General features: G+C 59.5%; 209 protein-coding genes and 2 pseudogenes (2 of these 211 running past the window's edge). 95 read left to right on the top strand and 116 right to left on the bottom strand.

The window, feature by feature from the left end; all coding sequences use genetic code 11:
- From AC22G1_RS18210 to metB, 5 genes are all read right to left on the bottom strand, one after another.
- Positions 1-1849: the 5' portion of a M61 family metallopeptidase gene (locus AC22G1_RS18210; RefSeq protein WP_487314605.1), read on the bottom strand. Its footprint begins 44 nt before the window's first position; the window shows 1849 of its 1893 coding nt (coding positions 1-1849); the start codon lies at positions 1847-1849; its stop codon lies off the left edge, out of view.
- A gap of 260 nt (positions 1850-2109) precedes the next feature.
- Positions 2110-3012 (bottom strand): methylenetetrahydrofolate reductase, encoded by a 903-nt coding sequence (gene metF / locus AC22G1_RS18215; RefSeq protein ID WP_487314606.1) that lies wholly within the window; start codon positions 3010-3012, stop codon positions 2110-2112.
- A gap of 183 nt (positions 3013-3195) precedes the next feature.
- Entirely contained in the window at positions 3196-5466 is a 2271-nt protein-coding gene (gene metE / locus AC22G1_RS18220) for a 5-methyltetrahydropteroyltriglutamate--homocysteine S-methyltransferase (protein WP_487314607.1), read from the bottom strand.
- A gap of 154 nt (positions 5467-5620) precedes the next feature.
- Positions 5621-7822 (bottom strand): amino acid kinase family protein, encoded by a 2202-nt coding sequence (locus AC22G1_RS18225; protein WP_487314608.1) that lies wholly within the window; start codon positions 7820-7822, stop codon positions 5621-5623.
- Positions 7823-7829: 7 nt separating this feature from the next.
- Positions 7830-8987, bottom strand: a complete 1158-nt coding sequence (gene metB / locus AC22G1_RS18230) for a cystathionine gamma-synthase (protein WP_487314609.1) — start codon at positions 8985-8987, stop codon at positions 7830-7832.
- A gap of 185 nt (positions 8988-9172) precedes the next feature.
- On the opposite strand from metB, the gene metJ reads away from it, so the two are divergent.
- Positions 9173-9493 carry a met regulon transcriptional regulator MetJ gene (gene metJ, locus AC22G1_RS18235; RefSeq protein WP_050660174.1) on the top strand — a complete coding sequence of 107 codons (321 nt, stop codon included), beginning with the start codon at positions 9173-9175 and terminating at the stop codon, positions 9491-9493.
- Positions 9494-9531: 38 nt separating this feature from the next.
- Here the strand turns inward: metJ and AC22G1_RS18240 are convergent, their stop codons facing one another.
- The 3 genes from AC22G1_RS18240 to rpmE form a co-directional block, all read right to left on the bottom strand.
- Positions 9532-11082: a S8 family serine peptidase gene (locus AC22G1_RS18240; RefSeq protein WP_487314610.1), complete on the bottom strand. Its 1551-nt coding sequence runs from the start codon at positions 11080-11082 to the stop codon at positions 9532-9534.
- Positions 11083-11373: 291 nt separating this feature from the next.
- Positions 11374-12615: a malic enzyme-like NAD(P)-binding protein gene (locus tag AC22G1_RS18245; protein WP_487314611.1), complete on the bottom strand. Its 1242-nt coding sequence runs from the start codon at positions 12613-12615 to the stop codon at positions 11374-11376.
- A 136-nt stretch (positions 12616-12751) separates the two neighbouring features.
- On the bottom strand, positions 12752-12967 hold the full coding sequence (rpmE, locus tag AC22G1_RS18250; RefSeq protein WP_050660171.1) for a 50S ribosomal protein L31: 216 nt from the start codon (positions 12965-12967) through the stop codon (positions 12752-12754).
- A 103-nt stretch (positions 12968-13070) separates the two neighbouring features.
- Here rpmE and priA point away from each other — a divergent pair, with 103 nt between their 5' ends.
- The 4 genes from priA to hslU all read left to right on the top strand — a co-directional run bounded on the left by priA (position 13071) and on the right by hslU (position 17891).
- Positions 13071-15272, top strand: coding sequence for a primosomal protein N' (gene priA / locus AC22G1_RS18255; protein ID WP_487314612.1), 2202 nt, complete (start codon positions 13071-13073; stop codon positions 15270-15272).
- Between the two features lie 54 nt (positions 15273-15326).
- The gene (locus AC22G1_RS18260) at positions 15327-15896 is read left to right on the top strand and encodes an SPOR domain-containing protein (RefSeq protein ID WP_487314613.1); all 570 of its coding nucleotides are present in this window, start codon (positions 15327-15329) and stop codon (positions 15894-15896) included.
- Between the two features lie 135 nt (positions 15897-16031).
- On the top strand, positions 16032-16553 hold the full coding sequence (hslV, locus tag AC22G1_RS18265) for an ATP-dependent protease subunit HslV (RefSeq protein WP_487314614.1): 522 nt from the start codon (positions 16032-16034) through the stop codon (positions 16551-16553).
- Positions 16554-16556: 3 nt separating this feature from the next.
- Positions 16557-17891, top strand: coding sequence for an ATP-dependent protease ATPase subunit HslU (gene hslU, locus AC22G1_RS18270; RefSeq protein WP_487314615.1), 1335 nt, complete (start codon positions 16557-16559; stop codon positions 17889-17891).
- A 53-nt stretch (positions 17892-17944) separates the two neighbouring features.
- Here hslU and AC22G1_RS18275 read toward each other — a convergent pair whose 3' ends face one another.
- The 3 genes from AC22G1_RS18275 to maoP (AC22G1_RS18285) all read right to left on the bottom strand — a co-directional run bounded on the left by AC22G1_RS18275 (position 17945) and on the right by maoP (AC22G1_RS18285) (position 20710).
- On the bottom strand, positions 17945-19783 hold the full coding sequence (locus AC22G1_RS18275; RefSeq protein WP_487314616.1) for a methyl-accepting chemotaxis protein: 1839 nt from the start codon (positions 19781-19783) through the stop codon (positions 17945-17947).
- A 269-nt stretch (positions 19784-20052) separates the two neighbouring features.
- A complete protein-coding gene (locus AC22G1_RS18280) occupies positions 20053-20331 on the bottom strand; it encodes a hypothetical protein (RefSeq protein WP_417362315.1) in 279 nt (92 codons plus the stop codon).
- 49 nt (positions 20332-20380) lie between these two features.
- Positions 20381-20710 (bottom strand): MaoP family protein, encoded by a 330-nt coding sequence (gene maoP / locus AC22G1_RS18285; RefSeq protein WP_232338744.1) that lies wholly within the window; start codon positions 20708-20710, stop codon positions 20381-20383.
- Between the two features lie 145 nt (positions 20711-20855).
- Between maoP (AC22G1_RS18285) and hdfR the strand changes: the two genes are divergently transcribed.
- The gene (gene hdfR, locus AC22G1_RS18290) at positions 20856-21713 is read left to right on the top strand and encodes an HTH-type transcriptional regulator HdfR (RefSeq protein WP_487314617.1); all 858 of its coding nucleotides are present in this window, start codon (positions 20856-20858) and stop codon (positions 21711-21713) included.
- Here hdfR and AC22G1_RS18295 read toward each other — a convergent pair.
- From AC22G1_RS18295 to AC22G1_RS18305, 3 genes are all read right to left on the bottom strand, one after another.
- Positions 21677-22741, bottom strand: coding sequence for an MJ1255/VC2487 family glycosyltransferase (locus AC22G1_RS18295; protein WP_487314618.1), 1065 nt, complete (start codon positions 22739-22741; stop codon positions 21677-21679). The two genes, hdfR and AC22G1_RS18295, sit on opposite strands and share 37 nt — an antisense overlap.
- 20 nt (positions 22742-22761) lie before the next feature.
- Positions 22762-23274 (bottom strand): phosphatase PAP2 family protein, encoded by a 513-nt coding sequence (locus AC22G1_RS18300; protein WP_487314619.1) that lies wholly within the window; start codon positions 23272-23274, stop codon positions 22762-22764.
- A gap of 74 nt (positions 23275-23348) precedes the next feature.
- Positions 23349-23876: a lipid-binding SYLF domain-containing protein gene (locus tag AC22G1_RS18305; RefSeq protein ID WP_487314620.1), complete on the bottom strand. Its 528-nt coding sequence runs from the start codon at positions 23874-23876 to the stop codon at positions 23349-23351.
- A gap of 195 nt (positions 23877-24071) precedes the next feature.
- On the opposite strand from AC22G1_RS18305, the gene rraA reads away from it, so the two are divergent.
- Complete coding sequence (rraA, locus tag AC22G1_RS18310; protein WP_050660197.1) at positions 24072-24557, top strand: ribonuclease E activity regulator RraA; 486 nt, start codon at positions 24072-24074, stop codon at positions 24555-24557.
- Positions 24558-24596: 39 nt separating this feature from the next.
- Here the strand turns inward: rraA and AC22G1_RS18315 are convergent, their stop codons facing one another.
- From AC22G1_RS18315 to AC22G1_RS18335, 5 genes are read right to left on the bottom strand one after another with little or no spacing between them, the layout of a single operon-like run.
- The gene (locus AC22G1_RS18315; RefSeq protein WP_487314621.1) at positions 24597-27395 is read right to left on the bottom strand and encodes an FAD-binding and (Fe-S)-binding domain-containing protein; all 2799 of its coding nucleotides are present in this window, start codon (positions 27393-27395) and stop codon (positions 24597-24599) included.
- Positions 27395-28042, bottom strand: coding sequence for a LutC/YkgG family protein (locus AC22G1_RS18320; RefSeq protein WP_487314622.1), 648 nt, complete (start codon positions 28040-28042; stop codon positions 27395-27397). The genes AC22G1_RS18315 and AC22G1_RS18320 overlap by 1 nt, the downstream gene beginning before the upstream one ends.
- A complete protein-coding gene (locus AC22G1_RS18325) occupies positions 28035-29459 on the bottom strand; it encodes a LutB/LldF family L-lactate oxidation iron-sulfur protein (protein ID WP_487314623.1) in 1425 nt (474 codons plus the stop codon). Before AC22G1_RS18325 ends, AC22G1_RS18320 begins: the two co-directional genes overlap by 8 nt.
- Entirely contained in the window at positions 29452-30210 is a 759-nt protein-coding gene (locus tag AC22G1_RS18330) for a (Fe-S)-binding protein (protein ID WP_487314624.1), read from the bottom strand. The genes AC22G1_RS18325 and AC22G1_RS18330 overlap by 8 nt, the downstream gene beginning before the upstream one ends.
- An 11-nt stretch (positions 30211-30221) precedes the next feature.
- Positions 30222-31913: an L-lactate permease gene (locus tag AC22G1_RS18335; RefSeq protein WP_487314625.1), complete on the bottom strand. Its 1692-nt coding sequence runs from the start codon at positions 31911-31913 to the stop codon at positions 30222-30224.
- Positions 31914-32064: 151 nt separating this feature from the next.
- Between AC22G1_RS18335 and AC22G1_RS18340 the strand changes: the two genes are divergently transcribed.
- Entirely contained in the window at positions 32065-32973 is a 909-nt protein-coding gene (locus tag AC22G1_RS18340; RefSeq protein ID WP_487314626.1) for a LysR family transcriptional regulator, read from the top strand.
- Here the strand turns inward: AC22G1_RS18340 and AC22G1_RS18345 are convergent.
- Positions 32970-33587 carry a LysE family translocator gene (locus tag AC22G1_RS18345; protein WP_487314627.1) on the bottom strand — a complete coding sequence of 206 codons (618 nt, stop codon included), beginning with the start codon at positions 33585-33587 and terminating at the stop codon, positions 32970-32972. The two genes, AC22G1_RS18340 and AC22G1_RS18345, sit on opposite strands and share 4 nt — an antisense overlap.
- A gap of 62 nt (positions 33588-33649) precedes the next feature.
- Positions 33650-34483 (bottom strand): helix-turn-helix domain-containing protein, encoded by an 834-nt coding sequence (locus tag AC22G1_RS18350; protein WP_487314628.1) that lies wholly within the window; start codon positions 34481-34483, stop codon positions 33650-33652.
- Positions 34484-34647: 164 nt separating this feature from the next.
- On the opposite strand from AC22G1_RS18350, the gene AC22G1_RS18355 reads away from it, so the two are divergent.
- Positions 34648-35298 (top strand): DsbA family oxidoreductase, encoded by a 651-nt coding sequence (locus AC22G1_RS18355; protein WP_050660152.1) that lies wholly within the window; start codon positions 34648-34650, stop codon positions 35296-35298.
- A 40-nt stretch (positions 35299-35338) separates the two neighbouring features.
- On the opposite strand, the gene AC22G1_RS18360 is transcribed toward AC22G1_RS18355, so the two are convergent.
- Positions 35339-37645, bottom strand: a complete 2307-nt coding sequence (locus AC22G1_RS18360; protein ID WP_487314629.1) for a GH92 family glycosyl hydrolase — start codon at positions 37643-37645, stop codon at positions 35339-35341.
- Between the two features lie 259 nt (positions 37646-37904).
- Between AC22G1_RS18360 and AC22G1_RS18365 the strand changes: the two genes are divergently transcribed.
- Positions 37905-39851 carry a M1 family metallopeptidase gene (locus AC22G1_RS18365; RefSeq protein WP_487314630.1) on the top strand — a complete coding sequence of 649 codons (1947 nt, stop codon included), beginning with the start codon at positions 37905-37907 and terminating at the stop codon, positions 39849-39851.
- A gap of 209 nt (positions 39852-40060) precedes the next feature.
- Positions 40061-42862, top strand: a complete 2802-nt coding sequence (locus AC22G1_RS18370) for a beta strand repeat-containing protein (protein ID WP_487314631.1) — start codon at positions 40061-40063, stop codon at positions 42860-42862.
- Between the two features lie 110 nt (positions 42863-42972).
- Here AC22G1_RS18370 and AC22G1_RS18375 read toward each other — a convergent pair whose 3' ends face one another.
- The 4 genes from AC22G1_RS18375 to AC22G1_RS18390 form a co-directional block, all read right to left on the bottom strand.
- Positions 42973-43674: a tetratricopeptide repeat protein gene (locus AC22G1_RS18375; RefSeq protein ID WP_487314632.1), complete on the bottom strand. Its 702-nt coding sequence runs from the start codon at positions 43672-43674 to the stop codon at positions 42973-42975.
- A 298-nt stretch (positions 43675-43972) separates the two neighbouring features.
- On the bottom strand, positions 43973-44320 hold the full coding sequence (locus AC22G1_RS18380) for a heavy-metal-associated domain-containing protein (RefSeq protein WP_487314633.1): 348 nt from the start codon (positions 44318-44320) through the stop codon (positions 43973-43975).
- A gap of 10 nt (positions 44321-44330) precedes the next feature.
- The gene (locus tag AC22G1_RS18385) at positions 44331-45140 is read right to left on the bottom strand and encodes a copper resistance protein B (RefSeq protein ID WP_487314634.1); all 810 of its coding nucleotides are present in this window, start codon (positions 45138-45140) and stop codon (positions 44331-44333) included.
- On the bottom strand, positions 45140-47026 hold the full coding sequence (locus tag AC22G1_RS18390) for a copper resistance system multicopper oxidase (protein ID WP_487314635.1): 1887 nt from the start codon (positions 47024-47026) through the stop codon (positions 45140-45142). The genes AC22G1_RS18385 and AC22G1_RS18390 overlap by 1 nt, the downstream gene beginning before the upstream one ends.
- A 154-nt stretch (positions 47027-47180) precedes the next feature.
- Between AC22G1_RS18390 and AC22G1_RS18395 the strand changes: the two genes are divergently transcribed.
- From AC22G1_RS18395 to AC22G1_RS18405, 3 genes are all read left to right on the top strand, one after another.
- Entirely contained in the window at positions 47181-47861 is a 681-nt protein-coding gene (locus AC22G1_RS18395; RefSeq protein ID WP_487314636.1) for a heavy metal response regulator transcription factor, read from the top strand.
- Positions 47854-49218, top strand: a complete 1365-nt coding sequence (locus AC22G1_RS18400) for a heavy metal sensor histidine kinase (RefSeq protein WP_487314637.1) — start codon at positions 47854-47856, stop codon at positions 49216-49218. The genes AC22G1_RS18395 and AC22G1_RS18400 overlap by 8 nt, the downstream gene beginning before the upstream one ends.
- A 95-nt stretch (positions 49219-49313) precedes the next feature.
- Positions 49314-50735, top strand: coding sequence for a S10 family serine carboxypeptidase-like protein (locus AC22G1_RS18405; protein ID WP_487314638.1), 1422 nt, complete (start codon positions 49314-49316; stop codon positions 50733-50735).
- Between the two features lie 5 nt (positions 50736-50740).
- Here AC22G1_RS18405 and AC22G1_RS18410 read toward each other — a convergent pair whose 3' ends face one another.
- The 10 genes from AC22G1_RS18410 to AC22G1_RS18455 form a co-directional block, all read right to left on the bottom strand.
- Positions 50741-51670: a diguanylate cyclase gene (locus AC22G1_RS18410; protein WP_487314639.1), complete on the bottom strand. Its 930-nt coding sequence runs from the start codon at positions 51668-51670 to the stop codon at positions 50741-50743.
- A gap of 17 nt (positions 51671-51687) precedes the next feature.
- Positions 51688-56547: a PAS domain S-box protein gene (locus AC22G1_RS18415; protein WP_487314640.1), complete on the bottom strand. Its 4860-nt coding sequence runs from the start codon at positions 56545-56547 to the stop codon at positions 51688-51690.
- 159 nt (positions 56548-56706) lie between these two features.
- Positions 56707-56994, bottom strand: a complete 288-nt coding sequence (locus AC22G1_RS18420; RefSeq protein ID WP_487314641.1) for a DUF1330 domain-containing protein — start codon at positions 56992-56994, stop codon at positions 56707-56709.
- A gap of 5 nt (positions 56995-56999) precedes the next feature.
- Positions 57000-57677: a type 1 glutamine amidotransferase domain-containing protein gene (locus AC22G1_RS18425; RefSeq protein WP_487314642.1), complete on the bottom strand. Its 678-nt coding sequence runs from the start codon at positions 57675-57677 to the stop codon at positions 57000-57002.
- Positions 57678-57689: 12 nt separating this feature from the next.
- The gene (gene curA / locus AC22G1_RS18430; RefSeq protein WP_487314643.1) at positions 57690-58727 is read right to left on the bottom strand and encodes an NADPH-dependent curcumin/dihydrocurcumin reductase; all 1038 of its coding nucleotides are present in this window, start codon (positions 58725-58727) and stop codon (positions 57690-57692) included.
- Positions 58728-58816: 89 nt separating this feature from the next.
- Positions 58817-59413 (bottom strand): TetR/AcrR family transcriptional regulator, encoded by a 597-nt coding sequence (locus tag AC22G1_RS18435; protein WP_487314644.1) that lies wholly within the window; start codon positions 59411-59413, stop codon positions 58817-58819.
- 99 nt (positions 59414-59512) lie between these two features.
- Positions 59513-60427 carry a nuclease-related domain-containing protein gene (locus tag AC22G1_RS18440; protein ID WP_487314645.1) on the bottom strand — a complete coding sequence of 305 codons (915 nt, stop codon included), beginning with the start codon at positions 60425-60427 and terminating at the stop codon, positions 59513-59515.
- Positions 60428-60543: 116 nt separating this feature from the next.
- The gene (locus tag AC22G1_RS18445) at positions 60544-63744 is read right to left on the bottom strand and encodes an efflux RND transporter permease subunit (RefSeq protein ID WP_487314646.1); all 3201 of its coding nucleotides are present in this window, start codon (positions 63742-63744) and stop codon (positions 60544-60546) included.
- Positions 63741-64922 (bottom strand): efflux RND transporter periplasmic adaptor subunit, encoded by a 1182-nt coding sequence (locus AC22G1_RS18450; RefSeq protein ID WP_487314647.1) that lies wholly within the window; start codon positions 64920-64922, stop codon positions 63741-63743. Before AC22G1_RS18450 ends, AC22G1_RS18445 begins: the two co-directional genes overlap by 4 nt.
- A 440-nt stretch (positions 64923-65362) precedes the next feature.
- The gene (locus tag AC22G1_RS18455; RefSeq protein WP_487314648.1) at positions 65363-66334 is read right to left on the bottom strand and encodes an aldo/keto reductase; all 972 of its coding nucleotides are present in this window, start codon (positions 66332-66334) and stop codon (positions 65363-65365) included.
- A gap of 584 nt (positions 66335-66918) precedes the next feature.
- Between AC22G1_RS18455 and AC22G1_RS18460 the strand changes: the two genes are divergently transcribed.
- The 4 genes from AC22G1_RS18460 to AC22G1_RS18475 all read left to right on the top strand — a co-directional run bounded on the left by AC22G1_RS18460 (position 66919) and on the right by AC22G1_RS18475 (position 73796).
- Positions 66919-67809 carry a LysR family transcriptional regulator gene (locus tag AC22G1_RS18460; protein ID WP_487314649.1) on the top strand — a complete coding sequence of 297 codons (891 nt, stop codon included), beginning with the start codon at positions 66919-66921 and terminating at the stop codon, positions 67807-67809.
- A gap of 153 nt (positions 67810-67962) precedes the next feature.
- On the top strand, positions 67963-71118 hold the full coding sequence (locus AC22G1_RS18465; protein WP_487314650.1) for an efflux RND transporter permease subunit: 3156 nt from the start codon (positions 67963-67965) through the stop codon (positions 71116-71118).
- Complete coding sequence (locus AC22G1_RS18470) at positions 71111-72250, top strand: efflux RND transporter periplasmic adaptor subunit (protein ID WP_487314651.1); 1140 nt, start codon at positions 71111-71113, stop codon at positions 72248-72250. Before AC22G1_RS18465 ends, AC22G1_RS18470 begins: the two co-directional genes overlap by 8 nt.
- Before the next feature lie 307 nt (positions 72251-72557).
- Positions 72558-73796 carry a tyrosine-type recombinase/integrase gene (locus AC22G1_RS18475; RefSeq protein ID WP_487314652.1) on the top strand — a complete coding sequence of 413 codons (1239 nt, stop codon included), beginning with the start codon at positions 72558-72560 and terminating at the stop codon, positions 73794-73796.
- A gap of 60 nt (positions 73797-73856) precedes the next feature.
- On the opposite strand, the gene AC22G1_RS18480 is transcribed toward AC22G1_RS18475, so the two are convergent.
- From AC22G1_RS18480 to prmA, 15 genes are all read right to left on the bottom strand, one after another.
- Positions 73857-75170, bottom strand: a complete 1314-nt coding sequence (locus tag AC22G1_RS18480; RefSeq protein ID WP_487314653.1) for a type II toxin-antitoxin system HipA family toxin — start codon at positions 75168-75170, stop codon at positions 73857-73859.
- Entirely contained in the window at positions 75170-75430 is a 261-nt protein-coding gene (relB, locus tag AC22G1_RS18485; RefSeq protein ID WP_487314654.1) for a type II toxin-antitoxin system RelB family anti-toxin, read from the bottom strand. The genes AC22G1_RS18480 and relB overlap by 1 nt, the downstream gene beginning before the upstream one ends.
- A gap of 546 nt (positions 75431-75976) precedes the next feature.
- Positions 75977-76729, bottom strand: a complete 753-nt coding sequence (locus AC22G1_RS18490) for a M48 family metallopeptidase (protein WP_487314655.1) — start codon at positions 76727-76729, stop codon at positions 75977-75979.
- Between the two features lie 4 nt (positions 76730-76733).
- Positions 76734-80033: a type I restriction endonuclease subunit R gene (locus AC22G1_RS18495; protein WP_487314656.1), complete on the bottom strand. Its 3300-nt coding sequence runs from the start codon at positions 80031-80033 to the stop codon at positions 76734-76736.
- Between the two features lie 50 nt (positions 80034-80083).
- Entirely contained in the window at positions 80084-81997 is a 1914-nt protein-coding gene (locus tag AC22G1_RS18500) for an RNA/DNA-binding domain-containing protein (RefSeq protein WP_487314657.1), read from the bottom strand.
- 34 nt (positions 81998-82031) lie between these two features.
- Positions 82032-82919: a GIY-YIG nuclease family protein gene (locus tag AC22G1_RS18505; RefSeq protein WP_487314658.1), complete on the bottom strand. Its 888-nt coding sequence runs from the start codon at positions 82917-82919 to the stop codon at positions 82032-82034.
- Positions 82916-84148: a restriction endonuclease subunit S gene (locus tag AC22G1_RS18510; RefSeq protein WP_487314659.1), complete on the bottom strand. Its 1233-nt coding sequence runs from the start codon at positions 84146-84148 to the stop codon at positions 82916-82918. Before AC22G1_RS18510 ends, AC22G1_RS18505 begins: the two co-directional genes overlap by 4 nt.
- Positions 84138-85667, bottom strand: coding sequence for a type I restriction-modification system subunit M (locus AC22G1_RS18515; RefSeq protein WP_487314660.1), 1530 nt, complete (start codon positions 85665-85667; stop codon positions 84138-84140). Before AC22G1_RS18515 ends, AC22G1_RS18510 begins: the two co-directional genes overlap by 11 nt.
- Positions 85668-86234: 567 nt before the next feature.
- A complete protein-coding gene (locus AC22G1_RS18520; RefSeq protein WP_487314661.1) occupies positions 86235-86825 on the bottom strand; it encodes a YagK/YfjJ domain-containing protein in 591 nt (196 codons plus the stop codon).
- 193 nt (positions 86826-87018) lie between these two features.
- On the bottom strand, positions 87019-87219 hold the full coding sequence (locus tag AC22G1_RS18525) for a helix-turn-helix transcriptional regulator (protein ID WP_487314662.1): 201 nt from the start codon (positions 87217-87219) through the stop codon (positions 87019-87021).
- 2 nt (positions 87220-87221) lie between these two features.
- Complete coding sequence (locus tag AC22G1_RS18530) at positions 87222-87473, bottom strand: helix-turn-helix transcriptional regulator (RefSeq protein WP_487314663.1); 252 nt, start codon at positions 87471-87473, stop codon at positions 87222-87224.
- Between the two features lie 109 nt (positions 87474-87582).
- Complete coding sequence (locus AC22G1_RS18535; protein WP_487314664.1) at positions 87583-88380, bottom strand: hypothetical protein; 798 nt, start codon at positions 88378-88380, stop codon at positions 87583-87585.
- Between the two features lie 93 nt (positions 88381-88473).
- Positions 88474-88755, bottom strand: a complete 282-nt coding sequence (gene fis, locus AC22G1_RS18540) for a DNA-binding transcriptional regulator Fis (protein WP_226911350.1) — start codon at positions 88753-88755, stop codon at positions 88474-88476.
- 47 nt (positions 88756-88802) lie between these two features.
- On the bottom strand, positions 88803-89765 hold the full coding sequence (gene dusB, locus AC22G1_RS18545) for a tRNA dihydrouridine synthase DusB (protein WP_050660132.1): 963 nt from the start codon (positions 89763-89765) through the stop codon (positions 88803-88805).
- 139 nt (positions 89766-89904) lie between these two features.
- The gene (gene prmA, locus AC22G1_RS18550; protein WP_487314665.1) at positions 89905-90780 is read right to left on the bottom strand and encodes a 50S ribosomal protein L11 methyltransferase; all 876 of its coding nucleotides are present in this window, start codon (positions 90778-90780) and stop codon (positions 89905-89907) included.
- A 133-nt stretch (positions 90781-90913) separates the two neighbouring features.
- On the opposite strand from prmA, the gene AC22G1_RS18555 reads away from it, so the two are divergent.
- The gene (locus tag AC22G1_RS18555; RefSeq protein WP_050660130.1) at positions 90914-91147 is read left to right on the top strand and encodes an HP1242/YdcH family protein; all 234 of its coding nucleotides are present in this window, start codon (positions 90914-90916) and stop codon (positions 91145-91147) included.
- A 173-nt stretch (positions 91148-91320) separates the two neighbouring features.
- Entirely contained in the window at positions 91321-91983 is a 663-nt protein-coding gene (locus AC22G1_RS18560) for a helix-turn-helix transcriptional regulator (protein ID WP_050660129.1), read from the top strand.
- Between the two features lie 24 nt (positions 91984-92007).
- Here the strand turns inward: AC22G1_RS18560 and AC22G1_RS18565 are convergent, their stop codons facing one another.
- The 5 genes from AC22G1_RS18565 to AC22G1_RS18585 are packed head-to-tail and all read right to left on the bottom strand — an operon-like array spanning position 92008 to position 95500.
- Entirely contained in the window at positions 92008-92775 is a 768-nt protein-coding gene (locus tag AC22G1_RS18565) for a CsgG/HfaB family protein (RefSeq protein ID WP_487314666.1), read from the bottom strand.
- Positions 92776-92779: 4 nt separating this feature from the next.
- A complete protein-coding gene (locus tag AC22G1_RS18570; RefSeq protein ID WP_487314667.1) occupies positions 92780-93163 on the bottom strand; it encodes a curli assembly protein CsgF in 384 nt (127 codons plus the stop codon).
- A gap of 2 nt (positions 93164-93165) precedes the next feature.
- Positions 93166-93546 carry a curli production assembly/transport protein CsgE gene (locus AC22G1_RS18575; protein WP_487314668.1) on the bottom strand — a complete coding sequence of 127 codons (381 nt, stop codon included), beginning with the start codon at positions 93544-93546 and terminating at the stop codon, positions 93166-93168.
- A 34-nt stretch (positions 93547-93580) separates the two neighbouring features.
- Positions 93581-95062, bottom strand: a complete 1482-nt coding sequence (locus AC22G1_RS18580; RefSeq protein WP_487314669.1) for a hypothetical protein — start codon at positions 95060-95062, stop codon at positions 93581-93583.
- Between the two features lie 18 nt (positions 95063-95080).
- Entirely contained in the window at positions 95081-95500 is a 420-nt protein-coding gene (locus AC22G1_RS18585; protein WP_487314670.1) for a hypothetical protein, read from the bottom strand.
- Positions 95501-95793: 293 nt separating this feature from the next.
- On the opposite strand from AC22G1_RS18585, the gene AC22G1_RS18590 reads away from it, so the two are divergent.
- From AC22G1_RS18590 to AC22G1_RS18600, 3 genes are all read left to right on the top strand, one after another.
- Complete coding sequence (locus AC22G1_RS18590) at positions 95794-98304, top strand: S8 family serine peptidase (protein WP_487314671.1); 2511 nt, start codon at positions 95794-95796, stop codon at positions 98302-98304.
- A gap of 129 nt (positions 98305-98433) precedes the next feature.
- Positions 98434-98829, top strand: a complete 396-nt coding sequence (locus AC22G1_RS18595) for a hypothetical protein (protein WP_487314672.1) — start codon at positions 98434-98436, stop codon at positions 98827-98829.
- Positions 98793-99263: a hypothetical protein gene (locus AC22G1_RS18600; protein WP_487314673.1), complete on the top strand. Its 471-nt coding sequence runs from the start codon at positions 98793-98795 to the stop codon at positions 99261-99263. The genes AC22G1_RS18595 and AC22G1_RS18600 overlap by 37 nt, the downstream gene beginning before the upstream one ends.
- A 27-nt stretch (positions 99264-99290) precedes the next feature.
- On the opposite strand, the gene AC22G1_RS18605 is transcribed toward AC22G1_RS18600, so the two are convergent.
- From AC22G1_RS18605 to zapB, 6 genes are all read right to left on the bottom strand, one after another.
- The gene (locus AC22G1_RS18605) at positions 99291-101288 is read right to left on the bottom strand and encodes an OPT family oligopeptide transporter (protein WP_487314674.1); all 1998 of its coding nucleotides are present in this window, start codon (positions 101286-101288) and stop codon (positions 99291-99293) included.
- 84 nt (positions 101289-101372) lie between these two features.
- Positions 101373-102728: an acetyl-CoA carboxylase biotin carboxylase subunit gene (accC, locus tag AC22G1_RS18610; RefSeq protein ID WP_487314675.1), complete on the bottom strand. Its 1356-nt coding sequence runs from the start codon at positions 102726-102728 to the stop codon at positions 101373-101375.
- A 10-nt stretch (positions 102729-102738) separates the two neighbouring features.
- A complete protein-coding gene (gene accB, locus AC22G1_RS18615) occupies positions 102739-103197 on the bottom strand; it encodes an acetyl-CoA carboxylase biotin carboxyl carrier protein (protein ID WP_487314676.1) in 459 nt (152 codons plus the stop codon).
- A gap of 24 nt (positions 103198-103221) precedes the next feature.
- Positions 103222-103674 carry a type II 3-dehydroquinate dehydratase gene (gene aroQ / locus AC22G1_RS18620; RefSeq protein ID WP_487314677.1) on the bottom strand — a complete coding sequence of 151 codons (453 nt, stop codon included), beginning with the start codon at positions 103672-103674 and terminating at the stop codon, positions 103222-103224.
- A 175-nt stretch (positions 103675-103849) separates the two neighbouring features.
- Positions 103850-104668 carry a sugar phosphate isomerase/epimerase family protein gene (locus AC22G1_RS18625; protein ID WP_487314678.1) on the bottom strand — a complete coding sequence of 273 codons (819 nt, stop codon included), beginning with the start codon at positions 104666-104668 and terminating at the stop codon, positions 103850-103852.
- A 47-nt stretch (positions 104669-104715) separates the two neighbouring features.
- The gene (zapB, locus tag AC22G1_RS18630; protein ID WP_050659660.1) at positions 104716-104946 is read right to left on the bottom strand and encodes a cell division protein ZapB; all 231 of its coding nucleotides are present in this window, start codon (positions 104944-104946) and stop codon (positions 104716-104718) included.
- A 121-nt stretch (positions 104947-105067) separates the two neighbouring features.
- On the opposite strand from zapB, the gene AC22G1_RS18635 reads away from it, so the two are divergent.
- From AC22G1_RS18635 to AC22G1_RS18675, 9 genes and pseudogenes are all read left to right on the top strand, one after another.
- Positions 105068-106135 (top strand): formimidoylglutamase, encoded by a 1068-nt coding sequence (locus AC22G1_RS18635; protein WP_487314679.1) that lies wholly within the window; start codon positions 105068-105070, stop codon positions 106133-106135.
- A 65-nt stretch (positions 106136-106200) separates the two neighbouring features.
- Positions 106201-107073 carry a DMT family transporter gene (locus tag AC22G1_RS18640; RefSeq protein ID WP_487314680.1) on the top strand — a complete coding sequence of 291 codons (873 nt, stop codon included), beginning with the start codon at positions 106201-106203 and terminating at the stop codon, positions 107071-107073.
- 259 nt (positions 107074-107332) lie between these two features.
- Positions 107333-107614, top strand: coding sequence for a cellulose biosynthesis protein BcsO (gene bcsO, locus AC22G1_RS18645; protein ID WP_487314681.1), 282 nt, complete (start codon positions 107333-107335; stop codon positions 107612-107614).
- Positions 107611-108396 (top strand): cellulose biosynthesis protein BcsQ, encoded by a 786-nt coding sequence (gene bcsQ, locus AC22G1_RS18650; RefSeq protein ID WP_487314682.1) that lies wholly within the window; start codon positions 107611-107613, stop codon positions 108394-108396. The genes bcsO and bcsQ overlap by 4 nt, the downstream gene beginning before the upstream one ends.
- A gap of 9 nt (positions 108397-108405) precedes the next feature.
- Positions 108406-110505: pseudogene (gene bcsA / locus AC22G1_RS18655) on the top strand (UDP-forming cellulose synthase catalytic subunit); the annotation flags it as partial.
- Positions 110506-110655: 150 nt separating this feature from the next.
- Positions 110656-112731 carry a cellulose biosynthesis cyclic di-GMP-binding regulatory protein BcsB gene (locus AC22G1_RS18660; RefSeq protein ID WP_487316751.1) on the top strand — a complete coding sequence of 692 codons (2076 nt, stop codon included), beginning with the start codon at positions 110656-110658 and terminating at the stop codon, positions 112729-112731.
- Positions 112724-116929, top strand: a complete 4206-nt coding sequence (locus AC22G1_RS18665; RefSeq protein WP_487314683.1) for a cellulose biosynthesis protein BcsC — start codon at positions 112724-112726, stop codon at positions 116927-116929. Before AC22G1_RS18660 ends, AC22G1_RS18665 begins: the two co-directional genes overlap by 8 nt.
- Positions 116922-117389, top strand: coding sequence for a cellulose biosynthesis protein BcsD (gene bcsD / locus AC22G1_RS18670; protein ID WP_487314684.1), 468 nt, complete (start codon positions 116922-116924; stop codon positions 117387-117389). Before AC22G1_RS18665 ends, bcsD begins: the two co-directional genes overlap by 8 nt.
- Positions 117382-118365, top strand: a complete 984-nt coding sequence (locus tag AC22G1_RS18675) for a family 8 glycosyl hydrolase (protein WP_487314685.1) — start codon at positions 117382-117384, stop codon at positions 118363-118365. The genes bcsD and AC22G1_RS18675 overlap by 8 nt, the downstream gene beginning before the upstream one ends.
- Here AC22G1_RS18675 and AC22G1_RS18680 read toward each other — a convergent pair.
- Positions 118355-119260 carry a LysR family transcriptional regulator gene (locus AC22G1_RS18680; RefSeq protein WP_487314686.1) on the bottom strand — a complete coding sequence of 302 codons (906 nt, stop codon included), beginning with the start codon at positions 119258-119260 and terminating at the stop codon, positions 118355-118357. The two genes, AC22G1_RS18675 and AC22G1_RS18680, sit on opposite strands and share 11 nt — an antisense overlap.
- A 76-nt stretch (positions 119261-119336) precedes the next feature.
- Here AC22G1_RS18680 and AC22G1_RS18685 point away from each other — a divergent pair, with 76 nt between their 5' ends.
- Positions 119337-120206, top strand: coding sequence for a DMT family transporter (locus AC22G1_RS18685; protein WP_487314687.1), 870 nt, complete (start codon positions 119337-119339; stop codon positions 120204-120206).
- An 11-nt stretch (positions 120207-120217) separates the two neighbouring features.
- Here AC22G1_RS18685 and AC22G1_RS18690 read toward each other — a convergent pair whose 3' ends face one another.
- Positions 120218-120556 (bottom strand): hypothetical protein, encoded by a 339-nt coding sequence (locus AC22G1_RS18690; protein ID WP_487314688.1) that lies wholly within the window; start codon positions 120554-120556, stop codon positions 120218-120220.
- A 193-nt stretch (positions 120557-120749) separates the two neighbouring features.
- On the opposite strand from AC22G1_RS18690, the gene AC22G1_RS18695 reads away from it, so the two are divergent.
- Complete coding sequence (locus AC22G1_RS18695; RefSeq protein WP_487314689.1) at positions 120750-121367, top strand: LysE family translocator; 618 nt, start codon at positions 120750-120752, stop codon at positions 121365-121367.
- Between the two features lie 51 nt (positions 121368-121418).
- Here the strand turns inward: AC22G1_RS18695 and AC22G1_RS18700 are convergent, their stop codons facing one another.
- Both AC22G1_RS18700 and hutI read right to left on the bottom strand, forming a co-directional pair.
- The gene (locus AC22G1_RS18700) at positions 121419-121637 is read right to left on the bottom strand and encodes a hypothetical protein (protein WP_487314690.1); all 219 of its coding nucleotides are present in this window, start codon (positions 121635-121637) and stop codon (positions 121419-121421) included.
- A 36-nt stretch (positions 121638-121673) separates the two neighbouring features.
- Entirely contained in the window at positions 121674-122849 is a 1176-nt protein-coding gene (gene hutI / locus AC22G1_RS18705) for an imidazolonepropionase (RefSeq protein WP_487316752.1), read from the bottom strand.
- Positions 122850-122969: 120 nt separating this feature from the next.
- Between hutI and hutC the strand changes: the two genes are divergently transcribed.
- The 11 genes from hutC (at position 122970) to AC22G1_RS18760 (ending at position 132893) form a co-directional block, all read left to right on the top strand.
- Positions 122970-123677, top strand: a complete 708-nt coding sequence (gene hutC / locus AC22G1_RS18710; protein WP_487314691.1) for a histidine utilization transcriptional repressor HutC — start codon at positions 122970-122972, stop codon at positions 123675-123677.
- Positions 123677-125359 carry a urocanate hydratase gene (gene hutU, locus AC22G1_RS18715; RefSeq protein ID WP_487314692.1) on the top strand — a complete coding sequence of 561 codons (1683 nt, stop codon included), beginning with the start codon at positions 123677-123679 and terminating at the stop codon, positions 125357-125359. The genes hutC and hutU overlap by 1 nt, the downstream gene beginning before the upstream one ends.
- Positions 125359-126891 (top strand): histidine ammonia-lyase, encoded by a 1533-nt coding sequence (gene hutH, locus AC22G1_RS18720; RefSeq protein WP_487316753.1) that lies wholly within the window; start codon positions 125359-125361, stop codon positions 126889-126891. The genes hutU and hutH overlap by 1 nt, the downstream gene beginning before the upstream one ends.
- Before the next feature lie 99 nt (positions 126892-126990).
- Positions 126991-127161 (top strand): hypothetical protein, encoded by a 171-nt coding sequence (locus tag AC22G1_RS18725; RefSeq protein ID WP_487314693.1) that lies wholly within the window; start codon positions 126991-126993, stop codon positions 127159-127161.
- A gap of 79 nt (positions 127162-127240) precedes the next feature.
- The gene (locus tag AC22G1_RS18730; RefSeq protein ID WP_487314694.1) at positions 127241-128434 is read left to right on the top strand and encodes a serine hydrolase domain-containing protein; all 1194 of its coding nucleotides are present in this window, start codon (positions 127241-127243) and stop codon (positions 128432-128434) included.
- Between the two features lie 679 nt (positions 128435-129113).
- Positions 129114-129656 carry a hypothetical protein gene (locus AC22G1_RS18735; RefSeq protein WP_487314695.1) on the top strand — a complete coding sequence of 181 codons (543 nt, stop codon included), beginning with the start codon at positions 129114-129116 and terminating at the stop codon, positions 129654-129656.
- Between the two features lie 97 nt (positions 129657-129753).
- Complete coding sequence (locus tag AC22G1_RS18740; RefSeq protein ID WP_487314696.1) at positions 129754-130038, top strand: YuaX family protein; 285 nt, start codon at positions 129754-129756, stop codon at positions 130036-130038.
- A gap of 2 nt (positions 130039-130040) precedes the next feature.
- On the top strand, positions 130041-130937 hold the full coding sequence (locus AC22G1_RS18745) for a TIR domain-containing protein (RefSeq protein WP_487314697.1): 897 nt from the start codon (positions 130041-130043) through the stop codon (positions 130935-130937).
- Positions 130938-131097: 160 nt separating this feature from the next.
- Positions 131098-131340 carry a hypothetical protein gene (locus tag AC22G1_RS18750; RefSeq protein WP_487314698.1) on the top strand — a complete coding sequence of 81 codons (243 nt, stop codon included), beginning with the start codon at positions 131098-131100 and terminating at the stop codon, positions 131338-131340.
- A 407-nt stretch (positions 131341-131747) separates the two neighbouring features.
- Positions 131748-132059 (top strand): hypothetical protein, encoded by a 312-nt coding sequence (locus AC22G1_RS18755; RefSeq protein ID WP_487314699.1) that lies wholly within the window; start codon positions 131748-131750, stop codon positions 132057-132059.
- A 75-nt stretch (positions 132060-132134) separates the two neighbouring features.
- Positions 132135-132893, top strand: a complete 759-nt coding sequence (locus AC22G1_RS18760; RefSeq protein WP_487314700.1) for a DUF4261 domain-containing protein — start codon at positions 132135-132137, stop codon at positions 132891-132893.
- A gap of 100 nt (positions 132894-132993) precedes the next feature.
- Here AC22G1_RS18760 and AC22G1_RS18765 read toward each other — a convergent pair whose 3' ends face one another.
- Complete coding sequence (locus AC22G1_RS18765) at positions 132994-133560, bottom strand: imm11 family protein (RefSeq protein WP_487314701.1); 567 nt, start codon at positions 133558-133560, stop codon at positions 132994-132996.
- 7 nt (positions 133561-133567) lie between these two features.
- On the bottom strand, positions 133568-134179 hold the full coding sequence (locus AC22G1_RS18770) for an AHH domain-containing protein (RefSeq protein WP_487314702.1): 612 nt from the start codon (positions 134177-134179) through the stop codon (positions 133568-133570).
- 291 nt (positions 134180-134470) lie between these two features.
- Here AC22G1_RS18770 and AC22G1_RS18775 point away from each other — a divergent pair, with 291 nt between their 5' ends.
- Positions 134471-135139: a 2'-5' RNA ligase family protein gene (locus AC22G1_RS18775; protein ID WP_487314703.1), complete on the top strand. Its 669-nt coding sequence runs from the start codon at positions 134471-134473 to the stop codon at positions 135137-135139.
- Positions 135140-135149: 10 nt separating this feature from the next.
- Here AC22G1_RS18775 and rluF read toward each other — a convergent pair whose 3' ends face one another.
- Together rluF and AC22G1_RS18785 are read right to left on the bottom strand one after the other, a co-directional pair.
- Entirely contained in the window at positions 135150-136142 is a 993-nt protein-coding gene (gene rluF / locus AC22G1_RS18780; protein WP_487314704.1) for a 23S rRNA pseudouridine(2604) synthase RluF, read from the bottom strand.
- Between the two features lie 191 nt (positions 136143-136333).
- Positions 136334-136510, bottom strand: a complete 177-nt coding sequence (locus AC22G1_RS18785) for an RSP_7527 family protein (protein ID WP_170164127.1) — start codon at positions 136508-136510, stop codon at positions 136334-136336.
- Positions 136511-136636: 126 nt separating this feature from the next.
- On the opposite strand from AC22G1_RS18785, the gene gcvA reads away from it, so the two are divergent.
- From gcvA to AC22G1_RS18800, 3 genes are all read left to right on the top strand, one after another.
- The gene (gene gcvA, locus AC22G1_RS18790; RefSeq protein ID WP_487314705.1) at positions 136637-137542 is read left to right on the top strand and encodes a transcriptional regulator GcvA; all 906 of its coding nucleotides are present in this window, start codon (positions 136637-136639) and stop codon (positions 137540-137542) included.
- A 144-nt stretch (positions 137543-137686) separates the two neighbouring features.
- Positions 137687-139885: a bifunctional diguanylate cyclase/phosphodiesterase gene (locus AC22G1_RS18795; protein WP_487314706.1), complete on the top strand. Its 2199-nt coding sequence runs from the start codon at positions 137687-137689 to the stop codon at positions 139883-139885.
- Between the two features lie 84 nt (positions 139886-139969).
- A complete protein-coding gene (locus AC22G1_RS18800; protein ID WP_487314707.1) occupies positions 139970-140317 on the top strand; it encodes a hypothetical protein in 348 nt (115 codons plus the stop codon).
- A 24-nt stretch (positions 140318-140341) separates the two neighbouring features.
- Here the strand turns inward: AC22G1_RS18800 and AC22G1_RS18805 are convergent, their stop codons facing one another.
- On the bottom strand, positions 140342-142192 hold the full coding sequence (locus AC22G1_RS18805; RefSeq protein WP_487314708.1) for a hypothetical protein: 1851 nt from the start codon (positions 142190-142192) through the stop codon (positions 140342-140344).
- A gap of 200 nt (positions 142193-142392) precedes the next feature.
- Here AC22G1_RS18805 and AC22G1_RS18810 point away from each other — a divergent pair, with 200 nt between their 5' ends.
- Entirely contained in the window at positions 142393-143016 is a 624-nt protein-coding gene (locus AC22G1_RS18810; protein ID WP_123421963.1) for a hypothetical protein, read from the top strand.
- On the opposite strand, the gene AC22G1_RS18815 is transcribed toward AC22G1_RS18810, so the two are convergent.
- Positions 143013-143459 (bottom strand): hypothetical protein, encoded by a 447-nt coding sequence (locus AC22G1_RS18815; protein WP_487314709.1) that lies wholly within the window; start codon positions 143457-143459, stop codon positions 143013-143015. The genes AC22G1_RS18810 and AC22G1_RS18815 overlap by 4 nt on opposite strands.
- A gap of 93 nt (positions 143460-143552) precedes the next feature.
- Complete coding sequence (locus tag AC22G1_RS18820; RefSeq protein ID WP_487314710.1) at positions 143553-143894, bottom strand: FKBP-type peptidyl-prolyl cis-trans isomerase; 342 nt, start codon at positions 143892-143894, stop codon at positions 143553-143555.
- Positions 143895-143969: 75 nt separating this feature from the next.
- On the opposite strand from AC22G1_RS18820, the gene AC22G1_RS18825 reads away from it, so the two are divergent.
- From AC22G1_RS18825 to AC22G1_RS18835, 3 genes are all read left to right on the top strand, one after another.
- Entirely contained in the window at positions 143970-144404 is a 435-nt protein-coding gene (locus AC22G1_RS18825) for a DUF2214 family protein (protein WP_487314711.1), read from the top strand.
- A gap of 2 nt (positions 144405-144406) precedes the next feature.
- Positions 144407-145111 (top strand): aspartate/glutamate racemase family protein, encoded by a 705-nt coding sequence (locus AC22G1_RS18830; RefSeq protein ID WP_487314712.1) that lies wholly within the window; start codon positions 144407-144409, stop codon positions 145109-145111.
- A gap of 109 nt (positions 145112-145220) precedes the next feature.
- A complete protein-coding gene (locus AC22G1_RS18835) occupies positions 145221-146381 on the top strand; it encodes a GGDEF domain-containing protein (protein ID WP_487314713.1) in 1161 nt (386 codons plus the stop codon).
- Here the strand turns inward: AC22G1_RS18835 and AC22G1_RS18840 are convergent, their stop codons facing one another.
- Positions 146382-147536 (bottom strand): hypothetical protein, encoded by a 1155-nt coding sequence (locus AC22G1_RS18840; protein ID WP_487314714.1) that lies wholly within the window; start codon positions 147534-147536, stop codon positions 146382-146384.
- Between the two features lie 107 nt (positions 147537-147643).
- Between AC22G1_RS18840 and AC22G1_RS18845 the strand changes: the two genes are divergently transcribed.
- Entirely contained in the window at positions 147644-148885 is a 1242-nt protein-coding gene (locus tag AC22G1_RS18845) for an MFS transporter (RefSeq protein ID WP_487314715.1), read from the top strand.
- A gap of 6 nt (positions 148886-148891) precedes the next feature.
- Here AC22G1_RS18845 and AC22G1_RS18850 read toward each other — a convergent pair whose 3' ends face one another.
- Positions 148892-149827 carry a LysR family transcriptional regulator gene (locus AC22G1_RS18850; RefSeq protein WP_487314716.1) on the bottom strand — a complete coding sequence of 312 codons (936 nt, stop codon included), beginning with the start codon at positions 149825-149827 and terminating at the stop codon, positions 148892-148894.
- 85 nt (positions 149828-149912) lie between these two features.
- Between AC22G1_RS18850 and bdcA the strand changes: the two genes are divergently transcribed.
- Positions 149913-150653, top strand: a complete 741-nt coding sequence (gene bdcA / locus AC22G1_RS18855; RefSeq protein WP_487314717.1) for an SDR family oxidoreductase — start codon at positions 149913-149915, stop codon at positions 150651-150653.
- Between the two features lie 45 nt (positions 150654-150698).
- Here bdcA and AC22G1_RS18860 read toward each other — a convergent pair whose 3' ends face one another.
- Both AC22G1_RS18860 and AC22G1_RS18865 read right to left on the bottom strand, forming a co-directional pair.
- Positions 150699-151247, bottom strand: coding sequence for a glutathione peroxidase (locus tag AC22G1_RS18860; protein ID WP_487314718.1), 549 nt, complete (start codon positions 151245-151247; stop codon positions 150699-150701).
- Positions 151248-151337: 90 nt separating this feature from the next.
- Complete coding sequence (locus AC22G1_RS18865; protein WP_487314719.1) at positions 151338-151757, bottom strand: winged helix-turn-helix transcriptional regulator; 420 nt, start codon at positions 151755-151757, stop codon at positions 151338-151340.
- Positions 151758-151844: 87 nt separating this feature from the next.
- On the opposite strand from AC22G1_RS18865, the gene gstA reads away from it, so the two are divergent.
- Positions 151845-152447, top strand: coding sequence for a glutathione transferase GstA (gene gstA, locus AC22G1_RS18870; protein WP_487314720.1), 603 nt, complete (start codon positions 151845-151847; stop codon positions 152445-152447).
- Here the strand turns inward: gstA and AC22G1_RS18875 are convergent.
- The 7 genes from AC22G1_RS18875 to AC22G1_RS18905 form a co-directional block, all read right to left on the bottom strand.
- Complete coding sequence (locus AC22G1_RS18875) at positions 152444-153520, bottom strand: glycerol-3-phosphate dehydrogenase/oxidase (protein ID WP_487314721.1); 1077 nt, start codon at positions 153518-153520, stop codon at positions 152444-152446. The genes gstA and AC22G1_RS18875 overlap by 4 nt on opposite strands.
- 55 nt (positions 153521-153575) lie before the next feature.
- Entirely contained in the window at positions 153576-154679 is a 1104-nt protein-coding gene (locus AC22G1_RS18880) for a PepSY-associated TM helix domain-containing protein (protein ID WP_487314722.1), read from the bottom strand.
- 119 nt (positions 154680-154798) lie between these two features.
- Positions 154799-156085, bottom strand: a complete 1287-nt coding sequence (locus tag AC22G1_RS18885) for a cation:proton antiporter (protein WP_487314723.1) — start codon at positions 156083-156085, stop codon at positions 154799-154801.
- Positions 156086-156382: 297 nt separating this feature from the next.
- Entirely contained in the window at positions 156383-157420 is a 1038-nt protein-coding gene (locus tag AC22G1_RS18890; protein WP_487314724.1) for a M48 family metallopeptidase, read from the bottom strand.
- Positions 157420-158604 carry a YjgN family protein gene (locus AC22G1_RS18895; protein ID WP_487314725.1) on the bottom strand — a complete coding sequence of 395 codons (1185 nt, stop codon included), beginning with the start codon at positions 158602-158604 and terminating at the stop codon, positions 157420-157422. Before AC22G1_RS18895 ends, AC22G1_RS18890 begins: the two co-directional genes overlap by 1 nt.
- Before the next feature lie 72 nt (positions 158605-158676).
- A complete protein-coding gene (locus AC22G1_RS18900; protein WP_487314726.1) occupies positions 158677-160692 on the bottom strand; it encodes a tetratricopeptide repeat protein in 2016 nt (671 codons plus the stop codon).
- The gene (locus tag AC22G1_RS18905) at positions 160689-161132 is read right to left on the bottom strand and encodes a hypothetical protein (RefSeq protein WP_487314727.1); all 444 of its coding nucleotides are present in this window, start codon (positions 161130-161132) and stop codon (positions 160689-160691) included. The genes AC22G1_RS18900 and AC22G1_RS18905 overlap by 4 nt, the downstream gene beginning before the upstream one ends.
- A gap of 65 nt (positions 161133-161197) precedes the next feature.
- On the opposite strand from AC22G1_RS18905, the gene AC22G1_RS18910 reads away from it, so the two are divergent.
- Positions 161198-161626, top strand: coding sequence for a YybH family protein (locus AC22G1_RS18910; RefSeq protein WP_487314728.1), 429 nt, complete (start codon positions 161198-161200; stop codon positions 161624-161626).
- 6 nt (positions 161627-161632) lie between these two features.
- Here the strand turns inward: AC22G1_RS18910 and AC22G1_RS18915 are convergent, their stop codons facing one another.
- From AC22G1_RS18915 to AC22G1_RS18940, 6 genes are all read right to left on the bottom strand, one after another.
- Entirely contained in the window at positions 161633-162379 is a 747-nt protein-coding gene (locus AC22G1_RS18915; RefSeq protein ID WP_487314729.1) for a head GIN domain-containing protein, read from the bottom strand.
- A 74-nt stretch (positions 162380-162453) separates the two neighbouring features.
- Positions 162454-163617, bottom strand: coding sequence for an MFS transporter (locus AC22G1_RS18920; RefSeq protein WP_487314730.1), 1164 nt, complete (start codon positions 163615-163617; stop codon positions 162454-162456).
- A 211-nt stretch (positions 163618-163828) separates the two neighbouring features.
- Entirely contained in the window at positions 163829-164986 is a 1158-nt protein-coding gene (locus AC22G1_RS18925; RefSeq protein ID WP_487314731.1) for an RsmB/NOP family class I SAM-dependent RNA methyltransferase, read from the bottom strand.
- A gap of 58 nt (positions 164987-165044) precedes the next feature.
- Positions 165045-166019 (bottom strand): DUF4382 domain-containing protein, encoded by a 975-nt coding sequence (locus AC22G1_RS18930; RefSeq protein ID WP_487314732.1) that lies wholly within the window; start codon positions 166017-166019, stop codon positions 165045-165047.
- A gap of 75 nt (positions 166020-166094) precedes the next feature.
- Positions 166095-166655, bottom strand: a complete 561-nt coding sequence (locus AC22G1_RS18935) for a lysophospholipid acyltransferase family protein (RefSeq protein ID WP_487314733.1) — start codon at positions 166653-166655, stop codon at positions 166095-166097.
- A gap of 12 nt (positions 166656-166667) precedes the next feature.
- Complete coding sequence (locus AC22G1_RS18940) at positions 166668-168608, bottom strand: ATP-binding protein (RefSeq protein WP_487314734.1); 1941 nt, start codon at positions 168606-168608, stop codon at positions 166668-166670.
- 152 nt (positions 168609-168760) lie between these two features.
- On the opposite strand from AC22G1_RS18940, the gene AC22G1_RS18945 reads away from it, so the two are divergent.
- The 5 genes from AC22G1_RS18945 (at position 168761) to AC22G1_RS18965 (ending at position 172159) form a co-directional block, all read left to right on the top strand.
- Positions 168761-169147, top strand: a complete 387-nt coding sequence (locus tag AC22G1_RS18945; RefSeq protein ID WP_487314735.1) for a SirB2 family protein — start codon at positions 168761-168763, stop codon at positions 169145-169147.
- A 9-nt stretch (positions 169148-169156) separates the two neighbouring features.
- Positions 169157-169894: a ferredoxin--NADP reductase gene (locus AC22G1_RS18950; RefSeq protein ID WP_487314736.1), complete on the top strand. Its 738-nt coding sequence runs from the start codon at positions 169157-169159 to the stop codon at positions 169892-169894.
- A 9-nt stretch (positions 169895-169903) separates the two neighbouring features.
- Positions 169904-170773 (top strand): DUF3014 domain-containing protein, encoded by an 870-nt coding sequence (locus tag AC22G1_RS18955; RefSeq protein WP_487314737.1) that lies wholly within the window; start codon positions 169904-169906, stop codon positions 170771-170773.
- Between the two features lie 91 nt (positions 170774-170864).
- Positions 170865-171221 (top strand): MaoP family protein, encoded by a 357-nt coding sequence (gene maoP / locus AC22G1_RS18960; protein ID WP_487314738.1) that lies wholly within the window; start codon positions 170865-170867, stop codon positions 171219-171221.
- A 62-nt stretch (positions 171222-171283) separates the two neighbouring features.
- The gene (locus AC22G1_RS18965) at positions 171284-172159 is read left to right on the top strand and encodes a RimK family alpha-L-glutamate ligase (RefSeq protein WP_487314739.1); all 876 of its coding nucleotides are present in this window, start codon (positions 171284-171286) and stop codon (positions 172157-172159) included.
- 47 nt (positions 172160-172206) lie between these two features.
- Here the strand turns inward: AC22G1_RS18965 and AC22G1_RS18970 are convergent, their stop codons facing one another.
- On the bottom strand, positions 172207-172449 hold the full coding sequence (locus tag AC22G1_RS18970) for a DUF4431 domain-containing protein (RefSeq protein WP_487314740.1): 243 nt from the start codon (positions 172447-172449) through the stop codon (positions 172207-172209).
- A gap of 472 nt (positions 172450-172921) precedes the next feature.
- Between AC22G1_RS18970 and AC22G1_RS18975 the strand changes: the two genes are divergently transcribed.
- The 6 genes from AC22G1_RS18975 to AC22G1_RS19000 are packed head-to-tail and all read left to right on the top strand — an operon-like array spanning position 172922 to position 180086.
- Complete coding sequence (locus AC22G1_RS18975; RefSeq protein WP_487314741.1) at positions 172922-174190, top strand: efflux RND transporter periplasmic adaptor subunit; 1269 nt, start codon at positions 172922-172924, stop codon at positions 174188-174190.
- Between the two features lie 11 nt (positions 174191-174201).
- A complete protein-coding gene (locus AC22G1_RS18980; protein ID WP_050659597.1) occupies positions 174202-174891 on the top strand; it encodes an ABC transporter ATP-binding protein in 690 nt (229 codons plus the stop codon).
- A gap of 9 nt (positions 174892-174900) precedes the next feature.
- Complete coding sequence (locus AC22G1_RS18985) at positions 174901-176232, top strand: ABC transporter permease (protein ID WP_487314742.1); 1332 nt, start codon at positions 174901-174903, stop codon at positions 176230-176232.
- Between the two features lie 10 nt (positions 176233-176242).
- A complete protein-coding gene (locus tag AC22G1_RS18990) occupies positions 176243-177445 on the top strand; it encodes an ABC transporter permease (protein WP_487314743.1) in 1203 nt (400 codons plus the stop codon).
- Positions 177446-177454: 9 nt separating this feature from the next.
- Positions 177455-178792: a sigma-54-dependent transcriptional regulator gene (locus AC22G1_RS18995; protein ID WP_487314744.1), complete on the top strand. Its 1338-nt coding sequence runs from the start codon at positions 177455-177457 to the stop codon at positions 178790-178792.
- Positions 178782-180086: a sensor histidine kinase gene (locus tag AC22G1_RS19000; RefSeq protein WP_487314745.1), complete on the top strand. Its 1305-nt coding sequence runs from the start codon at positions 178782-178784 to the stop codon at positions 180084-180086. The genes AC22G1_RS18995 and AC22G1_RS19000 overlap by 11 nt, the downstream gene beginning before the upstream one ends.
- 126 nt (positions 180087-180212) lie before the next feature.
- Here AC22G1_RS19000 and AC22G1_RS19005 read toward each other — a convergent pair whose 3' ends face one another.
- Positions 180213-180665, bottom strand: coding sequence for a hypothetical protein (locus tag AC22G1_RS19005; protein ID WP_487314746.1), 453 nt, complete (start codon positions 180663-180665; stop codon positions 180213-180215).
- A gap of 129 nt (positions 180666-180794) precedes the next feature.
- The gene (locus AC22G1_RS19010; RefSeq protein ID WP_487314747.1) at positions 180795-181346 is read right to left on the bottom strand and encodes a cytochrome b; all 552 of its coding nucleotides are present in this window, start codon (positions 181344-181346) and stop codon (positions 180795-180797) included.
- Between the two features lie 254 nt (positions 181347-181600).
- On the opposite strand from AC22G1_RS19010, the gene ftn reads away from it, so the two are divergent.
- Positions 181601-182065, top strand: coding sequence for a heteropolymeric bacterioferritin subunit Ftn (gene ftn / locus AC22G1_RS19015; protein WP_050659591.1), 465 nt, complete (start codon positions 181601-181603; stop codon positions 182063-182065).
- A 24-nt stretch (positions 182066-182089) separates the two neighbouring features.
- Here the strand turns inward: ftn and AC22G1_RS19020 are convergent, their stop codons facing one another.
- Positions 182090-182866 carry an MmyB family transcriptional regulator gene (locus tag AC22G1_RS19020; RefSeq protein WP_487314748.1) on the bottom strand — a complete coding sequence of 259 codons (777 nt, stop codon included), beginning with the start codon at positions 182864-182866 and terminating at the stop codon, positions 182090-182092.
- 92 nt (positions 182867-182958) lie between these two features.
- Here AC22G1_RS19020 and AC22G1_RS19025 point away from each other — a divergent pair, with 92 nt between their 5' ends.
- The 3 genes and pseudogenes from AC22G1_RS19025 to AC22G1_RS19035 form a co-directional block, all read left to right on the top strand.
- Positions 182959-183726: a class I SAM-dependent methyltransferase gene (locus AC22G1_RS19025; protein ID WP_487314749.1), complete on the top strand. Its 768-nt coding sequence runs from the start codon at positions 182959-182961 to the stop codon at positions 183724-183726.
- A gap of 87 nt (positions 183727-183813) precedes the next feature.
- Positions 183814-184191, top strand: a complete 378-nt coding sequence (locus tag AC22G1_RS19030; protein WP_050659588.1) for a diacylglycerol kinase — start codon at positions 183814-183816, stop codon at positions 184189-184191.
- A 146-nt stretch (positions 184192-184337) separates the two neighbouring features.
- Positions 184338-184706, top strand: a pseudogene (locus tag AC22G1_RS19035) (phosphatase PAP2 family protein); the annotation flags it as partial.
- 37 nt (positions 184707-184743) lie between these two features.
- On the opposite strand, the gene AC22G1_RS19040 reads toward AC22G1_RS19035, so the two are convergent.
- Positions 184744-185481: a sulfite exporter TauE/SafE family protein gene (locus tag AC22G1_RS19040; protein WP_487314750.1), complete on the bottom strand. Its 738-nt coding sequence runs from the start codon at positions 185479-185481 to the stop codon at positions 184744-184746.
- Positions 185482-185735: 254 nt separating this feature from the next.
- On the opposite strand from AC22G1_RS19040, the gene AC22G1_RS19045 reads away from it, so the two are divergent.
- Positions 185736-185996 carry a RebB family R body protein gene (locus AC22G1_RS19045; RefSeq protein WP_487314751.1) on the top strand — a complete coding sequence of 87 codons (261 nt, stop codon included), beginning with the start codon at positions 185736-185738 and terminating at the stop codon, positions 185994-185996.
- Positions 185997-186045: 49 nt separating this feature from the next.
- Here the strand turns inward: AC22G1_RS19045 and AC22G1_RS19050 are convergent, their stop codons facing one another.
- Positions 186046-186525 carry a thioesterase family protein gene (locus AC22G1_RS19050; protein ID WP_050659584.1) on the bottom strand — a complete coding sequence of 160 codons (480 nt, stop codon included), beginning with the start codon at positions 186523-186525 and terminating at the stop codon, positions 186046-186048.
- Between the two features lie 116 nt (positions 186526-186641).
- Between AC22G1_RS19050 and recQ the strand changes: the two genes are divergently transcribed.
- Together recQ and AC22G1_RS19060 are read left to right on the top strand one after the other, a co-directional pair.
- Positions 186642-188465: a DNA helicase RecQ gene (gene recQ, locus AC22G1_RS19055; RefSeq protein WP_487314752.1), complete on the top strand. Its 1824-nt coding sequence runs from the start codon at positions 186642-186644 to the stop codon at positions 188463-188465.
- 209 nt (positions 188466-188674) lie between these two features.
- Entirely contained in the window at positions 188675-189745 is a 1071-nt protein-coding gene (locus AC22G1_RS19060; RefSeq protein ID WP_487314753.1) for an FAD-dependent oxidoreductase, read from the top strand.
- 44 nt (positions 189746-189789) lie between these two features.
- Here the strand turns inward: AC22G1_RS19060 and AC22G1_RS19065 are convergent, their stop codons facing one another.
- Entirely contained in the window at positions 189790-190470 is a 681-nt protein-coding gene (locus AC22G1_RS19065) for a pirin family protein (protein WP_487314754.1), read from the bottom strand.
- Between the two features lie 147 nt (positions 190471-190617).
- Here AC22G1_RS19065 and AC22G1_RS19070 point away from each other — a divergent pair, with 147 nt between their 5' ends.
- Positions 190618-192051 (top strand): protein adenylyltransferase SelO, encoded by a 1434-nt coding sequence (locus AC22G1_RS19070; RefSeq protein WP_487314755.1) that lies wholly within the window; start codon positions 190618-190620, stop codon positions 192049-192051.
- A 19-nt stretch (positions 192052-192070) separates the two neighbouring features.
- Positions 192071-192346 carry a DUF3630 family protein gene (locus AC22G1_RS19075; RefSeq protein ID WP_487314756.1) on the top strand — a complete coding sequence of 92 codons (276 nt, stop codon included), beginning with the start codon at positions 192071-192073 and terminating at the stop codon, positions 192344-192346.
- 10 nt (positions 192347-192356) lie between these two features.
- Here AC22G1_RS19075 and AC22G1_RS19080 read toward each other — a convergent pair whose 3' ends face one another.
- From AC22G1_RS19080 to AC22G1_RS19090, 3 genes are all read right to left on the bottom strand, one after another.
- Entirely contained in the window at positions 192357-193310 is a 954-nt protein-coding gene (locus tag AC22G1_RS19080) for a GGDEF domain-containing protein (protein WP_487314757.1), read from the bottom strand.
- A gap of 1 nt (position 193311) precedes the next feature.
- Positions 193312-194298: a response regulator gene (locus AC22G1_RS19085; protein WP_487314758.1), complete on the bottom strand. Its 987-nt coding sequence runs from the start codon at positions 194296-194298 to the stop codon at positions 193312-193314.
- A 103-nt stretch (positions 194299-194401) separates the two neighbouring features.
- Complete coding sequence (locus AC22G1_RS19090; RefSeq protein ID WP_487314759.1) at positions 194402-195085, bottom strand: phosphatase PAP2 family protein; 684 nt, start codon at positions 195083-195085, stop codon at positions 194402-194404.
- A gap of 101 nt (positions 195086-195186) precedes the next feature.
- Between AC22G1_RS19090 and AC22G1_RS19095 the strand changes: the two genes are divergently transcribed.
- Positions 195187-195828 carry a 7-cyano-7-deazaguanine/7-aminomethyl-7-deazaguanine transporter gene (locus AC22G1_RS19095; protein WP_487314760.1) on the top strand — a complete coding sequence of 214 codons (642 nt, stop codon included), beginning with the start codon at positions 195187-195189 and terminating at the stop codon, positions 195826-195828.
- Here the strand turns inward: AC22G1_RS19095 and AC22G1_RS19100 are convergent.
- From AC22G1_RS19100 to elbB, 4 genes are all read right to left on the bottom strand, one after another.
- Positions 195743-197332 (bottom strand): EAL domain-containing protein, encoded by a 1590-nt coding sequence (locus tag AC22G1_RS19100; RefSeq protein WP_487314761.1) that lies wholly within the window; start codon positions 197330-197332, stop codon positions 195743-195745. The genes AC22G1_RS19095 and AC22G1_RS19100 overlap by 86 nt on opposite strands.
- A gap of 18 nt (positions 197333-197350) precedes the next feature.
- Positions 197351-197974, bottom strand: a complete 624-nt coding sequence (locus tag AC22G1_RS19105; RefSeq protein WP_487314762.1) for a helix-turn-helix transcriptional regulator — start codon at positions 197972-197974, stop codon at positions 197351-197353.
- A 216-nt stretch (positions 197975-198190) separates the two neighbouring features.
- A complete protein-coding gene (locus AC22G1_RS19110) occupies positions 198191-200692 on the bottom strand; it encodes a diguanylate cyclase domain-containing protein (protein ID WP_487314763.1) in 2502 nt (833 codons plus the stop codon).
- Positions 200693-200739: 47 nt separating this feature from the next.
- A complete protein-coding gene (elbB, locus tag AC22G1_RS19115) occupies positions 200740-201390 on the bottom strand; it encodes an isoprenoid biosynthesis glyoxalase ElbB (RefSeq protein ID WP_487314764.1) in 651 nt (216 codons plus the stop codon).
- 420 nt (positions 201391-201810) lie between these two features.
- Here elbB and polA point away from each other — a divergent pair, with 420 nt between their 5' ends.
- Entirely contained in the window at positions 201811-204576 is a 2766-nt protein-coding gene (gene polA, locus AC22G1_RS19120; RefSeq protein ID WP_487314765.1) for a DNA polymerase I, read from the top strand.
- Between the two features lie 538 nt (positions 204577-205114).
- Here the strand turns inward: polA and yihA are convergent.
- Positions 205115-205762 carry a ribosome biogenesis GTP-binding protein YihA/YsxC gene (yihA, locus tag AC22G1_RS19125; RefSeq protein WP_487316754.1) on the bottom strand — a complete coding sequence of 216 codons (648 nt, stop codon included), beginning with the start codon at positions 205760-205762 and terminating at the stop codon, positions 205115-205117.
- Between the two features lie 209 nt (positions 205763-205971).
- Here yihA and AC22G1_RS19130 point away from each other — a divergent pair, with 209 nt between their 5' ends.
- The 5 genes from AC22G1_RS19130 to hemN all read left to right on the top strand — a co-directional run bounded on the left by AC22G1_RS19130 (position 205972) and on the right by hemN (position 210108).
- A complete protein-coding gene (locus tag AC22G1_RS19130; RefSeq protein ID WP_487314766.1) occupies positions 205972-206595 on the top strand; it encodes a c-type cytochrome in 624 nt (207 codons plus the stop codon).
- A 498-nt stretch (positions 206596-207093) separates the two neighbouring features.
- A complete protein-coding gene (locus tag AC22G1_RS19135; RefSeq protein ID WP_487314767.1) occupies positions 207094-207726 on the top strand; it encodes a class I SAM-dependent methyltransferase in 633 nt (210 codons plus the stop codon).
- 15 nt (positions 207727-207741) lie between these two features.
- Positions 207742-208245 (top strand): Der GTPase-activating protein YihI, encoded by a 504-nt coding sequence (gene yihI, locus AC22G1_RS19140; RefSeq protein WP_487314768.1) that lies wholly within the window; start codon positions 207742-207744, stop codon positions 208243-208245.
- Positions 208242-208682, top strand: coding sequence for a DUF2489 domain-containing protein (locus AC22G1_RS19145; protein WP_487314769.1), 441 nt, complete (start codon positions 208242-208244; stop codon positions 208680-208682). The genes yihI and AC22G1_RS19145 overlap by 4 nt, the downstream gene beginning before the upstream one ends.
- Before the next feature lie 67 nt (positions 208683-208749).
- Entirely contained in the window at positions 208750-210108 is a 1359-nt protein-coding gene (hemN, locus tag AC22G1_RS19150) for an oxygen-independent coproporphyrinogen III oxidase (RefSeq protein ID WP_487314770.1), read from the top strand.
- A gap of 24 nt (positions 210109-210132) precedes the next feature.
- Here the strand turns inward: hemN and add are convergent, their stop codons facing one another.
- A complete protein-coding gene (gene add / locus AC22G1_RS19155) occupies positions 210133-211125 on the bottom strand; it encodes an adenosine deaminase (protein ID WP_487314771.1) in 993 nt (330 codons plus the stop codon).
- A 52-nt stretch (positions 211126-211177) separates the two neighbouring features.
- Here add and AC22G1_RS19160 point away from each other — a divergent pair, with 52 nt between their 5' ends.
- On the top strand, positions 211178-211972 hold the full coding sequence (locus AC22G1_RS19160; RefSeq protein ID WP_050659563.1) for an RMD1 family protein: 795 nt from the start codon (positions 211178-211180) through the stop codon (positions 211970-211972).
- Positions 211973-212009: 37 nt separating this feature from the next.
- Complete coding sequence (epmA, locus tag AC22G1_RS19165; protein WP_487314772.1) at positions 212010-212990, top strand: EF-P lysine aminoacylase EpmA; 981 nt, start codon at positions 212010-212012, stop codon at positions 212988-212990.
- Between the two features lie 11 nt (positions 212991-213001).
- Here the strand turns inward: epmA and ytfK are convergent, their stop codons facing one another.
- From ytfK to AC22G1_RS19180, 3 genes are all read right to left on the bottom strand, one after another.
- Entirely contained in the window at positions 213002-213205 is a 204-nt protein-coding gene (gene ytfK / locus AC22G1_RS19170; RefSeq protein ID WP_050659561.1) for a stringent response modulator YtfK, read from the bottom strand.
- 118 nt (positions 213206-213323) lie between these two features.
- A complete protein-coding gene (locus AC22G1_RS19175) occupies positions 213324-214661 on the bottom strand; it encodes a DNA recombination protein RmuC (RefSeq protein WP_487314773.1) in 1338 nt (445 codons plus the stop codon).
- 3 nt (positions 214662-214664) lie between these two features.
- The gene (locus tag AC22G1_RS19180) at positions 214665-215195 is read right to left on the bottom strand and encodes a dihydrofolate reductase family protein (RefSeq protein ID WP_487314774.1); all 531 of its coding nucleotides are present in this window, start codon (positions 215193-215195) and stop codon (positions 214665-214667) included.
- Positions 215196-215460: 265 nt separating this feature from the next.
- Here AC22G1_RS19180 and AC22G1_RS19185 point away from each other — a divergent pair, with 265 nt between their 5' ends.
- The 4 genes from AC22G1_RS19185 (at position 215461) to AC22G1_RS19200 (ending at position 217396) form a co-directional block, all read left to right on the top strand.
- Positions 215461-215709, top strand: a complete 249-nt coding sequence (locus AC22G1_RS19185) for a GlsB/YeaQ/YmgE family stress response membrane protein (RefSeq protein WP_487314775.1) — start codon at positions 215461-215463, stop codon at positions 215707-215709.
- 109 nt (positions 215710-215818) lie between these two features.
- Positions 215819-216013, top strand: coding sequence for a hypothetical protein (locus AC22G1_RS19190; RefSeq protein WP_148049857.1), 195 nt, complete (start codon positions 215819-215821; stop codon positions 216011-216013).
- Positions 216014-216068: 55 nt separating this feature from the next.
- Positions 216069-216638, top strand: coding sequence for a YjaG family protein (locus AC22G1_RS19195; protein WP_487314776.1), 570 nt, complete (start codon positions 216069-216071; stop codon positions 216636-216638).
- 158 nt (positions 216639-216796) lie between these two features.
- A complete protein-coding gene (locus AC22G1_RS19200) occupies positions 216797-217396 on the top strand; it encodes a YhgN family NAAT transporter (RefSeq protein ID WP_417357625.1) in 600 nt (199 codons plus the stop codon).
- Positions 217397-217400: 4 nt separating this feature from the next.
- On the opposite strand, the gene AC22G1_RS19205 is transcribed toward AC22G1_RS19200, so the two are convergent.
- Both AC22G1_RS19205 and rsmD read right to left on the bottom strand, forming a co-directional pair.
- Positions 217401-217649: a DUF1145 domain-containing protein gene (locus tag AC22G1_RS19205; RefSeq protein WP_487314777.1), complete on the bottom strand. Its 249-nt coding sequence runs from the start codon at positions 217647-217649 to the stop codon at positions 217401-217403.
- Positions 217649-218224, bottom strand: a complete 576-nt coding sequence (rsmD, locus tag AC22G1_RS19210; protein ID WP_487314778.1) for a 16S rRNA (guanine(966)-N(2))-methyltransferase RsmD — start codon at positions 218222-218224, stop codon at positions 217649-217651. The genes AC22G1_RS19205 and rsmD overlap by 1 nt, the downstream gene beginning before the upstream one ends.
- Positions 218225-218294: 70 nt before the next feature.
- Between rsmD and ftsY the strand changes: the two genes are divergently transcribed.
- The 4 genes from ftsY (at position 218295) to rpoH (ending at position 222270) form a co-directional block, all read left to right on the top strand.
- Positions 218295-219689, top strand: a complete 1395-nt coding sequence (ftsY, locus tag AC22G1_RS19215) for a signal recognition particle-docking protein FtsY (RefSeq protein ID WP_487316755.1) — start codon at positions 218295-218297, stop codon at positions 219687-219689.
- Entirely contained in the window at positions 219686-220360 is a 675-nt protein-coding gene (gene ftsE / locus AC22G1_RS19220) for a cell division ATP-binding protein FtsE (protein WP_050659552.1), read from the top strand. Before ftsY ends, ftsE begins: the two co-directional genes overlap by 4 nt.
- The gene (gene ftsX / locus AC22G1_RS19225) at positions 220357-221337 is read left to right on the top strand and encodes a permease-like cell division protein FtsX (protein ID WP_050659551.1); all 981 of its coding nucleotides are present in this window, start codon (positions 220357-220359) and stop codon (positions 221335-221337) included. The genes ftsE and ftsX overlap by 4 nt, the downstream gene beginning before the upstream one ends.
- A gap of 81 nt (positions 221338-221418) precedes the next feature.
- Positions 221419-222270: an RNA polymerase sigma factor RpoH gene (gene rpoH, locus AC22G1_RS19230; RefSeq protein ID WP_487314779.1), complete on the top strand. Its 852-nt coding sequence runs from the start codon at positions 221419-221421 to the stop codon at positions 222268-222270.
- A 35-nt stretch (positions 222271-222305) separates the two neighbouring features.
- Here rpoH and AC22G1_RS19235 read toward each other — a convergent pair whose 3' ends face one another.
- From AC22G1_RS19235 to gpmM, 5 genes are read right to left on the bottom strand one after another with little or no spacing between them, the layout of a single operon-like run.
- Positions 222306-222683, bottom strand: a complete 378-nt coding sequence (locus AC22G1_RS19235; protein WP_487314780.1) for an acetyl-CoA sensor PanZ family protein — start codon at positions 222681-222683, stop codon at positions 222306-222308.
- A gap of 11 nt (positions 222684-222694) precedes the next feature.
- Entirely contained in the window at positions 222695-223426 is a 732-nt protein-coding gene (locus AC22G1_RS19240) for a divergent polysaccharide deacetylase family protein (RefSeq protein WP_487314781.1), read from the bottom strand.
- A 14-nt stretch (positions 223427-223440) separates the two neighbouring features.
- Positions 223441-224649: a S41 family peptidase gene (locus AC22G1_RS19245; RefSeq protein ID WP_487314782.1), complete on the bottom strand. Its 1209-nt coding sequence runs from the start codon at positions 224647-224649 to the stop codon at positions 223441-223443.
- A gap of 15 nt (positions 224650-224664) precedes the next feature.
- Positions 224665-225786, bottom strand: coding sequence for a murein hydrolase activator EnvC family protein (locus tag AC22G1_RS19250; protein ID WP_487314783.1), 1122 nt, complete (start codon positions 225784-225786; stop codon positions 224665-224667).
- A complete protein-coding gene (gene gpmM / locus AC22G1_RS19255) occupies positions 225783-227309 on the bottom strand; it encodes a 2,3-bisphosphoglycerate-independent phosphoglycerate mutase (protein WP_487314784.1) in 1527 nt (508 codons plus the stop codon). The genes AC22G1_RS19250 and gpmM overlap by 4 nt, the downstream gene beginning before the upstream one ends.
- Positions 227310-227448: 139 nt before the next feature.
- On the opposite strand from gpmM, the gene AC22G1_RS19260 reads away from it, so the two are divergent.
- A protein-coding gene (locus tag AC22G1_RS19260; RefSeq protein ID WP_050659545.1) for a rhodanese-like domain-containing protein crosses the window boundary here: on the top strand, positions 227449-227459 show its beginning. 421 nt of this gene lie beyond the right edge of the window; only the first 11 of its 432 coding nucleotides appear in the window; its start codon is at positions 227449-227451; its stop codon lies beyond the right edge, outside the window.

The raw sequence follows: 227459 nt of genomic DNA on the forward strand, positions 1-227459 counted from the left end.
TGATGCGCTCAAGGTGCGGGTACTTGAGGCCGCCGTGGTAATCAATCTTGATGGTCTGGTACTTGTCGAAGTCTTTGACCAACAGCTCGATGGGGGCTTTGTCCTTGGTGGCGGCGGTTACCGCGTCTTTGAGCACGTCACCGCTGAACTGGGTGCCGTTTACCGCCACTATGGTCATGCTCGGCGCCAGGCCGGCATTAAAGGCCGGGCTGTCCCACAGCACGTCGCGCATGGTGCCTTCGTTGCTGACCATAAAGCCCAGGGAGTAGGTAAAGTCGGTGGCCTTGTAGCGGCCTTCGATACCTTTAACGGCGTCTGACGGCTTGTCGTTATATACCAGCTGCCAGCCTTGGTCGTTCAGGGACTTGGACAGGTTCACGTGGCCTTTGAGGCGGTCGTTGAGGAAGCTGGTCCAGTCAAACTTCTCGATACCGTTCAAGGTATTAACCACGTCTTCGAAGCTGTAGGTGTTGATGTCCCAGGCGCCGGGGTGCACGCCAAAGAAAGCCTTGGCGAAGTCGTTCAGGGATTTCTTGTTGCCGCTGAGGTTACGCAGTTTGGCGTCTACCGCGTACCAAATCAGCTGGCCACCCTGGTAGTAGTCTTCGCTCATCTGGTAGCTGCGATACGCCAGAGGCGCGCGCTGGGCGATGGTGGGATCGTTGGTGGTATCCCAGATATTGCGCCACTGCATGCCGGGGCGGCCTTTGTCATAAGTGGCGCCCAGCAGGGCCAGCATGTCCATGGCGTTGTCGTGGCTCCAAAGACCGGAGCGCTCGGCCACGATATAGCCCCAGAACTGGGTCTGGCCTTCATAGACCCACAGGCCATGGTCACGTTTCACCTGGTTGTAGGTGGGGGTCCACAGCTGCTCGGGGCGGCGATACTTACCGTCCCAGGAGTGGTTGAATTCGTGGGCCAAGAGGTCGCGGCCCAGCCAGGATTTGTCCCACTCGGTGAAGTAGTTTTCCTTGGCGCTGTTTTCGCTGGAGCGGTGGTGCTCCAGGCCGATGCCGCCGAGTTTGTCGGTCAGGGCCAGCAGGAAGTCATAGTGGTTGTAGTGGTGAGCGCCGTACAGCTTGTACATCTGTTGTACCAGCTCGCGGTGGGCCTTGAGGGCTTCGGGGCTCACTTCCAAGTCTTTGGCGTTGTCGGCAAAGACGTTCAGGTGCACCGGCGTCTTGGCACCGGGGTTCAGATCGATGCGCTTATAGTGCTCACCGGCGAACATCGGCGAGTCCACCAGGTTTTCAAAGTCGATGGCTTTAAAGGCGTAGGTGTCGCCCTTGTGGCTCTCGTTCTCAAGGGCGGTGGCGTAATGCCAGCCCTTGGGCAGGGTCACCGACGGCTCAACCTGGATCTGACGGGTGTAATGGCCGGCCGGGTACAGGGACATGGCGTTCCATTGCAGGTTCAGCATTTCCGGGGTCATCACCACCCGGCCCTGGGCAGGGTTTTGGGGCGACAGGAACTTGAAGCTGGCTTTCACTTCGGTCACGCCCTGGGGTACCGCCACGTGGAAGGCATACACGTTACCTGCGTCGCGCTCCCAGGTCAGGGTTTTGCCGTTGGCGCTGAACTCGATACCCGCCACCTTGTCGATGGGGCCGGTGGGAGAGTGGTTGCCGGGGATCCAGGCCGGGTACAGCAGGGTCAGATCGCCACTGGCGCTGACCGGGATGGTTTCGTTGATTTGGAAAATGCGGTGGCCGATATCGGTGGCATCAACGTGGATCTTCAGGGTGCCGGGGTAGGCTTTATCAACAGGGGCAGGTACATCGGCGTGGGCCGGCAGCGCCAAACCCATCAGGGCGCTGATCACAGCAGCCGCTACAGCAGTATTTTTCAAAGGAAACTCCCATCTTTGTGTTTTTGGGCGTTACAACGCCACTTTGATTGGGCCGCATCTGCCCTTAAGAGAAGGCGCCAAGCGCTGGGCAAAAACCACATCAGATACGGCTAATGCGACCATACACGTTCAGACCACGGGGCGCTTTAACACTTTTCCCGTTTATCGTGCCAAAGTGGCGCTTGGCCGCGACGCCTGAGTATCTATTCGGTAAGAGCTGATCACAGTCACAAAAAAGCCGGCGGGCGCCGGCTTGTGGTTTAGCTTGCTTTGGCCAGTTGCGGCCGCACCCCAAGGGTGTGGCAGATGGCATAGCTCTGCTCGGCGCGGTTAAGGGTGTAGAAGTGAAACTCTTTCACCCCTTCCTTGCGCAATACCCGTACCTGATCGATAGCGATAGACGCCCCTACCAAAGAGCGGGTGGTAGGGTCGTTTTCCAGGCCGTCAAAGCGCTGGGCCAGCCAGTTGGGTACCGCCACGTTGGTCAGCCCGGCAAAGCGTTTCAGGGTTTCGAAGTTACTGACCGGCAGAATGCCGGGCACGATTTCCACGTCGATACCGGCGCTGACGCAGCGGTCACGAAAACGCAGGTAGCTTTCCACGTCGAAGAAGAACTGGGTGATGGCGCGGTTGGCACCGGCTTCCACTTTTTTCTTCAGCGCCAGCAGATCGGCCTGGGCGCTTTTGGCCTCGGGGTGCACTTCCGGGTAGGCGGCAACGGAGATATCAAAATCCCCTTCTTCACGCAGAATGCGCACCAGATCGGAGGCGTAGTAGTTGGTGTACTGGCGGCCCGGCTGTTTGTCACCGCGCAGCGCCACGATATGGCGGATACCGCTTTGCCAGTAATCACGGGCAATTTGGCGAAGCTCGGCTTCCGGGGTGTCGATGCAGGTCAGGTGCGGCGCCGCGGTCAGGCCGGTGCGCTCACGAATGTGTTTGATGACGTTATGGGTGCGAACCCGGCCTTCTTCGGTGTGGCCGTAAGTCACTGACACAAAGCGCGGCGCCAGCGGCGCCAGGCGATCCAGGGCTTCCCACAGGCTGGCCTCGGCCTTTTCAGTGCCGGGGGGGAAGAACTCGAAGGACACCTGAATGTCGTTTTTGAGTTCGCCGACGCTCTGGTTCAGCAGTTCCAGGTGTTGTGCGTGGGACAGTGACATGGTGGCTCCTTCGGGTTCGCTTATCAGCCATTTATATGTTTAGACGTCTAAATGGCCATGTTAGACGTTTAGACGGCTAAAGCAAGCGCAAATTACAAAAAGCGCTAAAAAAGTCGCCAATCACCCCTGCCGCGTCACGAAAAAGCCCGCCAAAAGGCGGGCTTTACCAGGGGAGCCTTAGCCTCAGGCGGTTTGCTCACGCAGCTGCTTGGCAGCGTCCACCATGTTTTTAAGGGCCGGGCGCACCTCTTCCCAGCGGCGGGTCTTGAGGCCGCAATCGGGGTTCACCCAGATCCGCTCGGCCGGAATGTAGGCCTCGGCGCGCTGGATAAGCTTGGCCATCTCGTCCACCGACGGAATACGGGGGCTGTGGATGTCGTACACGCCAGGGCCAATCTCGTTGGGGTAGGCGTATTCGCGGAACACATCCAGCAGCTCGTTGGCACTGCGGGAAGTCTCGATGGTGATCACGTCAGCATCCAGGGCGGCAATGGCATCGATGATGGCGTTGAACTCCGAATAGCACATGTGGGTGTGAATTTGGGTGTCGTCCGCCACCCCGGCCGCCGACAGGCGAAACGCCTCCACCGCCCAGTCGAAATAGGCGCTTTGCTCGGCCAATTTCAGCGGCAGCAGCTCGCGAAAGGCCGGCTCGTCGATTTGAATCACCTTGATACCGGCTTGCTCCAGGTCCACTACTTCATCGCGCAGCGCCAGGGCAATTTGCTGGGCGATGGTCTTGAGCTCGATATCGTCGCGGGGGAAGGACCAACCGAGGATGGTCACCGGGCCGGTGAGCATGCCTTTGACCGGCTTGTCGGTCAGGGTCTGGGCAAAGGCGGCCCACTCGACCGTCATGGCTTGGGCGCGGCTGACATCCCCGAAGATGATGGGCGGCTTGACGCAGCGCGAGCCATAGCTTTGCACCCAGCCAAAGCGGGTGAAGGCAAAGCCGCCCAGCAGCTCACCGAAGTACTCCACCATGTCGTTACGCTCGGCTTCGCCGTGTACCAGCACGTCCAAGCCCAGGGCTTCTTGCTCGCGAATAACCGCTTCAATCTCCTTGGAGATGGCCTCGCGGTATTGCGGCTCACTCAGGCGCCCGGCCCGCCAGTCGCGGCGCAGGCCACGGATGGTGGGGGTCTGGGGGAAAGAACCGATGGTGGTGGTGGGGTAGGCAGGCAATTTGAGGTATTCGCGCTGCTTGGCGATACGGTCACTAAAGGCGCTGTGGCGCTGGCTGTCATTACCGGTAATGGCGGCAACCCGCTTGGCAACGGCGTCGCTGTGGATGCGCTTGGAAGACTTACGGGCGGCAGCGGCAGCGTCAGAGGCGGCCAGGGCGTCGCTGATGGCGCCCTCCCCTTCGTTAAGGGCCTTGGCAATCAGCTGCACTTCTTCGACTTTTTGCACCCCGAAGGCCAGCCAGGATTTCAGCTCGTCATCCAGCTGATCTTCCTGGGCCAAGTCTACGGGGCTGTGCAGCAAGGAGCAGCTTGGCGCCACCCACAGTTGGTTGCCACGGCGCTCGCCAATGGCCTTGAGGCTGCCAACGGCGGCGCGAAGGTCGGTGCGCCAGACGTTACGGCCATTGACGATCCCCACCGACAGCACTTTGTCCTCAGGCCAGGCATTGTCTACCACAGCCAGTTGGGCGCGGCCGGCCACGGCGTCGATATGCAGCCCCGCCACCGGCAGGCTGGTGGCCAGGGCCAGGTTATTGCCAAGGGTGCCGAAGTAGCTGGCCAGCAGGATTTTCACTGGCGCTTCGCTCAGGGCCTGGTAGGCGGTTTGCAGCGCTTGTTGCCAGTCGCTTGAGAGGTCGGTGACCAGCAGCGGCTCGTCAATCTGCACCCATTCGATGCCTTCGGCGGCCAGCTTGTCCAGCCACTGGCTGTAGGCGTTGATGAGCTTGGGCAGGTGGCTCAGGCGCTGGTCTGCCCCTTCGCGCTGCTTGGACAGGTACAAAAAGGTGACAGGCCCCACCAGCACCGGCTTGACCTTGTGGCCAGCAGCGCGGGCTTCGCGGATTTGTGCCAGCTGCTCGTCGACATTGAGGCTGAACTGCTGGTCGTCGGCCAGCTCCGGCACCAGGTAGTGGTAGTTGGTGTTGAACCACTTGGTCATCTCCAGGGCCGGTACGTCCTGGCCACCGGGGGCGCGGCCACGGGCCTGGCGGAAGTAGGTGGTGATGGCCGGCTCATCGGCCTTGAAGCGCTCGGGCACGGCGCCCAGGCGCACGGCGGTGTCCAGCACATGGTCATAGAGGGTGAAGTCACCGGCGGGAACGAAGTCCAGGCCTTGCTGCACGCCCCAGTTGTAATGGCGTACCTGGGCGGCGAGATCGCGCAGCTCACCTTCGCTGCTGTCACCAGACCAGTAGGCCTCGAGGGCAAATTTGAGTTCGCGGCGGCGGCCGACGCGTGGAAAACCGAGAGAGTGGGTAAGAGCCATGATTGTCTTCCTTGGATTTCTGGATGTTTAGATCTATGGATGTTTAGCCGTCTAAACGGCCATCATAGAGATCTTTTTCTGAAGATCAAGGCGATCGCTGAAAAAACCCCATAAAAAAACCCGCCAAAAGGCGGGTTTTATCAATCACTTATATTCAGGCAAGCCAGGAGAGCAGCTGGATCACGTCCGATTGCACCCCAGCGGCGGTGACATGGGGGCCAGCGCCGGGGCCGCGGATAATGAGCGGGTTCTCCCGGTAATAGCGGCTCTGGATGGCAAAAATGTTGTCGCCAGCGGTGAGGTTGGCAAAGGGATGGGTGGCATCCAGGGTCTCAAGGCCGACTGTGGCACGAAAGCCGTCTTCTTCCTGGCGCAGGTTACCCACGTAGCGCAGCAGCTTACCTTTGGCCTTGGCCTGGTTAAGGGCGGCCAAGAGCGGCTGGTCCAGCTCATCGAGGCGAGCGAAGAACTCGTCGCGGCTGATGTCGCGCAGGTGCTCTGGCACCAAGTTGTCGATGTGGATGTTATCCAGCTCCAGGCGCCAGCCGGCTTCGCGGGCCAAAATCAGCAGCTTGCGGGCGGCGTCCAGGCCGTTGAGGTCGTCACGGGGGTCAGGCTCGGTAAAGCCCTTGGCATGGGCTTCTTTTACCAACTGTGAGAACGGCTTGGTGCCGTCGAAGTTTTGGAACAGCCAGCACAGGGTGCCGGAGAACACGCCGCCAACCCCTTCGAGATCGTCGCCGCAGCCCAAGAGGTCGCGAATGGCAGCCTGTACCGGCAAACCGGCACCGACCGTGGTGTTGTAGAACCAGCGCCGCCCGCTTTGGCGAAGGGTCACGTGCAAGCGGTCGTATTCACCCAGAGGCGCGGAGCCGGCCTGCTTGTTGGCGCTGACCAGATGCACACCGGCGTTGAGGAATTTAGGGTACTGGTCGGCCACCGCCTTGGAGGCAGTGAGATCCAGCAGCAACAAGTGAGCAAAGGGCGCCTTTTTAAAGGCCTCCAGCAGGTCGCCTTCAAAACGCGGCTCGCCGCCTTTGGCAAACTCGTCCCGCCAGTTGGCCGGCTTGATGCCGTTAAGAGAGAACAGCTGCTTTTTGGAGTTGGCCAGGCCATAGAGGCGCAGCCGGTCTTTGAGGCGCGGCGCAAAGCCGTCCAGCCAGCAGCCGCCGATATTCCCTACCCCCAGCACCACCACGCCCACGGCAAAGAGTTGGTCGTGCAGGCGAGCCAGCAGCGATTTGGCCGGCAATTCCCGTACAAAGGCGATAAGTGACAGCCCTTCAGGGCCCTTGGCCTGATGCACCAGGCCCCCTTGCTGGGCCACGTTGGCTAGCGCCTGGCCAGCAGGGCTTTGCCAATCAAGGCCCTGACCCACCAGGGCCAGCAGGGTCAGCTTCTCGGCCTGCTCGCCAAAGGCGAAGGGCAGGTAGAGGATGGCGCCGCCCTCTTCCTCGGCATAGGCCTGGGCGCGAATGTCGCAGCTGGCCTCTGCGGCGTGACAGCGGTACACATCGCCCCGCCAGGTGAGACTGGCCAGGTTCTTGTTAGCGCGCTCGGTACTGATGCGGGTGCCGCCTTCGTCTGGGGCGAAGGTGCAGCGGATGATGAGCTGTTGGCGGGTAAGATCAAGCGGCCCCAAGGTGCGAGGATGCAGCACCGGCGAGCCGAGGCGGGCAAGCTCAGTGGCTACCTTACCGGCCAGGTGATTTTGGGTGTAGGCGCCTTCCAATTTGCGGGGGTCGGCGGTGTAGATGCCGGAGACGTCGGTCCAGATGGTCACCGACGCCGCTTCTAAAAAGCTTGCCACCAAGGTGGCGCTGTAGTCAGAGCCGTTACGGCCCAGGGTGCGAGTTTCGCCTTGAGCATCGGCGCCAATAAAGCCGGTAACGATGGTCAGCTCGTCGCTGGCAATGGCCTGCAGGCGCTCGCGGCTTTGGGGCTGAACCTGGCCGTTCTCAATCACCAGGAAATCACGGGCGTCCAGGAAACGGGCATCCAGCAGCGCCGCCAGCAGGCGGGCCGACCAAATCTCCCCAAAGGACACCAACCAGTCGCTGTTGGTGATGCCATCGGTCAGGGCCTGCTCGATGGCGGCAAGATCGGCGCCGAGGGCCGCCGAGAGCTGGGCCACTTTATCGACCCCTTCAATGCCCTTGAACAAGGCCTGTTGCTGGGCCTTGAGGGCCGGCAGGGAGTCGAGGGTCAGGGCCAGCAGGTGATCGGTGGTATCGCCAGACGCAGACACCACCACCACATCGCCCTTTTGACAATGACGGCGCACCAGCGCCGCCACTTTGAGGTAACAATCGGCATCAGCCAGGCTGGAGCCACCGAACTTATGAATGTGTCGCATACCGCTGTTAACCTTCTTTGAGGGCAGGCCAGGCCTGAGCCAGGTCGTCAATCAGATCGTCGGCATCTTCAATGCCCACGGAAAAGCGCAGCAAACCGTCGTTAAGGCCGGCTTCCTTGCGGGCTTCGGCGGTCATGGCCGCATGGGTCATGGTGGCAGGCACCGCCACCAGGCTCTCTACCCCGCCAAGAGACTCGGCCAGGCTGAACAGTTTGAGCCGTGAAACAAAGTTGCCCAGGGTGTCGAGGCTGACATTGAGCTCGATGCTGAACATGGCACCAAAGCTCTTTTGCTGGCGTTTGGCCAGCTCATGGCCGGGGTGGCTGGCAAGGCCCGGGTAGTGCACCACCGACACCTCCGGTTTTTGCGCCAGCCAGGCAGTTAGCTTTTGGGCATTTTCTTCGTGAATGCGAAACCGCGCCGCCAGGGTGCGGATGCCGCGCAGGGTCAGGTAAGAATCAAAAGCCGAGCCGGTTACGCCGATGCAGTTGGCCCACCAGGCCAGCTCGTCGCCCAGGGCCTTGTCTTTGGCCACCAAAGCGCCACCCACCACATCGGAGTGGCCGTTGATGTACTTGGTGGTGGAGTGCAGCACCAAGTCGGCACCCAACGCCAAGGGGCTTTGGCCGATGGGCGACAAGAAGGTGTTGTCCACCAGCACCCGCGCGCCCACGGCGTGGGACGCCTCGCAAATGGCGGCTACGTCCACCACCCGCAGCAGCGGGTTGGAGGGAGTTTCCACCCACACCAGCTTGGGCTTTTTGGCCAGGGCATCGGCCAGGGCTTTAGGGTCGGCCTGGTCGATGGTAATGAGGTTAAAGGCACCCTTCTTGGCCCAGGCGTTGAACAGGCGCCAGGAGCCGCCGTAACAGTCGTGGGGCACCACCAGGGTGTCGCCCGCCGACAACAGTTGCAGCGCCACTGTCACAGCCCCCATGCCGGTGGCGGTCACCACCGCCCGGGCGCCGCCTTCGAGCTTACAGATGGCGTCGGCCAGCAGGTCGCGGCTGGGGTTGTTGGAGCGGCTGTAATCGTAGCTACCGGGGGTGCGAAAATCCTCGAAGGTGTAGTTGGTGGAGAGATACAGCGGCGGCACCACCGAGTTGTGCTGCTGGTCAGACTCCAGGCCTGAACGAACGGCAGTGGTGCTTTGGCGAATACTCATCCGGGTTACCTCGAGGTGTTCTGAATTGGGGTGCTGAGCGGTGAATGGGTGCTCACCGTGACCATAGGGTAGCCGTTTGCATCTCTGGGCGTCAAGATGTTTAGACGTCCAAAATGGCCGAGATTGACTGTCCCCACCAAGGGGGTACAATTTGCGCAATAAAATAAAAGGTCTAAGGCACTCACATGGCTCAATGGAACGGCGACTACATCAGCCCCTACGCCGAGCACGGCAAGAAAAACGAACAGGTTAAAAAGATCACCGTCTCCATCCCGCTGAAGGTTCTGAAAATCCTCACCGACGAGCGTACCCGCCGCCAGGTTAACAACCTGCGCCACGCCACCAACTCGGAGTTGCTGTGTGAAGCCTTCCTGCACGCCTTTACCGGCCAGCCCCTGCCCGGTGACGAAGACCTGCGCAAAGACCGCCCAGACGATATTCCCGAGAGTGCCAAGCAGATAATGAAAGAGCTGGGCCTGGAAATACCGGACCTTTACGAAGAATAAAAAAACGCGGCCAACAGGCCGCGTTTTTCATTCCCGCCTCAGTAACTCCAAGACAGAGTCACCCCGGAATAACTGCTATAGGCCCGCACCCCCAGGTACCAGGTACCGGCGCTGGGGTTGCTGATGGTGCAGGTCTCGTTGTTGCCGTTGAGATAGGGGCGGCAACTCCAGCTGCTGGTGGTGGGCTGGGCACCAAAGCGGGTGTAGAGATCCGCATCACCACTGCCACCGCTGATGGTCACGGTGAGGGTGCTGGTCCCTGAGGGGATGCTCACGCTTTGGTAGTTCCAGTTGCCGGTGGAGGCCGACAGGTTGGAGACGCTGCCACTATTGCCGCCGCCCGGAGGGGTGGTGCCGCCGCTACAACCGTTGGCGGTGAGGTAATCGTGGGCGGCCTTGGCCTTGACGATACCGTAGCCGTAGTAGTTGTCACGGCCGCTGGCGCCTTGGTCCAGTGCGGTAGCGTCCAGGGCCGAGCGGATCTGGGCGGCGGTACATTGGGTGTGCAGGCTCCACACCAGCGCCGCGACCCCTGACACATGGGGCGTGGCCATGGAGGTGCCGGAGTAGTAGGCATAGCCGTCACCGGGGACGGTAGACAACACATTAACCCCGGGGGCGGCTATCTCCACCTGGCTGTTGTACTGGGAGAAGGACGCCCAGCTGCCGCTGCTGTTTACCGCCGCTACCGACATCACGCTGTTGTAAGAGGCCGGGTAAGAGAAGCTGGAGTTGCCGTCGTTACCGGCGGCCGCCACGATAAGCACCCCGTCGCTGTAGGCGCTGTCCATGGCGTTGCGTTCAGAGGTGGAGGAGTCGGGCCCGCCCAGGCTCATGCTAATCACGTCTGCCCCGGCGTTTTCACACTGGGAGATGGCGCCCACCAGATCCGAGCCATACGCCCAGTTACCGCTGTTGTTGAACACCTTGACGATATGCAGGCCGATATTGCCCGAGCCGCTTACCCCCACCACGCCAATACCGTTGTTGCCGATGGCGGTAATGGTGCCCGCCACGTGGGTGCCGTGGCCGTAACCGTCTTCGTACCAATTGCCGGTGTCGTAGCCGCCGTAGTTGTCGTTACCTGTGATGCCGGAGCTTGGCAAGTCTTCATGGCCCAAGTCGTACCCGGTGTCGATGATGCACACCTTGCGGTTGGCAATGGCGCTGTCAGACACCTGGTTGGCTTGCACCATGGAGATGCCGTAAGGCTGGGATTCGGCCATCAGGTAGCGCTTAGGGTCCACCTCCACGTATTCCACTGAAGGGTCTTTTTTCAGCAGCGCCAGCTGTTTGGGGTTGAGCTCAGCCACGCTCAGGCCGGCCTTTTTCAGGTGCATGATGGCCTTGGCGTCGGCCTTGGCCAGCACCTTGTCGGCCGCCTGAATGTCAAAGGCACCCTGGGCCATGGGGCCACTTACCGCCGCCAGGGCCGGATCTTTGCTCAGGGCATTGGGCGCCTTGTATTTGATGATGTAGCGGGTGTCGGTATCCACCGGTTTGAGGCTGAGATCGCCCCCGGACAGGGAAGCGGCCACCGCACTGCCGAGGGTGGAAAGTACCAACAAGGTTGTGGCGGAGGTCGCCATCAGCGTCCTTTTCTTCATGGTTGTCCTCTCTGAACTGTTTTAGTGATGGCCCGAGCGGGCAAACCAAAACTAGCCAAGGCAGGGCGGCAAAGACGTCAAAACCATGACACTGAAGGGTGTTTTTCAACCAGTTGACAACTTACAAAAATCCTGCCGCCAAGTGCCACAGAGCATCGACAACACCTAATTGATCAATAACTTATTGAGAAGGCGGTAACAGGAGGGCCCGGGTCTTCGATGGCCACAGGCAAACAGCGGATAAAGAAAAAGGGCCTAGGCCCTTTTTCCGAGTTACAGCATGTAGTCGTCCGGCAGGGGGATTTGGGCAACGCCGCTGTCCACCGCCGCCTGGGCCACGGCCCGGGCAACCCGAGGCAGCAGCCGCGGATCCATAGGCTTGGGAATGATGTACTGGCGGCCAAAGCTCAGGCTCTCAACGCCGGCGGCGGCCAGCACCTGGGCCGGTACTGCTTCCTTGGTGAGGCTGCGGATGGCTTCCACGGCCGCCACTTTCATTTCGTCGTTGATGGCGGTGGCCCGCACGTCCAGAGCGCCCCTGAAGATAAAGGGGAAGCACAGCACGTTGTTGACCTGGTTGGGGTAGTCGGAGCGGCCGGTGGCCATGATGAGGTCATCACGGGTGCGGTGGGCCAGCTCGGGTTTGATCTCCGGGTCCGGGTTGGAGCAGGCAAATACCACCGGGTTTTCGGCCATCAGGCGCAGGGCATCGGCAGGCAATACGTCAGGGCCGGAAACTCCCACAAAGACGTCGGCGCCTTCGATAACGTCTTCGAGGGTGCGCTTGTCGGTGTTGTTGGCGAACTGGCGCTTGTACTCGTTGAGATCGTCACGGCGGGTGTGGATAACCCCTTTGCGGTCCAGCATGTAGATGTTTTCGCGCTGGGCGCCACAGGTGATCAGCAGCTCCATGCAGGCCACGGCGGCCGCGCCGGCGCCCATGCACACCACCTTGGCGGTGGTGATGTCCTTGCCTTGGATCTCAAGGGCGTTGAGCATGCCGGCGGCGGTGACAATGGCGGTGCCGTGCTGGTCGTCGTGGAACACCGGGACCGAGCAACGTTCTTTGAGAGCCTGCTCAATCTCGAAACACTCGGGGGCCTTGATGTCTTCAAGGTTGATACCGCCGAAGGTGTCGGCAATGGCCGCCACGGTGTTGATGAATTCTTCGGTGGTGCGGTGTTTAACTTCGATGTCGATGGCATCGAGGTTGGCGAAGCGTTTAAACAGCAGCGCCTTGCCTTCCATCACCGGCTTGGAGGCCAGCGGCCCCAGGTTGCCCAGGCCAAGAATGGCCGTGCCGTTGGAGATAACCGCCACCAGGTTGCCCTTGGCGGTGTACTTGTAGGCGTTGTCCGGGTCGGCGGCGATTTCCCGCACCGGCTCGGCCACACCAGGAGAATAGGCCAGGGCCAGGTCTTGGGCGGTGTCGGCGGCGGTGGTCAGGGCAATGGCGATTTTACCGGGCGTGGGCTCGGCATGGTACTTGAGGGCTCTTTCGCGAAAGTCAGACATAGTGCGGCAACTTTTGTAGGGTAGGGGTATAGGTCTTTGGTATTAGGCTTTGTGAAGTGTCGCACGTTTTCAAGGGTTCAAATATCCGACCACAAAAAAAGGCGCCCGAAGGCGCCTTTTTTCAGTAAGGGGCTGCTTATTTTTTGCCGCCCAGTACTGCGAAACGCTTGTTGAACTTGTCAACACGGCCACCGGTGTTCACTTCTTTCTGCTTACCGGTGTAGAAAGGGTGGCAAGCACCGCAAACGTCCAGGTTGATGTCTTTACCAAGGGTGGACTTGGTTTTGATCACGTTACCGCAGGTGCAGGTAGCGGTAATTTCAACGTACTTAGGATGGATACCGTCTTTCATGGGGATTCCCTCAGTGGGCCGTGTCGCCATCTGGTCCAGTGCCAGACACCACACGATTGTGTTAACGTTCAAAAATTCGAAGGCGCGCATCATAGCGGATCAGTTGTTCAATAATCAATCCCCCCCTCCGGTTATCCGTGTTTTCCTGGCCACCCCCTTGCGGCGCGGCTTCGATTACCTGTGCCCGCCAGAACTCAAACCGGTGCCGGGGATGCGGGTCTGGGTGCCCTTTGGCAAGGGCCGGCGTATCGGTATTGTCGGCGAATGCAATGTCAGCCCCCAGGTAGCGCTGGACAAATTAAAGCCCATTGAAGCGGTGCTGGACAGCGCGCCCATCCTGCCGCCGGCCCTTAATAAGCTGGTGCGCTGGGCCGCCGATTACTACCTGCACAGCCCAGGAGACGCCTGGCAGCAAGCCCTGCCGGTGCTGCTGCGCCAAGGCGCCCCTGCCAGCGGCGACGAGCTGTTCTGGCAACTGGCCCCAGGCGCCGATACCAGCGCCCTTGCCAAAAACGCCAGTAAACAGCTGGCGGCGGTGGCTCAGCTGCAAAGCGGTGAGCTGTCCGACAACGAGCTTGGCGAGCTGCCCTTTGACCGCGCCACCCTTCGCACCCTGCAAGACAAAGGCTTGGTGCAAAGCGAGCAGCGGCGCCAGCAGGGCACGCCCTTTTGGGACAACCCGCTGCTGGTAAACCCCGGCCCCCGCCCCAACAGCGAGCAGGCGGTGGCCATTACCGCTATCAACGCCGCCAAGGGCTTTGCGCCCTTTTTATTGGAAGGGGTAACCGGCTCGGGCAAGACCGAGGTTTACCTCAGCGCCATGAGCGAAACCCTCAAGGCCGGTAAACAGGTGCTGGTGCTGGTGCCGGAGATCAGCCTTACCCCCCAGACCCTGCGCCGCTTTCAAAAGCGCTTTGAAGTGCCCATGGCGCTGCTGCACTCGGGGCTTACCGACAACGAGCGGCTCAAGGTGTGGCGCCAGGCCAGGGATGGGGAGCTGGGCATTGTCATCGGTACCCGCAGCGCCGTGTTCACCCCCTTGGCAAGGCCGGGCCTTATCATCGTTGATGAAGAACACGACGCCTCCTTTAAACAGCAGGAAGGCTTTCGCTACCACGGCCGCGATCTGGCGGTGGTACGGGCGCAACTTGAGAAAGTGCCGCTGGTGCTGGGCTCGGCCACCCCGGCCCTGGAAAGCCTCGCCAATTGCGAAGCCGGCAAATACCAGAAGCTGGTGTTAAACGAACGGGCCGGTAACGCCAGCCAGGTGCGCTTTGACCTTATCGACATCAAGCACCAGCCGCTGACCGCCGGGCTGTCACCGCCGGTGCTGGCCGCCATCAAGGCCCACCTTGGCCGGGGCGAGCAGGTGCTGGTGTTTTTAAACCGCCGCGGCTTTGCTCCCACCCTTTTGTGCCACGAATGTGGCTGGATAGCCGACTGCCACCGCTGCAGCGCCTACCCCACTGTGCATAAAGGCAGGCAACGGCTTATCTGCCACCACTGCGGCTCTGACCGGCCCCTGCCCCACCAGTGCCACAGCTGCGGCTCCACTCAACTGGTGGGGGTGGGCCTCGGTACCGAGCAGCTGGAAAACGAACTCTCGGCGCTGTTCCCAGGTTACAAGGCGGTGCGTATCGACCGCGACGCCACCCGCCGCAAAGGTAGCCTGGAATCGGCCCTCACCGGCATCCGCCAGGGCCAGTATCAACTCTTGATAGGCACCCAGATGCTGGCCAAGGGCCACCACTTTCCCGATGTCACCCTAGTGGTGCTGCTGGATGTAGACGGCGCGCTGTATTCCTCAGATTTTCGCGCCGCCGAGCGCCTCGCCCAGTTGGTGGTGCAGGTGGCGGGCCGGGCCGGACGCGCCGACAAACCCGGGCGCCTGCTGCTGCAAAGCCACCACCCCGAGCACCCGCTACTGAGCCAACTGCTCACCAACGGCTATGGCGCCTTTGCCGCCAATGCCCTGGTTGAGCGCCGCCAAACCCTGCTGCCGCCGTTCAGCGCCCAGGCACTGTTTCGCAGCGACGCCCTCAAGGCCGAAGACGCCCAAAGCCTCCTTGAAGCCATAGGCCAGCGCCTGCAACAGTGCGCTCCCGAGGGTGGCTGGGTGCTGGGGCCGCTGCCAGCCCCCTTGGAGCGGCGCGCCGGCAAGTTTCGTTTTCAGCTCTGGGTTCAGTACCAGGACAAGAAAGGTTTGCGTCAATGGCTGGCGCCGCTGTTGGCAAACCTCGAAGAAGACCCGCCTCACCGCCGGGCAAACTGGACTCTGGACCTAGACCCTATCGACAGTGCTTGATTTCCAAGGCCCCCTTGTCCAGCATAAGCCGACCATTTAAGAGCCCCCTTAGCGATGGCCCGTAAAGATTACGTACGCAATGCGGCCCCCAAGCGCCGCAGCAGCAACCCAAAGAGCGCCCCGCCGCGCCGCACCCCCTGGATAGCCATAGCGGTTTTTGCCGTCTGTGCCCTGGGCTTTATCTATTTTCTGGTGAACCTGGCCAAGCGCCCGGCAACCCCAGCGGCGGCCAACCCGCCGGCCAAGGTTGAGGTGAAGGCCACCTCGGTGCCGGTTGACACCAAACCGGCCACCAAGCCCAAAGAAACCCTGCCCGCTCCGCCCAAGGAAGAGTGGCGCTACGTCGAAACCTTGAAAAACAAGGAAGTGGAAGTCGACGTACCGGACAGGCCCAAGGACGACAAGCCCTATCAGATGCAGTGCGGCTCCTTTAAGGTGTACGACCAGGCCGAAACCCAAAAGGCCAAGCTCGCCTTTGTGGGCCTGGAAGCTCAGGTGCGCAAGACCGGCGACTGGTACCGGGTGATCCTCGGTCCCTACCCCGGCAAACGGGCCGCCCAGAACCAGCAGCACAAGGCCGAGAAGGCCGGTTTCCCGCACTGCGCCATCTGGCCCTGGCGCTAAGCGCCCGGGCCCGTTCCGGCACAACCTGAACGGGGCTATCTAATCTTTGAGCGGCCCTTGAAAAGGCCGCACCCTGCCCCCAGTTTGCATCTCATGTCCAATGGCGCCTGCTGCGCCCTTGTCTCAGGAGATCCCATGACCACAATCGTATCCGTTCGCCGCAACGGCCAGGTCGCCCTTGGCGGCGATGGCCAGGTTTCCCTTGGCAATACGGTCATGAAGGGTAATGCCCGTAAAGTGCATCGTCTTCATAACGGCCAGGTGCTAGCCGGCTTTGCCGGTGGTACCGCCGATGCCTTCACCCTTTTAGAGCGTTTCGAATCCAAGCTCCAGGCCCACCAGGGCAACCTGGAGCGCGCCGCCGTGGCCCTGGCCAAGGACTGGCGTACCGACCGCGCCCTGCGCCGCCTTGAGGCGATGCTGGCAGTGGCGGACAAGGAAAAGTCTTTCATCATTACCGGTAACGGTGACGTAGTGCAGCCCGAGCAGGACATCATCGCCATTGGCTCCGGCGGCAACTTTGCCCAGGCCGCCGCCAAGGCGCTGTTGAACAACACCGAACTTGGCGCCCGCGACGTCGTCGAGAAAAGCCTGACCATCGCCGGCGAGATCTGCGTGTTCACCAACACCAACCAAACTATCGAAGTCCTGGAGTAAAGCATGTCATCCATGACCCCCCGCGAGATTGTTCACGAGCTTGACCGCCACATCATCGGCCAGGCCGGTGCCAAACGCTCTGTGGCCATTGCCCTGCGTAACCGCTGGCGCCGTATGCAGCTCGACGAAGCGCTGCGCCATGAAGTGACCCCCAAGAACATCCTGATGATCGGCCCCACCGGGGTTGGTAAAACCGAAATTGCCCGCCGCCTGGCACGCCTGGCCAACGCCCCCTTTATCAAGGTGGAAGCCACCAAGTTCACCGAGGTGGGCTATGTGGGCAAGGAAGTGGAGCAGATCATCCGAGATCTTGCCGACGTGGCCATGAAGATGACCCGCGAGCAGGAAATGAAGAAGGTACGGGTGCGCGCCGAAGAAGCGGCCGAAGAGCGCATCCTCGACGCCCTGCTTCCCCGCGCCAAGAACCAGTGGGGCGAGGCCGAGAAAAGCGATTCTGACAGCCACACCCGCCAGGTGTTTCGCAAGAAGCTCCGCGAGGGCAGCCTGGACGATAAAGAGATCGACATCGACTTGGCCGCGCCGCAAATGGAGATGCAGATCATGGCGCCTCCCGGCATGGAAGACATGACCAACCAGCTCCAGTCGATGTTCCAAAACCTCGGTGGCGGCCAGACCAAGCAGAGCAAGAAGCTCAAGGTCAAAGACGCCCTGAAGCTGGCCATCGACGAAGAAGCGGCCAAGCTCCTAAACCCCGAAGAGGTTAAGGAAAAGGCCCTGGCGGCGGTGGAGAACAACGGCATCGTTTTCTTGGACGAAATCGACAAGATCTGTAAGCGCGGCGACACTTCTGGCCCCGACGTATCCCGCGAGGGTGTGCAGCGCGATCTGTTGCCGCTGGTGGAAGGCAGCACCGTCAACACCAAACACGGCATGGTCAAGACCGATCACATCCTGTTTATCGCCTCCGGCGCGTTCCAGATGGCCAAGCCGTCCGACCTCATCCCCGAGCTGCAGGGCCGCCTGCCGATCCGGGTCGAGCTGGACGCCCTGACCGCCGAAGACTTCGTGCGTATCCTCACCGAGCCCAAAGCCAGCCTCACCGAGCAATACAAGGCGCTGATGGCCACCGAGGGCGTGAACCTCGAGTTCACCGAAGACGGCATCCACAAGCTGGCCGAAGCGGCCTGGCAGGTCAACGAGCGCACCGAGAACATCGGCGCGAGGCGCCTGCACACCGTGATGGAGCGGCTGATGGAAGAAATCAGCTTCGACGCCGCCGACCACGACGGCCAGACCGTCACCATCGATGAAGTCTACGTGCAATCGCACCTGGGCAAGCTGGTGGAAGACGAAGACCTGTCCCGCTTTATCCTCTAAGCGCGGCGCACAAAAAAGGCCACCGATGGGTGGCCTTTTTTTATAGGCGTAGTTCAGACCTTGAAGCGGCTGATAACGGCGGCCAGCTCTTCGGCCTGCTCGGCCACGTGGGCCGAGGTTTCGGCGTTACCGTGGGAGGCGGCGGCGGTTTGCTCGGCCACATCGCGGATCACCACCACGTTGCGGTTCACTTCGCTCGACACCTGGCTTTGCTCCTCGATGGCGGCGGCGATTTGGGTGTTCATGTCGAGGATGCCGTTCACGTCCTGAGTGATGCGGGTCAGCAACCCACCGGCCTTTTGGGTTTCGGCGGCGCTTTCCAGGCCCTCGCTGCGGCACTCTTCCATCAGGGTAACGATGGACTGGGTCTTTTGCTGCAAGCCCTTGATGATGCCGTCTATCTCCTCGGTGGAGGTTTGGGTGCGCATGGCCAGGGTACGCACTTCATCGGCCACCACCGCAAAGCCGCGGCCATGGTCGCCAGCCCGGGCCGCCTCGATGGCGGCGTTCAGGGCCAGCAGGTTGGTCTGCTCGGCAATGCCACGAATCACATCCAGCACCGAGCCGATGGTGTTGGAGCTTTGCACCAGCTCATCCACCGCCACGGTAGAGCTTTCCAGCTGGTTGGCCAGTTGCTCAATACGGCCAATGGCATTTTGCAGCTGGCGCTGGCCTTGCTGGGCGTTGTCGTTGGTTTCCTGGGCTTTGGCGGCGGCCATCTCGGTGTTGCGGGCAATTTCCTCGATGGTGGAGCCCATTTCGGTGATGGCGGTGGCCACCAAGTCGGTCTGGGTCAGCTGCTGCTGCGAGCCTGCCGAGGTTTCTTCGGCATTGGCCGAAAGCTCCGAGGTGGCGCGGCTTAAGTAGTCCACCGCCTGCTTGCTCTGGCGCACCAGTTCGCGCACACCGTCCATCATGGCGTTGAAATGGCCGCCCATCATGGTCAGCTCGTCTTTGCCGTCCTGGTTGAGGCTCAGGGTCAAATCGCAGTCGGCGGCAATGCGCTGCATGGTGCTGATGCTGTCGCTGAGCTGGCGATTGAGTTGGCGCACGATCAGCACCGCCAGCACGATAAGGGCCAGGGCGATAAAGAGGCAGAACGCCAGCAACTTCCAGAGGGTGCTGGCCTGGGCCTGGTCGATAACGCTGTCCAGTTGCTTGCTGATCTGGTCAAACTGCTCTTCGGTGGCTTGCACCTGGCTACGTAGCTCGCCGGTCAGACCGTCGTTTGGTGTCAGGCCTATTACCTTCTGGCCATCCACCAGGGCTAAAAAATCATGCTGGTACTTGGCCATGGCCTGGCGGGTCTGGTCGTTGTCCAGCAGGGCATTGAGCTTGGCAAAGTCGGTGTTGAACTGGTCAACGTATTTGGTGTTGAGGCGCAGCATGAAGTCTTTTTCATGGCGGCGCAGCTGCAGGATACCGGCCAGCTGGTCGTCTCGGCCACTGGCTCTCACTTGGGCCTCGGCGTCGTGTACGGCGTCACGCAGGCTGCCATAAAGGCCGGACTCCGGGTTCAGGCCCACGGTGCGGTACTGGTCCACCAGGCGGCTGAACAGGGCCTGGTAGTTGTTGATGTCCTTTTCCAGCTCGGTCAGGGAGGTGCCGTTGACGCCGTCGCTGTCCAGCAGCTTGGCCAGGCGCTGGGTGGTGCCGGTGAAGGCACTGGCTTCGCTGGCAAAGGCTTTGGCGTACTTCTCGTCGAGCCGCATCAGAAAGTCTTTCTCATGGCGGCGCAGCAGCAGCATCTTGTTGTTGAGGGTCTGGTTGAGCAGCTTGGCCCGGTTAAGGCTGTCGATACCCTGCCAAGACCACCACACGCCCAGCACCAGCAGTGCCAGAGCGCCAACGGCCAACCCGGCCAGACCATAAAGTTTGTGTTTGATGAGCATAGTGCCTCGCCTGTAGAAAAGAAGACGGAGCCATCCCTGAGCGTTGACGCTGAATATCCAGCCTAGTCAGCCCTTATGCCGTTATCGGCACAAAGTGCGAACAGTAAGATGAATTTTTTATTACAACATTAAGTCGGTGAGAGAAGAGCGGCAGGAACTGCATAACGGGCGCCTCGCAAGTTGTACCGTCCCTGGAGGCTGATGATGACCGGCGTGGCAGTGCTGAACTGTCACGTCGGCAAACGACAGTGTTAACTTTATGTAACTATTTAGCCGTTGTCACGTTCGTTGACGATGGCCTGGTCGGTGATGAGGTTGTAGAGGTGGTAGAGCTGGCCAGCTAGCTCGTTGAGCTCGGGGTGCTGGTGGATGAGGTCTTTTTCTTCCTCGGCCACGCTGATGGCGTCTTTCAAAAAGCGCAGGTCGTAATCATCGAGGCGCGAGCCTTCTTCGACCTTTTCCTTAAGCTTGAGCAACCGGGGAATGTGGTGGTCATTGAGCTGTTCCAGCAGGGCCAGTACCACACCGTTGCTCTGTTCCTTATTCACAGCTACTTCTCCGTATCAATGAAAAAGGGCGCCATCGGCGCCCCTTTGATCACTCGTCCGAGCTATCGCTCGTGTCGTAATCACTGCTCGCCCCTCGGGCGGGAGCGTCGCAAATGGTGTAGATGTGGCGACGCTGGGTGATACGGTTAAGGTACTTCATCCAGACCTTTTCTTCTACGCTGGTGGCAGGCACTTCGCCGCGGCATACGCTGATAAAGCGCTGCTCTTCAGCGGTCATGGGTTCCCGTTGGCTACTGGCCAAAAGGTGCATACCCATACCTTTGTCGGTGAGCAGGTTGGCTTCGGTGATGGTAAAGTCGCCGCTGCGCTGGAAGCCGCGCGGGTAGTTCAGATCATCAAAAAATTTCTTGCCAGACATAAAGCTGTTCATTACACCTGTCCCCATAGTTCGGTAAAGCGTACGGCCGGGTAGGCTTACGCGGCGGAGTATGGATAACCCGTCAATAGGGGTAAAATGAAAAATATTTATCGCCACCAGAAAAGATACTTAACGAGACTGTGATTTGGATACCGAGCTGCTGAAAACCTTTCTGGAGGTTCATCGCTGTCGCCATTTCGGCAAGGCCGCCGAGAACCTTTACCTGACCCAATCAGCGGTCAGCTTTCGCATCCGCCAGCTGGAGAGCCAGCTGGGGGTATCGTTGTTCACCCGTCATCGCAACAATATCCAGCTCACCGGCGCCGGCGAACGCCTGCTACCCCACGCCGAGGCCATGCTGCTGTCCTGGCAGCGGGCCAAGCAGGATATTGCCCTGGCCAGCCACCAGTCGGTGCAGCTGGCCATCAGTGCCAGCACCAATGTTTGGGACCCTTTCTTGCAGCGGCGCCTGCCGCTTATCTACCGAAGTCTCGGCCAAATCGCCTTGCGGGCCGACACGGCGCCGGCCGACGTGATGGTGCGCTCGCTCCTAGAGCGCCGGCTCGACCTGGCGCTGCTGTTCGACCCGCCCAAGGTGGAAGAATTGGAAGTGCGGGAAGTGGGCAGCCTGCGCCTGCAGCTGGTGTCCAGCAAAGCCGGCCAAGACCTGCACAGCGCCCTTAACGGCCCTTATGTGAAGGTGGACTGGGGTACCCAGTTCAGCATCCAGCACGGCAAGCTGGTAAAGGAGCAGGCGCCGCCGATACTGCACACCGGCATTGGCCGCATCGCCCTGGACTTTATCCTCGACCACGGCGGCAGCGCCTACCTGCCCCTGGGGCTGACCCAAGACGCCGTCGCCGAGGGCCAGCTGTTCGAGGTAGCCGGGGCGCCGGAGATCCACCGCGAGCTGTACGCGGCCTACCTCAAAGACGCCGACCGCCTGAGCCTGGTGGAGCACCTTTGTCAGCTGTTGTTGACCCCGGCCGAGAGCTTGCAGTAACTGGGGAAGGCCACCTGCCGCCACAACCCCTGGCACAGCTGCTCGCTGTCGCTGAGGTTCCCAGCCAGCAGCCAGTCCACCAGGCTGCTGGCCACTTCCGGATAAGACACCGGCTGCGCCGCCGGCAGCTCAAGCCAGGCGTCCAGCTCCGCCGCCGACAGCTCATACATCACCGAAGCCAGCCCCAGCTGGCGCAAGGTCAGCACGTTGGAGAGCTGCTCGAACTGGCCATGTAGCGGCTTTAACAGCAGCTTCTTGCCAATGCGCAGCGCCTCAGAAGGCAGCTCAAAGCCGCCATTGGCGATCACCCCCATAGCATCGGCCAGGTCCTGGTGAAAAGCGCCACGCGACGGCGGCCGCAGGTGAATATGGCCCCGGTCCTCAAAGGTCGCCTTAGGGTGGTAGCAGTAGAACTCTACATCCGGGAAGGGCTCAAGCAGCGCCTGCACTTCTTCTATGGACTCAAAAGGCAGGTACACCAGCACCTTGTTGTGGCGCGGGGCCTTTTGCTGGCCGGGGTTTTCAATGATGGGCGGCAGCAGGTTCTTGCCAAAGTGGTACCAGTGTACCCCCAGCTCGATATTGACCGGCGCAAAGTGGCGAATAAGCAGCCTGGAGCTGAGGTTCTCGCCGTCCTTGGGCACCGGCTGTAAAAAGGAGGCCTGGTGGCTAAGGCCCACGCTCGGCACCTTGGCAAGCTTGGCGGCCCAGGCGGTGATGGGCTCGAAATCGTTGATCACCAAATCGTAATCGCGCACCGGCAGGCTTTTGATGTCGCGCCACAGTTCTCCCAGCCGGCTTTGGCTGAGGGTTTTAATGAGTTTGACCCCACCGCGCTCGGTGACAAAGGTCAGGCCGCGGCGGGTCTGGTAGTCGCCAAAGGGCTCCATATCGAAGTATTCACTGGCATCCCGTCCGGAGAAGAGGAAGTCCACTTGGACATCCCGTTTGGCCAGTTCTTCGGCCATGACTCGCGCCCGGGTAATGTGGCCATTACCGGTTCCCTGCACACCATAAAGAATGCGCATCAAGACTCCTTTGGGTTGACTCAGAAAAGTACGATGCAGGTGACGCAGCTCCCTAACGCGGCGCCAGCCAGAATATCGGAAGGAAAGTGCACCCCAAGCAGCACCCGTGACAGCCCCACCAACATGGCCCAGGGCAGTACCAGCAAGCCAATGAAGCCGAAGTGGCCAATGGCCATGGAAGCCATCACAAAGGCGGCGGCGGTATGGCCGGAGGGCAGGCTGAACTGGTCAGAAGGCTTGATAAAGGCCTGTACCCCTTGCAGGGCAACCACAGGGCGGGGGCGACGAAAGCCGTGCTTGAGCAGCACATAAAGGGGAAGCTCGATGGCAAAAGCGTACAGCAGGTCCAGCACGTAGGCCTGCAACGACGGCCATTGGCTCATCCAAAACGCCAGGGCGATAAGGCCATACAGGGGGCCGTCACCGGTTCTGGAGATCCAGCGGGCCATCCCGGCCCATTGCCGCCACTGAGGGTGAGCCTGGCTTCTGCGGAAAAGCTGATGGTCTAATGCGGTGAATAGGGTCATGCGCATAGTGAACCTCCCTCTTTAGACGCAAAGATAGAAGTCCACAATGACAGTGCCGTGACCGGCACTTGACGAATTTGTTAATGAATCGCCTGGTAGGTGAACACCTGGCCAGCCAGGGCCGCTTCGTACATCAGGCCGCCCTGGGCCATGGTAAACACCGACACCCCGTTCTCGTAATCCACATTGGTGCCGGCGCCGGCATCCAGGGCCACTGCCGAGGCCTGGGCGCCAAACTCCAGCTCGCCCTTGGTAAAGCGTTTGAAGGCATCGGCGGTTTTGAAGAACACGATTTGGCTGTAGGTCTGGCCGCCTATCTGAAAGCCCAGGGTCAGCTGCTTGAGGCGGCTGGTGCCCACCAGCTTGCGGTTCACAAACACCAAGCCCTCACCGTAGGCACCGCCGAGGATAAGGCCACCTTTGGCCACTTTGGGAAACACCGCATAGCCGTGGGCGCGGTTGAAGAAGGCTTTGAGGCCGGGGTCGGTTTGCAGGAACTGTTTGATGGTGACGGCGGTTTCAGATTCTAGCCGCTGGGTGTCGGCGCAGTTGCCCTTCGGCACGAAACCGAAAGAAAAACACAGCACAATCAACGGCCAAAGTCGCATGCCAGGCTCCAGAGAAATGAAAGGCGGCTATTGTACCGAGATGAACGGGCAAAGCGACGCCGGTGAGCAAAGGGTAATGACCGCTGGTTGAACCAAGGCTGATCGCACCCCGGCTCAACAAGCGATTTGTTGTTTGCCCAGGCCCCGCCTTTGGCGCTAACCTTTAGGCACCCCGGCCCAGCTCAGGATTTTGCCATGGAATACAACACCTCTGCCCTTTGCGACACTTACATCGACATGGTGGACGTGGTTGAACCCATCTTCGCTAACTACGGTGGCCGCAGCTCCTTTGGCGGCAAGGTCAGCACCGTTAAATGCTTCGAAGACAACGCTCTTATTCGCGAGATGCTCGAAGAGCCGGGTGAAGGCCGGGTGCTGCTGGTAGATGGCGGCGGCTCGCTGCGCCGGGCCCTGATTGACGCCGACATTGCCGAGCTGGCCATGCGCAACAACTGGGAAGGGCTGGTGATCAACGGCGCGGTGCGGGAAGTGGACACCCTCGAAGAGCTGGAACTGGGGATCTGCGCCCTGGCCGCCATCCCGGTGGGCGCCGAAGACAAAGGCGTCGGCGAGACCGAAGTACCGGTTAATTTTGCCGGGGTAACCTTCCTGCCGGAAGACTGGCTCTACGCCGACTCCACCGGCATTATCCTCTCCCCCGAGCAGCTCGATTTGGTGTAACAGCCCGGCCATAAAAAAGCCGCCCCAAGGGCGGCTTTTTTATGGCCGGGACGCTTCATCCAGCAAGTAGAGCAGCGATTGGTAAGGCACGCCGCTGTGGCGTGACAGGCCAATCTCGCAGGTGCGGCTGTTGCTAAAGCCCCGCTTGCAATCGGCCGGCACCTGCTCGGCCAAAGGGGCCAAAGACGCGGCGTTAAGCTCCGGGGTGCTAAAGCCCTTGTCACCGGCAAAGCCGCAGCACTGGATATGCTCCGGCACCACTACCCGCTTGGCGCAGGCCTTGGCCAGCGCCAGCAGCTGCTCGCTCTGGCCCATGCGCCGGGCGCTACAGGTAATGTGCAGCAGCACGGTTTCGTCCAAAGGCTCCACCTTCAGGTGCGGCAGCAGATATTCCATGGCAAAAGAAGCCGGCTCAAAGATGCTAAGGGGCATCTCGAACTGCTCGATGCTGCGAAGGGCGCAGGGGCTGGTGTCCATCAGCACCGGCAGGCGGCCCTGTTCGCTGGCCTGCCACAGCGCCGCTTCCAGCTCCCGGGCCTTGCTGGCAGCAAGTGCAGCCATGCCTTTGCTGTCATAGGGCATGCCGCAGCAAAGGCTCGCCAGGTGCTCGGGGACCACCACATCAAAGCCCGCCTTTTGCAGCAGCGACAGGGTAACCTCGGTCAAGGAGCGCGGCTCGCTATTGCCCTGCTGCTGGCCCATCACCCGGCTGGCACAAGACGGCATGTACAGCACCCGCCGTGGAAAATGCGCCAGCTGCGCCTGTACCTTGGCGCCGTTGGCTTTGGGCATCTGTGCCAGCCAGCGCGGGGTGCGGCCACCGCTGAGGCGATTAACGCCGTCGCTGAGTTTTTCCAGCCGCTCGCCGCCCAGCACCGCTTGCGCCGCTGCCCCCAGCCGCAAGCCGGTGCGCACCAGGCTGGTGGTGGCGCCAAAGTGCTCGGCGGTCCAGCGGGCAATGGGCTCAAAGCGCCGGTATTTGTCTTGGCGCAGGGTTTTGACCAGGCTGCCGGTATTGATGCCTACCGGGCAACGCTCGGCGCAAAGGCCGGTAGCGGCGCAGGTATCCAGGCCCTGGTACTCAAAAAGCTCGGCCAGGGCCTCGGTGTCTTGCCCTTCGCGGCGGCGCTGCTGCAGATCGCGGTACAGCACGATGCGCTGGCGGGGGCTCAGGCTCAAGGTGCGTGACGGGCACACCACTTCGCAAAAGCCGCACTCGATGCAGGCATCCACCAGAGGGTCGGCGGCCGGCAGCGGCTTGAGGTCTTTTAAGTGGGCAGCCGGGTCCGGGTTGATGATAACGCCAGGGTTTAGCAACCCTTCGGGGTCAAACAGGGCTTTGATGCGCTGCATTAACTGGTAACCAGCCGGTCCCCATTCCAGCTCCACATAAGGGGCCATATTGCGGCCGGTGCCGTGCTCGGCCTTGAGCGAGCCGCCAAAACGCACCGCCACCAGCTCGGCCACCGCGTCCATAAAGGCGCCATAGCGTTTGACCTCGGCGTCGCTGCCAAAGCCCTGGGTAAAGACAAAGTGCAGGTTGCCGGCCAGGGCGTGGCCAAACAGCAGCGCCTCGTGATAACCGTGCTGGTCAAAGAGTTGTTGCAGGGCGCGCACGCCACTGGCCAGCTCTTCTACCGGGAAGGCCACATCCTCGATGATGACGGTGGTGCCGGTTTCCCGCACCGCCCCAACCGCCGGGAACAAGCCTTTGCGAATGCCCCAAAGGGCTGCCTGGGCCTTGGGGTCGGTAGAAAAAGGCACCGACTGGCTGAGGGTAAAAGCCGCCATGGCTGCCATCACCTGCTGGCACTGGGCTTCAAGGCTGGCAAGGCTCGCCGCCCGGCAATCGACCAGCAGCGCCGTGGCATCGAGGCTCAGCCCCGCCACAAAATCCGGCATGCCGGGTTTGTCGGCCACGGCTTTGAGGGAGCGCCCGTCCATCAGCTCCACCGCGCTGACCTCGGTTTTAGCCAGGGCCGACACCGCTTGGCTGGCCTGCTCTACATCGGCAAACACCAGCAGCGCCGTGGCCTTGTGGGGGTGGTCCGGCACGGTGCGGTAAGTCACCTCGGCGATAAAACCCAAGGTGCCTTCGGAGCCCACCATCAGGTGCGCGAGGATATCGACGGGGTCTTCAAAATCCACCAGGGCGTTAAGGGCATAGCCGGTGGTGTTTTTAAGGCGGTATTTGTGGCGGATAAGGGCGCTTAGGGTGTCATCGGCCAGCACCTCCTGGCGAAGGGCGCTAAGCCCTGCCAAAAGCTCGGGGCGCCGCTTGCGAAAGGCGGCCACGCTCTCGGGGGAGCCGGTGTCCAGCACGGTGCCGTCACTCAAGGCCACGGTCAAAGTATCAAGGGTGCGGTAGCTGTTTTGGGCGGTGCCGCAGCACATGCCGCTGGCGTTGTTGGCCACAATGCCGCCTATCTTGCAGCTGTCGATAGAGGCAGGGTCTGGCCCAATTTTGCGTAAAAAAGGCGCCAGGTAGCGGTTGGCGTCGCTGCCTATCACCCCAGGTTGCAAACTGATGCGCTCGCCCTGCTGCCATACCTTATGGCCGCGCCACTTGTCGCTCAGGGTAATCAGCACCGAGTCCGACACCGCCTGCCCCGACAAACTGGTGCCCGCCGCCCTGAAGGTAAAAGGCAGGCCAAGGGCGCGGCAGCTGGCCATGGCAAACAGCACTTCATCAAGGCTGTCGAGGCGCAGCACCACTTTGGGCAGCAGCCGGTAAAAACTGGCGTCGGTGCCGTAGGCCAGGCACAAGGACGGGTCGGTCAGCACGCGCTCGGCGTCGATACGTTCGGTAAGGGTGGCAACCAGGCTGGCGTAGCTCATCAACAATCCTCTACTACCACGACATAAAGCTGGCGGGGCCCGTGGGCGCCATAGGCCAGGGTTTGCTGGATATCGGCGGTCTTGGACGGGCCCGACACCAGCAGCAGGTTGGTGGGCAGCCCCTGGCGGCACTGGGGCTTTGCCAGCAACTGGGCAAAGTTATCCACGATGGCCGAGGCCGCCACAATGATGATGCTCACCGGCGGCACCAGCGACAAGCTGCGCGGCTCGTTGGGGCCTGTCCACAATACTAGGGTGCCGGTATCGGCAATGGCGCCCCAAGCCTGGCTGATGCCAGCATCAATCTCGGTAAAAAGCGCGGCCTTGAATTCATTCATGGGTTTATCAAAGCAGCTTAAGCGCGAACCGCCCGCCTGGCTGATGGCGGCGCTAAAGGGGCCGTCATTGCCCGCCAGCAGCCGCGTTAGCGAAGCGCCCTCAACCATGGCCTGCAACTGCGCGGCAAGGTCTTGCTGGGGGCAGCGCACCACCTCGGCATGGGCCGCTTCCAGGCGGCTACAAAACCGGGCCAGCCGCGCCGGAGCATCTTCCCCCAGGTAGGGGGCATAGGGCTGCTCAGGGCGCTCAGGGGCGCTCGGGTTCACCTGGCAAAGCCTCGCCAGAATGCGGTTTTTGGCCTCAGACACGGCGCTGCTCCTTTAATAGCTGACTGAGCGGTTTGGGGGCCGGTTTCGGGGTTACCCGGCATTGGCCCCAGGCACCAAGGCGGCGCGGGTAAAAAGGCGCCAGCCGCCTGGCCAGCCAAGTACCGGCACGGTAACAACGGGGGTGGCGGGCCAGCCAGGCAAAACCCTTCATGGCCAGGGCCTCAAGGCGGTTGGCTTTGGCCCCCTGCCCTTTTAGCGGCAGATGGCCGGTGCTGGCGCCATGTTTGGCCTCCACCCTAAGCCGCTGCAATAGCGCCGGGATGGGAATACCCACCGGGCACACCTCGCCGCAGGCGCCGCACAGGCTAGAGGCAGTAGGCAGCTCGCCGGCGTCGTCCAGCCCCAAGAGGTGCGGCGAGAGTATTTTACCTATGGGCCCCGGGTAGACGGTGCCGTAGGCATGGCCGCCGATGCGCCCGTACACCGGGCAGTGGTTCATGCAGGCGCCGCAGCGAATGCATTGCAAGGTTTGGCGCAGCTCGTCGTCGGCAAAGGCCTGGGAGCGACCGTTATCCAGCAACACCAGGTGCACTTCCTCTGGGCCGTCCCATTCGCCGGGGCGGCGCGGGCCGCTCACCATATTGAAGTAGGTGGTAATGGCCTGGCCGGTGGCCGAGCGGGTCAGAGCGCTGTAAAGCGGGGCGATGTCGCTGAGCTGCTCCACCACCTTTTCGATGCCGGTGACGGCGATATGGACCCTGGGGATGGTGCTGCACATGCGGCCGTTGCCTTCGTTTTCAACCAGGCACAGGGTGCCGGTTTCGGCGACAGCAAAGTTAACCCCGGTCAGCCCCACTTCGGCGGCCTGGAATTTTTCGCGAAGCGCTTGGCGCCCGGCGGCGATCAGCTGATCGACATCCCGGGTGGCCTCAAAGCCGGGAAGGTGCTGCTCAAAGGTGGCGCTTATCTCGTCTTTGTTCTTGTGGATGGCCGGCATGATGATGTGGGAGGGCCGGTCGCCATCCAACTGGACGATAAACTCGCCCATGTCGGTTTCGCGGCAATCGATGCCAAGACCGGCCAAGTGTTCGTTAAGGCCGATTTCCTCGCTGACCATGGATTTACCCTTGGCCACCAGTTTGGCGCCTTCGCGCTGGCAAAGGGCGCTGATGATGGCGTTGGCCTCAGCCGGGGTCTCGGCCCAGTGCACCTGGATACCGTTGGCGGTGCAGCGCTGCTCCAAGGTCTCTAAAAGCGCGGGGAGCTTGCTTAGGCAGCGGCGGCGCACCGCTTCGGCCTTGGCCAGCACCGCGCTGGCTTCAACCGGGTCGCTAAAGGCGTTGCTTCTGGCCTTACGCAGGTAATCCATGGCGCCGCGAAAATTCTGGCGGATAACGGGGCTGGCCAGGGCCTCTTGGGCCTGGGGCGTAAAGCGCCGGGGGCTGTGCTCAGCCATGGCCGCCTCCTACCCGTTCCATCAAGAAGCTGGCCAGGTGCCGGCCTTGCAGCCGCTCGCCCTGGTATTCCAAGGCGCCGTTGATATTGAGCAGGCAGCCCCAGTCGGCACTGACCAGCTCCGGGGCGCCGCTGTTAACGATGTGCCGGGTTTTGTCTTCCACCATGGCTTGGCTTATCTGTGGGTGGCGCACCGCAAAGGTGCCGCCAAAGCCGCAGCACTCTTCCTGGTAGCCGTGCTCCACCAGCTCCACCTGGGCCAGTTGGCCAAGGAGCTGGCTGGCGGTGACATGCACCTTCATCTCGCGGCGGGCGGCGCAGGAGGTGTGCATGGTCACCTGCCGAGGCAGGCCCTTGTCTTCAAGCTTGGCCCGGCATACCTGCACCAAAAACTCGGTGAACTCGAACACCCGCTCGCAAAAGGCCGCCACGGCGGCGTCGCCGGCAAAAAGGCGGCGGTAATGGTGGTGCATCATGCCGCCGCAAGAGCCGGACAGCACCACCACCGGCCAGGGCTCGGGAAAGAGCGCCATCTGGCTTTGGGCCACGGCGCGGGCCTCGTCGTTATAACCAGAGCTGTAGGCCGGTTGGCCGCAGCAGGTTTGGCCGGTCACTACCGTTACCGCCAGCCCCTGGCGCTCCAAAAGGCCGATGGCGTCCAGGCCTGCCTGGGGGTCGAACAAGTCCACCAGGCAGGTGGCGTACAGGTAGACCTGGGCCGGTTTGGCCGGGTAAACACGGATAACGTCCATAACACTCTCGTTTACTGCATCAAAACGTCGGTTTGCCCAAGCAGGTAGATCATGGCCATGCCAAGCAGGCCGCAGCACAGCAGGTAATAGAAGGTGGGCAGCACGGTTTTTCGCAGCACCGCCCCTTCTCGGCCCATCAAACCGGCAGTGGCCGAGGCCGCCACCACGTTGTGGATGGCAATCATATTGCCGGCCGCCGCCCCTACCGCTTGCAGCGCCAATACCACCACCGACGACACCCCAAGGGCATGGGCCGCCTCAAACTGGAACTGGCTGAACATCATGTTGGAGATAGTGTTGGAGCCGGCGATAAAGGCGCCCAGGGCACCAATCACCGCACTCAGCGCCGGGAAGGCGTGGCCGACCATGCCTGCCACCCAGTTGGCGGTGGTGATGGGCATGGAGGCAAGGTCGGCGCCGTTGACCCCGGAGTTGATAAAAATGCGCACCATGGGAATGGTAAACACCAGGGCAAAACCGGCGCCCAGCAGGGTTTTACCGGACTCCTTGGCCGCCCCCAGCAGCGGCTTGACGGAGCGGGCCTGCACCAGCACCGCCACCAGCGCCGACACCACCAGCAGGCCGCCGGGCAGGTACAAAGGCTGGATGGCGGCGCTGACCCCGGCTTCGCCCAAAATGTTGTTAAAGCCGATGCTGACCCCAGCCAGCCAGGCCTTAATGCCAGCGTCCATGCGGCTTATTACCAGCAGCAGTGCCAGCAGCACATAGGGGAACCAAGCCATCACCAGCGACATGGGCCGCTCGCGCACCTGGCTCAAATCCATCTTCAGGTTACCCAGCCACTCGGCGGGCCAATGGGCGGCCGGTTCAAAATCCCAGGTGCTCTTGGGCACCAAGAAGCCTTTGCGGGCCGCCAGCACCACCAGCGGCAAGCTGACCAGGCCACCGATAAGCGACGGGAACTCCGGGCCCATGAAGATACCGGTCAGGGCATAAGGCAGGGTAAAGGCAAGGCCGGCAAAGATAGCGAAGGGCAATATATCCAGGCCCTCGCGCCAGCTTTTGTTACGGCCGAAAAAGCGGGTCAGCATCATGGTCATCAGCAGTGGCATAAAGGTGCCGATCAGGGCATGGATAATGGCCACGTCACTGGTGATGTACTGCAAGAAGGCGTCCCAGCTGGAGCCTTTGGCGGCCAGTTCCAGGCCGATGGTGTGGCTGTCCAGGCCCTTGTTGATGCCCACCAGAATGGGAGTGCCCACGGCGCCAAAGGACACCGGGGTGGATTGGATCATCATTCCCATCAGCACCGCCGCCATAGCCGGGAAGCCAATGGCCACCAGCAGCGGCGCGGCGATGGCGGCCGGGGTGCCAAACCCGGAGGCCCCCTCGATAAAGGTGCCGAAACACCAGGCGATGATGATGGCCTGGATGCGCCTATCCGGCGAGATGTTGGTAAAGCCGTTACGGATGCTGGTAATGGCCCCGGTGTGCTTGAGGCTGTTGAGCAGGAAAATGGCGCCGAAGATGATCCACAGCACGGTAACGGTGACCACCAGCCCTTGCAGGGTGGAAGCCAGAATGCGGTTGATGCTCATGTCCCAGCCAAACAGGGCCACCAGCACCGTCAGTACAAAGGCGACCGGCATGGCCCGGCGCGCCGGCCAGTTCAGGCCGAGCAGCAGGATGCCGGCGGCCATAATGGGAATAAAGGCAATAATGGCAAGCAGGGTATTGCTCATGGTTGTTGTCCTTTTTTTATACCGGGCGAGCCGGTTTTCAGGGCTTTTGCTGCACGAATAGTGGGCTTACGTAAAGGTAAGCTTGCAGACAATACCCCTTTCCTTCTTATGGATATACGGAGATAATCGAAAACATAAATTCCAAAACTGCATGAATATGCCCCGCGCCGACGACCTCATTTTGTTTGCCCAAGTGGTGGATACCGGCTCCTTCAGCAAGGCAGCCGAACTGGCCGGCGTCACCAATTCGGTGGCCAGCAAACGGATCTCGAAACTCGAAGAAGAGCTGGGTACCCAGCTGCTGTACCGCACCACCCGGCGCCTGACCCTGAGCGAGGCGGGCCGGCTGCTTTACCAGCAGGCAAGGCAAATAAAGATGGCCACCGACCGGGCCCTGGACACCCTGTCGGGCTTTGGTGAGAAGGTGAGCGGCCATATCCGCATGTCGGTGCCCACCATCTCCGGCGAGCTGGTGCTGGCGGACGCCATTGCAGAGTTTTGTGAGCGCTACCCCGGGCTCAGCATCGATATGTCGTTGGAAAACCGCTTTGTGGACATCATCGCCGAGGGTATGGATCTGGTGATCCGCACCGGCTACCTGGACGACTCCAGCCTTATCGCCCGCCATATCATCGATTCACGCTGGGCCATTTGCGCCTCCCCCAGCTATCTGGAGCGCCACGGCACCCCGCGCCACCCCGAAGATCTGCGCCAGCACAACTGTCTGCGCTACAGCTACCAGAGCACCGGCGCCTCCGACTGGGCCTTCAAGAACAAAAAAGGCCCCTTTACGGTGCGGGTAGAAGGCAACATGACCACCGACAACGCCGCCGCTCTGCGTAAGGCGGCCCTGGCCGGTTACGGCATCATCTATGTGCCCCGTTGCCTCATTTACAACGATCTGACCCAGGGCATGTTGACGGAGCTTTTCCCCCAGCAGGTGGGCAAGAAGCTGGGGATCTACGCCGTTTACCCCACCACCCGCCAGTTGCCGGCCAAGATCCGGCTGCTGATTGAGCACATCCGCCAGCGCTACCTGGCCATCGCCCACTACTTCTAGGCAAGGCGCAGCAGCATCAGTACCCCGACGGCGGCAAACACCAGCGCCGTCGCCCCTTCTATGCCCCGGCGCCAGCCCAGCATTTTTTGCCGAAACCACGGCGCCCCCAGCAGCCAACCCAACACCCCAAACCAGGCCAGGGCCAGGCTGAAAAAGAGCGCCACCACCCCCAGCTTGGCCGCCAACGGCAGCGCCGGCGGCAACAACCCACCCACCAGGGTAAAGAAGTAAAGGTACGCCTTGGGGTTGAGGATATTGGTGGCAAAGCCGGCCAGCCAGGCGCCACCGGCCGGGGCCGATTGGGTGTCGATGGCCCTCTGGGGGGCCCGGGCGCTTTTAAGGCACTGGGCCGCCAAGTAGAGCAGCCAGCACCCCGCCACCAGCGGCAGCCAATGAAGCAGCCCCGGCAGCACCTTGGCCAGCAGCGCAAAGGCAAACACCACCACCAGGCTGTGCACCATGATCGCCGAGGCCAGCCCCAGCGCCATCTGCAGCGCCTGGGCCCGGCCCTGGTTGAGGCTGGAGCGCAGCATCAGCGCAAAGTCGGGGCCCGGCGCCACCAGGGCGGCCAGGTGCACAAGGGCAAGGGTGAGGAACAGTGAAGCAAGGCTCATGACAGGTCTCCTTGGGAAAACCCCAAGGGTGGCGCCATAGGCCTTGGCGCGCCTTGTAAAAACTAGCGGCAAATCTGCTGCTGGTAGCTTTGCGGCGGCAGGTTGTAATGGCGTTTAAAGGCTTTGACCAGGTGGCTTTGGTCGAAAAACCCCACAGCGGCAGCCACGTCTTTTATCAGCATGCCGCTTTTCAGGTGTTGGCGGGCAGCCTCTACCCGCAGCGAGGTGAGGTAGGCATGGGGAGTGATGCCGGTGGCGGCCCGGAACTGGCGCAAAAACTGGTATTGGCTGAGCTGGTAGCGCTCGGCCAGGGCCGGCAGGTTGTGTTTGCTGTCCAGATGCGCCAGCAAATAGCCCTTGAGATCGGCCAATTGGAAGCGGCTCAGCCCCTGCTGGCCAGCCGGCTTGAGCCCCGGCTCGCCGTGGCGCAGCAACAGGTGCGCCATCAGCAGCAGCATTTGGCTCTGGGCCGCCAGCGGCTCGGGGCTGTGCTGCTGGTTATGCAGCTGCAGTAAGCCCTGGTAGAGGATGGGGTCAGCCACCATGGGCCCTTTGAAAAAGTGCAGCCGGCCATCGCCCCCCAACTGCTCACCCAGTGCGGCCATGGACTCCATGGGCAGCCGTATCAGCCGCACCTGGTAGTCGCCGCTTTCATGGCCAGCGCCGTCGTGTACTTCGTCGGGGTTGAAGGTTGACAGGCTGCCGGGGCTCAAGATCAGCCGCTGGCCCTTATGCATAAAGGCCTGGGCGCCTTGGTCCACCAGCCCGATGTGGTAATCGAGGTGCACGTGGCGGTCAAACACAAAGCCGCTGTAATGGGCGCGCACCAGCTCCAGCCCGGGCCAGCCGGGCAGGCTTTGGTGTTCGATGTGGCGAGAAGGGGTCTTGGCGGCCATGGCTCCAGCTTAAGGAGCGCCGGGGCCGGTGTCTTGTAAAAAATTGCAGCGCCCCCGGCCTTTTCTTTTGCCAGCCGATGGTTCATGGTGGGCCCATTTAGGGCCCGGGTGCCGGGCCATCGCCCCCATAGGCCGGGGCGAGCATTGCCTTCTAAGGAGACAGCATGAAAACCGTCAAAGTGGATTTTGTTTCAGACGTGGTCTGCCCCTGGTGCGCCATTGGCCTGGCGTCCCTAGAAGACGCCATGAGCAAGGTCGAGGGCGACATCAAGGTGGAGCTGCATTTTCGGCCCTTCGAGCTGAACCCGCAGATGGGCCCCGAGGGTGAAGACATCAAAGAGCACCTGTCCCGCAAGTACAACCTCACCGAGCAGCAGCTGGCCGAGAACGAGGCCAACCTGCTGGCCCGCGCCGAGGCCGCCGGGGTGCATTTTGATTTAGGGCTGCGCAGCCGTACCTACAACACCTTCGACGCCCACCGCCTGCTGTTCTGGGCCGCGCCCCAGGGCAAGGAATATGCCCTGAAAAAGGCGCTGCTGGACGGCTATTTTGCCAAGGGCATGAACCCCAGCGACCGCGCCCAGCTGCTGGACAAAGTGGCCGAAGTGGGCCTGAGCCGCGAAGAGGCGGCCACCATCCTGGAAAGCTCGCTCTTTACCGAAGAAGTGCGCACCGCCGAAGAGGTATACCGCAAGCGCGGTATCAACTCGGTGCCCTCCATCGTGCTGAACGACAAATACCTCATCACCGGTGGCCAAAGCAGCGACTACTTCGAGATGGCGCTGCGCCAGGTGGCCGACGAAAGCGAGGCCTGATGCCTTAGAAAAAGCCCGCCAATTGGCGGGCTTTTTGTTGTCAGCGGCTCATGCTGTATGGCCTTGAGGCAGGGCTTGTGGCCCAGTCTTTATTGGGGCTTTGCTGCATCACAAAGGTCAGGGTGCCCCCGGCCACCACATCTTGATGGGTGATGTAGCTGGTGGCGAGCGCCTTGCCGTTTAGCAGCACCTTGCCCACATAGGGATGGGCGTCGTCCAGATGCTCGGCCTTCACCACAAAGCGCTTGCCGCCCGGCAGGCGAATGCTCGCTTCCTCGACAAAGGGCCGGCCCAGCACATATTGGTTGGAGCCCGGCGCCACCGGGTAAAAGCCCATGGCGGTAAAGAGATACCAGGCCGACATCTGGCCCAGATCGTCGTTCCCGGCAAGGCCGGTGGGGCCGTCGTGATATTGGCTGTTCATGATGGTGGTCAGCCGCTCCTGGGTCTTCCAGGGCGCGCCGGCGTAGTCGTAGAGGTAGGCCATATGGTGGCTCGGCTCATTGCCATGGGCGTAGTAACCGATAAGCCCGGAAATGTCCTCCACGTGGGCGAAGGTTTTCGGGTCCACCTTGGTGTCGAACACCGCATCGAGCTTGTTCACAAAGGCCGACTGGCCGCCCATGGCGTTGATCAGCCCGGCGATGTCTTGGGGCACATACCAGGAGTATTGCCAGGCGTTACCCTCGGTGTAGTCGCTGCCGTAACCCACCGCAGCCGGGTCGAAGGGGGTGCGATAATCGCCATTACTGAGCCGGGCCCGGGCAAAGCCGGTTTGGCGGTCAAAGACGTTTTGCCAGTTGCCGGCCCGCTTAATAAAGCGTTTGGCCAGCGCGTCCTTGCCCATGGCACTGGCCATGCGGGCCAGCGTCCAGTCGTCAAAAGCGTATTCGAGGGTCTTGGATGCGGCCTCGGGTTCTTTGTCGATGGGCACATAGCCAAGCTTGATGTAATCGGCAAGGTCGCCATAGGGGCCGTAATCGGCGCTTGCCACCATGGCCTTGAGGGCGGCGGCGCTGTCAAAGCCGGTGATGCCCTTGAGGTAGGCGTCGGCAATCACTGGCAAGGCGTGGTAGCCAATCATGCACCAGGTTTCCTGGCCCTGATAACTCCACACCGGCAGTATGCCAAAAGGGCTAGTTTGCTGAGCTGCCACCAGGGAGCTGACCAGCTCGCCCATACGCTCGGGCTCAAGGATGGTCAACAGCGGCTGCTGGGCGCGGTACACGTCCCAAAGCGACCACGTGGAGTAGAAGTCAAAACCCTTGGCCTGATGCACCTCTTGGTCTGGGCCCCGGTAGCGGCCGTCGGCGTCGGAGGCGAGGTTGGGGGCGATAAGGGCATGATAGAGGGCGGTATAGAAGCTGCGCCGAATAGGCGCCGGGGCCTTGATGTCGATGGCGCCAAGGGCTTTTTGCCACTGCGCTTGGGCGGCGGTTTTGGCGCCGTCAAAGTCCCAACCGGAGGCCTCTTTGCTGAGGTTATCCAACGCGCCCTGTTCGCTGACGCTGGAAATAGCCACCTTGACCAGCAGCGGCGAGTCCAGGGTGCCAAAATCCAGGGCCGCTTCCAAAGCCCGGCCACTGATGGCCGCCACATCGCCAGGGTTGTGGCCCGGGCCTTTAAAGCCCCGGTACGTGACATTTTGCTCGCGGTTAAGAAGCTGGTGGCCTTTAAGGGGCTTGGAAAAGCGCATGGCAAAAAACAGCTGGCGCCCCGGCGCCCAGCCACGGGTTTGGCGCATGCCGGTCAGCACACCTTCCGGGCGCAGCCTGAGGCTGGACCACAGCACCTTGCCGTCGTAGTCGTAGATGCTGGGGCGAAGGTCTAGCAGTACCCGCGCTTCTTCACCTTTGGCGAAGGTATAGCGGTGCCAGCCAACCCGCTTGCCGGCGGTCAGCTCTACCTTGACCTGGTTGTCGTCCAGGGTCACGGCGTAATAGCCGGGGCTGGCGCGCTCGCTCTGGTGGCTAAAGCGGGAGCGGTAGCCACTGCCGGGCTTATCCTTGGTCCCGGGGTCGAGATGCAGCTCGCCGCTCATGGGCATCAGCAATACATCCCCCAAGTCGGAGTGGCCACTGCCGGAAAAATGGGTATGGGAAAAGCCCAGAATGCTGTCGTCGCTGTAGCGATACCCCGCCGCCCAGCCATAGGCGTGGTGAAAATTGGGCATGTCGGTATCGGGGCTCAGCTGCACCATGCCAAAAGGCAGGGTAGCGCCGGGGAAGGTGTGGCCGTCGCCACCGGTGCCAATAAAGGGGTCGACATCCGCCACCGGGTCGGCAAAGGCCGGGGTGGCCAGAACCGGCAGGGTAACCAGGGCAAGCAACAGGGATTTGCGCAGCATCGAGGGCTCCGTTGTTGTGGCTTTTTTCCAGCATGCCCGAGCGGCCACCAAGGGCAAAACCGGCCGGGGCCAAGCGCCGCTTTGCAGCGACAAACCCAGGCTAAGCCACTGGCGGCAAACACAATATCCTTTTACCGCATTCTTGAGACTTTCCGCCCGGTTTGCCTTTATTCTCTCTGGTAGCGTTGTTACCAGTATCCCGTAACTTACCGGCATTATTTCCGGAGTGTTCGTCGTCCATCCCCCCAATGGAGTCCCCATGCTGAAATGGATCAGCCTGCTTTGCCTGGCCTCTGCCGGCGCCTGCGCCGCCGACACCGGCTTTGACCCCCAGCCGCTTTTTGCGCCCCTGACCCTGCCTCATCAGGCCAATAGCATCCGCGGCGGCAGCGGCCTGCCCGGCAGCAATTTTTGGCAGAACAAGGTCAACTACCAGATAGCCGCCACCATCAACCCGGACCAGCACAGCCTGAGCGGCGAAGAGGTGATTGCCTACACCAACCACAGCCCCGACGCCCTGGACGAACTGTGGGTGCAGCTGGACCAGAACATCTACCGCCGCGATTCCCGCGCGGCCATGAGCTCTGGCCGTGAGCGCAAGGGCTACACCGATGGCTATCAGCTCAAGGCGGTAGCTTTGGTGTCCGGTGGTAAGGAAGTGCCCCTTCATTACCTGGTGGACGACACCCGGATGCGCATTGACCTGCCCAAGCCCCTGGCGGCCCACGGCGGCACCTTGCAGCTGAAGATCACTTATCAGTACCAGATCCCCGGCACCTGGGGCGGCCGCACCGCCGTGACCCCCAGCAACAATGGCGAGATCTTCGAGATCGCCCAGTGGTTCCCACGGATGGCGGTGTATGACGACCTGCGCGGCTGGGATACTCAGCCTTATCTGGGCTCCGAGTTCTACCTCGAGTACGGCAACATCGACTATTCGGTAACGGTGCCTTGGGATTATCTGGTGGTAGGCTCAGGCAAGCTGATGAACCCCAAAGAAGTGCTGACCACCACCCAGCGCCGCCGCCTTGACCAGGCCGAAAACAGCGACAAAACGGTGTATATCCGCACCCCGGCGGAAGTCACAGACCCGGCCAGCCGCCCCAGCCACAGCGGCACCCAGACCTGGCGCTTTCACATGGAGCACACCCGCGACGTGGCCTTTGCCGCCTCCAAGGCCTTTGTGCTGGACGCCGCCCGCATCAACCTGCCCGGCAACAAGCACTCCCTGGCCATGTCGGCCTACCCGGTAGAAGCGGTGGGCAAGGACAAATGGGACCGCTCCACCGAGTACCTCAAAGGCGCCGTGGAGCACTTCTCCAACAAGTGGTACCCCTACCCCTGGCCGGTGGCGGTGAACCTTGGCGGCCATGGCGCCGGCATGGAATACCCCGGCATCGTCTTTGACGGCATGGACGACAGCGCCGGTTTCCTGTTCTGGATAACCGCCCATGAGATTGGCCACACCTGGTTCCCGATGGTGGTGGGCTCCAACGAGCGCCGCAACGCCTTTATGGACGAAGGCTTTAACACCTTTATCGACGTTTACGCCTCCGACGCCTTTAACGGCGGCGAGTACGGCCCCAAACGCGACAGCGAATACGCCCCTGGCGGCGGCAACCCGGTGGATGAAATTCTGCCTATTCTGGCCGACAAAGACGCTCCCACCTTGATGGCCCCGGCAGACTCCATCTCCGAGAAATACCGCCACGCCATCAGCTACTTCAAAGGCGCCCTGGGCCTGGTGCTGCTGCGCGAGCAGATCTTGGGGCCAGAGCGGTTCGACAAGGCGTTTCGTAAATACATCGCTACCTGGGCCTATAAACACCCGACTCCGTCAGACTTTTTCAGGATGATGGAAAGCGAAGCCGGTGAAGACTTGAGCTGGTGGTGGCGCGGCTGGTATCTCAACAACTGGCAGCTGGACATGGCCGTCGACAAAGCCGCCTACCAGGATGCCAAAGATCCGGCCAAGGGTCTGAAGGTGACCTTCTCTGCCCACCAAAAGCTGGTGATGCCAGCCACAGTGCGGGTGGACTATAAAGACGGCAGCCACCAGGACATCCGCCTGCCGGTAGAAACCTGGCGCCAACTGGCCAGCCCCAGCGTGCTGCTCCCCACCACCAAGGCGGTGGCCAAAGTCACCCTGGACCCTGACCATAAGATCCCCGACTGCAACAGGGCCAACAACAGCCTGACCCTCTGAGTTAAGGCGCAGTAAACAAGAAGGCGGCCAAAGGCCGCCTTCTTTTATCTAAGCCCTTATTTTATTGGCCAGTAACATGATGCCCGGCACAACCTTGGCCGTTACATAAATGTATGGATAGTGTTCTAATATGCCCAAGAAACACTTCCCCCTCCCTTCACTCTGGCATTTTGACAAGGATGGCAGCCATGTTGCCCCGAACTGCATTTATGTGGCTTTTGCGCGTTATGTTACTGGCGGGCGCTGGCCTGCTGACCGCCTGCGGCGACGACTTAGAGATAGCCGTTCCAAACCCGGACTCCGGCCAAACGCCAAGCAGCTATAACGTTGGCGGCAACGTATCGGGGCTCACCGGCACCCTGGTGCTGCAAAACAATGGCGGCGACGATCTCAGCCTAAGCAACAACGGCAGCTTCAGCTTTGCCACCGCCCTCGCTGATGGCGCCACCTACAGCGTGGCCGTGAAAACCCAGCCTTCCACTCAAACCTGTACCGTCACCAACGGCAGCGGCACCATCAGTGCGGCAAACATCAGCTCGGTTGCAGTGAGCTGCACCACCAATGTCACCCCCACTTTCACTGTTGGCGGCACGGTTTCTGGCCTGAATGGCACGTTGGTGTTGGCTAATAACGGCGGCGATGACCTCAGCCTCACCGCCAACGGCAGCTTCACCTTTGCCACCGCCATTGATGACGGCGCCACCTACGGCGTGGCCGTGAAAACCCAGCCTTCTACTCAAACCTGTACCGTCACCAACGGCAGCGGCACCATCAGTGCGGCAAACATCAGCTCGGTTGCAGTGAGCTGCACCACCAATGTCACCCCCACTTTCACTGTTGGCGGCACGGTTTCTGGCCTGAATGGCACGTTGGTGTTGGCTAATAACGGCGGCGATGACCTCAGCCTCACCGCCAACGGCAGTTTTACCTTTGCCACCGCCATTGATGACGGCGCCACCTACAGCGTGGCCGTGAAAACCCAGCCTTCCACTCAAACCTGTACCGTCACCAACGGCAGTGGCACCATCAGTGCGGCAAACATCAGCTCGGTTGCAGTGAGCTGCACCACCAACACCTACCATGTTGGCGGCACCGTCTCCGGCCTTGATGGCACCCTGGTACTGCAAAACAATGGCGGTGACAACCTCAACCTGAGCGCCGATGGCGCCTTTGCTTTTGCCAGCACCATCATTGATGGCAGCAGCTATAGCGTCACAGTGCTGACCCAACCCAGCAATCAGCTGTGTACCGTCAACAACGGCAGCGGCACACTCAGCGGCGCCGATATCAGCTCGGTCTTGGTCAACTGCCTGTCCAAGCCCTCGGCCCCTACCGCCAGCTTGAGTTATGGCTTAAAAGCCTTTGATTTCACTTGGGCAGCGGTATCAGACGCCAGCTATTACCAGCTTTATGAAAACGCCGATGGCGCCTCCGGCTTTAGCCTGGTGGCCAATAACATCACCACCACCAGCTACAACCTCACTGACGTGGTGCTCTATAACCGCGTCAATGCCCAATATATGGTGGCGGCCTGCAATGCGGCCGGTTGCACAGACTCCAATACCCTCACCCCATCAAACACCCTGGTAGAAGCGGTCGGCTATTTCAAAGCCGCCAATGCCGGCAGCTCCGACAGCTTTGGTAAGTCGGTGGCCCTGTCCCGGGATGGAAGCACCCTGGTGGTGGGCGCCTATGAGGAATCCGGTGACGCCAACAGCACAGCCGCCAGCCCCAACGATAACGCCACCTATGCTGGTGCTGCCTATGTGTTCGTCAAAGACAGCAACGGCAACTGGACCCAAAGCGGGTATCTCAAGGCGTCCAATGCCGGCAGTAGCGACGAATTCGGGGTGTCGGTGGCAGTAAGCGACGATGGCACCACCATCGCGGTGGGCGCCGATCTGGAAGACGGCGATGCCAGCAGCACCGCCGCCAGCCCCAATAACAACGGCCTCAACAGTGGCGCCGCTTATGTGTTCAGCAAAGACAGTGGCGGCAATTGGAGCCAGAGCGCTTATATCAAAGCCAGCAATGCCGGCCAGGGCGATTATTTTGGGCTATCGGTGTCTTTGTCCAGTGACGGCACCAAGCTGGCGGTAGGCGCCTATCTCGAATCGGGGGATGCCAGCAGCACTGCTGCCAGCCCCAACGACAACGCCAGTTATGCTGGCGCCGTCTATGTGTTTAGCCAAAGCGGCGGCAACTGGGTGCAAGACGCCTACCTCAAGGCCAGCAACGCCGAAGCCAGCGATTATTTTGGCGCGGTGGTTTCGCTGTCTGCCGACGGCAATACCCTGGCGGTAGGCGCCTTTGCCGAAAAAGGCGATGCCAACAGCACTAGTGCCAGCCCCAACAACAATGCCACTTACGCTGGCGCCGTTTATGTGTTCAGCGATGACAGCGGCAGTTGGAGCCAAACGGCCTATCTCAAAGCCAGCAACGCCCGCGCCAACAGCGATTTTGGCTATTCCGTTGCCCTGTCGGCCGACGGAACCACCCTGGCGGTGGGCACCATCGGCGAATATGGCGACGCCAGCAGCACCATGGACAGCCCCAACACCAACGCCGCTGCCGCTGGCGCCGTTTATATTTTTAGCCAAAGCGGCAGCACCTGGAGCCAAACCGCCTATCTCAAGGCCAGTAATGCCGAAGGCGGCGATGAGATGGGCTATGGCGTTGCCATCAGCAGTGACGGCACCACCGTCGCGGTATCGGCCCCTTATGAAGATGGCATCTCTACCGGCATCGATGGCAGCGACAATAACAGCGCGTTCTACGGCGGCGCCGCTTACCTCTTTACCCTGAGCGACGGCAGCTGGAGCCAGCAGCATTACATCAAAGCCAGTAACAGCCGCACTTATCTTTACTTCGGTCTAGCCATAGCCCTGGCCGATGACGGCACCCTGGCGGTGACCTCCTACGTGGAAAGCAACAACGCCAGCAGCATCAGCTTTGGGGTCACCAGCAGCGATCAGAGCCTGAGCAGTTCCGGCTCCCTCTACCTTTACTGATCTCAAAAGCACCACTGGTAAAAACAAAAAGGAGGCAACTGCCTCCTTTTTGTTTATGGTCACAACGGCATTTTCATAAATGCGCGGTCACATCACAGACCATTCTTTACTCATTGGCTATCGCCTTTACAGTAGCCAAACGTATCAAAACCGTGATTAGAGTTGGCTAGGCATTCCCAATACTCTTGCCTTGTACCATTTGCTGGCACTTCAAAACCCTCACCGACAAGGCCTGAAATAAGGAGCTGCGATACCTTATCGTTTTGCTCGGCAGCACGGCGGAGCCAATAGTAAGCTTGTAATTTATCTTTGGGAATATGAGTCTCTCCATCCAAATAAAAAACACCGAGCATAGCCTGTGATGTAACGACCCCAGACATAGCACTTTGGGTAATAAATCCGACACCTTTATCGACATTTAGCTTTATATCGCCTGAACCCGCGAGATGAAGATAAATAAGACCAATCAGCTCGTTGCTTTTAGGGTATTCGCGCTTTGCTTCTTCAAGAAGGTTTAAAGCAGCAGGCTCATTCCTACTAACCCCTGTTCCAGAAAGCAATAGCTCTGCATACCGGTACTGAGCCAAAGGATACTTCTCATCCGATGACAATTTTAACATCGAAGCAAATTTTTCCTGCCCCGCAGGGGTAGAAAGTAACTCACTTTCCATAGCTATAGCTTTCTCATAAAGCGTCTTGCCTTCAGACTGTTTATCCTTAGTAACGGGTGTATCTCCGCTTGATGTGAACGTGATACACACGAAAATAAAGAGCAACGCTGCCAAAGATGTGAAAAAAAGCTTCTTGTTCATCGTTATCACCATTCGGCCCTGATAAATAATAGGGCGTTCTCATAGATCTCCTGCGAATTCAGTTCATCATTATTAAGCAAGGATACATGTGCTTTTTCTACGCTGAATTTTAGCGGGCAAACCTTTTAAACACTTCCAACCATACTGACAAACCCAAAAAAGCTCTCAGCTCAGATATCTCTAATTGAGCTGAAGTGACTTTATGGATTTTCCATACCCTGCATATACTGCCAGATAAACTATCTGAAAATATAAATTAAGTCAGCAGTAGAAAGCCCCGGCATAGGCCGGGGCTTTTTTATTTTTTCACATTGGGTGGCAGCCGGTGGCAGCACCAGGGTTCGTGGGTGGCGTTGTCGCGGATGTTTTGGTCTACAAAGCGGTAGTAGCCAAAACGTAGGCCGGCCAGGCCGCGGCGTTTTACCGCAAGGCCATGGCTTTGAATGGCACTTTCCAAGGCGTCGAGGTTGGCGACGGTGGCATCGTAACTGAGGGTCAGGCGGTTGCCACTCACACTCACGCTGTTGATGCCGGGCAAGGCGTCCAGCGCCTCGGCGCAATCGCGGGCTGCGGCCTGCTCGCCGCTAACAGTCAGTTTGCGGTGCACCAGATAGGCTTGGCGCACACCGGGTCTGAGGGTTGTCATCTAAGCCTCCTTAAAACCAGAATCGCACCCCGGCCAGCCATTGGGTTTCGCCGGGGTCTTCGCCTTGGCTGCGGGCAAAAGAAGCGGTGTTACCCAGCTTGCGGCTGTATAGCACCCCCACATAGGGGGCGAACTGGCGGGTGATTTCATAGCGCAGCCGAAGCCCAAGGCTGGCGTCGCTAAAGCCGCTGCCAATGCCACGCTCAGGGTCGCTTTTCCCATAGATATTGAGCTCGGCCTTGGGCTGCAGGATAAGCCGCTGGGTCAGTAACAGCTCGTATTCGCTTTCAAAGCGAAGGGCGCTGCGGCCATTGTCGCCAAGATAAGCGGTGGCTTCCAAATCAAACCAATAAGGGGCCAGCCCCTCCACCCCAAAAGCCAGCCACTGGCGGGACGGGCCCTCGCCGTTGTCGCTGCGCACCCCAAGTTGGGTGTTCCAAAACGGGCTGATGGCATGGTCCCACAAGAGTTCGGTGCGGGCATCTTCAAGCCGCGAGTGGTTGTAGTCGCCCTCGGCTTTCAGTAGCACCCGGTCATAGGTGCCGCCGTACCAGCCTTTGACATCGTAAGCGCCGCTGCCGCCGTCGCTCCACTCGAAGGTGTCGGCCAGCAGGTGGGCAAAGTTGTGCTCATCCCCCATGTGCATGGGGGCGTCTTTGATGGCGTAGGGGCCTTCGCCTTTTTGGTAGCCGTCTGAGTAGACGTTGGGGTCACGCAGCTCGGCCTGAGGCTGGGGTTTGGCCATGTCCATGTTCATATCGGCGGCCTGGGCCAGCAGCGGCAGGGCCAGCAGGCAGAGCAGTTGGGAGCTTTTCATCATCACACCACCAGGATCTCGCGGAACATCCCTGCTTCCATATGGAACAGCAGGTGGCAATGCCAGGCCCAGCGGCCGGGGGCATCGGCGTTGACCAGGAAGCTCAGCCTTTGGGCGGGCTGTACCGGCACCGTGTGCTTGCGCACTACAAAGTTGCCCTGGTCGTCTTCGACTTCACTCCACATGCCGTGCATGTGCATGGGGTGGGTCATCATGGTGTCGTTTTGCAAAATCACCCGCAGCCGCTCGCCCTGGCGAAAATGCACCGGGGTGGATTGGCCAAATTCCAGGCCGTCAAAAGACCAGGTGTAGCGCTCCATATTGCCGGTCAGATGCAGCTCCAGCTCCCGGTCGGGCTCACGAGGGTCCAGCGGCCCGCCGATAGTGGCCAGATCAGCCAGGGTCAGGACCCGCCGGCCGTTATGGCGAAGGCCAACGCCCGGGTCGTCAAGGTTGGTGCGGGGGCTGTCGACCCGCATGTCGGTGCTGGGGCCAAACTCGGTGCGGGCGTGATGCACGGTTTTAGAGGGCACCGCCAGCGGGCCTTTCATATGCATGCTGTGATCCATGGCCATGCCGTGCATGCTGTGGTCCATCCCCTGCATGCCTGCCATCTTGCTATGGTCCATGGTCATCTTGCTATGGTCCATACCGGCCATGTTGCCGCTGCCCATGGCCATTTTGCTGTGGTCCATGTTCATCTTGCTGTGGTCCATACCGGGCATCTTGCTGTGGTCCATGCCAGCCATATCGCCCATGTGCATGGTGCCCATCATGTCGGTCATGGTCAGCCACTGGGGCTGGTCGGGTTTGGGCACCGGCGCCCGCAGCCCTTCTTTAACTGCCAGGGTGCCAGCGGCATAGCCGGTTCTATCCATGGTTTGGGCAAAGAGGGTGTAGGCATCGGCGGTGGGGGTAACCTGCACGTCGTAGGTTTCGCCGGGGCCACAGCGAAACTCGTCTACCGTTACCGGCTCCACGTCCTGGCCGTCGGTCTGAATGACGCTGAGTTTAAGGCCGGGAATGCGCACGTCATAAAAGGTGTTGGAGGAGCCGTTGATGATGCGCAGCCTCACCTTCTCGCCGGGTTTGAATAGCCCGGTCCAGTTGCCGGCCGGGGTGCGGCCGTTCATAAGGAAGGTCATGGAATGGCTGCCAAGGTCCGCCAAGTCGGTGGGGCTCATGCGCATCTGATTCCACATCTTGCGCTTTTCAAGGGCCTGGCCGAGGCCGTAGCGGGAGGCGTCTTTGAAAAAATCCACCGCCGTGGGCTCGATAAAATTGTCGTAGTCGCTTTGCTGCTTGAGCTTGGAGAACAGCGCCATGGGGTCGTCGTCGGTCCAGTCGGCCAGCAGCACCACGTGGTCGCGGTCAAAGCTGTAACGGGGCTTGTCTTTGGGCAGCACCACTATGGCGCCGCTCAGGCCCAGCATCTCCTGAAAACCGGTGTGGGAGTGATACCAGTAGCTGCCGTTTTGCTGCACCTTGAAGCGGTAAGTGAAGGTCTGCCCCGGGGCTATGCCCTTAAAGCTCAGCCCCGGCACCCCGTCCATTTGAAAAGGCAGGATAAAACCGTGCCAGTGAATGGAAGTGGGCACCTTGAGGTTGTTGGTGACATGGATGGTCACCTCGTCCCCTTCCTGCCACACCAAGGTCGGCCCAGGCAGGGAGTCGTTAACGGTAATGGCGGTGCGTTCGCTGCCGGTAAAATTGACCCGGGAGGTGCCGATTTTCAGGTGAAACTCCCGGCCCTTCAGTACCGGAGCGCCCTGCCTGGTCTGCGGCGCTGCCGCCCGGGCCGTACCGGCCCCCAGGCCAAGCAGCACCCCACCGGCAACCAGTCCTTGAACAAAACGGCGCCGAGGCAAATTCGGCTTGGAAGATGACATGCTTGGGCCTCCGGCCAGCTTGATGATGCCCTCAGCTTAGAAAGCGGCCACTTTCAGGGGCATGACCCCTTCATTACAAAGTTGTCATCTTGGGGTAATCTGGCGGTGCGCCGCGCCGGGCTACACTGGCCAAATCAACCACTTCGGAACCTTTATGCGACTTCTGGTTGTAGAAGACGAACACAAAACCGGTGACTACCTGCAAAAGGGCCTGTCCGAGGCCGGTTTTCAGGTGGCGCTGGCCCGCAGTGGCCTGGACGGCCACCACCTGGCCATGACCGAAGAATTTGACCTTATCGTGCTGGACGTGATGCTGCCGGACGTGGACGGCTGGCGCATCCTCGCTTCGATAAAAGACGCCGGTAAAACCACCCCGGTGCTGTTTTTAACGGCCCGCGACAGCATCGAAGACCGCGTTAAAGGCCTGGAGCTGGGGGCCGACGACTACCTGGTCAAACCCTTTGCCTTTGCCGAACTCCTGGCAAGGGTGCGCACCTTGCTGCGCCGGGGGGCGGTGAGCCCGGGCAGCGATACCCTGGCCCTTGGCGACCTGGAACTGGATATCGCCAAGCGCCGCGCGGTGCGGGCCGGCCAGCGCATTACCCTCACCAATAAGGAATTTGCGCTGCTGGAGCTTTTGGTTCGCCGCCAAGGCGAGGTGCTACCCCGTTCCCTGATTGCCTCCCAGGTGTGGGACATGAATTTCGACTCCGACACCAACGTGATTGATGTCGCCATTCGCCGGCTGCGGGCCAAGATAGACGACCCCTTCGAGCCCAAGCTTATCCAAACGGTGCGCGGCATGGGCTACAAGCTGGAACTGCCCGATGCTTGAGGGGAGCAAGGCGCCAGCCTCCCTGGCCCGGCGGGTAATGCTGTTGGTGGGGCTCAGCATCATTCTCTGCCTGGGCCTCTTGGGCTGGGTTATCCAGCAGGCCATAGAGCAGCACTTTGCCGACATGGATGGCAACGAGCTCACCAACGCCGCCCAGCCCCTGGCCATGACCTTACAAAGCCAGCCCCCCGACGCCGCCCACCTCGACCGCACCCTGCGCGGCCTTAAAGGCATCTCCTTTACCGTGTTCGGCCCGGCCGATACAGTGCTGTACCGCACGCCGGGGCCAGACCTTCGCTTTCTCGCCAGCCAGGCGCGGGCGCAAATCGACCACCGCCATCTGGCCCGTTTCAGCCAGGGCGGCCACAGTTACCGGGGCGCCGCCCTGGTCATCGAAGGCAGCCAAGGCCAGCCCTACAAGTTGGCACTGGCCATGAACATCGACATCCACCAGCACTTTCTCACCCACTTCGGTAAGGCCCTGTGGGGCATCATGGCGCTGGCGGCCCTTATCACCATACTGGCTGCCAGGCTGGCGGTGCGCTGGGGCCACGCCCCCCTTCGCCGGCTCTCGGCCGACATTCGCGCAATCCGCTCCGATCAGCTCTCAAGCCGCCTCGACCCGCGCCAGGTGCCAGCAGAACTGGCCGAGCTGGTGGCCGCCTTTAACGACATGCTGGTGCGCCTAGAGGATTTATTCGAGCGTTTAAGTAACTTCTCCGCCGATATCGCCCATGAGCTGCGCACCCCCATCACCAACTTGAGCACCCAGACCCAGGTGGCCCTGGGCAAGGCCCGCTCAGCCGAGGAATACAAAGAAATTCTCTACTCCAACCTGGAGGAGTTTGAGCGCCTGGCCAAGATGGTGACCGACATGCTGTGGCTGGCCCAGACCGACAACGGCAATATCACCCCGGCCCTGGCCCCCCTGGCGCTGGCAGAAGAAGTGCAGGGCCTTTGCGATTACTTTGAGCTTTTGGCCGAAGACAAAGGGGTGCGGCTGGTGCTCGAAGGCGGGCCGCTGACGGTGCAGGCCGACCGCCACCTGCTGCGCCGGGCCTTGAGTAACATCATCTCCAATGCCATTCGCCACACCCCGGCCGGGCAAGCGGTCACTATTCGCCTGCACGCCGAAGGCAAGCGCCATTGGGTAGAGGTGTGCAACCCCGGCAGCCCCATCGCCGCCGAGCACCTGCCGCACCTTTTTGAACGCTTCTACCGGGTTGACCCGGCCCGAGGCCAAGGGGGCGTCGGCCTAGGCCTTGCCATCGTTAAATCCATCGCCCGGCTGCACGGCGGCGATATTACCGTCAGCTCCACTCCCCAGCGCACCTGCTTTAGCCTCTCTTTGCCCTGAGCCCGCCACGCCCTTGCAGGCCGACTATTCTGGGTAGTGTCGGGTAGCAGGGACGCGGTACCGGCACGGCAACGGTTAACCAAGGCGAGTCCCAGATGCGACTGACCATCCTGCTGCTATGCGCCGCCGCCCTGATGTGTGGGGCCCAGGGCGCCGAACCGCAACTGCGCGGCAAAACCCTAAGCCATCAAGGCCAGTTTGCTGGCCAAGAAGTGCATTACCGCTCGGTGGTGGAGCACTTTAGCCTCACCCCCACCCGCCATGGCCCCCTGACTTTGGTCAGCACCAGTTATATCGCCCAGCAGGCCGGGCGCCAGCGGCCGGTGCTGTTTGTGTTTAACGGCGGCCCGCTGGCGCCGTCTATGTACCTGCACTTGTTGGCGCTGGGGCCCAAACGGCTGGTGCAGGGGGGCGACCCCAAGGCCGCAGCGCCGCTTACCAACAACCCCCACAGTCCCTTGGATGTGGCGGATCTGGTGTTCTACGACCCGGCCGGCACCGGCTTTAGCCGTTTTGACGAAGGCGCCAGTCCAACCGGCTACTTTGCCACCCAAAGCGACGCCGAGGCGCTGCTGGCCTTTATGCGGGCCTGGGTGCAGCGCCACCGCCGCCAAGGCTCGCCGCTTTATTTGCTGGGCGAGAGCTACGGCAGTATCCGCGCCGTCGAGGCGGCCTTGGCCCTTAGCCACCAAGACCCAAAGCTCCCCCTTAAAGGCCTATTTTTATTGGGTCAGGCCCTTAATGTCAGCAGTCTTGCTGGCCAAAGTCCGCTGCACGCGGTGAGCAATCTGCCCACCCAAAGCGCCCTTGGCTGGTACCACGGCAAAGTCAGCCACCAGGGGCGCAGCTTCGAGCAGTTTATGGCGCAAAGCCGCGAGTTTGCCGCCGGGCCGCTGTTAAAGGCGCTCTACCTCGGCAACCGGCTGGCAGAACAAGACCGCCTGGCCCTGGCCAACCGCCTAAGCGCGCTGACCGGCCTAAACACTGCGCTCTATCTCAAAGAGGGACTGAAAGTGGATATGGCTACCTTCAGGGAAAACCTGCTGGCCGATAAAGGGCTGCGGCTCGGCCAAGCCGATGGCCGGGTGACGGCGCCCTTGCAGCAAGCCCCCAATACCGACCCGTCCCTGCCCCTTGGCGGCCCCGTTGAAAAGGCTTATCTGGCCTTTGCCCAGGGCTTTTTGGGGCTACGTAAGTTACCGCCCTACCTCACCGACTCGCCGGTAAAAAACCCGGTCCAATGGCACTGGGGGCTGGCGCCTTTTACCAGGCAAGGTTACGAGGGAGACTTGGACGAGCTGATGGCCAGAATGCCCACCCTTAAGCTGGCGCTGGGGGTGGGTTACTTCGACACCCTGACCCCAGTGGGAGCCAGTGAATACCTGTTGCAACAGGCCAGCGGGCCCGCCGCTAAGGGGCGGCTTTATTACTATCAAAGCGGCCATATGAGCTACACCAGCAGCAGCGAGCTGGCGCGTTTTAGCCAAGATCTTCGCCGCTTTATCAGCGGCGATTAGCGCTCTTAGGCCACAGATATGCCGTCGCGGCCATTGGCCTTTTGCCGGTACAGCGCCAGGTCGGCCAGCTCCATCAGGGCGGCAATGCGACTGGCAGCCCCCGGCACCTGGGTCACAACCCCCATGCTAATGGTCACGATTTGCCCCAAGGGGGAAGCCTGGTGCTCCAGCGCCAACTGGTGCACCTCATCCTTGATGCGATTGGCGATGGTCAAAGCGCCCTTGGCGTCAGTCCAGGGCAAAATGCAGGCAAATTCCTCACCGCCGATACGGGCCAGCAGATCTTGCGGGCGCTGCAAGGCGTGGCGAAAAAGCTCGGCCAGTTTGCGCAGGCAATCGTCACCGGCCTGGTGGCCGTAGCTGTCGTTGTAGAGCTTGAAGTAGTCCACATCCAGCATGATAAGTGACAGCGGCGCGTTGTCCCGCTGGCACTGGCGCCATTGGCGCACCAGCTCTTCGTCGAACTTGCGCCTGTTGGCCACCCCGGTCAGGCCATCGAGCATGGCGATGGAGCGCAGCAAATCGGTCTGGCGCTTCAGGGCCATGTGGGTAGCCACCCGGGCTTTGACTATCACCGGGTTGATGGGCTTGGTGATGAAATCCACGGCGCCCAGTTCAAAGCCCATCACTTCATCGGCTTCGCTGCGCTGGGCGGTGACAAAGATCACCGGGATTTGCGCCGATTGCGGGTCGCTCTTGAGGCGGCGGCACACCTCATAGCCGTCGATGCCGGGCATCATCACATCCAGCAGCACCAAGTCTGGCTGGGCGCGCTTTACCTGCTCCAGGGCCTCTTCGCCATTAGCCGCCATAAAGATGTCGTACTGCTGGTGAAAGGCCTCGTATAGCAGCCGGATATTGGTGGGCTGATCGTCCACCACCAGCAAACGCCCACGGGGCAGACTGTTGGCGATCATGCTGGCGATATCAGGCATGAATGCTCCTTGTCAGGTTATTGGCTTAGCAATTGCCGCACTGTGGCCGAGGCCGATTCAAAATCCAGGGCTTCCACCTGCTGGTTAAGGGCCTCATAGAGCGGCCCCTTGGCCTCGGCATGGCCTCTGAGCGACGGCAGTTCGCTCAGCACCTTGAGGTTACGCTCGTCTATAAGCCCTTGGATATCCTGCAACAAAACCTTGAGCGGCGCAGCCGTTACTGGCGTAGGCTCTGCATCTTCCTCATTGTGGCTGCCAAGGCCGGCAAGCTCTGCGGCCAGTTGCTCGCAGCTGTCGCGAAACTGCTGGTGCAAATGGTCGATATCGGCCTCGCCGATCAGCTCATGGATATCGGCAAGGTTCACGTCTCTTGCCTTGAACAGCGCCTCCAGCGCCGCCGCCTGCACTGCCAGGGCGTTGGCCCCCAGGGTGGCCGCCAACCCTTTGAGGCTGTGCAACGCAGTGTGGCAACTGGCCAAGTCGTTGTCGGCAAAACCTTGGCGCAGCGCTCCGAGCAGCGCCAGGCCCTCGGGTTTAAACCGCTCCAGGCTGCGTTTATAAAGCCCCACCTTGCCGCCAAAACGGCTCAGCACCAGCTCCATGCCCTCCAGGGGTGCGCTCTCGGGTTTTACCGCCCCTTGCTGGCGGCCGGTGGCGGCCAGCAGCACGGTGATAAGCTGCTCAAAAATAAAAGGTTTACCGACATGATCGTTCATGCCCGCTTGCAGGCATTGCTGGCGGTCGGTGGCGCTGGCGTTGGCGGTCATGGCGATGATGGGCAGATTGTCGAAGCGCCCGTCGGTGCGGATCATCTGGGTGGCTTCCAGGCCGTCCATCACCGGCATCTGCATATCCATCAACACCGCATCAAAGGTCTGGCGGGCAGCCAGCACTTGGTTGGCGCCCACTTGGCCGTCCTGGGCCAGCACCACGGTGGCGCCCTCGCCGGTCAGCAGTTCCTCGGCCACTTCCCGGTTAAGGGCGTTGTCTTCAACCACCAGCAGGGTCAGGCCTTGCAGGCGGCGCTGCTTGGGCACGGCGCTCGCCTGTGGCGCCGGCACTTCGCCGCTCAGGCAAGCCGACACCACGGTGGCCAGCTGCACCGGGGTAACGGGTTTAAGGAGGAAGGTATCAAAAGGGGCATCGCCCTTTTTCTGGGCCTCTAGAAACACCTGCTGGCCGTAGGCGCTCAGCATCACGATGGCCGGGGCCTGGTCGCCATAACGCTCGCCAATTTGCTGGGCCACACTCAGGCCGTCCATCTCCGGCATCCGCCAGTCTAGCAGCACCAATTTAAAGGCATGCTCGGCGCCTTTTTTAAAGGCTTTATCCAGCATCGCCAGGGCCTCTTTACCGCTGGCGGCGGCCTTCATCTGCCAGCCAAGGTCGGTGCCTAAATCGACAATCAGCTCACGGGCCACGCTGTTGTCGTCCACCACCAAAATCTTGGGTTGGTCTTTGGCGCGCAGCGCCGTCATTGGGCTTTGGTCGGCGATGGGCAGCTCAACGTCAAACCAGAAGCGGCTGCCCCGGCCAGGGATGCTATCCAGGCTCAGCTCGCTGCCCATCATCGCCACCAGCCGCTTGCAGATCACCAGGCCAAGGCCAGTGCCGCCAAAACGGCGGGTGGTGGAGGCTTCGGCCTGGGTAAAGCTGTCAAAGATACGCGCCTGCTGCTCCTTGCTGATGCCGATGCCGGTGTCCTCGACACAAAAGCGCAGCTTGATATGGTTGCCGCCGCGCATCAGCTCGGATACCCGCACCAGCACATGGCCCTGGTCGGTGAATTTGATGGCGTTGCCAGCCAGGTTAATCAGCACCTGTTGCAGACGCAGGGCATCCCCCACCACCTCTGCCGGCAGGCGGGTGTCGATGTCGTACATCAGCTCCACCGGCTTGCTGCCAAGGTTGCCCGACAGCACCACAGCCAAATCGCGCATCAGCTCTTCGAGGCTGAAGGGGTAAGGGTCCAAATCCAGCTTGCCGGCATCGATTTTTGAAAAATCCAGAATGTCATTGAGCAGCCCCAGCAAGGATTTGGCCGCCGAGAACGCCTTGGTCACGTAGTCGTCCTGGCGGGGGCTGAGGCTGGTTTGCTGCACCAGTTGCAGCATGCCAAGCACCGCGTTCATGGGGGTGCGTATTTCGTGGCTCATGTTGGCCAGGAACTGGCCCTTGGCCTTGGCGGCCTGCTCGGCGGCCTGTTTGGCGGTCATCAGGTGCTGCTCAAACTCCTTCTGGCGGCCAATATCCTGGGCCACCATCAGGTAACCCTCGATATTACGGCGCTCATCGCGGATTGAGGTGACCACCAGGGACACCGGCACCACGGTGCCGTCCTTGCGGTACAGGTCCCAGTCGCGGCGCTCGGCGGTCTCCACTTTGGAGCGATAGACCAAGGTCTCGAATCCCATGACGCTGGTGTTGTACAGGCCATTGAGCATCTTGGCCCGCTCGCTGATTTGCTCATGGTTAAAGAGCTTTAAGGGAGACTGGTCCAGCATCTCGCCATGCTTGTAACCGAGCATCCGCTCGGCGCCGGCGTTGAAGATGGTGATTTGGCCCAGGGTGTCGGTGGCGATAATGGCAAACTCGGAGGCGGCCTTTAGCACGTTGTTGAGCATCACGTTGACGCGGTGGCGCTCGGCTTCGGCGGCCTTGCGGTCGCTGATGTCAGTGCGCAGCGCCACCAGCCGCTCGATGTTGCCAGCGCTGTCGTGGAACGGGGCTATCACGGTGTCAAACCAATGCAGCTCGCCGTCTTTGCTGCGGTTGCACACCTCGCCGTGCCAGGCTTTGCCCCCCAGCACCCGCTGCCACATCTGTTGCCAAAAAGCGCTGCTGTGTTCCCCTGAGTGCAGCAGCTGATGGTTTTGGCCAAGCAGCTCCTGGCGGCTGTAGCCGGTTTGCTGGCAGAACCTGTCGTTGACATCGATGATAAGGCCGTCGGTATCGGTGGCCGAATACAGCATCTGGGCATTGATGGTGCTAAGCAGCGCCTCGTTTTCACGCAGCGCATCGGCCAGGGCCTGGCGGCTTTCTACCAGTTCGGTCACGTCGTGGATAACCGAATAAAAGCCACGCACGTCACCTGCCACCACATCCGGCAGGTAGTACACCAGAGCGTGCAGGTCGCCGCTGCCATCGGGCTTGGGGGTGACCCGCTCAAAGGTCTGGGCGATCCCCGCCAGGGCCTGCTCCACCGCCGGGCGGTTTTGGGCAAAGCGCTGCGGCCCTTGCAGCTCCATCAGGGTCTTGCCGGGCATCTGGCCGGGTTCGAGGCCGAACCAGTCGTGGTAGGCACGGTTGGCCACCCGGTTCACCAGTTGCTTGTCCCAGTAGCCGATCATCGATGGCACCGCGTCCAGCACGGTGCGCAGGGTATTGCGGGCACTGTCGAGCTCGGCGGTGCGCTCGGCGACCTGCCGCTCCAGGCGAATGTTGAATTCCTTTAACTGCCGCTCGGCAGCCTTGTGGTGGCTGATGTCATGAATCAACTTGGCAGCGCCAATCACCTGGCCGTGCTCATCCTTGATGGCACTGGCGGTAACCGACACCTCGGCAGTGCTGCCATCCTTGCGCCGACGCACCGTTTCGTTAAGGCGCACCGTGTTGTCCTTGGCGACTTGCGCCAGCATCAAGCGGTCTTCATCAATCAGCCCCTCTGGCAACAGCAAGTCGGCCAGGGGCTGGCCCAGCGCTTCTTCTTCGCTGTAGCCGAAAAGCTCGCTGGCCGCTTTGTTCCAATGGATGATGTGACCATCCAGCGCCTCACCGATGATGGCATCGGAGGAGTTGTCGACAATGGTGGCGGTGCGGGCCCGCTCCATGCTGATGGCGCGCCGGCCCCGCAGGTTGGCGGTGAGCGCCATGGCCAGCAGCCCCGCCAGTATGCTGGCCAGGGTACCAACGGTAACAATGAGGTTGGGTTGCAGTTGGTGCAGCCCCGCCACAAAGGCCGGCGAAGCGGCAATGTCAAACTCCCAGGTGCGGCCAAAAACTAGCACCTGCGATTGCTGCGGGAACAGCCACTGGGTCTTTTGTTGCGGCGAAGTGGCATAAAACTGCACGGCGGCTTTGGGGTCGGTGACGTCCCTTAGGGCCAGTTGGAAACGCTCGTCCTTGATGGGAAGGTCAGCCAGCACTTCACTTATCAGGAGCGGCGCGTAGCTCCAGCCAAAGCCCTGCTCGCGCCTTTTGGCAACGCTGGCAGGCACCACGGCGCCATGGTAGATGGGCATCAAAATCAAAAATGACTGGGTGGGGGCACCGGTGGCCTGCACCAAGGTAATGGGGCCGGTCAGCTGCACTGTGCCGGTATCGATGGCGGCCATGGCGGCGGTGCGCCTGTTGGTCTCGGAGGCAATATCCAGCCCCACCGCCTGGATATTGCGGTCCACCGGCTCGATGTACTGGATGATAAAGCGCTCACCGTCGTGGGGGCTTAATTGGCGCACCGAAAAATCCGGCCAGCCGTCCTGGCGGGCCCTGGCCACAAAGGCAGCCTCATCTGCGGGGCTAACCCGGCGAATAAAGCCAAAACCGCGGGCACCGGGGAATTCGGTGTCTACGTCGCGGGTGGCGCTGTAGCGCAGGAAGATTGGCCGGGAAAGGTTCTCTTCACCGGCTGCCAGGATGGCACCGCGGGCGCCGCGCAAACCGTATTGGTAGAGGGTGATGCGCGCCAGCACGGCGTCTTTCAGGCGCTGGGCATGTTCTTTGACGGCGTCTTCGGCACCGCTGCGGTTAGCATTATGCTGGCCCCAGGCCAGCAGCAGGGTCAGTGTCAGGCAGGTAATAAAAGTGATGAAAAACCAGGTGGCAGAGGACCAGCCCCGGATATTGATGCCGTACTTTTGAGATATCGCTGTCTGCAAAGCCAAAATCCCTCCCAGCTATCCGGCCCAATAGTGGCGCCACCCAGACGGCGAATGCCAATCCGTTCAGGACCTTAGCTTAGAGGACAATAGCCTGATATACGAGGGGTTGTGGGGGGCCCAACAGCCAAAAAGCCGGCTTAATGCCGGCTTTTTGCTTCAGACCCCTTCTACCAGCAACACCCGGTAGTCAGCGCCCCTCAGGCGATGGGCCCTGGCCTCGGTGTAGGCCGGGCTGTCATACCAGGCCCTGGCCGCCGCCATGTCGGGGAAGGCCAGCACCACCGCCCCTTCTGCCTCGGGGCCTTCGAGAGTGGTAATGTCGCCGTAGAACGCCAGAGGCGTGAGGGGGTGATCGCCCCGCGCCGCACTGGCCTTTTCGGCGTAAATGGCCATTTCGCCCGGGTCTTTGACCCCGTCTTTGATGAAGATAACGTAGGCGGTCATGGCCGTTACTCCACCAGCGCCAGCAGCGCCTTGGCGGTGTCGGCAGAAGAAGCCGGGTTTTGGCCGGTTACCAGCAGGCCGTCGGTCTGCACGTATGAGGCCCAGTCGTCGCCGCGGCTATATTGGCCGCCATTGGCTTTGAGCATGTCTTCAACCAAAAACGGCACCACCTCGGTAAGGCCAACGGCGTCTTCTTCGCTGTTGGTAAAACCGGTGACCTGCTTGCCTTTTACAAGCGGCTGGCCATCGCTGCCTTTAACGTGGCGCAGCACACCCGGGGCATGGCACACCGCCGCCACCGGTTTACCGGCCGCCAGGGTGGCCTCAATCAGGGCGATGGAGTCTTTGTCTTCGGCGAGATCCCACAGCGGGCCGTGGCCGCCGGGGTAAAACACCGCGTCAAAGCCTGAAGGGTCGATATCGGCCAGCTTGGCGGTATTGGCCAGCGCGGCAATGGCACTGGTATCGGCCTTGAAGCGGGTGGTGTCTTCGGTCTGGGCGTCCGGGTCGTCGCTTTTGGGGTCCAGCGGTGGCTCGCCGCCTTTGGGGGACGCCAGGGTGATGTCGGCACCGGCATCTTTAAAGGCGTAATAAGGGGCGGCCAGCTCTTCGAGCCAGAAACCGGTTTTTTTGCCGGTGTTGCCCAGTTGGTCGTGAGAGGTCAATACCATCAATACTTTCATGTCATTCACTCCTTAGCCTTCGTCACCGACACGAACCACCAATTTGCCGAAGTTCTCCCCCTTAAGGAGCCCCACCAGCAAAGCCGGTGCGTTCTCCAAACCGTCTTTCACTTCTTCACGGTATTGGATACGCCCTTCTTTGAGCCATTGGGACATCTGGGCAGCAAACTCTCCGTAGCGGTGGCCGTAGTCGTCAAAAATAATAAAGCCCTGCATGGTGATGCGCTTTTTCAGCAGGGTGCCCATCAGCAGCGGCAGGCGGTCGGGCCCGGCCGGCAGGCTGGTGGCGTTGTACTGGGCAACCAGGCCGCAAAGCGGCACCCGGGCCCCGGTGTTCAGTAGCGGCAGTACGGCGTCGAACACCTTGCCGCCAACGTTCTCAAAATAGACATCGATACCGGCCGGGCAGGCGGCTTGCAGCTGGGCCTCAAAATCGGCGCTGCGATGGTCAATACAGGCATCAAAACCCAGTTGCTCGGTGGCGTAGCGGCATTTGTCTTCGCCGCCAGCCACGCCCACCACCCGCAGCCCCAAAATTTTGCCGATCTGGCCAACGGTCGCCCCAACCGGGCCGGTTGCCGCCGCTACCACCAAGGTCTCGCCAGCTTTGGGTTTACCGATATCCAGCAGCCCCATGTAGGCGGTAAAGCCGGGCATGCCCATGATGCCAAGGGCATAGGAAGGGTGCCCCGGCTGCTGGCCAAGGTTGGTGAGCATGGCGCCGTCAGACAGGGCATAGTCCTGCCAGCCGGTGTAGCCCAGCACCCAGTCCCCTTCTTTGAAGCCGTCCAGTTTGGAGGCCACCACCCGGCTGACGGCGCCGCCCACCATCAGCTCACCCAGCGCCACCGGCGGTGCGTAGGAAGGGGCGTCGCTCATGCGGCCGCGCATATAAGGGTCGAGGGAGAGATACAGGGTGCGCAGCAGCACCTTGCCGTCGGCCACCTCGGGGATGGCACTTTGCTCAAGGCGAAAGTTGCCGGGGGTGGGCTCGCCATGGGGGCGAGACGCCAATACCCATTGCCGGTTAGTGGTGTTCGATTGCGCCATGGTGTTTCTCCTGTCGGATAAGGCTTATCGCATTAGACCAGTCGTCTAGTTGCAGTGTAAATAAAAGGGCTGCCGGGCAGCCCTTGGGTTTAGGTTCGGCTCAGCAGCCGCGTGGTGGTGGCCAGCGCCGAGGCCAGCGGTTTACCGGTGTGGGTAACCTTGGCCAACATGCTGGCCCCCAGCCACATCTGGTACAACGCATCGGCCAGCTCGGCCGGGTCGACACTGTGGTCAACATCGCCTTCTTGCTGGGCCAGGGCGATCTCCCGGGTCAGGCGGGCCAGCAGTTGGCTGGTGCCCTGCTCCAAGACCTGGCGCATGTCTTCAGACAAGTCGCTGACCTCGGCGCCTAATTTCACCACCAGGCAGCGGCTTTGCAGATCGGTCCCGGCTTGGGTATCCACCCAACGCTGCCAGTAATCCATCAGCCTCGACACCGCCGTGCCCTGGTTGCTGTCCAGCAGCTGGTTGAGCCCAGCCATATAGAGGCTGAAATAGCGCTCCAGCAGCGCCACCCCAAAGGCTTCCTTGGAACCAAAATAATGGTAGAAGGACCCTTTGGGCACCCCGGAGGAGGTGAGAATTTCGTTTAGCCCCACCGCCGAAAAGCCCCGGCTCCCCATGATCCGCTGGGCGGTATCGAGGATATGGTCTTTTACGTCGCGGTTGGCAGGGATGCTGTTCATGGTGGTTACCTTAACAACAACTAGACCGGTCGTCTAGTGCTTTTTTGATACGCAAACAATGGCCGCGATCCTACCCCAGTTCCCCCTTAAGGTGCCGCTTTAGATAATCCTATCGCGGTCAACATCCCGCACCCGCTGGGCCACCTGGTAGGCCACGGCCTGCAACTGGCCGTTATCGAGGCGGCCACTACCCAGCTTGGGCAGCTGCGCTGGCAGCTCTTTGGCGCTCAGCACATAAGGGCTGGTGGCCCGCTGCTTGCGTTCGATATACCAGCCCGGCAATACCAGAATGCCCATTACCGGCACCTCAAAACCGGTCGCCTCCCCCAGCCAGTTCCGTACCGCCTGCACGTTCATGCGCACCTGCTCCAGGGGCTGGCGTTCCACATGGGTTGGAAAATGCAGGGCGTTTTCTTCCAGCCTGACCCGCGCTTCTTTTTTACCTTTGATAAGGCGCTTGGAGCGGCCCTTGGTCTCGATAACAAAGACGCCTTGGCCGCTGACCACCAGGTGGTCGATGTTGAAGTTGCCAAACGGCAGGTCGTGGAACACCCGGTAAGGGTGGGGCTCGCGATGCGCCAGTTGCTCCAGCTCCTGGGCCACCGCCATTTCGCAGGCAAAGCCCAGCCGCAGGTGGGCCAGCTTTTTGACTGCTCTGACCGCACGGAAGATGTAATAAACCACCGCCAGCAGCGATACCGCCATGACTATCGCCCAGGTTGGTCCGTTAGCGGTTTTATGCAGGAACTTCTCCTGCAATAGCAGGACCAGCGGCCCAATGCTGCCCATCATCGGCACCACCAAAAAGACTTTCAGCAGCTCAAACTGCAAATCGTCAATACGCTGCAGCAGGCTGTAACCGGCCGGGCGTAGCAGGTTGTCCCCCAAGGGGTTGATGCGGTTGCGCTGACTAAAACGCTTATAGGCGAGGACCACCATCAGCAAGGAAAACATCGGCACTAGATAAAGTGCTACCGCCGTAACCGGCGCATAGAGTTGGGGCAGCCATTCCATGGTGGGTCTCATTCCCTGATAAGCGACCCGGGATGATAGCCATATCCTTGCGCCGCAAACAACGGTGGCCAGCAAAACAAAAATGGGCCTCAAGGGCCCGTTTTTTATTACCACTTTTACGATTGCCTGGCGGGTTGCTCCTCGGCAAAACCTTCGAAGTGAGGCATCTGGCCGTGCTGTTTAAGGGGCCGGTTGCCGCTCAGGCGGCGAAGGCCCACGTAGAACACCGGGGTGAGCATCAGCCCGAACAGGGTTACCCCAATCATGCCGCTAAATACGGCGATGCCCATGGCTTGGCGCATCTCGGCGCCAGCGCCGGAGCTCAGCACCAGCGGCAGCACCCCCATGATGAAGGCGATGGAAGTCATCAAAATGGGGCGAAGGCGCAGCTTACAAGCCTCGATGGCCGCTTGAACCGGGGTTTTGCCGGTAAATTCCAGCTCCCTGGCAAACTCGACAATCAAGATGGCGTTCTTGGCTGACAGCCCCACCAGCACCATCAGGCCAATCTGGGTGAAGATGTTGTTGTCGCCGCCGGTGAGCCACACCCCGACCATGGCCGCCAGCACACTCATGGGCACGATAAGCACGATGGCCAGCGGCAGCATCAGGCTCTCGTACTGGGCGGCCAGTACCAGGAACACCAAGAGGATGGTCAGCGGGAACAGCCACACCGCCGAGTTGCCGGCCAAAATTTGCTGGTAGGTCAGCTCGGTCCATTCGTAACTGATGCCAGGAGGCAGCGTTTCTTGGGCGATGCGGGCAATGGCGTCCTGGGCCTGGCCGGAGGAATACCCCGGCGCCGGGCCGCCGTTAACATCGGCGCTCAAAAAGCCGTTGTAGCGCATTACCCGCTCGGGGCCGTAGCTGGGCTCGACCTTCATCAGCGCCGCCAGGGGTACCATGTCACCCTTTTGCGAACGTACCTTCAGGCCACCGATATTCTCCGGCTTGGCCCGGTAAGGGGCGTCGGCCTGCACCCGCACCGTGTAGGTACGGCCAAAGGCATTGAAATCGTTGACATAAGCACTGCCCAAATAGATAGACAGGGTGTCAAAGATATCTGCCAGCGGCACCCCCAATTGGCGCGCCTTGGTGCGGTCGATATCGGCGTAGAGCTGCGGCACGTTGAGCTTCCAGTTGCTGTAGATGCCGGTGAGTTCAGGGGCCTTGGCCGCCTTGGCGGTGAAATCGGCCACCGCCTTGTTCATGGCGTCATACCCCAGGTCGCCGCGGTCTTCCAGTTGCAGCTTAAAGCCCCCGGTGGTGCCAAGGCCCTGCACCGGCGGCGGCGGGAACATGGCGATAAAGGCGTCTTGGATGCCGCCAAAGGCCTGGTTGAGCTGCCCCGCCACCGCCGCACCGGACTGGTCGGCCCGCTTGCGCTCGGCAAAGGGTTTGAGCACCACAAAGACGATGCCGGAGTTGGGGCTGTTGGTAAAACCGCTGATAGACAGGCCCGGGAACGCCAGGGTGTCGGCCACGTTGGGGTTTTTCATGGCCAGCTCGCCCATGCGGCGGATAACCGATTCGGTGCGGTCCAGGGTGGCGCCGTCTGGCAGCTGGGCAAAGCCCACCAGATATTGCTTGTCTTGGGCCGGCACGTAACCCGAGGGCACCGATTTGAGTAGCCCGCCGGTGACGGCGCCAAGGGCCAGATACATCACCAGCATGGCGCCTTTGTGGTTAAGCACCCGGCGCACGCCGCCCTGGTAGTTGTCGCTGCCGCGATGAAAGAGCTTGTTAAAGCCGGTAAAGAACCAGCCCAGGTAGCGCTCCATAAAGCGGGTCAGCCAATCTTTGGGGGCATCGTGGCCACGCAGCAGCAGGGCCGAAAGCGCCGGTGACAAGGTTAGCGAGTTAAAGGCGGAGATCACCGTTGAGATGGCGATGGTCACCGCAAATTGCTTATAGAACTGGCCGGTCAGGCCGCTGAAAAACGCCAGCGGCAGGAACACCGCCACCAGCACCAGGGCAATGGCGATGATGGGGCCAGACACCTCGCGCATGGCGCGGTAGGTGGCCTCGCGGGCGCCAAGGCCCGCCTCGATATTACGCTCGACGTTCTCCACCACCACGATGGCATCGTCCACCACGATACCGATGGCCAGCACCAGCCCGAACAGGCTCAGCGCATTGATGGAAAAACCCAGCAGATTCAGCACCGCAAAGGTACCGACAATGGAAATGGGCACCGCCAGCAGCGGAATCAGCGAGGCCCGCCAGGTTTGCAGGAACACCACCACCACCAACACCACCAGGGCAATGGCTTCCAACAAGGTGTGGATCACCGACTCAATAGAGGCGCGCACAAACTGGGTGGGGTCATAGGCGATACGGTACTGGACGCCTTCGGGCATCTTTTTGCCTATCTCCTGCATGATCGCCCTCACCTGGGTAGAGATCTCCAGGGCGTTGGCGCCCGGCGCCTGGTGGATACCGATACCCACCGCCGGTTTGTTGTTCAGCAGCGACCGCAGCGAATAATCCGCCGCCCCCATCTCGATGCGGGCCACGTCTTTTAAGCGGGTGACGGCGCCATCTTGGGAAGTGCGGATGATGATGTTGCCGAACTCTTCCGGGTCTTTAAGGCGCCCCTTGGCGTTAACCGACAGTTGCAGCTCGGTACCGGCCAGGCTGGGTGAGCCGCCGATAATACCGGCCGCCGCCTGCACGTTCTGGCCTTGGATGGCAGAGACCACGTCGCTGGCAGAGAGGCCGCGCTCAGCCACTTTTTGCGGGTCCAGCCAAACCCGCATGGCGTACTCGCCGCCACCGAAGATGGCCACGTCCCCTACCCCTTTAACCCGCGCCAGGCGGTCACGGATGTGCAGCAGGGCGTAGTTACGCAGGTAGTCCATGCCGTAGCGGTCGTTGGGCGACACCAGGTGCACCACCATGGTGAGATCGGGCGAGGCCTTGGTGGTGGTTACCCCCAAGCGCTGCACTTCCTGGGGCAGCTTGGCCTCGGCCTGGGCCACCCGGTTTTGCACCAGTTGCTGGGCCTTGTCAGGGTCTGTGCCCAGGGCAAACACCACGTTCAGGGTCATGGCGCCGTCGGTGGTGGCCTGGCTGTTCATATAGAGCATGCCTTCCACGCCGTTGATGGATTCCTCCAAGGGCGTGGCCACGGTTTCGGCAATTACCTTGGGGTTGGCGCCGGGGTAAGAGGCTTTCACCACCACGGTGGGCGGCACCACTTCCGGGTATTCGGAAATGGGCAGCAGCGGCAGGGACACCGCCCCGGCCAGGAAGATCAATACCGACAGCACCCCGGCAAAGATGGGCCTGTCGATAAAGAAGCGGGATAAATTCATGCTTTAGGCTCCATGGGAACGGTTTGGGGCGCAACGGTCATGCCCGGGCGCACCCGTTGCAGGCCGCTGACCACAATGCTTTCACCGGCTTTGAGGCCGCTTTTCACCAGGCGCAGGTCGCCCACGGCGTCGCCCAGTTGCACCTCGCGGTACTGCACCTTGTTGTCGGTGCCCACCACCAGCACGTATTTCTTGTCCTGATCGGTGCCCAGGGCCCGCTCGGTGATCAGTAGGCCGTCGGTGCGCTGGGCCTGGCCCAGGCGCAGCCGTACAAACTGGCCGGGAATAAGAGTGGCGCCAGCATTGCTGAACTGGGCGCGCAGGCGGATGGTGCCGCTGCCGGGGTCAATCTGGTTATCCACCCACTGCAACTTGCCCTGGATGGGGGTGTTGTCGGTGGCGGCGGTGCCCAGCTCTACCGCCACGGCGCCGTATTGGCTGGTGGCACGGTCGGCGGCGGAAATGCCGCTCAGGGCGCGCATCACCGTTTGTTCGTCGGCGTCAAAGCTGGCGTAGATGGGGTCAACCGAGACAATGCTGGTCAGGGCCTGGGCGCTGGGGCCGGAGGCCACCAGGTTGCCCTCGGTCACGGTCAGCTTGCCGATGCGCCCGGCGATGGGCGCCTTGACCTGGGTGTAGGAAAGGTTCAGCTCGGCGGTTTGCAGCTGGGCCTTGGCCGCTTCCAGTTCGGCATCGGCCTCCAGCGCGGCGTTTTGGCGCTGGTCCAGGTCGTTCTTGGCAATGACCTTGGTTTTCCACAGGCCCTGGGCCCGGTCGTAGTCGTTATGAGCCTGGCTTTGGCGCGCCTTGGCGGCGGCCACATCGGCCTTGGCCCTGGCCACTTCGGCGGCAAAAGGAGCTGGGTCCAGGGTCAATAGCAGATCGCCTTTGTTAACCAGGGCTCCTTCGGTGAAATGACGGCTAAGCAGCATCCCTGACACCCTGGGCCGCACTTCAACGCGGTTGATGGCATCCAGGTGGCCCGAGAACTCGGCCCAATTGGTAAAGTGGCTGGCCTCGACCTTGGCCACCGATACCCTCACCGCAGCCGGCGCGGCGGCGGGCTCGCTGGCCTGGGAAGACTCCCAAGGCATCATCAGGGACAAGCCGGCACTGGCGGTCACCAGGGCGACGGCAACCAGCCAGGTATTGCGAACGGGCAGTTTTGGCGCGCTCATGTCGATTCACCTTCGTTTTAACAGTAAAAAGGACTCTCACCGGCCAGAAAGAAAAGGGGCTTTCGTCGCCGAATAGGAAATAAAAAATGTCTTGAATTGGTGCACTGTGCCGGGCGGCACACACCGTGTTTTGGAGAAAACCAAAACACCTATTCACCACGGTTATAAAATCAATTCATATCAGTGATGTAATTCACGGCATTCTGCTAGCCATGGTTGGCTTTACCGGTTGAATAAATACCGGCATTGGTTAGGAGTAAAATAGGTTGCCTAGCTAATGGGGGTGTTGGTTTTATTTAATCCCGAGGGCAAGCAATTAACACAGTACCGCATTTATCATCCTTTGATTAGTTAGGTATTTCTGAACACATCTTTCAATCTGGCTCATCAATCAGCGGTTAGCTCCCGCTAAAAAGACTTAATCCGCCACAGCGCTGGCCTCAGGCCATCGCCACCATGGCCTCGTTCGGCAGGCTTTGGTCTGCGGCAAAAAGGCCATCCAGCAAGGCCAGCTCCGCCTCGGGCAGCACCAGGCGGGTGGCTGCCAGGTTTTCGGCCAGATGCTGGGGGTTGCTGGACCCCGGCACCGGCACCAGTGCCGGATAGCGGGCCAGTAGCCAGGCCAGGGCCACCTGGGCGCAGCTGGCCCGGTGGCGCTCGGCAATAACGTGCAGCCGCGCCAGGGTGGGCGCCAGCTGCTGCAGGTTGGCGCGGCTGAACCTCGGCTGGTCGCGGCGCACATCGCCACGGCGAAAATGGCTGTGCTGGTCCAACAGCCCACTCAGCAGCCCCTGGCCCAAGGGGCGGCAGGCCACCAGGCCAATGGCCAGCTCCGCTACCAGCGCCAGCATCTGCGGCTCGGGCCTTTGCCAAAGCGAGTACTCACATTGCACTGCCGCCAAGGGTTGCACCTGGTGGGCGCGGCGGATGATGTCGGGGCAGCTGTTGGCCATGGCAAAGTAACGCACCTTGCCTTCCTTAATAAGGGCCTGCACCGTGCCCGCCACCTCTTCGATGGGCACTTGTGGGTCAAACCTGTCTTGATAAAGGATGTCGATATGGTCGGTATCAAGCCGGGTCAGGCTGGCCTCTACCACGCCCCGGATATGGTCGGGCCGGCTTTGCGGCGCGTGCAGGGTGCCGTCACGGCTGATCTGCGAGCCAAACTTGGTGGCGATCACCACTTTGTCGCGCACCGGCGCCAGGGCCTGGCCCAGCAGGGCTTCGTTGGTAAAGGGGCCGTAGGCTTCGGCGGTATCAAAAAAGCTGACCCCCATTTCCACGGCACTGTGCAGTTGGCGCAGGGCATCGCCATGGCTTACCGGCCGGCCGTAACCGCCGCTCAGCCCCATGCAGCCCAGGCCCAGCGCCGACACCTGCGGACCAAATTGACCTAACTGTCGTTGCAGCATCGGTATCTCCTGCCAGGAAGTGAAGTGAAAATCGAAAGACAACTCAGCCCTCGATAAGAAGGCGTAGATAAAATCATGCGTATGATGGCCCGATAAGAATCACAGGGCAGGCACAGTGGAAACAGGATTCTAACAAGCTCGCTCGTCGCTCATTAAACTAAATTTCCGAACGCGCTTATTAGTATTTTTCAAGAAAGAAGATTTAAAAGATAGCGTTAGCTTTACAAATCATTTTTCGATATGCGACATATACAAAATAAAAATATAAGCCGCAGCATGATTAGCGCCCTTCTCTTTTTTCCCATTTTCAAGACCGGGTTATAGGCGCCTTTCTTTCACACTGGCCATTTTTTAAGTGGGATATAGCAAAAACCCCAGCTCAGGTACAACAGCAGAGATCCCCGAGAAAGCAGCGGCAGAGCAATGCCAAGCGATAGCCCAAAATCGTGATGGCGATTTTACCAAAGTCCAGCAGCAGGCATTAGAGGGAGAAAGGCGCAAGGGCTAATGAGGATAACTCAACAATAATCATCTTTGGTGAGTGATATAAAATAACGCAATTCCCCCTCTCCATCAGGACTCCCATGCTGCGCGAAAACCTCAACGATCTGGTGGCCTTTGTCACCGTGGCCCGGCAGGGCAGTTTTACCAAGGCGGCGGCGCAGATGGGGGTGTCTACCTCAGCCCTGAGCCACGCCATGCGCGGCTTGGAGGAGCGCCTGGGGCTGCGGCTGCTGGCGCGCAGCACCCGCAGCGTCTCCCCTACCGAAGCTGGCGAGAAACTGCTGCTGACGGTGGCGCCGCGCCTGGAAGAAATAGAAGAGCAGCTCTCGGCCCTTGGCGACCTGCGCGGTAAGCCCACCGGCACTATCCGGATCAACGCCTCGCGCCACGCGGTCAGCCTGTATGTTTGGCCCAAACTCAAGCCGTTATTAAAGAACTACCCGGAGATCCATATCGAGATCTCGGCTGAAAACCGCTTTACCGATATTGTTGCCGAGCGTTTTGACATGGGGGTGCGCCTCACCGAGAGCCTACCCAAAGACATGATAGCGGTGCCTATCTCCGGGCCGCTGCGCATGGTGGCGGTGGCAAGCCCCGCTTATCTTGCCGAGCACTCGGCGCCGCAACACCCCAACGAGCTGGTTGGCCATGATTGCATCAACCTGCGCCTGCCCACCTATGGCGGCCTCTACGCCTGGGAATTTGCCAAAGACGGCGTAGAGCTGGCGGTCAGGGTGTCAGGGCAGTTGGCGTTCAACGACAGCCAGCACATCATCCAAGCCTGCATCGACGGTTACGGCGTCGCCTTTACCAGCCTGGATGTAGTCAAACAGCACCTAAAAAGCGGCGAACTGGTGCAAGTGTTGGATGACTGGTGCCCGCCTTTTGATGGATATTCGGTCTACTACCCCAACCGCCGCCAACACTCCACGGCGTTCAGCCTGGTGCTGGAAGCACTGCGCTCGGGATAAGAGTATTTCCGGTGACATCGGCTGATCTTTGCCAGATCAAGGCGTTAACGCCGAAGTACCGTCGGCAATTCAGTATTCACGAATTTAAAGTTAACCTGACCTGTCGTTCAGGGTAACGTGCGCATTTTGTTCACCTGCAAGAGTTGGCCTGACATGTTGGGACTTGTTCGCGTTGCACTAAGCCGACCCTACACCTTTGTGGTGTTGGCGCTGCTGCTGATCATTCTTGGACCTTTGGCTGCCAAGCGCACGCCAACCGATATCTTCCCCGATATCAACATCCCCATTATCGCAGTGGCTTTTCAATATCGCGGCCTGCCTCCTGACGAGATGGCCGGGCGTATCACCACCCCCTTTGAGCGGGCACTGACCACCACCGTTAACGATATCTCGCACATCGAGGCCAACTCCTACACCGGCTTTGGCATCGTCAAGATATCCTTCCACCCCACGGTCAATATCAGTACCGCCAATGCCCAGGTAACGGCCATTGCCCAGGCGATGCTGCGCCAAATGCCCTCCGGTACCCAACCACCGCTGATCATCAACTACAGCGCCGCCACCGTGCCGGTGGTGCAGTTGGCACTATCAGGCAAAGGGCTGACAGAACAGCAATTGGCCGACTTAGCCATGAACCGGCTGCGTACCGCCTTGGTCACGGTGCCCGGTGCCTCCATTCCCTGGCCTTACGGCGGCAAGCAGCGGCAGGTGCAGATTGATCTTGACCCCAAAGCCTTGGAAGCTCGCGGCCTGACCGGCCAGGATGTGGCCAATGCCCTGGCGGCACAAAACCAAATTATTCCCGCTGGCACCCAGAAGATAGGCCGGCTCGAATACACCATCAACCTCAACAACTCGCCAAAAGACCTTCACGATATCAATAACTTTCCTATCAAGGAGGTGAATGGTGCCATGGTCTTTATCGGCGATGTGGCCAACGTGCGCGATGGCAGCGCCGTACAAACCAACATCGTCCATGTGGACGGCGGCCGCTCGGTGCTGATGGGGGTATTTAAAAACGGTAACGCCTCAACCCTGGATGTCATTAACGGCGTAAAAGAAAAGCTCGAAGAAGTAAAAGCGCAGCTGCCGCCCAACCTGGAAGTGAAGATCCTGGGTGACCAGTCGCTGTTCGTAAAAGGCGCCGTAGAAGGGGTAGTGACCGAAGGGGTAATAGCGGCGCTGCTGACCAGCCTGATGATTTTGCTGTTTCTCGGCAGCTGGCGCTCCACCCTGATTGTGACCGTGTCTATTCCGCTGTCTATTCTCGGCGCGCTTATCACCCTGTCGCTGATGGGTAATACCCTCAACATTATGACCCTCGGCGGCCTGGCCCTGGCGGTGGGTATTTTGGTGGACTTGGCCACGGTGACCATAGAGAACGTCAACGTCCACCTCGAGGAAGGCAAGGCGGTTGAGCAGGCCATTCTGGACGGCACCAAGCAAATTCTGGCGCCGGCCTTTGTGTCACTGCTTTGTATTTGTATCGTGTTTGTGCCCATGTACTTCCTTGAAGGGCTGCCCCGCTACCTCTTTGTGCCCATGGCCGAAGCGGTGATGCTGGCCATGCTGTTCTCTTTTATTCTGTCGTTCACCCTGGTGCCGACCATGGCCAAGTACCTGCTCAAGCCTCACCATGGCGACGGGCCAGGCCACACCAATCTGCACTTTTTGCAGCGCTTCCAGGCGGGTTTTGAGCGCGGTTTTAACGGCATGCGCGAGCGCTACCGAAACGTGTTGACCAGCGCCATGGCCACTCCCAAAACCTTTATTGTGGTGTTTATGGCCTTTGTGCTGCTGTCTTTTGCACTGGTGCCTTTTATTGGCAGGAACTTCTTTCCCACCGTCGATGCCGGGCAAATCATCCTGCACGCCAGGGCGCCGGTGGGCACCCGGGTAGAAGAAACCGCCGCCCGCTTTGCCAAGATTGAAGACGCCATCCGCCAAATCATTCCGGCAAAAGATCTCGCCACCCAGGTTGATAACCTCGGTACCTATATCTCCAGTATCAATACCGTCTATGCCAATAACGGCATTACCGGCTCACAAGACGGTGACATTCAAATCTCACTGCACGAGGGCCACGCCCCCACCGCCGATTACGTGAAAAAACTGCGTGAGGAACTGCCAAAGCGCTTCCCCGACATGACCTTCTCGTTCCTGCCGGCCGATATTGTCAGCCAAATTTTGAACTTCGGCTCGCCCTCTCCCATTAATGTGCAGATCCGCGGCTACAACCAGTTGGCCAACTTTGCCTATGCCAATACCCTGCTGCCCAAGCTCAAGCAGATCCCCGGCATTGCCGATGTGCGTATTCAGCAGTCTCCTAACGCGCCAGCCTTCAACGTCAATGTTGACCGCAGCCGGGCCATGTACGCCGGTATCACCCAACGGGATATCACCAACAGCATGGTGGTCAACCTGGCCGGCTCTGCCCAGGTGGCTCCCACTTATTGGCTTAACCCGCAAAACAACGTGACCTACCCCATCGTTGTGCAAACGCCGCAATACGATATTGATTCGTTGCCGATGCTCAGAAACATGCCGGTCAACGGCGCTGACTCGGGCACCTCCACTGTGCTGGGCGGCCTTGCCCACATCACCCGTACCCGCACCAACAGCGTGCTGACCGAAGAGAACATCCAGCCGGTGGTGCAGATCTACGCCACGGTGCAGGAGCGCGACCTGGGCGCTGTCGCCAGCGACATTCAAAACCTGCTGCAAAGCAATGCTGCTGGCAAACCCAAGGGCGCCACCGTCACCCTGACCGGCCAGGTAGAAACCATGAACAGCGCCTTCTCCGGCCTGCTGTTTGGCCTGCTGGGCGCCATTGTCATGGTGTATTTGCTGATCGTGGTGAATTTCCAATCCTGGCGCGATCCCTTCGTGATAGTGACCGCCCTGCCAGCGGCCCTGGCCGGTATTGTCTGGATGCTGTTTGCCACCCACACCACCTTCAGCGTCCCGGCCCTGACTGGCGCCATCATGTGTATGGGGGTCGCCACCGCCAACAGTGTGCTGGTGGTGAGTTTTGCCAAGGAAAAACTGGCCGAACTGGGCGACTCCACCCAGGCCGCCATTGCCGCCGGCTATGCCCGCCTGCGCCCGGTATTGATGACGGCGCTGGCCATGATCATCGGCATGTTGCCCATGGCCCTTGGCCTGGGCGACGGCGGTGAGCAGAACGCCCCCTTGGGGCGCGCCGTTATCGGCGGCCTGCTGTTTGCCACCATTGCCACCCTGTTCTTTGTACCGGTGCTGTTTAGCCTCTTTCACCGCCACCCTAATCGGAGCGAAGCCCATGTCTAAATCCCAATCACACACCCTGCGCAACGTTGCCATTGGGGTTTTTGCGGTAGCGGCAACCGTGGCTACCTCTGGCCTGGTGTTGCGTGCCAAAGAGAGCAAAGACCTCAAGGCCTGGACCGACGCCCAGGCAATACCCGCCGTGGTGGTGGTCAACCCCACAGCGGGCAGTGGCAAGATGCAGCTGCAACTGCCGGGGCGCCTGGAGGCGTATCGCCAGGCGCCCATCTACTCGCGAGTTAACGGTTATTTGAAAAACTGGCAGCTCGATATTGGCAGCAAGGTGGCTGCCGGCCAGCAGCTGGCCAGCATCGACACCCCTGATATCGACCAGCAGCTGATGCAGGCCAAAGCCCAGCTCGGGGTAGCCCAGGCCAACTCGGCGTTGGCTAAATCCACCTCCGAGCGCTGGCAGAAGCTGGCCCAAACCAAGGCGGTGTCGGTGCAGGAAGCCCAGCAGAATCAAAGCGCCTATGAGGCGAGCCTGGCTCAGGTGCGCGCTGCCGAGGCCAACGTTAAATACCTGGAAGTACAGAAAGATTACGCCGTGATTGCCGCGCCCTTTGCCGGCGTGGTGACGGCCCGCAACACCGATATTGGCGACCTTATCAGCTCTGGCAGCAATGGCGGCCAGGCGCTGTTCCGGATAGCCGATGTCAGCAAACTGCGGGTTTATATCCGGGTGCCACAACAAGATGTTCCCCAGGTGCCGGTGGGTACCCTGGCTAACATCAGCGTGCCCGAGCACCCCGGTAAGCTCTACCAGGCGCGGGTGGAGGCTTCATCCCAGGCGGTTGACCAAAGCTCCGGCACCGCCCTGATGCAACTGGTAGTCGACAACGACAAAGGCGAGTTGCTGCCCGGCGGCTATGCCAGCGTCGCGCTGGAATTGCCACGGCCGCCAGGCGTTGTCACCGTGCCCGCCAGTGCCATTATTTTCGACGCTAAGGGGCTCTCTGTAGCCACGGTGGATGCCAACGACAAGGTCCGCCTCAAGCCCATCACCATCGCCCGGGATCTGGGCCGGGATGTGGAAGTGGCCACTGGCCTGGTGGCCAGCGATAAGGTGATCAGCACACCGCCCGACGGTATCAGCAACAACAGCCAGGTCAGCATCGTCGCCCCGCAAGCCTGAAAAAAGCCCCGCCGAAGCGGGGCTTTTTTATATCCCAAGCAACAAAAAGCCCCGGGCTTTCGCACCGGGGCTTTTCTTTTGCATCAACCAATCGCTTAGTTCATGCCGTATAGTTTTACCCATGGTTTTGGGGTGTTATTTAGCGTTCGTTAATTTTCAAATAAAACATTGATATTAAAGAAAAATAAGGCAAACCTTGTTCATTATGGTTCGGAGCTGTTAGCCTTCATGCGGCAAACGGTGTGTAGCACGGTGTGTGCAAAACTTTGCCCTTTTTCGAGACCATTTCTGACTCTGAAGGACATCAATGAGCAGCAGTGCAGATAAGCTGAGTGACCGAAAACTCAAAGCCATATTGAACAAGGCCCAGGACAAAGCGCATACCCTGGCCGACGGCAAAGGGCTGTTGGCCCGTATCAGTAAGCACGGCAATATTTCCTGGTCTTTTCGCTACCGTCTTAGCGGCGGCCGCAATGAAAACCCTAGGTGGCTGAGCCTGGGTGACTACCCCGATGTTTCCATCAAAGAAGCCCGGCAGAAACGCGACCAATGCCGCAGTTGGCTGGACGAGGGCAAAGATCCAAAGCTGCAATTGCAGCTGACCCGCAACGAGCAACTGCGTCCCGTTACGGTGCAAGATGCCCTAGAGTATTGGCTGACTGAATACGCCGAAGATAGGCGCAAAAACGTGGACAAGCACCGCCAGCAGTTCGCCAAACACATCTACCCCTTTATTGGCCCCTTCCCGTTGAAGGAATGCGAGACACGCCACTGGGTAGAGTGCTTTGACCGCATTCGCAAAAAGGCGCCAGTCTCGGCCGGCTACGTGCTGCAAAATGCCAAGCAAGCACTGCGCTTTTGTCGAGTACGGCGCTATGCCGAAAGCAGGGTGCTGGATGACCTGACTATCAACGACGTTGGCCGTAAACAAGCACAAGGTGAGCGTTATTTAACGATTCAAGAAGTGAGCGAGCTACTCAATTGGCTCGACAAGCCTAAAGGACAACCCTACTACCGCACCCTGATTCGCCTGTTGTTGATCTTCGGCGCTCGTTCTCAGGAACTACGTCTTTCAACCTGGGCCGAGTGGGACTTTGCCAACTGGCTTTGGACGGTACCGGCCGAGCACTCCAAAACCGGCAAGCAAATCATTCGCCCCATCCCTGAAGACTTGGTGCCATTCCTCACCGAACTGAAAGCACAAACAGGGAAGTCAGGTTACCTGCTGGGCGAGCTTAAAAAGCCTGAAGCGGTCAGCCAAGTCGGCCGTAACATCTGGAAGCGGCTGGGCCATGCCAGCCCTTGGCGGCTGCACGACTTGCGCCGCACCTTTACCACCCATCTCAACGATGCCGGGGTTGCGCCCCACGTGGTGGAACAACTCTTAGGCCATACCTTGGGCGGTGTGATGGCGGTTTATAACCGCAGCCAGTATTTGTTGGAAAAGCGCCAAGCACTAACGCTGTGGCTTAATCAGCTGGCGGACTATCAAGCTCGGGGAGCAAATACCGTAGTGGCCCTTCATGCCGGCCGTAAACAGGCCTGAAGCACACCAATAAGCCCCTGTGCATATCGCATGTTGATGCAAAGGCTCTCAAGGGTCATTTCAAACCTCAAGTAGTCGTGCACAGCGGGCCTTTAAGCCTTCTAATATGGCGTTGCTAATAGCGGTAGGGAAATCGGCGGGTAACTGCCGTGCCACGCGCGGGATAACGGCATCAACGGCGCCAGCCAATTCCTTCAGAATTGCTTCCATCGCGGTACGCTCAAACCCCACGGCTTTGGCCGTTTGCAAGAAATGGCGCGGGAATATCTGTTCAATGGCGTACTTCTTTCCCTTGCTGCCTTTCAGCCCCATGGCAAGCTTGGCATCCCTTCGGTTGAGGCCCCGGCCACCAAACACCGGGTACACAGACAGAATGTCGTAAAAAGGGGTAAGACGAAAACGCCCTTCTGGCTCAATGAACACGGAAAAGTTCTTGGCATGGCCATCGGTAGCCGCCAGCAGCCAGAACAATACTTGTGCCTTCATGAAATGGTAACGGTCCTGCTCTGCGTTGGCTGAACCCAGCAGGTACGCCATTATCTCGCTGATCCCAGGGCCGCCTTGGGTTTCGTATTTTCGGGCCGACGGCACATTCAACACTTGGCAAAAATCTTCCTGGGGCAGCCGCATGATCCAACTGCCGTTGGAGGCATAACGGCGGTCAAAACGTTCGACAGCCAAGGCTTTGATGTCACCCACTTGCACCATAAAGCAATGGGGCACCGGTAACCCAAACTCTCTTGCCAATAAGGCACAGAGATATTCGTTTTCGACACTGTCTGACAAATCGAGACTGTATGAGTGGCTCTCTATCTTGCCGATGGGCAACTTGAGAATATGGGTTGTGGGCGTGGTGCCTTTGGGTTGGCACCAGCGGCCGTCTTTGAACAGCAGGGCGGTTTTTTCCTGGGCACCGGCCAAGGAGATGCGAAAGTCTTCAATGTCCTCAATCATGCCCAAAGGGGCGCCAGCCTTGTAGCCAGTGAGTATCTTGGCCAGTTCCTGGTCGGACAATTCCTTGTAATCGATGGTGTGAATGTCACCCGGTGCAGCATCTTTAGGTAAGAGTTGTAGCGCCCCCACGGTATCAGCGCCAACCCGCGCTAAAAGGTCAAACGGCTGGGTTGAGTCGGCATGATAACGGGCCAGAATACGGTTCCGTATCTCTGGGCTGTCCGGCAGCAGATTATCGAAGAAGTTGTAAGCCTCATCGCCTCGATAAGGCTGGCGCCGCAAGGGCATGGAGAGTGATATGGGACGGCTGCCAGGCTGATTCAGCCAGGCCTCTGCATATTGGAATGAATGGGCGCCAGTGCCTGCACGGCTGAAAACGCCCACCTGATAGCCATTCATGTAGACATTCAAATCAGCCATTACCACTCCTCTTTCCAACCCTCAGAGCTTTGGGTATCGCCATCCAAGCTACCTCGGGGTTTGACTTCCAGCTCCAGATTCAGCGCTGACAAGATCTTGAAGAAGGTTTCCAGCTTGGTTGTGCCCGGCTGGCGTTCAAAGCTGGAGACAGTGTCCTGGCGGATCCCCACCTTACTGGCCACGCTTCCTTGGGAAAGGTCTTCTAAGAGGCGCACATCTCGCAAGTAGGCGCTGAGCTGCTTGGCATTGGTGATCTTCATATCGCGACATCCGACTGGCTAGATGTTTTCAATTTACACGCTTAAACAGGTAAATCAAATTTTACACGCTACAGAAGGTAAACACACCACTACACGCCACACCGTGTAATCGAATTGCTACCGGTTATAGAAGGTGATCTTTACATAACCAGCAATATGTTGAGCCGTTCAGTGAGATACGGATGATGCTTTTCCACCGTAATGTTGAACAGCACGAGGTAATAACGCTTTGGCTTAATCCGCCGGCGGACTATAAAGCTCGGAGATCAAATGCCGTTTTGGCCCCCAATCCAGCCCGCAAAAAGGCACATATGGCACAAATGATCCCTTTTTAAATTTCGCGTCCTGGTGCAAATCGTTGCGAATAGTCCTTAGTGGATCACATGAAAGATAACCATTTGATCCAAAAATGGTTGTTTTCCAATGCTCGCCAAGGTTCATTAAGTGAACAAACACCATTGAAAAAGGGATCAAAATGGTCACTTTGACTTTTTTTTTGGCACACGGTCAGAATGCTCAGGCTTTGGGAGGTGGGGTGGAGCCAACTCACCACGCTAAATAGTGATGTGCCATCCCATCCAGCTGTGCCTTGGTTTTCTCCCACCCCGGCATCACTTGCCCCATCAGCCGGTAGAAGCGTTCGCTATGGTTATGCTCGGCGATGTGGCAAAGCTCGTGCAGGATCACATAGTCAATGCATTCGCGAGGGGCTTTAACCAGGTGGGGGTTCAGGGTGATACGGCCATTGGGAGAACAACTGCCCCATTGGGTCTGCATGGTCAGTATGCGCAGTGGCGGACGTTCATCTACCCATAGTGCCTGCTCCAGCATGGCATTGAGGCGCTTTGCGAAAAGCTCTCTGGCGCGGGCTTTGTACCAGTCAGCCAGCAGGGCTTTAACCTTGTCGGCTGACTTCGTTCGTACAGAAACCTCCAGCTTGCCGCGCAACAGCTTTACGCTTTGAACCTGTTCTGGGGCCTCTATCACTTTCAGTAGGTATTGTTTACCCAAGTAGTAGTGGCTCTCGCCACTTATGTACTGGCGGGGAGTGGTGAATTCAAGCTGCTTGCGAAAGTCACGCAGCTGCTCGTATATCCAACGGCCCCGTTTTTTTACAGCGGATAGAATGGCTTCGTTGTCAGCGCCTTCAGGAGCAGATGCGATCACCCGGCAATCGGGATGAACCTTAATTAATATCTTGCCTGTGGCTTGCGAGCGCTTTTCTCGCTCAAAAGTGATCTGCTCGTCGCCGTAGCGAAAGTGCATGGTCTGGTTATGAGGCTTTATCGGCACATTCATTAACTTACAACCCGCTCAAGCCCACACGAGTGATCTGCACAATCATCTCAACAATCTTCTTGGCCTGGTCCATGCCGCCACCAATGGCTTTGCATTCCTGGAACATTCGCGGCAGTAACTTTTTACGGATGTCGGCTTCGATGTTTTGCGGGTTGATGGAGTGTTCGGCAACGGACGTTTCTACCGCCTGGTCGATTTCAAAGGCAACTTTGACCCACTTATCCTGTACCTGCTGATCAAGCACGGCTAACACTTCAGGCAGCACTTTCTTGAATACACCGAAGTAGGCCTGGGCGTGGCGATTGCCAGCAAACACATCGGGAATGTCCCCCAGACGCCTGTCCTGTACTTGCTCTTCGAACTCACGGAACAGCATGTACTGTTTCAGTGGGTGGTCGAACAGCTTTTCGGCTTCCTCAATGGCTTGACGCAACAAGGCTGAGAAGGCTTCCTGAGCGTAAGGGTCATCCCGTAACTCCTGCTCAATCATGCGGGTTACGCGGGTCTTGATGATGTCGGTTTCGTTGCGGGTTTTATCTTCGCTCCAGTCTTGTGGCTGCGTCGATTGGCCCATCTTGCCCACTTCATACACGCCGTCGGGCTCTTTGACCTGTACACCCACCACATGCTTATCCAGCAGCTTTTTCACCTGGTCGGCGTATTCGTCGTAGTCGATTCTTTCGCCAGCATCTTGCTGCACCAGTTGGCGTAGACTGGAAAACTGCTTCACCGTCTCTTTGTAGTGGCGGCGGTCGGCATCGCTAAAGCTTTTATCTTCAAAGAAGGTGGCCGATTGCAGGGCGACTTTCAGGCAACTGGCGAAGGCCGTCAGTGCTTCGTAAAAGTCTTCTCGCACCTTCAGGTGCACATCGACCAGCTCATCGTCCCGCGCTTCGATTTTGGGTACCAGAACCTGGCGCAACTGTTCGATATCGTTCTTGTTTTTGATGCCATCGAATATGGCCCAGAGCTGCTTATAGAGCTGCGGCAGGCGCTTGTACTCGGTACTCATCTGGTTGTAGAGGCCAGCAATATCATTGATGTCGTAACCGCCCTGGGTACGGGAGGCCAGATCCTGATACTTGGCGATGGTGGTATCCAATTCCGCCAGAATGCCGCGATAGTCGATGAGCAGGCCAAACTGCTTCTTCGGATGCAGGCGATTTACCCGTGCAATCGCCTGAATGAGATTGTGCTCTTTCAGCGGTTTGTCTATATACAGCACAGCGTTTTTCGGCTCATCGAAGCCGGTGAGCAGCTTATCGACCACGATAAGGATCTTCAGAGAGTCATCTTTGTCGAAGCGTTCAATCAGATGTTTGGTGTAAGCCTGTTCGTCCTGGCTGCCAACGTTGTCTTTCCACCACTGGGTCACTTCCGGCGTGGCAGCTTCATCTATGGCGGTATTGCCTTCACGGCTGTCCGGGGGGCTCATTACCACGGCAGATTCAAACAAGCCTGCCTCATCCAGGTACTTTTTGTATTTGATGGCCGACAGCTTACTGTCGCAGGCCAGTTGGCCCTTTAGACCGTCGTCGATGTTTTTAACGAAGTGGTTGGCGATATCCAGGGCAATCAGGCGGATACGGTCATCCGCGCTATACACCTGGCCTTTTTTGGCAAACTTGCGCTTCAGGTCGGCCTTTTGTTCGTCTGAAAGCCCCTCGGTGATGCGTTCAAACCAGCTGTCGATGGCGCGTTCATTCACGTCCAAGTCGGGAATGCGCTCTTCGTACAGCAGTGGCGTTACGGTCTTATCTTCCACGGCGCGTTGCATGGTATAGGCGTGGACAATGGGGCCAAATTTATTGGTGGTCTTATCGTCTTTTAGCAGCGGGGTGCCGGTAAAAGCGACGAAAGCAGCATTGGGCAGCGCCTGCTTCATGCGGATGTGGTTTTCACCGCCTTGGCTGCGGTGGCCTTCGTCAATCAGCACAATCACATCTGCGCTGTTGTTTACGCACTCCGGCAGTTTGGTGGCGGTATTAAATTTTTGAATAAGCGAGAAGACAATCCGCTCAGTGCCTTTGCCGATCTGTTCGGCCAGGCGTTTGCCAGAGGTGGCCATGGCGGCGGCTTTGTCCTTCTTACCGGCCAGTTCACCACCTGAGGCAAAGGTTTTGCTGAGCTGGTCTTCCAAATCTACCCGGTCGGTCACCACCACAATGCGGCATTGTTTCAGGCTGTCGTGCAGGATCAGCGCCTTACTTAAAAACACCATGGTGAAGGACTTGCCCGACCCCGTGGTATGCCAGATCACGCCGCCTTCACGGCCGCCGGTGCTGCTGCGAGTATTGATGCGCTCAATCAGTCGTTTGATGCCGAACACCTGCTGGTAACGGGCAACGATTTTGCCGGCCTTTTTATCGAACAAGGTAAAGTAACGGGTCATCTCCAACAGTCGGGCAGGGCTTAACAGGCTGATTAGCAGTTGATCTTGCCCGGTCACCGCCAACTCGCCCCCCGCGACAAGGCTTTGGTACCAGTCCAGGTCCTTTGCCGGGCGATGGCTGAAGAGGTTTGCCAACTGCGCGTCGTTGAGCGCTTTGTTCTTGGTGGTGTGCATCTGGGCATCACTGATGTCCTCTTCACGCCAGGCGGCCCAAAACTTAGCGGGCGTGCCACAGGTGCCGTAGCGGCCATCATTACCGTTAATGGACAACAGCAGCTGGCTGTAGGCGAACAGCAGCGGGATTTCGTCATGGCGCTGGTTACGCAGGCTTTGGGAAATGCCTTCGTCAATGGTGGGGCCTTTTTTAGCATTGCCATCGGGGCGTTTGGCCTCAATTACCACCAGCGGAATACCGTTTACAAAGCACACTATGTCGGGCCTGCGCTTATCTTGAAATGAAGAGCCGACGCCGCCAGAGCGGGTAACGGTAAACTCTTCGGTAAACACAAAGCTGTTGTTGGCCGGGTTTTGCCAGTCAATCAGCGCAACCGTCGGGCTGGCCTTTTTACCCTCCACAAACTCGGTCACGCTGATGCCATACAGCAGGTGATTGTACAGGCGCTCATTAGCCGTGAGCAGGCCCTCATTAAGGGCAGGGCTGCACACCTCGGCAATCAGGTTATCGATGGCCTTTTCAGACAGCGAGTAGCTTTTGCCAGCAAAGGTGAAGGTGCGCTTTTGGAGTTCACTGCGCAGCACCTGGCGTAAAACCACCTCATCGGCCTTGCCGCCCCGGGCGGCAAGGGCCTGTTCAGGAGAGAGGAAGGACCACCCCAGGTTGGCCAACAACGTCAGCGCCGGCAACTTGGCACTGTATTCTTCCTGAAATTTGGGGGCTGGTTTACCGCGCATTCTTAATCCTTTTGCTGTGTTATTGCCTTTGGTGGCTTTGAACGAGTTGGTCAGTTATCCAACTCAATGCCTTGCTGTGCCAGCCATTGGCGGCCTTTCGCTGTTATTTGGTAGGCCTGGTCGGGGTGGTTGACCACTTCGGTATGGAGGTAATCGAGCAACCCTTCTTGTTCTCGTAACTTGTTCAAATGGATCGTTTTCAAAGCGGTTACGTTTTTTCGGCGCAACTGGCTGGCCAGTTGTTTTGCCGTGAGCGGCTTTATTGCACAAAGCCAGACGATCACCGGCCAAAGGTTTTCTTTGCGAGCCTTGGGAGTGAGTTGGGCAAGGCGCTGGCGCAATGCTGAAGGCAGGTCACTCGTATTTGCGCCAAGGTCACTCGTATTTGTGTCGAGGTCACTCGTATTTGCGCCGAGGTCACTCGTATTTGCATCGTTGGCTGCAAAGAGGGGGAGATCGCTGAGTTCTGATAGTCGGTAGTAAGTTGCAGGCCCCGCTCCGCCTTTTACCAGCAGATGGTACTGGTGGTGCAAACGACCCAGTACCTGGCTGGCAGCAAGCGTGTCCAAGCCCGTTATGGCGCGCAGGCCAGCGTTGTCGATTGCGCCGGTTTCCTTGGCCAGGATCAGCGCCTTGGCTTCGTCGTTACTGAGCTGAAAATGGCCAAACTGCTTCAACCAGCCCAGTTGTTCTTCACCTAATAACTGGTGCAGCAAGTAGGTGGCCGTAAACTGGTTATCCAATACCTTGCTCAAAAATACCGGCGCGGTAAGGCCGGCTTTTTCAAGCAAGCCGCGCATGGTGCGAATGCCAGATCCCTTGGTTTCAGCAAAGCTGATGTCATAAAGCACGGCAGCCAACACCGGGTTACGCAGTATTGAACCTACTTCTCCCAGGCTGGCCTCGGGCTTGAGAGAATAACCGGCGTTATGGATCTCAATACGGTTGCTATATCGCACCACCGATATCGGCTGATTAACCTGGTAATCCCTGTGCATCACGGTATTAACCACCGCTTCGCGGATCACTTGCTGCGGCAGCAGAGGCTGGTCGGTGCGTTGGGTTCGCCCTTCTTCCAAGCGAAAATGCCGAGGGAGATCATCAACAATGGTCGCCTCAAGCCTGGGTATCAGCCGCAGCAGCGGCTCACGCAGGTCCAGTGTGGTCTGGAATCGCTGCTGGGGGTCTTCCACCCATTGGGTGCCGGCAATGCGTACATAATCCACCCGCGCCGCAGGCAGTAACCGCCTTAAGGCTAAAGGCTTACCCAATAGCAGCAGGCCGGCAATGTTGGGTAGCCAATGATTATTGCGTTTCTCAACCAACCTCAGCGCCCGTAGCATCTCCTGGTCGGGTGCTTGCAGTTCGGGGGCGTTGGGCCGCACCTTAGCGCGTAAGGTGCGATAAAGGGCAATGGCTTCTGGGTCCAAGTCGTCCCATTCGGCATCGGGTGGCACCACCAACTCATACCCCAGGCCACTTTTGGCCAGTAGTAGCGGTTCCAGTTCGGTCTGGGTGCATTCGTAGTCGCCGTTGGCGCTGCGCCGCCAAACGCCGCTTTTACGCTTGTTTTTACTGTCGAAGCGGCCTTTGAAGGTACAAGGCTTGGCGGCAGGCGCCAGTTCAGGCACAAAGACAACCAACACTTTCTTGCCTTCAAGCAACGCCACCTCGGCCTCGAAGGGAATGGGCTGTTCAAACTGCTCGCGGCAGTTGGCTTGCAGGTTACCCAGCAGTTGGTCGCTGTTGTTGATGCCACAAACCGTAAAGCTTTCCCGAGCATCGCTTGGCTCATCCACACCCAGCAGTAAATACCCCCCGCCCAGGCCCGGCTCGTTGGCGAAGGCGCAGATGCTTTGCATCACCGACGGGCCTATTTCGCCGCCGCGCTTTGCCTCAATACGGGCGCACTCGTCCAACTCTCTTAACTGGGCCAGTAACTGCGCCGGGGTAAACTCCATCATGCCAGGGGGCTCTCCTTGGTAAAGGGCGTATAGGCTAATCAGTATTGATATGCCTGCTACTGGCCGACTCAAGAGTACGGCCTTGATAGTCGTGTAGCGTCATCCCTTGTTCTGTTTTCCAGTCCAGCCAACCATTTGATGTTCCTAACAGCAAAAACATTGAGGCGCCGCTGGGCGTTTGAAACAGGTGGTCACGTTGAAACACAAAACGGTCGCCTTGCTGTGCAATTACGCCCTTGGCTAACAGTTGGTCACGTTTATCAAAGTAACGTTGCTCGGTTTTGCGTTTTGTCGTCATGGGTGCCGAAGAGCCCTTGAGTACCACCATACCTTCATTGGTGTAGACGCCCCTGGCATCTACTTTTGCGCGGCTGCAAATGAACACATGCTCGCCGTTGGCTGCTGCGGTCTCGGTCAGTGATTCAAACAGCGGGTAGCCCAAGGTGGCTAACAATAAACTGCCAATTTCATGTATTTCGTCACAGTCGGCTTTTAAGGGAATGGGGGTATGGGGCCGCTGCCCGCCATTGCCATTAAGCAGGTTATAACGTTGGCAGCTTTTGGCTTTTTCAATGGCCAACGACTCTAAATACAGTACGTGGGTTTGGGTGAGGTTGTTGGTGAGCGATACCAATACCAAGGCGCGCTCCCAGTCTTTTGTTTCATCTTTATGGTGTTGCATGAGCCGGCTACCCACCTCGCCCGACTGGCCAATGTACACTTCATCTTTGTTGTCGCCGGCAACCAAGAAATATAGCCCCACCTGTTTGGCTTCTGGCATGGCGATAAATTCAGCAATATCGCTACGAGGCACTTCTATTAAGCGAATAATCGAGGTGGTCTGCTCGGCAATGCGAATACCGGCAGGGTCGCCTGTAGGCAGAAAAATTTGAATGGTGCGTGGGCGTTTGGGCGTGCTCATGCGGCCTCCTTACCATCAACTTTCACCCGGCGTTTACCCGTCAGCAGCTGCTGCATTAGGGCATTTTTCTCTTTCTTGAGGGCATACAGCTTGTGTTGCAGAGCAGAAATCTCCTGATCAGCAATTGATAGCACAGCAGCAATTTTTTGTTGTTCATCTATTGGTGGCAGCTTAAACGGAAGGCCGCACAGTGCGTCGAATCCAACAGAATCACGTACAGAGCCTTGTGTGCTTCCTGCTATGCGCTGCTTGGCTTCATTGGTACTCATCCAGCTCATAAAGTAATCACTGCTAAGAAGCTTTTCATTCACACTAAAAACAACGTACATTGGGCTTAGTAAGCCTTCATCATAACTATCTAAACGTGCAAATGAGCCGACATTGAGTCGCGAGGGGTTGTAGCCATACTGTCCCTTTTTAACAACTTTGTAGTTGCTTACATCGTCGCTTGCGACGCGTTTTGAAAACTGGTCTTCTGGCAAAACAAAGCCGCTATGGTTTGTCACGCTCAGTACTCGAACTATCGAGTTACTCTTGTTGCGCGATTTTTCCTCACGTAAGACAGTCTTTAAGCGTATGTCCCTCCACTCCCCACTAAACCTAACCCCATTTTTATCCAATAGGCGTTTTTTGCCGGTGAGCAGTTGTTGCATCAGGGCTTTTTTCTGCTGCTGGCTGTTGGTGAGCAGTTGTTCGGTGGTGGTGATGGCCTTATCCCAGGTAGAGAGGATTTGGGCGATTTTCTTTTGTTCGGGTAGCGGGGGCGTGGTTATTGGCGTCTTTTCTAGAATTCCTTTGTTGATTTTTACCATTGTGCTACTGCTACCAGCAGCGCAATTTTTAAAATATGTTCTGACTTTCGAGCTTTTCAATTGTTGCTCAATAAAAGACTTGTCCGCTTTGCTTTGATCTATGCGAAAGCGCATCATCAAGTCTGGATATGAACAATTTTTGACTTCACCTCCAAAACGAACAGATCTTCCGACTTTGTCTGGAGTGTTTGAGCGACTAACTAAAAAATCGTCTTTTTCTAAGATATTTTTCAAAACTTTATCTTGTGGAACCACAGGCTTAATTTCTGAGGTATTAATTCCTTCCTCTCCCAGTGCCCCTAAGCCTAGTACCCAGTAACCTGTGTCTGAATCAGCTGGATTAGGTGAAAAGCCGTTCTTAATTGAACCTTCTAGTATGTCTTTTAATTGCGAAACCTCCCACCCCTTAGGCACCATAACCCAACTCCTCCAGATACTTGGCCATTTCGGTTTCCAGCTTGGTCAGTTGTGCTTTAAGTTGTTCACGCTCGGCACGCACCACCATCAGGTCGATTTCTTCCTCTTCTTCAAAGGTATCGACATAGCGGGGGATATTGAGGTTGTAGTCGTTGTCCTGGATTTCTTTCAGGCTGGCCACATGGGCGTATTTATCGACATTGGCGCCGCCGTTGTAGGTGGCAACGATTTTCTTGATGTTGTCGTCGGTGAGCTGGTTCTGGTTTTTACCCGGCTTAAAGTCGCGGCTGGCGTCGATAAACATCACTTTGTCGTCGAACTTGTCTTTACGGAACACCAGGATGGCGGCGGGAATGCCGGTGCCAAAGAACAGCTTTTCCGGCAGGCCGATCACGGCGTCAAGGAGGTTTTCGTCAATCAGCTTTTGGCGGATTTTACCTTCGCTGGAACCCCGGAACAGCACGCCGTGGGGCACCACTACCGCCATGCGGCCGCTTTTGGGTTTGAGGGTTTCAATCATGTGCAGGATGAACGCATAGTCGCCCTTGGTTTTTGGCGGTACGCCCCGGCGAAAGCGGCTGAACTTGTCGTGCTCGGCTTCGTCATGGCCCCATTTATCCAACGAGAACGGCGGGTTGGCGGTAACGATATCAAACAGCATCAGCTCGCCGTTTTTGTCCAGCAGTTTGGGGTTACGGATGGTGTCGCCCCATTCGATTTTGTGGTTGTCTTCGCCGTGCAGGAACATGTTCATCTTGGCCAGCGACCAGGTAGAGCCAATAGCCTCTTGCCCGTAGAGGGCGTATTGCTTACTACTGTGGTTGGCCACCACCTTGCGGCCACACTTCATCAGGAGGGAGCCAGAACCACAGGCCGGGTCGCAAATGCTCATGCCGGGCTCGGGGTCCAGCAGCTCGGCGATGAGGTCTGAGACCTCCGGCGGGGTATAAAACTCACCGGCTTTCTGACCGCCGCTGGCCGCAAAGTTTTTGATGAGATATTCATAGGCGTTGCCGATCACATCCAGGGTGCCAACGCGGCTGGGCTTAAGGTTTAGCTCCGGCTTGGCAAAGTCTTCCAAGAGGTGGCGCAAAATGGTGTTCTTTTGCTTCTCTTCGCCCAGTTTGTCGGTGTTAAAGCTGATGTCCTGGAACACGCTTTTACCGGCGTCTTTGAGTTTGGTGCCGTTGGCTTCTTCGATGGCGTGCAGGGCTTGGTCAATGCGCTCGCCGTTACCGGGTTCATGGCGGTGCTCCCAAAGGGCGTAGAAGCTGGATTGCTTGGGCAGCACAAAGCGCTCGTTTTTCATCATCTCTTCGATGAGCTGTGGCTCGTCGCCGAACTGGGCTTTGTACTCGTCATAGTGGTCTTGCCATACATCGGAGATGTACTTCAAAAACAGCATGGTGAGGATGAAGTCTTTGTAGGTGTCGGCGCTGATGGTGCCGCGAAAGGTATCGCAGGCGGCCCACAGGGCTTTGTTAATGCTGTCTTGGTTGATTTTGTCGTTAGCGATCATGTGGTTACTACTGATTCCGTACTCGTGATGTTGGGCTTTGCCCTGATGGGATGGTGTGCTCCACCGGGCTTCAGCATTGAGGGCAGCGATAGTGGCCGGCATGAGGCACAGGCCGTCGAGTCTGCTACTCTGATTTGCCCAATAAGCTGCTAACACTGAAGTTGCCGCCGGCCTTAAACAGGTCTGGTTGGTGCTTAGCGGCTATTAAACCACGCCTGGCCAAAATCGTCATGAAAGGGTGCCGATGGCTGGCATTAGTCTCACACTTTACACGGTCACAAAGCTGCCCATGCGCGCCTTCACAGTGCAGAGGTAGCGCCGCCAGCTCTACATTCAGCACAGAGCATCGTCCAAATCGAAGGTCAGTATCCAGAGGCTAAGCCCAGCACGGTCGTGGCATAGTGATTTTGGCCTCCCGCATAGTCAGGGTGGCTTACAACCTACATAGCAATACGGGGTTTTCTATGTTTTCACTGGCAACATGCACAGGCTTCCTTGTCTTCTATACAGATGAACGGTCAAGTCGCCAGGTTAAGCTGGTGACCAATAAGCCGTCACTGCTGGGAATTAACCACCCAACCAGCACTTATCAGGATTCGCCTTGATACTACTGGCTCCAAAGGCCTTGGCCTGGCCGCGTTCTTTGGACCAATTCTTGGCAAGGTAACTGGCGCGATAAATCGCTGGAGCATAGGTATCGAACTTGCCCCTTTCTATCAGGTAAGAGCTGTGCTTCGGTATGTAGTGATGGGCATCTGAGAACGTTTTCCAAAGGTCCGTGATGATGCGATTAATGTTCGTGGGCCATCGGACCTTATGGCCATTGGCCAGCACCACCAAGTGGTAATGCTGTTGGTCCGCCAGGTTTTGCTCTCGGCACCACATTAAAGCAACCTGTTTAAGACCCAGTTCCTTAGCAAGTTGTGCCTTGAGCCGGATCTGAAAGTCACTCAGCAGCTTGTTGCTGTGGGTGTAACGTCGCATCTTAAGATCTGCCCTGACCATGATGACCCTTGAATAGTGACTGAGCATGGCAGCGAACTGCTCAACGATACGCGCCATGTACTTTTTATTGATTCCACTTTCAAAGCGCATGACCGGCAACATCAGTTCCTGATAGGGAAAGACATCACAGCGCTCATGCGAGAAATCAAACATCAAAGGGCCTATACAAGCAGGTCATATTATTAAATACCTGCGCTTAGCTAGGAGAAAAAACGCCTGAAAGGCACGCCAGATGTGGCATAAAGCAGCTTTAGGCTTTCAAAAATTAGCGGGGAGCGATGACATTTGGTTGCATCTTGTCGCAAAGAAAAGGGCAGCCTGAGCCGCCCCTTGCCGAACGTCCGTTTTAGCTGGCGTCTAGCCAGGCCTGTATGTCGTCGAATCGCCAGCCAATCGGCTTTTTGTTGAGGTACTTTGGCGGCGGAAACTGCCCTTGCTTCACCCACCGGTAAATGGTCGAGCGGTGGCGGTTAAGATACTTACACAGATCTTGAAGGCTGATGAGCCTGCTGATGGTAGATGGCTTCTGTTGATAGGCCAGGAACATGCTTATTCTCCCAGACCATTAACAGAAACCACCCGGGTACGCTGCTCTATCCAAACCATGAGTTCCGACAACCGCCAGCCAACGGCTCTGTCACTGATTTGAATACGCGCTGGGAATTTGCCCTCCCGTTCCAAGGCCCAAACCTGGGTGCGAGAAAGCGAGGTGATTTGGCGGCGTTCCTTTTCACGGACGATGCGATCCGGTACGCCATATTGCTGCTGGATGTTGTGAAATTGCGGTACTTTAAAAGCCATGGAAGGCCTCCGTTGTTCATTAATGTTCGGAGGCATTCTGCAAGATGCTATCGGGCCGCGATATTCCCAATCCTCAAGGTTTGTGTACAAACCTTGAGGATTGACTACCTTAGATGAGCCCTCGCTGGCGGAGCTCGGGACGGTATTTGAGGATAACGTCTCTGTGCTTATCAAAGGATGGCGGTGCTTTGCTGGTCGCAATATGGGCAAACCGCTCCTCGCCGACAAGATCCTTGATGAATCGCTTTAAGGACACTACTTGTTGGCAAGGTACCTCTTCTTCATTACAGAGCGTTCTAATCGCTTCAGCCAAAGCTCCAGCCGGTACCTGTAATGCCGACTCTTGGGCATAAAAGTCAGAGGCAATAAGGGTGGTGATCGCCATTGCCTTACCAAACTTGCCTTTTAGGGCATCTCTAGCACGTGCAATATTCGTGTTCTTCTGCTGCGCTGCATAATTGATTACTTGGCCAAGAGCTTCCTGTGCATTATGCACCCCCACACTCAGCCCTAACTCAAATCCCATCACCAAGAACAGCATGGCCTTTTCGTAAGCAGCCCTCACTTCCTGAGGTTGCTCCTCGGGTTTCAGCACCATAACTGATTTAAAGATGTCCGCGACCCGACTAAAGCTTTCGTGGACGTGGACTAATGATGTTACGCCCTGACCCTCAGCATGTTCGAAATCCAGCGGGTAGCCACTGTTATACAACCGGCGAACGGAGGCTTCGACACCTTGCATGAGTGCGATGGGCGATGTTGAGAAGATCCCGCTTTCAGGTCTTTCCTGTAGCTTTCGCGCAGCCTCTTCGAAGCTGGCGCCATTTTGTAAAGCCTGCCAGGCAGCACCGTAGAAAATCATGTTCTCGTACTGCGGCTCAAAGGTAGATGTTTTACGTTTAGTCATAAGCGGTGTGTAGCACGGTGTGTAGCTCAAACAAAAAAAGCCTCACCGCGCTAGCGATAAGGCTTTGTTTTTATTGCATTAACTGACTCTATATCAGTTCATGCCGTATTTTTTCAGCTTCTTGCGCAGGGTACCGCGGTTGATGCCCAGCATGTTAGCAGCCTTGGTTTGGTTGCCACGGGTGTAGGTCATCACTACATCCAGCAGGGGGGCTTCGACTTCGCTCAGCACCATTTCATACAGCTCGGTTACTTCCTGGCCATCTAATTGGGAGAAGTAGTTCTGGAGCGCTTGACGTACGGAATTACGCAGGGGCTGTGAGTCGCCAGTTTTAGGGCTCACGGCAGTCAGAGACTTGGAAACATCAGTCGTCATGTTGGAGTCAAACATAGTCTTAACGCTCTTGGTTGTTATCTTGAAAACTACAATGAACGGAAATAGCGCGCCAGCGCATCAAGCTGCGACTGGGCGTCCGTCAACGCATAAAAAGCCCGGCGAAATTCGCCACCCTCATCATGAGACGCCAGATACCACCCCACGTGTTTGCGGGCGATCTGGGCGCCTTTGAAATCGCCATAGAACCCATGCAGTGCCTCGACATGTTCCCGAAGGATGGAGGCCTGCTCCCCAATCGAGGGGGCTGGCAAGTGCCGCCCTGTTTCGAGGAAGTGTGCGGTTTCCCGGAACAGCCAGGGTCGCCCCTGGGCGCCGCGGCCAATCATGATGGCATCGGCGCCGGTATGCTTGAGCACCCATTGGGCCTTTTCCACACTGGTGATGTCGCCATTGGCGACCACCGGCATGTCCACGGCCCTTTTGATGGCCCTGATGGTCTCGAACTCGGCGTCGCCCTTGAACATGCAGGCGCGAGTTCGGCCATGCACCGCCAGGGATTGGATACCACAACGCTCGGCCAGCTTGGCGATGGCCACACCGTTGCGGTTTTCCGGGTCCCAGCCGGTACGGATCTTCAGGGTGACGGGCACATCCACTGCCGCCACCACGGCCTTCAAAATGTCTTCCACCAGATCGGGAAATTGCAGCAACGCAGAACCTGCGAGCTTCTTATTAACCTTCTTGGCGGGGCAACCCATGTTGATGTCGATCACCTGGGCGCCATTTTCTACGTTGAAACGGGCCGCATCGGCCATCAACTGGGGCTCTGAGCCGGCGATCTGCACCGCCCTTACACCCGCTTCCTGGTCATGGACCATCCGCAGCCGGGATTTCTCCGACTGCCAGACATCGGGGTTGGCAGACAGCATTTCCGACACCGCCAGGCCTGCACCCATCTGCAGGCATAGCTTGCGAAAAGGCTGATCTGTCACCCCGGCCATGGGGGCCAGGATCAGCGGCACATCCAGTTTGTAAGGACCGATTTGCATGAACCCGGGAAAGCCAGTAGCACAGGGCCGCGTAGTTTACGCATTTATACCCGGTCTGAAAAGGTCACAAATTAACCGAAAGCGGTTTTTTGTTGGCTCACAGGCAAAAACATCATCAAGGGCCCGATTTCCCTTGCATTCAGTCTTTGATGCCACCCAGGCGGCACCACTCTTCGCGGGTAACCACCGGTGCCATCTGGCATTGCTCACCGTAGTGCTCAACGAGGCCCTGGGCCTGGCTTTCCAGCACCCCTGAAAGGGCAATGGCGCCGCCGCTCTTGAGGTAACCGAGGATAATGTCGCGCAGCTCGGCCAAGGGGCCGGCGAGGATATTGGCCACCACCACATCGGCTTTGAGGCCAAGGGGCTGGTCTTTGGGCAGGTAAAGCTCGAGGCGGTCGGCGACGTCGTTACGCTCGGCGTTGGCGCGGCTCGCTTCGATAGCTTGGGGGTCGATATCCACTCCCACCACCCGGGCGGCGCCCAGTTTGAGGGCGGCGATGGCGAGGATGCCGGAGCCGCAGCCAAAATCCACCACGGTTTTACCGCTCAGATCCAGGCCGTCCAGCCATTCGAGGCACAGGGCGGTGGTGGGGTGGGTGCCGGTGCCGAAGGCCAGGCCCGGGTCCAGGCGCACGTTGACGGCGCTCGGGTCTGGCACGTCACGCCAGGACGGGCAGATCCACAGGCGCTTGCCAAACTGCATGGGGTGGAAGTTGTCCATCCAGGCCCGTTCCCAGTCTTTATCTTCTAACACTTCCACCTTGATAGGAGCTTCTTCCCCCAGCACGGTGCGCAGCAGTGCCTGGGCGCCGCTGGTGTCGGCGTCGGCAGTAAAGAGCGCCATCAGGTCGGTATCGCCCCACAGGCGGGTCTCGCCGGGCAGTGGCTCGAACACCGGGGTGTCTTTGGCGTCCATGAAGGTGATGGACAGCGCCCCTTGTTCCATCAGCAGATCCCCAAGCTTTTCCGCTACTTGGGCAGTGGTATTGGTACGTACCTGAATCCAGGCCATGTCATTCTCCGATTCGCGCGAACGGGTAAGTCTATCATGGGTCATACTTGCTGAGACCGGGCGCGATAGCGGTATGGAAAAGCCGCAGCGGGCCCGGTAATTCATCCACTGCCTGAAAAGGAGGAACAAAGAGATGTCGGACAACCACAGCCTTTATACCGAGTTCCCCGATCACTGTGACCGTATCCAAGAACTCAAGTCCGCTCATGCCGATTTTGCGCGCGCCGCCGCCGAATATCACAAGCTCGACCACCAGATAAGAGGCCTGCAGATGCGTAACCAGCCTGTGGATGACCAGACCATGAAGGGGCTCAAACAGAAACGAGCCCAATTAAAGGACGAACTGTACAACTGGCTGATCCGCTAACCCCCTCCTCACCCTTTTGTCCTAGCCCATTGGGCTAGGACATCATGCAAAGATGTAGAAAAAAGGTTAATTAATCGTCAATATAAGTCACTCAATGGCGTCCGCGATGCGAACCTAAATCAACCAATAACACCACAGTGAAGTGGGATGACTGATGATGCCTTGAGGTGATCATGGAAGACTTTAGAAAAATCATAGTGCTTGCAAACCGCGAGCCGCCGGGCAACCTGCCCCTGCTGGCTCAATCCCTTGGCTTTGAAGCCGAGGTGGTCAGAGATGATATCCAAGCCATGGAAAAAGCCGACGACAGCACCCTGCTGGCGATCCCTTTTAGTGGCCTGCGCTTGGACAAACACGGCCTGCCCAATACCCTGCGCCATGCCATGCAGTTCTCGCCCATCTTTCTTTATCAGGTGGAGAGCCGTCTGGTAGACCCCCAAATCGCCCTGATGCTGGGCGTGCGGGGCCTTATTCACCGTGAGGAGCAGCTCGATCAGGTGCTGCTGGCCATCAAGCTATTGATGCGGGGCCAGCTCTATTACGACCGAGCGCTGCTGTCGGCACTGGTGGACGACATGGTGCGCCAGCGCCAGTCCTTGGGCGCCGAGCAGGGAGATGTGTCGGCGATGATGTCGCTGACCCGCCAGGAAAAGCGCATCATCGAGCTGGTGGGGCAAGGGGCACGCAATAAGGAAATAGCCTACAACCTCAACATCAGCGCCCATACCGTCAAGGCGCATCTGTCGTCGATTTTCCGAAAGACCCAGTCACGTAACCGGGTCGAGCTGCTGCGCTGGGCACAGCAGCTCAGCCGGGAACCGCGGATGATGATGTAACCCAAGCAGGGGCCTGAAGGACGCTCAGGCCCCGGTGTCGTCTGCCCGCCAATAGCCTTTGTCTTCACCTTGCTGGATAAGCCCGATAAGGGCTGCTTCCATGGCTTGGCGTACACACAATTGCACCGGTTCGTTGGTGGTAAAACCAGCTTCGGCTTCGGCTAGGCGATTAAGGCTGACGTAGCGGAACAGCCCAGCCCTCATTTCTTGAGACAACACTTTCTTGGAGGCCGACACCGACAACAGCACCCGGCCGCTGCGAACGTCCACCGCCCGCAAGTAAACCGACACCTGGTCTTCCCGATAGAGCTCAGAAGCGCCGATGCCGTAATACTCCAGCCCGATACCGCCGGTGTTGAGGTTGGTTTCATAGCTGATGATCCCCCCTTCAAAAATCAGTCGCGACTCCTGCAGGCTGGGTAGCTCCTGGCCCTTTTGCTGAGCGGCCGAAACGATTTTGCGCTCGGTCAGCAGGTTTTGCAGGCCTTCCCTTTCCATGGGCATAAACCAGCCCGAATCCAGCAGCAGCTGCACCAGGATGGAGGTGCCGCCCTGGGTAACAGCGGTAGAGAACGAGCTGACGTTCTCCTGGGGTTTGTACTGGCCGGTCTGGTCACGAAAGGCGTACACCGCCACCGGAATGGGGTGGCGCGGTTTGGGGCCTTTTTCCAGCGCCAGCATGTCCTGGGACGGCGGATTGACCTGGGCATCGCTCAGGTTGAACTGGGGGTTGTTAAAGGCAGCGCAGCCACCCAGCAGCAAGGTGGCTGCCAACGAAAGTACAAGGCGCATCGCGTTACCCCATGGACGGCATGGTAATGATGGTCACTTCCCCTGTTGCCAGGTTGGTGATGGTAACAATCACCCCGCTGCCGTCGCCGGCGCTGACATCGATGCGGTAATCACCGGTGTCCCAGGTGCCTTCGGTTACCTCGCCATCGGAGATGCGCCGGGTCAGAGAGCTGATGATGTTGCGCTCAAGGGCGGCTTTGAACTGGTCTTCAAAGCTCAGGGAGTCGTCTTCAGCCTTGTGGTCGTTCTGGCTCTGGGCCTTGTTGAGCAGGAAGCTGCCGTTGAGCGGATTGCCGCCAAAGCTCGGGTTGATGGGGGTATAGACCAGTTCGGTCGCCCCGGCGCTGGCCGACGCCAGCAAGGCCACGAGGGCCAGCATTCTTGTCATCGCTACAATCCTTGTTCCAATCCTTCGCCGGTGATGACCCGGGCGCGGATCTGCGCCAGCTCATTCACCGCCACCAGGGTGGCCTGCTCGGCCTTTTCTTTGATGTTGTTGTAACGCCGGCCAAAGTAGGTGGCGTAAATGCGGTTTTGATTCATCTCGACCCAAAGATAGGTGCCGGCCTGGGGATAAACCCGCTCATAGACCACCACCGAGATCCCGTCGGTCTGGGGTAAGTCCCGCCAGTAACTGGAAAAATAAAACACGAAATCCTTACCAAAACGGGTAAGGGTTCGGTCCAGTACCAGGCCGGACAGCTCGATTTCCTTGGCGATACTCACCGGGCTTAGCAGCAGTATCAGCAGTAGCAGCCAATGCTTTTTCATGGTGAAAAGGCGCGGCCAGGCCGCGCCTTTAGCCTTAGTTTTGGCTGATGGTGGCGGTGTTCATGTCACCGCTCTGGCTGATGGTCATCAGGTTGGACGCGCCGCCCTGGGCACCCATTACCATGTTGCCGTTGCCGGTTTGGGTGATGCTGACATCGCCGCCGGTGCCGGTTACCGCAAAGGCGCCGCCATCGAGGCCTACCACGGTGTTGGTGTTACCGTTCTGGGCTATATCCACCACGTTCTGGGAGCTGGAAACCAGCAGGTCCACCATGTTCAGGTCGCCGGTTTGGGCAACGGCGATGGTGTCGTTCTGGGCACGGTCACCGAGGATGTAAGTGGTGTTGGAGGTGCCGTCCTGGTCAACATCGACAGTGGTGAACTCGCCGGACACATCCATGATGGCCCAGTTGTCGGTGCCTTCTTGCATCACTTCGGCGTCTACCTCTACGCCGTCGGCATAGACGCTGGCGAGGTTCATGTCGCCGCGGCTGGTGATCTTGACGCTGTTGCTGTCGCCGTAGGTCAGGGCTTCGGCCTGGTTTTGGTCACCCAGTTGGTTGATCACCACGTCGTGGTGGTCTTCACCCACTTCCACGTAGCTGTAGTTGTCGTCGCCGCGCTGCTGGATGTCGACGTAGTTGTCGTCACCCGGCAGGCCGTAGCCGGCTTCGATGGTGTTGTAGTCGCCGCGCTGGTCGGCCAGCACCACGTTGTCGTCACCGGAAACCGGTTGCAGCAGGAACTGGTTGCTCACACCGCTTTGGTAGGCGTCCAGCATGTTGTTGGTGCCGGACAGATCGCGGGCAATAAAGACGTTGGAGGTACCTTCTTGGTAGATGTAGGCGGTGTTGTCGTCGCCGGTAACACCCACCACGCCGCCGACGTTGGACACGCCGTACTGCTCTACTTCCATGGCGTTGTTGTTGCCGTAAACATCAATCAGGCCAGACTCCTGGCCGCTGCCTTCCTGGGTGCTTTCCAGGCTATTGTTGTTACCAACAAAGCTGCCTTCACTCCAGTTGCTGGAGCCGAACTGGTATTGGCTGACACTGTTGTTGTCGCCGTAGGTTAGGGCATTGGCTTCGTTCAACTGGCCGTGCTGCTCAATGGCAACACTGTTGGCATCGCCGCTCATCTCTACGTCGGCAACGTTGAGGAAATCGGTCTGAATAACGCTTGCGGTGTTGTCGCTACCCTCGGCAGACACGCTAGCGATATGCCAGTCGTCACTTTGGGTAACGGTCACCTGGTTGTTGACGCCGGCGCTGTCGACATAGGCTTCGGCCCAGACCGCATCCTGGGTCACGGTGGTCACGTTCAGCTCGCCATCTTGGGTGACTTCGGCAACGTTGATGTCGCCGTTTTGGGTCACGGTGGCGGTGTTACCTGCGGCGACGCCGGCAGCGGATGTCTGGGTAATGGTGGCTTCATTGCCAACAGCCAGCACGCTGCCACTGAAGGCCAAGCCAACGGCCAGGCTGAGCAGGTGTTTACGGAATTTAAACGAACACATCGAGGACTCTCCCTATCTTTAATATTGCAGGACGGTGATTTCCGCCCCGTTCCCAAGCTGTTCAATGGAAAAGCCGCTCTGGCCCCATTGTCCCAGCGTGATCTGGTTGTCATTGCCAAGCTGGCTGAGGGTGGCCTGGTTGCCGGTGCCTTGTTGCAGCACATTGGCCTGGTTACCACGGCCGATTTGCAGCAAATCCAGGCTGTTTTGCTCACCCAGTTGCTGGATAACCGCCAGGTTGGCCGCGCCCTGCTGGTTAAGCACGGCGCTGTTAGCCTGGCCGGTTTGCGCCAGTACCAGGGTGTTGGCCAGTTGCTGGCGTTCCAGCAAGGCAGCCAGGGTCGGGCTCAACACCTGGCCTCCTGGCAAAGGGTCGTCAGCCCAAACGGCACAACTCAGCAGCAGCGGCAGAGACAACAAGAGGGGATGACTTTTCACCTTGGCTCCTTGGCAAGCGTCATTATTTTGACAGTCAGGGCATCAGCCTACCCCAGCGAGGATCTCAGGCAATCGGAAGAAAGGGTGATATCCGGCAGAAACGAGAGCCATGCCCAAACTTAATTATTTCTTAAGTTTCAGCTCACTAGCGCCAATACCCGGCAATAGCACTGCCAGCGGGACTAGCCCAAAAGGGTGTATTACCGCTTGGGTACAGGCAGAACCCGAACTCCTTGATAAGGCTTGAAGAGGTGCCTGCACCAACCTTCAGAGACCACAGACAAGGAAAATTCATGAGTCATAAAAAGCTAATCGCGCTCGCGGTGGGCGCTGCATTGCTTGGCGCCAGTAGCGCCTACGCAGCCCCTGGCAAGTCCCTGACCCCCAACGCCGCCACCGATTCCATCCTGGTGATGTTCAAAACCGGCATTGACCGCCAGCAGCGGTTGCTGTCCATTCAAAGTGCCGGCGGCAAATTGCGGGCCCTGGACGCCGCCGGGCGCGATCTGCGGTTCAAACACATTGCCGGTGGCCGCCTGGCCAAGGTGATGGTGCCCCAAGGCGTGGACCGGGATGCGCTACTGAAAAAACTGAGCCAGGACCCGGCCATTGCCGTGGCCGAGCCCAACTACCGGCTGCACCTGGCGGCCGAGCCGAACGACCCGCGCTTTAGCGAACTGTGGGGGCTGAACAACACCGGCCAGACCGGCGGCACCGCTGGCGCCGATATCGACGCTCCCGAAGCCTGGGACATCACCACCGGCAGCCATGACGTGGTGGTGGGGGTGATCGACACCGGTATCGACTACACCCATCCCGATTTGGCCGCCAACGTCTGGACTAACCCCGGCGAAATCCCCGGTAACGGCATCGATGATGACGGCAACGGCTACGTTGACGACGTACACGGTATCTCCAGTTTCGCTAACAGCGGCGACCCCATGGACGACCATGGCCACGGCACCCATGTCTCCGGCACCATCGGCGCCGAGGGCAATAACGGCATCGGCGTGGCGGGGGTGAACTGGGATGTCACCATCGTCGGCTGTAAGTTCCTGGATGCCGACGGCTACGGCGATACCGACGATGCCATCGAATGCCTGGATTACTTCACCGACCTCAAGCTCAACCACGGGGTAAATGTTCGCGCCACCAACAACTCCTGGGGCGGCGGCGATTACTCCGAGTCGCTCAAGGCGGCCATTGAGTCGGCCGGGGACGCTGGCATCCTGTTTGTGGTGGCAGCCGGTAACGACGCGCTAGACCTGGACGCCAGCCCAGGCTACCCGGCGAGTTATGACTCGGACGCCATCCTGGCGGTAGCCTCTACCGAGCACAACGACGAGATGTCTTACTTCTCAAGCTACGGCGCCACCACCATCGACCTTGGCGCGCCGGGCAGCGATATTCTCTCCACCTACCTCGGCGGTGGTTATGCGATGGCCTCCGGCACTTCTATGGCGACCCCCCACGTAACAGGGGCGGCGGCTCTGGTGTGGTCGGTGAACCCCGGCCTGGGTATCGGTGAGGTGAAAACCCTGCTGATGGACTCAGGGGACCCGCTGGCAGACTTGGCCGGTACCACGGTTTCCGGCAAGCGCATTAACCTCAAATCGGCCATCGACGCCGCCGACCCCAGCCCCACCTTCAAACTGACCCCCGACACCCGCAACCAGGAACTGGTGGCCGGCAGCACCGCCACCTTTGCCATCACCGTTGGTAATGTCGCCGACTGGAGCGGCGATGTCAGCCTGACCCTGGCCAGCCCCCTGGCCGGTGCCAGCCTCTCTGTCGCGACCGCCCAGCCGGGTGACGTGGTGATGCTGACCGTGCCCACCAGCGCCACCACCCCTTGGGGGGAATACGTCTTTACTGTCACTGGCGTTAGCGGCGAGCTGCACAAAGAAGCCCAGATGCGCCTGAACCTGCTGCCTCAGGGCCTGGAAGACTTTGATTTTGGCAACAATAGCGCCATGCCCATCCCGGATCTGGACCCAAGCGGCATTCAAAGCACCATTGAGGTCAGCCAGGCCGGGCCGGTATTCGCCATGACGGTGGGTGTCGACATTACCCATACCTGGCGTGGCGACCTGACCGTGACCTTGGTATCGCCGGCGGGCACCGAACTGGTGCTTAGCGACCGCGAAGGGGGCAGCGCAGATGACATCGTCGATTCCTGGAGCAGCGACGTATTCAACGGGGAGGAGATGCAAGGCACCTGGACGCTGAAAGTCGCCGACTACGCAGGCTCCGACACCGGCACTCTTAATAGCTGGAACCTGCATATCACCGCCCTTACCGGCGATACCGGCCCCAGCGCGCCAGTGGCCGCTTTTAGCGCGGCAGCCAACGGCCTGGAGGTGACCTTCACCGACAGCTCCACCGACCGCGATGACGACATCAGCGGCTGGTTGTGGGACTTTGGCGACGGCACCACCTCGGTGGAAGCCAGCCCCAGCCACAGCTACGCGGAAGCCGGCACCTACAACGTCTCGCTCACTGTCACCGACGCGACCGGCCTCAGTAACGCGGTTCAGCAGGCAGTCACGGTGTCTGACACCAGCATCACTCTGACCCTCAACCGCAGCTTCCTGTCTCGCACCGGCAACGCCCTGGTGGACTTGCACTGGGAAGGAGCCGAAGGCGAGCTGGTGGACCTGTACCGTGACGGCGTGCTGGTAGAAAGCACCTCCAACGATGGCCGCTACCGCGACCGCTTTACCACCAGTAGCGCCAGTGTCAGCTACACCCTGTGCTTGAGTGGTACTGCCCTCTGCTCTTCCCCGCTGGTGGTTGATTTCTAAAACCCCGCAAAAAAGGCAGCCTGCGGGCTGCCTTTTCTTCAATCTCGCTCTACTTGCACATTTCTTGCCCATTTGGGCGACTTTGCCTGATGTTGCCTAAAATTCAGTCAGGCATTGTTAGGAATTAGCATGTCAGTCTCTGCTCCATTGGAGGATGTTACCATTAGCGAGCAGCATTCAATCGACCATGTGCTGAGTGATGAGGAGCTTAACTTCCTCGGTCAGTTGTACAGTCCCAGGAAACGCCGTTTCCCCTGGCGCCAACTGCTATTTTACGTGTTGCTGGCCGCTGGCGCCGTCGCCACCTTCTGTTACGCCTTTTCCCGCTTCAGTGTTGCCATCGACCATAAGGTCTACAGCCAGCAGCAGGTGATCTACACCCAGGCTCCCACCAAAGCGGTACTGGACGCCACCCAGGCGCTACCGGCCGGCAGCGTGGTGGCCTACTTTGAAGAACAATGGGTCGCTTGCACCCCCTTGGAGGACGGATGGCAGTGCCAAGGTTTGCCTATCCCATCATCCTGAGCCTGTGCGTGCTGGCCCTGGCCTTTGTTGCCGGGCGCCTGAGCGCTCAGTGGCGGCCGCTGTGGTCCATCGAGGGCAACTGGCAGGGGGTTTACTTCCAAGACTTAGGTGACCAGCTCATCAAGATGGATTATCGCCTGCACACCGAAGGCAAACGCATCAACGCCGATGTTAAGTACAGCGACAGCGGCGAGTTTTTGGGCGAGCAGCAGATGGACTTGGTGTATCTCGGTAAAACCCCGGACACCAACCGCAACCTGTTCAGCCTGGAAAATCCGCCGGACGATGCCCAGTTTCGGGTCGATAACAGCCTGCGCCTGCCCTACATCCTCAAGCTCGATAAAAACCACTACTTCGCGCTGCAACGCATGAACCAGGGTTTTATCGGTACCATCTTTCACCGCATCGAGCCACCACCGAACCAAGCCTTGTAAAAAACCGCCCCGAGGGGCGGTTTTTTGTCAGCCTTTTTTGGCCAGGTAACCCAGGCACAGCAGCAAACCTGCCGTGCCCAACCAGGGAGCCAGGGCAAAGCCGTCCATAAAGGGCACCTTGCCTGGCAGGCTCACCGCCAAAATGGCCACCAGCACTCCCATCAACGCTTCACCGGTGATAAGGCCTGAGGCCAGCAACAAGCCTTTGCCTTCGGCCTCATGGGTGCCGCGTTTTTTCTGCTGCCAATGGGCCAGCAGGCCGCCAAGGAAGATGGGCACCGACAACCCCAGCGGCAGGTAAACCCCCACCGCCACCGCCAGCACCGGGAAGCGAAAGCTGGCGCCGCGCCTTTTCTGCACTTCGTCGAGGACTATCAATACCACCGCCAGAACAAAGCCGATGTAGATGTAAGTCCACTCGATACCGGCGCCAAAGATGCCGGTGGAGAGATCTTTCATCAGCCCGGCCTGCGGGGCGGAAAGCGGCGTGGCATCGGGGTTAACCGGGCTGACCCGGCCGATGCCGTAGCCCTTATCGAGGATGTTGAGCACCCAGGGAATGGCGGTAGCGGCGGCGGCCACCCCCACTATCTGGAACACCTGCTGGCGCCAGGGGGTGGCGCCAACCATATGGCCGCATTTGAGGTCTTGCATGTTGTCGCCGGCAATGGCCGCCGCCGAGCAGATCATGCCGGCAAGATAAATCACCGCGATGGGCCCCAAGGTGCCAGCCAGGCCCTCGTTACCCATCAATTGCAGCAAGATCAATGCAGAGACAATGACGGTGGCAATGGTCACGCCGCTGATGGGGTTGTTGCTTGATCCCACCAGCCCCGCCATATATCCGGCCACCGACGAGAAAATAAAGCCAAACAGCAGCATCAGCGCCGTCATCACCCCGGCTATCCAGTAGCGCTCGCTGTAGTCGCCAAGGGCGTTCAGGAACAGCAAATAGAGCGGAATAACCGACACCAATACCATCATCCCCACGTAGGGAATGGGAATGTCGAACTCGGTGCGCAGCACCTTGCCGGCCTCATTTTTCGATTCCTTATACGCCTGCAAGGACGCCCGAACTCCCTGCCACAAAGGCTTGGCAAGGGTAATAAGGGACCAAAGCCCGCCCACCATCATGGCCCCCACACCGATGCGTCGGCACTGCTGCCAGGAGCTGCCGGCCAGGGCTTCCCAATCCTGGGCGGTCCAGTCCGCCGGGTTGCCGGTTACCCCGGCAAGCTGGGCGATTTCGTCGCCGTTAAAAGCCCAGTTCAAGGGTACGCCAATCAAGGTGCCAATAACGCCGCCCATAAACACCAAGGTGGCGATGTTAAGACCAACGATGTAACCCACCCCCAGCAGCGCCGGGCTCAGGGTAATGTCGCCGGTAAACAGCCACTTGCCGGCAAAAAAGCCCTTGGTGGCCGCCACGCCGCCAGACAGCACCCCAAAGCCCGCTTCCAGCAACTTGATGCCGCCGCCGAGGCCGGCCGCTTGCAGCAGTTGCTTGAACCCCTCTTTGGCCTCAACGCTCGGCTTCCACTCGGGGTGGTCTTTGTCGGTTTCAATGCCGCCGGTTTTCAGCACCTGGGCGGTGGCCACCCCTTCGGGGAAGGCGAGTTTGGCCTCCACGATCAGCGCCCGGCGCAGCGGAATGGTAAAGGCCACCCCCAACACGCCGCCGAGAATGGCGATGGCCACCATGGGTCCCCACTCATAGCCGGCCCAGGCCTTCATCATCACCAACGCTGGCAGGGTAAAGATGATGCCCGCCGCCAGAGACTCCCCGGCAGAGGCGGCGGTTTGCACCATGTTGTTTTCCAAGATGCTGGAGCGGCGAAACAGCCGCAAAATGCCCATGGAACAGGCCGCAGCAGGAATAGAGGCGGACACGGTCAGCCCCACCAAAAGGCCTATGTAGGCGTTGGCGGCGGCCAGTACGGCAGAGAGAAAGGCCCCCAGCAGCAGGGCCTTGAGGGTGAGCTCCTGCAAATTGCGCTCGGGCGATACCAGGGGTTGGTCAGACATAACAATCTCCTTGTTGTTATGCCCTACCTTATTCGGTTGTTAACAAAAAGAAAACGCCGGCTTGCTGCCGGCGTTTTGTCGATATCAGGCCTGGCCTTCCATCGCTTTGAGCTTCTTCTCCAGGTAGTGGATGTTGGTGCCACCGTTGTAGAAGTTCTCGTCTTTCATAATGAGCTTATGCAAGTCGATGTTGGTCTTGATACCGTCAACCACCAGCTCAGACAGGGCGTTCTGCATGCGGGCGATGGCCACATCGCGGTTCTCGCCGTAGCAGATCAGTTTGCCGATCATCGAATCGTAGTTCGGCGGCACCTTGTACTCGGCGTAGATGTGGCTGTCCCAGCGTACACCAAGGCCACCCGGGGAATGGAAACGGGTGATCTTACCGGGGCTGGGGATAAAGGTGCGCGGGTCTTCAGCGTTGATACGGCACTCGATGGCATGGCCACGAATAACCACATCAGACTGGCTGATAGACAGCGGCTGGCCGGCAGCGATACGCAGCTGTTCCTTGATGAGATCCACACCGGTGACCATCTCGGTAACCGGGTGCTCCACCTGGATACGGGTGTTCATCTCGATGAAGTAGAACTCGCCGTTTTCATACAGGAACTCGAAGGTACCGGCGCCGCGGTAGCCGATCTCCACACAGGCGCGGGCGCAGCGTTCGCCAATGGCCTTACGCATGGACTCGGTAATACCCGGTGCCGGGGCCTCTTCCACCACTTTCTGGTGGCGGCGCTGCATGGAGCAGTCGCGCTCGCCCAGGTGAATGGCGTTGCCTTGGCCGTCGGCCAGTACCTGGATCTCGATATGGCGCGGGTTCTCGAGGAACTTCTCCATATAGACTTCCGGGTTGCCAAAGGCCGCTTTGGCCTCGGCCTGGGTGGTGGCGATGGCGCTGGTCAGCTCGGCTTCGCTGCGCACTACGCGCATGCCGCGGCCACCGCCGCCGCCGGACGCCTTGACGATCACCGGGTAGCCGATGCGCTTGGCAATGGCTTTGTTGCGGGCTTCATCGTCGGTCAAGGTGCCGTCGGAGCCCGGTACGCAAGGTACGCCGGCTTTTTTCATGGCGGCAATGGCAGACACCTTGTCGCCCATCAGGCGGATGGTGTCGGCTTTGGGGCCGATGAAGATGAAATCGCTGTTCTCTACCTGCTCGGCAAAGTCGGCGTTCTCGGCCAGGAAGCCGTAACCGGGGTGAATGGCCACGGCGTTGGTGACTTCGGCGGCGGCGATGATGGCCGGAATGTTCAGGTAGCTCTGGGGCGACGGTGCCGGCCCGATACAGATGCTTTCATCGGCCAGCAGCACATGCTTGAGGTCGCGGTCGGCAGTTGAATGCACGGCGACGGTTTTGATGCCCATCTCGCGGCAGGCGCGCAGAATTCGCAGCGCAATCTCACCACGGTTGGCAATAACCACTTTATCCAACATGGGGCTGTCCTTATTCGATGACAAACAGGGGCTCGTCGAATTCGACGGGCTCGCCGTTCTCCACCAGGATGGCTTTGATGGTGCCGGATACTTCGGCTTCGATCTGGTTCATCATCTTCATGGCTTCGATGATGCACAGGGTGTCGCCTTTGCTGACCTTCTGGCCCACTTCGGCAAAGGCTTTGGCGCCCGGGCTGGAGGAGCGGTAGAAGGTGCCGACCATGGGTGACTTCTGCACCTGGCCACTGATCTCAGGCTGGGCAGCCGCAGCCGGGGCAGCCACAGGGGCGGCGGCAGGCGCAGCAGCAGGGGCCGCCATTTGCGGGGCAACGCTGTATTGCATGGGCATCATGGGGGCGCTGCCGCCACGGCTGATGCGAACCGCTTCTTCACCTTCGGTGATTTCCAGCTCGTTGATGCCAGACTCTTCGACCAGCTCGATCAGCTTCTTGATTTTACGAATATCCATAAACAGGCTTCTCTAATTTTTAGCTCAGTTGAGATTGACCGAAAGCCGCTTTACAGCCGCTTCCAGTGCGAATTGGTAGCCCTGGGCACCCAGGCCGCAGATCACCCCTACCGCCTTGTCAGACAGGTAGGAATGCTGGCGAAAGGGTTCGCGGGCATGCACGTTGGACAAATGCACTTCGATAAAGGGAATGGCGACCCCCAGCAAGGCATCGCGCAGCGCCACCGAGGTGTGGGTAAAGGCGCCGGGATTGATAACGATGAAATCCACCCGCCCCATGGCGTCGTGAATGGCATCGATCAGCACATGCTCGGCATTGCTTTGCAGATGCTCAAGCGTGATGCCTAGTTGCGTGGCTTGCTGAGTTAGGCCGGCAAGGATATCTGCCAGGGTTTGGTGGCCATAGACCTCGGGTTCGCGTTTACCCAAGAGGTTAAGATTAGGGCCGTTGATAAGCAGTACTGTGGGATTTGCCATAATCTTCCGGAATTTTGTGGTGATTTGTCCGGTTATGGTCGGTAACGTCGAGAGATCCGACCACAAAGGGCATAAAGCCCTACTTCCATGGCATTATATCGGCTTGCCGTAAAAAGACAGCAAAATACTGGTCTTATCTCAGCACAATCCCCGAGAATTCAGGCATCTGGCCACCTTAACGGCTGGCCAGATCGCGCCAAACCCGCACACTACGGCGCAATTGCCCGGCCAATTGCTGCCGTTCTTCGGCATTTCGTGGCGGATTGCTGGGCCCAAGGTGGGGTAAAACCACCTCCACGGCCACCGCGCCGCGAAAGCCACCTTGATGCAACGCCCTAAATTGAGAGACAAAATCCAGGTGACCTGTGCCAATGCCGCCGCGATTGGAATCGCTGATGTGATAGATGCCGGTGCCTGGCGCAAACTGGCGCAGTACCTGTACCGGATCGTGCTCTTCCTCGATATTCATATGGAAGCTGTCCAGCAGCAGGCCAAGCCCTGGCCGGCCAAGGGCCCTGACCAACCGCTGGTAATCGCCGGTGTTGTGCATCATCGGCACTTCGTAGCGGTTACAAAGCTCGTAAAGTAGCGGCACCGAGCGCTCGGCGGCGTAAGCCAGCAGCGATTTGCATGCATTGACCAGAGTGTCCCAGCGCTGCTGGTCGTCTTCTTCATTGACAAGCCAGGTGCTGAGCCCTTGCAGGCATACAGGGATGCCCTCTCCCAAGGCGGCGGCAAAATCGATAGCGCCTTGGTAAAACGCCAGGGCCCCCTGCACTGTCGCCAGCGCTTGGCTGGGCGGGCGACAGTGAAAGGGGTCCACGGCGATGATGGCCAACTGATGCCGGGCGGCCGCCTTGGCCACCTGTTGTGGGCTGTAACGGTCGAGATCTTCGCAGTACTGCACGGCATCAAAGGCCAACTCGGCCGCGGTTTGCATGATCTCATCCAGATCCCGGGTACCCAAGGTCCAGGTACAGACGCCAATGGTCATTATTCCTCCCTATAAACAACAAGCCCGGCACAGGCCGGGCTTTTCACTCAGAGCAGGTCGTCGACCTGGGCAATTTTGCCCAGCACCGCATTGATACGGGTTTGTACGGTTTCCAGCTCCCCCTTCAGCCGCTGGTTTTCGGCTGCCAGGGTCTCATTCTGGCCGGTCATCTGGCCCTTTTCGGCCCTAAGTTCCTCGATTTCCATTTGCAGCAGGCCAATGGTATCTACGGCGGCCTGTACCTTTGCTTCCAGCTTTTCCAACAATTCCAGCGACATGTTTTCCCCTAATCATCAATGGCGCACCACAGGTATCGGCACCTGCGCCCGGATGCCTTTCTACGCTTATCAACGGGCTAAGGAAAGGCATCTCAAACTATTGTAACGTAACGCCTACCACATGAAACGACGCAAAAGCCCCATGGCACTCAAGGTCTACACCCATAGCGACATCGCCGCCCTCATCCATCATCGCCCCCTGGAGACCAAAGTGGGCGAGGCGCTGACCCTGCTTCCCAAAGGCGCTAACCTGGCCGAGCGGTTGCAAGGGGCCCGCGCCCTTGGCGGCCGTTATGCCCTGCTGGGGGTGCCCGAAGATCTGGGCCCCCGGGCCAATTTCGGCCAAGGCGGCGCCGACAAAGGCTGGGCCGCCTTCCTGGCCCGCTTTTTAAACCTGCAAAGCCAGGATGGTTTTAACTGCTCCAGTATGGTGCTGGTCGGCGAACTTGAGCTGAATGATCTGGCCGCCAAAGGCGAGGCGCTGGGCAGCCAACACCCGGAGCAGCTGGCGCAGTTAAGGGAGCTGGTGGCAGAGGTAGACAGCCGCCTGGCGCCCGTTATCAGCCAAGTAGTTGAAGCAGGGCTTATTCCCATCGTTATTGGCGGTGGCCACAACAACGCCTACCCGCTGATAAAAGGCGTCAGCCATGCCTTGGGTCGCCCCCTTGGGGTGCTGAACATCGACCCACACGCCGATTTTCGGCCCACCGAGGGGCGCCATTCCGGTAACGGTTTTCGCTACGCCTACGAAGAAGGACTCTTGGCGCAATACCAGGTGATGGCCATGCACCCTTGGAAGAACTCGGCGGCCAGCCAGCAAGCCTTGGTTGACGCAGGCTTTGACCACGCCAGTTATCTCGACCTCTACGTAAAAAGGAGCCTGAGCCTTGAACAAGCCCTGGCCGAGATGGCGGCGCGCCTTGAGGTGCACCCTTGCGGCCTGGAGGTGGATCTTGACGTGATAAACCACCTGCCAGCCAGCGCCTACACCAATGCCAGCCTGCCCCTTTGCGACGTGGAATACCTGGTCTACCAGGCTGCCAGCCGGTTAAAGCCCCGTTACCTGCACCTTTGCGAGGCGGCTCCGGCGCGCCACCCGGCTGGAGAAAAGGCCGGTATGAGCGATTGCGGCCAGGCCCTGGCGGCGCTGGTGGTGGCTTTTATCAGCGCCATGGAAGCGCTTGATTAAAGGTCCGTTTTCGGCACGACAGCCCCACATTGCGGCGCTATCATAGCGTTTTACTAGGAGGTTCCATGCCCCGCCGCTATTTGCCCGAACTGTTGTTATTGGCCGCCTTGTGGGGCGCCTCCTTTTTGTTTATGCGCGTTGCCGCGCCGGAGTTTGGCCCGGTTCCGCTGATTGCAATGCGGGTTGGCATCGCCGCCCTGGTGTTGCTGCCGGTGCTGTACTGGCGCAAGCAGCTGGGGCTTATTCGCCGCCATATCAAGCCGCTGGCCTTTGTGGGGCTGACCAACTCGGCCCTGCCGTTCAGCCTTTTTGCCTTTGCCACCCTCTCGCTGACCGCCGGCCTTACCGCCGTACTCAACTCCACGGCGCCATTCTGGACAGCCCTGGTGGCCTTCTTCTTTTACGGCGACAAACTCTCCACCCAGCGGGTGCTGGGGATCCTGGTGGGTTTTGCCGGGGTACTGGTATTGGTTTGGCCCAAGCTGTCGGCCAGTGGCGCCTTGCTGGCCATCGGCGCCTGCCTGCTGGCCAGCATGAGCTACGGCGTTTCGGCCAACTACAGCAAACACCAGCTTGAAGGGGTACCGCCCTTGGTCAGCACTGTTGGCAGCCAGATAACCGCCGCCCTGATGCTGTTGCCCCTGGCCATCCTCTACTGGCCCAGCCACGGCATCAGCCTGCATGCCTGGCTGGCTGCCGCCGCCCTTGGCATTGCCTGTACCGGCCTTGCGTACCTGCTGTTCTTTCGCCTTATCGCCCAGGTTGGCCCGGCCAACGCGGTAATGGTGACCTTTCTTATCCCGGTGTTCGGCAACCTGTGGGGCGCGATGTTCCTGGGTGAAAGCGTGACTGCAAGCCTGCTGCTGGGCGGCCTGGTTATCCTTGCTGGGGTGGCCATTTCCCTTGGGCTGTTACGTACCAAAGCCCTCCCCGCCTAACCCCCTTCCCCCCAAAAGGCCCATCAGGGCCTTTTTTTATGCTTTGTTTTTCAACATTTTGGAACGCGTCATTTTTTTGACACGCCGCACGTTATTCGCCCTTACTGTGTCATCAATAAATGATAAGGTGACTCTAAACTAGGCATACAAAATACAGACACTTACAAGTAAGCCTAAAGCCGGAAGGGGTTCTGCCGCCTCTTTGGCCCATATAACAACAATGATTCGTATTTGGGGACAAGGCTAGAGGAACCCGTTAGTGAATAGTTACGACGACATTGGCCGCTTTAAGGAGAAAGCCGACCAACCCCAGCTGGATTACCAGACTTTTTCGGACAAGGACGTTCGTTTCAATTCACCCTGGAAACTGCTTAACGAGTTGGCCCGCTACCAGCCACAGGTTGAGCGCACCGTTACCAGCCAGCCCATCACGGCCAAGACTACGCCGCCACCGCAGGCGCCGGTCCAAAGCCAGCCGCAGCCAATTGCCGAGCCGCAAGGTACGGCGCTGCGCTCCCTGCTCAAGAAGGTCAGCCAATGAACCTGGTGTACTTGATGTCACCCAAAGGGGGCGTAGGCCGTACCACGCTGACCGCCAACCTGGCCTTTGCCCTGCAACGGCTGGGGCACCAGGTAGTGGCCCTCGACCTCGATTGCCAAAACAGCCTGCGCTTGCATCTGGGGCTGCCAGTAAGCGAGCAGCGCGGCATCGTGCCGGGCCTTCAGCACAGCAGTGACTGGCGCAGCCAGATCATGGAGACCCCCAGCGGCGTCGGCCTCTTGCCCTATGGCGAGGCAAGCCAGACGCAGCGGGAAAGCTTTGACGCCTTGCTGCGCCAAGACCCGGAGTTTCTAAGCCAGCGGCTGGGGCCGCTGGTGAACCAGCCGGGCTGCATTGTGCTGGTGGACCTGCCCTCTGGCCCCAGCGCCGCGCTGGAAGCGATGAAAAAGACCGCCGGCATCAGCCTGGTGGTGATGCTGGCCGATGGCGCCTCCGCTGCCACCCTGCCGCTGGTGGAACACGAGAGCTACCTGGGCATTGATGCCCGAAAAAGCGCTTTTTACATCGTCAACCAGGTGTATATCCGCTCTCGCCTTAATCGCGATGTTACCGAGTTCTTTGAGCAGCGCCTTGGCGCCGCCATGCTGGGCCGGGTGCATCGGGACGAAGCGGTGCCGGAAGCCAACGCCTCGCAGCGCTCGGTATTTGAATACGCCCCCGCCTCCGCGGTTATCCAGGACCTTGAAAACATCGCCCGCAGCATAAGTCGAATGCTGCCCGAGGCCTACGGGCACAGCGCGATGACGTTTTCACAGAATTGATGGAATAACATGAAACCGGATCAACCTACCCGGCCGGGGTATTTGGCGTACCAAATCCTGGCAACCCTGGTTCTTTTGAGCATTGTGCTGTTGATTGTCACTACCCCGCTGGACATCGAAAGCCAGGCTCTGTTTGGCCTGGCCGGCGTGGTACTGATGCTTATCGTAAGCCGCTTTACGTCCCGTTGGGCCCGTATCGTGCTGATCTTGATGAGCATGGTGATCTCAACCCGCTACCTGTACTGGCGGGCTACCGACACCCTGGTGTTCAGCACCCCCATCGAAACCATTCTTGGGATTGGGCTACTGCTGGCCGAGGTGTACACCTGGCTTATTCTGGTGCTGGGTTTTATCCAGACCATCTGGCCCCTGAACCGGCGCATCGTGCCGCTCCCCAAAGACAGCAGCACCTGGCCAACGGTGGATGTCTACATCCCCACCTACAACGAGAGCCTGGACATCGTGCAGGACACGGTGCTGGCCGCCATGAACCTCGACTACCCCAAAGACAAGCTCAAAGTGTACCTGCTGGACGACGGCCGGCGCCCCGAGTTTGGCGCTTTTGCCGCTGCGGCCGGGGTGGGTTACATCACCCGCAACGACAACAACCACGCCAAGGCCGGCAACCTCAACAATGCCCTGAAGCAAACCAACGGCGAGCTGATTTGCATCTTCGACTGCGACCACGTCACCACCCGCATCTTCTTGCAGGCAACGGTGGGCGCCTTTATGGCCGAGCCCAACCTGGCGCTGTTGCAAACTCCCCATTATTTTTACTCGCCTGACCCCTTTGACCGGAACCTGCGCACTTCCCTGGATTTGCCCAGCGAAGAGGAAATGTTCTACGGACCGGTGCAGATGGGGAACGACTACTGGAACGCCGCCTTCTTCTGCGGCTCCTGCGCGGTGATCCGCCGCGAGGCTCTTAACCAGACCAACGGCTTTGCCGTTGAAACCGTTACCGAAGATGCCCACACCGCACTGCGTTTGCAGCGTATGGGCTGGGACACCGCCTTTTTGGGCATCCCCCTGGCGGCGGGCCTGGCCACGGAACGGCTGGCCCTGCACATTGGCCAGCGGGCGCGCTGGGCACGGGGCATGTGCCAGTTGCTGCGTATTGATAACCCATTGTTTGGCAAGGGCCTGCGTTGGCATCAGCGGCTTTGCTACCTGAACGCAGCGCTGCACTTTCAGTTCCCGCTGCCTCGGGTGGTGTTCCTCACCGCACCGCTGGCCTACTTGCTGTTTGGGCTCAATATCATCGCCTCCTCCCCGCAGCTGATTTTGGCCTACGCCTTGCCGCACCTTATTCATTCCCTTTACACCAACTCCCTGCTCCATGGCCGTAGCCGCTACACCTTCTGGGGCGAAATTTACGAGACAGTGCTGGCGTTTTCTCTGGTGCGGCCGGTGCTGGCCACACTGTGGAACCCCAAAAAGGGTAAGTTCAACGTCACCGAAAAAGGCGGCCTGCTGCGCGACGGCTACTTCGATTACGACGCCGTGCGCCCCCATGTGTTCACCCTGGCCCTGCTTATCGCCGGGGTTACCTGGGGTGTGGTGCGGCTGATTTGGAGCGATGTGTTCGACATTCAGCCTACGGTGCTGGTGCTGAACCTGTTCTGGGCCTGTTTCAGCGCCCTTATCCTGCTTGCCGCCGTTGCCGTTGCCCGTGAAACCCGCCAGGTTCGCAATACGGTGCGGGTCGATATCAAGCTGCCAGCCATTTTGCACCTGGCCAACGGCCATACCCTGCAAACCACCACCCGCAACTTTTCCATGGGCGGCATGATGCTCGATAACCCCATGGGCAGCGCGCTGGAAGACGCCATGGTGGAGGATGTGGAGATCCGCTTTGACAACCAGACCCTGCTGTTCCCGGTAAACACCATCAACCTTGGTGACGACGCCCTGCGGTTCCAGTTCCGAGCCCTGCCGGTGCGCCAGCGCCGCCAGTTGGTGAACGTGGTAATGGGCCGGGCCGATGCCTGGGTACCGGACCATCCCCACCCCAAAGACAACGCATTTACCTCCCTGTGGGCAGTAATAAAAGCGGTGATGGGGCTCTTTACCCGGGAGAGCAAAAACAGCGGCTGGGCGCGCTGGCGCACCAGCCTCTTTGGCAGCTGGAAGTTTCGTATCGCGCTGGTCACCCTGGTGGCCTTTGGCATCACCATCGTGGCCAACCGGGCCTGGGCCGCAGAGAACAGCTACCAAGAGCAGCTTGGCTTTCGCCAGGCTGGCCTCTTTGGCCCGCTGGTGGTCAGCGGTAACGGCAACAACAGCGGCGTGCACTTTTCCATCCGTAAAGACGAGATGGCTAACGCCGCCGAGCTGGACCTCACCCTCAGCTACCCCGACGCCAAGTTCCCCGAAAACAGCCACCTGGATGTGCTACTCAACGGCCAGTTGCTGCAAAGCATCGCGCTGGACCCGTTCAGCGCCGACGGCCTGGATAGCAAAATCGCCATCAATCCGGCGCTTATCCTCAGCGAAAACGACCTTAACTTTCGCATTGCTGGCCAGGCTGGCCCCCAGTGCCTGGATGAAGACGCCCCCAATCACAACGAGGTGCTGATAAGCGAGCTGTCGTCGCTGCACCTGGATCTTACCCGCCTACCAAGGCCCCGTGATCTGGCCATCTTCCCGGCACCTTTTTTTGATAACGGCGCCATGGGCCAAATTCGCATTCCCCTGGTGTTGCCGGAGCAGCCCAGCGAAGGGGTGCTGGAAAGCGGCGCCATCCTGGCCTCTTACTTTGGCAAGGAAGCGCGGTTTCGGGTGGTTCACCTGCCGGTGAACCGCAACAGCCTGCCCGACGACAACGCCATCGCCTTGGTGGTGGGTAACAGCCTGGCCGGTGCCACCCTGGCGCCGCCATCTGGGCCTGAGCTTAGGCTTATCGATAACCCCTTGAACCCGCTCTACAAAGTGCTGGTGGTGATGGGCCGCACCGACAGCGAGCTGAAAACCGCCGTCACCTACTTGCTCAGTGGCGCCCCCCTTGAAGGGGACCAAATGTTGGCCAAGGCCATCAAACTGCCTGAGCGCAAACCCTACGACGCCCCCAACTGGGTAGACACCCGCCATGCGGTTACCTTCGGCCAGTTGGCTAAGCCGGACGACCTGGCCGCCCGGGGCCTCAACCACGGCGCCAACGAGGTGAACTTTAGGGCGCCGCCGGATTTGTTCCGCTGGCGCGGGCGGCCCATGTCCATGGAAGTGCAGTACCTGTTCCCTGAAGGTGACTGGCTGGACGAGCGCCGTTCCAAACTCAACGTGACCTTAAACGGCCAGTATCTGGGCTCCTTGCCGGTAAACAGCAGCGGTATCGGCGCCTCCATCATGCGGATGCTCGGCAGCGATGTGCGCCAGCAAAAAGCCAAGGTCGAGCTGCCGCCTTACCTCTTGTATGGCGAGAACAAGCTGCAGTTTTACTTTGACCTTCGCCTGCACCCCGACAGCGACTGCCAGCAGGTGCTGGGCACCAAGATCATCAGCCGCATTCTGCCCGCTTCCGACCTGGATTTGAGCGGTTCCGAGCATTTCACCATGCTGCCCAACCTCTCTTATTTCATCAGCGCCGGCTTTCCCTTCACCCGCATGGCGGACCTGTCGCAGACCACCGCCCTGGTACCGGCCCGCCCCAGCAACCTGGAGCTGCAAAGCCTGTTCGATTTAATGGCCAGGATGGGCCAGGCCACCGGTTACCCGGCCTACGGCGTCGAAGTGAAAAAGGGCTTTGGCGAGATCCGCGCCCAAACCGGCCGCGACCTGTTGGTGGTTGGCGCCGTTGCCGACCTGGCCAGCAGCCCGGTGCTTTACACCAGCCCGTTCCGCTTCGAGCAGAACAAGCTTGGCCTCAAACCCACCAGCCTCACCGAGCAATGGACCCGCCTGCTTAAGGGTGACTGGGGCCGCCAGGACAAACCGGCCCGGCGCCAGTTGGAGGCCCAAGACAGCTTCTTTGGCCTGGCCAGTTATATCTCCCCTGCCGATCCGGCGCGGGTGGTGGTGGTGGCCACGGCCAGCAACGAGCAACAGCTGCCCACCCTGACCACGCGCCTGCAAGATCCCCAGGCCAGCAGCGAAGTCCATGGCGACCTGGTGCTGTTGCAAGACCAGCAGATCCGCTCTTACCGGGTCGGGCCGCGCACCGGCAGCGGCGAAATGTCGTGGGACATGACCGTGCGCTGGTACTTCGGCCAACACGTGCTGCAACTGCTGGCCACCTTGCTGCTGGGCATCTTGCTGGGCGCCACCTTGATTTATCCCCTTCTCAAACAGCGCGCCAAACAGCGCCTGGCTAAAGCCAAAGAGCATCATCATGAATAAATCGCTGCTGCTTACCCTAGCCCTTTCCTCCCTTTCGGTACCGGCTCTGGCCGCCAGTGCCGGGGTTCAAAGCGACTTTGACGCCCTGTTCCAGCAGGCTGATTTTTGGCAAAGCAAACAGCGCCAGGACTTGGCCAAAGACGCCCTTAACCGCATCTTGGCGGCGGACCCCAACAACACCGAGGCCCTGTACCGGCTGGCACTGATCGCCATTCAAGAAGGGGATAAGAGCCACGCTTCGGCGTACATCGAGCGCTTGAAAGCCGTTGCGCCGAACGATTCGCACCTCGAAGAGCTGCGCATCGCTCAGGCCTCTACCGATGTCGACTCCGGCGCCCTTGGCGAAGCCCGGGTGCTGGCCGCCAGCGGCCAGGCTGAAGAAGCCATAGCCCGCTATAAAAGCCTGTTCAGCGGTAACACGCCGCCAGCCAGCCTGGCGCTGGAGTACTACCAGACCCTCGCCGGCACCCAGAACGGCTGGGACGCTGCCCGCCAGGGGCTCGCCAAGCTTCATCAGGCCCAACCGGGCAACAGCGCCGTGGCCATAGCCTACGGCCAGGTGCTGACCTACCGCGACAGCACCCGCCGCCAGGGCATCAACCTGCTGGCCAAGTACGACGCCGTCAGCAAGGACGCCAGCAAAGCCTGGCGCCAGGGGCTGCTGTGGCTCGATGCCGACAAGGCCGACCAGCCTCTCTATCAGGCCTTTGAACAGGCTCACCCCGGCGATAAGCAAGTTGCCGATTACTACCACAACAAAACCACCCTCTCTCCCACCCAGGCTGCCGATCAAGCCCGCAGCCTCGGTTACAAGGCCCTGGATGCCGGCAGGCTCGGCGAAGCCGAAAAGGCCTTCCGCCAAGCCCTGGCCACTAAAAGCAAAGATCCTCAGGCCCTGGCTGGGCTGGGCCTTGTTGAGCTTCGCCGCCAGCGCTTTGCCAGCGCCCGGGATAACCTGGCCCAGGCCATTCGCTTGGCGCCAGCTCAAAAGAGCCAATGGCAAAAGGCCTATGAGAGCGCCGATTTTTACGCTCGGCTCGGCCAGGCCCGTAGCGCCAGCGAGCACCGCCAATACGATACCGCCCTGAATCTTCTTGCTCCCCTGACCGGCGCCAGCGGCAGCCAGGGCCATGACGCCCAATTGCTAAAAGCCGATGTGCTGCAAAAGAAAGGGGAGCTCGACAGCGCCGAGGCCAGTTACCGGGCGCTGCTGGCCAAGCGAGGCACCGACAACGCCGCCCGCCTGGGGCTGGTCAACGTGCTGCGCCAACAGCAGCGCTGGAGTGAGGCAAGCGAGGTGGCCCAGGCGCTGCCGGCATCGGCCAAGGGCGAGCTCGGCGATCTGGCCTCTGGCCAAGCCATGGTGCTGCGTGACCGGGCCGCCAGCGAGTCGCCGGTGATGGCCGAAGCCACCCTGCGTCAGGCCAGCGTATTGGCCCCGCAAAACCCTTGGGTGCGCCTGGATTTAGCCCGGTTACTGAATAAAACCGGCCGCCCACTGGCAGCCCAGGTGCTGGTCAATCGCGGCGTGCAAGACTATGGCCTGGCGGATGACCGCTACGTGGCGGCGCTGCTGGCCAAGGATCAGCAGCGCTGGGGCGATGTGGCCCGCCTGCTTGAGCCTGTTAGCGCCAGCAAACGCTCAGCCGAGATAAAGGATCTTTTGGAAAGCGCGGCCCTGCAGGCTCGCCTTGACGAGATAAAACGCCGCCAGCAGGTAGGTGACCGCGAAGGCGCCCGCCAGTTGATCATGGACATGTACAACAAGCCCCCCCAAAGCGCTGCCGGGGTGGGCGAAGTGGCGTCCATGCTTTATGAAAGCGGCGAGCCAGCCATGGCGCTCATGCTCATTCGCCAGAATGACCAAAAAGCCCTCACCTCACCGGTGGCTCAATACCAGACCCAGGTGCTGGTGATGATCAAAGCCGGCGCCGATCAGGAAGCCGATGCCCTGGTCGCCAGGCTCTCCCAACGCCGGGATCTGGGCCCTGGCGACTGGGCCGCCATTGAACAAACGCGCAATGCCATGGCAGTGGCCAAGGCCGATAAACTGCGCCTGGCCGACCAGTTGGCCGAGGCCTACGACGTCCTGGCCGCCCGCCTGCGGGTGGCACCCAACGACGAACCGCTGCTGCTGGCCATGGCCCGCCTTTATCAAACCGGCAATAAAAACAGCAAAGCCCTGCAGATTTACCAGTACACCCTCAAGCACAACCCCGGCAGCCTCGACGCCCTGAGCGGCGCCGTGGAAGTAGCCATTACCACCAAGGATCTGGACGTTGCCGACCAGCTGCTGGCACAGCTATCAAGGGATCAGGCCGAAGAACCCGCCATGTTGCTACTGGCCGCCAAGGTAGCCCGCGCCCGGGGTGACAACGACCAGGCCCTGCGCCTGCTGGCCAAATCCCGCAGCAAGCTCTTTGAAGGCCAGCAAGACCAGCCTTGGCTGGTGGCCAGCGACAGCCAGCCGGGCTTTGACAACCCCTTTGCCGCCAACAAGGCACCGGCCAAGGGCAAGGCTGGCGACAACCCCTGGCGCCGGCCCAGCTGGCTGCCGGGCGGAGAGGACCTTTCCACCGAGCAATCGCCCTGGAAAGACCAAGACACCCCCGCTGGCCCGCCGTCACTGGTGGCCCAGATTGACAGCCTGACCCGCGAGATCCACAAGGACAGCGCCACCCGCCTCGACGCCAACGTGGAGTTTCGCTCCCGCAACGGCCAGGCCGGCTTGGGCCAGCTTGATGAAGTTAAAACCCCGGTTACCATCGAAACCCAACTGGGCAGTGGCCGGCTGAAAGCCCAGATCACCCCCACTTACCTCAACGGCGGCACCCTCTCCGGTGATTACAGCCGCTTTGGCAGTGGTGCCCTGGGGAGCGCCGCCAGCAGCCTGAGCCAGGATCTGAGTGACATGCCGGATGTACTGGACGGCATTGAAGACACCGCTTACAGCTACGAGCAAGCCAGGTTAAGCGCCGAGAGCGCCCAGGCGATTTACCAGGCGGCGCTGGCCGACAACACCCTGACCGCCATCCAGCAGGCCCAGTTTTTGGCCACCGCCAACCAAGCCGAACTGACCGCCACCCAGGCCAAGCGCAACTTCGACCGGGCCGTGCAACAAGACCTGCTCAAAGCCATCGGCCTCAATACCGACAACCTCACCAGCGAAGACTGGGAAACCCTCAACAGCTACTTTGGCCAGTTGGGTTTTGACAGCACAGGGGGTTTGTCTTCCACCAGCCTGGCGGCGTTTTTAGACAGCCGCGATGCCTTTGAATCCCTGCTTGGCTCCCTCAGGGCGCAGCTCAACAGCCTGATGCGCAGCGCCGAAGATCTGCCAGCGCAGCACGACGCCGGGGTGGCTTTGTCGCTGGCCTATGGGGTGGGTGATTTCAATTTCGATATCGGCACCACGCCATTGGGTTTTGAAGAGGTCAACCTGGTTGGCGGCGTGCAGTGGCAACCGCAGCTGGATGACAACCTGCGTCTGGATTTGAACCTGGAGCGCCGGGCCGTTACCGACAGCGTGCTGTCTTACGCCGGAACCTACGACCCCAGCACCGGCACCAGCTGGGGCGCCGTTACCAAAAACGGCCTGGGCCTGGGCCTGGGCTATGACGACGGCAACCTCGGGCTTTATGCCAACCTTGGCGGCTACCGCTACCTTGGCCATAACGTCTACAACAACACCGCTTTTGATCTGTCTCTTGGTGGCTACCTGCGCCCCATTGACACCAAAACCCGGCAACTGCAAACCGGCATTCATGTCAGCTTCCAGTCTTTTGACAAGAACATGAGCAACTTTGGCCTGGGCCATGGCGGCTACTTCAGCCCGCAAGACTATGTGGCGGTGTCGTTCCCCATCACCTTCAGCGAGCAGCGCAACCGCTTTAGCTACAGTGTGAAACTGGCGCCGGGCTTCCAAAGCTTTACCGAAAAGGCCGTGGACTTCTTCCCGGACGACCCCGAGATCCAGCAACTGCTGGACGTATTTGCCAACCTGGGGCTGATTGACGCCTCCCAATACCAAGCCAACAGCCAAAGCGGTTTTGGCCTGAGCATCGGCGCCGAAGGCAAATATGAGTTGTCGCCCAATTTCACCCTGGGTGGCAAACTGGGCTTTGATAACTTTGGGGAATACAGCGAAACCAGTGGCCAGCTGTATCTTCACTACCTGTTGGGAGGCAGTAATGACTGAGCACGACACCTACTTCAGTAGCCGCCATTGCCACCCGCAGTGGCGGCATCTGCTCAGCGCACTGTTCGATGGCCTGTTGAACTCGGTACCGGAGCAAGAAGCCCGCAGCTTTTTGCGCCAGGTGGGAGCCAACATGGCGTTGTCGCTCCCCCTCGGTGCCCACGACACCCTCGACGCCCTGGAAGGCGCCATCAACAAGCGCTGGAGCGAGCTGGACTGGGGCCGGGCAACCCTGCGCTCCCACGACGATTACCTGGCCATTCACCATTACCACTGCCCCGTGCCTCATCAGCAGGGGCGCATGGTTGAGGCTGCCCAAAAGAGCCTGGCCATGGTGCTTGAAGGGGTATACGGCAGCTGGCTGCTGGCCCAGGGCGGCGAGCCGGACGTAACAGTGCGCCTGGCCGATACCCAAGACGGCCTGGTGCTCCATTACGGTAAAGAACCTGCCCATGATTAAACGCCTCGGCCTGTGGCTGATGGCCGCCGTGCTCAGCAGCTCGGCCCTGGCCGACGATTGGTCTCGCTACAAAGACAGTTACATCAGCCGTGAAGGCCGGGTGATAGACACCGGCAACGGCGACATCAGCCACTCGGAAGGGCAAGGTTATGGCATGTTGCTGGCCCAGCAATACGGCGATAAAGCCACCTTCGAGCAGCTGTGGCGCTGGACCCGTAAAAACCTTGGCCGCCACGATCTACCGCTCTTTGCCTGGCGCTACGACCCCAACGGCAAGCCCATGGTGGCCGACACCAATGACGCCTCCGACGGCGACTTGCTCATCGCCTGGGCGCTGTTTCGCGCCGGCAATGCCTGGCAAAACAGCAACTACCTCAACGCCTCGCGGCGGATCCGCATGGCGGTGCTGGACCACCTCACCCTGAGTTACGCCGGCCACCGAGTGCTGCTGCCAGGCCTTAAAGGCTTTACCGGCGACGGCTACATCGACATCAACCTCTCCTACTGGGTGATGCCAGCCTTCAACGCCTTTGCCGAGGCGGATAAAGACCCGCGCTGGCAACAACTGCTGGCAAGCGGCGAAGCGCTGGTGGCAGCAGCACAATTTGGCGACGCCAAACTGCCCAGCGATTGGCTGCGCCTGACCCAAAGCGGCCAGTTGGCTCCCTCTCCCGACTGGCCGCCCCGGTTTGGTTTTGATGCGGTACGTATCGGCCTTTATTTTCGCTGGGCAGGGCTTGCACAAAGCGCCAGCCTGGCGGCCATTCGCCACTTCTGGCAGTTGGCAGGCAGCAAGGCCCCGGCCTGGTTTGATGTTCAAACCGGCCAGCAATCGCCTTATGGCGCTTCGGTAGGTTTAAAGGCGGTGATTGCCATTAGCCTGGAGCCCGCGCCCGCCTTGCCGCCGCTAGACCCCAAGCAGGACTACTACAGCGCCTCGCTGCTGCTGCTCAGTAAGGCCGCCGTTAATCTCTGACCGCCAGAATTTGCTCGCGCAGCCAGCACAGCCCCGGCTCTTTGGCAAAGCGCGGGTGCCAGGCTTGCACCAGGGTAAAGTGCAGGGCTTTTTCCGGCAGTTCGGCAGCAAAGAGCCCAAATTGCCGGGCATAAAGGTTGGCCACCGCCGTGGGTAGCACCACGCACAACGGCGTGCTGGCCAACATGCCGGGAATGGCCTGAAAATCAGGCACTTGCAGCCGCACCCGCCGCTTAACCCCAAAGCCTTGTAGCCAGTTGTCCAGCAGCAGCTGGCTGTGGCCCCAGTCTGAGGGGTAGATGTATTCCAGCTCCCCCAGCAGCGCCGGCGTTAACGGCAAAGCCAGTGGCCGCCCGGCCAGCAGGCTCACCGACTCGGTTACCAGCCGCTGCTGTTGCAGCCTTGGCGACAGGTGCGCCGGCTCGGTAAAGCCCACCACCAAGTCCAGCTCTCCTTGCTCAAGCTCCCGTTCGTGGTCGGAAGGCCCCAACACCGTCAGCCTAAGGCTAATGCCTGGGGCGGCGCTCATCACCCGCTGCATCAGGCGCGGCAGCAGCACCATGTCAAAGTAACTGCCCACCGCCAGGGTAAAGCGGCGCTGGCTGCTGGCGCTGTCAAAGCGGGGCGGCTGGCTGAGGGCATCGTCGATGGTGGCCAGGGCTTGGGCAAAGGCCGGCGCCAGGGCCAGAGCCCTGGGGGTGGGCTGCATGCCACTTTTACCCGGCACCAGCAGCGGGTCGCCCAGTTGCTCGCGGCAACGGGCCAACGCGTGGGAGACAGTGGACTGGGACAGGTGCAACTGCCTGGCGGCCTGAGACACGGAGCGGGTGTTCATCAGGGCGTCGAAGATCTTCAACAAGTTAAGGTCCAGCCGCTGCATATCGATATTCGCCATGGGTTAATGAAGACAATTCATTTTAACCATGATGGCCAGCTCACTACACTGCCAGGCGTTTTCAGGAAGCGTATCCGTGTTGAAAAATTATCTTTTCCTGTGGGGAGTCGGCCTTATCTGGGGCTCCCAATTTTTATTCCAGCAAAAAGCGGTAGCGGCCCTGCCTCCGGTATGGGTTGGCGCCGGGCGCGCCGTGGTGGGGGCTTTGACCCTGATTTTGGTCTGCCGTTTTTTGCATCTTAAAAGCCGCCAGCGCCAGTGGGGGAAATACCACCTTATCGGCCTGCTGGAAGCGACCCTGCCCTTTGTGGCCGTGGCTTGGGGCCAGCAATACCTGGACACCGCCGTGGCCGCCATTCTGATGGGCACCATTCCGTTTTTTGCGGTGCTGCTCAGCCCGCTGCTGGTCAAGGGTGCCCGCATTACCCTGGCTGGGCTCCTGTCGGTGCTGGTGGGCTTTGCCGGGTTGCTGGTGTTGTTCTCACCGCAGCTAGGCCAGGGCGTGAACGCCGGCCTGTGGGGAGCGCTGGCCATCATCGGCGCCTCGGCCTGCTTTGCGGTGGCGCTGCTGCTGTTAAAACGGCTGGATAACGAGCCGCCGCTGATTGTGGCCCGCAACGTGCTGATCGCCGCCAGCAATCAGCTGCTGGTAATGGCCCTGTTGAGCGCGCCCCTTGGCAGCTTCCAGGCCACCCCCGAGGCCCTGGGCTCGGTGGCTTACCTGGGGGTGATGTGCGCCGGTATCGTCTACCTGCTGTATATGATCCTTATTCAAAAGGCCGGGCCGGTGTTTGCATCGCTCTCCAACTACTTGGTGCCGCTGGTGGGGGTTGTGCTTGCCGCCACCCTTAATCACGAGCAGTTGGCAGGGACCACCTGGGTGGCGCTGGTGGTTATCCTCGGCGCCGTTGCCATCAACCAGTTGGGTAGCAAAAAGGCCGCGTGATGCGGCCTTTTTCATTCTTTGGGCAGCGCCGTTGGCGCCTTTCTAAGCGTCACCCTGGCGCAGATAATGGCCACCACCATCACCCCTAGGTTGGCAAAGATAAAGTGCGGGTCCTGGGCGTAACCGGTGAGCGCCGCCCCCAACTGCGAAAGCTGCGACAAGCTCACCACCGCCATGATGGCCACCATCAACCGGGTAATGTGCTTACCCAAGCGAAACAGCACCAGCGCCAGCAGCACCAATGCCGAGGTGAACAGAGCCGGGGCCGGTACGCCGCCCACCAGGTAGCGGCCCAGAATAAAAAGCCCGTCAAGGCAGCACAGCAGGTAAAAAGTGCGGCTGAGAGTCATTGTCGCCATTCCTTAAAGCGGTCTTGTTTTTGTAATGGCTGCGGCCGGGGATTGCGAGCCGCAACCTCAAAAATTGTTATCTCTATCAAGACCTAACGCCAAAAAAGCGGGTTTGGCGGCGCCCAGCCCTCTTGCGGCGCCGTTGAGGGTTCTTTATCGTCGAGGGCCTTGTCACCCGGCGCCGGAGGCGGCTTTGCAAGAAAACCTGCTGGCGGTCTTCCTGACCACCTTCTTTTTCGTGTCCATTACCCCTGGCATGTGCATGACCTTATCCATGACCCTGGGGATGACCATCGGCGTGCGCCGCACCTTGTGGATGATGGCGGGGGAATTAATAGGCGTGGCGCTAGTGGCCATTGCTGCCGCCGTAGGCGTGGCGGCGGTGATGCTGCATTATCCGCTGTTGTTCAAGGTGGTGAAGTACGCCGGCGGCGCCTACCTCCTCTACCTTGGGGTGCAAATGTGGCGGGCCAAAGGCAAGCTCGCCATGACCCTCGATGGCAATAAACCGGCCGCTTCCCGCCGCCAACTGGCCAGCCAGGGCTTTGTTACCGCCATCGCCAACCCCAAGGGCTGGGCCTTTATGATCTCCCTGCTGCCGCCCTTTATCGATGCCTCCCGCGCCCTCGGCGGCCAGCTCACAATGCTGGTGGGCATTATCCTCTGCACCGAGTTCAGCTGCCTGATGCTCTACGCCGCCGGCGGCAAAAGCCTAGGCCGGGTATTGGGCCGGGGCAACAACCTGATGCTGCTCAACCGTATCGCCGGCACCCTGATGATAGGAGTGGGGCTGTGGTTGGCACTGGGATAAAAAAGGCCGCTGATGCGGCCTTTTTTAAATCACGCGCGCTCACGCAAAAAGCTAGAAGTGGTCCGCCGCCCCCAGCCGCTGCAGGCAGGCCACCAGCTCTGCCTCGCTGATATTGATGTATTCCACCACCCGGCCATAAAGCATGGCGGTAGGCACATTGCGCCCACCCCGCTCCTTTTGGGTTTGGTGCAGTACATAAAGCACAATGCGCTCCAGCCGGGTCAGGCCGTCGCGCACGTCGGGCAGAGGCTCAAACTGGTCTTCAAGCACCGCTGTTACCTCACCTAGGCAGGGTCTCGCCCAATATTAACGCCGAATGCCACTCACTTCACGGCCGCCAATCCATACCTGGCGCAGGGGCCGCACGCCGAACTGGTAGCAAAGCTCGGCCGGTTCGCTGATATCCCAAAGGGCGAGATCGGCGAGTTTCCCCACCTTGATGCTGCCGGTATCGGTTTCCAGCCCCAGAGCTTTGGCGCCGTTTAAAGTGGCACCTTTGAGGGCCTCGCTTGGAGTGAGGCGAAACAGGGTGCAGCCCATATTGAGCATCAGCAGCATAGAGCTAAGGGGCGAGGTGCCGGGGTTGATGTCGGTGGCGATGGCCATAGGCACCTGGTATTGGCGCAATAAATCGATGGGCGGCAGTTGGGTTTCCCGTAAAAAGTAAAAGGCGCCGGGCAGCAGCACGGCCACGGTGCCGCTGTCTTTGATGGCCTTGACCCCGGCTTCGTCCAGGTATTCGAGGTGGTCAACAGACAGCGCCTTAAAGCCCGCCGCCAGCGCCGAGCCGCCGAGGTTAGAGAGCTGCTCGGCGTGCAGTTTTACCGGCAAGCCGTGGGCCTTGGCGGCCTCGAACACCTGGCGGGTTTGCGCTTTTGAGAACCCCACCCCTTCGCAAAAGGCGTCTACGGCGTCGGCCAGCCCTTCTTCGGCAATGGCGGGCAGCATTTGCTCGCACACCAAGTCGATGTAACCGTCCGGGTCGTCTTTAAATTCTGCCGGCAGGGCGTGGGCCCCTAAAAAGGTGGTTTGGATGCGCTGGGGCATCTGCTCGCCCAGCAGCCGGGCGATGCGCAGGCATTTTTGCTCGGTCTCAAGGTTAAGGCCGTAGCCGGATTTAATTTCAACCGTGGTCACCCCTTCGTCCAGCAGGGCGCGCAGCCGCGCCCTGGCACTGTGGTAGAGGCTTTCTTCGCTCGCGTCTCGGGTGGCGCGCACCGTACTCATAATGCCGCCGCCTGCCTGCGCTATTTCTTGATAGCTGGCCCCTTCCAGGCGCAGGGCAAATTCGCGGGCCCGGCTGCCGCCGTAAACCAGGTGGGTGTGGCAGTCGATAAAGCCCGGCAGCAGCCAGCCACCGGCGCCGTCAATCACCGGCAGCAGCGGGTCAAGGGCGGGCAGCTCGGCCTTTTTGCCCAGCCAGACAATGCGCTCGCCTTGCACGGCCAGGGCGGCGTCGCGTATCTCCTCTGCCTCGTCCATGGTGGCGATATTCACGTTTACCACCAGCCAATCCCAGTCTGCCGACATCTTGCCTCCACAACTTGTATATACAACCTGACTGTGCCACATTGACGCGAGCGTCAACAAGCCTTTTTGAGCATGAGCAAGTTTGTACCCATAAGACAATGGCTGCTGGACAGCATCGACACCGGCGCGCTGTGCCCCGGCGATGCGGTGCCGTCTGAGAACCAACTGGCCGAGCGCTTTGGCGTGTCGCGAATGACCGCCCGCCGGGCCCTGACCGAGCTGGTAGACAGCGGCGTGCTGGAGCGCCGCCAGGGCCAGGGCACCTTTGTGGCCGAACTCAAGGCCCAGAGCGCGTTGCTGTCTATTCGCAGTATTGCCATCGAGATAGCCGAGCGCGGCCACCAGCACCAGGCCCGGGTGCTAAGCCTCAAGGTGCTGAATTGCCCGGCCGATCTGGCCAAGTTGCTGGGCATTGCCACCGGCGCCGAGGTGGGCTTTTCGCGCATCCTGCATTTTGAGAACAGCGCCCCGGTGCAGCTTGAAGAGCGCTTCGTCAACCTGGCCCTGGCGCCAGACTACCTAGCCCAAGACTTCGCCGCCCACACGCCCCACGACTACCTGAGCGCCGTGGCGCCCATTGCCGCCGCCCACCATTGGGTGGAAGCGGTGGCGGCAGACTTAGCCCAAGCCGGGCTGCTGGACGTAGCCGAACACAGCCCGCTTCTTAAACTCACCCGGCTTACCGCCTCACGCCAGGGCGCTGTCAGCCTAGCCCGCCTTTACCACCCCAGCCACTACAGGCTGGGGGGACAATTACCAATGACATTGGGGGATTTCTGATGAACCACACCGGCACCCGCCTGGACGAAAGCCGCGTTATTCGCGCGCCCCACGGCAGCACCCTGAGCTGCAAAAGCTGGCTGAGTGAGGCCGCCATGCGCATGTTGATGAACAACCTCGACCCCGCCGTGGCCGAGCACCCCCAGGCGCTGGTGGTATACGGCGGCATTGGCCGCGCCGCCCGCAACTGGGAGTGCTTCGACAAAATCGTCGAGGTATTGCAGCGCCTGGAAGACGACGAAACCTTGCTGGTGCAATCGGGCAAGCCGGTGGGGGTATTTAAAACCCATAGCGACGCGCCCCGGGTGCTCATCGCCAACTCCAACCTGGTGCCCCACTGGGCCAACTGGGAGCACTTTAACGAGCTCGATAAAAAGGGCCTGATGATGTACGGCCAGATGACCGCCGGCTCCTGGGTCTATATCGGCTCCCAGGGTATAGTGCAGGGCACTTACGAGACCTTTGTGGCAGTGGCCAAGCAGCATTTTGGCGGCAAGGCCGAAGGGCGCTGGATCCTCACCGGTGGCCTTGGCGGCATGGGCGGCGCCCAGCCCCTGGCAGCCACCATGGCCGGCTTTAGCATGTTGGCAGTGGAATGCGACGAGAGCCGCATCGATTTTCGCCTGCGCACCCGCTACGTGGACAAAAAAGCCGCCACCCTCGACGAAGCCCTGGGCATTATCGAAGACGCCAACGCCATGGGCCGCGCCGTGTCGGTGGGGCTGTTGGGTAACGCCGCCGATGTGTTTGCCGAACTCGTTAAACGTGGCATCACCCCCGATGTGGTCACCGACCAAACCTCAGCCCACGATCCTTTGAACGGCTACCTGCCCCAAGGCTGGACTTTGGCAGAGGCCAAAGCCATGCGCGCCAAAGACGAAGCAGCCGTGGTGAAAGCCGCCAAGGCCTCCATGGCAGTGCAGGTTGAAGCCATGCTGGCCCTGCAAAAAGCTGGCGCGGCAACCCTGGATTACGGCAACAACATCCGCCAGATGGCCTTTGATATGGGCGTAAAAAACGCTTTTGACTTCCCCGGCTTTGTACCGGCCTACATTCGCCCGCTGTTCTGCGAAGGCATAGGCCCGTTCCGCTGGGTAGCCCTCAGCGGCGACCCGGAAGACATTTACAAGACCGACGCCAAGGTCAAAGAACTCATCCCCAACGACCCACACCTGCATAACTGGCTGGACATGGCCCGTGAGCGCATCGCCTTCCAGGGCCTGCCGGCGCGCATTTGCTGGGTGGGTCTTAAAGACCGGGCGCGTCTGGCCAAAGCCTTTAACGACATGGTGAAAAACGGCGAGCTCAAAGCCCCCATCGTTATCGGCCGTGACCACCTCGACAGCGGCTCTGTAGCCAGCCCCAACCGCGAAACCGAAGCCATGAAAGACGGCTCCGACGCCGTCTCCGACTGGCCGCTTTTGAACGCCCTTCTTAACACCGCGGGCGGCGCCACTTGGGTGTCCTTGCACCACGGCGGCGGCGTTGGCATGGGCTTTAGCCAGCACGCCGGCGTTGTGATAGTGGCTGACGGCAGCGACGCTGCCGAAAAACGCCTGGGCCGGGTGCTGTGGAACGACCCGGGCACCGGGGTAATGCGCCATGCCGATGCCGGTTACGACACTGCCCAAGACTGCGCCCGCGAACAGGGCCTGGACCTGCCCATGCTGGAGAACAAATGATGTTTGAATTGGTACTCAAACCCGGCGAGCTCACCCTTGGCGAGCTGCGCCAAGTCGCCAGCCATGGGGTGAAAGTCAGCCTTGTTGATTCTGCCTGGGCCGCCATCGACGCCAGCAGCGCCATGGTGCAAAAGGTGATTGAAGAAGACCGCACCGTGTACGGCATCAACACCGGTTTTGGCCTCTTGGCCAACACCCGCATCGACCGGGTAGACCTTGAAGAGCTGCAACGGCGCATTGTGCTGTCTCACGCCGCCGGTATCGGCGAGCTGATGAGCGAAGACACGGTGCGCCTGTTGATGGTGCTCAAACTCAACGCCCTGTCCCGTGGCTATTCCGGCATTCGCCGAGTGGTTTTAGAAGGCCTGATGGCGCTGATTAACGCCGAAGTCTACCCCTGCATTCCGCAAAAAGGCTCGGTAGGGGCCTCGGGCGACTTGGCGCCGCTTTCGCACATGGTGTGCCCGCTGATTGGCGAAGGCCATGTGCTGCACAAAGGCCAGAAAATCACCGCCGCCCAGGGCCTGGAAATCGCCGGTATCAAGGCCATTACCCTGGCCGCCAAAGAGGGCCTGGCACTTCTGAACGGCACCCAAGCCAGCACCGCCTTTGCCCTGCAAGGGCTCTTTGCTGCCGAGGATTTGTTTGTAGCCGGTAGCGTGATTGGCGCCACCAGCGTTGAAGCGGCCCTGGGTTCACGCCGGCCCTTCGATGCCCGCATCCACGCCGTGCGTGGCCAAAAAGGGCAAATCGACAGCGCCGCGCTCTATCGCCATATCCTCGGGGAAAGCTCCGGCGTAGGCGCCTCCCACGCCAACTGCGACAAGGTGCAAGACCCTTACAGCCTGCGCTGCCAGCCCCAGGTGATGGGCGCCTGTCTTACCCAAATTCGCCAAGCCGCCGAGGTGCTTTTGTGTGAAGCCAACGGCGTCACCGACAATCCGCTGGTGTTCGCCGAGGACGACGACATTATCTCCGGCGGCAACTTCCACGCCGAACCGGTGGCCATGGCCGCCGACAACCTGGCCCTGGCCATCAGCGAAATTGGCGCCCTTTCCGAGCGGCGCATGGCGCTCCTTATCGACAAAAACCTCTCCGGCCTGCCAGCCTTTTTGGTGAACAACGGCGGCGTGAACTCGGGCTTTATGATTGCCCAGGTCACCGCCGCGGCGCTGGCCTCCGAGAACAAATCCCTGGCCCACCCGGCCAGCGTCGATTCCCTGCCCACCAGCGCCAACCAGGAAGACCACGTATCCATGGCCACCTTTGCTGGCCGCCGCCTCAAAGACATGGCCGCCAACACCCGTGGTGTGCTGGCGGTGGAATACCTGGCCGCCTGCCAGGGCCTGGATTTTAGGGCGCCGCTGAAAGCCGCGCCCATAGTGGAAGACGCTAAGGCCATTCTCCGCAGCCAGGTCAGTTTTTATGACCAAGACCGCTACATGGCCGCCGATATGGAAGCGGCCAACGGCATCCTGCTGCTGGGCGCCCTTAACGCCTTCGCCCCCAAAGGGCTGCTGCCGTCGCTTTAAAGAAAGCCCGGTAAGTCAAAAAGGCCCTGCGGGGCCTTTTTATTTACACAATAAAAATAACGGGTTAGCTTGAACTCACCGCCACTTAGGGATTTTGTGATGCCGTTTATCAAGCGCTTTGTGCTACCAGTGCTGTGCCTTATCGCCGCCCTTAGCTGCTACAGCGCCAGCTACCCGGCCGGTGGCACGCTACTGCTGCTGATGGGAGCAGGCTTTGAAGCGCTGTTTTGGATGGGGCTTTTAAAGAAAAGCCCCGTCGCCAAGGCTTAATATCTTGTTACCAACCGACCGTCAGGCCCGTTGGTAAAACCTCCCTCCCGCTTCTATGGTTGGGGCACAGGAGGGAGCCATGACCATCTTAAGCCGCGTGTTACCCATCATCGCCTTTTGCCTGCTTAGCCAGGTACAAGCCGCCCCCATCAAGCGCCTCGACGGCAGCACCATCAATAGCCAGCAGCTCACCGACGGCGTTAACAAGCTGATGGCTATCGGCCAGGTAACGGGCCTTAGCGTCACCGTTTTTAACGATGCCAAGCCGGTTTACAGCCAAGCCTTTGGCTATGCCAATGTCCAAACCAAAACCCCTTTAACCCTGGACACCGAGATCTATGGCGCCTCTATCAGCAAGGCGGTGTTCGCCACCCTGGTGATGAAGCTGGTAGATAAGGGCGTGATAGATCTCGACACCCCGCTTTATCAGTACCTCGACCAACCGCTGTGGCGCATCAAAGGGGACAAACGCGCCTGGCACCGGGATTTATCCAGCCTTAAGGGCCAGCCCGAGGCCAAGCTCATCACCGCCCGCATGTGCCTGAGCCACACCACGGGCCTGGGTAACTGGCGCTGGTTCGAGCCAGACCACAAGCTGCATTTTCACTCCAAGCCCGGCAGCCATTACCGCTACTCCGGCGAGGGCATGACCCTGCTGCAAACGGTGCTGGAAGAAAAAACCGGTAAAACCCTGGAAGAGCTGGCCCAAGAATACATATTCACCCCCTTTGGCATGGCTACTTCCAGCTACCAGTGGCAACCGCGCTTTGAGGGCCATTACGCCACCGGTTACAACGGCGAGGGCCGCCCCTACCCCAAAGACAAAGACAACGCCCCGCGCAGCGCCAGCAGCCTGGAAACCACCCCCAACGAGCTCACCCGCTTTGCCAGTGCCGTGCTGCAAGGCGCAGGGCTCACCCCTGCCTCCTACCACGCCATGTTCAGCCCGCAAATTCGCATCCGCGCCCCCACCCAGTTCGGCCCGGGTATTGATGAAGTCACAGACGCCTACGACGATATCGCCCTTAGCTATGGCCTGGGTTGGGGGCTCATTAAAACCCCCTTCGGCTGGGGCGCCTTCAAAGAAGGCCGGGGCGACGGCTGCGTGCACTATTTGATTGTGTTCCCTAAACAAAAGCTGGGGGTGATGCTGCTTAGCAACAGCGAGAATGCCGAAAAAGTCTTCGACGCCCTGTTGCGCCTGAGCATCGCCGACAGCTACACACCGGTTGCCTGGGAACGCTACGCCGACGGCAGCCATTTGCTGGACTAAATACCCCCGATAAAAAAGCAGCGCCCGGCGCTGCTTTTTTGCTTTATTACCAGCGGCTTAGCCGGTAGCTTGTTCATAAGCTGACAAGGAGTGTTTGGCGCTGCCTTGGCAACGCAGGTGCGAGTCCTGAGGGCGGTAGCGTGGGTGTGGGCTTAGTCAATTTGCCGATAGCAGGTTGCGGATTGTGAAGACGCTTGGCTTTGCTCTTGTTCCTTTAAATACCGGTGTGTGCGCCAGCGGGCCTCAACCAAAAGCACTGCCCCCGTTCCGCGTTGTCCTCGCTACTAGTCATTTACCGCTGACCGCTGCACAGGCGTTCCAGACGCGTCTTCCGCTCTTTCGGCATCCATGCCTCTGTCAGCTCTCATTCCTTCACGCGAGGGGCTGCACTTGACGGTCAATAAAGCGCTGTTGATGACTTGGCTTTGGTGTCGTATTCGTACAGTAATAAGTTGCTAAAAAATAATAAGATTTAACTTATCCAATGTGATGACAACGAACGCATATCTCGCATAAAAATGAGACCGCTCGGCTTCACCGAGCCGAAGGATATGTATGAATAGATAATCAATATGAATATCAGTATGTTAGCGTTATAAATAGCAGCTGTTCAGATGAGTGAAAGCGAGCGCGCTCGCTAAAAAAACTGTTACGTGTCACAAGGAATTAGCATCGTCAGATGAAAAAGAAACTCAAGGAATTCACCCAGCATCTTTATCATGAGATCGAAGATGAAGATAAGGCAGAAGAGTTTATTGATAATGCGTTGCCTTCAATAGGCTTAATAGTTCTGTACTTCAATTCGTTGGAGAGCACTTTAGATTCCGTTCTATGTGAAAATTTCTCCGACAGAACTGATTCTCCCGGCCTGATAGTACTAAACAAGCTTAATTACTCCTCCAAAGTAGACCTGTTTAAAAGGTTCTGTGATGATTTTCAAGTTGGCATAGCAAGAAAGCTTGAGGGCTATGAGCAGATTATAACCAACCTGAATGAAAGTGGCCGCCTAAGGAATATGGTGGTTCATGCTAACTGGGAAGATACCGATGACGAAGGCTATACGTTCTTGAAGCTTAAAATGTCCAAGAATGGGATGCATCAAGAGTATGTGCAGTTTACGGAAGATTCCCTTCAGAAAATCATCGAACTAGTAATACAAACTCGCTTCGATTTGTATAAGTTCTGGGAACACCGTAACGATGTACTGTATGGTCGAGTATAAACACGTAACAAGGCGCTCAAGCAAGAACGCAGCAAAGCTGCGCCGCGTAGCTTGGCGTTAAAGCGAAAAGAAACACTGACATAAACAGGAGGGAACCATGCTTAAAATTACCGGGCTTGACAAGCTTCAAAAAGAGTTAAAACAAGCAGAGAAAGCATTGACCGAACTGGATGGCGAGTTGGGTGTCGTGAACTTTGATCCTCACGAACCTGCCAGTATTGAAGCTGCCATCCAGTCAGTTAACCGAATGATTGATAACCGTATTGAACCGTACACCGATAACTCCATTGTCGAGTCGCTAGCCGAGAAAATGAAAGAGAGCTATAGAGAAAACATTCTCCAAAAAGCTGCTGAGGCCCGATTACAGTCTGACGAGGATTAATGATGGCCCAAGATATTTTCGGAGAAATTAACAACGCTGTTCTTGACTTACAGAATTCGCAGTTGCAGACGTACGAACGTCCATTGAAAAAGCTTGCCCAATTATTGCGGCATACCGACCTTGAACCTTATAACGAGGAACTGACGAAAGAAGTTGACCTAGATGCTTTCATTGCAGAAAGCGAAAAAACTGGGGTCGGCATGGTTGGCAGTGCCCAGCTTGCATGGCCTGATGACCCCAAAAAAACGATGGGTTTAACATTGCTTCTTATCGAAAAGCTGGCCAACGACCCAAGTTACGCTAGCAATTTCGGCCATCATTTTTTCTATTCTGGTCGGAAAATCATCGCTGGTATCCATGCGCTTACTGGGCAGCTCATCATTCCTTTTGTCCGTGATTACAAGAACTATGTTCAATCGAAGGGGAGTACTGAAACTGTGTTGAAGTCGCCATTCTCACACAAGATATTTATCGTTCACGGTCATGACGATGGTGCGCGAGAAACAGTAGCTCGCTTTCTGGAACGCATTGGTTTAGAAGCTGTCATTCTTCATGAACAGGCCAATCAAGGAAGAACTGTTATCGAAAAGGTTGTTGCAAACAGCGATGTTGGGTTTGCGGTAGTTCTTCTCACACCGGATGATGAGGGTTGTGTAAAGGGAGGAACACCCGAGCCACGGGCCAGGCAAAATGTATTGCTGGAGCTGGGCTATTTCATCGGCCGCTTGGGCCGAGACAAAGTATGCGCTATCAAGCGCGGTACGTTGGAAATTCCTAGTGATTTTGCGGGTGTCGTTTGGGAGACAATGGACAGTAATGGTGGCTGGAAACAGGCACTCGCGCGCGAACTTGAAGCGGCTGGGCATAGTATAGATTGGAACAAAGTTATGCGCGCTTAATGTGCGATAGCCGCGATCGAATGGTGATTGTAGTGAATATTGAAGATGAGCTTTTAGTTTTTCGAGTACATCAAGAATATAATAGAGAATGCTTTAATAAGGCATTACAACGGACAGGCCGCTGAATGCGGCGTTAACATCACAAAATAAGGGAACGGCAATGGAATTATCTGAAGTGCTAAATTTGATTGGATTGCTATTAATTACTTTCGGCAGTATCTCGGCCGCACTAGGTACACCTGCGCCTCAATACAATTCAGATGGTTCAGTGTCTTTGTCAGGTCAGCCAGACAAGGATAAGCGAATTGCCATGTATAAAAGGCAAAAGAGGTTTCCCCAGTTTTTATTTTTAATTGGGCTTGGAGCGTTTGTTCAAGCAGTGGCATTGCTCTTCGGTCAATAATGTTAACAAACGCAGGCAGTTTGCTCCGGCCCTTCGGGCCTCCGCGGGACGCCCAACGCTGTGCACCTGCTGCGGGCGTTAGCTGCACAAGACGCACCATTGTATGAAGATTGGAACTAGAGAAGAATACGTAGAAGGATTAAAGGACATCCATCTTCTTAGTAGCAATAAACAATAAGTTCGACGTGTCTCCTCTTTGCCACATCAATACGCTGTTGATGATGCTGACTTCACGCAGGAATGTGTTTTTCCGTTAAAAACGCAAGTTAGAGGCGAGTGGGATTGAAAAAATGAGACATCCATCCTCTGAGTCACCTTGGAAAACAGGTTTGATCATTTATTAGCAGTGTCAGTCACGAAATTGACCTTGGTAGCTTTACCAAGCAGAAATTTAAAAGGAACATATTATGCCAGATAACGTTATTAAATCTTCGCCTGCAACATTGCAAGACGGTGCGGCTAAAGCGGACGGAAAGCTGTCCTTGACTGAGTCGGAAGTTCTTTTTGTGCCATTTAATGAAAGCTTTGGATTGGGCCCGTACAGGTTCAAGCGTAGTGAAATCACATCCGTCGTTAAGTGTTTAGGCAAAGGTGGCGGCATAATACCTATTACCACTGAGGCTGTTCGAGTAACGCTTTCAAATGCATTGCATTATGAATTTATAGTGGCTGACACCGAGGTGTGGATAGCCGTCCTTGCCGAAAAAGTGAATTCATAATCTATCAGCTCTGGTTTACAGAGCCAGTGCCAGTATCGCTTTCGGCTTAAGCCAACAATTGATAAGGATGACGTTTTGGCTTTACAAATAGCAATGCCTCTATGCAAAGGAATGCCGGTAATCTCTTTAGCGAATCTGAAAGCCTATTTCAGTTCGGTGTGGAAGCAAGACATCACATTGGATGATGACATCAAAGACAATGTCTTTTCTTTTAGTGTTGGCAATTCATTCGTGGCTGTTGGCACCACACAGGCTCCCTTTCCCTGGAGCGACTTGGAAGGGCCCTGTGCAACCAGCATCCTTTGGCCAACGGCGACGAACGACCTTGCATCCCATGACCATCATTTGATTGTTACCGTCGTTGACGACAACCTTTCAGAGGTTAACACCGCGATTTTACTCACCAAAGTCACGGCAGCGCTATTGGCTGTCTGTGATGAAGCGCTAGGCGTTTTATGGAGTAACGCGTCGATGGTGGTTCCCAAAGAGATGTTTATCAAGTTCTCAGAAGAAGTGCTTCCTTATGGGCCACCAGTACCTATCTGGGTTGATTTTCGGGTTGGCGATGGCGGAGCCAACCTCTCTTCAGGCTTTACCTCTGGCCTCGAAGCACTGGGGTTAATGGACATAGTGGCGGTTGAGACGCCTGAGTCCATAGCCGGTTTAAGAGAACGGCTGACAGGCTTGGCGGGCTACCTTATCTCTAATGGCCTGGTTATCAATGATGGCGATACTGTTGGCCACGACGAAGATGAGTCGATAAGCGTTATTTACGGCGAGTCCGACTTTGGCCATGAAAAGACAGTGATGCATCTTAAGTACGGGAATGCGTAAAAGAAGTCAAAACTGAAGTTTTGGTAAGCACAACCCGCCGATGAATTTAGAGGGGAAATTGCCCCTCTAATTGCCTATAAAGAAAGTGGCCTGAAGCTAATCAACTTAGTGTTTCGTGTTGCTTAAACACCAATCCTTTAATACCACTCTCTTCTACTTTTCGCTTAAACGATTCACTGCAAAAGGTTGCCATACCTGCACCGGTAATATGACAAATAGCGATATTTGCAAGGGCTTCTTCTTTTAACACCAATTTTTTAAATCGTCGTGTACGGCTGGGCTGGCCGTTGGCGCGATAGTTAAGCTCAGTATGTTGCTTATCTATGGCATCGACAGTCGTCAGGATATGGATGGCGAACCAAGGTGCATCACCTACCCGTAACGGTAAAAACTCTGCATCACTGCCTAGCATATCGCTAAGTTCGGCTTTCGCCTTTTGATTGCAGGCATATAGCCCCGCTCGCCAAAGGGTGATATCAGGTAGACCCTGCGTGGCATCTTGGCCATCAACAAGCCATTCCAAATCGACGGGCTGCCAGCTATCCAAAACAGGCTTGCCATCCAAATCGGCTAGTTCCCCTGTTGTTGTTTGCATGGACAATTCGAGCGCTTTTTCCTGCAAAACGGGGAAGCGTTCGATGTCAAATGCAATGCTAAATACGGCCATCTGTAACTTATGCCTCTATCAGCTCACGAATAGGGAAATCATTACTTTGCAGATCTTCGCCTATCTCACGCAGTGTGTCGATAATGCCTTTTTTGCCAAGCCCCTCCGCTATGGTTTCTGAAAGCAGATACTCAACGTTTAAATAGTAAACGGTGGTGTGGGTAGTTCTATGCGAAGCGGCATCAGGAAAGGAGGGATGGGGTAAGTATTTTGATGAAGAGGGCAACCAAACACCGTTTGCTTCGTGGTCAATATCGATCCCCCAGGCAGCTAACCGCAGTCTCGAGCGTTGGGCCGCCGCTGACCGGGTCTCATTCCAAGGCACGATATGGTGTGCTTCAACATTTTTAGGCCGTGGCCCTCTGCCTGCTGCAAGCATGTTCTCAGCCAATTTTTTGCTATGTCGCCGGTAATGCTCCCAACGTACGTGACGACTGTACACCAGATCATCTTTGGGGATCTGCCCACGTTTGTAGCGAACGGCATCGATAACCTCGCCACGGTAGTGAATGGCAAACAGTTGAGCTTGTTGGGCAGCTAAAGCACGGTTACCTGTCGCGCTGAAAATATCGCTCTCAAGTTCCTGAACTGAAACGTACTCTTCCTTGATAGTTTTCATACAACATCCTGTTGTAAACAAAGCTTTGGCAGAGATTATCTTCTGAAAAGAGTGTCGGTCAAATAAGCCATTTCTAAATGGTGCGTGTTGGCCTGTTAAAGCAGGTTCAAGACCTCACTGCTTTATCAAACTCCCCTCAATAACCCTTAATCATTGCTGTCCACTTGCAGCATCGCGCCCACGCAGCCGCTCTTGCGCACTTTAAAATAAGGCCCACCAGCCAAGCCTCTTTCCCCTCCCCTTTCCCTTGGCCATAATGGCCCTACATTCCCTTAACGGTATCAACACCTTATGTTGAAACGATCCCTGCTGGCAGTGGCTGCCCTTTGTATTGGCTTTCAGGCTTTTGCCGAGGACATTGGCATCGATGTGTTCGCCATTCCGTCCAAACCCATCATCGATGAGGTAAAAGCCACCAGCGATACCCTCAAGGCCCAGGGCCTGGAAAGCTTTTATGCCCAGGGTAAGCCGGTGCATGTGACCTTGTACCTGACCCGCTTCCCAGAGGGCAGCAAGGCGGCCATCAAGGCAGCAATTGCAAAGCTGGTGGCAGGCAAGGAAGGGTTTGCAGTTGAGGCCAAGGGCTTTAGCGTTACCAAGGGCAACTGGGCCTTTTTAGACGTGACCCCAAGCCCTGCCCTACAGCGGCTGGCCGATGAAGTGACCATGGCGCTGTCGCCGCTGCGCGCGACCAACCCGCCGCTGCCGGGCTGGGTGAAGGCTTACCCCACCAAGCTGGCCGCCTTTGAGCGCTACGGCAGCCCCAACGTCTTTCAAAACTTTGAGCCGCACCTGACCCTGCTGGCCTCAGAGACCAGCCCAGCCCTAGCCGAAGTGGCCAAAGCCTTGGCCGCCAAGCCACCACAGGCTAAGGGGCAGATAGTGGGCATTGGTATTGGGGTAACAGACCAGTGGGGGCAACAAAAAGAGATACTGGGCGAGTATTTTTTCAAACAGTAAAAAAGGGGGCCTAGCGGCCCCCTTTTTTACTTTTACCACCCAGGCTAATGGCCGGGCGCCCGCCTTTTGGCGCCGGGCCTTTTTTGCGGCCAGGCCCCGCTTTGGCTGGCCCTTTACCGGCGCCGTCGCGGGCCGGTTTGGCCGGGGCTTTGCCGCCACCGCCCAGCACCTGGGCTTTATTGCGGCCACTACCCGCTTTGCTTTTAGCTGAGGCCGCACGATTCTGGCCGCTGCCGCTTTTTTTGGGGCTGCGCTTACTCGAACCGCCTTTTGTGGATTCAGAAGAAGACCCGGCAATGGCTTCGGCCAGCTCTTTGATTTCTTTTTCAGTAAAGTCGCGCCACTCGCCAATACCGAGCCCCTTGAGGGTGATATGCATGATGCGGGTGCGCTCAAGCTTTATCACCTCATAGCCAAAATGCTCGGCCATGCGCCGTATTTGCCGGTTGAGGCCTTGCACCAGGGTGATGCGAAAAACGTTATTGGACTCCTGGCTGACCTTACATTTTTTGGTCATGGTGCCGAGGATAGGCACACCGCCCGCCATGCCGTCGATAAAGCCCTGGGTAATGGGTTTGTTGACGGTAACCAGATACTCTTTTTCGTGGTTATTGCCGGCCCGCAGCACCTTGTTGACCAAGTCGCCATTACTGGTGAGGAAAATAAGGCCTTGAGAGTCTTTGTCGAGGCGGCCGATGGGGAAGATGCGGGTGCCGTGGCTAACGTAATCAACGATGTTGTTGCGCTCGGCGCTGTCGGTGGTGCTAACCACTCCTACCGGCTTGTTCAGGGCAATCAGCACAAAGTCGTCGGCTTCGCGGGGCTCGATAAGCCGGCCATTAACCTTAACCGTATCCCCCGGTGCCACCTGGTCGCCCACTGAGGCGCGCTTGCCATTGATAAAGACATTGCCTTGCTCAATGTAACGGTCGGCATCTCTTCGCGAGCATATGCCGCTTTCACTGATGTATTTATTCAGGCGAACGGTGGCTGAAGTTAGCATGGGGCAGTCATCTTCATCGTTGGTGGTGTAGACCCACAAGGTTCACAACGGGGCACGACCAAAAAAGGTGGGGGCAATTATAGAGGAAGACGAACACAAAAACGCGGTAAAGCAGAGGGCGGGCTCAGTATGGCCCAGGCGTGCAGACTGGCCGGGCAGGCCGGCCAATCTCACACGAGGAGCAGAGCGGATTAGTGGCTGGTGGCCACTTTGCGGTGCTTGGCGCGGAACAGGGTCTTGAATTTGGCTTTAACAGCGGCGTTAAGCTCAGCCATGTAGACGCGGCGTTGGGCTTTGGCTTGCTGGACGTAGTAGTCGACGTCGATGTTGCCGTAGGGGTCGAGTTTCAGATCGTGTTGCTGTGCCATGGTGGTGCTCCTCGGGTCGGGGGTAGTGGTGTTTCCACGCTGCAAATACTACTGCCGGCGCCCTTGTTGAAAAAGCGAGCGTTTCTAACCATAATGCTGAGAAAATTTCATCATTAGTGAGCTGTGATGCGCCGCCTCCCTCCCCTCAATGCCCTGCGTGCCTTCGAGGCATCTGCCAGAAATGCCAGCTTTGTTGCGGCTTCTGAGGAACTTCACGTCACTGCCTCTGCGGTCAGCCACCAGATAAAAACCCTTGAGGAATATTTAGGAGTCTCGCTGTTCAGCCGGAGTAAACGTAAAGTGGAACTCACCCCGGCCGGCGAGCAGTACCTGACCGGCATCAAACACGCCCTGGACGAGATAGAAGTGGCCACCCAACGGCTCACCGCCAACCAAGAGGCCAACGTGGTGCAAATAAGCGTGGCGCCCAATTTCCTGACCCGCTGGCTGATGCCACGCATGGGCCGGTTTCAGGAGCTGTACCCGGACGTGGAGCTGCAAATCAACGCCTCTATGGGTTTGATTGACTTCAACCGCGCCAGCACCGACATGGCGGTGTACTTCGGTAACGGCGAGTGGGACGACATCGAAGTGCATTTCTTACGTAAGGTGATGCTGGTGCCGGTGTGCAGCCCCCGTTTACTGGCCGGGCGCATGCCGCTGGAAAAACCAGAAGACCTGCGCCACCAGACCCTTATCTACGTCAGTAAACGTAAATACGAGTGGGAAAACTGGCTGCACCAGGCCGGGGTGGGGCATCTCAAACCCAAGGGCAGCATGCAGATCTCCAGCGGCCAGCTGGCCACCGCTGCCGCCCAGGAAAGCCTGGGGGTAGCCCTGGCCGACAGCACCCTGACCTCGCGGGAAATTGCCTCAGGCCGGCTGGTAGTGCCCTTTGATATTCAACTGGATACCCACAAGGCGTTTTATCTGGTGTACCGCAAGAACCGGCCCCTGACCGCCGGCATGAAGGCCTTTAAAGAATGGCTGATGGCCGAGATGCAAGACCCCGACAGCGCCGAGCAAAACTGACACACAGGTAGGATCTCGGCCACCACCGCCGGATAAAAGACAACTTCGCTAACCCTGCTTTTACTTTATTCAGCGTTGCCTTAACGTGAGCCATTGCTGCAACAATCCTCAATAGTCATGCTGCCAGACTCACCTGCGGAGACAATGTCGATGAACAATGGCGAGGCAAGGTTGTTAGTCGCTCCCCCCGATCCCGTTTTGCTAACCGCGCTGCTTGAGGCCGTGCCCCAGGCAACGGCTTGTATCAGCCCAAATGGCCAGCTCCATTGTGCCAACAGCGCTTTTTTGCGGTTGTTGGGCCACAAGGCGCCGCTGAATCACGACAACATCAACACCCTGCTCGACAGTCTCACGGCCCAGCGCTGGCAAAAGCTGGTGGCCCAGGCCCAGCACTGCGGCACCCTTTGCAGCCAGGAGCAAAAGCACGATGGCCGCCACTTCGCCCTGGCCCTGCGCCGCATCGACCAATGGCATGGCCAGTTTTTGTCACTGAGCCTAAAGGAGCTGGACAACCCCATAGCCCAGTACCAGATTCAGCAGCTGCAAAACGAGATTTTGCGCTCGGTGGCCGAGGGCAACCCCCTGCATCGCACCATGGACATTCTCTGCCGCCGGGTAGAGGCGCTAGCCCCAGAAGCGATTTGCAGCGTGATGCTGGTAGACGAAAACGGCCTACTGCAACCCTGCGCCGCCCCCAGCCTCAATAGCAGCTACTACGACCATTTTATTGACCTGCCCATCGGGCCTGGCTCTGGCTCCTCCGGCACGGCTGCCTGGCGCAAAACCACCGTCGAGGTGCAAGACATCGCCTCAGACCCGCTGTGGGACAACTACCGCCACCTTGCCCTGCCCCTGGGCTTGGTGGCGTGCTGGGCCTGCCCGGTCAGCCTGAAAAACGGCAAGGTGGTGGGCACCTTTTCCCTTTATTTTCGCGACAAACGCGGCCCCAGCGCCTTTCACCGGCAGATGGTGGAAAGCTGCCTGAATGTCAGCGCCCTGGCCATTGAACACAACCGGGTGCAGCGCCAGCTTGAGAACCTTATCTTCTTTGACCCCCTCACAGGCCTGCCCAATCGCACCTTGCTGCGCGACCGTATCGACCAGGAGCTTGGCGCCTGCCAGCGCAGCCATTCTCACCTGGCCGCTATTCATATCGATCTCGACAACTTCAAGGCGGTGAACGAATCCCTGGGCCAGCAAATAGGCGACCAGTTGCTGCAAGCCCTGGCCGCCAGGATGCAGCAATGCCTGCCACCACGCAGCACCCTGGCCCGGCTGGGCGGCGACGAGTTTATGCTGCTGGTTCCCGATTGTGACCAGCACCAAGCCCGCGCCCTTGCCGAGCAGCTGCAACATTGCATCCACCAACCGGTGGCCATTGATGAGCGCGAGCTGGTGATCTGTGCCGGTATCGGCATCAGCCTGGCCCCAGAAGATGCCAGCACCGTCGATAACCTGCTGCGCAGTAGCGAAAGCGCCTTGTTGCAAGCCAAGCAGCAAGGGCTGGGCGGGTTGTCGTTTTACCGCTCCACCATGAACCAGGCCGCCATTCGCCGCCATCACCATCTTGAGGCCCTGCGCCGCGCCTTAAATGGCCAAAGCCTCAAGGTGCATTACCAGCCGCAAATCGACTTCGGCGGCAAGCGCCTGGCAGGGCTGGAAGTGCTGGCCCGCTGCCAGGACCCAGAGTTGGGTTTTATTCCGCCGGATGTCTTTATTCCCCTGGCCGAAGAGAGTGGCCTGATTGGCCAGTTGGACCAACTGGTGATGGAGCAGGCCTTGGCGCAGCTGGCCCTTTGGCGCAACCAGGGCTTTGCCATTCCGCTGGTGGCGGTGAACCTGTCGGCGGTGGATTTTCGCCAGCCAGGGCTCTTGGAGCGCATTAAAAAGTCCCTGGCCGCTCACCGGCTGGACGGTTGCAGCCTGACTCTTGAGATCACCGAGAGCCTGCTTATCGAGTCCAACGAAGATATCCTTGCCACCATGACCGCCCTTCGCCAACTGGGCATTGGCCTGTCTATCGACGACTTCGGCACCGGTTATTCCAGCCTGAGTTATTTAAAGCGCTTCCCGGTTACCGAGCTGAAGATGGACCGCAGCTTTATCCGCGATATCGACACCGACCCCAACGACAAAAACCTCACTGCGGCGGTTATCCAGTTGGCCGGTAACTTTCATCTCAAAGTGGTGGCCGAAGGGGTGGAGAACCAGGCCCAGTGCGACATTGTCACCGGCCTTGGCTGCGACCTCATCCAGGGCTACCACTTTGCCCGGCCCATGGCGGCGGCCGATCTCGAAAGCTGGATGACAGGCCAGGGCGCCGCTTTTGTCAGCCGCCACTAAGGGCATTGGCGCTATCGGCATTTTCCATCAAAGGGCACCGGCAAAGGCTGCTAGCATAGGGCCTCTTTTGCCGGGGCACGCCTTATGACCCACCTTCACGCCTACATTGCCGCCATCAATGCCGCTCCCAGTGCGCAGCAAATAGCAAAGCGCGAGCTTACCGATCACAGATTTGAGGAAGCGGGCATCGAGGTAACCGCCCAAACCGGCGTTTACACCTTTGCCAACGGTGTGGTGGTGCAGCGCGAGTTTGAACTGGAGCAAAGCGAGCCAGACCCCAGCCAAAGCTGCCAGGAATGCTGGATTGGCTACAAGGTGCTGAGCCTGCCTGAGGGCCTTGAGGTGCAGCCGCGCAGCAAGGCCTTTGCCAACAAATGCCAGGAGCTGTTCTGGATGCGCATGACCGCCCGCGACCAAGCCGCCAGCGCATAAAAAAGGCCCCTTTCGGGGCCTTTTTTAGTGTTGCTCGGTGGCGTCGGCGTTGTTGGTCAAGTGGCCTGCCACATCCGGCGAGTCCGGCTTGCCCGGCAGGGCGCTGCGGGTTTGCTCGTTGATGTTGAAGATATTGGAGGCCGCCGCCAGGTCTTTGTCGCTCTTGAGGCTGGCAATCACTTCGCGGTCGCCCAGGAAGCCTTTAAGGTCTTTGAGCAGGGCCTGTAAGGTGCCCTCGTCCTTGTGCATTTCCAGCACATGGCGGGGGAACTCCAAGTTACGGCCCCCCACACCGGCGAAGGTGGAGCTGACCAGCCTTGAGACGATCACCCAAGGGGTCATGGACGAGCGCACCAGGGTGTTCTCGGAGCGGGTGGAGTCGTAAATACCGGCGCCGGTAGAGATGCGCGACTCGGTAAAGGTGCCTTCGCACTTGAAGTACACCAGGGTCGACTCAAACTGCATCTCGCCCCAGAACAGGTGGCAATGATTCACCAGCAGCCGCGCTACCACCAGCGCGATGATAGATGCGGTTAAGTAAGGCAGCACTCCACCGATAGCGCCCAGCAGCGCCACCATGTCATGAATGCGGTGGGCCTTGAGCTGGCCCAGCACCTCGGCCGCACCGGTAAAGGTGAAGTAAAACAGCAGCGCCGAGACCCCATACGCCAGTTGGCCCACAGCGGTACCAACCAGGCGCAGTTTCTTTTGCAAACCAGACACCGGCATCGGCTTATAGGCCGGCTGGGTTTCCTGGATCATCTTGCCTTTAAAAGCGCCCTTGCCTTCGGATTGCTCGTTAAGCTCCGGCTCCAGGTCGCGGTAGACCCGGTTGGGGATCTCCAGATAACGGCGGTTGGCCATCACCATGGAATCGATGTTGATGAAAATCTCGTTGGGGTGCACCGACTCTTGCCAGTTGCCCCGGTACTCCGACACCTCGGTAACCGGGTTGGCGCGGCCAGCGCGAACGCTAAGCAGGGTAACCAGCAGCGCGGTGGCCGCCACCAGCAGCACGCTGGTCACCAGCAGCCACAGCCCCGGCATGATGGCCGCGGCAATGACATCGATGCTGTTTAAAAAGCCCGCCAAGCCGCGAGACACGCCGTGAGTGGTGGCGTAGCTGTAGAGATACCCCAGCAGCACCGGCGCCAAAATGGCCAGCGCCAGCACCTTGGCCAGGCTGCCGGTACCGGCGGCATCAACCCTTGAGCCCAGGCGGCGGGTAACCGCTGCGCCAGCTTTAAACCACACCACCAACAGGTAGATGAGCAGCACCGCGCTTAGCACTGGCATCATGGCGCTGGCGCCCTGGCCGCCAAGGCCGGTGGCCGAGGTAAACCAGGCCAGCACAAAGCACAGCAGCGCCACCAGGGTTTTGGTCACGGCGGTAGAGAGCATCAACGCCGTGTTGCGAAGGGCATAGGGGAGGAAGGTCAGGCGCGGGAAGATGCTGTGCACCAGGCGCGCTATCCAACCACGGGGCTCGATAAAGGTGAGGTTCTTGCGGCCCATCAGCATTTGTTCGAGCAGGCCGGAGTCGTAAGCCACAAAGGGTTGTTCCAGGTGGCTGGTGGAGCGCTCTGATTCGCTGACGTTGGCAGCCAGCGAGGTCGGCACGCCGCGCCCCACGTAAAAGCGCATCATCTGGAAGATACCAGCGCCGGTGGCTTTAAGGCCGCCGCCGAGCAGGATAAAGCCGACAATGGCCATCATCCAGCCGCTGACAGGGTCGTTCTTGACCAAACCTGCCACCTGCATCAGGGCACCGGCCCCCAACAGGCTAACCACCACACCGCGAAGGGTGCGCAGCGCCCCTTCCACTTTGAACGGGTTGGGGATCCCTAAATCCACCGAGCCATGTTCAAACGACATCCGTTCCTCTCCCTGTCTGTAGGCAAATACACTTGTAAAAATTGAGTGAAAGCTTACCACCGGACTTTGCAAAGTCTTCAGTGTTTTCAGCCGCTTTGGCGGCTTTTTCTGCCCTTTTGGCGCGCCGGGAAGCCCTTCCCCTGCCAAAGAGCAGGCCCTTGCCGTTAGCTGGTACAAAATACCGCCAAAAAGGAGCCACCATGGGGCCGCCAGCCGAAATTGCCATCACTGTTTACAGCCTGGGGCTGCTGGGCTGGTATGGGCTTTGGCACGCCCTGGTGGGTTACCCGCTGCTGGCCAAGCTCAAGTACCTGCGCATTCCCTTTTGGGGTGCCCAGTTTGTGTTTGTGGCCAACGTGGTGCTGGGCTATTACACGCCAGAAATAGACTACCAGACCGAACTGGCCCTCTACCCCTATGTGGAAGCCAACGCCACCACCGTGGCCAGCATGAGCCTGGCCATCGCGGTGTTCTGGGTTTTTGTCAGTAAGGACAAGCCCTTGGAAGAAGCGGGCTCGCTGGTGAAGATTTTTCTGTGGCTATTGCTGTGGTCGTTTTTGATCTCGGTGATGGGCGCCCTGCCCCTTTATTGGGTGCCGCCGGGAGGCTACTGGCTGATGACCCTTCGCCACCTCAAATGCCTGCCCTTTTTCTACTCGCTGTTTTTGCTGTCCAGCGCCCTTATCGTGTTCATGTATGAGCTGCGCTACCGGCGCACCCATCTCCATGAGCTTTCGCCCATCGCCTTTAGCAAGGACGTGGAAGACTGGCCGCCCAAGATGCGGCCCTGGCATGCGCTGCGCCGGCGACGCCAGGAGCATTAAAGACGCTGGCAAGCAAAGTGCAGGCCGCTTGCTGGTTCTAAAAAGGCCAGCGGCGCATCGGCCTGGGGGATGAGCCGAAAGCGGGGGCCGGGCTGGTTGTCGGCAAAGCGGCGGCTGGGGGTGTCAGGCCAGAGCTGGTAGGTGTCGGTCTGTACCTTTTCGGTAACCTGGGTTTGCAGGTAGCCAAAGGCCGGGCCATGGCGCTGCAACAGGCCACGGGAGCGCTGGCCAACAATAAGGTAAGGGTCGTTTTGCAGGCCTTGGGTGAACCAGCGTTGGGTCCAGTCCAGGGTGTAGCGGCCTTGGGGGTCGATGCGTTGCAATAGCAGCACCTGGGTGCCGCTGCTGCCCCCCATGCGCTCGGCCTGGCAGCGCCAGTCGCCTTGCAGGGGGTTGGCGGCGGCCAGAAAAGGCAGCAGGGCCAAAAGCGGCAGTGTGTTCATCACCCATCCTCGGTACAGACCGAGGTTTTAGTATTGGGCAACCTGGCTGTCCTGCCAGGGGAAATATTGCCGCCGTTTAAGGCCGCGACAAGCTCAGTCGTCGCGGGTCAGCACTTCCAAGAGCTCGATTTCAAACAACAGGTTGGAGCCGGGCTTGATATAGGGGCCGACTTGCCGCTCGCCGTAGGCCAGCTCTGCCGGTACCCACAAGCGGCGCTTGCCCCCCACCTTCATGCCCATCAGACCGATGTCCCAGCCTTTAATAACCCTGCCGGTGCCAATCACGCACTGAAAAGGTCGGCCCTTGGCATAGCTGGAGTCAAACTCGGTGCCGTCTTCCAAGGTGCCCCGGTATTGGGTGGTGATAAGGGCGCCTTTGACCGCCGCTTTACCCTCGCCCACCAGGATGTCTTCAATCTTCAGTTCGCTGCTCATAATGCTGCCCTTATTGGGAAAGGCTCGATTTTATGAAAGAGTAGGCAGCTCGCAACCTTTTCACGCGGACTCCTGATGGACGACATCTTTTTTCGTTACCTGCATTTCATCGGCATTATGGCGCTGATGGCCACCTTGGTGGCCGAGCACCTGTTGCTGGCACCTACCATGACCCCGGCCGAGCTAAAGCGCCTGGCCCGTATCGACGCCATTTTTGGCATCAGCGCGCTGCTGGTGCTGGCCGCTGGCCTCACCCTGTGGTTTGGGGTCGGCAAACCGGCCGCCTTTTACAGCCACAACTGGGTGTTCCACCTCAAAATCACACTCTTTGTGCTGGCCGCCTTGCTGTCGATTTACCCCACCCTCTTCTACCTCAAGCACCGCAACAGCAGCGCCGAGACCGTTGCCGTGCCCAAGGTGGTGGTGATGCTCATTCGCACCGAGTTGCTGCTGTTGCTGGTGATCCCGCTGCTGGCAGTGTTGATGGCCAAAGGCATCGGCCTTTCCTGACCATGGCCAAGCATATCGGCATTGTCGCCATCAGCGCCGAAGGCGCCGCCCTTTGCTATCGCACCTTGGTCAGCGAAGCGCAGCCCTTGATGGGCGAGCACGCTCACCCGGAGATCTCCCTGCACTCTTTTTCCATGGCCAAACACATGGCGGCCCTTGAACGGGCCGACTGGCAGGGCGTTAGCGAGCTGGTGCAGGCCTCGGCCGAGAAGTTGGTGGCCATGGGCGCCGAGCTGCTGATCTGCCCCGACAACACCGTACACCCGGCGGTAGAGCAGGTGCGGGCGCAAAGCCCGGTGCCCTGGCTGCACATCGCCGAGGTGGTGGCCGCAGAGGCAGCGGCCCTTGGCTACCGGCACTTGGGCCTATTGGGAACCGGCTTTTTAATGGCTGGCCCCGTCTACCCCAAGGCCCTGGCCGCCAAGGGCATCGAGATGACGCTTCCCACCCCAGAGCAGCGCCTGGAGATAGACAAACGCATCTTTGAAGAGCTGGTGAAGGGCCACTTTAGCGAGGCCACCCGCCGCTACTTTCAGGGGGTGATTGCCAGCCTTGCCCAAAGGGGCTGCGACGCCGTGGTGCTGGGCTGCACCGAGATCCCGCTTTTAATCAGCCAAGCCGAAGCCTGCCTGCCGGTGCTGGACTCCACCCGCCTTCTGGCCCGCGCCGCCCTAGCCGCCGCCACTGGCGGCCAACAGCCCGATTGAGGGTATTTTTGCGCCCGGCTTGGCAAAAGCGATTGCCGGGCCTTTTTAAGTGGTGACAAGCCATAAGCCAACAGCTTAAATAACAAAAAACTAACAAAGCTTGCTTGCCATGAACGCCCCTGAAATCGTCTTTGTCTTGATGCTCAGCGTCAGCACCATGCTGGGCATTATCTTTTTGCTGTCCTGGCGGACCATAGAGCGGCGCACCTACTGCATGGTGTGGTCCATTTTGTTTTGGGTGTCGGTACTCAATGTGCTGCTCAACGCCTTTCACACCAGCTTTGGCCACCGTGACCTCTACTGGATAGTGGTCAACGCCACTTCCCTGGTGATGCAGGCACTGTCGTTGGCGGGCTTTCGGCTAAGAGCCGGCAAGATCGGCTTTCCCACCAGCCTGGTGGCAGCGCTGGCAGCGGTCGAGCTGGTATTGGTGTGGTTTACCCTGATCCAGCCCCATGTGGGGCTGAAAATGGTGCTGATCCCCTGCTCAGGGGCGGTGATTGGCCTTTGCTGCGCCTATCAACTGCTGACCCCCAAGCACAAGGTGCGGCCGGTGGAAAAGGCCCTGGCGCTGATGTTCGTGATTTACGCCATCGCCCAGGCCGCCAGTGGCCTGGTGGCCTTGAGCCAGGGCCGGGAGCTGGTGCCGGATATCCTTGAGGTGTATCGGCTTATTAACTTCTTGGCCATGCCCGCCGCCTTTACCGGCCTGGGGCTGTTTACGGTGCTGCTGCTGGCCGACGATCTCGCCGAACGGATGCGGGCCCTGGCCACCACCGACAGCCTCACCGGACTCCTAAACCGCCGCGGCTTTGAAGAGGCGGCCAACCGCCGCCTGGCCCTGCCTCTCGGCACGCCGCTGTTTGCAGTGATGGCAGACATCGACCACTTCAAAACCATCAACGACCAATACGGCCACGGGGTAGGAGATTTGGCCCTGAAATCCTTCGCCCGCCAGCTTAATCGCAACGCCCGCAGCACCGACATTCTGGGCCGCTTTGGCGGGGAAGAATTTGCCCTGCTGCTGGAAGCGGCAAGCGCCGAGCAGGCCCTTGAGATAGTCGAACGGCTGCGCCAGAAAGTCGAAGCCCATGTCATCAAAACCCCCAGGGGGCCCATCAGGCTGACGGTGAGCTTCGGCCTTACCAGCGTTGCCAGCCCCCAGACCCTCTCGGCGGTGCTGCGCCAGGCCGACGCCGCCCTTTACCAGGCCAAGAGCCAGGGCCGAAACCAGACCCAGGCCTTCGACGCCCTGGCGCAATCGGCGTGATCACAGACAGCCGTTTTTAGACCAGCGGCAGGCAAGTACACCAGCCTTGGCCAGGCAGTTTTCCTGGCGGCACAGCGCCGCCCCCAAGGTCCAGCTGCGGTCTTTGACCTTGGCGGTAGCCGGCACTCCCAGTTTTTCCAGCAGCAGCGGCAGGTAAGCAGCCCGAAAACAGGCCGTTTCGGGCTGGTAGCACTGGCCAGTACCCTGGCAACAGCGCGCCACTTGGTCAGCCTCCAGGTATTTAAAAGCGCCGGTCAAATACCACTTGTCCACATCGGCTTTGGCCACCGGCACCTGCCGCTCGGTGCCTTTAATGCCGCCTTGGTAGTTAGCGGGGTCGCGAATGGCCGGGCCCTCGGTAAGCAGCAACTGGGCCTGGCACTGGGAAAGGCGCCATTGGGGGTTACCCTTACCGGCGCCGAAGCGGCAAGGGTCAGGCAGGCCAAGATAGCCGGGCGCCAGATCCTGGCCCAGCCCCAGGAAGGAATAGCTGTAAAAATGCACCGCTTTGCCGCCAATCATCACCTGGTGCAGGGCATCGTCATCAACGCTGCAGGCCGGGCAGGGAAAGGCCACCTGGCTGGAGGCGCCGCCCATTTCCACTATGCCAAAATCGCTGCGCTGGCGTTTTTGATAGCGGGCCAGCCAAGCATAAAGCCCTTCTTCAAAGCCGCTCAGGGTGCGGGCCTCAACCTGCACCTTGGGGCCGACGGCCAGTTGCAGCTGCTGGCGCACCGCCAGCCACAGGGTTTGACTGAGCCCCGGCGCTTCTTGCTCGGCAAGGCGCATCCCGGCGGTAGCCAGCACCGACACCGCCTGCAACCGGCAGCGCTCACGCCAGTCAAAACCGCGCCAGCGGGGTTTGCCGCCCTCGCCTGCCGGGCCGTCGTGGCGAAAGTCCTCCAGCGCCTTGGCCAGTGCCATGGCGGTGGCCGGAATATCTTCGGCGGTTTTACCGCGAATACCCCGCACCGGGTCGGCCAGGGCCGCGATTTTCGGGCCGCGCTGGCTTACCAATTGCCCGCCCTTTTGCTGAAAAAGAAAGAGCCGGGTGCCGCTGGAGCCGGCATCAAACATCAGCTGGCAGGCAGGCTTTGCCAGCAGCGGCGAGGCCATCAAAGACAGCAGCAGGAACAACAACGGGCGCAAAGGCATAAAAACCTTAAAACTAAAGGGCTTATATTGGTGGCGAGTATAAAAAATCCGTTCCCCAAACGCCTGATTTTTGTTCTGATGATGGGCCGACCCATTGGATCTTTGCCATGGACAGCCCGTTTTCACTGCCGCGCCTCAAGACCTTCCCGCTGCTGGTGTGGATAACCCTCTGGGGCACCTTTGTCAGCAGGGGCACCTTCTTTATGGTCTGGCCCTTCCTGGCGGTACTGCTGCACCAGGATTTTGGCCTCAACCCGCTGCAAATCGGCCTTATCCTCAGCCTGGCGGCGGTGGCCGGCAGCATACTTGGCTTTTATGTCAGCGCCCTGTCCGACCGCTTTGGCCGCAAAGCGGTGCTGTATTGCGCCGGCCTTTTAAACGCCCTGGCCTTTGGGGTGCTGGCTGGCGCCCACAGCATCACCGGCTATGTGCTGGGTATCATGCTCACGTCCGTTGGCCGGGCCACCTTTGAACCTGCCGCCCAGGCGCTGATGGGCGACCAACTGCCCGATGCCAAATCCCGAGAGCTGGCCCTGCAGCTGCGCTACTTTCTTATCAACCTGGGGGGCGCCCTGGGGCCCCTGCTGGGGGTCTGGGCGGGGCTGACCGCCCAGCAGTCCACCTTTTATCTCACCAGTGCCAGCTATGTGCTGTTGGTGGCGCTGCTGGCCTGGGCCTTTGGCCGGGGTTATCGCCGGGAAGACACCAGCCTCGCCCGCCAGGGGTTCGGCCAGACCCTCTATCTGCTGCGCCAGGACCACAGCTTTTTGCTGCTGATCCTGGCCAATATCCTGCTGATGTTCGTGTTTGCCCATATCGACTCCTCGCTCATTCAATACCTGACCCAGGCCCAGGTGCCGAAGCTGATAGAGCTTATTTCGATGCTCATTCTGGTGAACGCGGTAACGGTGATGGTGCTGCAGTTTCCGCTCCTTAAAATCATGGCGCGGATGCCTGTGGCCAAGCGCATGCAGATTGGCCTGGTGCTGATGGGCGCCGCCCAGCTCTGGTATGCCTTTAACCCCATGAGCGCCTACTGGGGCTGGATTGGCGCGACCTTGGTGCTGAGCCTGGGGGAAGTGATCCTCTTTCCCAACATCAACGTGCAAATCGACTCCATGGCGCCGCCAAGGCTGCGCGGCGCCTACTTCGGGGCCGGTAACCTCTTTTCCATCGGCTGGTCGATGGCACCGTTGGTGGGGGGCTGGATGCTCGAGCATTACTCCGGCCGGGCCTTGTATCTCGCCATGGCCGCCTGCACCCTGCTGGTAATGGTGCTCTACGTGCTGGCCGGCCGCCTGCCAAGGCCCAAATGGCTGGAAGCAGAGCTGGCCCAAAACAAGGGTTGAGCCCTCTCAGCCCTTGGCGTTGGGCGGCTGGGGCAGGTACTGCTCCCATTCGGGGTGGTCGCCAAAGCGCTGGCTAAGAAAATCGATAAAGCCGCGCACCCTGGGCGAGAGGTGGCGGGTTTGCGGGTAAAGGGCGTAGATCCCCATCTGGTACCAGCGATATTCGGTCAGTAGCGGCACCAGCAGCCCCTGGCGCATCGCCTGGAAGGTGATAAAGCTGGGCTCGCACAATACCCCCAGCCCGGCGATGGCGGCGTGGCGCAAGGCGTCGCCATTGCTAGCCCTTAGCCTTATCGGCACCTTGACGCTACAGCGCTGGCCGCTTTTGTCGAAGTACAACCACTGGCCGGGGGCCTTGAGGTTGGCGTAGCAAAGCCCCTGGTGATGGGCGAGATCTTCCGGGGTTTGTGGCCGCCCAAAACGCTGCAGATAATCGGGGGAAGCGGCCACCACATGGCTGACCGGCGCCAGCTTGCGGGCGATATAGCTCGAATCCCCCAGCTCGCCGATACGAATGGCCACGTCTATCCCCTCTGCCACCAAGTCCACCCGCCTGTCGTTCATATCCAAATCCACCAGCACCTTGGGGTGCAGGTGCATAAACTCAGTAATGGCCGGCACCAGGTGAGACACCCCAAAGCTCCAGGGCGCGGCGATGCGCAGCCGCCCGCTCAGCTCGCTGGCTCGACTGGAAAGGCCGCGTTCCGCTTCGTCGAGGTCATCAAGGATTTGCACGCAGCGCTCAAAGTAGGCCCGGCCGTCTTCGGTCAGGGTCATGCTGCGGGTGGTGCGGTGCAGTAACTGGGTGCCCAGCCGCGCCTCCAATTCTTTTAAGCGCCGGCTCACTGCCGAATTGGCGAGGTTGAGGCGGTTGGCGGCCTGGGTGGCGCTGCCAGCCCTCACCAGTTCGACAAAGATGCGGATCTGTTCCAGCTGACTCATGGGATTTTTCTGACTTCCAGAAAGATGATTTGAATTTTAGGCTGTTTTTCCTTCTGTGGTTAAGGAATAGCCTGAGTGCGTCCTAATGAACTCCCTTACCGAGGAAATACTGGTGAACACTCTGACAGCGAAAAAAGCCCTGGTCCTGGGTGGTAGCCGTGGCATCGGCGCCGCCATCGTCAACCGCCTGAGCGCCGAAGGCGCCGACCTCACCTTTACCTACGCCGGCTCGGCGCAAGCCGCCAAAGCCCTGGCAGACAGCACCGCCAGCCAGGCTGTGCAGGTAGACAGCAGCGAACGCGACCAACTCACCGCCTTTATCGAGAGCCAAGGCCCCCTGGATATTCTGGTGATCAACGCCGGCACGCTGCTGATGGGCGACCCCCTGACCCTGGCCGCCGACGACGTAGACCGCATGATAGACATCAACGTCCGGGCCCCCTACCACGCCGCCGTGGCTGCCGCCCGGCAGATGAAAGACGGCGGGCGCATCATCGTTATCGGCTCGGTAAACGGCGACCGCATGCCCATGGCCGGTGCCAGCGCTTACGCCCTCACCAAATCGGCCCTGCAAGGCATGGTGCGCGGCCTGGCCCGTGACCTTGGCGAGCGCGGCATTACCGTCAATAACGTCCAGCCCGGCCCGGTGGACACCGACATGAACCCGGCCGAAGGCCCCTTCAGCGAGCTGATGCATTCCTTCATGGCCATCAAACGCCACGGCAAGCCCGAGGAAATCGCCGCCCTGGTGGCCTTCTTGGCCGGGCCGGAAGCCGGTTACATCACCGGCTCCCAACACACCATCGACGGCGGCTTTGGCGCCTGAAAAACCATAAAAAAGCCCCGCTTGAGCGGGGCTTTTTGTTGGCACTTAGATCCCAAGCAGGTTGTCGAGGGTGGCAGTAATGCGCGGGTCGTCCGGGGTGATGTCGGGGCGAAAACGCCCCACCACCTGGCCGTGGCTATCAATCAGAAACTTCTCGAAATTCCACATGATCTGCCGGGCGTCGTGAGGCAGCAGGCCCATCTCGGTGAGCCGGGTTTTGAGCTGGCTGTCGACATTGCCGGTGGCCTGGGGCTGCTCGGCAATCATGGCGGCAAAGAGCGGGTGAATGTCATCGCCCTGCACCGATACCTTGGCGGCCATGGGGAAAGTCACCCCGTACTGGCCGGTGCAGAACTGGGCTATCTCTTCCTCGCTGCCAGGCTCCTGGCCAAGAAAGTTGTTGGCGGGAAAGCCGATAATCTCAAAGCCCTTGTCGCGGTAGCTGGCATAGAGCTGTTGCAAGCCCTGGTACTGGGGGGTGAGGCCGCATTTGGAGGCCACATTGACCACCAGCAGCACCTTGCCGGCAAAGTCCTTGAGGGTTGCTGCCTTGCCGTCAATCAGGGTAAAGGGAATAGCGGTGAGTGCAGTCATGGTGGTCTCCTTGGGGGTGAGTACTGTCCTATCAAAGCGGCTTGGCGCCAGGCCGGCCATGATGTTGATCAAAGCCGGGGCGGCAAAGCGTTAGTCGGCGCCATCGTGCTGGCGCTGCTGGTATTGCAGCTGGGCACCGGTAATGGCGGTGACGTTGTCTTCCACCCAGCGGTTGAGGGTACGGATGGGGCCACTTAGGGAGGCGCCCAGTTCGGTGAGCTGATATTCCACCCGCGGCGGCACCTCGGGGTAGGCGATGCGCTCCACCAGGCCAAAGCGCTCCATGCGGCGCAGGGTCTGGATCAGCATCTTCTCGGAGATGCCGTTTACCCGGCGGCGCAGCTCGCCGGTGCGGCACGGCGCTTTGTCAGACAGCGCATACATCAGCAGCAGGGTCCATTTGTCGGCCAGCACCTCCAATACGTGGCGGGCCGGGCAGCCTTTACTCAGCACATCGGGGGGCAGGCACAGAGGAGCGGTTTGGGTCATCACATCAACAACGTTATTCAAAACTAACCAAACGGTAAGTACTTGTTAGCCAGAAAGCAACGGTTACACTGACCAACCAGAGACCCTTGCATCAAAAAAGGAAAGCCGATGAAGCTCTATTACACCCCGGGCGCCTGTTCCCTCGCGCCCCATATCGTGCTCGAAGAACTGGAACTGGACCACAGCCTGGTCAAGGTCGATTTGAAGACCAAAACCACCGACGCCGGCGACGATTTTCTGGCCATCAACAGCAAGGGCTATATTCCGGCGCTGGAGATGGACAACGGCCATATCCTCACCGAGGGCATGGTGATCTCCCAATACCTGGCCGACCTGGACCCGGAAGCGGCGCTGATCCCCGCCAGTGGTGAAGCCCGTTACCAGCTGCTGAGCATGATGAGCTTTATCTCTACTGAGCTGCACAAGCCCATGGGCTCGATGTTCAACCCGGCTCAAACCGGCGACTGGAAAGAAGCCACCAAGGCCCTGCTGACCCGCCGCCTGGACTGGCTGAGCAAGACCCTGGCCGACAAGTCCTTTATCGCCGGCCCCGGCTTTACCGTGGCTGATGCCTATCTCTTTACCGTACTGAGCTGGGCCCGGGTGGTGAACTTTGATTTAGCCCCCTGGCCGACCCTGCAGGCCTACCTTGGCCGCATTGCCGAGCGCCCCGCGGTGGAGCGCGCCCTCAAGGCCGAAGGCCTGATCTAAAGATCCTCGTCGACTTTAGCGCACACGGCCCGGGCCAATGCCCGGGCCGTGGTCCATTTACCGCCGCTCACCGTCATCACCCGCCCCTGGCGGCTCAGCACGTATTCGCGGCTAAGCTGGCTTGGGGAAGATGTGCCCGCCAATAGCGGCCTGACCCCGGCAAAGCTGCCTAGCACTTCGCCGTCGGTACGGGGTTTGAGAAAGTAATGGTTGTAGAGCTGCAACAGGTAGTGGCGCTCTTCGGCCGAGCAGCGCACCGGCTCCCCCAATTGATGGCGCACCTCGGTGGTGCCCAGCAGGGTGTGCTCCCCGTGGGGCAACACAAACACCACCCGCTCCTCAAATGGCACCTCCAGCATCAGCCCGTGGCTGCGCTGCCCGGGCAGCACCAGATGGCTGCCCCTTATCAGGCTCAGCTGCTGGCGCGGCCGCATCGCCGAGTCCACCAGCAGTTTTTGGCTCCAGGGGCCGGCCACGTTGATCACCTGATCGAACTGCTCCATACCGCCGTTGATCACCACCAGCCCTTCCGGGTCTATGGCCAGCACCGGTTGCTGCTCAAGGATCTCAACCCCGGCGGCCTGGCACTGCTCGGCGGCCCAGAGCCCCAGGGCATGGTCGTCCAGCATCTGGCCATCAAAAAAGCAGTAGGCTCCCAGCAGGCCGCGCCGCTCAAGGTCAGGCTCCATGGCCATTACCGCCTGGTGGCTAAGCCAGCGGTGCCAGCCCAGGCCCTTGCCCAGCGCCAGGGTGTCGTACAGGGACAAACCCGCCTTTAACAGCCAGCGGGAGCGCCGGCTATTGCGATAGATGGGATAGAGAATGGGCAGGCGGCGGGTCAGCTCCGGGGCGGCCTTTAGCCACCAGTGGCGCTCGGCCAGGGCTTCTCGCACCAGCCGCCATTGGCGCTGCTCCAGATAACGCAAGCCGCCGTGCAGCAGCTTGCTGGAGGCGCTGCTGGTTTCCCCCATCAGCTGGCCCCGCTCGAACAGGGTAACCTGATGCAGCTGCTTAGCCAGCGCCCAGGCAATGCAGACTCCATTGATACCGCCACCGACAACCGCAACCCGCATGGCTCCTCCCGCCAGCGTAATAACGATTAAATTCTAGGCAAAAACAGCCAGTTGGCTATCTTCCTGGATTGGCAAGCTGCATTCGGCGCCGTTTTGCGCCGCGCTGCTTGTGCTTGCGATGCCACCACAGATAGCTGCCGGACAGCGCCAAAATCAGCGGCATTGCTCCCACCAGCGCCCACAGCACCTTGGAGACCAGCCCGCCAAAGCTGCCAAAATGCAGCTCCCGGTAGCTGTCGAGAATGGCGGTGCCAAGGCCCAGCTCGCGGATATCCCAATGGCTTTGGTAGGCGCCGCTGTTGGCATCAAAGCTCACCCCGCTGCCGTAAGCCGAGGCCAAGGGGTTGGCGCTGGGAACGGCGCCGTAAAAACTGATGGCAAAACCCTTTTCCAGCGGCATCAGCAGGTAAGTGGCCTTGAACCCCGGCACCCGCGCTTGCGCGTCCTGGCGCAGCTGCTCCAGCGGCAGCTGGTCGTTGTAGAGCCGCTCGCTGATTGGCAGGTCTTCATGTTCCAGCTCATGGGCTACAAACTGGATGTTCCACCACAAGCCGGTAAAGGCCAGGGCCAACAGCACCGGCGAGGCCAGGGTGCCCACCAATTTATGGGTATCGCTCAGCGCCAGGCGCAGGTCCTTGTCCCAGCGCAGGGTAAAAAGGCGCCGGTAAAACTGGCGATAAAGCACCAGCCCCGAGATCCCCAAAAACAGTAAGATCGCGGCGTAGAACGCGCCAATGGCCATGCCGCCATCCCCCAGCAGCAACTTGAAATGCAGCTCCAGCAGCCAGTCGGTAAAAGGCTCCTCCACCGGCACCGGCTGGCTTAACAGCTGGCCACGGTAAGGGTCGAGATAGAGCTTGAACCAGTCGCTGCTGTGGCGGCGCACCAAATACACCCTGTCGGCGGTGTGGCCATCGTCAAAGATCTCCCAGGAGCCAAGCTCAAAGGCCGGATGCGCTTTGGCCACCTTGGCCGCCAGGGCTTCAAGGGGCTGGCGCGCCACCTCGCCGGGAGCCGCCAAACGCACCTCATCTGGCCTTAAAAGGGCGTCTATTTCGTCTTTAAACACCAGCAGGCTGCCGCTCAGGGAAATCACCAACAGCGGCAGCAACGCAAACAGCGCCAGCCAGGAGTGCAGCTTGAACAGGGATTTACGCATGGCCAAACGCAATATTGCCAATCATTCTCATTTAAGTATTGTGAAGAGCCACTTTGCAGATGTCGACGCCGGGCATAAAAAAACCGGCCCACTGGCCGGTTTTTGTCGTTCACTGGCAATCACTGCCCACCACGCGCCTTGGCAGCGTCGATGCTTTTGCGAATAAGCGGCGCAATGGTCAGCCCCTGCACCACGATGGAGAAGATCACCACCACGTAGGTCATGATCACCAGCAGGCTGTGGATGTCCACGTCGTTGACGAACATCTGGCCACGGGGAATGGAGGCAGCCATAGCCAGGGCCAGGCCACCGCGCAAGCCGCCCCAGGTGAGGATACGCACCGAGTTGATGTCGTACTGGCGGAAGCGGCGAAAGCCAATATAGGGCAGGCCAACACTGATAAAGCGGGCCAGCAGTACCAGCGGCACCATCAGCAAGCCAATCAGGACTTCAGAGAAGGTCACCGGCATGGTGACCAACAGCAGGCCGATGATAAGGAACAGCAAGGCGTTGAGGAAGCTGTCGGTAGCGTGCCAGAAGTACTGCACGTAGAGCTTGGAATGCTCGTCGCCGTGTTGCATGCGCGAGCGGGTTACGTTGCCGATAAAGATACCGGCCACCACCATGGCCAGAGCGCCGGAGATGTCCATCAGGTTGGCCAGGGCAAAGCCGGCGGAGGGGATGGTCATACTCACCAGCAAGCGGATGTTGGCGTCTTTGGAGTGCAGCAGCAGTACATGGCCAATCAGGGCCAGTACAAAACCAAAGGCCACGCCGCCCACGGCGTCGGTCAAAAACAGCTCGGAAACGCCGCCAACAGTGGGGGAGGTACCGGAAAAGGCCACCGCGAAAATGGTGGTAAACACCACCAGGCCAACGCCGTCGTTAAACAGTGACTCCCCTTCCACCTGCACCGAAATACCCTCGGGGGCCTTCATCTGTTTGATGATGGCCAGCACCGCGATGGGGTCGGTGGGGCTTATCAGGGCGCCAAACAGCAGGCAGTAGATGAAAGGTACCTGCCAGCCCAGCAGATCCAGTGCCCAGTGGCTGAAGTAACCAACGATAAAGGTGGAAGCGAGAGTGGAGAACAGCACCAGTATGGCTATCTCCCACCCTTGCTTTTTCATGGCCTGCAGGTCTATTTCCAGGGCGCCGGCAAAGAGCAGGAAGCCCAGCATCCCTTTTAGCAGCAGGTCATTGAAGTTAAGCCCCGACACCACGTTGGTAATGGCTAGCGCGGTGCTGTCGCCAGCCAGTTTCACCGCCAGGATCAACAGCAAGGAGATCACCACCGAGCCGGTAGTAATGGCGATAGTCGTTTGAAGTTTAAGGATATATTGGTTGCTGAACGCAATGAACACGGCCAGGGCCGAGAGAAAACAAATCAAGTACCATGCTGTCATGGAGTACATCCTGAACAAAAAGAAAAGCGGTATGGGCGGGTGGCTTGGTCAGCAGGGGTCTGACATCTGACCCGCCGGCACTGCGCCAATATCGTTGGGCGCAATGCCTGAATTCGGATTGCCACTTACTGTTTAGCCGGGGCCGAGGTGGTAGGCACCGGCGGCAGAAGGGGCTTTCAAAGCGGCAACATAAGTTACCATCAAATTCGCCTTTTCCTGAGTATTGAGATCAAGAAAACCTGAAATAGATTGTCTCTCTTGGCGTAAAAAATGGTCGATGAAGTAAAAAACCAGGCGTTAACTGCCTGGTTTTTTATTGATTTCATGAAGGGTACGGATGCGCTCTTCAAGGTCGGGGTGGCTGCTTATCCAACCGGGCCCGGCCTCCTCGCTGCCATGCTGCTTTTGCAGTTTCTCAAACAGGCTGGCCAACGGTTCGGTAGTGCCCTGGTCTTTTAACATCGACTGGGCGGCAAAGCCGTCGGCCTGGCGCTCGGCATCGCGCGAATAGCTCATGTTAACCAGGAACACCGCACCCCCGGCCAAGCTATCGGCAATGGAGCTGGCATCGCCGATGACCACCGCCACCCCTACCGACATCAGGGTGTTTTGCACCAGCAGGTTCATGGAATGGTGGTAATGCACATGGCCAAGCTCGTGGTAGAGCACCCCAAGCAGCTGCGGGTCGTTGTCGGCCAGGGCCACCATTTGGTCGGTCATCACCACGGTGCCGTCCGGCAGGGCCATGGCGTTGGGGCCGGCGCTGAAACTGCGAAACACAAGCTTTGGCTTCACCCGCCAGCTAACGCCCTGCGAAGAGAGCGTGGCCAGCATTGCCTCAAACTCTTGTTGCAGCTGTTGGCGGCGCTCAACAGGCAAGGTGCTGGGGGCAAACATGGCTTGGTCCAGCAGTTTCAGGCTCTGCTGGCCAAGCTGCTGATACACCACCGCCGGCACCTGAGTGGCGACCAGCCGTGAAGCGGCTGGCAAACCATAGCGGTAGGTGGCAAAAACCGCCGCCACCGTCACCACCACACCGGCGGCTATCCAGCCAAGGTGGCGCTCCACCCGCGCTATCCATGGCAGGCCCAAGGTCGCCTTGAGCCAGCCGTTAAGGGGCTCGGCCTCAATGGGATGAAAGCTCCAGCCCTCGGCAAAATGCAGGTTACGGGGTTGGTTGCCAAGGGCCTTGGACACCTCGACATCGGCCACCGCGCCCTCAAACTGCCAGACCTCGCTGGCCAGTTGCAGCCGGCCACCGGCAAGCAGCGCCAGGGTGGCCGGATGGCGCGCCGCCGAGCGAGGGGCCAGCAGGTAACCGGCCACCGTTGCCATTAAAAGGCGCCTATCTGCACGTCAAAGGCGCTGGCCACTTCATCGGCCACCGCTACGTCAACCTGCTGGTCATGGTCTTGCACCGCCACCAGCGCCAGATCGCCACTGACGCTGGTGCCTTCGGCGAGATAACGGGCATAGCGCACCTTGGCCACCGCAGAGGCCAGACCCAGAGTGAAAATGACCAACAGCAGGTTGGTCACCACCAGGCCCAAATAACCGCCCACGGTGAAATGGGAGCCCAGTTGCAGCTCACCATCGATTTTCACGCGGCTAAAGAGGTAGTTACGCACCAATACCCTTACCACGGTGGAGGTGAAGATACCGGCAGCAAAGAAAGCGAGGTAAAAGCCGATCACGGCAAGGCCCGCCGCTGCATCGGGCTTGGTATGCGCCTCTGCGTCTTTGATAGCAAAGTACAAGGCGCTGAGCCCGGACGCACCAATCAGGCCGATAACCAGCAGTAACCCAAAGAAGATACCGGCACCGATAGCACCGATTTTCAGGTACTGGCGATACTCGATGGTGGCGCTGAACACCTTGCTGCCATAGCGGTAATTGTTAAGGACATAACTGGCCACGCTGCTGGCAATGAAGGCATAGCCCACCACCGCAAGAGCAGCGGCCAGCAGCACGCCAATCACCACACCCACCACAGGCCCCAGCGCCACACCCAGCACAATGGCCAGTACCATCACCACGGACAGCCCAAAATACACCGCCATGGGTTTGACCAGCATATTGAGGTAAGCGTCACCGTAACTGCCGACAAAATTAAAGCGCACGTTGCGATAGCGACTGACCATGGCATCAAAACGCAGGTTACGTACCGCCAGCCAAGGGGTGGCCAGAGAAAAGATCATCAAGAAGGCCAAGGCCAGCACCGGCAGCGCAGTGTTGAGAATGGTCCACAGCACGATAAGCGCCACGGCGATAAGGCGGCCGATAAGAATTTGCACCGGGGTGGCCAGGTATTCAAAACCTTGGCCATCAAGGCGGGTGTGACCATAAAAATACTGCTGGTTACGCACCTTGGCCCAGGCGGAATAAACCCCCAGGGTCAAAATGGACAGCAGGATATTGACTATCCAGATACCGAAATACTCGCCAGCGCTGCCGGTAAAACGCATCCGGTGCACGGCTTTGGTTTCGGGTTGTTGCAGGGTCTCGGGAAGTTCAGACACGGGGCTCTCCTTAGCAAAGTGTCCATATTGAAACAGCAAATGGCTGTTCACACAATATTCACCTTTGTGACATCAGTGTCCGCTGCGCAGTTGCAGCAGGCCACGGTCCAGGGCTTGCAGCAGCTGCTGGTGAATGTCATCGCCGTCCAACAGCGACGGCGGCGCCAGCTCCAAAGCCTGAACAGACACCCAGGCGCTGCGCCGGGTTTCGCTGAGCAGGGTATCGGCCTGGGCCAGGGTAAAGCGGGTCAGCTCAAGGACAGCCGACACCGGCAGCGGCCGCGAGCGCTGGGTCAGGGTCGGTACCAGGTTGAATCCCACCGCCAGGCGCACGTCCTCCAGCCCTTCGGCAATCACAAAACGGGCGGTCAGTTCACGCAAATTCTCATAGAGCTCGGTGAGTAGCTTTGGCTCGTCGCGGATCACCAGCAGCAGGTGGTCGTCCGCCAGTTGCGCCACTATCACGCAGTGGCTGCACGCCGCCTTGAGCTTATCCACAAAGCGGCCAAGGATGGCCTTGCTCTCTTCAATACCGGCCAGCATCGGCAGGTGGTGGATAAAAAGGGCGTTGAGGCTCAACAGCACCAGGGGCTCGCCAGGCGGCAGGCCAGCTTCGCGGCTGTGGTTATGGGCCTGCTGGTACTCGTCCATCAAAGGTTCCAGCTGCGCCACCAGCCCCAGGGCGTTGGGCAACCCTGACAGCGGATGTATGGTCATCAACTGGTTTTGCCCGGCCAATTTACCGGCCAGCTGGCGATTGCGGCGCCAAAGCCTCAGTGCCGCCAGCATCACCACCAAAACCAATACCAGCAAGATGGCGCTGCCCTCACGCCAGTGCTGGCGCTGCTCCTCGGCCAGCAGGCGCCCGGCCTCGCTTTGGCGAAGGCGGTCGGCTTGGTTGAGCTGCTCGGTAAGGCGCTCCAGGGCTTGGCGGCCGTCTTGGATATCGTCGTTGGTGAGCTTGGCCTGCAAGGCCATGGCCTGGCGCAGCGCGTCGATGGCGTTGTCTTTGTCTCCCAGGGCCTGATAGGCGTCAGCGAGGCGCTGCTGGGCCTTTTGCCGCTCCTGCCAGGACGACACCGAGTCGCGCTCCATCAGCAGCGTCAGCGCCCGCTGCAGATCCTTGATGGCCTGGTGCTTATCGGCCAGCAACTGGGCCCGCATCGACAGCGCCGTACCCAGGTAAAAATCCACCTTGTTCTTGGTGTACAGGGCCACGGCGCTGTCGAGGTATTCCCGGGCCCGTTGCTGCTGGTTGGGGTCGTCAATATAGAGGCTGGCGATATTGATAAGGGCCTTGCCCTCAGACAGCGGCCGGTTCTGCTGGCGGTATAAATCCAGGGCATGCATGGACTCAATCAGGGCGCTGTTGGTGTCGCCCTTTTCCTGGTAGGTCACGGCAATGCCCACCAGCAGGTCAGGAATGGCGGTGTCGTCTTTGAGTTGCTGGGCCAGAGCCAGGGCCTGTTGCAAGAAAATCAATGCCTTGTCATAGGCGTGGTTGAGCCTGAAGATGCGGCCTTTGGTGGAGAGGATCTCCAGGCGCAGCACCGGGTCGTCATCTTTGAGCAGCCGCAGGCTGGCTTCGTCGAGGAACGACAGCGCCTGGACTATGTCGTTCTTGCGGTATTTGAGGTAGCCGATGCGATACAGCGCCATGGCCTCGGCTTTGGGAGATTCCCGGCGCTTGGCCTGGCCCAGGGCATGGCTGAAAAAGAACTCGGCCTTGTCAAAATGCCCCAGGTATTGGTTGAGGGAGCCCTGCTCGAGCCACACCTCCATCTGCACCTTGAGGGCGTCTTTGCCTTGCAGCGGTGCTAGGGCATCGGCAGCCAGTTGCAGGGTTTTCAGGGAGCCGGGATAATCGCGCTGCACCCGGCTTTGGATATTGGCCTTGATGTAGAGCATTTCGCCCAGCAGCAAAGGGTCACCCTGGCGTTTGGCTTCGTCAACGGCGGGGTCCACCAAGGCGGTGAGCTGCTTGCGGTACTGGGGTTCGGTGCGGTGATCCATGGCATAACGCAGGTCGTCCACGGCGGACGCCCAGGCCAGGGAGGGAAGAAACAACAGCCAGTACCAGACTTTCATAGAACATGCCTGTCGGGTGAAAAGAATCCGTTGCCGTGCAGGGTGCCCAGCAACGCCAGCACCAGCGCCAGCAGCGCCATCAGGCCAAGGTAAGCAATGAAGCGCGCCACTGCGCCCTCGCCAAGGCGAGTCAGCAACCGGTAACGCCAGCCCCACCACAGCAAGGCCAACACGGCACAAAGCGCCCCCTTGAGCGCCACAAAGCCGCTGCCCACCACCCGCAGGTCCGGCGCGTCCAGCACCCCCAGCGCCGCGCCAGAGCCGGCCAACAGCAACAGCGCCGGCCAAGCCAGGGTGTCAAACGCCAAAGAGAAATCCGCCAGGGGTTGCCACTGGCCACGTTTAAAGCCCAGCGGCAGCAGCGCCAACACCAGCAGCAACAGGGCTCCTGCTACCAGCAGGGCCGCCACCAAGTGCAGGCAGAGGACGTAATAGTACATGGCCTTCCTTTTCCTTTGCTGGCATGTTAGCCCTCTGCATGCCCTTATCGCAATCAAGGAACACCATGAAGAACCTGATTTTTATGCTGTTTTTGCTAGCCAGCTCGCAGCTTTTTGCCGCACAGGACGACCAAACCCAGATCCGCGCGCTGCTAGCCGGTCAGCAGCAAGCCTGGAACAGCGGCGACCTGGACAGCTTTATGGCCGGTTACTGGCACAGCCCCAAATTGCGTTTTGCATCGGGTGGCGAGGTGACCTTCGGCTGGCAGCAAACCCTGGACAGATACCGCAGCCACTACCGAGATAAGGCTGCCATGGGCAGGTTGCAGTTTGATATCAGGGAGGTACATCTATATGGCGACCAGGCGGTGGTGTTCGGGCACTGGCAGCTATACAGGCAAAAGGACCAGCCCCAGGGACTCTTCACCCTGTTGCTGGCCAAGCTGGATGGGAACTGGTACATCACGGCGGACCATACCTCGTCCGCCGAGTAGAGCGGGTTAGTCGCCTTTGCGGGATACGTCGCCGGAGCCCATCACGCTTTGCTTGATGGTGGGGCTGCCGTAGTAGTCCACGTCGCCGGAGCCGGCGATGTCAATATCCAGGCTGCCGCTGGCGCGTACTGCTACGTCACCGGAGCCGGCAATATCCACTTTCACGTCGCGGGCCGCCAGCTTGTGAGTGTCCACATCGCCGGAGCCGGCAATGTCCACGCTGAGTTTGTCGGTGTTGCCGCCATGGATGGTAACGCCGCTGCTGCCAGCGATATCAATGCTGACCTTGGGATACTCGGCACTGTCCATGGTGATGGAGCCGGAGCCTGACAGGTCCAGTTTCAAATCATCGCTGCCACTGAAGGCCGCCACTTTGACATCACCGGAGCCCGCCAGAGACACAGTCCGCAGCTTCTCTACGCTGATGGTGATCTCGATGGGTTTGGTGGGGTGCAAGTCGTAGCCTTTTTTGGCCCTGACTTCCAATTCGTCGCCGTCGGTTTTGACCACGATATAGGCTTGCAGGTTTTCTTCAGCCTTGATGGTGATGCTGTTCTCGCCACGCACCACCTTGATTTTGGCCGGCAGGGCCAGGTCCAGCTCGTCAACCTTGTCCAGGTTCTGGCTGTGTTCGACCACATTACCGTTGCCTTTGACGTCGTCGTCGCTGCTCCACCAACTGGCATAAGCGCTGGCTTGGACGCCAACCAACAACAGGGCAGCGGTGGCAATGATGAGGTGCTTGGGTTTCATTTGGCTAAATTCCTTGAATCAGTTTTCCTGCCAAGACTTTAGCAACCCCTATGCCAACCCTGCCCTGCCCGTTTTTACTGGGCTGGCGGAGACGCCTGCGAAACCGTGTTAGTGCTTTTCGCCAAACTCTGGCCAAGTTCGCCAACCCGTCGAGCCTGCCACCAAGCCAGCACCGCAAACAGGGTCAGCAAGGCCCCCAGCGGCAAGGCGGTGTGCTGAGGAATAAGGCTCGACAGCGCCGCCGCGATACCGGCGGTAAGGTTTTGCAGCCCGCCCAGCAGGGCCCCGGCGGTACCGGCGCCTTTTTTGAAATCGCTGAGCGCGCCGCTGGTGGCAACCGGCCCCAAGAGGCCTGCGGCCATAAAGTACAGGCTTACCGGTGCCAGCAAGGCCCAGGCATTAAGGGGCAGCAGCCAGGCCAGCAGCAATTGCGCCAGGGCAGCACTCAGCAGCAACGTGGTGCCCAGCTGCAACAAGGCCTTATGGCGCCAGCGATGGGCCAGGGCGGCGGCCAGGAAAGAGCCGGCAATATAAAGCGGCAGCGGCACGATATAGAGCCAGCTGACGGTGGCCGCATCAAACCCCAGGCGCTCGCCCAGCAACACCCCGGCCGCCGCTTCAAACACCACCACACCACTGAATACCGCCAGCAGCGGCCACAGGTGGTGGCGAAAGTTGGCGCTTTGCCAGGTGCGGCGATAACGCACCAGCACCGGCGCCTTGGGCTCAGGATCGTCGGGGCGGCTTTCCTTGAAGGCCACAAACTGCAACGCCAGCACGGCGCCGCCCAGGCCCAGCAAGAACAGATAACAGGCTCGCCAACCAAACTGCGACACCAACACCCCACCCAATACCGGCGCCAGCATCGGCGACAGGATGAGGGCCATGCTCAGCAGGCCGTTGACCCGGGTCAGGGCCGGGCCTTCGAAGCGGTCGCGGGGCACGGTGCGCACCATTACCCCGGCCACCCCGGCGCCAAGCCCTTGTACCAGGGCGCCGGTAACCAGGGCGGCAAAACTGCTGGCCTGCCAGGCCAAAGCCGAGCCACCCAAAAACAACACCAGGCCAGCCAGCGTCACGGGGCGCCGGCCCAGGTTGTCAGACAGCGGGCCATAGAAAAACTGGGATAATCCGTACATGGACAGATAAGCAGCCATAATGCCTTGGGTCATGCCGGGGCTGACCCCAAAGGTCTGGGCGATGGCGCCCTGGCCGGGTACAAAAAGGGTCTGGGACATCTGGCCAACGGCAGCCAAAGTCACCATAAGCAACAAAAACAGTCGCAATGATGGCGAACGCATTACGCACACCTTAAAAGTAAGGGAAAAGGATAAAAAAAACTAATCCGTCAGCATCCTGCCAACGGCGCGCAATCTACCAGCGGAATATGACAATGTCAGGAGGGTTTTGCGGTTTTTTTATGGGGCTGGCCCGTAAAGCCGTCAACTATTATTGACGGCTGATCAGGGCCATGTAGAAGCCGTCGGTATCACCTTCGACCGGGCTCAAGGTGTGCTCGCTTTCCAGCACGAATTGGCCGGCCGACCGGGCGATAAAATCGGCCACTTGCAGCTGGTTTTCCTGCGGCAGTAGCGAACAGGTGGCATAGACCAGCTTGCCGCCGGCCTTGAGCATGCGCGGGTAGCTGTCGAGGATCTCGCGCTGAATGGCAATGAGGTTATCCAAGTGCTCGGGGGCGATGGTCCATTTGGCATCGGGGTTGCGGCGCAATACCCCCAGCCCCGAGCAGGGCACGTCCAGCAGCAGGCGGTCGGCCTTGCCCTTAAGGCGCTTGATGGTAGCCGCACCTTCGATAACCCGGGTTTCCAGGTTATGGACCCCGGCACGGCGGGCGCGTTTGCGAAGCGCCTGCAACTTGCCTTCAAAAATGTCCATGGCCAGCAACCGGCCCTTGTTCTGCATCTGGGCCGCCAGGGCCAGGGTTTTGCCGCCGGCACCGGCGCAGGCGTCAATCACCGTCATCCCCGGCGCAGCGCCCAGCAGCAGGGCAATTTGCTGGGAGCCCCAATCCTGCTGCTCAAAGCGCCCTTCCTTAAAGGCCTGGGTGCGAAACACGTTGGCAAAGCGCTTGAGTTTAAGGCAGCTGTCACTGATGACGTCGGTGGCCACCTTTTCTTCGGCCAGGCGCTTTTTCAGCGCGCCGGCATCGCCGTGCAGGGTATTGGCGCGAAGGTATTGAGCCGGTGGCCGGTTCAGGGCCTCGGCCAGGGCTGGCCAGGCATCGCCCAAGCGCTCGCTCATCAGCTCATAGAGCCAATCAGGGTAGCTTTGCCACAGCACCGGGTTCGCCTTCACCTCGGCCAGCAGCGCTTTGTCCTGGGTAAAGGGCTTGAGTTTAAGGGGCAAACTGGGGGATTCAAGGGCCGCCCATGCGGCCAGCAGCGCACTCAAGTCGCCGCTTTTAACCGGCCAGCTGCGCCCAGCCAGGGCGCCATAACGGCGGGCGTAGCGCACCAGGTGCTGGGCGGCCTGCACCGTATCGGACTTATGGCGGCCGTCCAACTCGGCACGGGCCAGCGCCTTATCCAGAGGGTGACCCTCGATAAGCACGGATTGCAGTATGGAAATAAGCGCTGATTGCATCATAAAAAAGCCCCGCCAATATGGCGGGGCATGCTAGGGCAAAGCCGGGTTTTGAGCAAGCTCAGCCGCCGGTAACCGGAGAGATATCCTGCGCCAGATCCTGGCCCTCGGCGAGACTCAGCTCATAGCTCAGGCCTGCCGGGTTGGGGATGGTCAGGCCCTCGTAGGTTTCGGGCTCATCGTTGATGCCGTCACAGGAGAAGGCCAGGGTGTAATCCCCTGCCGGAATGAGCCCGAACTGGTAGCGGTAAGGGTCGGTGGTGCTTGGGTCGCCGTCATCAGACAGGGTTACCGCCATGGACGCCACCGGTATGGAGGCATCGGCCGGTGCGCCGGCGGCGCCGTCGTCAAAGTCATCCCCCAGGTTGGTCAGGCTGTGGCCGCTGTAGAGATAGACAAAGCCGTAATTGACGTTGTCGGTGCCGGTGTTGCAGCTTTCAGCCAGGGCCGCGTCTACCTCACCGCCGATTTGGCCGAGGATGGTGCTGTCCACCAGGCTGACGCCACGGGGTTTGAGGATGTAGCGCTGCGGGCCCGGGTTGTAGGTCATGGCTTTTCGCAGGTTGAAATCCAGGGTGAAGGCCAACTGGCCACCGGCACTGGCGGTAAAGCCGCCCAGTTTCAGCTGGTCGGAGGGCACCTTGAGCTCGAAGGTGCCGTCGCCGGTCTCCACATAGCTTTTGCTGGTGTCTTCGTCTTCTATCCCCAAGCGCACGTCGGTGTAGGTGCCAGCCGGGATAGCAGCGCTGTCGATGGCAAGGTAGGTGTTACCGCCCTGGTAGTCGAGTAAGTCCAAGGTCACCGGGTTGCCGCTGGCGTCCTGAACGGGCAACACCACGTCGCTGTCGCCGTCGCGTTTGAGGATGATGCTGTCGATGGTCACCACCACCTTGTCGGCGCCATCGACCGGCGCATCACCGATGGACAGCGACAAATTGGCCGTTGCCGGGGTGGGGGTATCGTCCCCGCCACCGCCGCCACAGGCGCTCAGCATGAAAATGGAAGAAATCAGCACAGCAAACTTTGTTTTTGTCATTACACTCCCCTCTGGTAAGTAGGTGCTCACAAAGTATGGCGATGCTGACTGTCAGTTGGCTGACAACAGGGGTGGCTACTGGTCCTTCCAGCCCAGCAGCGGCGGAATAACCTGGGGGAAGCGGCCTTGCACCTGCTGGTAAAAAGCCTGGATAAGGGCCAAGTCGGCGCGGATATCGCCGCTAGGATGCAGAGCCTCACCGATCACAAAGCGCTTGCGGGGGTAGTCGATACCCACCAGCACATAGGGCACCTTGGCGGCAGCGGCGATATGGTAAAAGCCGAGCTTCCAGCGGCTAACCTGGCTGCGGGTGCCTTCGGGGGTAACCGCCAGCACGAACCGTGGCAGGCCGGTAAAGTAAGCGGCCACTTGCTCCACCATATTGTTGGCCTTGTCCCGGCGCACCGGAAAGCCGCCCATGGCCCGAAACAGGTAACCGAAGGGAAAGGTAAAGAGCTGGTGTTTGCCCAGGAAGTTTATCTTCAGCGCCAAGGCGCTGCGGGCCAAGACCCCGAAGACAAAATCCCAGTTGGAGGTGTGGGGTGCCACCACCACCAGGAATTTATCCGCCGCCGGCATCTGCCCCTCGATGCGCCAGCCCAGGCGGGCCAGCAACCACTTGGAAAATCGCTGCATGGTGCGTTGTTGTCAGAGACTTTCTGCCAGCAAAGCCCAGTCTGGCTCCGAGGTCAAGGCGCTGCCCCCGGCGGTCACGATGATGTAACCCTTTTTCAGCTCCGCCAGCAGCGCGGCGCGAATATCAGTCGCTTCCATGGCCCTGGCCGCCACCGGCAAGGGGCTGAGCTGCACCCAGGCATTGGGGCCGGTCTCGCTAGCCAGTTGCAACCCCAGCAGCAATAGCTCGCACAGCGGGCCGATATCGGCCACCCGGCTAATTTGCGGGAAATTGGGGAAGTTCAGGCTGGTGAGTTGCAGGCCGTTGCCACCCAGCGCCTGCAGGGATTCTTCCAGCACATCAAAGGCCGCCTGGGGCGCCAACTTCTGGCTGGCCTCCAACACCACCAGGTAATGAAAGCTATCAGGCTCGCCAATCAGCAAAGCGCCGGGGAAAAGCTGCCTTAGCCTGGCGGCAATACTCTGCTGCATGGCGTTACCGGCACGAAAGCCGCCCTGGTAGAAGGGCTGGCGGGTAAAGCCGACCCGAAAATACAGCACCTGGCAGTGCAGCCCTTGGCTCAATAGCTGTTCCAGCCGCTCCAGAGTCTGGCGGCTGTAGGGCAGCTCGGAATGGCGGCGAATGCCGGCGCTTTGGGCCAGGGCAAGCCGCTTTTTGTTTTTGCAGCGCCACAGCGCCAGGGCTAAAGCCAGCACCAACAGCAGCGCCCCGGCCAACACAAGGCTTAGGCCACTGGGCCGCCAGGGCGCCGGAGCAGGCGCTGGCGCTGGTTGCTTGGCAAGGCTTAGGCTGCGTTCCATCTCCTGCTTGGCGGCGTCGCTTTGCTTTAGCCTGTCGTCCATCAGCTGGGCATAACGGTCCCAATAGCGGCGCTGCTCGTCGCCCGTTGTCACCTGAGCCAACTGCTTGAGCGCCTTGGCGGCCAGATCGTTCTGGCGCGGGCTGTCGGTGGTGGCCTGGGCCGCTACCACGCTTTTTAACAAGGTATTGCGCCGGGCCCAGTCGCCTTCTTTGTCGGCAAGATTGGCTGCGGTCAACAAGGCGGCCATACGCTGCTTAACTAGCTTGGCCTTGGCCAGTTTGTCCAAGGCAATGTCGATATAAAACTGCGCCTTGCGGTTGTCGCCCATGGCGGCATAAACCTCGGCAAGGTTGCTGGCCATGGTGCCTTGCCAGCCGTCGTCTTTACTGGTCTCCACATCCTTGTAAACTGCCAGCAGCGCGTCCAGCGCCTCGTCGTAGCGCTGATTGGCAAAATCCACAGTAGCCAGCACCGACGCCGCCCTCGCCCGCTGCTGTAAGTCCCCTTTACTCTGGGCCAGCTCAAAGTTCTTCAGGGCCAGCTCCATAAAGGGTTGACCCAACTGCTGCTTGACCACGATAAGGTCGGCAGTGGCGTTTAGTTCGGTCAGTACGTCCCCACCGGCTTGGCTGAGGGCCACAGCCTGCTCAAGGGGTGCAAGCGCCTGGGCGTCCATTTGCAGGGCGTGGTAGGCGTGGCCCAGCTCCACCAGCGCCTTAGCCTGTAAACCGCTGCTGCCGGATTTGTGGGTAAGCGCCATCACCTGTTCGGCGTTGTCGATAACCCGGCTCCAATAACCAGTCCCTCCAAGGGCCAAGCCATAGGTCAGCATGCAGTTGGGCAGCAGCTCGCTGGCAGGAGCGTCTTTAAGTAAGTGGATGCCTTGCTCGAACAGGCTTAAGGAGCCTGCTATCTGGCGGTCAAGCCGGGCCATCATTTCTGCTTTCAGGCACAGGTAATGGCCCTGCTGGGGAGCAGGTAGCTGGCTTAGCGCCGATTCGGGTATTTGAGATAACAGCGCGCGGGCGGAGGGGTAGTCCGCTTGGGCTGTGGCATGATCCGCTTGCGTAAGTAGAAGGGCGAGGTCCTTTTCTGCCCGGGCGCCAAAGGTAATAAGGCACCCAAAGAGGAGCAGAAGACTGTACTTCATAAACACATCCAAGGGCCGACCGGCGAATTTTATCGGCTTATCCCGGCGGAGTCAGCAACCTTTTCTGATTGCTGGGAAAATGGCGCGGTGCTAGTGTCAAAGTCCCAGCCGTTGCCGCCTTTTTGGCGCCTCAATCACTCCCGGGAGTCACCGTGGATTACCTGCAGGTTAAGCAGCTACACCAGGGATTGGCCCTGCTGACCATCGTCTTTTTCATCTGGCGCGCCAGCCGCAGTATCGTCGCCCCGGGCAGCCTGCCGCGCTGGGCCAAGGTGCTGCCCCATATCATTGACACCGCCCTGCTGGCCGCCGGCCTTTGGTTGATGGTGCAGCTGGGGCTGTCGCCGCTCCATAGCAGCTGGCTGGCCGCCAAAATCATCGCTTTGGTGCTTTATATCGCCCTTGGCACCTTCGCCATCAAACGCGGCCGCACCCCCAAAGCCAGGGCCCTGGCGGCAGTGGGGGCGGTACTGGTGTTTATCTATATTGTGGGGGTCGCCATTCACAAGTCCCCCTGGGCTTGGTTCTCTGCCGTGTAAGGAGGTGTTATGGCTCAATGGCTTACTGCCAAGGTGCTGGAAAACCACTCTTGGAACCCAACGCTCTTTAGCCTGCGCGTCAAAGCGCCGCCCTTTGCCTTTACCGCCGGCCAGTTTGTGCGCCTGGCCCTTGATGGCCCCGATGGCCGGGTACAGCGGGCCTATTCCTTGGTCAACAGCCCTCAGGATGAGGTGCTGGATTTCATGATAACCCTGGTACCCGGCGGCAAACTGACGCCGCTGCTGGCAGCCTTGAAAAGCGGCGACAGCATCGAGGTCAGCCAGCCGGCCAGTGGTTTTTTCGTGCTCGATGAGGTGCCGGACGGCAAAAGCCTGTGGCTGTTGGCAACAGGTACAGGTCTGGGGCCTTATCTTTCGATATTGGGCACCGAGGCGCCCTGGCAACGATTTGAGCGCATCCATCTGGTGCATGGGGTCCGCCAGGGAAGCGATCTCGCCTACGCCGAGCAGTTGCAAGCCATTACCGCCAGCCGGCCGCAGTTTAGCTACCAGCCGGTGGTTACCCGCGAGCCCTACCCCGGCGCCTTGCGTGGCCGTTTGCCACAATTGCTCAGCTCAGGGGAACTGGAAGCGGCCCTGGCTGACCAACTGAATAACGAAAGCCAGCTGATGATCTGCGGCAACCCGGATATGATCCGCGATAGCCTTAAGGTGCTGGCCGAGAAAGGATTAAACAAAAACCTGCGCCGCCAGCCAGGTCACGTCACCGTTGAGCAGTATTGGTAAGGAGCCACAATGCAAGCCGATCCGCAAACCCGTCCGCCCAAATCAGGCCGTTCTCCCTTTGTTCCCATCGCCATTGTGGCGGTGATTGCGGTGGCCGCCGTGTTGGCCTGGGTCTTCTGGCCCAAAGGCGAAGCGCCCAAACCGGCCCAGGACAGCCTGCCGCCGCCAGTGGTGGAGCAGCAACCCCAGCCCGCCGCCGAGCCTGAACCGGCGCCGGTAGACAACAGCGCCGCCGAGCCCGAGCCCCAACAGGTGGAGCCCGAGCCCGCCGCCGCCCCTGCACCCGAGCCGGTAAAACTGCCTGCCCTCAAAGACAGCGACCCCATGGTCCGTGACGACCTCAACGCCCTGCTACCCTCGCAAAGCGTGGTCAAAACCCAAGAGCCGCAGCTGATTGACAAGGTCACCCAGATCCTCGCCACCGCCGTTGAGGGCTACCTGCCGGAGCGCCAGCGTCTGATTGCCTCTCCCGACAAGGCCTTTGAAGTGGTACGAGATGGCGACACCATTTATCTCGACAGCGACAGCTATCACCGCTTCGATCCTTACGTGGCTATCTTTGTCGGCCTGGACGACACCAAGCTGCTGGCTTTCCTCGACAAGTACCAACCGCTCTTTAGCGAGGCTTACAGCCAGCTTGGCCTGGACGGCGACAACCTCAAGCCCAACCTGGTGCAAATCATCAATCTTGCCCTGGCCACCCCGGATCCGGCCGAGCCCATCAAGCTCAGCCAGCCCAAGGTGCTGTACCAGTTTGCCGACCCGGCGCTGGAGAACCTCAAGCCCATCCAGAAGATCCTCATTCGCATGGGACCGGACAACAGGGCCAAGGTAAAAGCCAAGCTTGAGGCGCTGAAAAGCGCCCTTGATGCTCAATAACAGCGCTTTATTTCGTCGATAAAAATGTTTTGTTTTACCCACCTCCGGCCTTGGCTAATACTCCGACCCGAAAGCGCCTTGGAGGTGGGTTATGGATCAGAGCTTTGTCAGTACAAAACGCTTTTTCGACCAGAAGCACTTTCCCCACGGTTTTGCCCGCAGCGGCGACTTCACCAAAGCCGAAGCCACGCTGCTGGAAAACCACGGCCAGGCCCTGCAGGCCTTGGTCAGTGGGCTGAGCAGCCCGGCCAGCGCCGAGGAGTTTCAGTTCCTCGAAAGCTGCCAGGGCACCCGGCCGCCGGTAACCGCACTGGAAAAGGTCTGGGCCAAGTACCAGAAGATCCTCGACCAGAAAAAGCGGGTCTTTACCGTCTGCAACGACTGGCTGAGTGTGCGAAATGGCACTGCCCGCATCGACGAGCCAGGCGAGCCGCTAGACGACGACTAACCCCGGCCCACATTGCGGGGCAACGCGCTGTTGCCCCCGTTCCTCTTTCTAAGGAGCACCCGGTGCGCCTTGCCATTTTGTCCGCCAAAGCCGAACTGCACTCCACCCAGCGCCTGGTTGCCGCCGCCACCGCCCGTGGCCTTGAACCCCATGTGCTAAGCCCCCTGGGTTGCCAGCTGACCTTAAGCGCCGAAGGCCCGGCCCTTTTTCACCAGGGCGAGCGCCAGCCCGCTTTTGCCGCCGTGCTGCCCCGGGTTGGCCACGAGCTGACCTTGCTGGGCGCCACAGTGCTTCGCCAACTGCAAACCATGGGCAGTTACAGCCCCACCAGCGCGGCAGCGCTATTAAGTGCCCGCGATAAATTCCACGCCCTGCAACTGCTGCTGGCACAAGGGCTGCCCATGCCAGCCACCTCCTTTGGCAGCAGTCCCGAGCAAATACCGCTGCTGATGGCCGAGGTCGGGGGCGCGCCATTGGTGATAAAAGTGCTGGAGGGCTCCCAGGGTATAGGGGTTAGCCTTGCCGACAGCCCCCAGGCCGCCCGCAGCACCCTCGAAGCCTTCCTCGGCGCCAAGGTCAATGTGCTGGTGCAGGAGTTTATCGGTGAGTGCGCCGGCCAGGATATCCGGCTGCTGGTGATAGGCGACAAAGTCGTAGCCGCCATGGCCCGCCAGGCCCAGGACGGCGATTTCAGGGCCAACCTGCACTGCGGCGGCCAGGCCCACGCCATCACCCCAACCGATGCAGAATGCGCCATCGCCATCAAAGCCGCCCAAACCCTCGGCCTTGGCATCGCCGGCGTCGACCTGCTGCGCTCAGCCCGAGGCCCGCTGCTGTTGGAGGTCAATTCCTCCCCAGGCCTCGAAGGCATAGAAAAGGCCTGCGACCTCGATATCGCCGGCCTGATGGTGGATTTTGTGTTGGCTAACTTGCAGTAATGCCAGCTTTTCACAGCCCGTTTGGCTGCCGAAAAAGCCCAACGCCATTAATCCACTAACCGGCACGAAGCTGCTTGCATCAATACCGGGGTGTGATGGTGCCCGGAGATAGCCGAGAACAACATGCCTTGGCATTGGACGAGCGAGCCCAGCATGGGTTGAAGGTGCCGATAACGAGCGGCGGCGTCACCGGTAAAGACCAGTTGAACATCGGTAGCCTTGGCAACCGGCGCGTCAATGGCATCGTTGTTATCGGCCTGGGTGCACATTGGGGTGGCAAGATGCAGCATCAAGACCTTCTCCGGCCTGTCACCATCGGCAACACTGTCGTAGTTTGGTGGTCCCGCAAAGATCCGTTCCGTCAAAGTCCCAGGCAGTTTGAGAGCGGATCCATAGCGGTAACAACCATCTTCTCCGGCAGACCCGCTCGCCATAGCCGCCAGCAAAGCAACAGTGGTTAGCATCCTTACCCCTTTCCGTTCTTATGATTGATTTGCTTCCAAAAGATACCGTAGCCGCCTTCATAAAGGCGACTAACGGCCCGTATTAACCAACGGGCCAAGCCGTTGAAACAACCTTTCAGCGACTAAAGCAAGGCCACAGAGCAGCCATTCCCCAAACCGGACACTCGGACACCCCCGGACAACGGACACCTCAAACGGACAGTCCCCACCACAAAGAAAAACAAAAAACCATTTAAAATCAAGAAAATAAAAACTGGCACACAACTTGATAAAACTCCTGCAAACCAAGGAGTTTTTCATGATCAGAGATACCTCAGGGCAAGACGTTATCCTCGATAACCGCCGCCCTTATCGCAAATGGGCCGGGCTTGGCGCCGCCGCGTTGCTGGTGGTCGCCCTGGGCTGGGTTGTTACCAGCTGGCGAGCCAGTGCCAGCGCCGACGCCGTGGTATCCAAGGCCGCGCTGCAACTGGGCACCGCCGAAGTGGCCGACATAGCGCGCGACATCAACGTCCAAGGCCGGGTCGTGGCGGCCAACAGCCCCACCTTGTACAGCCCGGCCCAAGGTATCGTCACTTACCTCATCAAAGCCGGCGACAGCGTGGCCAAAGATCAGGTGATCGCCACCGTCGACAGCCCTTCCCTGACCAACCAGCTCAAGCAGGAAGAAGCCAACCTCGCCCGCATTCAGGGGGAGTCGGAGCGCCAGCAGATCCAGGCCAAGCGTGACGCCCTGGAAAACCGCCAGGCGGCGGATCTGGCCAAGGTGGACCTGGAGGCGGCTGACCGGGAAATGCGCCGGGCAGAGCTTTCCTGGCAGAAAAAGGTGATCAGCCAAATCGACTACGAGAAAGCCAAAGACGAGCTGGCCCGAGCCAAGCTGCGGGCGCATCAGAGCGCCGAGAACGCCCGGCTGGCAGCGGAGATGGCCAGCTTTGAAACCAAGAACCTCAAATTGCAGGTTGAGCACCAAGCCCTGCTGGTGGCGGACTTACAGCGCCAGAGCGACGAGCTGAACGTGCGCTCGCCGGTAGAAGGCCTGGTGGGCAACCTGGCCCTGAACCAAAAATCCGCAGTGGGCGCCCACGAAGCGCTGCTGACGGTGGTAGACCTGCACAGCTTTGAAGTGGAAGTGCTGGTACCGGAGAGCTACGCCGACGACCTGGGCCTGAAGATGCCGGTAGCGGTGAAGGTCAATGGCCGTGATTGGCAGGGCGAAGTGGCCGCCATCAGCCCGGAGATCCAAAACAGCCAGGTGGTGGCACGGCTGCGCTTCAAGGGTGATACCCCCGACAAGCTGCGCCAGAACCAGCGCCTGACCGCCCGCATTTTGCTGGAAAACCGCAATCAGGTACTGGCCGTACCCCGTGGCGCCTTTATCGACGTGGACCAGGGCCGCAGCGCCTTTGTGCTGCGCGGCGACAAGGCGGTGCGGGTGCCCATTACCCTGGGCGCCATCGGTAGCCGCCAGGCGGAAGTGGTGGATGGCCTCAAGGCCGGCGACACCATCATCACCTCGGACACCAGCCGTTTTAAAAACCAAAACACATTGCTCATTACTCAATAAGGACCGCCAACATGTTGAAAATGGAAAACATCGCCAAGGTGTACCGCACCGACACCGTTGCCACCCACGCCCTGCGCGACTTCAGCCTGTACGTGAAGGAAGGAGAATTTGTGGCGGTCACCGGCCCTTCGGGCTCAGGCAAAACCACCTTTTTGAATATCGCCGGGCTGTTGGAAACCTTTGAAGAAGGCCAGTACCAGCTGGACGGCATCGACGTGCGAGATCTCGGCGACAGCGCCCGCTCCAAGCTGCGTAACGAGAAAATCGGCTTTATCTTCCAGGGTTTTAACCTCATTCCTGACCTGTCCTTGTTCGACAACGTTGACGTACCGCTGCGCTACCGTGGCCTTAACGCTAAAGAACGTAAGGCCCGTATCGACGAGGCGTTGGAGAAAGTGGGCCTGGCGGCGCGCCGCCACCACCTGCCGTCGCAGCTCTCCGGTGGCCAGCAGCAGCGGGTGGCTATCGCCCGGGCTTTGGCCGGCAAACCCGCCTTTTTGCTGGCGGACGAACCCACCGGGAACCTTGATTCCTTGATGGCCCGCCAGGTGATGGAGCTACTGGAATCCATCAACAAGGACGGCACCACCATTGTCATGGTGACCCACGACCCTGATTTGGCCCGCCGCGCCCAGCGCAATATCCAGATCGTTGACGGCCAGGTGTCCGATTTCGACTTCGGCCAGAGCCGCCGCGCCTAAGGAGCCAGCATGTTCAGTTATTACCTGCGCCTTGCCTGGCTGTCGTTCAAAGGCTCACCGGTGATGTCCACCCTGATGGTGCTGGCCATTGCCGTGGGGGTGGGGGTGGCCATGAGCACCCTGACCCTGCAATACGTGATGTCTTCCAACGCCCTGGCCGACAAAAACGACCAGCTTTACTACGTGCAGCTGGATATTCGCCCCAGCGATAACAACGGGCCGCAGCACACCCGCAACGGCATACCGGACCAGCTGGCCTACCCCGATGCCGAAGCGCTGTTGCAATCGGACATTCCCACCCGGCAGGTGGCCATGCACCAGTGGGGCGGCACCATTACCTCACCCAACCCGGACATCCGCCCGGCGCTGATCTCGATGCGGGTCACCACCCGCGACTTTTTCTCCCTGTTCGATGTGCCGCTGCTCTATGGCACCATCTGGGACAAAAGCGCCGACACCCAGGGCCAGTACCAGGTTGTGCTGAGTAAACGCACCAGCCAGCAGATGTTTGGCGAAGAAAACCCGGTGGGTAAATCGGTAGAGATAAACGGCCACCCTTATGAAGTGGTGGGGGTTGCGGCCGACTTTGAACCGGCTCCTTCGGTGCAGGATCTCACCACCGGTTCTTTTGGCGGCAACGCCGATGCCTACGTGCCCTTTGGCTTGCACCGGCCGCTCAGCCTCATGCCCTGGGGCAACATGAGCTGCATGGGCGGCGGCAGTGACAAAGGCAACCCCGAAGGCTACGAAGGCCTGCTGCAATCAAACTGCATCTGGCTGCAATATTGGGTGCAACTGGACAGCCCAGAGCAAAAGGCACGCTACCAGCAGTTCCTGGCCAATTACGTTAAAGACCAGCATAAGCAAGGCCGTTTTGAACGTGACCAAGGCGCGGTGTTGTCCACCCCGGCCCAATGGCTTTACCAAAACCGGGTGGTGGGTAACGACACCCAACTGCTCACCTGGCTGGCCTTTGCCTTCCTGCTGGTGTGCATCATCAACACCATCGCCCTGCTGCTGGCCAAGTTCCTGCGCATGGCCCCTCAAGCCGGTGTGCGCCGCGCCCTGGGTGCCAGCCGCAGCGCCGTCTTTACCCAACACCTGATTGAAAGCGCCCTGGTTGGCGTGATTGGCGGCGTGCTGGGTATTGGCCTGGCCCTGCTGGGGCTGGTGGCCATCCGCCAGCTGGTGGCGCCAAGCATGGCCGCCATTGTCCACATGGACCCGCTGATGATGTGTGTAACCGCTGGCCTGGCGCTGGTGGCGAGCCTCCTGGCCGGGGTGTATCCGGCCTGGCGCATCAGTACCACCACCCCAGCCTACTACCTCAAAACCCAGTAAGGAGCGCACCATGTTTGAATTCGGACCCATACTGCGCACCTTGTGGCGCAACAAAACCGGCGCCTTGCTGATCATGCTGCAAACCGCCCTGACCCTGGCCATTGTGGTGAACGCCGCTTTTATCATCACCCAGCGCCAGGCCAAGATAGACAGGCCCACCGGCGTTGATGAAGCCAACACCTTTACCCTGTCGGTGGTACCGACCCAGGCCGGCGATAAAGACTACGCCGACGTGGAGCGGGACATGATTGCCCTGAACCAGCTGCCCGATGTGGTCAGCGCCACCATCGTCAACAGTGCGCCGCTGTCGAGCTCCGGCTCCACCAGCACCATGCGCTCGGAAGACAACAAGCCGGGTATCGGCGAAGTCGAAGCCAACGTCTTTAACACCGACCAGCGCGGCATGGACACCTTTGGCCTGAAGCTTTTGGCGGGGCGCGACTTCACCGCCAACGACATGACGGTCACCTCCAGCCTGGAGGGTAAAACACCCACCGTCTGTATCGTTACCCGCCAACTGGCCAACAAGCTCTTTGGCAAAGGGGTAGACCCCATCGGCAAACTGCTCACCCCTGGGGTGCAGGTGATTGGGGTGGCCTCCGACACCATTGGCGCTTACCCCAACTCTGATGTCGCCGGTGACGTGGTGCTGGTGCCGCAGTTCTATACCAACTTCAACCTGCGCTACCTCATCCGCGTTAAACCGGGCCAACTGGACGCCATGATGAAAAAGGTGCCCGACGTGCTCAACAACCTCGATAGCCAGCGGGTGGTAACCGGCGTGCGCAGCCTTTTAAGCTACAAACGTTCGGCCTACCGCAGCGACCAGGCCACCATCTCCATGCTCAGCGTGACCATGGTGCTGATAAGCCTGGTAACCGGCCTTGGCATTGTCGGCCTGACCCTGCTGTGGGTTAACCAACGCCGCAAGCAAATCGGCACTCGCCGCGCCCTGGGGGCCACCAAACTGATGGTGGTGCGCTATTTCCTGGTGGAAAACGGCATCATTATCGGCGCCGGTATCGTGCTGGGTTGCGCGCTGGCCTTGTTTGCCAACCACCTGATGGTGCAGCATTACCAGATGAAGGCCCTTGAGGTCGGCTATCTGGCAGGTGGCGTGGTGGCGGTGTGGCTACTGGGCCTGCTGGCGGCGCTGATGCCCGCCTGGCGCGCCGCCCAGGTATCGCCGTCCCTGGCTACCCGTAGCGTGTAAAAGGATTGTATGGACAAGATCCTCATCATCGACGACAACCCCGCCGTGGGCCAGGCCCTGGGGTTGTTGTTGAAGCTTAACGGCCTGCAAAGCGACACCGCTCTGACCCCTCAGGCTGGCCTTACCAGGCTTGAGGCGGGCGACATCAGCCTGGTTATCCAGGACATGAACTTCAGCAGCGACACCACCAGTGGCGAAGAAGGCAAAGCGCTGTTCTTCGCCATCCGTGAGCAGCACCCGGACTTGCCCATCATCCTGCTCACCGCCTGGACCGAGCTGGAAAGCGCGGTCAGCCTGGTCAAAGCCGGCGCCGCCGACTACCTGGGCAAACCCTGGGACGACACCAAGCTCATCGCCACGGTGCAAAACCTGTTGGAGCTGGCCGAACTCAGCCAGCAACAGCAGGCCCAGGCCCAAGCCCAGGCCCAGCGGCGCCAAGCCCTTGCCGACAAATTCGATTTGGCCGGGCTGGTGTACCAGTCCGACGCCATGCAGCGGCTGGTGGAAATGGCGGCGCAGGTGGCCAGGGCCGAAGTGCCGGTGCTGATCACCGGCCCCAACGGCGCCGGTAAGGAAAAGATCGCCGAGATCATCCAGCGCAATTCCCAGGTGGCCGCCGGGCCCTTTATCAGGGTCAACGCCGGCGCCCTGCCGCTGGAATTAATGGAAGCCGAGCTGTTCGGCGCCGAACCGGGGGCTTATACCGGCCTCAATAAAACCCGTATCGGCCGCTTTGAGGCCGCCGACGGTGGCACCCTGTTTTTGGACGAAATCGGCAATCTCTCCCTTTCCGGCCAGATGAAGCTGCTGCGGGTGCTGCAAACCGGCGAGTTCGAGCGCCTTGGCTCCACCCAGACCCGCAAGGTACGGGTGCGGCTGATATCCGCCACCAACAGCGACCTGCCAAGTGCCATTCAGGGCGGCAGCTTTCGCGAAGATCTCTACTACCGGCTCAACGTTATCGAGCTTTCCCTGCCGCCCCTTAAAGAACGCGCCGAGGACATTTTGCCCCTGGCCCGGCATTTTCTGGCGGGGCGCCCCTTGAGCCTGGACGCGGTGCGCACCCTTGAAGCCCACGACTGGCCTGGCAATGTGCGGGAGCTGGAAAACTGCCTCAAACGGGCCGCGCTGTTGGCGCCGGGGGAACGCATTGAGGCGGTGGATTTAAACCTGCCGCCGCCACGGCAAAGCCGCCCCCGGGCCGCCTTTGAGCCCGATGAGCAGCAGCTGCGCGATGTATTGAGTGAAGCCTCCAGCATCAGCGAGGCGGCCCGCACTCTGGGACTGTCGCGCCAAGCGCTTTACCGGCGCCTGGAGAAATACGGAATCGTCCTCAATGAGCTTTGAAGCCAAGCTGACAGCGGTACTGGTAGCCAGCCTGCTGGCCATGGCCCTGGCCGTAGGTGCGCTGCTGCAACTGGGTTTTGGCCTTTGGCTTGCCCTGCAAATGAGCTTGCTGGCGGCGCTGCTGCTGGGCTTGGTGCTGGGCAGAATGGTGACCAGGCGCCTTAACCGGGGCCTGGACGCCCTCACCACCGGTTTACTGAACTTCAAGGACAACGACTTTTCGGTGTCCCTGACCCATCAGGGCCGCGATGAGATGGCGCGTCTGGCCACCCTTTATAACGATGCGGCCCTGAAGCTTCGCGCCGAGCGGGCCCATATCTACCAGCGCGAGCTGATGCTCGACACCGTGCTGCAAAGCTCCCCTACCGCCCTGGTGCTCACCAGCCAGGACCAGCGGGTGCTTTACGCCAACCCGGCGGCCAGGCAGCTGCTGCTGGAAGGTAAAGGCATCAACGGCTTGGCCTTGGCCACTTTGCTGGAGCAGCTCCCTGAGGCCATCAAAGAGGCCATGGCCGCGCCCCAGGACGGGCTTTTTACCCTGCCCACCAGCGATGAGCCACAGATCTGGCACCTGTCGCGCAGCCAGTTTCAGCTCAACGGCCAGCAGCATCAGCTGTATCTGTTCAAGCAGCTGACCCGTGAGCTCAGCCGCGCCGAAGTGGGCACCTGGAAGAAGGTGATCCGGGTGATAAGCCACGAGCTTAACAACTCCCTAGCGCCCATTGCCTCCATGGCCCATTCCGGGCAGAAGCTGGTGGCCAACCCCGACCCGGCGCTGCTGACCCAGGTGTTTGACACCATCAGCGAGCGGGCCGACCACCTCAACCGCTTCTTGCAAGGCTATGTGCGCTTTGCCCGCCTGCCCCAACCCCAATGCCAGGCCATCAACTGGCACGAATTGCTGGAAAGATTGCAAGGGGTGGTGGCGTTTCGGGTCCGTGAGGCGCTGCCCACCAGCGCTGGCTGGGGCGATGCCGCTCAACTGAGCCAGGTGTTGGTGAACCTACTGAAAAACGCCGCCGAAGCAGGCTCCGAGCCCAAGGATACCGAGCTTGCCATCAAGGCCCAGCCCGGCTGGCATTGCCTGGAAGTTACCGATAGGGGTAGCGGCATGAGCGAGCAAGTGCTCACCCAGGCGCTGCTGCCCTTTTATTCCACCAAGAAAGAAGGCACCGGCCTTGGCCTGGCGCTGTGCCGCGAAATCATCGAGGCCCACGGCGGCCGCCTGCACTTGGAGAACCGTGCCAACGGTGGCCTGAGGGTCAGGCTGTGGTTGCCGCTGCCTCAGCCCTGACAGGGCATCAAAGATGACATCATGTCTGGTTGACCGTCAGTTTCGGGGTGGCATTCACCCCTGGTTGACGGTCTTTTTTGCGTATGAAAAACGCTGATTTGAAGGCCCCTTGGCAAGTAGCCAAGGTTAAAGCGGCAAGCCCTGATGGATGTTCTGAAAGTGGCTTTTAAACAGCGCCAGTTTTGCAGAGAAAATCAGGGAAAGGTGAATAACAGAGACCGCCAGCCCAGTAAGGGGAAACCACAGCGGGCTGTTTCTCGTCAGGCTAAGGAGCGAGCCTGCCAAAAACAACAACACAAAAGCACCGGAAAGGATCTTAAGTAATAGAAGGGCCCAATCTTTACCTCGGGTGAGCATGAAACTGCCGTGCACCTCGGCAATCAGCAGGCAGATAAAGCTCACGATAAGAGAGGGAGCCACCCTCTCTACCGGCCAAGAAGGCATCACCAGCAGCCGTAAACTCAAGCAAATACCGGCAATGCAAACAAGCCCTGTCATTACCGATGCGATAAAGGTAAACGACCCTTCTGGCAGCAAGGCAACAACCTCTTCATCCTCGTTTTTGGTGAGCTTGCCCATAGGTTTCCTTCTTCATCGGCGCCCATGGATGTTACGCACCGAACCGCACAACAAAAAGAGGCTCCCAGCCCCTCTTCACTGCTCTCTTTCACGCCATGGAATAAAAAACGGGGCCTTGGCCCCGCTTGTTCAGCTCTCTACCGAATGCCCCAGCATCCGCCTGAGGGTGCCGTCCTTATCGATAATGTGGTGCTTCAAGGCGCCAACAACGTGCAGCACTATGGTGCCCATCAACAGGTAACCGTTTATCTCGTGGCCTTGCTCACCTACCTCGGCCCAGAACGGCGAGTAAGGCACGGCGTCGTGGGTGCCGGGGGCAAAATGGGTGTCTACCATCTGCCAACCGAAGATATCAACGCCGTGGCCACCGACCGCCGACATCAACAATCCAAGCACTGGCATCGACAGGGTGGAGATGATCAATACCCAGTGCACCAGCATGGCGATAAAGTGCAGGAAGGGGCGGTCTTTCCCCAGCGGTTTGGGCCAACCCATCTTCATGCGCCAAATCACCCGTGGTACCACCACCAGCAAGATCAGCACGCCAATGGCCTTATGCAGGTCGTAATAGCCGTAGTCGTGCCAGTTGGTCATGTAAAAACCGACGATGCACAAAAAAATCATGGTGATGGCAACTATCCAGTGCAGCCTGATGGTGGTTTTGCTAAGCGCGCTTGCCATGTGATGTCTCTCTCCCCAAAAAAACGCAAATAAAACCCACTGTTGTTAAAGGAACCTTATTGGCTGTCCCCTTTTGGGAAAACTGCATAATTCCGGACATTTAACACCAAGAAAACGAACCTTCATTGGTAGTAGATCCAACAGGAAATCAAAGTCATTCTTATTTATCGATAAAAATACAGTTTCTTGATAGCTTTTTTGCTTTTCTGGCCGTACTGCTGCATCCTTTAGCCACAAGGAAAGGAGCACCCACCATGCGCGGCAACCCTGAAGTCATTGAATACCTGAATATGCTGATCGGCGGCGAACTGGCCGCGCGGGATCAATACCTTATCCATTCCCGCATGTACGAGGATTGGGGCCTTAACCGTATTTACGAGCGCATCGACCACGAGATGCAGGAAGAGGCCGAGCATGCCGACGCCATCATCCGCCGGGTGCTGTTCCTGGGGGGCACCCCGGACATGAACCGCCACGATATCAATGTCGGCACCGATGTGGTGTCTTGCCTCAAGGCCGACCTGGCCCTGGAATACGAGGTGCGCGAGAAGCTGGCCAAGGGCATCGCCCTTTGCGAGAAAAAAGGCGACTACATCAGCCGCGACCTGCTTCGCCAGCAGCTGTCTGACACCGAAGAAGACCACACCTACTGGCTGGAAAAGCAGCTGCGGCTTATCGACATGGTGGGGCTGCAAAACTACATTCAGTCCCAGATGTGAAAAAAGCCGCGCAACGCGGCTTTTTTATTGGCCCGCCACCGGGCTTAGGCACACCAGTTTGCAATCTGGCGCAGCGCTTGGCACCAAGGTAGTTTGGATAAAGTTCAGCACCTTACCCTGGCGGCAAAAGCCGCGCTCACCCCCTTCCCGATACTGCACCGCCTGCGCCTGCCAGCAGCGGCTGAAATCCGCGCTTTGCCCGTTCAACCTCTCCACCAGCGCCAGCAGGGCCGGGTCACCGGGGTGGCGGGCAAAATCATTACGAAACTCCGCCACCAACCGCTCCGAGCGCACCGGCCAGTCGGCAATAAGACGCCGGGCCAGGGGCGAGAGAAACACAAATTCCAGCAGATTGTGGCCCTCGGCCTGTTGGTCAAGCCAGGGCGCAAAGAGCCGCTCTGCGCCGCTGTTCCAGGCCTGAATGTACCAGCAGCGGTCCAACAGATAGGCCGGCACCGCCAACAACCCCGGCAGAGCCAGCAGCGAGGGCGACAAGGCGGCAGCGGGCGGGTCGGTCAGCTCTGGGTCGCGCCGCCCGGCCAGTTCAAAAAGCGTGGCCCGTTCGGCCGCCGTCAGTTGCAGCGCCAGGGCCAGGCGCGCCAGGGCATTGGCCGAGGCGCTGACCTGGCGGCCCTGCTCTAAAAAAGTGACCCAGGTAATACTGACCCCGGCGGCATCGGCCAGCTCTTCGCGGCGCCAGCCGGGGGTACGGCGGCGGCCAAAAGCCCGGGCCGGTGGCGCCAGGCGTTCTCGGTGAGCACGGATAAACTGGCCCAGCAGGCGGGCGGCGTCGGGTGTCATGGCAGCATTTGTACCAGTATAAAAACCTATCTTGTACCAGTTTACTGGCCTGCCAACAATGGCCCTGCCTACCGAACAACAGGGAGAAACCCATGGCACATCAAGACCATAATGCCGTTGTCAGCGGCCAATTCAGCCCCCAGGCCGAAGCCTATTTGCACAGTAGTACCCATGCCACTGGCACGGATCTGGCGCTGATGGTAGAGGCGGTCCGTACCCGCCCCGAGGCAGTGGTGCTGGACATGGGCTGCGGCGGCGGCCATGTCAGCTTTCAGGTGGCGCCCCATGTGGCCAAGGTGGTGGCCTACGACCTTAGCGCCGAGATGCTGGCAGTGGTGGCAGCGGAAGCCGGACGCCGCGGCCTTGGCAATGTCGTCACCCAACAGGGCGCGGCACAAACTCTGCCCTGCCCCGATGCCAGCTTTGATGTGGTGATCACCCGTTACAGCTGCCACCACTGGCAGGACATGGCAGCTGGCCTAAAGCAGATGCGGCGGGTGTTAAAGCCCGGCGGCATCGCCCTGTTCATGGATGTGCTAAGCCCCGGCAAGCCGCTTTTGGACACCTGGCTGCAAAGCATTGAGCTGCTGCGCGACCCCAGCCATGTGCGTAACGCCTCCCCTGCCCAGTGGCGCCGGTTGCTGGCCGAGGCGGGGTTTAGCATCACCGCTGAACAAGGCTTCAAACTGCCCCTGGCTTTTGCGCCCTGGGTGGCGCGCATGCAAACTCCGGCGGTGCAGGTGGCGGCCATTCGCGCCTTGCAGCAGCAGGCCAGCCGGGAGGTGAGCGACTACTTTGCCTTTGGCGAAGACGGCAGCTTTGTGGTGGATACCCGGCTCTTTATCGCCAAGGGAGAATAACTTTTCAGGGAAAGGCGGATTTTCATTGCCTTAAGGTTCTCCTAAGATGATCGCGCCAAGCTCACCGCCTTCTTTGTGGAGTACTGAATGAAACCTGGACACACGGGTGTGAAACGCCTCTGGTTGGCCAGCCGCTATTCCTGGCAGGGGCTTCGCGCCGCCTGGCGCAGTGAAGCCGCGGTGCGCCAGGAGTTGATCCTGATTGCCGTGGCCGTGCCCGGCGCCTGTCTGTTGCCGGTTACCGGCATGGAAAGGGCGCTGATGGTGGCCTCGGTGATGCTGATCCTCATCGTGGAGTTGCTTAACTCCGCCATCGAGGCAGTGGTGGATCGCATCGGGCCTGAACACCACGAATTGTCCGGGCGAGCCAAAGACATTGGCTCGGCAGCAGTGCTCGTTACCCTCTTGCTGGCGGTACTGGTATGGCTAAGTATTCTCTGGGGTTATTTCTCGGCTGGGCTCTGACCCTGCTGCTGAGCGTGTGGCATGGGCCGGACTTTGCGCTGGCCCATTTTTGGTATCAGCTGGAAGGGGGCCACTGGGCCCTTGAAAACAACTGGCTGACCAAAGGCATCATCCACACCCAAGGCCGCCACCTGACGGCCGCCATGATGGTGGCGGTGTTCCTGGGCTTGGCCTGGAACTGGAAAAAGCCCTCACGCCGCCGCTGGGTATACCTGGCGGTTACCGCGCCGCTGATCGTGATTGTGGTCAGCATCATCAAGCACCTGGTGCCCATGGATTGCCCCTGGAGCCTGCTGGACTTTGGCGGCGACCGGCCCTTTATCGCCCTGTTTGCCCATCGCCCAGCCGACCTGCCCGCCAGCCAATGCTTCCCCGCCGGCCACGCCAGCAGCGGCTACGCCTGGCTGGCCCTGTATTTTGCCATTCCCGGTAGAAAGCCCTGGGCGCTGCTGCCCGGCATAGCGATCGGCCTGACCTTCGGCATAGCCCAGCAGCTGCGCGGCGCGCACTTTTTGTCCCATGATCTGTGGACCATCATGCTGAGCCTGACCATCAGCTACCTGACAGCCCGCGTGCTGCTTCCACAAGCAGTTGCAGCGCCAGCAGTGTCAGCACCAGCTGAAACAGCCGATGAAAGCGCTGCTCCGATATCCGCCCCAGCATCTGCAACCCAAGCCAATTCCCCACAATAGACGCCAGGAACATGGCGATAATAAGCGGCCACCAGTCGCGAAACACAAAGCCGGCCATGCCAAAGGCAATGGCCTTGGCCGCATGCTGAAAACTCATGGCCCCGGCAAAGGTGGCAATGGCGGCGAAGCGGTCGCGGCTTTGCGGCTTGATAAAGGCCGCCACCAGCGGCCCTGACGCCCCCACAAACAGGGTGATAAAGCCGGTGCCAAAGCCGCCAAGGGCCAAACCCAAACGGCCACTGGTAAATTTGGGCAGCGCCGGCCCCCAGCACAGGTACAGCACAAAAGCAGCAATGGCCAGTTGCAGCGCCTCGCTGGGCAGCTGCACCAAAAAGCAGCTGGCAAGCCAGGCTCCGGCAAAACTCATGGGCACAAACACTGCCAGCAACGGCCAGTTGATATGGCGCCAGGACATCACCCCCCGCACCACATTGGACCCCAGCTGCACCAGGCCGTGAACCGGGATCACCGCCGCGGGCGGCAGGATAAGTGCCATGGCGGCGATGAGGATGGCGCCGCCACCGGCACCCATGCAGGCGGTAATAAACGAGGTAAAGGCAGAAAGGGCGGTCAGCCCCCAAAAGCTCAGATCCGACACCTAACGGCTCCTGTGGCCGGCGATTGAGGTTGCCGAGTTTATCACCAAAGGTGCCCTGCACCAGCAGCCCATGCCCCCTCTCACCTTCCTGGCCGCAGGCTTCTGTCTTGTGTACCTGTGCCCCAATGGCACCAAGGCCGTCAGGCCACAAAACTGCGCAGCGGCCCGACACTGGCTGAGAATTTACTCTACGCTAAAAGCTCCGCTGCAAAAGCCAGCCTAGGCTCACCACATAATTGAAAAGGAAGAAAATTATGGCTATTCCCACCGCAGTCAACGGGCAAATCACCGACGCAGTCACCCAGGAAAACACCCAGGTTTTGGGTGATGCACCGGCCATGGCAACCGGCAATGTGATGATGGCCGCCAGCCAGGCACTTGCCAACGCCGCCCACAACGCCACAACGGCGCAGCAAGACAATGCTGTTACCGCCCAAGCGGCGCTGACCCAAGGCGTAGACACGCTTTACAGCATCGACGCCGCCACTGACAAGGAGGGTGCTGGCAGGCCCTGAGGCCGCCCTGGTGCTATCGCCACCTTAAGGGCCGCCAGCAGCAACCTTATCAACCCACCATATAGGTGCCGGTGCCGAAGGCGATATGGTCGCCGGCCTCGTTGTGCAGCTCCATACGGGTGACCGCCACCTTGTTGCCGGCACGGATGATGGTGGCAGTGGCCACAAAGGCCTCGCCCCGGCCGGGGCGCAGGTAATCGACCCGCATATCGATGGTACCCATCTTGCCAAACTTCTCGGCCAGGGTTTTCACGGTGGCGCCGTCAAACTTGTCGGTTACCGAGGCGATGGCAGCCAGGCCCCCCACCACATCCAGCACCGAGGCCGTCACCCCGCCGTGCAAAATTTTCTGCACCGGGTTGCCCAGCAAATCGTTCTTCATGGCAAAACGCACTTCCACGGCGTCGGCCTCGTAGCGGGTTACCTTCAGGCCCAGCACCTTGTTAAAGGGCATCTGAGCGGTGAAAAGATCGCCAACAAAGGCCAAAATCTCTTCGCGGCTCAAGGGGGTATCGGTTAAAGACGTCATTTCCTTCCAACCCATTCGTTTGATTCTGCTGACTTTTATTTTTATTAGCCGGAGTATCACGGCCCACCAGAAAGACAAGGCTTCCTCCTTCCATTACAATGGCCGGCGCTATGAGCATGTCCCAAGCCCCCGTCTTTGTGAAGTCCTCCGATGAGTCGCCGCAGTCCGTGCTGGCGTCAGTTTTCGGCTACGACGCCTTCAGGCCCGGCCAACAGGCCGTGGTAGAAGCTGTGCTGGCCGGCCGTGATGCCCTGGTGATCATGCCCACCGGCGGCGGTAAATCCCTGTGTTATCAGGTACCGGCCCTGGTGCGCCCCGGCACCGCCATTGTTATTTCGCCGCTCATTTCCCTGATGAAAGACCAGGTAGACCAGCTGCTGGCCATGGGGGTGCGGGCGGCTTATTTGAACTCGGCGCTACCCAGAGACAAGCAGTGGCAGGTGCTGAACCAATTACACCACGGGGAGCTGGATTTACTGTATGTCTCTCCCGAGCGCCTCAGCCAGGTGGATTTTCAGCAGCGACTGCTGGAGATCCCCATCAGCCTCTTTGCAGTGGACGAAGCACACTGCATCTCCGCCTGGGGCCACGATTTTCGCCCCGAGTATATGGCCCTTGGCCAGCTGAAACGGCATTTCCCCCAGGTGCCGCTGATGGCGCTGACCGCCACCGCCGACAAAGCCACCCGCCAGGATATCGAGCAGCGCCTGGGGCTGGTGGACCCGCACTTCAACCTGTCGAGTTTCGACCGGCCCAACATCCGCTATCTGGTGGTGGAAAAATTCAAACCCATCAACCAGTTGCTGCAATACCTGGAAGGCCAGCGCGGCCAGAGCGGCATCATTTACGCCGGCTCACGCAAAAGGGTGGACGACATCGCCCAAAAGCTGCGCGGCCAGGGCTTTAACGCCGCCGCTTACCATGCGGGCCTGTCCAGCGACGAGCGCCAGTTCGTGCAGGAAGCCTTCCAAAAAGACGAAGTGGATATTGTGGTGGCCACCGTGGCCTTCGGCATGGGCATCAACAAACCCGATGTGCGCTTTGTGGTGCATTTCGATTTGCCGAAGAACATCGAGTCCTACTACCAGGAAACCGGCCGCGCCGGCCGTGACGGCTTGCCGTCGGAAGCCTGGATGCTGTTTGAACCGGGCGATGTGGCCAGGGTGCGCAGCCTGATTGAGCTTTCTGAAAACGAGGCTCAGCAAAAAGTAGAGCTGATGAAGCTCAACGCCATGGCCGGCTTTGCCGAGGGGCTCACCTGCCGGCGCCAGGTGCTTTTAAACTACTTTGGCCAATACAGCGGCGAGCGCTGCGGTAACTGCGACATCTGCCTGGACCCGCCCCAGACCCTGGACGGTACCGAACTGGCCCAAAAGGCCATGAGCTGCATCTACCGCACCGGCCAGCGCTTCGGGGTGGGCCATATTGTCGAGGTGCTGCGCGGTGGCCAAACGGCCCGTATCAAGGAGCTGGGCCACGACAAGCTCAGCACCTGGGGCCTGGGTAAGGACCAAAGCCACGATTACTGGGTCAGCATCATCCGCCAGCTCATTCACCACGGCTTGGTGATGCAGGACATCACCCGCCAGAGCGCCTTGGTGCTCACCGAGGCAGCCCGGCCGGTGCTAAAAGGCGAGCGGCCGCTGATGCTGGCAGTGCCAAGGCTGGTCACCAAGGTGCGCCAGACCCGCGCCACCGACAACAGCGCCGCCGACAAGGTGCTGTTTGCCCGCCTCAAAAAGCTCAGAAAGCAACTGGCCGACGAATTCGAAGTGCCGCCCTACGTGGTATTCAACGACGCCACCCTGGCGGAGATGGCCAGCCACTTCCCCACCTCCGACGCCGAGCTTTTAGCCATCAGCGGGGTGGGCCAAACCAAGCTGTCGCGCTACGGCGAGCCCTTTTTGGGCCTTATCACCGACTACCTCAATAAGGGCTAGCGCCATCGCCTGTGCGGCGTTGAAAGCCGCCTTCTCTTGCTCATTTACAGCGCGGCACGGGCCGGAGGAGGCGCTCGCCTTGCCCAGCTGGCTTCGCAGGCGCCCTGATGCCTGGGAAAGAGCACCTAAAGAAAGGGTTAGCTTTCGCCTTTTGAATAAAAATCCGCCACCGCGTAGAGTCGAGTAACAGCTCCCGCATTCGAGGTGTTATGGAACCCGCCGCGCCTTTTATCCCTATCCAGGCCGACCCCAAGGACATCGTCACCGTTAACGCCTGCACCCGGCCTTTTCGGCTGACCGGCCCGCGCATCGAGCTGGAGCGGCGCGGCCACCTTAACCTTATCCACAATTACGGCCACGGCGGCAGTGGCTGGTCATTGTCTTGGGGAGCGGCGGCCGAAGCGGTCAAGCTGGCCCGGCAAACCGATACCAGACAACTCGCGGTGGTAGGCTGCGGCGCCATTGGCATTACCACCGCCATCGAGGCTCAGCAGGCCGGCTTTGACGTGACCATCTATGCCAAGGCCCAGCTACCCCAAGCCAATTCGGCCTTTGCCACCGGGGTTTGGTCCCCCGACTCGCGCATCGTGGCCAAGGCCCACGGCGATGCCCTCGCGCCGCGCTGGCAGCAAATGGCCCGCACCTCCTTTGCCCGCTACCAGGCCTTGTTGGGCCACTCGGCCAAACCGGTGGAATGGCTGCCGGTCTATAACCTCTCCAGCCTGCCCTTCGATAAGGCAAACCGCTACGCCCTGCCCGGCGAGCCCGACTACCCCCATTGGGAAGCGCAGCTACTCAATGGCTTAAGGCCTGCCGACCAACCCCTTGCCCCCGGCGCCAGCCCCTTTCACCGGCCTCATGTGCGCCGCGAACAGCTGCTGATGTTTAACCTCAGCCAATATGGCGATTGGCTGCTGGCCCGCTTTCGCGCCGCCGGCGGGCGCCTGATTGCCGCCGAGCTTAGCGACGAGCAGGATTTTGCAAGACTCGGGAGCCAGCTGGTAGTCAACTGCACTGGCTTTGGCGCCAAAGCCTTGCTGGGAGATGACGCGCTGCTGCCGGTGCGCGGCCAAACCTGCCGGCTGGCGCCACAATTGGCGGTGCGCTATGGAGTACGAGACTGGGACAGCGGCGTGTCGGCCTACCCGCGCCGCGATGGGGTATTGGTGCAAACCCAGGCCCAAGGCGATTTTGGGGCACAGGACGCCACCGTGGATTTAGAAGAGTCGCGCCAGGCCGTCACCCAGCTTGCCGCATTGATGGCCGGGATGAGGGCATAAAAAACGGCAACCCTTGGGTTGCCGTTTTGGTGAGCACGCTTTACTTAGGCCGGGATATCAAAGGCCAGGAAGCGGGTGCCGTCTTTGGCCACGAAGGCTTTCTCTTCGCCGGCGCTCAGCTCCAGGCCGTCGCCCGGGCCAAGGTCCAGATCGCCACCTTTGATGCCACCATCGATAACGTGCAGGTAGCGTTTACGGCGGCTCTCGGCCTTGAAGCTCACTTGGTCACCGTCATCAAGGCGATATTGGGCCAGCTCGGCGTTTTGGTTGATGGCCAACAAGCCACCTTCACCGGCCAACACCACTTTGCCTTTTTGCTCAGGGACTTCGGCTTCCTGATAGCTGGGCGGCAGCCCTTGGGTATGAGGCGCTATCCAGATTTGCAGGAAGTGCACCGGCTCGCTTTCAGAACCGTTGTACTCGGAGTGGCGGATGCCGGTACCGGCCGACATGCGCTGCACCATACCCGGCACCAAATGGCCGATGTTGCCTTCAGAGTCCTTATGGGTCAGCTTGCCTTCCAGCACCACCGAGATGATTTCCATGTCGCGGTGCGGGTGGGTGCCAAAGCCGGCAGCCGGGGCGACGGTGTCGTCGTTTATTACCAGCAGGGCGCCACTGCCGGTCCAGTTAGGATCGTAATGGTGACCAAAGGAATAAGTGTGCTTGGAGTCCAACCAGCCGATTTTGGTAGGCAGACGGTCTTGGGCTTTACGAATACGCATGGGAACCTCCTTAACTGTGATGGGCTCATAGTGGACCAAGAATAATCGAACAAAAAGCGACTAAAATAGACACAACCTTTCGACAAAGTTGATTTATCCCTATTTCGACCTTCGTGGGACACTAGGCGTCCCTTTGCAGGAGGTAGCATGGCCCTGACATTCGACAACCGCTTTGCGCGGGATTTCCCGAGGATCTACAGCGCCCAGCCCCCCGCCGGTTTCGAGCAGCCGGAGCTGTTGCTGCTCAATACGGAGCTCGCCGCCCAATTTGGCCTGGACGCCGATAACGCCCAGATAGCCCAGTGGTTTGGAGGCTCTGAGGCCATTCCTGGCGCCGCGCCCCTGGCCCAGAAGTACGCTGGCCACCAGTTTGGGGTTTATAACCCCGCCTTGGGGGACGGCCGCGGTCTGCTGCTCGGCGAGATAAAAGACACTCAAGGGCAGTTTTGGGACTTGCACCTAAAAGGCGCCGGCCCTACCCCTTATGCCAGGGGCGGCGACGGCCGGGCGGTGCTGCGCTCCTCCATCCGCGAATTTTTGGCCAGCGAAGCGCTCCATCACTTAGGCTTTCCCACCACCCGCGCCCTGTGCCTGGTGGCGGGCGAGTTGCCAGTGCAGCGCGAAACCGTAGAGCGCGGCGCCATGGTTACCCGGGCAGCCCGCAGCCACATTCGCTTTGGCCATTTTGAACATTGCTTTCACCGGGGCCTTGGCAGCGAGCTGATCGCCCTCAAGGAATACGTGGTTGAGCGCCATTGGCCGGAGCTACAAGGCCAGCCCCATAAGCTGTTCTTCGAGCGGGTGGTGCACAAGACGGCGCAGATGATTGCCTACTGGCAGGCTTACGGTTTTGCCCATGGGGTGATGAACACCGACAATTTCTCCATCCTCGGTGACACCTTCGACTTCGGCCCCTACGGCTTTTTGGACGACTACCAGCCGGGCTTTATCTGTAACCATTCCGACTACAACGGCCGTTACGCCTTCGACGCCCAGCCCAGCATCGCCCTTTGGAACCTCAACTGCCTGGCCATGGCCCTAAGCCCGATGATTGAGTCGGACGATCTGGTGGCGGCTCTCAAGCAGTTCCAACCGGCCCTGGCCGGCCACTACCTTAAATTGATGGGTAAACGCCTGGGCCTGGAACAGGTGGGTAAAGACGATGCCGAGCTTATCAACAGCTTCCTGGCGCTGCTGGCCGATGAGCGCCAGGACTACAGCCTCGCCTTTCGCTGGCTGAGCGACGCCGAGCGTGGCAATGCGCTTATCCCCTGCCGCGACCACTATCTCGATAGGGCGCGTTTTGATGCCTGGGCCACCCAGTACCTTAAACGCCTTAACCGGCAAGACAGTGACGACAGCGCCCGCAAGCAGGCCATGGACGGGGTAAACCCCCTTTATGTGCTGCGAAACTACCTGGCCCAAAACGCCATTGCCGCCAGCGAGCAAGGGGACCACAGCGAGCTAATGCGGCTCTATTCCCTGCTCAAAACCCCCTTTACCCAGCAGCCCGGCATGGACGATTACGCCAAGCGCCCACCCGACTGGGGCCGGCACCTGGAAGTGTCCTGCTCAAGCTAACTTTTAAAGAGACCCGCACATGGCCCTAGATAGCCAAAATGGCACCCTTATCCTGCCGGTAAGCACCGATTGGGAGCACTTTGAAGCCGATATCGCCCCTTGGCTGGCACGCCTGGAGCTGTCGGTGCGGCGCAAGGAAAGCGGCGCCGACCGCCATCAATGGTGGGTGGAGTTTGAAGGCACCGAGCTGCGCCTGGAGTATGAAGATTTGGCCGCCACCACCTGGCTGGAAGCCGAGGATGAAGAAGGCCTGGAAGTGCTGACTTTTTTTGCCGGCTGGGCGGGTTTGAAGTAAGGCGCCTCGGTTAGGAAGACGCCAAGCGGATGGTGTTACGCCCGGCGCTTTTGGCCTGGTAAAGGGCGTCGTCCGCCGCTTTTATCCACTGCTGGGCCTGTTCCATCTGCTCGCTTATCTCAGCCACACCGGCACTGATGGTCACGCTGATGCGCTTATCACCCACCAGCGCTGGCTGCTCGCTAAGCGCCGAGCACAACCGGTCGGCCAGTTGGCAGGCTTGCTGGGCATCGGTATCCACAAGCAGCAGCGCGAATTCTTCACCGCCGTAGCGGCCAGCCTTGTCGGTGGTGCGCAGCTTGTTATTGAGCAAGGTGGCGGTGTGTTGCAGCACCTGATCGCCAGCCTGGTGGCCGTGGGTATCGTTAACCTGCTTGAAGTGGTCGATATCGAACATCATCAGGGTGCTGACGCGCCCGGAGCGGCGGCAGCGGGCAAACTCTTCAGCCAGGGCTAGCTCCCAGGAGCGGCGATTAAGCAGGCCGGTCAAGGGGTCGGTACGGGACAGCACCGACAATTTTTGGTTCATCTCTTCCAGCGCCAGGCGGTTGTTGGCCGCTTCGGTGACGTCGTAAACAATGATGGCCATCTTGTCGACATTGCCGTTACCTGAGGCGATGGGCATGAAGGTGAGGTTCTGGTACATCACCGCCGAGCGGCCGGTCAAAGCCCGGTAGGAGAAGAACGGAAACAGGTGTGGGCGCTGCTCCCAGCTGGAAAAGGCAAGGGTCTTGAGCGCCATCACGGTCTCGGTTTTCTGCTCCAGCCACTGGCGCGGCATCTCCGGGAAGATCTCGAACAGGGATTTGCCTGCAACTTGCTCACTCCCCTGGCCGGCATGGTTGGCCATAAAGTCGTTCCAGAACTGCACTTTGTGCTGGCGATCGATAATCACCAACCCGACATCCAGGGTTTGCAGGACGTCCAGCAGCTGCTGAAGCTCACCAAGGGACAGGCTCATCATCTCAGTTCACCAATTGGCTAAGGTGCCGTTCCAGGTTCTTCAGGGAGGCGGGGGTCACCAGCAGCATCAGTTGCTGGTTCAAATCGTATTGTGGAATTTGGTAGCCAAAGCGGATGCACAGCACCGACTGGTCGCTCATGTCGTTCAGCAGCCGCCGCTCGTTGCGCCCCAGAATAATGGGGTGGCCGTGGCTGAAGGCCAGCTCCAGCTGCGAGGCAATGCCCTTAATGCACACCCCAATGAGGATGGACGACAGCTCCACCATCAGCGCCCGCTCCTGAGACTGCTGACCATCAAGGCCCATCAGCGCCGCCATGCTGTGGGCTTCGTCGCTGGACAGCTCAACCAACACTTCGCCGCAGATCCCCGCTCCCACAAAGCCCTGGCTTATCACCTGGTGGCCGGGTTGGCCTTGCCACTGGTCGATAAGGGTGATGACCTCATGGGCTGGTAGCGCCTGAATGCGGGGCACCGGGATTTGCACAAAGACATTGAAGATACCGGCCATGGTGCCGGCGGCGCGGCCCATGGCCACGTTGGCCACTTCCCGCAGCACTTCAATGCGGTCGACCATGGCCGGGTCTTCACCGCTGGGGCTGGCAGGAGCGTTGAGATCGTTCTCGCTGATAAGACCGAGGGTCAGCAACTCTTGGAGCAGCTGCTCACGGCTTAGCGGTTTAGGGAGGAAGGCCAGGGCCCCCAGGGCCATGACTTTTTCGCGCGCCTTGGGCTGCACGTCTCCGGAAATGACGATGACCTGGCAGTCAATATTCTGGGCACGCAACTGCGCCAGCACCTGATAGCCATCCAGGTCCGGCATGTTCAAATCCAGAAACAGTAAATCCCCTTTGCCTTGCGTAACCAAATCCAGGGCCTCTTTGCCGCTGGTGGCAAAGTACTGCTGCTCAGCAAAACCGCTGGGTAAAGAACGGGCCAGAAAATTCCGAGCCAGGCGGGAATCGTCACAGAGGATGACGTTGTGTCCCAAAGGTCAACATTTCCTAAACAAAAAACGTGCAATAGTGTCGGTTCTTTATACAGCGACAGTCAACCAAAAAAAGCATTTGCGTGACCTGGATATTAATTTTTGCCTAGGAAGTTTTATTTCCGCCCGCCAATACCAGGGCCGGCCACACCAGCAACCAGGCAAAGCTAAGAGAAAACAGCAGGTCCTGCGGCCAGTGCATGCCCAGTAGCAACCTCGATGCCATCACCAGCAGCGCCCAGGCCAGCACCAGGCTCATCACCAGCCAAGCCCTGGCCTGCCACAGCAAAATGGCGCTAAACAGCGCCAGCATGGCCGCAAACTGGGTGTGCCCCGAAGGAAAGGCGTAGCCACGCTCGTGGCGCCAATGGCTTTTGAGCCAGGCGGGCACCGGGGCGGTGTCGATAAGACGCTTTTGGGTGGCAATGCTGTCTTGGTAGAAATCGGTGCCGTGGGCGTCATCCAGATACTGCACGTAGGGCCGGGCTTCCTTGAAGTGCCATTTCAGTAGCGTTTTTGCCCCCAGGCCCGCCAGCAGCGCCAAGCACAGACACAAGCCGTATCGGCGCAGTTCAGCCGGGCGCCAGCCGAGGCGCCGGTACAGCAGCGCCAGCACCAGGGCGGTGGTGCCAATGGCAAAGGGGGCAGAGCCGGTGAGGGTCAGCCAGTAAAGGGGCCTTAGCCAGGGAGAGGTGTCATCCACTTGCCAGTGCCAGTCGGACAGCCAGGTTAATACCGGCAATAACGCCAGCAACAGGGTCAACAGCAGTAGCCTGGCAACAACGGGCATCTTGATCTCCTTGGTGACTGGCACTAACCTAGCGCCCCGCCCAAAAAGCGGGCAACAACCTTAACCCGGGTTCCCTCACCCCGATATCAAAAAGGTGCATCATGTTTATCCAAACCAAAGGCCAGGCCCTTGGCTGGCTGGTTGCCTTCCACATCCTGGTGATCACTGCCTCCAACTATCTGGTCCAGATCCCCTTTACCTTATGGGGCCTGCACACCACTTGGGGCGCTTTTACCTTCCCCTTTATCTTCCTGGCAACCGACCTGACGGTAAGATTGCTGGGGGCCGAACTGGCCCGACGGGTGATCTTCTGGGTGATGGTGCCGGCGCTTTTTGTCAGTTACGGGGTCAGCGTGCTGTTTCCCCAAGGCAGTTTCGCCGGCTTTGCCGAAGCGGGCGCCCTTAACCTCTTTGTGGCGCGCATTGCCCTGGCCTCGTTCCTGGCGTATGTGCTGGGCCAAGTGCTGGACGTGCAGGTGTTTAACCGGCTGCGCCGCAACGGCCCCTGGTGGCTGGCCCCGGCGGCCTCGACGGTGCTGGGCAATCTCTTCGACACCCTGGTGTTCTTCTCTGCCGCCTTTTACCAGAGCAACGATCCCTTTATGGCCGCCCATTGGCTGCAAATCGCCTGGATGGATTACGGCTTCAAATTGCTGATCAGTCTGGCTTTTTTCCTGCCTCTTTACGGAGTGCTGTTAAATTGGCTGCTGCGGCTGAGCCAGCGGTCGCCAGCCACTGCCTGAGGGTGGGGGCTGGCATCGGCCGGGCGTAGAAATATCCCTGGCCGTACTCTACCCCTTTGGCCCGCAAAAACTGGGCCTGTCGCTCGGTCTCAATGCCTTCGGCCAGCAGCTCCATCCCCAGGCGATGGCCCAGTTGGATAATGGCTTCCAGTACCGGCGCCTGCACCGAGCCGCTGTCCAGGGCCGAGACAAAGCTCTTGTCGATTTTCAGATAATCCACCGGCAGCCGCTCCAGGTAGGCAAGGGAACTGTGGCCGGTGCCGAAATCGTCGATGGCTATCTGAATACCGGCAGCGCGGCAGTCTTGTAGCTGTTTGAGCACCAATGGATCTTCACCGATAAGCTGGCGCTCGGTGAGCTCGGCTACCAACTGGATATTGGGCGACAGCCGCGCCTTGAGGGCCAGCAGATCGCGGGTCAGGGTGCCATCGTGCAGGTGCTCGGCCGCCAGGTTCACCCCTAGCTTGAAGCTGCCCCCTTCCCATTGGGCCAGCTCCTTTTCAAGTAAGGTAAAGAGGTGCCGGGTCAGCTCGACGATTAGGCCGGTGTCTTCCGCCGCCCGGATAAAAATATCGGGAGCAATGAGGCCCTGCACCGGGTGGCGCCAGCGCATCAGCACCTCGGCGCCAGTTACCGACAAGCCCTCCAAGGCCAGCACCGGTTGGTAGTGCAAGAAGAATTCGTTCCTTTCCATGGCCCTTTTCAGCTCGGCCTTAGGCCCTTCCCGGCGGTTAAAGGCAAAGTAGCAAAACAGCCCCAAGAGCCCAGCAACCAGCGCCGCCAGCAACCAGCGCCAGTGGCTGGCGCCGCTTTGGCCATGACCGTCACTGATTTGCACCTCAAACCCCTGGGGGCTTTTTATCCGCGCCAGGGCCGGCGCCAGGCTGGCGGCGTCCACCACCTGTTTTTGCAGGCCAAGCATGGCTTTGCTACCCACCACCAGCGCCACTTGATCGTTGGAGAACCGCGACGCCTGGCCCAGCAAGTCGTAAAGATACAGCCCTTCAATCACCACCAGCACGCCCCGGGACAAGTCTGGCTCACCGCGCCACAGCAGCAGCGCCGGGCGGTCTTGCACTATGGGGTTGCTGGCAACCAGGGTCAGGGGCTGATGGATAAGCGCCGGTGGGGCCCAAGTGGCTAGACGGTTTTCGTCGAGGCGGCCAAGGAAGGAGTGGCAGACATGGTCGGGGTAAAAAACCGCGATGGAGCGGGTGTATTTTTCCAGGGCGGCCATCTTGACCAGTTTGTCCTTGAGTTCACTACAGGGCAGGTCACGAAGTTTATCCAGCGCCAGCAACTGGCGGCGGGCTGGCAGCACCATGTCGTTGAACAGCTGCTCGGTGCGGCTGGCCGAGGCCATGGCCAGCTGGCGCTCGTCGGCCTTGCTAAGCCGGTTCATCAGCCAGCCAAGGAGCAAAAAGGCAATCAGCGCAACAACCATGCCCAGCAGTAAAGCACGGCGGCGGGTGGGAGAGCTCAGCACATTCAGCGGATTTGGCATCAGGCTCCCCCTTGATAGCTAGCGTCTGGGCGCTATCCGATAAACGCAGCGCCGCCCTTCCAGCAACAAGTGCTCGATGCGGCTTACCTCCACGTCACTACCCAGGCACTGGCTGAATAGGGCCAGTTCTGAGCGGCAAAACTGTTGGCACTGCTGGGCTGCGGTGCAGATGGGGCAGTGGTTTTCGATAAGCAGCCACTGCTCGCTGCCGTCAGCTTCAACTTCTGCCATGTAGCCCTCGGCGGTACGCAGCTCGGCTAGGCGCTGGATCTTGGCCTCAAGGCCGGACTCTGCCGCCAGGGCCTGCTGGTAAACCTGACCCATCTGCTGCTCACGGTGGCCAATAAGGGCATCGAGCCCCTGCTCACCAAACACCGTTCTGACCCCCTCAATCAGGGTGAGGGTGAGGTCGGCATGGCGCTCAGGGAAACGGGCATGGCCTTCCTCGGTGAGGTGCCAGACCCTGGCCGGGCGGCCGATGCTGCGTTTTTCCATGAAGCTTTCCACCAGGCCTTGCTGCTCGGCCAGCAGCAGGTGTTGGCGGGCGCCCATGGCGGTCATTCCCAGGTCAGCCGCCAGCGCTTGGGCGGTCTGATCTCCCCGGGTTTTCAATAGGTAAAGGATGCGATTAATACTGGGCATGGGCTCATTATGCGGGTTAACACTCAAAAGACTCAACGACCTTGACCCCTTGACGAAAAACTCTGCAACGCCCTTGACAATCAAATGAGAACAATTATTATTTGAGTTGCGTTCTCACTACGCACTGATGCAGTCCAGACGCTTTGGCAGCATCGCACGACATTGCTCACATTGCTTCCTATTGGAATACAGCCGGCCCTCAAGCCGGCTTCTTTTTTAGCTGTGACGTTCTGGCCAGGCCATGGCCTGGCAACAGTCCCGCCCAGCATTCTTAGCCTGGTAAAGCGCTTTATCGGCCAAGGCCAGCAGCTGCAGGCGCTCGGCGCCGTCGTGCTGCACTGGGTAACCGCAGGCAATGCCGATGGACACGCTGACATAAGCCCCCAGGGGCGAGTCGGGGTGTAGCAGTGCCGCCTGGCGCACGGTATCGAGCACCTTTTCCGCCAATGATTGCGCTTCGGCAAGGTCGGAACCCGGCAAAATAACGGCAAATTCCTCACCACCGTAGCGGGCCACCAGATCGCTGCTGCGCTGGACAGCAGAGCTCAGCAACTGGGCGATGCGCTGCAAACAGACATCCCCTTTGAGGTGACCGGCGGCGTCGTTGAAGCGCTTGAAGTGATCCACATCCAGCATCATCACTCCCAGAGGCAACTGATGGCGGGCGCAGCGTTGCCATTCGTTGGCCAGCTCTTCATCAAACACCCGGCGGTTGGCGACTTGAGTCAAAGAATCGATACGCGACAGCTGCTCCAGCTGATGGTTGGCCGCCGACAATTCGCTGTTGCGCTCGGCCAGGGCCACGTTTAGCTCCTGCACCCGCGCCTCGTTGTTGAGGGCTTCGGTGATGTCTTCACGCAAAATCAGAAGGTGGCTGCTGGCGTTATCGGGCTCCAGCACCGGCACTCGCAAGGTGCGAAACCAGCGCTCACCTTTGACCGTGGGCAGCCTTTCCTCATTGACCATGGTGCGCTCTTCGCCGGCCAAGGCCTGGCGGTCGTCCCGGCTGAGAGAAGCCACCACCTCCGGCGGCCACAAGCTGGCATCGTCCTGGCCCTCGAGCGCCTGACGAGACTGGCCAAACAGCGCTTCACAGGCCTTGTTGACCCTTTTAAAGCGCAGCCCCTTGGCCTCTTTTACCTGCAGGCTCAGGGGCAGGTTGTCCACCAGCGAATTCAAAAAATGCTCGTTCTCCCGCAGCTGCTGGTTTACCGCCTGCAGCTCGCGGGTACGCTTGGCTACCTCCTGGCCCACCAAGCTCGTTTGGCCTGTTACCAGCAGTACCGTGCTACCAATCACCACCACCAGCAGCAGGCCACCCACCAGCATCAGGCCGAGGCCAGCCTGCACCGCGTCGAGCACATAAGGCTGTTGATACTGAAAATCCAGGCGCCACAGCCGCCCCCCCACCTGCAGGCTGCGGCTTGCATGCAGGCCGCCACTCCCCTCAGCCTTCCCAAGGAGAAATTGGCGGGTGTTGTCATCTTGCACCGACAGCTGCAACGGCAAGTTGCCGATCGCTTCTTCGGTGGCGGCCAGCAGCAGCCTGATATCGAGCTTGGCAAACACCAGCCCCATCACCTTGCCGTCTTGCCCCTGGGCGGCGCGGAAGATAAAGCCAACGTTTTGCTCGCTCACTTCACCCATGGCCACCTTGCCGGTGCGAATGGCCTGGGTCATGGCCAGGGCGGCCCCTGGTAACGTGCCCGGCAAAAAGCCCAGCACGCCGGCGTTGCCCTGGCGCGGCTCGATATAAAGCACTGGGTAAATCACATGATTGGCCGCCCCTTGCAGCCAATGGCTGTCATCGGCCGGGGGCTGGATACGATAAGGCGCCCCGAGCTCCTGGCTGGCGTTGGCCTCGAAAGAGGCTTTTTGGTTAGTTTCTACCCTCGGAAGCCAGCCAAAGGCGCTAATCGCCGGTAACTCGGCCAGCAGCTCGTCAGCCACCACCCTAAACTCATCGCGAGACACATATTCAGAGCCACGAAAGATCTGCATCAGGCCGGTCAAGGATTGCAGGTAATGGTCGCTGCGGGCATTGAGCGCCTCAGACAACACGTCAGCCTGACGATTAAGCTCAATGCTGACTTGTTTGACCCGGCTGTCCAGCAGTTGCTGCACGCCCCACATCAGGGCAGCACTGACCAGCACCATGGGAATGGAGGTCCAAAGCAGGCGGCCCAGCGCTGCCCCGTTGGCCCATAACAAACAGATAGGAGCGACCAAAGCGATGCCAAGAGCGTTGCCGGTCCAGCTCACCACCAACTCCGGTAGGGCGTTGTGACTGGCCGCAGCTACGCCAAAGCGGAATACCAGCAGTTCCAGGCAAGCCCCCACGGCGGCGCTGAGCAGTGCGCCTTTGGCCATCAGTTGGAAGATCTCGCTGCCGGACAGCAGCTGCCACTGGCGCTGAAAACCAAGCAGCCAAGCCCCAATCAAGCCCTGTGCCGCAGCACAAAAGGCCAGCAACACTGGCTCCCAGCCCTGTTGCAGGGCGGCCACATGGGCAACCTGAAACTGGATCAACAGGCTACCGGCCAACACGCCAAGCCACATCCCCGGCCCCCACAGCAGCAGGGCAGCAAGGGCCACACCGGCGGCAGGCCAGAAGGGGGAAGTGGCGTCGCCGGGCAAAGACAGGTAAGAACCCAGCAGGCCAGCGGCCCAATAAGCGAAAGTGACAATCAACAACCTTTGCAGGTAAGTCGTGCTCAAGTCACTGCGCTCCTTACATTTTTTCGGGCCAAGTTAGCTAGCTTAGCTTATGCCAGTTCCAAGACCTTACGCACCAGCTTGTCGATGCCGCTTTTCGCTTCAAGAATGGAGCCAGCCAGCATGTAGGCGGGGGTAGACACCACTTTGTTTGCTTCATCGACACAGATCTCGTTAACCGCCCGCACCTGATGCTTACCGCCCATGGCGTTGAAGGCATCGGCCGTACTGGCGTCGTTACCCAGGGTGCCTTGCACGCCCGGGCCATACACTTTGGGCAACATGGCCGGGGCAATGCAGATATAACCTGCGGCCTTACCGGCCTTGGCAAAATCCTGGCAGGCCGCCAGCACATCACCCTGCACCTGGCAGTCGTCGCCCTCAAAGGCAAAATCGCTGAGGTTCTTGGCGGCGCCAAAGCCACCGGGCAGGATAATCGCATCAAAATCGGCCGCCTTGAGGCCCGCCAGATCCTGGATATTGCCACGGCAGATACGGGCCGCTTCCACCAGCACGTTACGCTGCTCGGGCATTTCTTCGCCGGTGATGTGGTTGATCACATGATGCTGAGCCATGTTGGGCGCAAAGCACTGCACCTGGGCGCCAGCCTCGGCCAAGGCCAGCAGTGTCAGCACCGACTCATAAATTTCGGCACCATCAAAAACGCCGCAACCACTTAAAATAACAGCCACTTTTTTCATTTCATCCTCCCCAATCACAGCCCATATGGTAGCCACTTGACCGGATCACTGTCACTGATCGCAAAGTTTGCCAAATGCCTATTGCACATCTTTTGGGCAATGCTAGACTGGTCTCTTGTTGTGGTGCCAGCCATAACAAAAATGTGACTTGATGGAACGAGGTTATTCACAAGCAGGGAGCGGCTATCCACACTTCCCCTTCTCGTTCAAGTACAAATTCCAGCCCAGCTGTGGTGGGCCTTTCCAAGCAGTACATTAAGCAGACACTTGCTTCGCAGGTGGCTTGTGTCGTGGTTATTCAACAGACTTATCCACAGATTTAGCTGCTGCCGAGTAAGGCCGGTTGATGGTGCCTTCGCGTTCCCTCCATGGCGCCCCTATGGCATCCTTGGCGCAAACAAGGATCATCTGGACTCCATCATGGCAAGCATCCCTGAAAACCCCCTTATTCTGGTCGACGGCTCTTCTTATCTTTACCGCGCCTACTACGCGCCGCCGCACCTGACCAACTCCCAGGGCGAGCCCACCGGCGCCGTCTATGGCGTGGTCAACATGCTCAAAAGCCTGCTGCGCCAATTCAAGCCCAGTGAAATGGCGGTGGTGTTTGACGCCAAAGGTAAAACCTTCCGCGATGAATTGTTCGAGCAGTACAAGGCCCACCGCCCGTCCATGCCCGATGACCTGCGCAGCCAAGTAGCTCCGCTGCATGCCTTGGTAAAGGCCATGGGGCTGCCGCTGATCATCATTGAAGGGGTCGAGGCAGACGACGTTATCGGCACCCTGGCCAAAAAAGCCTCAGCCGAAGGCCGCCACGTGCTGATCTCTACCGGCGACAAGGATATGGCGCAATTGGTGGACGACAAGGTGACCTTGATCAACACCATGACCGATACCGTGCTGGACCCGGCCGGAGTGGTGGACAAATTCGGGGTTGGCCCCGAACTCATCATCGATTTCCTGGCGCTGATGGGCGACAAGGTAGACAACATTCCTGGCGTGCCCGGGGTTGGCGAGAAGACCGCCCTTGGCCTGTTGCAGGGCATCGGCGGCATGGACGCGCTCTACGGCAATCTCGACAAAATAGCCGAGCTGAGCTTTCGTGGCGCCAAGACCATGGCCAAAAAGCTCGAAGAAAACGAAGAGCAGGCCCGCCTTTCTTACCTGCTGGCCACCATCAAAACCGACGTGGATTTGAGCGAAGACCAGCTGGATTTGACCATCAAACCCGAAGACCGGGACGCCCTGGTGGAATGGTACGGCAAAATGGAGTTTCGCCGCTGGCTGGCCGATGTGCTGGACGGCAAGGCCCCGGAGCAGGCTGTGGCCCCGGCGGCTGAGCCTGAAGAACCCGTCGCCGACCCGGCCGGCATTGACCGCAGCAGCTACGAGTTGGTGAACACCGAGGCCACCCTTGGCGCCTGGATAACCAAGCTGGAAAAGGCCGCGCTGTTTGCCTTTGATACCGAAACCACCGCCCTGGATTACATGGTGGCCGATCTGGTGGGCTTTTCCGTTGCCCTGGCCGACGGCGAAGCGGCTTACATTCCCTTCGGCCACAGCCTGCTGGACGACACCCCGCAGCTGGACCGCAGCCAGGTACTGGACGCCTTTCGCGCCCTGCTGGAGAGCGACCAGCATAAAAAGGTGGGCCAGAACCTCAAGTACGACATGAGCGTGCTGGCCAACCACGGCATCACCCTGCGCGGTATCGCCTTTGACACCATGCTCGAGAGCTACGTGTTCAACTCCGTGGCCGGCCGCCACGACATGGACAGCTTGTCCCTCAAGTATCTATCTCACAAAGCCATCAGCTTTGAAGACATCGCTGGCAAAGGCGCCAAGCAGCTGACTTTCGACCAAGTCGCCATCGCCGACGCCGCCGTGTACGCCGCCGAAGACGCAGATGTCACCTTCCGGCTGCATCAGCATCTGTGGCCCAAGCTGGAACAGGACGCCAGCCTCAAATCGGTGCTCTGCGATATCGAGCTGCCGCTGGTGCCGGTGCTGTCGCGCATGGAGCGCAACGGGGTGCTAATAGACAAAACCCTCTTGGCCAAGCAAAGCGAGGAGCTGGCCGAGCGCATTGCCGCCCTCGAGAAGCAAGCCTTTGAAATAGCAGGTGAAGAATTCAACCTCGGCAGCCCCAAGCAACTACAAGCCATCCTCTTTGACAAAATGGGCATCAAGCCGCTGAAAAAGACTCCGTCCGGGGTGCCGTCGGTGGCCGAAGAAGTGCTGCAGGAACTGGCTCACGACTATCCGCTGCCCAAGGTGATCATCGAGTACCGGGGCCTGGCCAAGCTCAAATCCACCTACACCGACAAACTGCCGCTGCTGATCCACGACAAAACCGGCCGGGTCCACACCAGTTATCACCAGGCGGTCACCGCCACCGGCCGGCTTTCGTCCTCCGATCCGAACCTGCAAAACATCCCGGTACGCACCGAAGAAGGCCGCCGGATCCGTCAAGCCTTTGTGGCCCCCAAAGGGCGGGTGCTGCTGGCCGCCGATTACAGCCAGATTGAGCTTCGTATCATGGCTCACCTCTCTGGCGACAAGGGCCTGCTGGATGCCTTTGCCCAAGGCAAGGATATTCACGCCGCCACCGCCGCCGAGGTGTTCGGGGTCGAGCTGGAAGCCGTAACCAGCGAGCAGCGCCGCCGCGCCAAGGCCATCAACTTCGGCCTTATCTATGGCATGTCGGCCTTTGGCCTGGCCCGCCAGCTCGATATTGGCCGCAATGAAGCCCAGGGCTACATGAACACCTACTTCGAGCGCTACCCTGGCGTGCTGGAGTACATGGAAAGCACCCGCCAAAAAGCCGAAGAAAAAGGCTATGTGGAGACCCTGTTTGGCCGCCGCCTCTATCTGCCAGAGATAAAAGCCCGCAACCAGGCCCGTAAAAAGGCCGCCGAGCGCGCCGCCATCAACGCCCCAATGCAGGGCACCGCCGCCGATATCATCAAAAAGGCCATGATCGCCGTCGACGCCTGGGTTACCCAGGAGGCCGCCGACAAGGTCAAACTGCTGATGCAGGTGCACGATGAGCTGGTGCTGGAAGTGGACGCCGATTTTGCCGCACAGGCTGGGGCCAAGGTAAGCCAGCTGATGCAGCAGGCCGCCGAGCTGAAGGTGCCGTTAGTGGTCGAACCAGGAATGGGCGCGACCTGGGATGAAGCTCACTAACTTACCTAAGGTTGTAATATTTTTACTGATTACCGAGAAAGCAGCTCAATAACCCGGTTAAAATTTTCATATATGGCGCAAAGATGAAAATTAACTACAAAAAGTGCTTTTAATCTGAACAGGGGATCGCTACACTGCGTGGCGTAGGGTACAGAAGGCCCCTTCTTAGTAACGGGTCTTTGTTTCACGTAGTGGATTTGGCTACATAAGCCGCCTCGCTCAAACGAGCGGGGCGTTTTTTTTGCCTGGCGCCCAAAAAACTTTCACGGATGCAGGCCCCGTCTTTACTGGCCTGTAGCGGTATAAACCCGGTTGGGTGAATTTTTTTAGAGCAAATACTTCAAATCGGCGAAAAAGTGTTGTACCTTGAAGTTGCTGCATAACCTCAATGCTTGTTTTGCAAGCTTGTGGTGATTTTCTGCTGACATATTAGCTTCTCCCCCAATAAGCTAATATTTCTCTCCGGTGGTCTCGACCACCGGTTTTTTTTGCCTTTTTTCCGGCCACAAAAAAGGCCCCGCAGGGCCCTTTCTCGTTATTACTCTTCGTGTTGCGGCTCGTCTTCCGCTGCCGGGTCGGCATCCACCTGGCTCAGCCAGCCAGCCAGGTGACGGCGCACCTCGGTGATGCCCAAGCCCTTGAGCACAGACAGCGCCATCACCGTCACATCTCCCCCAAACGCCAGGGCAGCTTCCTTACATTGCAGCACGGTGGCCTTGCGGGCACCGCTTTTGAGCTTGTCGGCCTTGGTGAGAATCGCCAGCACCGGCAGGCCAGACTCTACCGCCCAGAAGATGAGATCCTGGTCGATGTCCTTGAAGGGATGGCGGATATCCATCAGCACCACCAGGCCACAGAGGGATTCGCGCTTTTCCAGGTACTCGGTCAGGCTCGCCTGCCACTTTTCCTTCATTTCCAGCGGCACCTTGGCAAAACCGTAGCCGGGCAAATCCACCAGGCAATGGCGCGGGTCGGCCAGGCTAAACAGGTTGATAAGCTGGGTGCGGCCCGGGGTTTTGGAGGTTCTGGCCAGCTGCTTTTGCCCGGTAATGGCATTCAGGGCACTGGACTTACCGGCGTTGGAACGCCCGGCAAAAGCGATCTCCACCCCTTCATTGCGAGGTAGGTGGCGAATATCAGGCGCAGAGGTGATAAATCTGGCTTGGCGAAAGTCGATTTCAGGGATTGGATTCATCAGTACTCCGGCGCCGGGCGATAAAGACAGGCGGTAAATATTGTGTACACTTACGGGCAACTCTGGTTGTTGTATCAGAGGCTTAGCAGCAGGGCCGGGTTCGTTGTCACGAGCTTTGGGCCAATGGCCAGAATTCTAACATGGCAGAGCCACAAAAGGCTGCACGGTGTGCATCTGCCAACACCGCGAATGTGGACAGCATGAAAAGACTCCTCGTTGCCGCTTTGATGCTTGGTGGCCTGTCGGGCACCGCAACCGCCGACGGCGATGCCAAGGCCGGACAAACCAAATCCGCCGTTTGTGGCGCCTGCCACGGTGTGGACGGTAACAGCCCGGTTGCCATGTACCCGCGGCTGGCCGGCCAACATGCCAGCTATATGGTCAAGGAATTGGCCGATCTCAAACTTGGCCTGACTTCAGGGGGCAAGGAAGGCCGTTACGATCCGGTGATGAGCGCCATGGCGGCGTCGCTGTCGCCACAAGATATGGCCGACATCTCCGCCTATTTTGAAAGCCAGAAGCCGGTGCAGGGCCAAACCCCGAAAGCCGACGTGACCCAAGGCCGTCAGCTGTATATGGGCGGCGACCTGGCCCGCGGCATCACCGCCTGCACCGCCTGCCACGGTCCCGATGGCAACGGCCTTGGCCTTGCCAAATATCCCGATATTTCAGGGCAGTACCCTGAATACATCAAAGCGCAGCTGGAAAAGTTCCGGGCCGGGCAGCGTCAAAATGACCCCAACCACATGATGCGGGATGTTGCAGCCAAGTTGACGGATAATGACATCCAACTGTTGGCTAATTACCTCGCAGGGCTCCATTAAGGCATTTGCGATCGGATGAAAAGCCAACCTTTGGTGACGTTTCCGATAACTGTGATCCAGTACGAAATTTTGGCAATGCTTTAACAATATGCCTATTTCAAGGGTTGAACCCCCAGGGTGCGGGGAGTAACTTCAACCGCGTCGCAAGGTTTGCAGGGTTGCCCACGGCACGGGCGCCCAAGCGAAGGAAACGGTAATAAGGTCAGGATGGCCAGCATCGACAAACCTGTGGGAAAAGCGCTAATCAACCGAGAAAAAGGGGTAAGGCGACCATGAAGGTCCCAAGCCTCCAGGGATGACAGAGAAAGCGCCAGGATCGGCGTTAAAATAATAATCATGCAAGGAAAGCTGGAAAAAAAAAGACGGAAGCCCGTTAGACCGAAAAATAACAATAGCGGTCAAACACGATGGGAAAGGTGTCAATATTAGGCACAAGGGATAAGGCGATAGCATGAGCATCGCCTTTTTCTTTATTCCGCACTCCCGTAAAATACCCCCATGCACTCATGCCCCCTCTGCCAAAGCCCGGTTACCGACTTTCATAGCGACGCCAAGCGCCGATATTTTCGCTGTGGCGATTGCGCGCTGGTGTCTGCCGATCCGGGCAGCCATCTTGATGCGGCAGGGGAAAAGGCACTGTATGACATTCACGACAACCAGCCTGACGACCCCGGCTATCGCCGGTTTTTGTCGAGGCTGGTGTCGCCGCTGCTGGCCAAGGTGGCGGTGGGCAGCGATGGGCTCGACTTTGGCTGTGGCCCTGGCCCTGCCCTGGCCGCCATGCTGCGCGAAGCGGGCATGACCATGGCGCTGTACGACCCTTATTACGCCAACCACCCCGAGCAACTGGCCAGGCAATATGACTTTGTCACCTGCACCGAGGTGGTGGAGCACTTTAATCACCCGGCGAAGAGCTGGGAAACCCTGGCTGGCCTGGTTAAACCCGGCGGCTGGCTTGGGGTGATGACCAAGCTGGTGATCAATCAACAACGTTTTGCCAACTGGCATTACAAAAATGACCCCACCCACGTGAGCTTCCACAGTGAAGCCACCTTTGCCTGGCTGGCCAAGCGTTTTGGCTTTAGCTGGCAGCGGGTGGATAACGATGTGTTGCTGCTGCAAAAAAGGTAGGCACAGATGACCCGAATGAAAAAAACACGGGCCCCGGGTAAGTCGGGCGCCTCCAAGAAAGTCGACACCGGCAACACCCAGCTCAGCACCGCCAAGGGCAAAAAGCACAAGGTGGGCAATAAGTCTGGCAGTCGCCATGGGTATGCCACGGCGACAGGTGGCAGCTCTAATGCCAAAGGCCAAAACAAAGACAAACGCATCGGCTCTACCAAGCCGGTGACACTGGTCAGCCCCAAGGCCGTTGAGCCGCCTAAGGCCAAAGCCAAGCCGCAGCAGCAAAAGCCCGAGCTGGACCTGGCCGCCAAGGCTGCCCTGCTCGAGAGCCTGGAGAACGACGAGCGGCTGAACACCCTGCTGGATATGCTCGACGAGGGCGAAGAGATCAGCAGCGAAGACGAAAGTTACGTCGAGCAAACCACCGCCAAAATCGAGAAGCTGATGGCTGAGCTCGGTATCGTCGATGACGACGACGAGCTGATGGACGACATCGACTGGGATGACGAGGAGCAACCGGTATGAGTTTTTGGGCAATAGCAGCCCTGGTGGGCACCCTGGTGGTGATTGGCCTGGCGTTCTACGCCGGCAAACTGCTGTTTATGCTCAAAGCCCAAAAACAAAAAGAAGAGGCGTTCCTGGCCGAGCACAACGAGAAGCTGCTGAAAAGCATCCGCATCATCGCCGCTTCCATGCTCGAAGAGCAATGCGACTTCTCCGAAGGCGCCATCCGCATTCGGGTGCTGACCGACCACCTGCTGCCCTATAAGTCTTACCAGGAGCAGTTCCCGGCGCTCTTTGACCTCTACGACAGGGTCAAGGACATGCCTACCCATGAAGCCCGCAACAACATGGACAAAAAAGAGCGCCGCCAGCAGGACCGCCAACGGGAAGCCTGGGAGCGAGAGCTGGCCGCCGCCATCAAGGAAGAAGCCCAGGTGCTCAAAAACCTGACTCATTGAGTCAGATCAAGCCGACTCCGACAAGAGGGCGCCATACTGGCGCCCTCTTTACTGTGAGGAGTCGTCCATGCAATTCGATCCTGTCCTTATCCGCCGTTACGATATGGCCGCTCCCCGCTACACCTCTTACCCCACGGCGCTCAGTTTTGATGGCGTGGTGCGGGGCGATCAGTGGCGCGCCGCCATCCAGGCCGCCCCCTCGCGCAAGCTCAGCCTCTATGTGCACATCCCGTTTTGCCGGGAGATGTGTTACTACTGCGGCTGCAACAAGATAGTCACCCGCCACAGCCACAAGGCCGATATCTACCTCGACCACCTGGCAAAAGAAATCGCCTACCAGGCCGAGCTATTTGGCCCCTTTACCGTGCATCACCTGCACCTAGGGGGCGGCACGCCGACCTTCTTGAGCCAGCAGCAGATGCGCCGGCTGATTAGCCTGTTAAAAAGCCACTTTCACTTTGCCGACGACTTTATCGGCGCCATCGAAGTGGACCCAAGGGCGTTGGAAGTAGACGACCTTACTTGGCTGGCAGAGCTGGGCTTTAGCCGCCTGTCCATGGGCGCACAAGACTTTGACCCCAAGGTGCAGGCGGCCATCAACCGCATCCAAAGCACCGAGAAAATCGCCGCCATCATGGCCCGCGCCCGCACCTTGGGCTTTAGCTCCATCAATCTGGATTTCATCTACGGCCTGCCCCACCAGAACGCCCAGTCCTTCGGCCACACCCTGCACCAGGCCCTGGCCCTGGCGCCAGACCGCTTCTCCATCTTCAACTACGCGCACCTGCCCGAGCGCTTCCCGGCCCAGCGCCGCATCAAGGAAGACACCATGCCCGGGCCACAGGAGAAGCTGCGCATGCAGGGGGTGACCATCGAAACCCTCACCAACGCCGGCTACCACTTTATCGGCATGGACCACTTCGCCAAGGCCGGTGACGAGCTGGCCCTGGCCCAGCAGCAGGGCCGGCTGCACCGTAACTTCCAGGGCTATACCACCGACGGCGACTGCGAATTGCTGGCCCTGGGGGCCTCTGCCATCAGCAAGGTAGGGGGGCTTTACGTGCAGAACGAGAAGAGCATCAAGGATTACCAAGACGCTACCGCCAGCCAGGGCCATGCCCGGGCCAAGGGTTACCAGATGAGCGAGGACGACCACATTCGCGCCGCTGCCATCCACAACCTGCTGTGCCATTTCCGGCTCGACTGGGCAGCCCTTGATGCCCGTTTTGGTATCGACAGCAGGCACTATTTTAGTGATGACTGCGCGCTGCTGGCGCCCTTTATCAGCGATGGCTTGGTGGAAGTAGACGAACAGGGCCTTGGAGTAACCGAGCAAGGCCGGCTGCTGGTGCGCACCATCGCCACCGCCTTTGATGCCCACCTTCGCAAGACGGTGCAGCAGCACCGCTTTTCTCGGGTGATATAAAGAAGGGGCCAACCGGCCCCTTCTTTATTTAGTGGCGATAAGCGCCTTTTTCTCGGCTTCGCTCAAAAAGCTCATGGCCAGGCCATGGCGCTGGCAGGCCTGTATTTGCGCAAGGCTCAAGCCCGCTTTAGGAGCCGCCACCTCATACTCGTGATCCAATTCCACGGCGCTGACCCCAGGGTCATCGGTGTTCAGGCTGACCTTGATACCGCTCGCCAGGAAGGTGGTAATGGGGTGCACCGCGTAGCTTGCCACGGTGGAGGTGTGAATGTTGGAGGTAAGACAAGACTCGATACCAATATGGTGCTCGGCAAGGTAGGCCAGCAGTTTCGGGTCTTGCACCGCTTTTACGCCATGGCCGATGCGCACCGCGCCAAGCTCCCGGATGGCGTGCCACACCGACTCCGGCCCCGCCGCTTCACCGGCGTGAACCGTGACCTTGAGCCCGGCATCTTGCACCTGGCGAAAGTGCGGTTCAAAAAGGGGGCCAGGGAAGCCCAACTCGTCACCAGCTAAATCCACAGCCACCAACTGGTCGCGGTGAGCCAAAATAGCGTCTAGTTCGCGCTGGCACTGCGCGGTGCCAAAGGTGCGGCTCATAATGCCAATCAGGTTGGTTTTAACGCCAAAGTCGCTGCTGCCGGCGGCAACGCCTGCGGCTACGGCTTCTACCACCGCGTTGGGGTCGAGGTTATGGCTCATGGCCATATACCAGGGGCTAAAGCGCAGCTCGGTGTAGTCAATGCCCACCTTGGCGGCGTCTTCGACGTTCTCGTAAGCCACCCGGTAACAGGCATCCACATCGCCCAGCACCTTGACCATCCAGTCCAGCTTGGCCAAAAAGGCCACCAGGCTCGGCTCGTTTTCAATCACATGCACATACGGCTTCATGCCCGCTTCGTCCTGGGCGGGCAACTGCACGTTAAAACGCCTGGCCAACTCCACTATGGTGCCAAGGCGGACGTTGCCATCCAGGTGCCGGTGGATATCCACCAGGGGAAAAGTCTTATCAATCATCACGGATATCCGCTTATGCTTGTGGATAGCCACAGTGTAACGGATGCCTTTTATGAGCCACAGCGCTTGCTTTAGCTATTGTCTGGGTGATCGCTTCGATCTGGATGTTTTATCGCCAAAACTGGCCACCATCGGCCAGGTTCAGCGGCTGCGCGACGCCTTCTTGGTGAAAATGCGCCAAGGCGAATGCGTGGTATTCCATTACGGGGTACTGGTCTGCTGGGGTATCGAAGAAGACAACGCCCTGGCCCTTTGTAAAGAGCTGGGCCCGGCGGTGGAAGGGCCGATCCGTGCCACCCGCGACGAAATCAGCTTCGCCGGCAACCCCCAGCTTGACCGCCTGACCATCAAGCATGACCACTTCCAGTTCCCTGAAGACGACCCACTCCATAAATTGGCAGTCAGCCACGCCCTGGCGCAGTCGGTCAAACTGGAGGCCTTTGAAGAGCAGGTTGCCGCCACCATCAAGGAGACTTCGCCCATCCCGGAAACCTTGGCCAGCAAGGGTAAGATCCGCCTGCCCCGGCGCAAGCTGGCGGTACTGCGCGGGCGGCTCTATCTCGCCAAGAGCCAGGTCAACCTGCACTTTGATTTGCTGGATAAGCCCGATTTCTTCTGGGACCACCCGGAGCTTGACCCCTATTACAACCTGACCCGCGCCAACCAGGAGCTGGACAGCCGCCTGGAGATCCTCAACAAGCGCCTGGAAGTGATTGGCGAGCTGCTGGAGATCCTCGCCGACGAAGAGCACCACAAGCATTCGAGCTTCCTGGAGTGGATTGTCATTTGGCTTATCAGCAGCGAGATCCTCATCTTTATCTTCCACGACTACCTTGGCTGGATTTGATGCGCTATCTTGTGCGCCCCTTCCTGGAGCCCCGGCAATGTTAGACACTCAGTGGCAACCCCAATGCACCCTTGACGCCCTCAAGCGCCGGGCCCGGCTGTTCGCCGATATCCGCGCCTTCTTTGCCGCCCGTGAGGTCTTGGAAGTGGACACGCCGATATTGTCCCAGGGCAGCATTTCCGACCCCCACATCGAGGTGATGACCACCACCTACACCGGCCCCCTGGCCCCCAAGGGCCAGACCCTTTACCTGCAAACCTCGCCGGAATTTGCCATGAAGCGGCTGTTGGCCGCAGGCGCGGGCTCCATTTATCAGCTGGGTAAGGTGTTTCGTAACGAAGAAGCGGGCAGCCGCCACAACAGCGAGTTCTGCATGCTCGAGTGGTATCGGTTGGGGATGGACCACCACCAGCTGATGGCTGAAATTGCCGAGCTGCTGGTGGCGGTAGCCGGCATCGACGCCGGCAGCATTGAAAAGGTCAGCTATCTGGCAGCCTTTGAACGTACCTTGGGCATCAACCCCCACACCGCCAGCCTGGAAATGCTGCAACAGCTGGCCCAGCAGCACGCCCATTACGGCGAGGCCGAGACCGACCGCGACACCCTGCTGAACCTCCTGGTGAGCTTTGTTATCGAGCCCAGCCTCGGCCAACAGGGCCCAAGCTTTTTATATGACTACCCCGCCAGCCAAGCGGCATTGGCTCGCACCGCAACCGACGATGAAGGCCATCAGGTTGCCTGCCGCTTCGAGCTTTTTATCAAGGGAGTGGAACTGGCCAACGGCTATTTCGAGCTGACCGATGCCGCCGAGCAGCGCCGGCGCTTGCTGGCCGATGGAGAAACGCGCCGCCAGTTGGGGCGGCCCTATAACAATCCCGACTTGCGCCTGGCCGATGCCCTGGCCGCAGGGCTGCCGGAATGCGCCGGGGTGGCGCTGGGGGTAGACCGGTTACTGATGGTGATTTTGGGCGCCAGCAACATCAGCCAGGTGATGCCCTTTACCCTGGCCAGGGCCTGAATTGGCCCCGCTCAGGCGGGGCTTCGCAAGCTGGTGATGTGGCGGTTCACTTCCGCCACTACCCGCAACTTTTCGGTGCTGGGGCGCCCCGGCGGCAGCATTCGGCCACGCTGAAAACGAAAAGCGCCCACACCCTTAATCCAGATAACCCCTTCAAAAAAGGCAGCGACGTGTTTGGCAACTTGCTTGACATGGTATTGGGGAAACCTACGCACAACTCGCTCCTCCCAGCAAAGACGGCCAAAGCCTAACGGCCCTAGATGACAGTCTTATGGACCGCGTCAAATCGGCCCGGTTCAGCGCATTTTTGGTAAATGTGGCCTTGGTCAGTTTTTAGTTATCCAAAGCCCTGGCCCGCTGGCGCAGATCCTCTGGCAGGGTTTTCTTCGGCTCCACCCCCAACTCCAGCAGCATTTCGGTTTGCCGCACCAGGTTGCCCTTGCCGGCCGACAGCTTGCCAATGGCTTCGCTATAGCGTTTTTGGGTGTTGTCGAGGGCGGCGCCAACCCGTTCTAAGTCTTCGACAAAACCAACGAATTTCTCGTACAAGGCTGCGGCGCGGCCAGCTATTTCTTGAGCGTTGCGCGACTGCTGCTCGTAGCTCCACACCCTTTTGATGGTGCGCAGCACCACCAGCAGGTTGGTGGGGCTGACCATCAGGATGTTTTTTTGCAGCGCCTCGGTAAAGAGGCTTTGGTCGGCCTCCATGGCGGCAAAAAAAGCACTCTCAATGGGAATAAACATCAACACGTAATCCAGGGCGTTTACGCCGCTGAGCCGCTCGTAATCCTTGCCGCCGAGGCTTCGGATATGCTGGCGAAGAGCCTGCACGTGGGTGCGCAGGGCCGCTTCTTTTTCCAGCTCGTCTTCGGCGCTGAAGTAGCGCTCATAAGCCACCAGCGACACCTTGGAGTCGATGATGATGTCTTTGTCGTCCGGCAGGTGCACCACCACATCGGGGATAAAGCGCTCGCCCGCTTCGTCTTTGAGGGCCACCTGCACATCAAACTCGTGGCCCTTGCGCAGCCCCGACTCTTCCAGCACCCGGTTCAGCACCATCTCGCCCCAGTTGCCCTGGAGCTTTTTGTCCCCTTTAAGGGCGCGGGTGAGGTTGCTGGCTTCCTCGCTCATCTGCCGGTTCAGCTCCTTGAGAGCCTTGAGCTCGTTCATCAGCCCCTGGCGCTGCAGGCGCTCGTTGTCATAAACGGTGTCGACCTTCTTGTGAAAGTCCCCCAGTTGCTGGCGAAGGGGCGCCAGCAGGTTTTGCAGGCTATCGTTGTTTTGCTTGGAAAAGGCCTCGGCTTTTTGCTCGAAAATGCGCTGGGCCAGGTTCTGAAATTGCTCGGACAAACGCTGCTCGGCGTTTTGCAAGGTGGCGAGCTTCTCCTGGGCGGCCTTTTGCTGCTCTTCGAGCCGGGCCTGCAATTCGGCGCGGTGCTGCTGGCTACGGGCCAGCTCCAGGCGGGTTTCTTCAAGGGTGTCGAGCTGGGCGTCGCGCTCGGCCTGCAACACCTCCAGCCGCTCAGACTGGGCCTCATAACGACTTTGCAGGCTGCCAAGGGCCAAGTTGCTGGCATGGAGGGCGCGCCGGCTTTGCCAAAAAGCCAGGGCCAGCAGCAGCGCCAAAGCCCCCAGGGTCAGGGTGGCAGCCAGCCATTGGGTCTCGGTCATGGGTCAGTCCTGCTTGTGATAATGAAGTTGCACCAGGCCACTATCGAAGGTCTTGATACCGGCCAGCTGCCATTGCTGCTGGCGGCCGGTGGGTAAAAAGAGCGGTATGCCCTCCCCCAGCGTCACCGGGATCAGTGACAGGATAACCTCGTCCACCAAGCCGGCGTCCAGGAATCCTTTGAGGGTCTGGCCACCGCCCACCAGCCACAACTGGCGATGCTGGCCTTCAAGACCTTGCAGCAGCTCAGCGGCGCTGCCGGTAAAGGGGCTCACCGGGCCGCTTTGCAGCTTGTCGGTGCTGGTTAGCACATAAACCGATTTGCCTTCATAGGGCCAAGCGCCAAGCGTTAGCACCTCTTCATAGGTGTTTCGCCCCATGATAAGGCCGTCGACACCGGCGACAAAGGCGCTATAGCCGTAGTCTTCGCCGGGGGTTTCCACCTGGGCCAGCCATTCCAGCTGGCCTTTGGGGCCGGCTATGTAACCATCGAGACTGATGGCGATATACAGGGTCACGACAGGGCGGGTAGACATCTTTGCTATGCTCCGTGCATCAATGGCTAATTTGCTGTTTTATTTTAGATTTTTCTGGCCGCTGCCCCACAAAGCGCGGTGTTGCGGCCATGGCGGCTTTGGGCCAATCACCAGCCGCCTTTTTACATGAATAGGCGCGACTTTCCAGAGCACCTCCTAGATGCCCGCCAGATCGCCAAGTGGCTGAACAGGCCGTGCCCGCAGCTTGCCTTAGGCAAAATAGTTGAGTTAACTCATTACCTTACCCTAAAGGACAGGAGCAAAAATGGGGATCGTTACCTGGATCATTCTCGGCCTGGTGGCCGGCGTCCTGGCCAAGTGGCTCATGCCTGGCCGCGACGGTGGTGGCTGCGTAATAACGGTACTGCTGGGTGTGGCCGGCGCCTTTGTGGGCGGCTGGATAGGCACCTTTTTGGGCTTTGGCCCGGCAACCGGTTTTAACCTCGGCAGCATCTTCACCGCTGTGGTGGGCGCCCTGGTATTGCTGGCCATTTATCGCGGCATCAAACGGTGAGCCATTAAAGGCGGCAACAACTCAATAACAGAACTTCCCTTGCGCCAGCGCAAAAAAAGGCCAGTACAAAGTAAGGACAATGGCGGCACCCAAAGAGGAGGTACTGCCCATGAAAAACTGGCTTCAACGGTTGAAACTCGATTACTTTGAAACCCTGACCCTGCTGTCCATGAGCTTTGTGCTGCTGGTAGTGGCGGTGCTGGAGGCCTCGGTTGCTGCCTGGCTGCCTTTGGCAGTGATTTTTGCCATCAGCGCTTGCTGGTTCGGCTACCAACACCTATTGCGCCGCGGCCGAGCTCATTGACGACAAGGCATCATTCAGCGGCTACAATGGTCGGCGACTTTCAAGAGCCGTGCCCATGGAAAAACAATTAGAGCAACTGACGCCCCAGGCCCAACGGGCCTTTGCCGCCGCCCTGGCCCAACGGATGATGCCCAATTTCATCCTGTTCGCCGAGCTTACCGAGCAATCGGAAGCTGGCCACGCCCTGCAATCCGCCCTGGATACGGTCTGGGAAAAACTGCTGACCCCCAAAGCCAAAATCAACTTTGAAAAGCAGCAGCTCAAGCTCGAAGAGCTAGAACCACAGCCCGACGACCATGACTTTTTCGGCGTTTACCCGGCGCTGGACACCTACATGGCGGTGCTGGCGGTGCTGGCAGCGATGCAGGACAAAGACGAACAACCGGCGCTGGATGTCAGCCGCCTGTCCCGTGGCTCGGTGCAGTTTTATTTGAATATCCAGGCCGAAACCACCCTCGACTACAGCCAGTTGGACCAAGAACCGCTGTGGCTTGAAGAGCGCGATTTTCAGGATCAACTGCTGGCGCTGCTGACCGATGACCCCGACGAGGACAGCTTCCGCCAGGCCCGGCAGCTGGGCCGTAACGACGGCATCTCCAACCTCGGCATCGCCCTGGAAGAATAAAAGAGGTTCAAGCCGCTCCGGCGGCTTACCTTTGTCCCGCCCCGCCCTTAAAAATTTTCTATGTCGCTTTAACCACAGTCTGCGCAGATAGGGACGCAATTTCGGCCGCTTTCATTTACCATCTTGGTCAGCCCCCAGCCTTGCAGACCCTGAATTACATGGACTTTTTCGCCGCCGCCGTCACCCTCTTTCTGATCATGGACCCCCTTGGCAACATGCCGGTGTTTATCTCCATCCTCAAACACCTGCCCCCCAAGCGGCGCCGCATCATCTTGATCCGCGAGTTGTGCCTGGCCCTTATCATCATGCTGGTGTTCCTGTTCGGTGGCGACACGGTGCTGCATTTCATGGGGCTCAAGCAGGAATCGGTGTCCATTGCCGGCGGTATCATCCTGTTTCTTATCGCCATCAAGATGATCTTCCCAAGCCCGGGCGGCCTGACCGGCCTTGCCGTGGGTGAAGAACCCTTCCTGGTGCCCATGGCCATACCGCTGATGGCCGGCCCCTCCATCCTGGCGTCGCTGATCTTGATGTCCAACCAGGTTCCCAACCAGTTGGGGCTGTTGACCCTGGCCCTGGTCGGCGCCTGGGCGGTCAACGCCGCAATACTGCTGTGCTCGGAAGTGCTGATGAAGGTGCTGGGTGAACGTGGCCTCACCGCCATGGAACGGCTGATGGGCATGATTTTGGTGATGATTTCCGTGCAGATGCTGCTCGATGGCATAGCCCACTATCTGGACAAACCGATAGCGGGCTAACGGCTTACTTACCCAGTAAGTCCTTTTTCATGGCAGCCATGGCAATACTGCCAAACACAAAGAGGTTGAACTTGGCCTTGCCATCGAGGGTGATGGCCTTGTTGACCAGGGCCACCAGCACGGCGTGCAGCACGGTGACTACCGCCAGCACAATGTAAAACAAGGTGTTCAGGGGCGCCTCAAAGGGGTGAACCAGGTTGATAAAGCACACCGCCCAGACCACCAGCATCATCAGCTTTTTAACCATCAGCATTATTCAGTTACCTCTCGTTGAAACAGTTTGGCCTGCACTTGGCCGGCATTGAGTTCGCGGTGCAGCCGCCAGTTGGATGGCCAGGTAAAATCGAGCCCTTTCTCCACTTCCACATAGACCCAGGCGCCATCACTTAACCAGCCACCGGATTCCAGCAGGGCCAGGGTCGGGGCCGCCAGTTGCTTGCCAAAGGGCGGGTCGATAAACACCAAGTCGGCCGGCTCGGCCGGGGTCTTGGCCAGCCAATCCAGCACGTCGGCCTGCACCACGCGCCCGGCTTTGGCGTCCAGGCGCGCCAGGTTATCGGCCAGTTGGCGGGCGGCGTTTTTATCTTTTTCCACCAGCACTAGGCTGGCGGCGTGCCGGGACAGGGCCTCAAAACCTAAGGCGCCGGCGCCGGCAAAACAGTCCAGCACCTTGGCGCCCTGGGTCTGGCCTTGCAGCCAGTTAAAGAGGGTTTCTTTGACCCTGTCGGTGGTGGGCCTTAGCCCTTCAAGATCCTGCACCGGTAGCTTGCGTCCCCGGTAAAGGCCGGAAATGATGCGAATTTGTCCGCTATTGCCTTTGACTGCCATGGCGGTTCTTTGCCCTCCGGGTTAGACTAACGCCTTTAAAAATCCCGCTATTCTAGCCGCCAGACTGCAGATTGCCATGAGCAAAAAGAAAGGTTTCCTGTCTTGGATGGGCTTTGGCCGTAACAAAGCCGAAGTCGTCGAGGATGAAAACAAGACCCCCGAAACACCCGTCCCCTCCCCCGAGGAACAGCCCGAGGCCGAGCTGGCCAGCGCCGAAACCCTGACCCTTGAGGTGGAAGCCGCCCTGCCCGAACAACCGGTGCCAGAGCCTGAAGCCGAAGCCGAAGCCGAAGCCGAAGCCGAAGCCGAAGCCGAAGCCGAAGCCGAAGCCGAAGCCGAAGCCGAAGCCGAAGCCGAAGCCGAAGCCGAAGCCGAAGCCGAAGCCGAAGCCGAAGCCGAAGCCGAAGCCGAAGCCGAAGCCGAAGCCGAAGCCGAAGCCGAAGCCGAAGCCGAAGCCGAAGCCGAACAGGATGCTGCGCCAGCTGTAGAGGAAATCAAGGCCGATTTGGCTACCCAGGCAGCCGCTGTCCATGCCGGCCGGGAAAAACCAGGCTTTTTTGCCCGCCTGCGCCAGGGCCTCAAACGGACCCGCGAAAATATCGGCGCCGGCTTCCTGGCCATCTTCCGTGGCAAGAAAATCGACGACGAGCTGTTTGAAGAACTGGAAACCCAGCTGCTGATGGCCGACGTGGGTGTCGAAACCACCGGCCGCCTTATCGAGCGGCTGACCCGCCAGGCCAACCTTGGCCAGCTCAAGGACGGCGAAGCCCTCTATGAACTGCTTAAGCAGGAAATGCAGGCATTGCTGGAGCCGGTCTCCAAACCGCTGGTGCTGGACCACAAACCCCATGTCATTTTGATGGTGGGCGTGAATGGTGTGGGTAAAACCACCACCATCGGCAAACTGGCCCGCCAGTTCAAAGACCAGGGCAAATCGGTGATGCTGGCCGCTGGCGACACCTTCCGCGCCGCCGCTGTTGAGCAGCTGCAGGTGTGGGGTGAGCGCAACAATATCCCGGTGATCGCCCAGCATACCGGCGCCGATTCAGCCTCTGTGGTGTTTGACGCCCTGCAGGCCGCCCAGGCTCGCGGCGCCGATGTGTTGATTGCCGATACCGCCGGGCGCCTGCAAAACAAGGCGCACCTGATGGAAGAGCTCAAGAAAATCGTCCGGGTAATGAAAAAACTGGACCCGGAGGCGCCTCACGAAGTGATGCTGACCCTGGACGCCGGCACCGGCCAAAACGCCCTGAGCCAAGCCAAGCTGTTTAGCGAAGCGGTGGGCCTGACCGGCATCAGCCTCACCAAGCTGGACGGCACCGCCAAAGGCGGGGTTATCTTTGCCATCGCCGACAAATTTGGTATTCCTATCCGTTACATAGGTGTGGGTGAAGGCATCGAGGACCTGCGTACGTTCAACGCCAAGGACTTCGTAGACGCCCTCTTCGGAACAGAGGAAAAATGATCCGCTTCGAGCAGGTTTCAAAGGCCTACGCGGGCGGCGCTCAGGCGCTGCAAAACGTGAATTTCCACCTGGCAAAGGGGGAGATGGCCTTTTTGACCGGCCATTCGGGCGCAGGGAAAAGTACCCTGCTCCGTCTTATTACCCTGCAGGAAAGGCCATCGGCCGGCCGGGTCAGTATCAACGGCCACGACATCAGCCGCCTTAAATCGTCCCAGATCCCTTATGTGCGCCGCGATATCGGCATCATTTTTCAGGATCACCGGCTACTGATGGATAAAACCGTGTTCGAAAACGTCGCCCTGCCGCTGATTGTGGTGGGGTTCAGCGCCGGGGAAGTGCGTAAAAGGGTACAAACAGCCCTGGGCTGGGTGGGCCTGGCCGACAAAGCCAACTGTTTCCCCATCCAGCTTTCCGGCGGGGAGCAGCAGCGGGTCGGTATTGCCCGCGCCGTGGTCAACAAGCCGCCGCTGCTGCTGGCGGACGAACCCACCGGTAACCTGGACCCGAAGCTGTCCATGGATATCCTGCGCCTTTTTGAAGACCTCAACAGCCTGGGCATTTCGGTGCTGGTGGCCACCCATGACCTGGGCCTTATCGCCCGGATGCGCCACCACACCTTTACCCTTAAAAATGGCCGCATGCTGGGCGACTCCTTGGGAGGCGGCGCATGAGTCTGCTGTTTGAAAACCGCACCGCCGCGGCCAGCGCCGCCCGGCCTGGCTTTTTAAGCCGCCTGGCCATGTATTTTGTGCGCCATGCCCAGCAGGCCACCGGCAGCCTGGGCGAGCTTTGGCGCACGCCGCTGGCCAGCCTGCTTACCATCGCGGTACTGGGCTTTTCCCTGACCCTGCCCGGCACCTTTTATGTGCTGCTGAAAAACATAGAATCGGTGTCCAGCCAGTTCCAGAAGGCCTCCGAAATCACCTTGCTGCTCAAGGACTCGGTGAGCACCGATGACGCCGCCAAAGCCGCTACCCGCATCGGCCTGTACCCGGAAGTGGCCAAGGCCAAACTCATTACCCGCGACGAAGCCCTGACCGAGTTTCGCGCCAAAAGCGGCTTTGGCGAAGCCCTCGACTACCTGGACAGCAACCCGCTGCCCAATGTCATCGTGGTGGAGCCCACCGAGCGCAACTCCAGCCCCCAGGCCGCCAAGGCACTGTTGGACAAGCTCCGTGGCGAGCGGGAAGTGGAGCAAGGCCGGCTCGATCTCGATTGGCTGAAGCGCCTCGACGCCCTGGTGTCCATGGCCCGCGACGGGGTGTCTTTGGTGGCGCTGCTGCTGTTGGTGACCATGGTGCTGGTGGTGGGCAACACCATCCGGCTGATGATTGAGCACCGGCGCGATAGCATCAACGTGATGAAGATGGTGGGCGCCACCGACGCCTTTGTGCGCCGCCCCTTCCTTTATACCGGCCTGTGGTACGGCCTGGCGGCAGGCTGCCTGTCGCTGCTGCTGGTGACTTTGGGGGTATTGTGGCTGGAACAGAGTGTTGCCCGGGTGGTGGACCTTTACGGCTCTCAGTTCCGCCTCAACGGCCTGGACGGCAGCGAAATGCTGGCGGTCTTGGGGTTGTCGGTGCTGCTGGGGCTCAGCGGCGCCTATCTGGCGGTCTGGCGACACCTCAAAGCCATGGAACCGGCTTGATCCCGACGAAACTTTTTCTTAGAGTGGGACTCTTAGATGTGGTTTTTTGTGATCCATGTCGATTTTTTCTGAGGGAGTGAGATGACTGACCATCTGCAATCCATGGCCTTAACCGTTCCTGCCAGTGGCAGCCTTGAGGCTTATGTCCACTCGGTGAACAGCATGCCAATGCTGAGCGCCGAGGAAGAGCGTGCCCTGGCAACCCGCCTCCAGGAAGAAGGTGACCTGCAGGCGGCTAAACAGTTGATCATGTCCCATCTGCGCTTTGTGGTGCATGTGGCCCGCAGCTATTCCGGCTACGGCCTGCCCCAGGCAGACCTCATCCAGGAAGGCAACATCGGCCTGATGAAAGCGGTAAAACGCTTCGACCCGGGTGTCGGTGTGCGCCTGGTGTCTTTTGCCGTGCACTGGATCAAAGCGGAGATCCACGAATACGTTCTGAAAAACTGGCGTATCGTCAAAATCGCCACCACCAAGGCTCAGCGCAAGCTGTTCTTCAACCTGCGTTCCAAGAAAAAACGCCTGGGTTGGTTCAGCCATGACGAAGTGCAGATGGTGGCCCAAGAGCTGGGCGTCAGCGCCGCTGAAGTGCGCGAGATGGAAGCAAGAATGAGCTCGCCCGACCAAGCCTTTGACTTGGCCAATGACGATGACGATGACAGCTACGCCCCGGTGCATTTTCTGGAAGACAACGCCTCTGACGTTGCCCAGGCAGTGGAAGAAGAGCAGTGGGAAGCCGCTTCCCATGCCCGCCTTGGCCATGCCCTGAGCGCCCTGGACGATCGCAGCCGCGATATCCTGCAGCGCCGCTGGCTCACCGACGACAAAGCCACTCTGCAAGAACTGGCCGACCAATACCAAGTGTCTGCCGAGCGGGTACGGCAGCTTGAGAAGAACGCCCTGGCCAAACTCAAGGGCGCGATGCTCAACTAAAAAAGCCGGCGAAAGCCGGCTTTTTTAATGGGGTTTTACAGGGTGATGCGCCACTGGTTATCGTCCACGGCGGCAAAGCCCTGGGCCAGCAGGAAGTCTCCCACCATGGCTCGGTTCTCTACCGGGTAGTCGCTGGCCAGCGCCCTGACTTCAGTCAGCCCCAGCTCACGGGCCCTTTCCAGGGCTTTTTGCAGCAGGTATTTACCCACACCGCGGCGGCGGGTCTCGCTGCGCACCCCAAGGTTGACGATACGGTCGCCGTCCAGGCGCAGCGCGGCGATATGGCGGTCGTTGAAGGTGGCGATAAACCAGAAAGGGGCCTGAAGATCGGCCGGCAGGTGGCCGTAGAGCTTACCCAGGTCGATTTCCATCTGCGCCGAAACCGGCGGATTGTCATGGATAGTCAAACGCATTGTGAAGGTCCTTAACCTCTGTTTGGCGTGATTTTACCAGAAGTTGCCACCCTGACCTTGGGCATCAGTGCCGAAACCGGTACCAGCTCGGCGCCATGAAGCTCCGTTAGGGCTTGGCGCAAAAAAGCCAGGGTAGTGGCATGGGGGTGGGCAATAACCACCACCTGGCCGTCCCGTTTGGCCAGCCGCAGCGCCCGCTGCCACTGGTGTTGCAGATCCCGGGCGCTGTTATCCAGAAAAACATTGCGGGCTACCGCCGGCACACCGGCCGCTTCGGCAGCGGCCAGGGCCTGGGATTTGGCGGTGGTGCGGGAATCGACAAAATACAGATGCCGGCCGGCCAGCAGCGCCATCAGCCAATCCATGCGCTGGCGATCTTCGGTGAGCATCGAGCCCATATGGTTGTTGACCCCCTTGGCCTCGGGCACCGCCTTGAGGGCGCTCTCAAGGATGGCGGCCATCTGCTGCTCGTCCTGGTGCACGGTCAAGGTGCCCGCTTCCAGCGGCTGTCTGGTGGACAGCGGCTCCATGGGCAAATGCAACATCACCGGCTGGCGCGCCCGGGCGGCCAGGGCCGCGCCATAAGGGGTGTGAGGCAGTACGCTCAGGGTAACGGCGGTCGGCAGCATCAGCGCTTGGCTGTCGTGCTTGTTGTAACCGATGTCATCGACAATCACGGCGATCTTGGGCTGGGCCAGGGCCAGCAAGGGCAACAGCCCAAACAGCAGGGCGATAAGGCGCACGGTGTTCCTTGTTGTTATTTGAGATGGTTATTGTCGAGGTAGCTGGTAGCTTCCCACAGCAAGGCATCGTCTGCCCAGTTTCCTTCCACCGTGGTTTCGGCCTTGCGGGTCAGAGGGTAGTGGCTTTTCAGCAGGGACCGGGCCTTGGCGTCGGCCAGTATGGTGCCGGCCTTGATATCCGGGGTAATGCCTTTGCCCTGAATGGACACGCCGCTGGGCGTGAGGTACTTGGCAGTGGTGATTTTCAAGGCCCGCTCGCCGTCGCCCAGGGGAATAAGGCTTTGCACGCTGCCCTTACCGAAGCTCTGCACCCCCAGCACCTTGGCCCGGCCATTGTCTTTGAGGGCTCCGGCCAGGATCTCCGCCGCCGAAGCTGAGTCTTTGTCCAGCAGCACCAGCAACGGCAGTTTTTCAAAAGGGTCGCCGGGTTTGGCCTCAAAGGACTGGTTGGCGTAACTGGCGCGGCCATGGGTACTGACGATAGTGCCTTTACTCAGGAAAAGGTCTGCCACGTCCACCGCCGCCGGGAACACCCCGCCGGGGTTGCCCCTCATGTCGATGATAACGCTCTGGGGCCGGGCCGATTTGATGGCCTTGCTCACCTCAAGGGGCGTTGAATACTGGAACTGGCTGATCCTCAGCCACAGCCGGTGGTGGTCCAGGGGGTAGCTGGTCACCGAGTCTACCTGCACGTCGGCCGGGGCAATGGCAAACCGCAGCTGGTGGCTGTTGCGGCTAACCAGCAGCTTGACCTTATCTTGCGGGGCGCCGCGCAACGCGTGGGCCAGGGCTTTAAGGGATTTTCCCTCCACATCCTGGCCGTTGATGGCCAGCACCCTGTCACCGGCCTTGATACCGGCCTTGGCCGCCGGCGAGTCTTTGATGGGCGCGGTCACGATCAGGTGTTTTTGGGCGTCAAAATCCACTTCCAGGCCCAGGCCCGAGTAATGGCCATCGGCCATTTCCTGCAGCTCGCGGATATCGTCGCCTTCAAGGTATTTGGAGTAGTCGTCGAGGGAGGAGACCAGCCCTTTGAGGGCGGTGTCGGCCAGGCGGTCTTCATCAACCGGGTCGACATAATATTGGCTGATCTGAGCCAGGGTCTCGCTAAAGAGGCGGTTGGGGTTAAGAGGCCCTTGTCCCATCTGGCCGGCCAAGGCGAGACCTGCTGCCGTCAACAGGCTGCCGGTCACCATACCGCCCAGCCAAGACACCTTGGACATGCAAACCTCCTTGGATTAACGACACCATTTGGCGGGGTCTTGGGCCTTGCCCTGGTGGCGTATCTCGAAGTATAGCCCCGGGTCACTCTGGCCCCCGGAGCGGCCCACCAGGGCGATTTGCTCGCCTTGGGCCACTTCGTCACCCACCCCTTTGAGCAGCGCCTGGTTCTGGCCGTAAAGGCTCATGTAACCGTCGCCGTGCTGCACCACCATCAGCAAACCATAACCGCGCACCCAGTTGGCGTAAACCACCACGCCACCGGCCACAGCCCGGACCTTGCTGCCTTCACTGGCATTGATGATCACGCCGCGCCATTCAACCCCGGCCGCCCTTTGGCTGCCGAACAGCTTTTGTACCTTGCCGTCCACCGGCCAGGAGAGCTTGCCCTGCTGGCCCTTGAGGGTCTGTTTGCCGGCCGCCACCCGCGCCTTGCGCTCGGCCTCGCGTATGGCGTCGTTCAGCGCCTTGCGGTCGGCCACCATTTGCTCCAGTTCGCTGGACTGGCTTTGAATTTGGCCACTGAGCTGCTTGATGGTGCCCTGGCGCTGGTCTTTTTGCTCGCTAAGGCTGGCCTGGCGGGCCTCGGCCTGGGCCTTAAGGTCGGCCAGCCGGGCCAGGGCCTGGTCCAACTGGGCCTGGGTGGCTTCAAGCTCGGTGCGGGTGTCTTTGAGGGATTCCAGCTCGTCCATGCGCACGCCGTTAAAGCGTTGGTAGTAGGCCATCATCCGCTCCAGATCCGACAACGACTGGAGGTTGAGCATCATCTTGAGGTAATCGTCCTGGCCGGCGGCGTAGGCCGCCCGCAGCTGCTTAACCAGCAGCGCCTGCTGCTGGCGCGACTTGTCCCTGAGCGCGTCCAATTGCCCGGCCAGGGCCTGGCGTTTGTCGTTTTGCTCAGCCTGCTGGTCGTTGATGCGAGAGAGCTGGGCGCTGAGATTGCCTATCTCGGTGTCGATCTTCTTGAGGGCGTTTTGCAGGTTGCTGCGCTGCGCCTTTTGCTGCTCCAGCAATTGGCGGGTCTTGGCGATTTCCTTATCCACCGCCTTGAGTTTGTTCTGGTCGTTGTCAGCCGCCAAACAGCCAAAGGCGGCCACCTGGGCCGCCATTATCAGCAGGGCGATAGCCGCTTTGATCATTCAACAATAAACAGCGGTTTGCCGGTCATCTCGGCGGGTACATCCATGCCTATCAAGGTCAGCATGGTCGGCGCGATATCCGACAGCACCCCGCCCTCAACCGCCCTGGCCTTGCGGCCAAAGTAAATCAGCGGCACCGGATCGGAGGTGTGGGCAGTGTGGGGCTGGCCGGAGGCCGGGTCCGCCATTTGCTCGGCGTTGCCGTGGTCGGCGGTGATAAGGCACTCGCCGCCGACTTTTTCCAGCGCCGATACCACCCGGCCAATGCAGTGGTCTACCGCTTCACAGGCTTTGACGGCGGCCTCAAAGATACCGGTGTGGCCAACCATGTCGCCGTTGGGGTAGTTGCAGATGATGACGTCAAAATCGCCGGACTCGATGGCGCCTACCAGCTTGTCGGTGAGCTCAGTGGAGTTCATCTCAGGCTGCAGATCGTAGGTAGCCACTTTGGGCGAGGGAATGAGAATGCGCTCTTCGCCGGGGAAGGTCTGCTCGACACCGCCATTAAAGAAGAAGGTGACGTGGGCGTATTTTTCGGTCTCGGAGATGCGCAGCTGGGTTTTGTCGTGCTTGGCCAGCCATTCCCCCAGGGTGTTGCTCAGAGATTCCGGCGGATAGGCGCAGCTGGCGGGGATGTCGGCCGCGTATTGGGTCAGCATCACAAAGTCGCCCAGGGCCGGGCGCTGCTGGCGGGCAAAGCCGGTGAAATCGTCCTGAACAAAGGCGCGGGTGATCTCCCGGGCCCGGTCGGCGCGAAAATTCATAAAGATAAGGGCGTCGCCGTCTTCAATGGCCACCGGGGCACCGATGTGGGTGGCTTTGACAAACTCGTCGGTCTCGCCGCGCTGGTAGGCCTGCTCAAGGCCGGCAACGGCGTCGTCTACGGTGAAGGCGCCTTCGCCCTTGGCAATAAGGTTGTAGGCGGCTTCAACGCGGTCCCAGCGGTTGTCACGGTCCATGGCAAAGTAGCGGCCCACCAGGCTGACCAGGCGGCCCTTGCCCAGCTCGGCAAACTTGGCGTTCACCGCTTCGATGGAGGCTTTGGCGCTCTTGGGCGGGGTATCGCGGCCGTCGAGGAAGGCGTGCAGGTAGACCTTGTCAGCCCCTTGTTTTACTGCCAGTTCCATCATCGCCAGGAGGTGGTCTTCATGACTGTGCACGCCGCCCGGCGAGAGCAGGCCCATGATGTGCACCGCTTTGCCTTGGCTGACAGCCTTATCTACCGCGCCGCACAGGGCCGGGTTGGTAAAGAAGGTGCCTTCATCAATTTCTTTGCCGATGCGGGTGAGCTCTTGGTAAACCACACGGCCAGCACCCAGGTTGACATGGCCCACCTCGGAGTTGCCCATCTGCCCGGCCGGCAGGCCTACATCCAGGCCGGAGCCGGAGATCAGCGAATGGGGCCGTTCGGCCCACAGCGCGTCGAGGTTGGGGGTTTTGGCGGCCAGAACGGCGTTGTTTTCCGCCTCTTCCCGGTAGCCCCAGCCGTCCATGATGATCAGTACCAGCGGTTTCTTAGCCATGACATCACCCACATCAAAGATTCATCTATCAAACCTCGGTAGTTTAAACACAAAGGCCAGTCACAAACCAGCAGGGGGGACTGGCTTTGAAAGGGCACACAGGTATACTCAAGGCCCTCGAAATTCGTGGTAGGCATCGATGAACGCGTC

The sequence above is a fragment of the Gallaecimonas zhanjiangensis genome, assembly GCF_057624825.1.

Bases quoted from the DNA above. Each gene is read 5' to 3' on its own strand.
- AC22G1_RS18445 (WP_487314646.1), bottom strand. From the start codon at position 63,744: ATGAATTTATCCCGCTTCTTTATCGACAGGCCCATCTTTGCCGGGGTG.
- AC22G1_RS18580 (WP_487314669.1), bottom strand. From the start codon at position 95,062: ATGTGTTCGTTTAAATTCCGTAAACACCTGCTCAGCCTGGCCGTTGGC.
- AC22G1_RS18385 (WP_487314634.1), bottom strand. From the start codon at position 45,140: ATGATGAAAAGCTCCCAACTGCTCTGCCTGCTGGCCCTGCCGCTGCTG.
- AC22G1_RS18225 (WP_487314608.1), bottom strand. From the start codon at position 7,822: ATGCGACACATTCATAAGTTCGGTGGCTCCAGCCTGGCTGATGCCGAT.
- metB (WP_487314609.1), bottom strand. From the start codon at position 8,987: ATGAGTATTCGCCAAAGCACCACTGCCGTTCGTTCAGGCCTGGAGTCT.
- zapB (WP_050659660.1), bottom strand. From the start codon at position 104,946: ATGTCGCTGGAATTGTTGGAAAAGCTGGAAGCAAAGGTACAGGCCGCC.
- AC22G1_RS18295 (WP_487314618.1), bottom strand. From the start codon at position 22,741: ATGCGCATTCTTTATGGTGTGCAGGGAACCGGTAATGGCCACATTACC.
- AC22G1_RS19005 (WP_487314746.1), bottom strand. From the start codon at position 180,665: ATGGGCAAGCTCACCAAAAACGAGGATGAAGAGGTTGTTGCCTTGCTG.
- AC22G1_RS18575 (WP_487314668.1), bottom strand. From the start codon at position 93,546: ATGAAAAAGCATTGGCTGCTACTGCTGATACTGCTGCTAAGCCCGGTG.
- AC22G1_RS18880 (WP_487314722.1), bottom strand. From the start codon at position 154,679: ATGCGTAAATCCCTGTTCAAGCTGCACTCCTGGCTGGCGCTGTTTGCG.
- bcsD (WP_487314684.1), top strand. From the start codon at position 116,922: ATGACTGAGCACGACACCTACTTCAGTAGCCGCCATTGCCACCCGCAG.
- AC22G1_RS18970 (WP_487314740.1), bottom strand. From the start codon at position 172,449: ATGCTGCATCTTGCCACCCCAATGTGCACCCAGGCCGATAACAACGAT.
- AC22G1_RS18315 (WP_487314621.1), bottom strand. From the start codon at position 27,395: ATGAGCTACGCCAGCCTGGTTGCCACCCTTACCGAACGTATCGACGCC.
- AC22G1_RS18775 (WP_487314703.1), top strand. From the start codon at position 134,471: ATGTTGAAACGATCCCTGCTGGCAGTGGCTGCCCTTTGTATTGGCTTT.
- rsmD (WP_487314778.1), bottom strand. From the start codon at position 218,224: ATGGCAGTCAAAGGCAATAGCGGACAAATTCGCATCATTTCCGGCCTT.
- AC22G1_RS19010 (WP_487314747.1), bottom strand. From the start codon at position 181,346: ATGGCAAGCGCGCTTAGCAAAACCACCATCAGGCTGCACTGGATAGTT.
- AC22G1_RS19160 (WP_050659563.1), top strand. From the start codon at position 211,178: ATGAGCCACAGCGCTTGCTTTAGCTATTGTCTGGGTGATCGCTTCGAT.
- AC22G1_RS19100 (WP_487314761.1), bottom strand. From the start codon at position 197,332: ATGCCAAATCCGCTGAATGTGCTGAGCTCTCCCACCCGCCGCCGTGCT.
- AC22G1_RS18340 (WP_487314626.1), top strand. From the start codon at position 32,065: ATGAATATGCCCCGCGCCGACGACCTCATTTTGTTTGCCCAAGTGGTG.
- AC22G1_RS18260 (WP_487314613.1), top strand. From the start codon at position 15,327: ATGGCCCGTAAAGATTACGTACGCAATGCGGCCCCCAAGCGCCGCAGC.
- AC22G1_RS18400 (WP_487314637.1), top strand. From the start codon at position 47,854: ATGCTTGAGGGGAGCAAGGCGCCAGCCTCCCTGGCCCGGCGGGTAATG.
- AC22G1_RS18935 (WP_487314733.1), bottom strand. From the start codon at position 166,655: ATGCAGCGATTTTCCAAGTGGTTGCTGGCCCGCCTGGGCTGGCGCATC.
- hutI (WP_487316752.1), bottom strand. From the start codon at position 122,849: ATGGACGAGGCAGAGGAGATACGCGACGCCGCCCTGGCCGTGCAAGGC.
- AC22G1_RS18805 (WP_487314708.1), bottom strand. From the start codon at position 142,192: ATGTCGTTTGAACATGGCTCGGTGGATTTAGGGATCCCCAACCCGTTC.
- AC22G1_RS18915 (WP_487314729.1), bottom strand. From the start codon at position 162,379: ATGAAACCCAAGCACCTCATCATTGCCACCGCTGCCCTGTTGTTGGTT.
- AC22G1_RS18830 (WP_487314712.1), top strand. From the start codon at position 144,407: ATGGCCAAGCATATCGGCATTGTCGCCATCAGCGCCGAAGGCGCCGCC.
- AC22G1_RS19000 (WP_487314745.1), top strand. From the start codon at position 178,782: ATGAGCTTTGAAGCCAAGCTGACAGCGGTACTGGTAGCCAGCCTGCTG.
- AC22G1_RS19060 (WP_487314753.1), top strand. From the start codon at position 188,675: ATGGAACCCGCCGCGCCTTTTATCCCTATCCAGGCCGACCCCAAGGAC.
- relB (WP_487314654.1), bottom strand. From the start codon at position 75,430: ATGAAGATCACCAATGCCAAGCAGCTCAGCGCCTACTTGCGAGATGTG.
- AC22G1_RS18675 (WP_487314685.1), top strand. From the start codon at position 117,382: ATGATTAAACGCCTCGGCCTGTGGCTGATGGCCGCCGTGCTCAGCAGC.
- epmA (WP_487314772.1), top strand. From the start codon at position 212,010: ATGTTAGACACTCAGTGGCAACCCCAATGCACCCTTGACGCCCTCAAG.
- AC22G1_RS18500 (WP_487314657.1), bottom strand. From the start codon at position 81,997: ATGATGGAGTTTACCCCGGCGCAGTTACTGGCCCAGTTAAGAGAGTTG.
- AC22G1_RS19025 (WP_487314749.1), top strand. From the start codon at position 182,959: ATGGCACATCAAGACCATAATGCCGTTGTCAGCGGCCAATTCAGCCCC.
- AC22G1_RS18365 (WP_487314630.1), top strand. From the start codon at position 37,905: ATGCTGAAATGGATCAGCCTGCTTTGCCTGGCCTCTGCCGGCGCCTGC.
- AC22G1_RS18600 (WP_487314673.1), top strand. From the start codon at position 98,793: ATGGCAGTGCCAAGGTTTGCCTATCCCATCATCCTGAGCCTGTGCGTG.
- AC22G1_RS18885 (WP_487314723.1), bottom strand. From the start codon at position 156,085: ATGACAGCATGGTACTTGATTTGTTTTCTCTCGGCCCTGGCCGTGTTC.
- gstA (WP_487314720.1), top strand. From the start codon at position 151,845: ATGAAGCTCTATTACACCCCGGGCGCCTGTTCCCTCGCGCCCCATATC.
- AC22G1_RS19175 (WP_487314773.1), bottom strand. From the start codon at position 214,661: ATGACCGAGACCCAATGGCTGGCTGCCACCCTGACCCTGGGGGCTTTG.
- AC22G1_RS19075 (WP_487314756.1), top strand. From the start codon at position 192,071: ATGGCCCTAGATAGCCAAAATGGCACCCTTATCCTGCCGGTAAGCACC.
- bcsQ (WP_487314682.1), top strand. From the start codon at position 107,611: ATGAACCTGGTGTACTTGATGTCACCCAAAGGGGGCGTAGGCCGTACC.
- AC22G1_RS18955 (WP_487314737.1), top strand. From the start codon at position 169,904: ATGCAAGCCGATCCGCAAACCCGTCCGCCCAAATCAGGCCGTTCTCCC.
- AC22G1_RS18345 (WP_487314627.1), bottom strand. From the start codon at position 33,587: ATGAGCCTTGCTTCACTGTTCCTCACCCTTGCCCTTGTGCACCTGGCC.
- AC22G1_RS19020 (WP_487314748.1), bottom strand. From the start codon at position 182,866: ATGACACCCGACGCCGCCCGCCTGCTGGGCCAGTTTATCCGTGCTCAC.
- AC22G1_RS18825 (WP_487314711.1), top strand. From the start codon at position 143,970: ATGGACGACATCTTTTTTCGTTACCTGCATTTCATCGGCATTATGGCG.
- AC22G1_RS19190 (WP_148049857.1), top strand. From the start codon at position 215,819: ATGAAAAACTGGCTTCAACGGTTGAAACTCGATTACTTTGAAACCCTG.
- gcvA (WP_487314705.1), top strand. From the start codon at position 136,637: ATGCGCCGCCTCCCTCCCCTCAATGCCCTGCGTGCCTTCGAGGCATCT.
- AC22G1_RS18450 (WP_487314647.1), bottom strand. From the start codon at position 64,922: ATGAGCGCGCCAAAACTGCCCGTTCGCAATACCTGGCTGGTTGCCGTC.
- AC22G1_RS18920 (WP_487314730.1), bottom strand. From the start codon at position 163,617: ATGTCCCAGACCCTTTTTGTACCCGGCCAGGGCGCCATCGCCCAGACC.
- AC22G1_RS18375 (WP_487314632.1), bottom strand. From the start codon at position 43,674: ATGAACAAGAAGCTTTTTTTCACATCTTTGGCAGCGTTGCTCTTTATT.
- AC22G1_RS18440 (WP_487314645.1), bottom strand. From the start codon at position 60,427: ATGGAATGGCTGCCCCAACTCTATGCGCCGGTTACGGCGGTAGCACTT.
- AC22G1_RS18395 (WP_487314636.1), top strand. From the start codon at position 47,181: ATGCGACTTCTGGTTGTAGAAGACGAACACAAAACCGGTGACTACCTG.
- elbB (WP_487314764.1), bottom strand. From the start codon at position 201,390: ATGAAAAAAGTGGCTGTTATTTTAAGTGGTTGCGGCGTTTTTGATGGT.
- AC22G1_RS18275 (WP_487314616.1), bottom strand. From the start codon at position 19,783: ATGCTCATCAAACACAAACTTTATGGTCTGGCCGGGTTGGCCGTTGGC.
- AC22G1_RS18380 (WP_487314633.1), bottom strand. From the start codon at position 44,320: ATGACAACCCTCAGACCCGGTGTGCGCCAAGCCTATCTGGTGCACCGC.
- hslU (WP_487314615.1), top strand. From the start codon at position 16,557: ATGTCATCCATGACCCCCCGCGAGATTGTTCACGAGCTTGACCGCCAC.
- AC22G1_RS19070 (WP_487314755.1), top strand. From the start codon at position 190,618: ATGGCCCTGACATTCGACAACCGCTTTGCGCGGGATTTCCCGAGGATC.
- AC22G1_RS18515 (WP_487314660.1), bottom strand. From the start codon at position 85,667: ATGATCGCTAACGACAAAATCAACCAAGACAGCATTAACAAAGCCCTG.
- hutH (WP_487316753.1), top strand. From the start codon at position 125,359: ATGTTTGAATTGGTACTCAAACCCGGCGAGCTCACCCTTGGCGAGCTG.
- add (WP_487314771.1), bottom strand. From the start codon at position 211,125: ATGATTGATAAGACTTTTCCCCTGGTGGATATCCACCGGCACCTGGAT.
- AC22G1_RS18735 (WP_487314695.1), top strand. From the start codon at position 129,114: ATGAAAAAGAAACTCAAGGAATTCACCCAGCATCTTTATCATGAGATC.
- AC22G1_RS18975 (WP_487314741.1), top strand. From the start codon at position 172,922: ATGATCAGAGATACCTCAGGGCAAGACGTTATCCTCGATAACCGCCGC.
- AC22G1_RS18350 (WP_487314628.1), bottom strand. From the start codon at position 34,483: ATGGCCGCCAAGACCCCTTCTCGCCACATCGAACACCAAAGCCTGCCC.
- AC22G1_RS19185 (WP_487314775.1), top strand. From the start codon at position 215,461: ATGGGGATCGTTACCTGGATCATTCTCGGCCTGGTGGCCGGCGTCCTG.
- AC22G1_RS18910 (WP_487314728.1), top strand. From the start codon at position 161,198: ATGAAGAACCTGATTTTTATGCTGTTTTTGCTAGCCAGCTCGCAGCTT.
- AC22G1_RS18840 (WP_487314714.1), bottom strand. From the start codon at position 147,536: ATGCCTTTGCGCCCGTTGTTGTTCCTGCTGCTGTCTTTGATGGCCTCG.
- AC22G1_RS18740 (WP_487314696.1), top strand. From the start codon at position 129,754: ATGCTTAAAATTACCGGGCTTGACAAGCTTCAAAAAGAGTTAAAACAA.
- maoP (WP_487314738.1), top strand. From the start codon at position 170,865: ATGGATCAGAGCTTTGTCAGTACAAAACGCTTTTTCGACCAGAAGCAC.
- AC22G1_RS18810 (WP_123421963.1), top strand. From the start codon at position 142,393: ATGGGGCCGCCAGCCGAAATTGCCATCACTGTTTACAGCCTGGGGCTG.
- AC22G1_RS18665 (WP_487314683.1), top strand. From the start codon at position 112,724: ATGAATAAATCGCTGCTGCTTACCCTAGCCCTTTCCTCCCTTTCGGTA.
- AC22G1_RS18890 (WP_487314724.1), bottom strand. From the start codon at position 157,420: ATGGCAACGGTGGCCGGTTACCTGCTGGCCCCTCGCTCGGCGGCGCGC.
- AC22G1_RS18470 (WP_487314651.1), top strand. From the start codon at position 71,111: ATGTCTAAATCCCAATCACACACCCTGCGCAACGTTGCCATTGGGGTT.
- AC22G1_RS18475 (WP_487314652.1), top strand. From the start codon at position 72,558: ATGAGCAGCAGTGCAGATAAGCTGAGTGACCGAAAACTCAAAGCCATA.
- rluF (WP_487314704.1), bottom strand. From the start codon at position 136,142: ATGCTAACTTCAGCCACCGTTCGCCTGAATAAATACATCAGTGAAAGC.
- AC22G1_RS18455 (WP_487314648.1), bottom strand. From the start codon at position 66,334: ATGCTGCAACGACAGTTAGGTCAATTTGGTCCGCAGGTGTCGGCGCTG.
- ftsE (WP_050659552.1), top strand. From the start codon at position 219,686: ATGATCCGCTTCGAGCAGGTTTCAAAGGCCTACGCGGGCGGCGCTCAG.
- AC22G1_RS18985 (WP_487314742.1), top strand. From the start codon at position 174,901: ATGTTCAGTTATTACCTGCGCCTTGCCTGGCTGTCGTTCAAAGGCTCA.
- AC22G1_RS18520 (WP_487314661.1), bottom strand. From the start codon at position 86,825: ATGTTTGATTTCTCGCATGAGCGCTGTGATGTCTTTCCCTATCAGGAA.
- rpmE (WP_050660171.1), bottom strand. From the start codon at position 12,967: ATGAAAGACGGTATCCATCCTAAGTACGTTGAAATTACCGCTACCTGC.
- recQ (WP_487314752.1), top strand. From the start codon at position 186,642: ATGTCCCAAGCCCCCGTCTTTGTGAAGTCCTCCGATGAGTCGCCGCAG.
- AC22G1_RS19195 (WP_487314776.1), top strand. From the start codon at position 216,069: ATGGAAAAACAATTAGAGCAACTGACGCCCCAGGCCCAACGGGCCTTT.
- AC22G1_RS18335 (WP_487314625.1), bottom strand. From the start codon at position 31,913: ATGAGCAATACCCTGCTTGCCATTATTGCCTTTATTCCCATTATGGCC.
- AC22G1_RS19135 (WP_487314767.1), top strand. From the start codon at position 207,094: ATGCACTCATGCCCCCTCTGCCAAAGCCCGGTTACCGACTTTCATAGC.
- AC22G1_RS18605 (WP_487314674.1), bottom strand. From the start codon at position 101,288: ATGTCTGACCAACCCCTGGTATCGCCCGAGCGCAATTTGCAGGAGCTC.
- bdcA (WP_487314717.1), top strand. From the start codon at position 149,913: ATGAACTCCCTTACCGAGGAAATACTGGTGAACACTCTGACAGCGAAA.
- AC22G1_RS18240 (WP_487314610.1), bottom strand. From the start codon at position 11,082: ATGGCGACCTCCGCCACAACCTTGTTGGTACTTTCCACCCTCGGCAGT.
- AC22G1_RS18390 (WP_487314635.1), bottom strand. From the start codon at position 47,026: ATGTCATCTTCCAAGCCGAATTTGCCTCGGCGCCGTTTTGTTCAAGGA.
- AC22G1_RS19050 (WP_050659584.1), bottom strand. From the start codon at position 186,525: ATGACGTCTTTAACCGATACCCCCTTGAGCCGCGAAGAGATTTTGGCC.
- AC22G1_RS18925 (WP_487314731.1), bottom strand. From the start codon at position 164,986: ATGATGCAATCAGCGCTTATTTCCATACTGCAATCCGTGCTTATCGAG.
- AC22G1_RS18465 (WP_487314650.1), top strand. From the start codon at position 67,963: ATGTTGGGACTTGTTCGCGTTGCACTAAGCCGACCCTACACCTTTGTG.
- polA (WP_487314765.1), top strand. From the start codon at position 201,811: ATGGCAAGCATCCCTGAAAACCCCCTTATTCTGGTCGACGGCTCTTCT.
- hslV (WP_487314614.1), top strand. From the start codon at position 16,032: ATGACCACAATCGTATCCGTTCGCCGCAACGGCCAGGTCGCCCTTGGC.
- AC22G1_RS18820 (WP_487314710.1), bottom strand. From the start codon at position 143,894: ATGAGCAGCGAACTGAAGATTGAAGACATCCTGGTGGGCGAGGGTAAA.
- AC22G1_RS18860 (WP_487314718.1), bottom strand. From the start codon at position 151,247: ATGACTGCACTCACCGCTATTCCCTTTACCCTGATTGACGGCAAGGCA.
- AC22G1_RS18460 (WP_487314649.1), top strand. From the start codon at position 66,919: ATGCTGCGCGAAAACCTCAACGATCTGGTGGCCTTTGTCACCGTGGCC.
- AC22G1_RS18535 (WP_487314664.1), bottom strand. From the start codon at position 88,380: ATGACTAAACGTAAAACATCTACCTTTGAGCCGCAGTACGAGAACATG.
- metE (WP_487314607.1), bottom strand. From the start codon at position 5,466: ATGGCTCTTACCCACTCTCTCGGTTTTCCACGCGTCGGCCGCCGCCGC.
- AC22G1_RS18765 (WP_487314701.1), bottom strand. From the start codon at position 133,560: ATGGCCGTATTTAGCATTGCATTTGACATCGAACGCTTCCCCGTTTTG.
- AC22G1_RS19250 (WP_487314783.1), bottom strand. From the start codon at position 225,786: ATGATCAAAGCGGCTATCGCCCTGCTGATAATGGCGGCCCAGGTGGCC.
- AC22G1_RS19065 (WP_487314754.1), bottom strand. From the start codon at position 190,470: ATGCGTATTCGTAAAGCCCAAGACCGTCTGCCTACCAAAATCGGCTGG.
- AC22G1_RS18930 (WP_487314732.1), bottom strand. From the start codon at position 166,019: ATGACAAAAACAAAGTTTGCTGTGCTGATTTCTTCCATTTTCATGCTG.
- AC22G1_RS18815 (WP_487314709.1), bottom strand. From the start codon at position 143,459: ATGAACACACTGCCGCTTTTGGCCCTGCTGCCTTTTCTGGCCGCCGCC.
- AC22G1_RS18325 (WP_487314623.1), bottom strand. From the start codon at position 29,459: ATGGCTGAGCACAGCCCCCGGCGCTTTACGCCCCAGGCCCAAGAGGCC.
- AC22G1_RS19045 (WP_487314751.1), top strand. From the start codon at position 185,736: ATGGCTATTCCCACCGCAGTCAACGGGCAAATCACCGACGCAGTCACC.
- AC22G1_RS18525 (WP_487314662.1), bottom strand. From the start codon at position 87,219: ATGTTCCTGGCCTATCAACAGAAGCCATCTACCATCAGCAGGCTCATC.
- accB (WP_487314676.1), bottom strand. From the start codon at position 103,197: ATGGATATTCGTAAAATCAAGAAGCTGATCGAGCTGGTCGAAGAGTCT.
- AC22G1_RS19205 (WP_487314777.1), bottom strand. From the start codon at position 217,649: ATGCTGATGGTTAAAAAGCTGATGATGCTGGTGGTCTGGGCGGTGTGC.
- prmA (WP_487314665.1), bottom strand. From the start codon at position 90,780: ATGGCCTGGATTCAGGTACGTACCAATACCACTGCCCAAGTAGCGGAA.
- AC22G1_RS18900 (WP_487314726.1), bottom strand. From the start codon at position 160,692: ATGAAAGTCTGGTACTGGCTGTTGTTTCTTCCCTCCCTGGCCTGGGCG.
- metJ (WP_050660174.1), top strand. From the start codon at position 9,173: ATGGCTCAATGGAACGGCGACTACATCAGCCCCTACGCCGAGCACGGC.
- AC22G1_RS19180 (WP_487314774.1), bottom strand. From the start codon at position 215,195: ATGTCTACCCGCCCTGTCGTGACCCTGTATATCGCCATCAGTCTCGAT.
- AC22G1_RS18980 (WP_050659597.1), top strand. From the start codon at position 174,202: ATGTTGAAAATGGAAAACATCGCCAAGGTGTACCGCACCGACACCGTT.
- AC22G1_RS18835 (WP_487314713.1), top strand. From the start codon at position 145,221: ATGAACGCCCCTGAAATCGTCTTTGTCTTGATGCTCAGCGTCAGCACC.
- AC22G1_RS18425 (WP_487314642.1), bottom strand. From the start codon at position 57,677: ATGAAAGTATTGATGGTATTGACCTCTCACGACCAACTGGGCAACACC.
- AC22G1_RS19090 (WP_487314759.1), bottom strand. From the start codon at position 195,085: ATGCCCGTTGTTGCCAGGCTACTGCTGTTGACCCTGTTGCTGGCGTTA.
- hutU (WP_487314692.1), top strand. From the start codon at position 123,677: ATGAACCACACCGGCACCCGCCTGGACGAAAGCCGCGTTATTCGCGCG.
- AC22G1_RS19235 (WP_487314780.1), bottom strand. From the start codon at position 222,683: ATGCGTTTGACTATCCATGACAATCCGCCGGTTTCGGCGCAGATGGAA.
- AC22G1_RS19080 (WP_487314757.1), bottom strand. From the start codon at position 193,310: ATGATGAGCCTGTCCCTTGGTGAGCTTCAGCAGCTGCTGGACGTCCTG.
- gpmM (WP_487314784.1), bottom strand. From the start codon at position 227,309: ATGGCTAAGAAACCGCTGGTACTGATCATCATGGACGGCTGGGGCTAC.
- AC22G1_RS18940 (WP_487314734.1), bottom strand. From the start codon at position 168,608: ATGAAGTACAGTCTTCTGCTCCTCTTTGGGTGCCTTATTACCTTTGGC.
- AC22G1_RS18305 (WP_487314620.1), bottom strand. From the start codon at position 23,876: ATGCGACTTTGGCCGTTGATTGTGCTGTGTTTTTCTTTCGGTTTCGTG.
- AC22G1_RS18590 (WP_487314671.1), top strand. From the start codon at position 95,794: ATGAGTCATAAAAAGCTAATCGCGCTCGCGGTGGGCGCTGCATTGCTT.
- AC22G1_RS18300 (WP_487314619.1), bottom strand. From the start codon at position 23,274: ATGCGCATGACCCTATTCACCGCATTAGACCATCAGCTTTTCCGCAGA.
- AC22G1_RS18845 (WP_487314715.1), top strand. From the start codon at position 147,644: ATGGACAGCCCGTTTTCACTGCCGCGCCTCAAGACCTTCCCGCTGCTG.
- AC22G1_RS18565 (WP_487314666.1), bottom strand. From the start codon at position 92,775: ATGCGCCTTGTACTTTCGTTGGCAGCCACCTTGCTGCTGGGTGGCTGC.
- AC22G1_RS18990 (WP_487314743.1), top strand. From the start codon at position 176,243: ATGTTTGAATTCGGACCCATACTGCGCACCTTGTGGCGCAACAAAACC.
- AC22G1_RS18750 (WP_487314698.1), top strand. From the start codon at position 131,098: ATGGAATTATCTGAAGTGCTAAATTTGATTGGATTGCTATTAATTACT.
- AC22G1_RS18495 (WP_487314656.1), bottom strand. From the start codon at position 80,033: ATGCGCGGTAAACCAGCCCCCAAATTTCAGGAAGAATACAGTGCCAAG.
- AC22G1_RS19105 (WP_487314762.1), bottom strand. From the start codon at position 197,974: ATGCCCAGTATTAATCGCATCCTTTACCTATTGAAAACCCGGGGAGAT.
- AC22G1_RS18795 (WP_487314706.1), top strand. From the start codon at position 137,687: ATGTCGATGAACAATGGCGAGGCAAGGTTGTTAGTCGCTCCCCCCGAT.
- AC22G1_RS18785 (WP_170164127.1), bottom strand. From the start codon at position 136,510: ATGGCACAGCAACACGATCTGAAACTCGACCCCTACGGCAACATCGAC.
- AC22G1_RS18800 (WP_487314707.1), top strand. From the start codon at position 139,970: ATGACCCACCTTCACGCCTACATTGCCGCCATCAATGCCGCTCCCAGT.
- rpoH (WP_487314779.1), top strand. From the start codon at position 221,419: ATGACTGACCATCTGCAATCCATGGCCTTAACCGTTCCTGCCAGTGGC.
- AC22G1_RS18505 (WP_487314658.1), bottom strand. From the start codon at position 82,919: ATGAGCACGCCCAAACGCCCACGCACCATTCAAATTTTTCTGCCTACA.
- ftsX (WP_050659551.1), top strand. From the start codon at position 220,357: ATGAGTCTGCTGTTTGAAAACCGCACCGCCGCGGCCAGCGCCGCCCGG.
- rraA (WP_050660197.1), top strand. From the start codon at position 24,072: ATGGAATACAACACCTCTGCCCTTTGCGACACTTACATCGACATGGTG.
- AC22G1_RS18635 (WP_487314679.1), top strand. From the start codon at position 105,068: ATGAAACGACGCAAAAGCCCCATGGCACTCAAGGTCTACACCCATAGC.
- AC22G1_RS18680 (WP_487314686.1), bottom strand. From the start codon at position 119,260: ATGGCGAATATCGATATGCAGCGGCTGGACCTTAACTTGTTGAAGATC.
- aroQ (WP_487314677.1), bottom strand. From the start codon at position 103,674: ATGGCAAATCCCACAGTACTGCTTATCAACGGCCCTAATCTTAACCTC.
- AC22G1_RS19030 (WP_050659588.1), top strand. From the start codon at position 183,814: ATGAAACCTGGACACACGGGTGTGAAACGCCTCTGGTTGGCCAGCCGC.
- AC22G1_RS18595 (WP_487314672.1), top strand. From the start codon at position 98,434: ATGTCAGTCTCTGCTCCATTGGAGGATGTTACCATTAGCGAGCAGCAT.
- AC22G1_RS19200 (WP_417357625.1), top strand. From the start codon at position 216,797: ATGGACTTTTTCGCCGCCGCCGTCACCCTCTTTCTGATCATGGACCCC.
- AC22G1_RS18625 (WP_487314678.1), bottom strand. From the start codon at position 104,668: ATGACCATTGGCGTCTGTACCTGGACCTTGGGTACCCGGGATCTGGAT.
- dusB (WP_050660132.1), bottom strand. From the start codon at position 89,765: ATGCAAATCGGTCCTTACAAACTGGATGTGCCGCTGATCCTGGCCCCC.
- AC22G1_RS18640 (WP_487314680.1), top strand. From the start codon at position 106,201: ATGCCCCGCCGCTATTTGCCCGAACTGTTGTTATTGGCCGCCTTGTGG.
- fis (WP_226911350.1), bottom strand. From the start codon at position 88,755: ATGACGACTGATGTTTCCAAGTCTCTGACTGCCGTGAGCCCTAAAACT.
- AC22G1_RS18355 (WP_050660152.1), top strand. From the start codon at position 34,648: ATGAAAACCGTCAAAGTGGATTTTGTTTCAGACGTGGTCTGCCCCTGG.
- AC22G1_RS18745 (WP_487314697.1), top strand. From the start codon at position 130,041: ATGGCCCAAGATATTTTCGGAGAAATTAACAACGCTGTTCTTGACTTA.
- hutC (WP_487314691.1), top strand. From the start codon at position 122,970: ATGAGCAAGTTTGTACCCATAAGACAATGGCTGCTGGACAGCATCGAC.
- AC22G1_RS18995 (WP_487314744.1), top strand. From the start codon at position 177,455: ATGGACAAGATCCTCATCATCGACGACAACCCCGCCGTGGGCCAGGCC.
- AC22G1_RS18405 (WP_487314638.1), top strand. From the start codon at position 49,314: ATGCGACTGACCATCCTGCTGCTATGCGCCGCCGCCCTGATGTGTGGG.
- AC22G1_RS19095 (WP_487314760.1), top strand. From the start codon at position 195,187: ATGTTTATCCAAACCAAAGGCCAGGCCCTTGGCTGGCTGGTTGCCTTC.
- AC22G1_RS18875 (WP_487314721.1), bottom strand. From the start codon at position 153,520: ATGCGGGTTGCGGTTGTCGGTGGCGGTATCAATGGAGTCTGCATTGCC.
- AC22G1_RS18755 (WP_487314699.1), top strand. From the start codon at position 131,748: ATGCCAGATAACGTTATTAAATCTTCGCCTGCAACATTGCAAGACGGT.
- AC22G1_RS18905 (WP_487314727.1), bottom strand. From the start codon at position 161,132: ATGTACTATTACGTCCTCTGCCTGCACTTGGTGGCGGCCCTGCTGGTA.
- AC22G1_RS19145 (WP_487314769.1), top strand. From the start codon at position 208,242: ATGAGTTTTTGGGCAATAGCAGCCCTGGTGGGCACCCTGGTGGTGATT.
- AC22G1_RS18560 (WP_050660129.1), top strand. From the start codon at position 91,321: ATGGAAGACTTTAGAAAAATCATAGTGCTTGCAAACCGCGAGCCGCCG.
- AC22G1_RS18555 (WP_050660130.1), top strand. From the start codon at position 90,914: ATGTCGGACAACCACAGCCTTTATACCGAGTTCCCCGATCACTGTGAC.
- AC22G1_RS18950 (WP_487314736.1), top strand. From the start codon at position 169,157: ATGGCTCAATGGCTTACTGCCAAGGTGCTGGAAAACCACTCTTGGAAC.
- metF (WP_487314606.1), bottom strand. From the start codon at position 3,012: ATGTCACTGTCCCACGCACAACACCTGGAACTGCTGAACCAGAGCGTC.
- accC (WP_487314675.1), bottom strand. From the start codon at position 102,728: ATGTTGGATAAAGTGGTTATTGCCAACCGTGGTGAGATTGCGCTGCGA.
- AC22G1_RS18410 (WP_487314639.1), bottom strand. From the start codon at position 51,670: ATGCCTGATATCGCCAGCATGATCGCCAACAGTCTGCCCCGTGGGCGT.
- AC22G1_RS18690 (WP_487314688.1), bottom strand. From the start codon at position 120,556: ATGACTCTCAGCCGCACTTTTTACCTGCTGTGCTGCCTTGACGGGCTT.
- AC22G1_RS18435 (WP_487314644.1), bottom strand. From the start codon at position 59,413: ATGAACAGCATCCCTGCCAACCGCGACGTAAAAGACCATATCCTCGAT.
- AC22G1_RS18510 (WP_487314659.1), bottom strand. From the start codon at position 84,148: ATGGTGCCTAAGGGGTGGGAGGTTTCGCAATTAAAAGACATACTAGAA.
- AC22G1_RS18530 (WP_487314663.1), bottom strand. From the start codon at position 87,473: ATGGCTTTTAAAGTACCGCAATTTCACAACATCCAGCAGCAATATGGC.
- AC22G1_RS18480 (WP_487314653.1), bottom strand. From the start codon at position 75,170: ATGGCTGATTTGAATGTCTACATGAATGGCTATCAGGTGGGCGTTTTC.
- AC22G1_RS18490 (WP_487314655.1), bottom strand. From the start codon at position 76,729: ATGAATGTGCCGATAAAGCCTCATAACCAGACCATGCACTTTCGCTAC.
- AC22G1_RS18330 (WP_487314624.1), bottom strand. From the start codon at position 30,210: ATGGACGTTATCCGTGTTTACCCGGCCAAACCGGCCCAGGTCTACCTG.
- maoP (WP_232338744.1), bottom strand. From the start codon at position 20,710: ATGTCTGGCAAGAAATTTTTTGATGATCTGAACTACCCGCGCGGCTTC.
- yihI (WP_487314768.1), top strand. From the start codon at position 207,742: ATGAAAAAAACACGGGCCCCGGGTAAGTCGGGCGCCTCCAAGAAAGTC.
- AC22G1_RS18245 (WP_487314611.1), bottom strand. From the start codon at position 12,615: ATGTCTGACTTTCGCGAAAGAGCCCTCAAGTACCATGCCGAGCCCACG.
- AC22G1_RS18730 (WP_487314694.1), top strand. From the start codon at position 127,241: ATGACCATCTTAAGCCGCGTGTTACCCATCATCGCCTTTTGCCTGCTT.
- AC22G1_RS18570 (WP_487314667.1), bottom strand. From the start codon at position 93,163: ATGACAAGAATGCTGGCCCTCGTGGCCTTGCTGGCGTCGGCCAGCGCC.
- hemN (WP_487314770.1), top strand. From the start codon at position 208,750: ATGCAATTCGATCCTGTCCTTATCCGCCGTTACGATATGGCCGCTCCC.
- AC22G1_RS18850 (WP_487314716.1), bottom strand. From the start codon at position 149,827: ATGAGTCAGCTGGAACAGATCCGCATCTTTGTCGAACTGGTGAGGGCT.
- AC22G1_RS18420 (WP_487314641.1), bottom strand. From the start codon at position 56,994: ATGACCGCCTACGTTATCTTCATCAAAGACGGGGTCAAAGACCCGGGC.
- AC22G1_RS18360 (WP_487314629.1), bottom strand. From the start codon at position 37,645: ATGCTGCGCAAATCCCTGTTGCTTGCCCTGGTTACCCTGCCGGTTCTG.
- AC22G1_RS19130 (WP_487314766.1), top strand. From the start codon at position 205,972: ATGAAAAGACTCCTCGTTGCCGCTTTGATGCTTGGTGGCCTGTCGGGC.
- curA (WP_487314643.1), bottom strand. From the start codon at position 58,727: ATGGCGCAATCGAACACCACTAACCGGCAATGGGTATTGGCGTCTCGC.
- AC22G1_RS18725 (WP_487314693.1), top strand. From the start codon at position 126,991: ATGCCGTTTATCAAGCGCTTTGTGCTACCAGTGCTGTGCCTTATCGCC.
- AC22G1_RS18370 (WP_487314631.1), top strand. From the start codon at position 40,061: ATGTGGCTTTTGCGCGTTATGTTACTGGCGGGCGCTGGCCTGCTGACC.
- AC22G1_RS19245 (WP_487314782.1), bottom strand. From the start codon at position 224,649: ATGTCCAAGGTGTCTTGGCTGGGCGGTATGGTGACCGGCAGCCTGTTG.
- ftn (WP_050659591.1), top strand. From the start codon at position 181,601: ATGCGCGGCAACCCTGAAGTCATTGAATACCTGAATATGCTGATCGGC.
- AC22G1_RS18770 (WP_487314702.1), bottom strand. From the start codon at position 134,179: ATGAAAACTATCAAGGAAGAGTACGTTTCAGTTCAGGAACTTGAGAGC.